This is a genomic window from Microbacterium sp. EB106-03-03-XG65 (genome assembly GCF_058791955.1).
The window spans coordinates 170,572-390,547 of sequence record NZ_JBYTEB010000002.1 but is presented as its reverse complement, the minus strand read 5'-3'; the positions used below and the strand labels follow the sequence as shown (position 1 = coordinate 390,547).

The following is a 219,976-nucleotide window of genomic DNA, read 5'->3' as shown; positions in this document are numbered from 1 at the left end:
GACCGGCCAAGACCCTCGTCGTTTCGTCGACGATCTGCTCGAACGCCTGCGCGACCTGATCGTGATCGCGGCCGTGGGCGACGGAGCCTCCTCGGTGCTGCGCGGCCTCGCCGAAGACGACCTCGCGCGCATGCGCACGCAGGCCGACTCGTTCGGCGCAGCGCGACTGTCGCGAACGGCCGACGTGGTCAGTGCCGCGCTCGACGACATGTCGGGGGCGACCTCTCCGCGCCTGCATCTCGAGCTCATGGTGGCGCGGGTCCTCGCCGCAAGCGCGGATGCCGCGGTCGCCGGCGGTGCTCCCGCGGCGGCGCCGAGGGTCGATGCAGCACCGGCACCGGCACCAGCGCAATCACCGGCACAGGCACAGGCACAGGCACAGACACCGCCGGCCGCCGTGCAGCGACCGAGCGCTGCCGCGCAGCCCGAGGCGACGGAGCCGCAGCAGGCTCCGAGCACCGCGCCCGCCGAGGTCACGATCGACTCCATCGGGTCGACGATCCATGCGGCCCCGGTCGAATCCGCGGCGTCCGACTCTCCGGGCCTGGTGGCCGCAGACGTCGCCGAGGCCACCGAGGTCGCCGCAGAGGCGGCCGAATCCAGCGCGTCCGAACTCGAGGCATCCGCACCGGCGGAGCCGTCGGGACCCGTCACGCTCGGCCGCATCACCGAGTCGTGGCCCGGCGTCCTCAAGCGACTCGAGGGGCTCAGCCGCACCTCGTGGCTGCTCGCGACGGCCGTGCAGCCGCTCGCGTACGACACCGAGTCCGAGGTGCTCACGCTCGGCTTCGCGAGCCAGCACGACGTCGCGAAGTTCAAGGGGACGACACCCGGTGCGGGGCCGTCCGACCACCTGCGCATGGCCATCGAGCACGAGGTGGGAGTGAAGGTCAAGTACCGACCCGCGCCCATGCCCGCGGGAGGCGCACCGCGTCAACCGTCGTCGCCCCCTTCCGGTGCGCCGGCCGCCGACGCTCCCGCATCGGAGCCTGCGTCAGCGCGCTCACCCCGCCCGCAGACGAGCAGCGCCTCAGCGGCGTCCGTGACCGAGTGGGCGGTGGCCCGAATTCCCGCGTCGATCGAGCCCGTGACGATGCCCGTCCCCGCTGCGGAGTCAGGGACCACGGCACTCGCACCCGCGACGACGCCCACGGCGCCCGCAGCGGCGACCCCCGCACCCGCGACGCCCGCCGACGAGGCTTCGGCAGCGTCCGTCGCGTCGCCCGGCCAGGGTTCCGCACCCGCGGCCCCCGGTCGGGCGGCGAATTCGCCGGCCCCGCAGCCCGCGCGCGCCCCCGAGGAACCCCCGTATCCGGCCGATGACGAGCCGCCCTATTACGACGACGAGCCGCCGTACGATCCCTCGTACGAGCCGACGCCGCCTCGGGGAGCACCCGGTCAGGGCACGCCGGCCCCTGCCGCCACGGCTCGCGCGGGCGCGGCGACAGCGTCGGCATCCGGGCGCGCCCCCGCGTCGGCATCCGGTCGTTCCGGGTCCTCGGCTTCCCCGACGACTCACGCGGCGTCCGCCGCACCGACCATCACCGAGCGCACCCCGGCCGGGGGAGTGCAGCGCTACGGTGAGGCCGTGATCCGCCAGGTGCTCGGCGCGACGTTCGTGCGCGAAGAGCCCTACGAGCCCCCGACGAGGTTCTCCTGATGTATGACGGCATCGTCCAAGAGCTGATCGACGAGTTCGGTCGCCTACCCGGCATCGGGCCCAAGTCCGCTCAGCGCATCGCATTCCACATCCTGCAGACGCCGACCTTCGACGTCGCGCGCCTCTCCGAGCTGCTGGTCGAGATCCGCGTGCGTGTGCGCTTCTGCGAGATCTGTGGCAACGTGGCCGAGCAGGAGCGCTGCGTCATCTGCCGCGACCCGCGCCGCAACGCCACTCTGATCTGCGTGGTCGAAGACGCGAAAGACGTCGCGGCCATCGAGCGCACCCGTGAATTCCGAGGGCTCTATCACGTGCTGGGCGGGGCGATCAGCCCGATCGCGGGCATCGGTCCCGACGACCTGCGCATCGCACAGCTCATGACGCGTCTGGCCGACGGCACGGTGCAAGAGGTGATCCTGGCGACGAACCCCAATCTCGAGGGCGAGGCGACCGCCAGCTACCTCAGCCGCCTGCTGACGACCATGCAGATCACGGTGTCGCGCCTCGCTTCCGGATTGCCGGTCGGCGGCGATCTCGAGTACGCCGATGAGGTCACGCTCGGGCGTGCATTCGAGGGCCGGCGCGTGCTGTGAACTCGCAGGGCGGCTTCTCGCGACGCGGATGGCTGCTCTTCGGGGCGATGGCCCTGCTGTGGGGCGTGCCGTACCTCTTCATCAGCATCGCCGTCGAGTCGATCTCGCCCCCGGCCATCGTCGCCGGGCGCACGCTGATCGCCGCTCTGCTGCTGCTTCCGTTCGCGATCCGCGGCGGTGCGCTGCGGGCGGCGTGGAAGCACTGGCCCTGGGTGCTCGCCTTCGGCCTCGTCGAGATGGCAGGCCCCTTCGTGCTGCTCGGCCACGCAGAGATGACTCTGCCGTCCGGCATGACCGGGCTTCTCGTCGCGACCGTGCCCCTGTTCGCCGCACTCATCGCGCTCGGCGGGGGAGACAGGGGAGTGCTGCGTCCGACGCGGGCGATCGGCCTCCTCGTCGGGTTCCTCGGCGTCGCGATCGTCGTCGCAGGCCCCGGACTCTTCGGCGGTGAGATCAGTCTGCTCGCTGCGGGTGAGGTGCTGCTCGTGGCGATCCTCTATGCCATCGCGCCGTTCATCGTCGCCCGCAAGCTCGCCGAAGTGCCGTCTCTGGGCACCATCACCCTGTCGCTGCTGATGATCGGCGTCCTCTACCTGCCCATCGGGCTGCTCACCCAGCACCGGCTGCCCACACTGCCGTCGGTCGTCGCGCTCGTGGCCCTCGCCGTCATCTGCACTGCGGTGGCGTTCCTCGCGTTCTTCGCCCTGATCCGCGAGGTCGGGCCGGTGCGCGCACCGCTGTTCACGTACGTGAACCCCGTGGTCGCGATCATCCTCGGTGCGATCGTGCTCGCCGAGCCGCTCACCCCCGGGCTGCTGATCGGCTTCCCGTTGATCATCGCAGGATGCTGGTTCGCGGCCACCGGAGGGCGCTTCCGCCCACCCGCATCCACCGCCGACGATCTCGCCCTCTCGCCCACTCCGCCCGCTCTCTGACGCGTCGGGCCCGCAACGCTCCGGCGACGACACTCCGCGGCCCCGGTCCGCCGGTCGCTGGCCCCGTCACATGCGACTCGCGGCATACGCGGCGATCGTAGAATGATCGTGGGCGGATCCGCCCGACATCCCAGGGAGTGAACGTGGCCCTCATCGTGCAGAAGTACGGCGGCTCATCCGTCGCCGACGCAGAGAGCATCAAGCGCGTCGCCAAGCGCATCGTCGACACGCGTCGCGCCGGGCACGACGTCGTTGTCGCCGTCAGTGCGATGGGCGATACGACCGATGAACTGCTCGACCTCGCGAACGAGGTCGCGCCGATCCCCGCACCGCGCGAGCTCGACATGCTGCTCTCCAGCGGTGAGCGCATCTCGATGGCGTTGCTCGCGATGGCGATCCACTCGATGGGCTTCGAGGCCCGTTCGTTCACCGGCAGCCAGGCCGGCATGATCACCGACTCGCATCACGGTTCCGCGCGCATCGTCGACGTCACTCCGGTGCGACTGCGTGAGGCCCTCGACGAGGGTGCGATCGTCATCGTCGCCGGGTTCCAGGGTTTCAACCGCGACACCCGTGACATCACCACGCTCGGCCGCGGCGGTTCCGACACCACCGCCGTCGCCCTCGCTGCCGCGCTGAGCGCCGATGTCTGCGAGATCTACAGCGACGTCGACGGCATCTTCACGGCCGACCCCCGCGTCATCCCGAAGGCGCAGAAGCTCGATCACATCGGCAGCGAAGAGATGCTCGAGCTCGCCGCCAACGGCGCCAAGGTGCTCTACATCCGCGCCGTCGAGTACGCACGCCGTCACGGCGTCCTCATCCACGCCCGCTCGACGTTCTCGTCGGCCGAGGGCACATACGTTCTGGGCGAGGGCATGAAGAACCCTCGCGAAGCCGAGGGAGCAGCCATGGAAGAGCCGATCGTCGCCGGAGTCGCCACCGATTTCGGCCAGGCCAAGATCACGGTCGCCGGGGTGCCCGATGTCCCGGGCAAGGCCGCGGAGATCTTCAAGATCGTCGCCAAGTCCGGCGCCAACGTCGACATGATCGTGCAGAACGTGTCGGCGGCCTCGACCGGACGCACCGACATCTCGTTCACGGTCCCCAAGGCGGATGCCGCGGCTGCCCTCAAGGCGCTCGCGGGCGATCAGGCCGAGGTCGGCTTCGAGAACCTCGTGCACGACGACCAGATCGGCAAGCTCTCGGTGGTCGGCGCGGGCATGCGCACCCATTCCGGCGTCTCCGCGATCCTCTTCGAGGCGCTGTCTGCCGGAGGCATCAACATCGAGATGATCTCGACCTCCGAGATCCGCATCTCGGTCGTGCTGCGCGACAACGAGCTCGCCGAGGCGGCCCGCACCGTGCACGCGGCATACGGCCTCGACGGCGAGAACGAGGCGACGGTCCACGCAGGCACCGGTCGCTGACGGCATCCGCCCTTCGGTGGCCACGATAGACTCACCGAAACCCTGACATCGGCGCCAGGCGCGGCATCCGCATCCCGACGTCGCGCCCGAAGCCTCTCTGCTGTACTGCACGACGCCAAGGAACCTCATGACCCGCATCTCCGACTCAGGACTCTCCGTCGCCATCGTGGGCGCCACCGGCCAGGTGGGCACCGTGATGCGCGAGATTCTCGCCGAGCGATCCTTCCCCATCCGCGAGCTGCGCCTGTTCTCGTCGTCGCGCTCCGCCGGCACGGCGATCGAGTTCGGCGGTGCCACGGTGATCGTCGAAGACGTCGAGACCGCGGATGCCACCGGCATCGACATCGCACTCTTCTCCGCCGGTGCGACCGCCAGCCGTGCCTACGCGCCGCGCTTCGCCGAGGCCGGGGCCGTCGTGGTCGACAACTCCAGCGCCTGGCGCAACGACCCCGAGGTCCCGCTGGTGGTCAGCGAGGTCAACCCGCACGCGATCGACGACCGCCCCCGCGGCATCATCGCGAACCCGAACTGCACGACCATGGCCGCGATGCCGGTGCTGAAGGCGCTGCACGCCGAGGCGGGCCTCGAGCGACTCATCGTGTCGACGTATCAGGCCGTGTCCGGCTCGGGTCTCGCCGGTGCGCAGGAGCTCCTCGGCCAGGTCGAGGGCGTGCTCGCGCAGGGCGACACCCTGCGCCTCGTGCACGACGGCTCGGCGATCGACTTCCCCGAGCCCGAGAAGTACGTCGCCCCGATCGCCTTCGACGTCATCCCCTTCGCCGGCAACCTCGTCGACGACGGTCAGAACGAGACCGACGAGGAGAAGAAGCTCCGCAACGAGAGCCGCAAGATCCTCGAGCTCCCCGACCTCCGCGTCGCGGGCACCTGTGTGCGCGTGCCGGTGTTCACGGGGCATTCGCTCTCGATCAACGTCGAGTTCGCCCGCGACATCACCCCGCAGCGCGCTGCCGAGGTGCTGAGCGAGGCGCCTGGCGTGGTGCTCGACGAGGTGCCGACCCCGCTGCAGGCAGCGGGTAAGGACCCGAGCTTCGTGGGTCGCATCCGCGCCGACCAGTCGGCTCCCGAGAACAAGGGCCTCGTGCTGTTCATCAGCAACGACAATCTGCGCAAGGGCGCCGCGCTGAACGCGGTGCAGATCGCGGAGATCCTCGCCGAGCGGCTGGCGTCGTAGCACTCGCGTCATAGCCTCTGCGCATCCCCGTCATACGGAACCGGTCTGACCGGGCCGGGCTCCGTGGTCGGTCGTGTCGTGACCTCGAACTAGACTGTTCCGGTGACCGAAAACGTCGATGTCGTCTTGATCGGTGGTGGCATCATGAGCGCCACCCTGGGTACTCTGCTGCACGAGCTGCAGCCGGATTGGAAGATCGTCGCATTCGAGCGACTCTCCGATGTGGCGCAGGAGTCCTCCAACCCGTGGAACAACGCGGGCACGGGTCATGCGGCGCTCTGCGAGCTGAACTACATGCCGCAGCAGAAGGGTGCACCTCTCGACCCGGCCAAGGCGGTCTCGATCAACGAGCAGTTCCAGCAGAGCCGTCAGTTCTGGTCGTCGCTGGTCGAGCGAGGAGTGCTCGACGAGCCCTCGACGTTCATCAACGCCACTCCGCACATGACGTTCGTGCGCGGTGAGAAAGATGTCGCGTACCTCAAGGACCGCTACGAGGTGCTCAAGAAGCAGCCCCTGTTCGACGGCATCGAGTACAGCGAAGACTCGCGTGTCATCAACAAGTGGGCGCCGTTGCTCATGCAGCAGCGTCGCAAGGGCGAGCCGTTCGCGGCGACCCGCGTGCCGGCCGGAACCGATGTCGACTTCGGCGCACTGACCCACCAGCTCTTCGACCACCTCACCCAGTCGGGCGTCTCGCTGCGCACCAACCACGAGGTGCGTTCGCTCAAGAAGCAGAAAGACGGCTGGCTGGTCAAGTACCGCACCACCATCGGGCGCACGCCGAACGAGATCAAGGCGCGCTTTGTCTTCGTCGGCGCCGGTGGCTGGGCTCTCAAGCTGCTGCAGCGCTCGGGGATCCCCGAGATCAAGGGATACGGGGTCTTCCCGATCGGTGGGCAGTTCCTCAAGACGAGCAACCCCACGATCGTCGCCCAGCACAAGGCCAAGGTCTACTCGCAGGCATCGGTCGGTGCGCCCCCCATGTCGGTGCCGCACCTCGACACCCGCGTCGTCGACGGCGAGGCGTCGCTCATGTTCGGCCCGTTCGCGACGTTCAGCCCCAAGTTCCTCAAGAACGGTTCGATGCTCGACCTCGTGACCCAGGTGCGGCCGCACAACCTGTGGCCGATGCTGCGGGTCGCGTTCGCGAACCCCGACCTGATCACCTACCTGGTGGGTGAACTGCTGAAGAACCACGGCAAGAAGGTCGACAGTCTGCGCACCTTCATGCCCACCGCGAAGGACGAGGACTGGACCCTCATCAACGCGGGTCAGCGCGCGCAGGTGATGAAGAAGGATCCGAAGAAGGGCGGCGTGCTGCAGTTCGGCACCGAGGTCGTGGCGGCAGCCGACGGATCGATCGCCGGCCTGCTCGGCGCCTCGCCGGGAGCCTCCACGGCGGTGCCCATCATGCTCGACCTGCTCAAGAAGTGCTTCCCCGAGCAGTATCCCGGGTGGGAGCCCGAGTTGCGCGAGCTGATCCCTACCTTCGGGAAGACGCTCAACACCGATGCGGCGCTGGCCGAGAAGTCCACCGCGGCCACGGCCGCGACGCTGGGCATCAACGAGTAACGCGCCGGTGGCGAAGCTCTACTTCCGCTACGGAGCGATGAACTCCGGCAAGTCGACCTCGCTCCTGCAGGCCGCCTACAACTACGAGGAACGCGGCCAGCACGTGCTGCTCGCGAAGCCTGCGATCGACACGAAGGGCGCCTCGCAGATCGACAGCAGGCTCGGCATGACCCGAGACGTCGACTTCCTCATCGGCGCGGATGACGACGCCAGAGCGCTCTCCGCACAGCACAGCCGCGATGCGGCCATCGCGTGCCTTCTGATCGACGAGGCGCAGTTCCTCACGGCCGGGCAGGTCGACGACCTCTTCCGCATCGCGATCGAAGACGACATCCCGGTGATCGCCTACGGCATCCGCAACGACTTCCTCACCCACGCCTTCCCGGGTTCTGCCCGGCTGCTCGCGATCTCGCACTCGCTCGAAGAGCTCAAGACCATCTGCCGCTGCGGACGCAAGGCCGTGTTCAACGGCCGGGTGATCGGTGGTCGCTTCGTGTTCGACGGCGACCAGGTCGCGATCGATGAGGGCGCCGACGGTTCTGCGACGCCCGAGCTCACGACGTATGAGTCGCTGTGCGGGGCCTGCTACCTGCAGGAGTCCGGCGGCCGCCTGGGCTGAGTCCGGCGGACGCCTGGCGTCCCTCACCCGCAGACCCTGCGTTGGCGGGTGGTCCGTCGTGCGCGGATTGCGTGGTCTGACCACACGCGCTACTGTGGTCAGACCACAGGCTCGCACGGCGCGGAGTCTGATCCGACCGCGATGAGGAGAGCGGATGCCCGAACAGCCCGCACGCGCATGGCGCCTCGTGCTCGAACACATCGAGCGCGACCTCCTCGACGGGCGCATCGGCCCGGGGGACCGCCTTCCCTCCGAACGCGATCTCGCGACCGATCTCGGCGTGGGGCGCTCGAGCGTCCGCGAGGCGCTGCGAGTGCTCGAGGTGATGGGTCTGATCCGCACGTCGACCGGCTCAGGGCCGCAGTCGGGGGCGATCGTGATCTCGACCCCCACGGGTGGCATGTCGACGCTGCTGAGGCTCCAGGTCGCCGCGCGCGGGTTCTTGCTCGAAGACGTCGTGCAGACCCGTCTTCTCCTGGAGGATGCGGTGGTCGCAGCGCTCGCCGACAGAGCCGAGCGCGACCTCAGCGCCGCGCACCGCGTGCTCGACGCCATGGACGCGGAGGGGCTCACTCCTGCGGAGTTCCTCGCCCTCGATGCCGAGCTGCACCTGGCTCTCGCCGACTCGAGCGGCAACACCGTGGTCGCCGCGATCATGGCCGGTCTCCGCACGGCCATCGAGTCCTACGTGCTGGAGGGGGCTGCCGCGGTGGCCGACTGGGACGGCATGGCAGAGGGTCTGCGCGCCGAGCACCGCGCGATCATCGACGCGATCGATGCGGGTGACGCCCGGGCTGCCCGTGATCTCGTCCGCGCACACATCACCGGCTACTACGAACGCACCGGATCCCTGAGCGTGTCTCAGGGCGACGGTCCTCCACGAACGACCGACTGAAAGGACAGCGATGGTCCAGCGCCAGCTCCCCAACCCCGCAGAGCTCCTCGAGCTCATGCAGTTCAAGAAGCCTCAGCTCGACGGAAAGAAGCGGCGCCTCGACGGTGCGCTGACGATCGACGACCTGCGCGCGATCGCCAAGCGCCGCACGCCCAAGGCGGCTTTCGACTACACCGACGGTGCCGCAGAGGGCGAACTGTCCCTCACGCGGGCACGCCAGGCGTTCCAGGACGTCGAGTTCCACCCCGGCATCCTCCGTCCGGCGCCCGATGTCGACACGTCCGTCGAGATCCTCGGCGGACCGTCCGCGCTGCCGTTCGGCATCGCTCCGACCGGCTTCACCCGTCTCATGCAGACCGAGGGCGAGGTCGCCGGTGCCGGAGCAGCGGCAGCCGCCGGCATCCCGTTCACGCTCTCGACCCTCGGCACGACGTCGATCGAGGGCGTCAAGGCAGCGAACCCGCATGGCCGCAACTGGTTCCAGCTCTACGTCATGCGCGATCGCGAGATCTCATACGAGCTCACCCGGCGCGCGGCGGCGGCCGGCTTCGACACGCTGCAGTTCACGGTCGACACCCCGGTCGCGGGTGCGCGCCTGCGCGACAAGCGCAACGGCTTCAGCATCCCGCCCCAGCTCACCCTCGGCACGATCATCAACGCGATCCCGCGCCCGTGGTGGTGGTACGACTTCCTCACCACTCCGAAGCTCGAGTTCGCCTCGCTCAGCACCACCGGCGGCACGGTCGGTGAGCTGCTCGATGCGGCGATGGACCCGACCATCAGCTACGACGATCTCGCCGTGATCCGTGACATCTGGCCCGGCAAGATCGTGATCAAGGGCGTACAGAACGTCGAGGACTCGGTGCGGCTGCGCGACGCGGGTGTCGACGGCATCGTCCTGTCCAACCACGGCGGGCGTCAACTCGACCGCGCGCCGATTCCGTTCCACCTGCTTCCCGAGGTTCGCAAGGCCGTCGGCGACGACTTCACGGTCATGGTCGACACCGGCATCATGAACGGTGCCGACATCGTCGCCGCGGTCGCCCTGGGGGCCGACTTCACCCTCATCGGGCGCGCCTACCTCTACGGGCTGATGGCCGGTGGCCGGGCCGGCGTCGACCGCACGATCGAGATCCTGCGCACCGAGATCGAGCGCACCATGCGCCTTCTCGGCGTCGCCTCGCTCGCCGAACTCGAGCCCTCGCACGTCACACAGCTCACGCGTCTCGTGCCGGTCGCGCGCGCCGCATCCGACGTCGTGGTGAGCTAGCCGCACATCCCGCCCTCGCGTCGCGTCCTCGAGCATCGTTCGAGGGCGCGCGTGAGGGCGCGCGTGCGCACGGTTTCTGCGGCCGGTCGATGCGCCGGCTCGGGTCAGAGCATCTTCAGCAGCTCGTCGAGCTTGTCGGCGGTGTCTTCCCAGCCGTCGACGGCGACCGAGGGCACGCCGATCGCGCGCACGGGGTAGTCGTTGCCGCCTTCGTCGAGGCGGTCCCCGTAGAAGAGCATCGAGCCCAGGGGGATTCCGGTGCGCTCGGCGAGCTGGCGCATGCCGTAGGCCTTGTCGATCCCCGCGCGGGTGATGTCGATCGACGTCGAACCGCCCGAGCGCACCTCGAGGCCAGGCAGTCGCGCCGCCACGGCATCCCGCAGGGCCTCGCGCTTCGAGCCTGTCGGGTCCCAATCGTGCTTGGCGTCCCGGGGAGCCGTCTGGCCGAGGGCCGAGAACGTGATCTGCGAACCGCGGTCCTCGAGGATCTCGCCCCACGGCTCGGCTTCCCACAGGCCGAGGCGCTCAGCCTCCTCGCGCAGGGCGGAGAGCGCCGCAGACTTCTCTTCGTCGCTGAGGTCGTGCGCGTACAGCGGGGTGAAGTCGCTGCCGTCGTGTCGCAGATAGCGGGTGCCGCAGGTCGGCAGCAGGTGCAGGCGGGCGACGGCCGCGGCATCGGCGTCGGTGAGCTGGGCGATGACCTGCGCGCGGAACTGCGCCTCGTTGCCGCCCGAGATGATCGCGACGTCGACGGTGCGCAGCAGCGCGAGCAGCTGCGCGGCGATCCGGGGACTGATGGCGCCCTTCGAGGGAGCGAGCGTGTCATCGAGGTCGAAGGCGACGAGGGCAGGCGTGGTCATGATCTTCCCAAGATACGGGGCGGATGCCGGAGCAGCCGCCGTACAGAGAAGGCCGCCCGTGAGGGCGGCCTTCGTGTCACTGGTCGGGGTGACAGGATTTGAACCTGCGACCTCTTCGTCCCGAACGAAGCGCGCTACCAAGCTGCGCCACACCCCGTTTTGCAACCCTCCGAGTCTACAAGAGAGGAGGGTGAAACGGCGAATCGACGCTCAGTCTCGGGCCGTGAGTGTGAGCAGCGTCGCCTCGGGTCGGCACGCGAAGCGCACCGGCGCGTAGATCGAGTGTCCGCAGCCCGCGCTGACGTTGAGAGGCACGGTGCGCCCGTCGGTCGTCCACGTGCTGAGGCCCTTGGCCTGCTTCAGCGGGATGTCGCAGTTCGCGACGAGCGCGCCGTAGCCGGGCAGGCAGACCTGACCGCCGTGCGTGTGCCCCCCGAAGATCGCCTCTGCACCCAGATCGATGAAGCCGTCGAGCACGCGCTGGTAGGGCGCATGCGTCACACCGATCACCGAGGTGGCGGCATCACGAGGACCGAGACGGTCGATCGCGGCGGGCAGGTCGTCCAGACGATCCCAGTCGCGGTGGGCATCGCTGACTCCGAAGAAGTCGACCTGGTTGCCGGCCACCGTCATGCGGGCCGCGGTGTTGTTCAGAGTCGCCCAGCCCAGCTCGGCGCTGAAGTACGCATCCATCGCGGCGGTGTCGAGAGTGGAGGCCTTCTGGTGCTTCTGTGACGGGCCCATGAAGTACCGGAAGGGGTTGCGCGGTGACGGCGCCGTCACATCGTTCGATCCGTGCACGAAGACGCCGGGGATGCCGGCGAGCGGATCGAACGCGCGACGGATGCCGTCGAGCCCGTCGCGGTGACCGAGGTTGTCACCGGTGTTGACGATCAGATCAGGCTTCAGCTGGGCGAGCGAGGCCAGCCAGTCCTGCTTGCGATGCTGCCACGGCGCCATGTGGGCATCCGAGATGTGCAGCACGCGAATAGGGGCGGAGCCGGGTGCCAGCGCGGATGCCGTGGCCTCGCGCACCGTGAACAGGTAGCGCTCGATGCCGATGCCCCACACTGCTGCCGCGGCACCAGCGGCCCCCACCGCGCCGAGCGCGATGAGGGCCGGGTGTGCTGATGTGCGGGCGGTCACTTGCAGGTGACCGTGATCGACGTGCTCTTGCTCGTCGCCGTGTTCGCGGCGGGGTTCGTGCTCTCAACAGTCGATCCCGGCGGGTTGCACGAGTTGTCGAACGAGATCGACGAGAAGCCGGCGCCGAACAGCGCGTTCTGCGCGTTCGACTTCGACTGCCCGGTGATGTCGGGCACGGTGGCCGCCTGGCCGTTGCTCGGCGAGATCGTCACGGTCGCGCCGCTCGCGGCCTGGCCGGCCGGGTCCTGCGCCATGATGACATCGCCCTCGGGGCCGTCGACCGGGGCGCCGACGACGACCTGGAAGCTCTTCTCGCGCAGCGCCTGCGTCGCAGCATCCACAGACATGCCGACCACGTTGGGCACGTCGGTGAGGATCTGCCGGCTGAGGTTGTTGTCCGGTGCCGGGAACGCCTCGCCGCCGTAGAGGTCGTTGGCCGCGCCCTGCATCGTCTTCGCGAGGATGTAGCGCATGGCGTTCAGGTCGGTCCCGCCCCAGCCCTGGCGCAGGATGCTGGCCGTACCTTCAGAGCGTCCCACCCAGACCGAGGTGGTGACCTGGGTGCTCGACTCGATCATCATGGTTCCCCACGACTCATGCGTTCCGGTCTTGCCGATCAGGGGCACGCCGTCGTTCGTGTTGGCGCGGTTACCCGTGCCGCCACCGTTCATGACGCCCTGCAGGGCGAAAGCCGCGGTCGCAGCCACCTCGGGCTTGATCACCTCGGAGCAGCTCTGTTCGGGGATCGGCAGCTCGTTTCCTTCAGCGTCGACCACGCGGTCGATCGCCCGAGGCTCGCAGTGGACACCCTTGTTGGCGACGGTCGCATAGGCACCGGCCATCGCGAGCGGCGAGATGTACTTCGGGCCCAGGATGTCGTAGGGCGCCGGCGGGTCGTCGGTGGTCTTCTTGCCGTTCGACAGCGTGACGCCCATGCGGTCGGCGACCGCGTTGATCTCGCAGAGGTCGAGCTTCTCGGCCATCGCGAGATAGCCGCTGTTGAGCGAGTCCGCCGTGAACTTGAGGACGTTGCCGGTGTAGCCGCCCTGGTTGCCGAAGTTCTGGATCTTGGTGCGGTTCGTCAGCGTCTCGTCGCCGCAGCGGAACTTCGTGAACACGCGGTTGTTGGCGTTGAGGGTCTCACGCACCGAATGCCCGTTCTCGAGCCAGTCGATCAGGGTGAACAGCTTGTAGGTCGAGCCGACCGAGAAGCCGTTCGATCCGCCGTGCGCCTTGTCGGTCGCGAACACGAGCGAGGAGTATGCCTGGTCGCCCTGGATCGTCTCGCTGAAGTTGGTGTTCTGCGTGATCGCGAGCACTCGACCGGTCTGCGTCTCGAGCGAGACGCCGGCCGCACCGAAGTACTGGTTGTCGTAGTTCGCGGGGACCGTCTCGAGCATCTCGGCCGCCGCGGCGTTCTGGATGTCGATGTTCATGGTCGAGTAGATCTTGAGACCGCCCTGACGCAGCAGGTCGCGGCGGTCCTCCTCGGTCTCACCGAAGGCGGGGTCGGTCAGCACGACCGACTTCACGTACTCGCAGAAGTACGCGCTGCGAGCGATGTTCACGGCCGCAGCGCAGCCCTGGGTCGGCTGGCTGATCGCCGGTCCGATGGGGGAGGCGTTGGCCTCGTCGAACTGCGCCTGCGTGATCTTGTTGTTCGCGAGCATGCGCTCGAGCACGTAGGTGCGGCGTTCCATCGTCTCGGCGTAGCCGTCGGCCTCGCTGTTGTGCCCGACGCCCTCGTCATCCGTCCAGGTGCCCTGCGGCTGGTCGATGCGGTACTGGTTCGGGTTCTGCACCATGCCTGCGATCGTGGCCGCCTGAGCGAGGGTGAGGTTCGCCGCGGTGGTCGAGAAGTAGTAGTTGGCCGCCGACTCGATGCCGTAGACCGTGCCGCCGAAGTTCGCGATGTTCAGGTAACCCAGAAGGATGTCGTTCTTCGAGTACTCCTTCTCGACCTGCAGAGCGAAGCGCATCTCCTGGAGCTTGCGCTCCACGCCCTTCGCGCCGTCGGCGTTGGTCGCGTCCAGCCAGCACTGCTGCAGGTCGTCGGCGTAGGTGCCCGAGGCCGGGTCCGCCTCCTGCTCGCACTCCTGGATCAGCACGTTCTTCACGTACTGCTGCGTGATGGTCGACGCGCCGCGGTCATCGGTGCCGCGCAGGTTGTCGACGAGGGCCTTGGCCGTCGCGCCCACGTTCACGCCGCCGTGGCTGAAGTAGTCCTTGTCCTCGCTCGAGAGGATCGCGTCGAAGACGACGGGGTTGATCTGCTCATACGTGACCGGGATGCGGTTCTGCTCGTAGAACGAGGCGAGCTCGATCTCGTTGCCGGCCGAATCGGTCGCGACGATGGTCGACTGCTCCATGGGTCGGTTGACCTGGAGGTTGGCGGGAAGATCCTGGAAGATCGTCAGCGCCTGCGAGCCTGCGATACCGGTCATCGCGAGGACCGGGGTGACGCTGGCCGCGACGAGGAGTCCGGCGACAGCGCTCAGTCCGACGAGCCCGAGGACTCCACCGAGCGCACCACTCACCGTGCGATTCTTTTGGGGCATACGCTTGATCGTAGGGGAGTTCCCTGAATACAGCCTTTGACGCATCTGCGGGTCGCGGATGCGGCCAGACAGGAGTGCCATGACCACGTGGGAATACCTCACCACGCCGCTGCTCATCCACAACACCGCCGCGATCCTCAACAACTGGGGCAAGCAGGGCTGGGAGCTCGTCCAGGTCGTGCAGGGGCCTGAGGGCGGACTCGTCGCCTACTTCAAGCGCCCGGTGACGTCGGATGCCGCGGGCAACGCCGGACTCGCCGCCGCCGCGCAGGCGTCCCGCCAGTTCGAGGGTGGTGCCGCGTGAGCCTCTCGACGCGCCTCGCCGAGCTCGGCATCGAGCTTCCTGCGGTCGCAGCCCCGGTCGCCGCCTACGTCCCCGCCGTCGTGCACGAGGGCCTCGTCTACACCTCCGGCCAGCTCCCGTTCGCGGACGGTGCGCTGCCCGCGACCGGCAAGGTCGGCGCCGAGGTCTCCGCCGATGACGCCAACGCCTATGCCCGCACCTGCGCGCTGAACGCACTCGCCGCCGCTGCGGATGCCGCCGGCGGTGTCGACAACATCGCCGGAGTCCTGAGGGTCGGAGGGTTCGTCGCATCCGTCCCCGAGTTCACCGGACAGCCGGGCGTCATCAACGGGGCGAGCCTGGTGCTCGGCGAGATCTTCGGCGATGCAGGGCGCCACGTCCGCGCTGCCGTGGGTGTGCCGGTGCTTCCGCTCGACAGCCCGGTCGAGGTCGAGGTGACCTTCATCCTCGCCTGAGCGAGCTGCATGCCGAGAACGCCCCCTCCCGTGATCGGGAGGGGGCGTTCTGCATCCGGTCGTGCGGTGCGGGCGCTCTACTTCACCTGTGCCGAGATGATGCTCATCACTGCGGTGTCGGCGAGAGTCGTCGTGTCGCCGACCTCTCGGCCCTCTGCGACGTCGCGCAGCAGACGCCGCATGATCTTGCCCGAGCGGGTCTTGGGCAGCTCGCCCACGATGTAGACGTCGCGAGGGCGCGCGATGGCGCCGATCTGCTCGCCCACCCACTGCCGCAGCTGCTGCGCGAGACCTGCAGGGTCGTGCGCCGACAGGTAGCTCTCCTTGATGATGACGAAGGCCACGACGGCCTGGCCGGTCGTCTCGTCCGCAGCGCCGACGACCGCGGCCTCGGCCGTGGCCTCGTGGGCCACGAGCGACGACTCGATCTCGGCGGTCGACAGACGGTGCCCGGAGACGTTCATCACGTCATCGACGCGACCGAGCAGCCACAGGTCCCCGTCGGCGTCGAGCCGCGCACCGTCGCCGGCGAAGTAATAGCCCTGCTCCTCGAACTTCTCCCAGTACGTCTCCTTGTAGCGCTCGGGGTCGCCCCAGATGCCGCGGAGCATGCTGGGCCACGGCTCGGTGACGACGAGCAGGCCCCCGTTGCCGTTGCCCACCTCGACGCCCGCCTCATCGACCACGTCGATCGAGATGCCGGGAAGCGGGACCTGCGCGGAGCCCGGCTTGGTGGACGTCACGCCGGGCAGAGCCGAGACCATGATCGCGCCGGTCTCGGTCTGCCACCAGGTGTCGACGATGGGGGTCTTGCCCGCGCCGATGACGTCGCGGTACCAGATCCAGGCCTCGGGGTTGATCGGCTCGCCCACCGAGCCGAGCAGACGCAGCGACGACAGATCGAACTCCGCGGGGACGCTGCGGCCGATCTTCATGAACGAGCGGATCGCGGTCGGAGCCGTGTAGAAGACCGAGACCTTGTACTTCTCGATGATCTCCCACCAGCGGCCCGGGTGCGGGGCATCGGGGGTTCCCTCGTAGATCACCTGGGTCGCACCGTTCGCGAGCGGACCGTATGTGACGTAGCTGTGTCCGGTGATCCAGCCGATATCGGCCGTGCACCAGTAGACGTCGGTCTCGGGATGCAGGTCGAACACGTACTTGTGCGAGTACGCCGCCTGCGTGAGGTAGCCGCCGGAGGTGTGCAGGATGCCCTTGGGCTTGCCGGTCGTGCCGGAGGTGTAGAGGATGAACAGCGGATTCTCGGCGGGGAAGGCCCGGGCGGTGTGCTCGGGTGAGGCGCTGGGCACCGCCTCGTGCCACCAGATGTCGCGCTCGGCGTTCCAGTCGACCTCGTTCTCGCCGCGACGCACCACCAGCACGTGCTCGACGGTCTGCTGCTCTCCGTCACCGCGGTCGGCCAGCGCCTGATCGACCGCGGGTTTGAGCGCCGAGACGCGACCCTTGCGGTACCCGCCGTCGGCGGTGATCACGAGCTTCGCCCCGGCGTCGTCGATGCGGGACCGCAGGCTGTCGGCGCTGAAGCCGCCGAACACGACGGAGTGGATCGCGCCGACCCGCGCCACGGCGAGCATCGAGGCGACGGCTTCGGGGATCATCGGCAGGTAGATGGCCACGCGGTCGCCGTGACCGATGCCGAGCCCTTCGAGCACGTTGGCGACCCGCTTGACCTCTTCGGTGAGCTCGGCGTACGTGATCGTGCGGGAGTCGCCCGGCTCGCCCTCCCAGTGCAGGGCGACGCGGTCGCCGTTCCCCGCCTCGACATGGCGGTCGAGGCAGTTGTACGCGACGTTCAGCTCGCCGTCGTCGAACCACTTCGCGAACGGGGGAGTCGACCAGTCGAGCACCTGGGTGAAGGGCTTGTGCCACTCCAGCAGCTCGCGGGACTGCTCTGCCCAGAACGCCTCGCGATCGGCCGCCGCGCTCTCATACAGCGCGGGGGAGGAGATCGTCTGAGCGACGAAGTCCTCGGAGGGCGGGAACTGGCGGGTCTCATCGAGGAGATGATCGATCTGGCTGCTCATCGGCAGGCGCTCCTTTGCGGCATGGCAGGTCGTGCGGGCTGAACGCGGGGGTGACGCGATCAGGTCAGGGCGAATCTAGCCCCGGCCGCAGACATCGCCTACCGCCGAAAGTCGGTACTCCGGCGGGTTTTGTCAGGACGGTCGCCTTGCGTACACTCGACGACAGCCGAATAATCATTCCGGCCTTGGCGTGCCCGAATCCCCCGAAAGGGCCCGCCGTGGGCGGCATCTCATTCCCCCCGTGAGATGTCGCCCAATTCTGTGGGAGCGCTCCCGGGGTGCGATCGCTCCCGACGTCGTCTCTCTGCACGACCCGCGTCGGGACGGTGTTGCTCACAGGTGGTGTCGGCCGCGGACTCGGGGCCCTCGTGCCCGCCCGCCTCGCGCCTACCGTCAGGGCATGCCTGATTCCTTCGTCATCCGTCCGCGGGCGACGCCGCCCGCCGGCGGCCGCGCTCCCGAGGTCCGCGTCGATGCGATCGCGATCGATCCCGCGTTCGGTCCGCTGCGCGAGTACTGCGCCGACCCCGACGTCACAGACGTCTTCGTGAACGGGCCCGCGGGGCTCTTCGTCGATCGCGGGCACGGCACCGAGGCGGTGCCGGGCTGGAGCGCCTCCGAGCGCGAGGTGCGCGACCTCGCCGTCGCGCTGGTGGGTCTCGGTGGGCGACACCTCGACGATCAGGCGCCCTGCGTCGACGTGCGGCTCGATTCGGGCATCCGCGTGCACGCTGTCCTCGCCCCGGTGGCGACGGCGGGAACAGCGCTGTCGATAAGAGTGCCGCGCGTGCGAGCCGCCGATCTCGACGCTCTCGCCGCGCTCGGCACCTTCGACGCACGGCGGCAGAGCTGGCTGCTCGGACTCGTGCGCGACCGCGCGAACATCCTCATCACCGGCGGCACCGGGACGGGCAAAACGACGTTGCTCTCGGCACTGCTGTCAGCGGCGCCGGCCTCGGAGCGGATCGTCACCATCGAGGATGTCGCCGAGCTCAGGCCGCGGCACCCGCATCACGTGGCGCTCGAAGCACGGCAGTCGAACCTCGAGGGCGCCGGAGGGATCAGCCTCGCGCGTCTCGTGCGGGAGTCGCTGCGCATGCGGCCGGACCGTCTGGTGGTGGGGGAGTGTCGCGGAGAAGAGGTCCGCGAGCTTCTGACGGCACTCAACACGGGTCATGACGGAGGGGCGGGCACGCTGCACGCCAGTGGTCTGGGCGACGTCCCCGCGCGGATGGAAGCGCTGGGCGCGCTCGCCGGGATGGATGCGGCGGCACTCGCGCGTCAGGTCGTCAGCGCGTTCACCGTGGTGCTGCATCTCGAACGCGCGCCCGACGGCCGGCGACGCATCGGGCAGGCGGGGGAGTTCGGACTGGCCGGTGATCGACTCACCATCGCCGAGGTGCAGCCGTGGTGAGAGCCCTGAGGCGCGGGCCGGTCGACGACGGCGGTGCCGACGCCGCCACTTCGGTGCACACGCTCGCCGTGCTGCTGCAGGCAGGAGCGGTCCCGCTGACCGCCTGGCGCCATCTCGGCGACACGGGAGACGCTCATGCGGCGGCGGTCGTGGAGCGTGTCGCGCAGGGCGCGCCCCTCGTCGTGGCGATCGAGTCCGAGGGGGGAGCGTGGCAGGATCTCGCTGCGGCCTGGGAGGTCGCGACCACGGTCGGCGCACCGCTGGCGGAGGTGCTGCGCATGATCGCCGAGACTTTGCGGGACTCGGCGTCCGCCGCCGACGATGTGCGCATCGCGCTCGCCGAGCCCGCCGGCACCGCGCGACTGCTGCTGTGGATGCCGTTCGCCGGGCTGCTGCTGGGTCTGGCGCTGGGCTTCGACACCCTGTCGGTCGTGGTCGGCGACCCGATCGGCGCCGTCTGCATCGGGTCGGGACTGCTGCTCGTCGCTGCGGCGCGACTCTGGACGAACAGGCTGCTCCGTCGAGCGCGACCGAGACCCGGCACACCGGGTATGCAGGCAGAGCTCGTGGCCGTGGCGCTGTCGGGTGGCGCGTCGGTCGAGCGGGCACTGCGCCTCGTAGAAGAGAGCCCGGCTTCACGACACGGCGATGAGGCGCGCGTCCGCTCGGTGCTCGACCTCTCCCGCGCCGCCGGAGTGCCGGCCGCGGAACTGCTTCGAGCGTCGGCCGCACAGGACAGGCATCGATCTCGCATCGATGGCCGCCTGCGGGCCGCGAAGCTGTCGACGCAGCTGCTCATACCGCTCGGCGTCTGCACGCTCCCTGCATTCCTGCTGCTCGGCGTCGCCCCCTTGCTGCTGAGCGTTCTGGCGTCGACGCCACTGCCGCTCTGAGCCTTGACCACCGCTACGCCTTCGACCACCGGATGCCTGCGCATCCACACAGAGAAAGAGGAACGCCATGAACACACGCACCACGAGGAACCACGGAGGCGCCCTGCGCACCGGGCGCACACCGAACGTGAAGGGAGGGCCGGATGTCTTCCCTCCGCTCACTCGTCGACGAGCCGCCTCGCTGTTCGGAGACGACTCCGGTGCCGCGACGGCCGAGTACGCGATCACCACCATGGCGGCGGTCGCATTCGCCGGCCTGCTGGTGGTCATCATGAGGTCGGGTGAGGTGCGCGGCATCCTCACCGATCTCGTGCGCCGTGCTCTGACGGTGGCCTGATGCGCGACCGGGGAGATCGCGAGCGCGGATCCGTTGCCGCCGAGCTGGCGCTCGCCCTCCCCGCGGTCGTGCTGACGCTGCTGCTCGGCGCCGGGGCTCTCGGCGCTGCTTCGCGCCAGGTGGCGCTGCAGGACGCTGCGGCAGACGCCGCGCGGCTGCTCGGTCGGGGAGAGGATCCGGGTCGTGCCGAGAGCGCTGTGATCGCGGCTGTTCCGGGGGCATCGATGTCGAGCAGCCCGTCCGGAGACCTCATCTGCGTCACGGCTCGTGCCGATGTATCGATCGGGACCGTCGTTCGAGTGCCCCTGCACGCGTCGAGCTGTGCGCTCGCGGGAGGGTTGTGATGAGGCATCCAGACAGAGGCCTCCGCTGATGGCGGGCTCGGCCCTCGCCGCGGGCGTGCTCTCGGTCGCCGCAGCGCTGTCTCTCGGGCTCGCCGCCGTCGGCGGTGCGGCCGTCACGGCGCAGCGCGCGGCCGGGGCTGCGGATGCCGCCGCGCTCGCCGCCGCCGATGCGGCCAGCGGCGCGATCGTCGTCGTCGATGACCCCTGCGCGGTGGCAGCACGAGTCGCTGCCGCCGCCGGCGGCTCGCTCACAGGCTGCGTCGTCGAGGGCTTCGTGGCGACCGTGCAGGTCGAGGCGGCGTACGCTGGACTCGCAGCCGTCTCCCGCGCCCGAGCTGGGCCACCCGACGGAAGATGACGGCTGAACGAGGCACGGTCCGGCGAAATGTCGGCGACCACTGTGACGAACCCATCACGGCGGTGTGTATGGTGTGCTTCGAAGAAAGGATGCTCCCTTGGCTCAAGGCAAGAAGCTCGTCATCGTCGAGTCTCCGACGAAGATGCGGTCGATTCAGGGGTATCTCGGCGACGGCTACGAGGTGCTGAGCTCGGTGGGGCACATCCGCGATCTCGCGGACAAGAAAGACATTCCGGCCGCTGACAAGCAGGCCTACGGCAAGTACTCGATCGACGTCGACAACGACTTCGACCCCTATTACGTCGTCTCCGATCGCAAGACGAAGACCGTGGCCGAACTCAAGCGGGCGCTGAAGAGCGCCGACGAGCTCCTGCTCGCCACTGATGAGGACCGCGAGGGCGAGGCCATCGCGTGGCACCTGCTCGAGACTCTGAAGCCCAAGGTGCCGGTCAAGCGCATGGTCTTCCACGAGATCACGAAGGACGCGATCCAGGCTGCCATCGGCAACACCCGCGAGCTCGACACGGACCTCGTCGACGCTCAGGAGACCCGCCGAATCCTGGACCGCCTGTACGGCTGGGACGTCTCGCCCGTGCTCTGGTACAAGGTAAAGACGGGCCTCTCGGCCGGACGAGTGCAGTCCGCCGCCACCCGCATGATCGTCGAGCGCGAGCGCGAGCGCATGGCGTTCGTGTCGGCCGAGTACTGGGACGTCGAGGCGCTCGCCTCGTCGTCGTCGGGATTCCGTGTGCGCCTGGTCCGCGTCGACGGCGGACAGCTCGCCCGCGGCACCGACTTCGACGACACCGGAAAGCTCAAGAAGGCCGTCGTCATCCTCGACGAGGAGAAGGCCGCTGCTCTGGCGCACGCGGTCGACGCGGCAGGCACGGGCGCGGTGACCAAGGTCGAGGCGAAGCCCGGAACCCGCAGCCCCTACGCCCCCTTCACGACCTCGACGATGCAGCAGGAGGCCGGCCGCAAGCTCTCGATGAGCGCGAAGCAGGCGATGAGCGTCGCCCAGCGTCTGTACGAAAAGGGTTACATCACCTATATGCGTACCGACTCCGTGGCGCTCAGCACCCAGGCGGTGCAGGCGGCACGCAGCCAGGCGGTGGCGCTCTACGGCGATACGGCTGTGCCGCTCAAGCCGCGCGTCTACAAGTCGAAGAGCAAGAACGCGCAGGAGGCGCACGAGGCGATCCGTCCTTCGGGAGAGACCTTCCGCACGCCGAAGTCCGTCTCGTCCGAGCTCGACCGCGAGGAGTTCCGCCTCTACGACCTCATCTGGAAGCGCACGGTCGCCAGCCAGATGGCGGACGCCAAGTACGAGACCACGACGGTCACGATCCTGGTCGATGCCGCAGGTCAGAAGGCCGAGTTCACGGCATCCGGCACCGTCTACACCTTCAAGGGCTTCCTCGACGCATACGAAGAGGGTCGCGACGAGAAGCGCAACGACAAGGACGCCGACGAGAACCAGTCGCTGCCGATCGTCGCCGTCGGCGATGAGCTGCGCATGTCGGATGCCGAGGCCAAGGGCCACCGCACGACCCCGAAGCCGCGCTACACCGAGGCGTCTCTCGTGAAGGCTCTCGAGGAGCACGGCATCGGCCGGCCTTCGACGTTCGCGAGCATCATCGGCACCGTGATCGACCGCGGGTACGCGACCAAGCGCGGCCAGGCCCTCGTGCCGACGTGGCTCGCCTTCAGCGTCGTGCGGCTGCTCGAAGAGCACTTCGCCGACCTCATCGACTACGACTTCACGGCCGCGCTCGAAGACGACCTCGACGCGATCGCGCGAGGCGAGCAGAAGCGCGTCGAGTGGCTGCGCTCCTTCTATTACGGCTCGGATTCGCACGTCGGACTCCGTCAGACCGTCGACAACCTCGGCGAGATCGACGCCCGGGCGCTCAACTCCACGCCGATCACCGAGAACGCGACGCTCCGGTTCGGAAAGTACGGCCCCTACCTCGAGGTCGCGAACCCCGAGGCCCCCGACGAGAAGCCGCGCATCGTCAACGTGCCCGAAGACCTCGCACCCGACGAGCTCACCGCCGAGAAGGCCCAGGAGCTCATCGACGCACCGGTCGCGGGCGACCGTGTTCTGGGCACCAACCCCGAGAACGGCAAGATCATCGTGGTCAAGGACGGCCGCTTCGGGCCGTACGTGCAGGAGAACGATCCGGTGTCCGACGACGCCGCGGTCGACGAGGCCACGGGCGAGGTCGTAGAAGCGCCCAAGCCCAAGCGCGGAGCCAAGAAGGACGCGGCTCCGAAGCCGCGCACCGGGTCGCTGTTCCGTTCGATGTCGGTCGACACCATCGATCTCGACACCGCGCTGCAGCTGCTCAGCCTTCCTCGCGTGGTCGGCACCGACCCCGAGACCGGTGACGAGATCACCGCGCAGAACGGTCGTTTCGGCCCGTACCTCAAGAAGGGCACCGATTCGCGCTCGCTCGAGAGCGAATCGCAGATCTTCGACGTCACGCTCGACCAGGCGCTGGAGATCTACAAGCAGCCGAAGTACGGAGCGGGCTCCCGCCGTGCGTCGAGCGCCCTCGCCGAGTTCGAGGCCGATCCGGTGAGCGGCAAGCCGATCCGCATCCGCGACGGTCGCTTCGGGGCATACGTGACCGACGGCGAGACCAACGTCACGATCCCTCGGGGGCAGAAGGTCGAGGACATCACGTTCGAGACCGCTGTACAGATGCTGGCCGACAAGCGTGCGAAGGGTCCGGCGCCCAAGCGCGGCGCCGCGAAGAAGGCTCCCGCGAAGAAGGCTCCCGCCAAGAAGGCGCCTGCCAAGAAGCCCGCCGCCAAGAAGCCTGCCGCCACGAAGCCCGCCGCCAAGAAGGCGTCTGCCAGCGCAGCGACGGATGCCGAGAAGGCTGCTGCCCGCTCGGCTGCCGCCAAGAAGGCCGCCGCGACCCGCGCCGCCAACGCGGCCGCGAAAAAGGCCGGTCAGTGACCTCACGCTCCGGAGTGTGGATCACGCTCGAAGGCGGCGACGGCTCGGGAAAGACCACGCAGTCCGACCTGCTCGAGAGCTGGCTGGCGAGCGAGGGGCGCACGGTCGTGCGCACTCGTGAGCCCGGCGGCTCGGAGGTCGGCAACCTCATCCGCGACATCGTGTTGCACCATCGGGGTGACATCGCGCCGCGCGCCGAGGCACTGCTGTACGCCGCCGATCGCGCGCACCACGTGGCGACGGTCGTGCGCCCGGCCCTCGCGCGCGGCGAGGTCGTGCTGCAGGACCGCTACCTCGACTCCTCGGTCGCGTATCAGGGGGCGGGCCGCGTGCTCGATGCAGGCGAGGTCCGCGATCTCTCGCTCTGGGCCGCCGAGGGCGCTCTGCCCGATCTGACCGTGCTTCTCGATCTGGCGCCCGAGGCTGCGCGAGTGCGTCTCGACTCCGCCGACAAGCCGTTCGACAGGCTAGAGGCGGAGAAGACCGAGTTCCACGCACGCGTGCGTGACGCCTATCTCGCGCTCGCCGCCGCCGAGCCGGAGCGCTTCCTCGTGCTCGACGCCGACGCGTCGCCGCAGGTCATCGCCGAGCAGATCCGCGTCCGGGTGCAGGAGCTCGTGGGCTGAGACCACGACGCGCGCTCTGCGTCATCGTCGTGTCGCGCCTGCGCGCCTGTCGCGGCACCGTGCGTCGACGTCGGTGGGCCCGATTAGGCTGAGTGCATGCCTCAGACCGTCGCCGCCCCTTTCCCGTGGGCCGATGTGTGGGGGCAGGATGCCGCGGTCGAGACGCTGCGAACGGCAGCGTCCGATCCCTCCGCGCTCTCGCATGCGTGGCTGATCACGGGTCCGCCCGGGTCAGGGCGGTCGACGCTGGCCTACGCGTTCGCCGCCGCGCTGGTCGCCGATCGGCGCGATGATGAGGCTGCCATGCGTCAGGTGCTCGCCGGGACGCATCCCGACGTCACCGCGCTGCGCACCGACAAGGTGATCATCACGATCGCCGAGGCGCGCGCACTCGTCGAGCGCTCGTACTTCGCCCCCTCGGCCGGCCGGTACCGCGTGATCGTCGTCGAAGACGCAGACCGCATGGTCGAGCGCACATCGAACGTGCTGCTCAAGGCGCTCGAAGAGCCCCCCGAGCAGACCGTGTGGATCCTGTGCGCTCCCAGCGAGGCCGATCTGCTGCCGACCATCCGTTCCCGTGTCAGGTCGCTGCGACTGCGTGAACCCGACGTCGCCGACGTCGCACGCCTGATCACGCTGCGCACGGGGGTCGACGAGGCGGTCGCCGAGCAGGCCGCCCGCCATGCGCAGCGCCACATCGGCATGGCGCAGCGACTCGCCACCGATGAGGCGGCGCGCAGGCGGCGCGATGAGACCCTGAGGTCGGTGCTGGCGGTGCGCGGAGTCAACGACGCGGTCGAGGTGGCGGGGCGCATCATCCAGGCGGCCACCGATGACGCCAAGGCGCTCACCGCCGAACGCGATGCGGCCGAACGCGCGTCGCTCCTGCGAACGGTGGGGATCGCCGAAGGGCAGGCGGTACCTCCCGCACTGCGCAGCCAGATCTCGGCACTCGAAGACGATCAGAAGAAGCGGGCGACACGCAGCCTGCGCGACGGCATCGACCGTGTGCTGACGGATCTGCAGTCGATGTTCCGTGACGTGGTGATGCTGCAGTTCGGTCGCGACGACGAGTTGATCAACCGCGAGTTGCGCGAAGAACTCGCAGCTCTCGCCGCCGCATGGCCCGAGACCCGTACCCTGGTCGTACTCGACCACCTTGCCGAGACTCGGCAGTCGCTGGAGCGCAACGTCGCACCGCTGCTCGCCCTCGAGAGCTTGCTCGTGACTGTCACGAGCGGGAGGACACCGTGAACCACCGACCGACTTCCCGCACGCGGCGCGTCGCCGCCCTCATCGCCGGACTCGCCGCCGTCTCCGTCGCGCTCTCGGGCTGCCTGTACGCCGCCATCCCTGAGGCGGCGGAGCCGAAGCCCTCGGTCACGAAGGCGCCCGATACCGAGGGCGTCGCCGCCGACCTCCTGCCCTTCTACGGTCAGACGCTGACCTGGACGGAGTGCGGCACCGGCTTCGACTGCACCGACATCACCGCACCGCTCGACTGGGAGAACCCCGGCGAGGCCGAGATCACGCTGTCGGTCGTCCGTCACCAGGCGACAGGAGAAGCGCAGGGATCGCTGCTCACGAATCCCGGCGGCCCCGGTGCCAGTGGTGTCGAGCTCATCCGCGACAGCCTCGACTTCGCGGTCGGCGCCGACCTGATCGAGAACTTCGACGTGATCGGGTTCGACCCTCGCGGGGTCGGCGAGTCGTCGGCCGTCACATGCCTCGACGCGCAGGGTATGGACGACTACCTCTACACGATCCCGACGGCGAAGCGCGGCACCCCGGAGTGGGAGGCCGAGCTGCTCGAGAACGCCGAGGAGTTCGCGCAGGCGTGCGACGCCAACAGCGGAGGCATCCTCCCGCACATCACGACGGTCAACTCTGCGCGCGACATGGATCTCATCCGGGCGGTGCTGGGCGACACCGAGCTGAACTATCTGGGCTATTCGTACGGCACGTTCCTCGGGGCGACCTATGCGGCGCTGTACCCCGAGAAGGCCGGTCGGCTCGTGCTCGACGGCGCGATCGATCCCGCCGTGTCGGGCCTCGACGTCGGTGCGACCCAGGCGCTCGGCTTCGAATCCGCGCTTCGCGCCTACATGCAGAACTGCCTCGACTCGGGAGAATGCCCTTTCAACGGCACGGTCGATGAGGCGATGGCCGACCTCGGTGCACTGCTCGCGAGCGTCGACGCCACTCCTCTGCAGGGCGGCGACGGACGCATGCTCGGAGCCGACGCGCTGATGACCGCCATCATCGCTGCCCTCTACTCGGCCGAGAACTGGACGTATCTCACGCAGGCGCTCGACGAGACGCTGCAGGGTGACCCCACGACCGCTTTCTTCCTCGCCGACTTCTACAACGGTCGCGATCAGAGCGGCACCTACCTCGACAACTCCACCGAAGCGTTCCGCGCCTACAACTGCATGGACTATCCGGTCGAAGACGACCCCGCCGCCGAGGCGGCCACTGAAGCGAAGATCGCGCAGGGGGCCCCGACGATCGCCCCGTACTGGAGCGGACCCGATCCGTGCGAGGTGTGGCCGTACCCGCCCACAGGCACTCGGGGAGAGATCCGGGCAGAGGGCGCGGGGCCGATCCTGGTGATCGGAACCACGAACGACCCGGCCACGCCGTACGAATGGTCCGAGTCGCTCGCCGCGCAGCTCGAAGAGGGCGTCCTGATCACCCGCGTGGGCGAGGGGCACACGGGCTACAACAAGGGGAATTCGTGCGTCGACGGCGCCGTGGAGGCCTTCCTGCTCGACGACACAGTGCCCGAAGACGGCCTCCGCTGCGAGTGACCGGCAGAGTTCTCGAGGGGCCCGACCGGCCGATTCGCGATGTCGCGCTCGCTCGGGTAATATCGATGATCGCGCCGCTTTAGCTCAGTCGGCAGAGCATTTCACTCGTAATGAAAAGGTCGTCAGTTCGATTCTGACAAGCGGCTCCACCAGGCCCCGTGATGCGAAGAACATCACGGGGCCTTCTGGTTCCCTCCGCCGGACGCGGTCGGGGCGTACCCTCGAAGCATGAGCAGAGCGCTTCTCATCGTCGATGTACAGAACGATTTCACCGAGGGCGGCGCACTCGCCGTGACGGGCGGCGACGCCGTCGCGGCCGCGATCACGGCATTCCTCGCGGCGCACGCCGACGACTATGACGTGATCATCGCCTCGCGCGACTGGCACGACGCGCACGGTGACAACGGCGGACATTTCGCGGAGACACCTGACTTCGTCGATTCCTGGCCCATCCACTGCGTCGCCGGAACCGAGGGGGCGGAGTACGATCCTCTTCTCGTCACGGATGCCGTCACGCATCACGTGCACAAGGGGCAGGGGCGGCCGGCGTACTCGATGTTCGAGGGGGCGACTGAGTCCGGCGACACGGTCGGCGCGATCCTGACATCGGCCGGCGTGCTGACGGCCGATGTCGTCGGAATCGCCACCGATCACTGTGTGCGTGCCTCAGCCCGCGATGCGATCGCCCACGGCGTGCGGGTGCGTGTGTTCACCGATCTGGTCGCCGGCGTGGGGCCGGAGTCGAGCGAGGCCGCACTGGCTGAACTCGCGCACGCGGGCGCGGAGCTGACCGAGAGCGGTGCTGCGGCGTGAGCCGCAGCGTGCTGCTGCTGCGCGCCGTCAACGTCGGCGGCCGAGGCAGGGTGCCCATGGCCGAACTGCGCGCTCTGCTCGCTCCCGAACTCGGCGAGGTCTCCACCTATATCGCGAGCGGGAACATCATCTGCGAGCACCCGGACGATCCGACCGCGGCCCGGGCGCGGGTCCGCGAACTGATCGCGACGGAGTTCTCGGTCGACACTCCGGTGATCGTCCGCACGCATTCTGAACTCGCGCGGGCTGCGGAACGGCATCCGTTTCCTGACGCGTCCGACAGGATGCTGCATGCGATGTTCCTCGAGGGTCCGGCGTCGCCCGATGCCGTCGACGCACTGCAGCAGCGACTCGTGCCGGGGGAGCGGATCGAGCTGGTCGGCGACGATCTGTGGATCGATTACGGCGAGAGCGGGGTGCAGGACACCAAGCTCACGAAGGCCGTTCTCGATCGCGCGCTCGGTGTCGCCGGCACGGCGCGAAATCTGCGCACGGTGAAGAAGCTCGCAGAACTCACGGCGTAGACGTCGGGCGGCTCAACGCCGTCGGTGCGAACGACGGATGCGAGTGCAGATCGACCCGACGCGCAGCGCAGTTCACGCAGTGCACGTAGACCACGATCCCTTCACTGGTCGGATGCCGCGACTCCGTGATCCACGCGTGCTCGTGCGGCGCAGGGAGCGGGACGGCGATCGGGAGAGTGTGCAACGAGGTCATGCATCCAGCGTGATGTAATGGCCTTATGCATCTCAACCCTTACGGAGAATATGCGGTGCTGCTCGCCGCGTCTCTGGCCGACGACTTCCCCGCAGACCGAAGCGGCATCGAGCAGCGGACGCTCGAGATGGGCATGACGATGACCTTCCCTCCCGCTCCCGATGATCACGAGAGGGTGCGGTCCGTGATCGACGATTGGCTGCAGATCGTCGACGAACGCGATCCTGCCGCCCGTGCCGTCATCCTCAACGAACAGATGGCGCGAGCGGCTGCGTATCCGCGCCTCACGAACCACGACGGCGAGGGGTGGCATCTTCACTACAGGGACGATGTGGAATCGCTGCCCTACGTCCTCAGAGCGATCTTCGCGGTCGGTACCTCGCTGCACCTGGCCACGCGTGGGATGGGCCGTCTGGGGCGCTGTGAGGCGTCGCCCTGCACCCGGGTCGTCGTCGACGTCACTCGCAACGGCAGGCAGCGCTTCTGCTCGGTGCGCTGTGCGAACAGAGCGGCGGTCCGGCGTCACAGAGCTCGTGCGAGCGCGTGACACCGAACCGCCGGATGCCTTTTGTCAGGCCGTCTGGCCCGCGTGCCGCCCTTCGGCGACTTCTTCGACGAGCTTCGCGTTGAAGGCGGGCAGGTCGTCGGGTGTGCGGCTCGACACGAGTCCCTGATCGACCACGACCTCTTCATCGACCCAGGTCGCCCCTGCGTTGCGCAGGTCGGTCGCAAGGCTCGGGTAGCTGGTGAGCGTGCGGCCGTCGACGACGCCCGCCTCGATCAGGATCCAAGCTCCGTGGCAGATCACCGCGACGGGTTTGTGCTGCTCGAAGAACGACCGTGCAAGAGCGATCGACGGCTTGTCGAGTCGCAGATGATCGGCGTTCACGACGCCGCCGGGCAGTACCAGAGCGTCGAACTCGTCTGCCTTCGCATCCGCCGACGTGAGGTCGACATGCTGCACATGGCCGTTCTTGCCCTTGATCTGTGCGCCGTCCGGCGCGATGAGGGTCGCGCTCGCGCCCTCGCCCTGTACGGCTTCCCAGGGGCTGGTGAGCTCGCTGTCCTCGAATCCGTCTGTCGCCAGGAATGCCACTCGGCTGTCGGTGAGAGTCGCCATGATGCGTCCTTTCGTAGAGGGTCGAGTCCCGCATGGGGACACATCGACCCTCTCGTATGATCCGGATGCCGAGAAGGGGGTGGCCGGAACGAGACGACGGTGATAACGGTGGGCCCCGTGGGGCTCGAACCCACGACCCGCGGATTAAAAGTCCGATGCTCTGCCAACTGAGCTAGAGGCCCGCATGTCCATCCTAAGGGCGCACAGAACAGGCCGCCGACGAGGTGACTCGTCGACGGCCCGTTCGTCTGCCCGCCATCCTCCCCCGAGTGGGGGCAGTATGTGCCGAGGGTCTAGCCCGGCGTCCCGTGCTTACTCAGCCGGGGGCATCAGCACCGTGTCGATGAGGTACACGGTCGCGTTGGCGGTCTGGACTCCACCGCAGATGACGTTGGCGTCGTTGACCATCAGCTCGTCTCCGCTGCCGGTGACCTCGACGTCAGCGCCCTGCACCGTGGCGTGGGTGCCGACGATCTCGTCGGGGGCGATCTGGCCGGGAACCACGTGGTAGGTCAGGATCGAGCTCAGCGTGGCGCTGTCGGTCTTGAGACCCTCGATGGTGGCCGGGTCGATCTTCGCGAAGGCGTCGTCGACCGGGGCGAACACGGTGAACTCGTCACCGTTCAGCGTGTCGACGAGGTTCACGTCGGGGTTGAGCTGACCGCTCACGGCTGCCACGAGCGTGGTGAGCAGCGGGTTGTTGGAAGCGGCGACTGCGACCGGGTCCTGAGCCATGCCAGCGACGGATCCGTCACCGTCCGGCACTGCCTCCGCGTAAGCGGCGCAACCGGGGCCGACGAGGTTCGCGGCCGGGTCCATCGTGCCGGTGTCGGCCTCGGGCGTCGTCGTCTCGGACGTCTCGGGAGCCATCGACTCCGACGGCTCGTCGGTGGCGGTGCCGCCCATGGAACATCCGGCGAGCACGAACGCGCTTGCCAGGCCGAGGGTGATCGCTGCGGTGACCTTCTTCTTGGTGCTGAACATCTCGAGCTCCTTGAGAATCTCAGCCACGGCCTCTCCGTGGCGTTGACAGTCGTTCGGAGCCCCCCTCGGAACGGATGGGACTTTCTTGAAAGAAAATCGAGATCCACCGAGATCCCATCCGTTTCCGGGGCCGTGCCGAACGAGTTTCGACGCCTCGCGTTAAGAGGAATCCTCGACGCAGGAGACGCCAGGATCCACCGGGACGAGATCGGTGAGATCTTTTCCGTCACTTTCAGGTGACGGTTGCGCAGGAATGCATGGAGGATGCGGCATGCTGGTAGAGATGGTCATCGATGGGATGGACGTACCCGAAGACGGTACGGCACGGGATGCTGTCGCTGACCTGCTCGTTCGCATCGGCGACGGCGATCAGCGCGCGTTCGCCGAGCTGTACGACATGCTCTCCTCACGCGTCTTCGGCCTCATCCTCCGAGTCCTTGTCAACCGCTCTCAGAGCGAGGAGGTGCTCCAGGAAGTTTTTCTGGAGATCTGGCAATCCGCTTCCAAGTTCGCTCCGAACAAGGGGCAGGGAAGAACCTGGGTGATGACGATCGCGCACCGTCGTGCGGTCGACCGGGTGCGAGCATCTCAGTCCAGCGCGGATCGGGATGTGCGTGCCGGGTTCAGAGACATCGGCGTCGCGCACGACAGTGTCGCGGAGACGGTCGAACTGGGCATCGAGGGTGAGAAGGTCGTGAATGCGCTCTCGGGTCTTCCCGAGGCGCAGCGCGAAGCTCTCGTTCTGGCCTACTACGGCGGATACAGTCAAAACGAAGTGGCAGTGCTCGTGGGAGCACCGCTGGGGACGATCAAGACCCGGATGCGAGATGGGCTCTCGCGTCTCAGGACAGCTATGGGGGTGACAGCATGAACGAGCAGGAATTCGCAGAACTGGCAGCAGGCGCGGCCCTCGATGCGCTGTCTCCCGACGACGCGCAGCGATACCACGCCGCGCTCGTCGCGCACCCCGAATGGCAGAGGATCGTCGACGCGGATGCCGAGAGCGCCGCTTTCCTCGCGGCGGGATCGCCGCTCGCCACTCCCGCACCGAGCGTGCGTTCGGAGCTCCTCGCACGGATCGCCGCGACTCCGCAGACCGGCGCTGTCGGCGACGTGTCGATCACGGGCAGCCGAGAGATCACTGCCGACGTCGGCGAGACCGACGTCCGCTCATCCGTGCCGGAGACCGCCGCCGGTGCCACGGCTCCGAAGGCCCCCGCACACCCTCTTCGAGTGCTCTTCGCGCTCGCCGCGTGCCTTGCACTCCTCGTCGGTGTCGGCGTCGGGGCTGTCGCGCTGAACGATTATGTGAATCGCCCGGCCAGCGTCGTCGCCCTGCAGGACATCCAGTCGGCGGATGACGCCCAGAAGGCGTCCATCGAGCTCGCCGACGGAGGCACCGCGACCGCGCACTGGTCGGCGTCGCTGGGAACCGCGGTGCTGGTCGCCGACGGCATCGAGCCGCTTCCCGAAGACCGCGCCTACGAGCTGTGGTTCGTGCGCGGCGACACGCCCATCTCGGCCGGCGTCTTCGAGGCCGACGGAGGAGACGCCACCGCCGTCCTCGCCGGCGAGATGCACGAGGGAGACGTGATCGCGGTCACGATCGAAGAGGCCGGGGGCTCGCCCACAGGGCTGCCGACGACCGAGCCGGTCATCGCGATCCCGACCGCCTGACGCCACCGATCGCGCGTACCCTGGTGGGATGCCCGAGCAGTTCTCCCGTCCTGTGCGACGCCCCACCCAGGCCTTCGACAACATCGTGGGCAGTCACGACCCCGCCGAAGAGACGCGCATCGCGCACGCCACGGCGTCCGCTCTGCTCACTCGCGTCCGTGCCGATGAGAGCGGGGTGAGCGCTGAGCGTCTCGTGGCCTTCACCGCCGAGCACGGCATCGATGAGATCGCCGAGCTGTGGTCGAAGGCACCGTCACGCACGCTGCCCGGGGCGCTCTGGCGTCTGTACCTGCTGCAGCTCGCGATCCACGGTGACCCGCACGCGGCGGCACTGCTGTACGAACGCGGCCGGGTCGAGCTCGCCTCGGCGGATGCCGCGATCGCCGGAGCTCCGGTGCCGGCCAACCCCGACGAGCTGGTCACGCTGATCGACACGATCCTGCGGGGGGCGTTCCGGGGAGATTTCGCCGTGGCGCTCGACCGCGCGGCGGCGTTCTGCCGTATACAGGCGTCGGGCGCCACGCACACGGCCGACGACTACGAGCAGACGGAGCCTTCCCGAGCGAGCGACCTGACGACGCGAGCGCTGCGTCTCAGCAGCTATGCCCAGGATCTGACGGCATCCGCTGTGCTGTGGCGCGCGGGTGGCCTCGCCTGAAAGCCTCGCCGGAGCCTCGCCCCGAAGGCGTGCGACCGGACCGGGATATGAAAAGACCGGGCCGCAAGAACGCCTCTCGGCGGAAGGCCGCTCAAAGCGGCAAAAATTGGAGCCCGGGGTTATGCGGCCCGGCCATTCCAGTGTAACAAGATCAGGCTGCAGGTATTCCCCGGGGCCTAGGCTCGGATCATGACCCGGCGCTTTGCTCTCATGATCGATCCCGCGGCGGTCGATGCCGCTCGCACAGATTTCACCGACACGTTCACCGCGGTGGATGCGGCGGCTCCCGCCTTGAGCGTGGGCGAGCTCAGCACGCAGCGCGGTGACGGCGTCTTCGAGTCGATCGGCGTCGTCGACGGACATGCCCAGGAGGTCGTGCCGCACCTCGAGCGACTCGCGCATTCGGCCGAGCTCTGCGATCTGCCGCTGCCGAACCAGGAGCAATGGCGTCAGGCGATCGAACGCGCGGCAGCCGACTGCGGACCGGGGGAGTACGTCATCAAGCTGATCCTCAGCAGGGGCGTGGAGCACGGGCCGACGCCGACCGCCTGGGTCACGGCCGCGCCGGCATCCGACTTCTCCGCCGTGCGTGCGAACGGGGTGCAGGTCGTGACCCTCGATCGCGGATACGACCTCGACGTCGCCGAACGTGCGCCCTGGCTGCTGCTCGGCGCCAAGACCCTCTCGTATGCGGTGAACATGGCGGCCCTGCGCGAAGCCCACCGGCGCGGTGCCGATGACGCGATCTTCCTCTCGCGCGACGGCTTCGTGCTGGAGGCGCCGACCGCATCTCTGATCCTGCGCGTGGGCGACCGCTTCGTGACGCCGGCGCCGAACGGCGGCATCCTGCACGGCACGACGCAGCTGAGCGTCTACGAGTATCTGCGCGGGAAGGGCTTCGAGGTCGGGTACGACCGGATCCCGGCATCCGACCTCTCTCGTGCCGATGCGGCGTGGCTGGTCTCGAGCGTGCGGCTCGCAGCCCCCATCACCGCCGTGGATGGCACGGTGCTTGCCGTCGACAGTGCTCTCACGGCCGATCTGAACGCCTACCTGCTCTCCCCGCGCGACTGAGCCGCCCTCGTTCCCCTCGCCCCCTGACCCTCCCGCCCCCTGCCGCGCACAGATTCGGATGCCGTGGGCGACACGCCGCGGAAACTCGCCGGGGCCGTGGCGTGCCGCGGCCGAGCTCCGCAGCTGTGCCCGCCCGAAAGAAGGGGCGGAGGGCCGTCGCTCAGGGACGCAGCGCCATGACGGCGACGAGCGCGCGTTCCACCAGGTCCCAGTCATGCACGACCATCGCGTAGTCGAAACGCAGCGACAGGTGACCCCACGAGGCCGCGTTCGCATCCCGTACCAGGTCGCGATGGCGGTGTGATGCGCCGTCGTGGTTCGCCTTCCCGTCGGTCTCGACGATCAACCAGCCGTCTATCAGCAGGTCGACCACGCCGGTGCCGATGATGCGTGCTTGCGTGCGGACGCTCCACCCGTACGGTCGCACGCGAAGACGCACCAGCGACTCGAGTCCGCTGTCGGCGTCGGCGCAGGAGAACGCGACGAGTTCTCTGCCGACGGCGTCGAGGGCGTCGCTGAGACGGCGAAGCCCCGGGCGCGAGATGACTCCCTTGCGTCGGGCGGACTCGAGCGCGACGAAGAACGCTTCCTCGCCCCTGCACCGGTAGATCTGAAGCAGTATGCGCGGGACCGGCGGCAGTGCGAAGGTGCGTTGCGAATCATCAGCATCCCAATGGCGGATGCAGTGGCACGTTCGACTCGCGCTGCCGTGGTGATGTCGGTCGGGCCGCATCCATACATGGAGCGTCTCGTCGTCGAGTACCCAGATGCCGAGATGGCGCGCCGCGGTCTCACAGCCGAGAGAGCCACCGTGCTCGGCCGCTTCTCGGGCGTCGGCGCATGCGCCACGGGACGCGTATACGCCACGTCTCAGGCGTGTGAGCTCGCCGGCGTGCACGCGCGCCTCGATCGCGCGTCGCGACTCCCGCCGGCGGAGCTCCGTCCATGTCCACACCTCGATCTCCGATGACTCGCACATCGCTCGAGCTTGATCGCCGACAGCATCCGTCGCCCGCCTGTTCCCCGTGAATGGGGAAGTGCGTGCGGACTGGCTGGCATGTGCACGACTGGTTCAGACGTTCTGCTCGCGCACGATCTCGGACCCGCACGACGAAACGCCGTGCTACACGGTGGTGGCACGGCGTTTCGTGGTGCATCTCCGAAGCTGTGCTCGCGAGAGAGCGAACGAGCCAGGAGAGAAGAGGCTCGGATGCTTATCCGAAGCGACCGGAGACGTAGTCCTCGGTGGCCTGCACCGACGGGGTGGTGAAGATCGTCGAGGTGTCGTCGTACTCGATGAGCTTGCCGGGCTTGCCGGTCCCGGCGATGTTGAAGAACGCCGTCCGGTCGGACACGCGGCTGGCCTGCTGCATGTTGTGGGTCACGATGACGACGGTGTAGTCGTTCTTGATCTCGGCGATGAGCTCCTCGATCGCGAACGTCGAGATCGGGTCGAGCGCCGAGCAGGGCTCGTCCATCAGGATCACATCGGGGGAGACCGCGATCGCTCGCGCGATGCAGAGACGCTGCTGCTGACCGCCCGAGAGACCGGAGCCCGGCTTGTCGAGACGGTCCTTCACCTCGTTCCAGAGGTTGGCGCCGCGCAGCGACTTCTCGACGAGCGCATCCTGGTCGCTCTTGGCCATGCGGGTGTTGTTGAGCTTGACGCCCGCGAGGACGTTCTCCTTGATCGACATCGTGGGGAACGGGTTCGGACGCTGGAACACCATGCCCACCTGGCGGCGCACGAGCACCGGGTCGACGCTCGCGCCGTACAGGTTCTTGCCGTCGATCAGCACCTCACCCTCGACGCGTGCGCCGGGGATGACCTCGTGCATGCGGTTGAGGGTGCGCAGGAAGGTGGACTTGCCGCAACCCGAGGGGCCGATGAACGCCGTGACGGTGTTGGGCTTGATGTCGATGCTCACGCCCTCGACAGCGAGGAAATCGCTGTAGTACACGTTGAGGTCGTTGACTTCGATGCTCTTGGACACGAGAGGATCCTTCTTCTTGAAATCGGGTAGACGGCTCAGCGGCCGTTGGTCTTGGGGGCGAACACCTTGGCGATGAGGCGCGCCAGCAGGTTGAGCACCATGACGATGACGATGAGGGTGAGGGCGGCGGCCCAGGCGCGCTCGAGGTAGGCATCGACCGGGATGCCGGGGTACTTCGCCTGCATGTACGAGAACACCGGCAGCGTGGCCATCTGCCCGCTGAACATGTTGAGGTTCATGCCCTGCACGACGCCGACCGTGAGGAGCAGGGGGGCGGTCTCGCCGATCACTCGAGAGATCGCGAGCATGATGCTCGTGGTGATTCCCGCGATGGCGGTGGGCAGCACGACCTTGATGATCGTCAGCCACTTCGGTACGCCGAGGGCGTAGGCGGCTTCACGGAGCTCGTTGGGCACGATGCGCAGCAGCTCCTCGGAGCCTCGCACCACCACAGGGATCATCAGCACCGAGAGCGCCAATGAGCCCATGATGCCCATTCGCGTGCCCGGGCCCACGATGAGTGCGAACACCGAGTAGATGAACAGACCGGCGACGATCGACGGGATGCCGGTCATGACGTCGACGAGGAAGGTGATGCCGCGGGCGAGCCGGCGTCCTTCTCCGTACTCGACGAGGTAGATCGAGGTCATCAGGCCGATCGGCACAGAGATGATCGTCGCGCCGAGCGTGATCAGCAGCGTTCCGTAGATGGCGTGGACGGCACCGCCGCCCTCTCCGACGATGTTGCGCATCGAGAAGCTGAAGAACTCTCCGTCGAACCGCATCAGGCCGTTCACGACGACCGTGTAGAGGAGCGAGATGAGCGGCAGCAGCGCGACGACGAACGCTCCGGAGACGAGTGCCGTCATGAGCCGATCGACCGCATGGCGGCGGCTCTCGATCACCGAGGAGATCACGAAGATCAGGACGATGTAGAACACCAGTCCGACGACGAGCGTGAGCGCGATGTTGAAGTCGGCGGGGTCGCCGCCCGCATTCATGAAGGCGAAGATCGTCCCCGAGACGACGAAGGCGACGAGCAGCAGGGCCCAGGGAGCCCACTTGGGCAGGTGGCCTGCCGAGGTGGAGTGCGTGGTCGTGGCGACGGGCGCCGGGGTGAGCGTGGCGGTCATGTCAGTTGGCTCCCGAGAACTCGGCGCGGCGCGAGACGATCCAGCGGGCGATGAAGTTGACCGCGAAGGTCACGATGAAGAGGATCAGACCGGCCGCGATGAGGGTGTTGACGCCCTCGTCGTGAGCCTCGGGGAACCGCAGCGCGATGATGGCCGGGATCGTGGTGGGGTTCTCCGGGTTGATCAGGTTGAAAGTGATGATGCCGAGGGGCGAGAGCACCAGAGTCACGGCCATCGTCTCGCCGAGCGCGCGGCCGAGGCCGAGCATCGCACCCGACACCATGCCGCTGCGGGCGAAGGGCAGAACCGCCATGCGCACCATCTCCCAGCGGGTGGCGCCGAGAGCGAGCGCTGCCTCTTCGTGCAGCTTCGGGGTCTGGAGGAAGACCTCGCGGCAGATGGCGGTCATGATCGGCAGGATCATGACCGCGAGCACGAGGGAGGCCGTGAGGATCGTCTTGCCTGTGCCCGACGGCGTGCCGCTGAAGAGCGGGATCCAGCCGAGGTTCTCGTTGAGCCACTTGTAGAACGGCACGAGCATGGGGGCGAAGGTCAGTGCGCCCCACAGGCCGAAGACGACCGAGGGCACCGCCGCGAGGAGGTCGATCACGTAGCCGAGCACGCCGGCGAGGCGGCGGGGGGCGTAGTGCGAGATGAAGAGGGCGATGCCGATGGCGATCGGTGCCGCGATCACGAGAGCGATGAAGCTCGACCACAGGGTGCCGAAGACGAAGGGCCACACCCACGAGAGGAACGACTGTCCCTCGAGGATGTGGTTGTTGCTCGTGTCGGCCGAGAGCGCAGGGATCGCCTGCACGATGAGGAAGATCGCGACCGCAGCGAGTGTGACGAGAATGATGATTCCCGCCCCGAGCGCCGTGCCGGAGAAGATGAGGTCGCCCCGTCGGCGCAGCGCGGGGCGCGAGCCGGGGGAACGGGTGGTGTCGGGACCCGCCTGGGTGGTGGTCATCGGGGCTGCTCCACGATCTGCTCGGAGGGGCTTTCGGGTGTTTTCATGCGGGTGCCCCCGGGGTGTCGGTCGAGATCCTGTCGACCGACACCCCGGGGGCGTCGGTGCCGGAGCTCAGCGGTGCGCTGAGCGGCCGGTCACTCCGTGACGATCGCGTCGATCGCGGTGCTGATCTGCTCGCGCAGACTGTCGGAGATGGGCGCGCTGCCTGCGGCCTCGGCCGAAGCATCCTGGCCCTCGGCCGATGCGACGTACTCGAAGTAGGCCTTCACGAGACCTGCAGTCTCGGCGTCCTCGTACTCGACGCAGCCGATGAGGTACGAGACCAGGGCGATCGGGTACGAGCCGGCGGGTGCTGCAGCCGGGTCGACGTCGTACGCGAGGTCGTGGTCCGAGCGACCCTCTTCGAGCGGCGAAGCCTCGACGAGCGCTGCGGCCGCCTCGGCCGAGTACGAGACGTACTCGCCCTCGACCTGCACGGCCACCTGGCCGAGCTCCGAGGTGCGCGATGCGTCGGCGAAGCCGATGTAGCCCGATCCGTTGGTGATGGCGTCGACGACACCCGAGGTGCCGTCGCCCGCCTCGCCGGTCTGCAGCGGCCACTCGTCGCTGGCCTCGTACGTCCAGACGTCCGGCGCGACGGCGCTGAGGTACTTGGTGAAGGTCTCCTGCGTTCCCGAGGGGTCGGAGCGGTGCACCGTGACGATGGCCTGGTCGGGAAGAGCGACGCCCTCGTTCTGATCTGCGATGGCCGGGTCGTTCCACTTCGTGACCTGACCGGCGAAGATCTTCGCGATCGTCTCACCGTCGAGGTTCAGCTCGTCGACGCCGTCGAGGTTGAAGGCGACCGCGACGGGCGAGATGTAGACGGGGATCTCGACGATCTCGTCGGAGGTGCACGAGCCGAAGCCGCCCTTGGCGATCTCCTCGGCGTTGAACGCGCGGTCGGAGCCGATGAAGTTCGACGAGCCGGCGATGAAGTTCTCGCGTCCCGTGCCCGAGCCGGTGGCGGTGTAGTTGATCGTGGTGTCGGGGTTCGCGGTCTGGAATGCGGCGACCCACGACTGCTGCGCGGCCTCCTGCGACGAGGCGCCGGTGGCCTCGATCGTGCCCGAGAGGGTGGAGGTGGGGGCGTCGCTGCTTCCGCCGCCGGTGTTGCCGCCTTCGTTCGCGGCACAGCCTGCGAGAGCCAGAGCGGCCACGGCGCCGACGGCGCCGATACGTGCGATTCGGGAGATCTTCACTGTGGATCCTTCGATCATGGATGGGTGGGGCCCGGTGCAGGGCACACAGTGACGCTAGGTGCGGCGGTTAACGAGACTCGACCACGCAGGTGAACGGAAGGTGAACGGCACACGACTCTCTGGGGTGGACCCGCGCGAACACGGGGCTCGCCGCCCCGCGCACGAGAGATCAGATCTTGGGAATGTGCGTCTCGATCGCGATGATCCCCGAACCGGGATTGGATGCCGAGAGATGCACGACCGAGAATGCCGCCGGCTCCAGATCCGCGGCACTGCTCACGTACGACCCCTGAATGGTTCCGGTGGCCAGCGCGATCTCCGAGAGGATGCCGGGCAGCACCGGGCCGTGGCTGCAGAGCACAGCGGGCTTGCCGGAGCGCACCCGGCGGCCGATGACCGACCGGAGGTCGTCGTCGCCGTCCTCCCAGGCATCCTGACTGATCTTCGGGGTCGTCACCGGTTTGCGGTCCAGGGCCTTCGCCAGCGGCTTCACCGTCTGTACGCAGCGCACAGCGTCGCTCGTGACGATCTTGCGCACGCCGAAGGCTCGCAGCGGCCCCACGATCGAGGCGGCCTGCTCGCGTCCGCGGTCGGTGAGCGGGCGTGCCGCATCCGAGCCGTCCCAGTCGGATCGCGAGAGCGCCTTCGCGTGCCGCAGAGCGATGATCGGGAAGGTGCGCAGCACGCCGTCGTCGACCAGGTTCGTGAAGAAGTCGAGGATCTCGACGTCGACCGGATAGCTGAGGCGCGACCGCGCCTTCTTCACGCTCACCCATTCGAGCGCGGCGATCTCGCGGTTCGGCACGAACGTCGAGGCGCGGATCGCGTCGGCCGTCGCCTCGGCAGCCCAGTAGTGCACGACCTTCTGCTTCTTGGACGGCAGGTGGTAGCGGCTCACACCGACCGGCACGCCGAGGGAGACGCGGATGCCGGTCTCTTCGTGCACCTCGCGCACGGCGGTCTCGGCGAGCATCTCACCGGGGTCGACCTTGCCCTTGGGCAGTGTGATGTCGCGGTACTTGGTGCGATGGATCAGCAGGATCCGCAGCTTGCCGTCGACGAGACGCCAGACCACGGCGCCGGCCGCATAGACGGCCTTGTCGGTCCATTTCGACCGAGCCGCGTTCTTGACCCCGGTGGCCTCACGGGAGGTCATCGAGCCGCCCGCGTGCGTCGGCGTCGCTGGATCAGCCCCATGGTCTTGTCCTGCAGGTCGATCAGCGGCTTGCCGTCGGCGTCTTCGGCGTGCCGGGTCCACACGCCGTCGGCGCCGAGGTGCCACGACGTGGTTCCCGGGTCCATCGCGAGGTCGAAGAAGTCCAGCAGATCCTTCAGGTGCCCCGGGTCGGTCACCCGCACCAGCGCCTCGACCCTGCGGTCGAGATTGCGGTGCATCATGTCGGCGCTGCCGATGTAGACCTGCGGGTCGCCGGCGTTGTCGAACGCGAAGATCCGCGAGTGCTCGAGGTACCGGCCCAGGATGCTCCTGACCGTGATGTTGTCGCTGATGCCCTCGAGGTCGGTGCGCAGGCTGCAGATGCCGCGCACCCACACGTCGACCTTGACCCCCGCGGCGCTCGCGCGGTACAGAGCGTCGATGACCTCTTCGTCGACCATCGAGTTCACCTTGATGCGGATGCCGGCGGTCTTGCCCGCTTCGGCGTTGCGGCGCTCGTTGTCGATCTGTCGGATGAGTCCCTTGCGCAGGTGCAGCGGCGCGACCAGCAGGCGCTTGAACTTCTTCTCGATCGCGTAGCCGCTGAGCTCGTTGAACAGACGTGTGAGGTCCTTGCCCACCTGCGCGTCGGTCGTGAACAGGCCGAAGTCCTCGTAGATGCGGCTCGTCTTCGGGTTGTAGTTGCCGGTGCCGATGTGCGAGTAGTGGCGCAGCAAGCCGTCTTCCTCGCGGATCACCAGGGCGAGCTTGCAGTGTGTCTTGAGGCCCACGAGCCCGTAGACCACGTGCACGCCGGCCTTCTCGAGCTTGCGCGCCCAGACGATGTTGTTGGCCTCGTCGAAGCGTGCCTTCACCTCGACCAGCGCCAGCACCTGCTTGCCGGCCTCGGCGGCGTCTATCAGCGCCTCGACGATCGGGCTGTCGCCCGACGTGCGATACAGCGTCTGCTTGATGGCGAGCACATGAGGGTCGCGCGCCGCCTGCTCGAGGAAGGCCACGACGCTCGTGGTGAACGACTCGTACGGGTGGTGCACGAGCACGTCCGACTTGCGGATCGCCTTGAAGATGTCGGCGCGGGTGTTGCTCCCGGTGGGCTGGAACGCCACGGCCGTGGTCGGCAGGTGCGGCGGATAGCGCAGGTCCGGGCGATCGATGCGGGAGAGATCGAAGAGGCCGCGCAGGTCGAGCGGCCCGGGAAGGCGGTAGATCTCCTGATCCGTGATGTCGAGTTCACGGACGAGCAGGTCCATCGTGACCTCGTCCATGTCATCCGTGATCTCGAGGCGGATCGGCGGTCCGAAACGGCGTCGCAGCAGCTCGGCCTCGAGCGCCTGGATCAGGTTCTCGCTCTCGTCCTCCTCGATCTCCACGTCTTCATTGCGGGTGAGGCGGAACGCGTGGTGGTCGAGCACCTCCATTCCGGGGAACAGGTCTCCGAGGTGGTTCTCGATCAGCTCTTCGAGTCGCAGGAAGCGTTTGATCTCGCCGGTGCCGGGAACCTCGACGAAGCGCGGGAGCATGGGCGGAACCTTGAGTCGTGCGAACTCCTGGCGCCCCGTGCGGGCGTTGCGGATGCGGATCGCGAGGTTCAGCGACAGACCCGAGATGTAGGGGAAGGGGTGCGCGGGGTCGACGGCCAGCGGCATCAGCACCGGGAAGACCTGGGCGCCGAAATACTCGGAGAGCTTGGCGCGCTCGTCGTCGGTGAGCTCGGACCAGTCGGCGATCTCGATGCCCGATTCGGCCAGCGCAGGCCGCACCAGCGAGGTCCAGGCCTCGGCATGCCTCAGCTGCAGCGCATGCGCTTCACGGGCGATGTCGGCGAGGGCGTCGGCGGGGGAGCGGCCGATGTTCGTCGGCACCGCGAGGCCCGTCACGATGCGGCGCTTGAGTCCGGCGACGCGGACCATGAAGAACTCGTCGAGGTTGCTCGCGAAGATGGCGAGGAAGTTGGCGCGTTCGAGCTCGGGCAGCGACGGGTCCTCGGCGAGCTCGAGCACTCGTTGGTTGAACGCGAGCCAGCTGAGCTCGCGATCCAGGTAACGGTGGTCCGGGAGCATCGCGTCCGGCGCCTCGATGGCGTCGAAGTCGTCGTCTTCGGCGTCGCCGAGACCTGCATCGGCGAGAGCGGGATCGATCATGGGGTACATCTAAGCACCGAGAGGTGACGCGCGTGTGAACGCGAGTCGCCGCGTCACCGAGAGGCGGGGACGTTCTCGTCCTCGTGCACGTTGAACCGGTACCCCACGTTGCGCACGGTTCCGATGATCTGCTCCTGGTCTCCGAGCTTGGCGCGCAGGCGCCGCACGTGCACGTCGACCGTCCTCGTGCCGCCGAAGTAGTCGTACCCCCACACCTCGCTGAGCAGCTGCTCGCGGGTGAAGACACGGGACGGGTGCGTGGCGAGGAAGTGCAGGAGCTGAAACTCCTTGTACGTCAGGTCGAGCGGCCGACCGCGCAGCTTGGCCGAGTACGACTGCTCATCGATCACGACGCCGGATGCCTGCACGCGGGACGGCTCGGAGGTCTCCTCGCGTCGCGCGAGGGCGAGGCGAACGCGCGCATCGGTCTCTGCCGGCCCTGCCGTCGTGAGGAGCACGTCGTCGATGCCCCAGTCGCCGGAGAGAGCGCTCATGCCGCCCTCGGTGACGACCAGGAGCAGGGGGGCTGCCTGCCCCGCGGCGCGAAGCAGGCGACACAGCGACTTGGCGCCCACGAGGTCGTGACGGCCGTCGACGATCACGATGTCGTAGTCGGGCGCACTGACGAGTTGGGCCGGCTCAGCGGGGATCTGTCGCACGCGGTGGCTGAGAAGCTCCATAGCGGGCAGGACCTGCTCCGAGACCGGAGCGTTGGTCAAGACCAGGACCTGGGCCACACGCACTCCTTCCGGACGGCTGAAGTATCGCCGTGCCGTAATGATACCGGGCGCCGATGGGTCACAATGGAGTCATGACGGAACCTGCGCTCGCACCGCGTAACGCGTTCGGTGGCGTGCTCGCCGTCTGGGGCGTCGCGCTCCTCGCCGGAATCGCCATCGGCATCTTCGTTCCCGAGGTCTACCGCGTGCAATGGCTGCTGGTGGCCTTCGGCGGCATCGTGCTGCTGTCGTTCGCCGTGCAGTTGTGGCAGGGACGCACGCAGGGATTCATCCTCCGCGTCGGCGGAAGCGCCATCGGCGCCCTCCTTCTGATGGGCATGATCTCCATCGGATTCGGCCTCGCGGCTCTCGCCTCCTGACGCCTCGATCGGATCCGCCGCCAGACGAGACGCCGTCGTGCGCTGAGGGTAGGGTGGAGGTCATGGACCTCATGGCGCTCGAATTCTTCTTCATCGGTCTTCTGGGCCTTGCGAGCCTCGCGATCGCGTTCGTCTCGGTCGTGGTGCTGCGCAACCTCTTCCGCGGCCAGCGCTGAGCCCGTCGTGATCGAGATCCCCACCGACCTCCCCGCCGACATCGTTCCGCTCTCGTGGCTGATCGGCGTGTGGGAGGGAACCGGTGTCATCGACTATCCGGTCGATGGCGAGCAGCTGCGCGGCGAGTTCACCCACCGCGTGAGCTTCAGCCATGACGGCGGACCGTATCTCAACTACGCCGCCACCGCGACCTTTACGGGGGACGAGGGCTCGGTATCCGTGCCTCTAGTCGCCGAGACGGGCTACTGGCGCCTGAGCCGTGCCGCTGTCGACACCGACGCTGGGCCCGGTCTGCTGCCCCCGACCGCCGACGGCGTCGAGCGCGGCGTCGACGACGTCGAACAGCTGCGCGCGGCATCCGGGGGATTCCCGATCGAGGTATCGATCGCCCACTCCGACGGAATGCTCGAGCTCTACCTCGGCGAGATCAACGGCCCCAGGATCGACATCGCGACGGATGCCGTCGTGCGCGCCGCGGGCGCGAAGGAGTACGGCAGCGCCACGCGCCTGTACGGCCTGGTCGACGGTCATCTTCTCTGGGCGTGGGATATCGCGGCTCTCGGGACTCCGCTGCGCTCGCACGCCTCGGCGCGCCTGGCCAAGGTCTGACATGCCCGGCTTCTCCGCCATCATCGGAGCCGTCGCGGGCGAGCACGGCATCGCGCACTTCGGCGACGTGTTCCGCGAACAGCGACGCCTGGCGACAGGTGCAGCGCTCGTCCCTCTCGACGACAGGACCGTCATCGAGGTCGCAGGCCCCGAGCGGCTCGGCTGGCTCGACTCGATCACATCGCAGGCGCTCGGTCGGCTCGCCGCCGGCGAGAGCACGGAACTCCTCGTGCTCGATCCGCAGGGCCGCGTCGAGCACGCGGCCGGCGTCATCGACGACGGTGCGACGACCTGGCTGATCGCCGATGCCGGCGATGCAGAGGCGCTCGCCACCTGGCTGCTGCGCATGAAGTTCCGCACGCAGGCGACGGTGCAGGTGCGCCCCGATCTGGGGCTGCTCGGCTTCGTCGACGGGGGAGTGGCGGCAGAGCGCGCCCGTACCGTGGCGTCCGCGCCGACCGGGGAGCCGCTCATCTGGGCCGATCCCTGGCAGCGCGTCAGCGCGGGCGGACATCAGTATGCCGAGGTCGCCGAGCATCCCGGCGCGGACCTGGCCTGGCGGATCGCCATCGTCCCTCGCGACGCGGCGGAGGCTCTCGCCGACACGCTGTCGGCAGACGACGTCGCGGGGCTTCTCGCCGCAGAGGCGCTGCGCGTCGCCGCGTGGCGCCCGCGCTGGTCGGCCGAGGTCGACGAGCGGTCGCTGCCGCACGAGTCCGACTGGATCCGCACGGCGGTGCACCTCGACAAGGGCTGCTACCGCGGCCAGGAGACCGTGGCGAAGGTGCACAACCTCGGGCACCCTCCCCGCCGACTCACCGCACTGCACCTCGACGGCAGCGACGATGTGCTTCCGGCCCCCGGCGACCCGGTCTTCGCCGGTGATGACGAGGTCGGCACCATCACGTCCGTCGCTCGGCACCACGAGGACGGACCCATCGCCCTCGCGATCCTCTCGCGTCGTGCACCGGTCGGAGATCTGGTGGTCCGCACCGAGGGCGTGCAGATCGCCGCGACGCAACAGGTGATCGTTCCCGCCGATGCCGGTGCCACGGCAGACATCCCTCGCATCACGCGGCTGTCGAGACGACCCACGGCGCCAGATCCCCGTCACACCGCCTGACACGCGGCGCCTCACTCACTCGAGGGGCTTCACGGCCTCCCACGGCAGAGTGAGCTCGCCCAGCCGCCAGCGGGCCTTGCCCCCCGCGATCGGCCATCCCTGGTCGCGGAGCGCCGCGGCGGTGGCGAGGAAGCGCTGGGTCGAGCCGAACGTCGACAGCGCCGCTGCGCGGTGCCACTCTCGATCGAGGTCGACGAGCAGCGCATGCACGCGTTCACCCGGCACGTTGCGGTGGATGAGCGCCTTGGGCAGTCGCTCGGCGACGATGCTCGGGCGTTCGAGCTCGGCGAGGCGCAGCGACAGGGTGAACCGCAGGGGATTCGCGTCGTGGTCGACGTCGATCCAGCTCGCCACGCGGCCGATCTCATCGCACGTGCCCTCGATGAGCAGCCCGCCCGGAGCGAGCCGTGCGGTCATCGTGCGCCACGCCTCGGCGACATCGGACTCGTCGTACTGGCGCAGCACGTTCATGGCGCGGATGACCGCGGGGCGACGGCGGTCGGGAAGAGGCACCTCGAAACCGCCGCGGGCGAACGAGACACGCAGATCGGGGTCGAAAGAGGTGAGTCCCGCGCGCACGGCGAGCAGCTGCTCGTTCGCGGTCGCCACTCGAGACGGGTCTATCTCGAGGCCGAGCACCTCGGCGTCCTGACGCACGCCGTGCAACCTGGTCGACAGCTCGAACGCGGTGACGCCGCTCGCCCCATAGCCGAGGTCGATCACGAGGGGGTCGGCTGCGCGGCGGAACGCGGGGCTCGTCGCGATCCAGCGATCGTTGCGGCGCAGTCTGTTCGTCCCGGTGGTGCCACGGGTCGGCCGACCGAGAGGAGATGACGCCATGCGTCAATCCTCGCAGGGCAGGGGCGTGGACGCGTGCGCCTGCGCCGATAAACTGGGGCCATGACTTCGAAGCGCACCCTGATCCTGCTCCGTCACGGCCGGAGCGAGTGGAACGAACTGAACCTGTTCACCGGATGGGTGGATGTCCGCCTCAACGAGCAGGGCAGGAACGAAGCCCGCCGCGGTGGCGAGCTGCTGGCAGAGGCGGGGATCCTCCCCGACGTGCTGCACACCTCGCTGCTCAGCCGTGCGATCCAGACCGCGAACATCGCTCTCGACGCGGCTGACCGCCTGTGGATCCCGGTCACGCGCTCGTGGCGCCTCAACGAGCGTCACTACGGTGCCCTGCAGGGCAAGGACAAGGCGCAGACGCTCGAGGAGTTCGGTCCCGAGCAGTTCCAGCTGTGGCGCCGCTCCTTCGACGTGCCGCCGCCTGCACTCGACGACGACAGCGAGTTCAGCCAGGTGAACGACGTGCGCTACGCCGACATCGACGGCGAGGTGCCCCGTACCGAGTCGCTGAAGCTCGTGATCGACCGCCTGCTGCCGTACTGGGACGACGCGATCGTCCCCGACCTCGAGGCGGGCAAGACGGTGCTGGTCACCGCGCACGGCAACTCGCTGCGCGGCCTCGTGAAGCACCTCGAGGGCATCAGCGACGATGACATCGCCGAGCTGAACATCCCCACCGGCATCCCCCTGGTGTACGAGCTCGACGAGAACAACGTCCCCACCGGTCCCGGCCGATACCTCGACCCCGAGGCTGCCGCAGCCGGAGCCGCCGCGGTCGCCGCACAGGGCAAGAAGTAAACGGCGAGAAGCAAGAACGAACGACGAAGGGGCGGATGCTGTCAGCATCCGCCCCTTCGTCGTCCTGCGATGCGGTTCAGGCGTGGCCGAACTCGCGCTGCTGCTCGGCGGCCGTCAGGAAGTCCTCTTCGTCGACGTGCCAGTCGCCCGTGGCGAGGTAGACGACCTTCTTCGCGACGGCGACCGCATGGTCGGCGAAGCGCTCGTGGTAGCGGCTGGCGAGTGTGGCGTCGACCGTGGCGGTCGCCTCACCCTTCCAGTTGTCGCTGAGCACCTTCTCGAACACGCTGGCGTGCAGCTCGTCGATGTCGTCGTCGGTGTTGCGGATGGTGTCGGCGAGACGCAGGTCCTGGGTGCGCAGCAGCTCGCTCAGGGTGCGGGAGATCTCGACGTCGAGTTCACCCATCTTGGTGAACGTGCCCTTCAGACCCCGCGGGATCGCGCGCTCGGGGAAGCGCAGGCGAGCCAGCTGGGCGATGTGCTCCGACATGTCGCCCATGCGCTCGAGCGACGCGCTCACGCGCAGTGCGAACACGACGATGCGCAGATCGCGCGCGACGGGCTGCTGGCGGGCGAGAATCTCGATGGCCTGCTCGTCGAGTGCGACCGCGAGCTCGTCGATCTTGGCGTCATCGGCGATGACCTCTTCGGCGAGGGCGACGTCGCTCGTCGCGAACGCGCGCGTGGCCTTGTCGATCGAGACCGTGACGAGGTCCGCGATCTCGACGAGGCGAGACTGCAGGTCCTCGAGGGACTGGTGGAAGACTTCGCGCATGGTGGGGCGCAACCTTTCATTCGGGTCTCGGCTGTGTGTCAGCGCGAGACGGCTGGGTCGTTCGCGCGAGAGCAGGTCCGCGCTGCCGCACAGGCCCGAAATCGATTGTCTGCTCCGAAGGTTAACGAACGGTGCCCAGCACGTGAATAGTAGTTCTCGCTCAGGCTCTGCGGCCCCCTAACGCGCCGATCGGCCGGTGAACGCGCTCTACTCTGGAGACATGACCCTGCCGCAGACCGCGCTGCTCGCGCTGGCCGTCGGCCTCGCGATCGGTGTCGGGCTCTCACTCTTGATGGTGTGGGCGTACCGTGCGAGGGCGCGTATCGCCGACGAGACGTCGCTCGTCGTTCCCGATGGCGTGAGCGCCGTGCTCGGCAGCATGGACGATGCGGCGTGCGTGGTCGATGCATCGGGGCTGGTGCTCGCGGTGTCGAAGGCGGCGGCGCGTTTCGGCATCCGGGTCGGTGCCCCGCTCGAGAACCCGGAGCTCCGCCAGCTGCTGCGAAGCGTGCGCAGCGAGGGCGGATCGCACACCGAGTCGCTGCGCATCACCCGCGGCGGACTCAGTCTCGACCCCCGTCTGGTCTCGGCCCGGGCGAGCGCGATCAGTCCGCGCATGTCGCTTCTCATCATCCGCGACGTCACCGAGCAGGAGCGACTCGACCAGATGCGCCGTGACTTCGTGGCGAACACGAGTCATGAGCTGAAGACGCCGGTGGGGGCGGTCACGCTGCTCGCCGAGGCGATCGAGTCGGCGGCCGACGACCCTGCCCAGGTGCGTCACTTCGCCACGAGGATCTCCGCCGAGGCCACCCGCTTGGGGCAGCTGACCGGACGCATCATGAGCCTCTCGCGGCTGCAGGCCGACGACACTCTGGCCGACGCGAGGCCCGTGTCGATCGACGAGGTCATCGCCGCCTCCATCGAAGCGCACGTGATCCAGGCCGATTCCGCCGGCGTCGAGCTCGCGCGCGGCGGCGACCGCGGGGTGTGGGTGCACGGAGACCCGCAGATCCTCATCGAGGCGTTCGGCAACCTCATCGCGAATGCGATCGCCTATTCCCCGCGCGGCGCCCGCGTCGGTGTCGGAGTCAAGGCCGACGCAGAAGTCATCGAGGTCGCCGTGTCCGACCAGGGCATCGGGATCTCGGAGACTGACCGCGAGCGCATCTTCGAGCGCTTCTACCGTGCCGACGAGGCTCGTTCGCGTCGCACCGGCGGCACCGGCCTCGGGCTGTCGATCGTCAAACACGCGGTCCAGCGGCACGGCGGCGAGGTCACACTGTGGTCGCGTCCGGGACGCGGATCGACCTTCACCATCAAGCTTCCCCGCATCGATGCTCCCGAGGGCATCGAGAGTGAGAAGAAGAGCAAGAAGAAGCGCGAGCGCAAGGCGGCGAAGACCGCGGCTCGCGTCCGAAACGGAGAGAACGCATGACCCGCATCCTTCTCGTCGAAGACGAGCCCGACCTCGCCGACCCGCTCGCGTACCTGCTGCGCCGTGAGGGTTTCGAGGTCGAGATCGCCGAAGACGGTCCCGGCGCCCTCACGGCCTTCCGCGAGCGCGGGGCCGACATCGTGCTGCTCGACCTCATGTTGCCCGGCATGCCCGGTACGGAGGTGTGCCGGCAGATCCGCTCGACGTCAGCCGTGCCGATCATCATGCTCACGGCCAAGGACTCCGAGGTCGACATCGTCGTGGGGCTCGAGCTCGGAGCCGATGACTACATCACCAAGCCGTACTCCTCGCGCGAGCTGCTCGCCCGCATGCGGGCCGTGCTGCGACGCGTGGTGCAGGCGGAGAACGAACTCGACGAGAGGGTGCTCGACGGCGGACGGGTGTCGCTCGACATCGACCGTCACACCGTCTCGGTGGCCGGCCAGCAGATCAACATGCCTCTCAAGGAGTTCGAGCTGCTCGAGGTCCTGATGCGCAACTCGGGGCGCGTGCTCACGCGCGGCCAGCTCATCGACCGGGTGTGGGGCAGCGACTACTTCGGAGACACCAAGACCCTCGACGTGCACATCAAGCGCATCCGCTCGCGCATCGAGGAGAATCCCGGCGAACCCGTGATGCTCGTCACCGTGCGGGGGCTCGGCTATCGCTTCGAGGGCTGACACCGACAGCAGATGAAAGAGGCCGACGCCCCGCGGGGTGTCGGCCTCTTTCGTGTCAGTCAGTGCTGGTCACTCGCTCGGAGCGGGTGCCGCCGTGTCGGTGGGCACCGGCTCGGGCGTGGGCTCGGCAGTGGGCTTCGCCTTCTCGGAAGGGACGAGGTCTGCGTAGTAGGGGAGCGTGCCGTCGAGCACGGGCACGTCGGCCTTGGTGCCGGCGCCGTCGCCGGACTGGAAGTGGATCTCGACGGTCGCGCCCGGCATGGTGTCGAGGTCGTCGATGCGCAGCGGCTCGTCGTCGCCGCCGAAGCTGATCGTCTCGCCCGCGGCGACCGGGACCTTTATCGGGTCGAGGCCGGCGACCGTGATCGTCAGAGTCGCCTTGTCGAGAGTCGGGTTCACGACTGCGGCGACGAGGTTGCCGACCGAGCCGTCTTCCGTCGCGACGATGAAGGCGTTGCGCACATCGAGGGGGCCGTCGGAATCAGCGATGTTGACGCCGTCGGATGCCGAGTACTCGATCTTGGTCGACTGCGGCGAGATGAACGTGCAGCCCGTGGCGCCGAGAAGAACGAGGGCGCTGATGGCGGCAGATGCGACAAGGCGCGATTTCACTGGTCCTCCTGTGGTCCGGCGGGATGTCCGCCTCCCATTCTATGCGTATGCGGAGGGGGCTCTCAGGACGCAGGGGTGCGAACCTTAGCGCATCCCGGCTGTGGTATCATTGAGGTTGCCGAAAGGACAAGTTTTTATGCTTTTTGAGGTTGGCGAAACTGTCGTCTATCCGCACCATGGCGCTGCGACCATCATCGAGGTCAAGGAACGCATCATCAAGGGTGAGGCGAAGAAATATCTGAAGCTCAACGTCACTCAGGGAGACCTCATCATCGAGGTCCCCGCAGAGAACGTCGATCTTGTCGGGGTCCGCGATGTGATCGGACGGGAAGGCCTCGACCACGTGTTCGAGGTTCTGCGTGCGCCCTTCACCGAAGAGCCCACGAACTGGTCTCGTCGGTACAAGGCGAACCTCGAGAAACTAGCCTCGGGCGACGTGATCAAGGTGAGCGAGGTCGTGCGCGACCTGTGGCGTCGTGACCAGGACCGCGGTCTGTCGGCCGGTGAGAAGCGGATGCTGGCCAAGGCGCGCCAGATCCTCATCTCCGAGCTGGCTCTCGCGGAGAAGACCGACGAAGACAAGGCGAGCACGATGCTCGACGAGGTCCTCGCGTCCTGAGAGATTCGAGAAAAGGCGGATGCTTCGGCATCCGCCTTTTTTCGTCTGCCCGGGTAACGTGAAAGCGTGAACATGCTTCCCGTCCCTGACACCGCGATCATCGTCGTCGCCGCAGGATCCGGCACGAGACTGGATGCGGGAGCGCCGAAGGCGTTCGTCGGCATCGACACCCACTCGATCCTCCGCCACGCGCTCGACGGCGTGTTCGCGGCGGCGCCTGCTCAGGTCGTCGTCGTCGCGCCCGAGGGATTCGAGGGCGACGCCGAGACGGAGCTGCGAGCTGCGGCGGGTGAGCGTCTCGAGCTGGGGCGCGTCGTCACGGGTGCCGATACCCGACAGGGATCCGTCGCGGCCGGTCTCGCCGCGCTGTGGGGCGATGTGCGCACGGTGCTCGTGCACGACGCCGCGCGTGCGCTGACGCCCGCCGCCCTCATCGATGCGGTCGTGGCCGCGGTGGACGGCCGTACGGGCGTGGTCCCGACGCTTCCGGTGATCGACACGCTCAAGAGGGTCGACGGCGGTGACATCGTCGGTCCCGTCGACCGTTCCGAGCTGGCCGCCGCCATGACACCCCAGGGCTTCCCCCGCGATCTGCTCGAAGAGGCATACGCGGCAGCCCTCGCCTCGGGCGAGGAGTACACCGATGATGCGGCCCTGTTCGCAGCGGCAGGCCACCCGGTGCGCACGATCGACGGTGCGCCGCGCGGTTTCAAGATCACGACACCGGACGATCTGGAGCGCGCGCGCCAGCTGCTGACGACAGCCACGACGACACCCGCGACCCGCGCCGGCTCGAAGCCGGCGCCTCCTGCGTCCATTCCCCGGGTGGGCATCGGCACGGATGTGCATGCGTTCGGCGGAGAAGGCACGCTCCGGCTCGCGGGGCTCGAATGGGCCGGGGAGCCGCCGCTCTCGGGGCATTCCGACGGAGACGCGGTGGCGCACGCGATCGTGGACGCCCTGCTGGGCGCCGCGGGACTCGGCGACATCGGCGAACACTTCGGCACCGCGCATCCTGAGTACGCGGGGGCGCATGCCGAGGTGTTCCTGGCGCGCACCCGGCAGATCCTGGCGGAGGCCGGGTTCGCGATCGGCAACGTGTCGGTGCAGTTCCAAGGGAATCGTCCGCGTTTCAGCGCGCGTCGCGCCGAGGCCGAAGGAGTGCTCTCAGCCGCGCTCGGCGGAGCGCCGGTGTCTGTCACCGCCACGACCACTGACGGGCTCGGGTTCTCGGGGCGCGGTGAAGGAATCGCCGTGACCGCGGTCGCGCTGGTCGTCGCACGCACGGAGGAGTCGTCATGAGGATCCTGATCATCGGGGCGGGCGGACAGGTGGGCCGCACCGCCGTCGAGGCGCTGCAGGGGCACGAGATCATCGCCGCGTCACGCAACGGAGAGCCGTCGGTCGATGTCGGAGACCCCGCGTCCGTGGAGCAGCTGTTCCAGGCGGTCGGCGCGGTCGACGCCGTGATCGTCGCGGTTGGGAGCGTGCCGTTCCGGCCGCTGTCCGACCTCGACCGCGACGACTACCTGTCGGCGTTCCGCGACAAGGTGCTCGCGCAGGTCGACGTCGTACGGATAGGCACACCGTTCGTGCGTGACGGCGGCTCCTTCACCCTGACCTCGGGCATCCTGGCGAGAGAAGCGATCGCGACCGGCGCGGCTGCCTCGCTCGCGAACGGCGCGCTCGAGTCGTTCGCACTCGCTGCGGCGACCGAGCTGCCGCGCGGCATCCGCATCAATGCGGTCAGCCCCTCGGTGCTCGAGGACGCGCCGTCGTATCACTCGTCGTTCCCCGGCTTCGTGCCCGTATCGTCTCACCGCGTCGGGCAGGCATATGCCAAGAGCGTGCTGGGCGTGCAGACCGGCCAGGTCTTCGCGATCGACTGAGGTCGCGGCCGGATGCGGCGAAGACTTGCGCGCGAGTGGGCGCGCACGCGACGATCGAGACGGCGGCGCCGATGATGACCCCGCGACGAGCGAACGAGGAGTGACATGAGCGGTTACCGAGTGCAGAACCCCGCGACCGGCGAGGTCGTCGAGGCCTTCGACACCGCGACGGACTCGCAGATCGACGCCGCGCTCGCCGCTGCCGACGACGCCTACCGGGAATGGCGCGAGCGCAGCGTGCAGCAGCGCGCCGAGGTGGTCAAGCGCGTCGCCGAGCTCTTCGCCGAGCGCAAGGACGAGCTCGCCGATCACATCGCGATCGAGATGGGCAAGTCCCGTGCCGAAGCGCTCGACGAGGTCGATTTCGCGGCGTCGATCATCGACTACTACGCGGTGCACGGGCCGAGCCTCATCACCGACTACGAGATTCCCAGCACGGTGCCGGGCCGCGCCTACATCGAGCACCGTCCGATCGGGGCTCTCCTGGGCGTCATGCCGTGGAACTTCCCGTACTACCAGGTCGCCCGTTTCGCAGCCCCCAACCTCCTGCTCGGCAACACGATTCTGCTCAAGCACGCCGAGATCTGCCCGCGCTCGTCGCTCGCGATCGAGGCGATCATGCGTGAGGCGGGGGTGCCCGAGGGCGGATATCAGAACGTCTTCGCGTCACACGACCAGATCGCCACGATGATCGCCGACCCCCGGGTGCAGGGCGTCTCGCTCACAGGCTCCGAGCGCGCGGGGGCGATCATCGGGGCACAGGCCGGGAAGCACCTCAAGAAATGCGTTCTCGAGCTCGGCGGCATCGACCCGATGATCGTGCTCGATGCCGCAGACGTCGCCGACGTCGCCCGGCAGGCATGGGAGTTCCGCGTCTACAACGGCGGTCAGGTGTGCAACTCCAACAAGCGACTGATCGTGATGGACGACATCCATGACGAGTTCGTGGCCGAGCTGAAGCGCCTCGCCGAGGGCCTGGAGCCGGGTGATCAGCTCGATCTGCAGGACGGCGAGTTCGTTCCGCTGTCGACGCGCACCGCCGCAGAGACGGTCGACGAGCAGGTGCGTCGCGCGGTCGAGGCCGGTGCGACGCTCGTCGCCGGTGGCGTGCTGTCCGACGGCCCGGGCGCACACTACTCGCCGGCCGTGCTCACGGGAGTGCCTCGGGACTCGGCCTCGTACCGCGAGGAGATCTTCGGGCCGGTCGCGACCGTGTATCGCGTGTCCAGCGACGAAGAGGCCCTCGAACTCGCGAACGACTGCGACATGGGACTCGGCGGATCCGTGTTCTCGACGGACGAGGCGAGGGCCGCGCGCCTCGCCTCCCGGCTCGAGGTGGGCATGACCCACGTCAACACGATCGCCGCCGAGGCTGCCGAGCTGCCCTTCGGCGGGGTGAAGCGATCGGGCTTCGGTCGCGAGATGGGGCCGATCGGCATCGGAGAGTTCGCGAATCGACGGCTCTCGTTCGTCGCTGAGTGACGCGGGCACCCAGTCTTCGCGGCGGACCGCCCGGTAAGCTTGTGCGGTGACACTCCGCCTCTACGACACCCGCGCACAGCAGCTGCGCGACTTCGTGCCTCTCGATCCCGAGAACATCACGATGTACGTGTGCGGACCGACGGTGCAGTCAGGCCCCCACATCGGTCACGTCAGGGCGGCCCTCAGCTTCGATCTGCTGCGGCGATGGCTGACCCACCGCTTCGGGCGGGTGACGTTCGTGCGCAACGTCACCGACATCGACGACAAGGTGCTCGCGAACGCCTCCGAGACCGAGCAGTGGTGGGCGCTGGCGTACCGCATGGAGCAGGAGTTCACGGCGGCCTATGCCGGAGTCGGCATCCTGCCGCCCACCTACGAACCGCGCGCGACGGCGTCGATCCCGCAGATGCAGGAGATCATCCAGACGCTGATCGAACGTGGACACGCGTATCGTGCGGCGGATGCGTCCGGCGACGTGTACTTCGACGTGCGCTCGTGGCCCGAGTACGGCTCGCTCACGAACCAGTCGATCGATGCGATGGAAGCGGCGGAAGACGCGGATCCGCGCGGCAAGCGCAACCCGCAGGACTTCGCTCTCTGGAAGGGCATGAAAGACGGCGAGCAGCCGGATGCCACGTGGCAGTCGCCGTGGGGCGCCGGTCGTCCGGGCTGGCACATCGAGTGCTCGGCGATGTCGAAGCGCTACCTCGGCTCCGAGTTCGACATCCACGGCGGTGGACTCGATCTGCGCTTCCCGCACCACGAGAACGAGCTCGCGCAGTCGACCGCGGCCGGCGACGCGTTCGCGCGGTACTGGGTGCACAACGGACTCGTGACCGTCGACGGACAGAAGATGTCGAAGTCGCTCGGCAACTTCACGCTGGCGGCCGACGTGCTCGCCGAGCGCGACCCGCTGGTGGTGCGCTATGCGCTCGCCGCAGCGCACTATCGCTCGAGCCTCGACCTTTCGGAGTCGTCATGGACCGAGGCCGAGGCGGCGCTCGGGCGCATCCGGACTTTCATGAGCCGCGTGGTCCGCGCCGTCGGGGGCTCTGACGAGTGGTCCCACTCCGACCTGCCCCCGTCTTTTGCGACGGCGATGGATGACGATCTCGGGGTGCCCCAGGCTCTCGCGGTGCTGCATGACACGGTGCGCGACGGGAACGCGGCGCTCGACGCGGGCGACGCAGCTGGTGCCGTCGCGGCCCTTCGATCTGTCGCCGCGATGACGACGGTGCTCGGGATCGACCCCCTCGCGCACACCGGGACCTCGGTCGGCGGAGCCGCGGCATCCGCTCTCGACACCCTCGTGCAGACGATGATCTCTCAGCGCGCGCAGGCGCGTGCTGACAAGGACTGGGCGGCGGCCGATCGCATCCGTGATGCGATCGCCGCCGCAGGAATCACGCTGGAGGACACTCCGGCCGGAACTCATTGGAGTATCGATGGCTAAGCAGGGCAATCCCTCAGCAGGCAAGGGCAAGAAGGGCCCCACCAAGGGCTCCGGCGGCAAGGGCCGCAGCTCGCTCGAAGGGCGCGGACCGACCCCCAAGGCCGAAGACCGCGCCTGGCACCCCGCGGGCAAGCGCAAGGCCGCCGCAGAGCGGTATGCCGCAGCCGGCGGCCGTGGCAAGCCCGGGCAGCGTCAGTCGTCCGGCGGGAACCCGAACCGCACGGCGCGCGTGAAGGACAACACGACCGACACCGAGACGGTGACCGGCCGCAACTCGGTGCTCGAGGCACTGCGCGCGAAGATCCCGGCGACCGCCTTCTACATCGCCCAGCGCGTCGAGATGGACGACCGCACCAAGGAGATGCTGGCGATCGCGACCAACCGCGGCATCCCGGTACTCGAGGTCACTCGTCAGGAGCTCGACCGCATGGCCGGCTTCGACGGCGTGCACCAGGGCGTCGCCATCAAGGTGCCGCCGTACGAGTACGCGCACCCGCAGGACCTCCTCGAGCAGGTCATCGACAAGGGCGAGGTGCCGCTCTTCGTCGCCCTCGACGGCATCACGGATCCCCGCAACCTCGGTGCGATCATCCGTTCGACGGGAGCCTTCGGCGGCCACGGCATCATCCTGCCGCAGCGTCGTTCGGCGGGCGTGAACTCCGCCGCCTGGAAGACGAGTGCGGGCGCCGCGGCGCGCGTGCCCGTCGCCCTGGCCACGAACCTCACGAGCCAGCTCAAGGAGTTCAAGAAGCAGGGCGTCTTCGTGCTCGGACTCGACGGCGACGGCGACGTGCAGCTGCCCGATCTGCAGCTCGCCGACCGCCCCGTCGTGATCGTGACAGGCTCGGAAGGCAAGGGGCTCTCGCGTCTGGTCGCCGAGACGTGCGATCAGATCGTGTCGATCCCGATCAGCGCCGTCACCGAGTCGCTCAACGCCGGCATCGCGACCTCGGTCGCGCTCTACCAGGTGTCGACCATCCGCAACGCGAAGTAAGGAAGAACCCATGGCTCGCATCGTCGTACTCGGAGGAACCGGCTATGCCGGCCGTCACATCGTCGCAGAGGCGGTGAGTCGCGGACACGACGTGATCGCGATCTCGCGTTCTGCTCCGTCGGATGCTGTCGACGGTGCGTCGTACGTGCAGGGTTCCGCACTCGAGCCCGCCTCGCTCGCGAGCGCATTCGACGGGGCGGATGCCGTCGTCTCGTCGCTGTCTCCGCGCGGTGACATGGCCGACAACGTGCTCGAGGCGCTCAAGGGTGTGATCCGTGTGCTCGCGGGCACCAGCACACGACTCGGCGTCGTCGGGGGGGCGGGTGGCAGCCTCGTGGCCCCGGGAGGCCCCCGGCTCTTCGACCAGGGGTTCCCCGAGGAGTACAAGCACGAGGCGCAGGTCGGCATCGACTCCCTCGAGCTGCTGGAGAGCGCGGATGCCGATCTCGACTGGTTCTTCGTGCACCCCGCCGAGGTGTTCGGACCCTGGGCCGAGGGAGAGCGCACCGGCCACTACCGTGACGGCGGTGACGTGATCGTGCGCGACGCCGAGGGCAAGTCGTACATCTCGGGCGCCGACTTCGCGGTCGCCGTGGTCGATGAGATCGAACAGGGCAACCACCACCGCGAGCGCTTCACCGTCGGCTACTGACGCGGCCTCACGTTTCGTCTCGCTCGGCTTCGCCGTGCTCGCTCAACGACCGGGTGTGCTCGCTCAACGACCGGGTGTGCTCGCTCAACGACCGGGTGCGCTCGGTCTCAGACGAGATCGCGCCAGTCGACCTCATCCGTGTCGTCCGATACCGGGTGCGCGCCGGTGATCACCGGCAGGCTCATCGTCTCGGTGGGCGGCCCCATGATCGTGGCCTCGTCGCGGCGGTGGCGCAGGACCTCGTTGATGTAGCTCGTGAGCACTTCGGCGAGCGGCACCGCGCGCCCTTGGGCCTGTGAGAGGTACCAGCGGTGCTCGAGCACCTGGTGGAAGACCTCTGCCGGCTCGAGCTTGGCGCGCAGTTCGTAGGGGATCGCCCGCACCACGGGCTCGAAGACACGCGTGAGCCACTCGTGCGCGTACATCTCCTCGTCGGCCCACTGCTTGGTCGATCGCACGCGGAACTCGTCGAGATCATTCAGCAGACGACGCGCCTGGTTCTCCTCGACGTCGAGCCCGGTGAGGCGGATGAGGCGGCGCTGATGGTGCCCCGCATCCACGACCTTCGGCTGGATCTCGACGACCGTGCCGTCGGAAGTGGTCGACATCGACATCTCGTCGATGTCGAAGCCGAGGGCGTTCAGACGCTCGACGCGCTCGGTGATGCGCCAGGTCTCGGCCGAGGCGAACGACTCCTGAGCGGTGAGCTCGGCCCAGAGTGCGCGATACGACGACACGATGCCGTCGGCGATGGCGATCGCGTCGACGCCGTGCTCGAGACGCCCGCCCGCCGCCAGGTCCATGACCTCGCCGGCGATGTTGGTGCGGGCGAGATCGAGGTCGTAGGCACGTTGCCCGTCGGTCAGACCCTCTTCATGCAGCTCACCCGTCTCGGCGTCGACGAGGTAGGCGGCGAACGCGCCCGCATCGCGCCGGAAGAGGGTGTTCGAGAGCGACACGTCGCCCCAGTAGAAGCCGACGTTGTGCAGCCGCACAAGGAGCACGGCGAGGGCGTCGACGAGGCGGTTGGCGGTATCCGGACGGAGAACGCGCGTGAACAGCGCGCGGTACGGCATCGAGAAGCGCAGGTGCGAGGTGACGAGGGCTGCGGGGAGCGGCTCGCCGTCGGCATCCGTCCGCCCCGCGATCACCGCGACGCGTGACACGCAGGGCACATCGAGACGGGCGAGGTTGCCGAGCATCTCGTACTCGCGACGTGCCATCTCGTCTGTGGTCTCTTTGACGGCGACGACCCGTCCCGAGAGGTCGGCGAAGCGGACGAGGTGTCGGGAGAGGCCCTTGGGCAGCGAGACGATCTGCTCCGACGGCCAGGCGCCCAGCGGAGTCGACCAGGGGAGGGCGAGGAGTCCGGGGTCGACCGTGCTCGCCGTGATGCGCAGCGCGTTCTGCATGAGTCTCCTCAGCTGGTGGCGGGAAAGACGAAGCGGCGCGGGTGACCGAAGTCAGCCCGCGCCGCGTCTGTGGGTGTGATCAGGCCGAGACGACCGGCTTGTCGTTCAGGCGCTCGCCCGACTCGCTGTCGAACGCGTGCACGTGGCCCGCGTTCGCAGCCAGCGTGACGGTCTCGCCCGCGTTGGGGTGGCTGCGGCCGTCGACACGCGCCACGAGGTCGGCGCGCTTGCCGTTGATCTCGGTGTGGCCGTAGAGGTAGCCGTCGGCGCCGAGCTCTTCGACCAGGTCGACGACGACCGAGAGGCCCTTGCCGTCTGCCGGTCCCACCGTGATGTCCTCGGGGCGCACGCCCACGGTGACCTGCGAGCCGTTGGCGCGACCCACCGTGTCGCGGTCGAGCGGGACGACCTCGGTGCCGAAGCGGATGCCGCCCTCGGCCAGGTCGGCCGAGAACAGGTTCATGGCCGGCGAGCCGATGAAGCCGGCGACGAACACGTTGTTCGGCTTCTCGTAGAGGTCGCGAGGCGAACCGACCTGCTGCAGCAGACCGTCCTTGAGCACCGCGATGCGGTCGCCCATGGTCAGAGCCTCGGTCTGGTCGTGCGTGACGTAGACCGTGGTGACGCCGAGGCGACGCTGCAGCGATGCGATCTGCGTACGCGTCTGCACGCGGAGCTTGGCGTCGAGGTTCGACAGCGGCTCATCCATGAGGAAGACCTGGGGCTGACGCACGATGGCGCGACCCATGGCGACGCGCTGACGCTGACCACCCGAGAGGGCCTTCGGCTTGCGGGTCAGGTACTCCTCGAGGTCGAGCAGCTTCGCGGCCTCGAGCACGCGGGTGGCACGCTCTTCCTTGCCGACGCCGGCGATCTTGAGCGCGAAGCCCATGTTCTCGGCGACCGTCATGTGCGGGTACAGCGCGTAGTTCTGGAACACCATCGCGATGTCGCGGTCCTTCGGCGGCACGTCGGTGACGTCGCGGTCGCCGATGAGGATGCGTCCCGCGTTGACCTCTTCGAGGCCGGCGAGCATACGCAGCGAGGTGGACTTTCCGCAGCCGGAGGGACCGACGAGAACGAGGAACTCGCCGTCAGCGACCTCGAGGTTGAGCTTGTCGACGGCCGGGCGGGTTCCGCCCGGGTAGAGGCGGGTGGCCTCGTCGAAAGTCACAGATGCCATTGTGTTTCTCCTTCACCGGCAGGTACGTGCCGGACGATCCGTAGTGATAGAGCGGCGGAGCGATCCACCGTGACCCCTCATCGGGTCGGGATCAGTATGGCAGATGCCGGGGCATCTGGGTATTTCTCAGCCTGGCTGGTTAACATCGATCTCGGCCGCTTTTCTGCGGCGTTCGCCGGTTCGATCGGCGAACGGGGCCACCCTGCCCCACCGAGACTCTCAAGAGGAACGATGTCGAGCGACGAGACGCCGAACGTCCCCACCCCTCGCAATTCGCGTGAGGCCGTGCGGGAGAAGGCACAGAAGGTGCACGCGCAGCAGTCGAGGGCGCGCATCATGCGACGGATCATCCTCGGCGCGATCGCGATCGTGGCCGTCGGTGCGATCGGCACGGCGGTCACTCTCGCCGTGTCCGCGCAGGTGTCGAAGCCGCAGCTCACGCCGAGCGGCCTGGCCGACGACGGCATCCTCGTCTCCGAGATCAATGCGTCGACCGTGTCGAGCGAACCGCTCGATGCCCCGGCTCCCGAGGCCACCGAGACCGGCACCGAGGGTGAGGCCGAGCCCACTCCGGCGCCCACTACCGCCAGCACCGTCGACATCCACATCTACGTCGACTACCTCTCGCCGGATGCGGGCGAGTTCGAGCGCGCGAACGCGCGTCAGCTCGTCAACTGGATCGGCGAGGGCGCGGCGACCGTGACCTACCACCCCGTGGCTCTGCTGACCGCGAGCTCGAACGGCACCAAGTACTCGCTGCGCTCCGCCGCGGCTGCGGCCTGCGTGGCCACGCACTCCCCGGCAGAGTTCTACGCGTTCAACCACGATCTGCTCGACGACCAGCCCGAGATGAACACCGACGGGTTCACCGACTCCGAGCTCGCCGACATCGCCGGCGCCGTCGGCTCCGACAACGTCAAGAGCGTGCGCTCGTGCATCGAGGATCAGGACTACGTCACCTGGGCGAAGGACGCCACGGCTCGTGCGCTCGAGGGGCCGCTGGTCGGCTCGGACGACCTGGTGCTGACGTCGGCTCCGATGATCGTCGTGAACGGCGAGGTCTACGTCGGCGCTCTCGACGACCCGAGCGAGTTCTCGCAGTTCGTGCTCACTGTCGCCAGCGACGCCTACTACGCAACCGCGACGCCGACTCCGGCGCCCACGCCGACTCCGTCCGAGACGCCCACCGAGGCGCCGGTCGAAGAGACTCCGGCACCGACCGAGACTCCCGCACAGTAGAAGACCTGCGCGCAGGGAACGGGAAGATCGTCAGCTGCGACGGTCTTCTCGCGTCTCCCAGGCCTGCGGCTTGTACCGACGTACGTCTTTGCCCTCATCGACCCAGCGCGTGTGCGCCCGCAGGCCGTGGAACACCCCGAAGCGGATCACGAGGTAGGCCAGCAGCAGTCCGATCAGCACCGCGGCGATCCAGATGGCGATGCCGAGGGCGGAGACGAGGGCGAACGACGTGTCGAGATTCATAGTGCGACACTAACGAACCGTGATCCGGGCTCGACCGCATCGCTCGCGGCGGAACCACCGTCGAAGACGCTCTAGACTCGTTGATGCGCATTCGATGAGATCGGATGTGCGCAATACGGGCCGCGGGATGTCAGCGGTTCGCCGACTTGGCGCAATTGGTAGCGCACCGTACTTGTAATACGGGGGTTGCAGGTTCGAGTCCTGTAGTCGGCACTGTAGGTCGGTTCGACGTGCGACGGACTCTCGAGGCTACGGCCGCACGTCGAGGTCGAGATCGAGTCCGGTGATGCTCCACTCGTCATCGGAGCCGGTCTCCTGGTCGCGCGAACGCGGGAACCGGTGGTGGGCGCGCAGCGCTGCGGCCTGCTCCGAGAAGTCGGGATCCGTGTCTGTCGAGGCGCTGGGGCCGACGAGCAGGTCGTTGCCGAGTCCCACGATGAGCTCCGCCGTCTCCACCTCGCCATCGACGACGATCGGGATCTCGAGGGCCTCGGACTCACCCTCGTTGGCGATCGCCGCGGCGAGCGTCACGAGAACCTCCGCGACATCGTCGGTGGTCACGAGTTGCTGGGCTGCGTAGGAGACGAGTTTCATGTCACCAGCGTGGCATCCCGCGCGGATCCGCACCGCAGGCTTGCGGTGAGGCATCGGAATGTGACATGTGACCGATCATCGGCGTCACACGGGAAATACCTCGTCGGGGTCGGAGGTTGTCACGAACATGACTCGTATCGGAACCAGTGACCTTGACGTCTTCCCCCTCTCGCTCGGCGGCAACGTGTTCGGCTGGACGGCCGACCGCGACGCGTCGTTCGCCGTTCTCGACGCATTCGTCGACGGAGGCGGTGACTTCATCGACACCGCCGACTCGTACAGCGCCTGGGTGCCGGGAAACGCCGGCGGCGAGAGCGAGACGATCATCGGCGAATGGCTCGCGTCGCGCAAGCCCGCAGGGGTCACGGTCGCGACCAAGGTGAGTCAGCACCCCGAGTACAAGGGGCTCTCGGCGTCGAACGTGCGCAAGGCCGCCGAGGCCTCGCTCCACCGGCTCGGCGTCGACACGATCGACCTCTACTACGCGCACTTCGACGATGAGTCCGTGCCTCTCGACGAGACCGTCGGCGCATTCGGCGAACTCGTTGCGGATGGTCTCGTCCGCAACGTCGCCGTCTCGAACTACACGGCCGAGCGCATCCGGGAATGGGCCGACATCGCCCGCCGCACCGGCGTCGCGCTTCCGGTCGCCGTGCAGCCGCACTACAACCTCGTGCACCGCAACGACGTCGAAGAGACGATCATCCCGGTCGCCGAGGAGCTCGGCCTCGGGCTGGTGCCGTACTACTCGCTCGCGAGCGGCTTCCTGACCGGCAAGTACCGCACGACCGATGCGGAGGGCCAGTCGTCGCCTCGTGCCGGCGGCGCTGCGAAGTACGCCACCGAGGCGGGGCTGCGCATCATCGACACGCTCGAAGAGATCGCCGACGCGCACGGGACGTCGATCGCCGCGACCTCACTGGCGTGGCTGCGCGCACAGCCGACTGTGGTCGCCCCGATCGCCAGCGCCCGCACGGTGGAGCAGGTGCCCGATCTTCTCGCCGGAGCGAGGATCGAGCTCGAGGCCGACGAGGTCGAGCGCCTGAACGCGGTCTCGGAGTGGACGCCGGCCGAGGCCTGATCTCCCCGCCTGCTCTGCGGACCTGACGCCCTGCCTACGATTCCGTGGGCAGGGCGTCGTCTGCGAGACCGAGCCGATGAGCGAGGATCACCGCGTGGATGCGATCTCGTGCGCCGAGCTTGGCGAGCACTCGCCCGACATGGGTCTTCACGGTCGACTCGCTCACGAAGAGCACCTGGGCGATCTCGGCGTTCGTGCGCCCGCGCGCGATCTCGAGGAAGACGTCGCGCTCGCGGTCCGTGAGCGCCGAGGTCGGGTCGACCGGGCTCGTCGTCCGACTCGCGCCGGCGGTCGGTTCGGTCGCGACAGTCAGGCTCGGGCCGATGCGCTCGAGGAGCGCCCGCGTGATCCGAGGGGCGAGCGCTGCGTCGCCGCGGTGCACCGCGCGCACAGCCGAGATCATCTCCTGGCGCTGGGCGTCTTTCAGCAGGAAACCGCTCGCGCCGGCGCGGATCGCACCGAACGCGTACTCGTCGAGATCGAATGTCGTCAGCACGAGCACCCGGGTCTGCGGATGCTCTCGCACGATCGCCTCGGTGGCGGCGATGCCATCGAGGCCCGGCATGCGGATGTCCATGAGCACGAGATCGGGCGCGAGTGCGGCCGCCTGACTGATGGCCTCGTGGCCGTCCGACGCTTCGCCGACCACGACCATGTCGGCCTCGGCCTCGAGGACCATGCGGAACCCGAGGCGGATGAGCTGCTGATCATCGACCAGGAGGATGCTGATGGGAGCGGTCATCTCGTGTCCTTCGGTTCGTGTGGCTGTGGGGCGCTCAGGTCGGGAGCAGCGACGGGGAGCTCGGCGCGAAGCATCCATCTCCTGCCGTCGTCGAACGGCTCGGAGAGGAACGAGCCTCCCGCATGCGCGGCCCGCTCGGCGAGTCCGCGGAGCCCGAATCCGGACGTTCCCGCCGCACCTCTGACGCCGTCGTTGACCACCTCGACGGTCACCGCATCACTCGCATAGCTCAGGCGGACGGCGATCGACGTCGCACCCGGCGCGTGCCTCATCGCGTTGGTGACCCCCTCCTGCACGATTCTTCCGATCGCGTGCGAGACAGCGGGGGAGAGGGACTCACCTCCGCTGACCGAGAGGGTCACGGGGAAGCCGGCCCGTTGCGCGTGCTCGACCGTCTCGTGCGGGGGAGTCGGGGCGAGCGGCGCGAGCGGCAGCGGCGAGTCGTCGGCGCGGAGGACTCCGAGCATCCCGCGCATCTCGGTGAGGGCCGTGCGTGCGGTCTCGGCGGCCGCCGTCGCCGCCCCACGGGCCTGCTCCCTGTCGGGGGTCGCGGCCGCGCCTTCGGACAACGCGACGATCACCGTGAGCGAGTGCGAGACGATGTCGTGCATCTCTCGGGCGATGCGTGCGCGTTCTGCCGCGGCCGCGAGCTGCGCCTGCTGATCGCGCTCGACCAGCAGTTGGCGGGACCTGTCGATCACCGCGTCCAGATACCGTTTGCGCCCGCCGACGTTCACGCCGATCAGAGTGCCGATGAGTCCGAGCACGAGCGACATGATCACGGCGTTGACGGCGACCTGGAAAGAGATCACGCCGGTCAGGGTGAGCAGGCCACCGAGTGCGGCGAGCGAGCCGAGGCCGATGCCGAAGCCCGTCCATGCGGCTCGCGACGAGCGGTACACCGCGAGTGAATAGCAGGTGACCAGCAGCAGAGGCGAGCCGATCGGCTGCAGGGCGAAGAGGAATCCGGCCTCGAGCGCGAACGACGCCACGAAAGGCACCAGTGGCTTCCGGCGCCGCCACAGCAGCGTCGCGCACGCGGCGGCGACGGATGCCGGCACCAGGATCCCGACCCCGATCGCGAGCGGCATCGGCAGGTCGCGCGAGATGACACCGGCCGGCACGAGCGACAGCAGCAGGCACACCAGCGCGATCATCACATCCGCCAGCACGGGATGCCGTGCCCAGAAGCGTCGGAGAACGCCGGGAGGACGCGGCAGCCGCAGCCCCTCGTCCTCGCGGACAGAGGTGCTGCGGCTGCGGATGCTGGTCACCGGCCGACTCTACGCGGCTGCAGTGTCGTGCACGCCGGTCACGCGTCGCGGGTGCGGAGCACGGCCCAGGCGGAGAGCATCCCCGCGACGACCCACCCGGCCAGCGTCAGGTAGGCCACAGGGCCCTCGAGCGCTGCGTTCTCGGGAAGGATCGCGCTCTGCGCGGCAGCCACGGGCAGGTAGTTGGCGGCATCCATCACCCACGCCCAGGATTCGCCGGCGATCGCGAAGAAGCTCGTGACGATCGGCACGACGAAGAGCAGGCCGACCGTCGCCGCGATCGCTCCGGCGCCCGAGCGCAGGATGAACCCGAACGCCACGCCGATCAGCGCGAACACGGCCATCGCGAGCGACGCCACCACGATCGGCAGGATCGACGCCGACGGGTCGCTCCAGTCGATGCTCTGGTCGCGGGGCGCGACGATCGCCGACACCGCCACGGCGGCCGCCGCGAAGATCACGAGCGACGACACGAACAGGAACAGGCTGACCACGACAGCCTTGGCGGCGAGCACCGAGCCGCGCTTCGGGTTCGCCGCGAGTGTGGAGCGGATCATGCCGGTCGAGTACTCGCCCGTCACCGAGATCGCGCCGAGGATGCCGGCGAGCAGCATCGTGAACTGGATCGGCATCACGACGGCCTGGATGGGCTCGAAGCCGGGCATGTCGACGGCCTGTGCGATGAGCACGGCGATGCCGATGGTGAGAACCGCGGCGATGCCGATCGACCACCAGGTCGATCGGAGGGTCGCGAGTTTGATCCACTCACCGCGGACCGCACGGACGAACGTCAGACGGTGCCCTGTGTCGACCTGCGGAGGTGCCAGTGGAGGTGCCTGAACGGTCATGAGATCTCCTTCGTGCGGTACTCGACCGAGTCGCCGGTGAGGGCGAGGTAGGCGTCTTCGAGCGATCCGGTGGTGGGTGTGAGTTCGTGAAGCGGGATGCCCCGCTCTGCGGCGAGGTCGCCGATGCGCGATGCGGGAAGGCCGACGATGTCGAGCAGGTCGGGAGCCGAGCTCACGATCTCGACAGACGGCCCGCCGACCGCAGCGGCCAGATCGGCGGCCCGAGGAGTGCGCACCCGCACGGTGTTGGTCGTCCACGCCCGCACGAGCTCGGCGAGCGGAGCGTCGGCCAGAACCTTGCCGCGACCCATCACGATGACGTGATCGGCGGTCTGCGCCATCTCGCTCATCAGATGGCTGGAGAGCAGCACGGTGCGCCCCTCCGACGCCGCATGGCGGACGAACTGCCGCACCCAGCGCACGCCCTCGGGGTCGAGACCGTTGACCGGCTCGTCGAGGATGAGAGTGTGCGGATCGCCCAGCAGCGCCGAGGCGATGCCGAGACGCTGGCCCATGCCGAGCGAGAACTTCCCGGCACGTTTGCGGGCGACGGCGCCGATGCCGGCGAGATCGATCACCTCATCGACGCGAGAGGCGGGGATGCCGTGAGTGGCTGCCATCGAGCGCAGGTGGTTGCGCGCGGTGCGCCCCGTGTGCACGGCCTTCGCGTCGAGCAGCACGCCCACCTCGGTGAGAGGAGCCCGCAGCTTGCGGTACTCGCGTCCGGCCACGGTGGCGGTGCCGGAGGTCGGGCGGTCGAGCCCCACGATCATGCGCATCGTGGTCGACTTGCCGGCGCCGTTCGGTCCGAGGAACCCGGTGACGGATCCCGGCTGCACCGAGAACGACACCCCGTCGACGGCGGTCTTGTCTCCGAATCGCTTCGTGAGTCCTTCTGCTGTGATCATGCCTTCGACGCTACCGAGCGGAGATGTCGGGGCGCGTCCTCCCTGGGTACCGTTCGCGGTTCAGGCGGGGTCATCCTCGCGACGGATGCCGAAGGTGGCCGGATCCACCGGGCGCTGGGCCCTCGGCAGCTTCTCGACCACCAACCGGTAGGACTCGGTGACGAGCTCCGAGACGAGCTCGTGCTCGAGGGAGGCGCCCGGCCGCAGAGTGATCCAGTGCTTCTTGTTCATGTGATACCCCGGGACGATGTCGGGGAACGCCTCGCGCAGCGCCACCGCGTCGTCGGGGTGCGATTTGAGAGTGATCCGCCCCGTGTCATCGAGCGGAACCAACAGGAAGACCCGGCCGCGCACCTTGTACACATCCCACTCCGGGCCGAAGGGGTTCTCACGCTCCGCGCCCGGCAACTCCTCCGCCCGCTCGGTGGCGGTGGCGATCAACTGTGTCGAGTCCATGGATCAGAACAGCCGCTCGCTGCCTTTGTCGTTCGCTCGTGGGGCCACCTGCACCCGCTCGTCGAGGGTCGCGGCCGCGAGCAGCGCTTCGTCGATGATCTCTCTGCTCGGCTCGGCGGTGAGCCAGGCGCTGCCGAGCGATGCGGGCACGAGCAGCGGCATCCGGTCGTGAATGTGTGCGAGGTGCGCGGGTGCCGGGCGCATCACGATCGAATAGCAGGTGAACGACTGGCCGTCGGCGGTGCGTCCGTGCTGGGTCACGGCGGCCATGCCGAAGAGCGCTCCGTCGTCGACGAGGAACTCGTGCCACACGCGCTCGGGCTTCTTCATCTCGTACCAGCTCGTGGCCGGCACGAGCGCCCTGCTCTTCAGCCCGCCGGGGCGGTCCTGAAGTCGCTCCGAGCGCGTGTTGATCGACGGGAACTTCGAGGGTTCGCCCCCCACGAGAAACCCCCACCAGGCCGGCTCGAGAACCGGCGTCGCCTCGGGCTGCACCACGATCGGATTGAGGTTGCGCAGGTTCTTGCCCGTCGGGCGGACCGTCTCGCCGGCATTGCGTTCGGCCCATCCACGGAGCCCCTCGAGCACCGCCTCATCGGCTTCGGCAAGGAGTTCTGCGTCGGTGAACCGGGGATCCAGACCATAGCTCGCGCACATGCAGCCAGGGTACGCCTGGGCACCGACATGCGCGCGGGAGTCGTCGCAGGGCTCCGGCGCCGCTCGGCTAGGGTCGACAGGTGATCAGGGCCCGTCGACTCTCCGCACCCGCCGCGCTCGGCGGGGCTGTGGCGATCGGCGTCATGACGGCGATCCAGGCGCGCATCAACGGCGTGCTCGGGGTTCGCGTCGACAACGGCATCATCGCGGGGTTCATCTCGTTCGCGGTGGGTCTCCTGGCGCTGGTCGGGGTGATCGCCTTCATGCCCTCGGCACGTCGCGGGGTCGGGCGACTGCGCGACGGCATCCGCGACCGCAGCATCCCGTTCTGGATGCTGCTCGGTGGCGCCTGCGGTGCGCTCACGGTCTCGGCGCAGGGCATCACGGCCGGGATCCTCGGGGTGTCCCTGTTCACCGTCGGGGTCGTCGCCGGTCAGACTCTGCACGGGCTCGTGCTCGATCGCATCGGCTTCGGACCCGCGGGCGTCGTGGCGGTCACGCCCGGCCGCGTCGCCGGCGGTGCGCTCGCGCTCGCCGCCGTCGGCATCTCGCTCGGCGGCGACGTCCTGGCCACCGCCCCCCTCTGGATGCTCGTGCTGCCGTTCGCGGCAGGTGTCGGCATCGCGTGGCAGGCGGCGACCAACGGACGGCTGGCTCAGCGGGTGAAATCACCGCTCGCCGCGACCATGATGAGCTTCATCGCCGGCACGGTCGTTCTGCTGATCGCTGTCGGAGTCAGCGTGGCGGCGCGGGGGACGCCCGATGCTCTTCCCGCCGAGCCCTGGCTCTATCTCGGAGGCCTGCTGGGAGCGGCCTACATCCTGCTCGGCACCTTCATCGTCGCGCACACCGGAGTGCTGCTGATGGGCCTCGGCTCCGTGCTCGGTCAGCTCGGGACGTCGGTGATCATCGATCTGATCTGGCCGGCAGCGACAGGCCCTGAGCCGTGGCAGATCCTGGCCATGGTGGCCGTGGCCGTGGCATCCGTCGTCGTCGCGCTGCCACGGCGCCGGCGCTCCTGACTACTTCTTCTTCGATGCCTTGGCGACAGGCATCCGCGTCACGAAGGTGCGGGCATCCACCGGCTTGCGGCGCCCCGGCTTCTTGTCCGTCGGCTTGCCGCCGACGTAGAGCCACCCGAGCAGTTCCTCGTCCTTGCCGATGCCGTGCGCCTTGGCGACGGCCTTCGACCGCGTGTAGCCGCCGGTGCGCCACAGCACGCCCCAGCCGGCCTCGTCGAGCAGCAGGCTCAGCACGTGCGCGACGCCCGACGCCACGGCCTCCTGCTCCCATCGCGGCACCTTCGAGCTCTTGCGATAGCTCGCGACGACCGCGATCAGCAGGGGTGCGCGTCGCGGCTTCGATGAGGGGGACTTGTCGCCCTCGGCCTTGGCGATCGCGGCACCCAGCACATCGCGGTCGTCGCCGCGCAGCTCGATGAGCCGCCACGGGCGCAGCGACGAGTGATCGGCCACGCGCCCGGCGGCGGCGACGAGCGTCAGCAGCTCGTCGTGCGAGGGGGCGTCGTCGGTGACCTTCGACCAGGACTGTCGTGCGAGAACGGCGTCGAGTGCGCTCACGACTCTTCGGGCGTGAAGTTCAGAGCGATGGAGTTCATGCAGTAACGGTCGCCGGTGGGAGTGCCGAAGCCGTCGGGGAAGACATGGCCGAGGTGGGAGCCGCACGCGGCGCAGCGCACCTCGGTGCGCACCATGCCCAGGCTCGTGTCCTCGATCAGCTCGACGGCGTCGGGGCGGATCGACTCGTAGAAGCTCGGCCATCCGCAGCCGGAGTCGAACTTGGTGCCGCTCTTGAACAGCTCCGCATCGCAGGCGCCGCATGTGTAGAGACCGGCGCGTCCTTCATCGAGAAGCTCACCGGTCCAGGCGCGCTCGGTCGCTGCCTGGCGCAGCACCGCGTACTGCTCGTCGCCGAGCTCTTCGCGCCACTCTTCTTCGGTCTTGTCCACGCTGTACGACATGCGTCCTCCTGGGGGTTCAACTCCATTCTCTCGTGTCCGGAGCGGAGCGGGGCCACGAGAGAATGGAGGAATGACCGATGCCGTGCAGCAGCGCTACTCCCGCTTCGCCGAGCACGAGGCTCCCGGCCGCAGCGAGCTGTACGCCGAGTGGGCCTCGGGCGTCGCGGCCGACCCGGAGATCCAGGCGCTGCTCGCGCGCATCCCCGAGAACCGACGCCAGCCTCCGCTCGTCTTCGCCGTGACGCGGATGCTGGGGGCGGACCTGTCCGGTTATGCGGGATGGCGCGCGTTCGTGCTCGCGCGTGCCGACGAGATCGTCGTCGAGTGCGTCGCCCGACGGCTGCAGACCAACGAGCCTCTGCGGCTCGCGCCGCTGCTGCCGGTGCTGAGCGAGATCGACGGACCGCTCGCGCTGCTCGAGATCGGTGCCTCCGCCGGACTCTGCCTGTATCCCGATCGCTATTCGTATCGCTACACGGATGCCGAGGGCGCGGTGCGTCTGGCGCTGGACCCCGCCGACGGCCCCTCGCCGGTCGTGTTGCGCAGTCGGGTCGACGGCGACCTGCCTGCGATGCGTCTGCCCGAGGTGGTGTGGCGGGCAGGCATCGACCTGGCGCCGCTCGACGCACGCGATGAGCGCGACCGCCGCTGGTTGCAGGGGCTCGTCTGGCCGGGCGAGCGAGGTCGTGAGGAGAGGGTCGCCGCAGCGCTCGACATCGCCGCCCAGGATCCTCCCCACCTCGTCGCGGGCGACGCTCTCGCGCATGTGGAAGCGCTCGCGGCGGAGGCGCCCGGCGATGCCACCCTCGTGGTCACCACGCCCGGAGTGCTGGTGCACATCCCGCGTGAAGCTCGTCTGTCGCTGGTCGACCGCATCCGCAGCCTGCCGGCGCGGTGGGTGACGATCGATCCGCCGGGGTTGCTCGATGTGTGGGAGCCCGCCGTCGACGCCGACACCTGGCCCGGCTTCGTCGTCGCTCTCGACGGGCGGGTGCGTGCTTCTGCCGATCCGCTCGGTCGATCATGGGAGTGGCGCACGGCCGCGGCGCGGTGATCGACCTACTCTGATCTCATGCTGGGAGAGCTGACCGAGCGCGATCGCGCGATCCTCACGCTGGAGACCGCCTGGCCGCGGCACAGCGGCACCAAGGAAGAGGTCATCCGCGCGCAGTTGGGCATGAGCTCCGCACGGTACTACCAGCTGCTCGGCCGGCTGATCGATTCCGACGTCGCGCTCGAGTACGACCCGATGCTCGTGGGGCGGCTGCGCCGCATCCGCGATGCGCGCGCGATCCGCCGATCGACTCGCACGCCCGGTTTCGCCGGCTGACGACACCGCGCGAGCATCATGCGGCGCCACGGTCGGGCGTGGCGCGGATGCCCAGGCCCATGCCAGTAGCATCGAGGGGTGTCAAAGCCCATCCGAGACCGATTCGACGACGTGCCCCGTTCCTCCGGACGTGTGGGCGCGCACCGCGCCGAAGCCCCCGGGATGAACGGGTGGGTCGTGCTGCTCTGGTCGTTCGTCGCCGCCCTCGTGCTCGTGATCGCCGGGATCTTCGGGTCTCTCATCGTGATGGGACGCATCACGCCGTTCCCTGAGGCCATGCCGACCCTCACGCCGATTCCCGAGGAGACGGGCGTGGTCGACACCTCGTACTCGGTGATGATCCTCAACGCCACTGCCGACGAGGGCCTGGACGAGCAGATGCGAGAGGTGCTGATCACCAATGGCTGGCCCGCCGAGACGGTCTTCGCCAGCGACAGCACGAGCGAGGACTTCACGACCACCACCGTCTACTACGTCGCGGATGACGACGAACTCGCGGCGATCGGACTCGCGGGGCTCATCGGCGGCGCCGACGTGCAGCAGAGCGATTTCTACCTCGGCGAGACCGAAGAGGGGCAGAAGCAGCTCACGGTCGTCATCGGCCTCGACCGCGTCTCGGGCGCAGCGACCGATGTCGAGGAGACGCCCGCTCCGTAGTCCCTCCCGCAGCTTGCACTCGAAGGGGCCGAGTGCCAGAATGGCGTTAGCACTCTCTCACTCTGAGTGCTAAACCCAACGTCTACGTCCAGGAGGGACGACAAAACTCATGGCAAAGATCATCGCTTTCGATGAGGAGGCCCGCCGCGGCCTCGAGCGTGGCCTCAACATCCTCGCCGACGCTGTCAAGGTGACCCTCGGCCCGCGCGGCCGCAACGTCGTGCTCGAGAAGAAGTGGGGCGCCCCCACGATCACGAACGACGGTGTCTCCATCGCCAAGGAGATCGAGCTGGACGACCCGTACGAGAAGATCGGCGCGGAGCTCGTCAAGGAGGTCGCGAAGAAGACCGACGACGTCGCCGGTGACGGAACCACCACCGCCACGGTGCTCGCTCAGGCTCTGGTTCGCGAGGGCCTGCGCAACGTCGCAGCCGGCGCCGACCCGATCTCGCTCAAGCGCGGCATCGAGAAGGCCGTCGCGGCGATCACCGAGGAGCTGCTCGCCAGCGCCAAGGAGATCGACTCCAAGGAGCAGATCGCGGCGACCGCATCCATCTCCGCAGCTGACCCCGCGATCGGCGAGCTCATCGCCGAGGCGATCGACAAGGTCGGCAAGGAAGGCGTCGTCACGGTCGAGGAGTCGCAGACCTTCGGCACCGAGCTCGAGCTCACCGAGGGCATGCGCTTCGACAAGGGCTACCTGAACCCGTACTTCGTGACCGACCCGGAGCGCCAGGAAGCGGTCTTCGAAGACCCGTACATCCTCATCGCGAACCAGAAGGTCTCGAACATCAAGGACCTCCTGCCCATCGTCGACAAGGTGATCCAGGACGGCAAGGAGCTCGTCATCATCGCCGAGGACGTCGAGGGCGAGGCTCTCGCGACTCTCGTGCTCAACAAGCTCAAGGGCATCTTCAAGTCGGTCGCCGTCAAGGCTCCCGGCTTCGGCGACCGTCGCAAGGCGCAGCTGCAGGACATCGCGATCCTCACCGGTGGTCAGGTCATCACCGAAGAGGTCGGACTGAAGCTCGAGAACGCCACGCTCGACCTGCTGGGCCGTGCGCGCAAGGTCATCGTCACGAAGGACGAGACCACGATCGTCGAGGGTGCCGGTGAGGCAGACCAGATCGAGGGTCGCGTCACGCAGATCCGTCGCGAGATCGAGAACACCGACAGCGACTACGACCGCGAGAAGCTGCAGGAGCGCCTCGCCAAGCTCGCAGGTGGCGTCGCCGTCATCAAGGCGGGCGCGGCGACCGAGGTCGAGCTCAAGGAGCGCAAGCACCGCATCGAAGACGCCGTTCGCAACGCGAAGGCAGCCGTTGAAGAGGGCATCGTCCCCGGCGGTGGCGTCGCGCTGATCCAGTCGGGCACCAAGGCGCTCGACGCTCTGTCGCTCTCGGGCGACGAGGCGACCGGTGCGAACATCGTTCGCGTCGCGATCGAGGCTCCGCTCAAGCAGATCGCACTCAACGCCGGCCTCGAGCCGGGCGTCGTCGCGAACAAGGTCGCCGAGCTTCCCTCGGGCCAGGGCCTGAACGCCGCGAGCGGTGAGTACGTCGACATGTTCGCAGCAGGCATCATCGACCCGGCGAAGGTGACCCGCTCGGCGCTGCAGAACGCAGCCTCGATCGCGGCACTCTTCCTCACCACCGAGGTCGTCGTGGCTGACAAGCCCGAGAAGGCAGCTGCTCCGATGGGTGACCCGTCGGGTGGCATGGACTTCTGATCCATCAGCACTGACAGAAACGCCCCGACCTCGGTCGGGGCGTTTCTGCGTCTACGGACGGTCGTGTGTGCTCAGTGGAACAGGCTCGCCGAGTACTGATCGGCGTCGGAATACTGCGATGCGGCGCTCCCGAGACCGGTGCCGATCGACTCGAGTGCCTGTTCGACGTGCATCTGCGCGCCGCGCCACTGCTCTGCGCAGGACTGGAATGCGGTGGATGCGGTGCCGACCCAGCTCGACTGCAACTGGGTGAGCTGAGCCATGAGGGTGGCCGCCTCGGCGCGCAGGCGCTCCATGGTGGCCAGAGCCGAGCCGTGGGCTGCGCCGACGGCTTCGGTGTCAACGGTGAAGACGGACATGAGAACTCCTTGTGTCGATGGGCTTCCGACGGTACGAGAGCGTCAGCGCGCACATGCACGCGACGGAGAGCATCTCCCGCGGGGTGTGCAGAACCGGCGGGCAGGCGTGATCGTGCAGGAACGTCTCAGAGATCGAGCGGCTCGAGCGGCTGAGTGTCCTCGAGCAGATGCGCGGGCGTCGCGCGCGACGGGGCGAGCGGGAAGGTCACGGTGAAGGTCGCTCCACCGCCCGGCGTCTCAGACACCGCGACGCTGCCGTGCAGTGCCTTGACGATCGAGGCGACGATCGCGAGCCCGAGGCCCGAGCCCCCGGTCTCCCGCGCACGAGAGGTGTCGGCGCGCCAGAAGCGCTCGAAGATCTGGTCCCTGATCTGCGGGGGGATTCCCTCACCGTGATCGACGATCGCGATCGATCCGGTGCCGCGCACCCGATCGGCGTCGACCACGAGCTCGATCGGACTCTCTTCGGGCGAGAAGCGCCGCGCATTGCCCAGCAGGTTCGTCACGACCTGACGCACCTTGTTCTCCTCGCCGAGGATGATCGGGGGAGTGCGCACGGGGATGTCCGTGGCCTCGGTGAAGTCGATCGCGGGCACCTGCTCCGACGCACCGCGGGGGCGGCGGCGCAGACGCGAGAGTGTGCCGCGCGACAGGCCCCGAGGGGCTGGCTGAGATGCGGTGGACGTCACCGGATTGGGGCGAGTGGTGACGTCGATCAGCGGCGCCTCGACCGTGCGATCGATCACGCTGACCGTGCGGGCGGGTGCTGCCGCTCGCAGATCCAGCGCCGCATCTCGCGCGATGGGCCGAAGGTCGAGGGCCTCGATCTCGGGCTCGCGTTCCTCGTCGAGGCGCGCGAGGGCGAGAAGGTCCTCGACGAGCACGCCCATGCGGATCGCCTCCTTCTCGATGCGCTCCATCGCCCGGGCCGTGTCTTCTTCACCCTTGATCGCGCCCATGCGATAGAGCTCCGCGTACCCACGCACGCTGACGAGCGGAGTGCGCAGCTCATGGCTCGCATCGCCGATGAACCGACGCATGTGGCGCACGGTGCGATCACGCTGCGCCAAGGATCCGTCGACGCGGTCGAGCATGGTGTTGATGGCGTAGTTGAGACGCCCGACCTCGGTCGTCGGCTCGAGGTCGGTGAGGCGCTGGCTGAAGTCGCCGGCTGCGATCGACATGGCGGTCGACTCGACCTGACCCAGTCGCCGGAAGGTGAGTGTCACCAGCCCCCGCGTGAGGAGGGCGGCGAGGAGGATGGTGACGAGAGCCACCGTGATGTAGATGCCGAAGTACTGACTGATGATCCGATCGGCCGAATCCAGCGGCATCGCGACCACCTGGATCCTCAGGTCGCCGCCGCCCTCACCCGGCAGACTCGCGACCGCGGCGCGGAAGCTCGCCCCCTTCGTGCCGTCGAGAGGGAAAGTGCCCTCGCTCTTGGACTGGGCCTCGAGCAGCGTGAAGGTGGAGGGGAAGATCGGAGAGCCGTTCGACGACGCGCCGGTGGTGGTCTGCAGCACCCCCTCGCCGTCGTAGATCGCGACGAAGAAATCGCGTGGCGATTCCTTGGGCGTGTACTGGGGCTCGCCGTCGACCATCGCGATGTCGAAATAGCGGTCGGCGAGATCAGCCGAGACCAGGGCGGGCAGCTGCGACTCGATGTTGCTCACGAGCGCGTTCCGCAGGATCGGCACAGTGCCCACGCCTGCCGCGAGCAGGCCCAGGGCGAGCACGGCCACCGTGACACCGGTGACCTTGGCGCGCAGGCTGATCGCTCGCCACCAGCGAGTGACCGCGTCGGGCTTACGCGCCATGCGGTCCTCCTCGAGACGGATGCTGTGCGGGGTCGGCGTTCGACGCTGCGGGGTTCGACGACGTCGAGGTTACTTGCCGACCTTGAGCATGTATCCGAAGCCGCGCTTGGTCTGGATGACCGATTCCTCGGTGTGCGGGTCGATCTTGCGGCGAAGGTACGAGATGTAGCTCTCGACGATGCCGGCATCCCCGTTGAAGTCGTACTCCCACACGTGATCCAGGATCTGGGCCTTCGACAGCACGCGGTTGGGGTTGAGCATGAGGTAGCGCAGCAGCTTGAACTCGGTCGGGCTGAGCTCGATCGCCTCCTTGCCGACGTGGACGTCGTGGGTGTCCTGATCCATCGACAACTCGCCGGCGCGGATGATCGACTCCTCGTCGGCCTGCATCGTGCGGCGCAGGATCGCCTGGGCGCGTGCGACGATCTCGTCGAGGCTGAACGGCTTGGTGACGTAGTCGTCGCCTCCCGCGTTGAGTCCCTCGATCTTGTCGTCCGTCCCGTCCTTCGCGGTGAGGAACAGGATCGGGGCGGTGAACCCCGCGCCTCGGAGGCGCTTGGTCACGCTGAAGCCGTTCATGTCGGGGAGCATGACGTCGAGGATGATGAGGTCGGGCTCCTCCTCCAGCACGGCGGAGATGGTGGCCGCGCCGTTGGCGACCGTCTTCACCTGGAAGCCCGCGAAGCTCAGCCCCGTGGACAGCAGGTCGCGGATGTTCGGCTCGTCGTCGACGACCAGGATGCGCGCATCAGTCATGACCCCATTATGGTGACTCCGTCGATGGGAATGCTGGTGATCCGTCGGAGCGGCGAGTACGCGGAGGGCGAAGCGCAGCGGGTGAGGCGGTCAGGCGGCGATCGCGTCGGCATCCATGATCGTGTAGCTGTACCCCTGCTCGGCGAGGAAACGCTGCCGATTCTGCGCGTAGTCCTGGTCGATCGTGTCCCGCGCGACGAGCGTGTAGAAGCTTGCCGTGTGGCCCGACTTCTTCGGCCTCAGCAGACGTCCGAGGCGCTGTGCCTCCTCTTGTCGGGACCCGAACGACCCCGACACCTGGATCGCGACGGATGCTTCGGGCAGGTCGATCGAGAAGTTCGCCACCTTCGAGACCACGAGCACCGGAATCTCGCCGTCGCGGAACGCCTGGTAGAGCTGCTCCCGCTCGTCGACAGGGGTCGCGCCCGTGATCTGCGGCGCGTTCAGCGACTGCGACAGCGAGTCGAGCTGGTCGAGGTACTGGCCGATCACGAGGATCCGCTCGTCGGTGTGCTTCGCGATGAGTTCGCGCACCGCATCGATCTTGGCGGGTGCGGAGGCCGCCAGCCGGTAGCGCTCGTCATCGGTCGCCGCCGCGTACTCGAGGCGGTCGCTGGGGGGCAGATCGACACGCACCTCGTAGCAGACGGCGGGGGAGATGAACCCCTGCGCCTCGATCTGCTTCCACGGAGCGTCGAACCGCTTGGGGCCGATCAGACTGAAGACGTCGCCCTCGCGACCGTCCTCCCGCACGAGGGTGGCGGTCAACCCGATGCGACGGCGGGCCTGCAGATCGGCGGTGAGCTTGAAGACCGGGGCGGGCAGCAGGTGCACCTCGTCGTAGACGATGAGTCCCCAGTCGAGAGCATCGAGCAGCGCGAGGTGCGCGTACTCGCCCTTCCTCTTGGCAGTGAGGATCTGATACGTCGCGATCGTGACCGGCTTGACCTCCTTGGCCTGGCCGGAGTACTCGCCGATCTCTTCGGGCGTCAGGCTCGTGCGCTTGAGCAGCTCGTCGCGCCACTGACGTGCCGAGACGGTGTTCGTCACCAGGATCAGGGTCGTGGTCTTCGTCGCCGCCATGGCGCCGGCACCGACGATGGTCTTCCCCGCGCCGCAGGGCAGCACGACGACACCGGAGCCGTCCTTCGAGAACGCGTCGACGGCATCCTGCTGGTAGGGACGGATCTGCCAGCCGTCTTCGGCGAGTTCGATCTCGTGCGGGGTGCCGGGTGTGTACCCCGCGAGGTCTTCGGCGGGCCAGCCGATCTTCAACAGCTCCTGCTTGATCTGGCCGCGCGCCCAGGCATCGACGATGAACGAATCGGGCGTCGGGTGACCGAGGAGCAGAGGCTGGATCCGCTTGTTGTTCGCCACCTGTGCGAGGACGGCGGGATCGCTCGATCGCAGGATCAGAGTGCCCTCGTCGTCGCGTTCGATCACGAGGCGACCGTAGCGGTTGACGGTCTCGCGAAGGTCGACGGAGACCGACGGCGGCACGGGGAAGCGCGACCAGCGATCGAGCGTCTCGAGCATGTCTTCCGCCGTGTGCCCCGCCGCGCGGGCGTTCCACAGCCCGAGCCGGGTGATCCGGTACGTGTGGATGTGCTCGGGTGCGCGCTCGAGCTCGGCGAAGATCGCCAGCTCGTGGCGGGCGCTCTCCGCATCGGCGTGGGCCACTTCGAGCAGCACGGTGCGGTCGCTCTGGACGATCAGGGGGCCATCAGACATAGCTGTCCAGTTTACCGCCGGATCACGGAGGCGGCTCCACCACGGACGCGGAGCGGATGCTCGACACCGGCAGTGTGCGTTCGACGTCGGCGGCGCGGTCCCTGCCCCGCAGTCTCCCGCCACCGAGGCCCGTCGCCTCCAGCAGCAGCTCGCGGGCCGAACCGTCGGGCATGCCGATGGTCACGCGGAGCGTGGCGCGTGAGCGGACGGCTGCCTCGAGCTCGCGATCGAGCCAGGCCGCATCGGCGTCCGGCCCGTGGTGCGAGCGCAGCGCAGCGATCAGGGGTGCATAGTCGGCGGGTACCGGCGGCACGGGGTCGGCAGCAGGATTGCGCTCACCCGCGAGGGGCTCGCCCGTCTCGTCGACGAGCGTGGCCGGGTACCGCGCATCGACCAGGGCCCAGTAGACGGTGTCGCGTCCGACTCGCGTGGTGAGGGACCCGACATGCGTGGACAGTCCCAGCGGTCGCAGCGTCTGATCGACCGACATCGCGTCGAGCAGCGTGCGGTCGGCGCTCTCGATGCGCGTGCGGCCGGTCTCGGCATCCGTCGACACCCGCACCAGACCGTGACGCTGAGCGGTCTGCGTCACCAGATAGCGCAGCGGCTGAGGAATGCCGGTGAGCGAGACGCTCTCGAGGAACTCGATGATCGACTGCTCGCTCTCGCCCGACACGAGGGCTCTCGCCACCGATTCCGGAGTGAAGCGGTAGGACGATGCCTGTGCCGCCGATTCGCGCGCGGCGATCGTCCGCAGCCGCACATCGAGTGCCGGGGCGAGCGGTCCCGGCGCGATCGCGCTCAGGTCGTTCTGAAGGAAGATGCGGTCGACCTCGCTCGGCAGCAGGCGTGTGAGCCGTGCAGGATCGACCGGTTCACCGTCTCGAACCGGCGTCGCCCACGAGGGCTCGCTGCCGTCGTCGGCCACGAGGCCGAGCAGGCGGAAGCGCTCGATCAACACGGTGCTGCGCGCGGGCCACGACGGATCCCAGGGGTGCGCGCCGCCCCACTCCGCGGTCGGGATCCATGCGCCGCTCTCGCTGCGGATGCCGCGGGGGAGTGCATCTCGGTGGCCGGAGACGAGGGCGCTCCAGCGGTCGGCGACCGACGAGCGCAGCCATTCCTCCGCCCTCACCGTCACACGCAGGCGACGGTCATCGATCACCACCAGGCCGGCGCTCGCGGCGATGTCGACCAGCGCGTCGGCGGCGTCGGCATCGAGTCCCGCCTCTGCGAGCTGCCGCTTCTCACCGGCGCTGAGAGTGCCACCCGTGAGCAGTGTGAACGGGCGGTCGCGAGCGAGGAGCAGAAGGTCGGCGACGGCGGAGACGGTCGTGAAGGCGCGTTCGGCCGCATGCGCCTCGGCCCCGTCGTCAGAGGGGAGGGGCGAGGACGGGGCGACGGGGGCGGGCGCGACACGATCGCCGACGGCTGCGGCGACGGCGGGCCATGGCGTGCCGTCGGGACTCACGAGCGCGAGAGCCCCGAGAGTCGCCCGCTCGAGAGACTCGGGCACCGCGGACCCCGCGGCCGAGGCTGCGCTCAAGGCTGCCGCCTCGGAGCGGGTGAGCGTCGGGAGCACCCGCGCGAGCGATGCCCCCTCGAGCAGCGACTCGGCGGCGTCGAAGAAGTCCTGCCACCCGGCGTCGGCCCGCACTCCCCGCACGGCGAACAGCGAGACGAGGTCCGCATCACTCGCCACGGCCAGCCATTCAGCCAGAGGGCGTGCGTGCGTCGTCATGCCGATGGCCTCAGGATCGCGATGCGCGACCCTTGCGCGCGAAGCTCATCGACAGGAGCACGATGATCATCACGAATGCGGCAGGGAGGCCCCAGTACGGCACCGCTGCGACGAGCGGCCACACGCCGGAGCCGAAGTCCTGCTGCTGCATGCCGACGGCAGTGCCGATGATGATCGCGAAGAAGCAGATGATCGAGGCCGCAGCGAGACCCAGTGCCGTGAACGCCAGGATGCGGTCGACGCGGCGCACGGGGACATCCGGTTCGGGACTCTTCATGCTCATCCGTCTCAGCCTAGTCGGTGCACGTCGTGGTGGTTCCGCCCGTCGCCTCGGCGTCGACGCGTGCTGACCGGTAGGCTGGGAGAGGCGCACTCGTGCGCCATCCAGCTCCACACCGACTCAGCGAGGTTACTCCCATGCCCACCGGCAAGGTCAGGTTCTACGACGAAGACAAGGGTTTCGGCTTCATCGCCACCGATGACGGCCAGGATGTCTTCCTGCACGCCTCGGCGATGCCTGCCGGCACGGCCATCAAGGCCGGTGCGCGCGTGGAGTTCGGCGTCGCCGACGGAAAGCGCGGACTCCAGGCCCTCTCGGTGCGTGTGCTCGAGGCGCCGCCGAGTCTGGCCAAGGCGAAGCGCAAGCCCGCCGACGACATGGCGATCATCGTCGAGGATCTGGTGAAGCTCCTCGACGGCATCGGCGGCGACCTGCGCCGCGGCCGGTACCCGTCGTCTGCTCATGGCCGCAAGATCGCGGCTGTTCTGCGCAAGGTCGCTGATGACCTCGAAGCCTGACGTCGACCAGCGTCTCGTCGACGCGCATGATCTCGCGCTCGCGGCGCTTCATGAGATCACGCCCGCCTCGACCGTCGGCCCGGCGGCAGGCTTCCTTCCCGAGGACGACGGCTCGCTCTCGCTGCGGTTCGAGAACCGCCTCCCCGGATACCCCGGCTGGTACTGGACCGTCACGGTCGCGCGCGTCGACGACGAGGACCCCACTGTCCTCGAAGTCGAGCTGATGCCGGGCGACGGTGCTCTGCTGGCTCCGGAGTGGGTGCCGTGGGCCGAGCGTCTTGCCGAGTACCGCGCGCACCAGGCCGAACTGGCCGAGCAGGCCGCTGCGGCCGCTGAAGTCGACCCCGACGCCGATGATGCGGACGGGATCGAAGACGATGAGCTCGACGACATCGACGAGGATGAAGACGACCTCGATGATGACTCCGACGACGACGACGACGACGACGAAGACGAAGACGAAGATCTCGACGAGGACGACCTGGCGACGGAGCCGCGCGTGCTGCACGCGGGCGACCTCGACGGCGTCGACATCGACGAGCTCGACGATTCGGTCGCTGCCGACGACGATGAAGATTCCGAGGACGCGGATGCCGAGGACGCGGATGCCGAGGACGCGGATTCCGAGGACGAGGATTCCGACGACGAGGATTCCGACGACGAGGAGTGACCTCGCGTCCGTGGCTTCCGAGCCGCGCACACAGAAAGGGGCCGCGTGTGATCACGCGGCCCCTTTCTCGTCGTCCTGCGCCGGTCAGTCGCCCTGGCGCTCGAGCACGTAGTCGATCGCGCGCGTCAGCTGACGCACATCGTCGGGTTCGATCGAGACGAAGGTCGCCACGCGCAGCTGGTTCCGACCGAGCTTGCGGTAGGGCTCGGTGTCGACGATGCCGTTCGCGCGCAGAGTCTTGGCGATCGCGGCGGCGTCGATCGTGTCGTCGAAGTCGATCGTCACGACGACCGGCGATCGGTGCGCGGCATCCGTGACGAACGGGGTGGCGACGGCGGAGGCCGCTGCCCAGTCGTACAGCACGTTCGACGACTCGGCCGTGCGAGCCCCCGCCCAGGCGAGCCCGCCGTTGCCGTTGATCCAGCGCAGCTGGCTGTCGAGCAGGTGCAGGGTGGTGAGTGCGGGAGTGTTGAGCGTCTGGTTGAGTCGGGAGTTGTCGACCGCATTCTTCAGGCTGAGGAACTCGGGGATGTACCGACCCGATGCGGCGATGCGCTCGATGCGGTCGATCGCGGCGGGAGACACGGCCGCAAACCAGAGGCCGCCGTCGGAGCCGAGGTTCTTCTGCGGCGCGAAGTAGTAGACATCGGCCTGGGTGGCGTCGAAGTCGATGCCACCTGCCGCGCTGGTCGCGTCGATGACCGTGAGCGCTCCCTCGGCGGTGACGCGCTCGACGGGGGCGGCGACGCCGGTCGACGTCTCGTTGTGCGGCCACGCGTAGACGTCGACGCCCTCGACGATCTCGGCCGCGACCCGCGAGCCGGGCTCGGCCTTGCGGACGTCGGGTGCCTCGAGCCATGGGGCGGCAGCGGATGCCGCGAACTTGCCGCCGAACTCGCCGAACACGAGATTCTGGCTGCGGCGCTCGATCAGGCCGAAGGCCGCCGCGTCCCAGAACGCCGTCGATCCGCCGTTGCCGACGATGATCTCGTATCCCTCGGGAAGACGGAACAGCGCCGCGAGCTGCTCGCGGACGCTCCCCACGAGGTTCTTCACGGGCGCCTGTCGGTGCGAGGTGCCCAGCAGCGTGGGCCCCGCGGCCAGCAGCGCCTCGAGCTGTTCGGGGCGCACCTTCGAGGGGCCGCAGCCGAAGCGGCCGTCGACGGGCAGAAGGTCACGGGGAATCTCGATCGCCATGCGTCGAGTCTAGGCCGTGCCGATTCGTCGCCCCACCGCATGACGCCTGATGTCCCCGCGGGAATGTAGGCTTGCCTAAGAAGACTCGGAGGGTCGCATGACGGACTTGATCGACACCACGGAGATGTATCTCCGCACCATCCTCGAACTCGAGGAGGAGAACATCGTGCCCCTGCGCGCGCGCATCTCCGAGCGACTCGGCCACTCCGGTCCCACGGTCTCGCAGACGGTGGGCCGCATGGAACGCGACGGTCTCGTCGTCGTCTCTGAGGACCGCACCCTCGAGCTGACCGACGCGGGCCGCCGCAAGGCCGTCGACGTGATGCGCAAGCATCGTCTCGCCGAGCGCCTGCTGTCCGACGTGATCGGCCTCGATTGGGCCTATGTGCACGAAGAGGCGTGCCGGTGGGAGCACGTGATGAGCGAGCAGGTCGAGCGCCGCCTCGTCGAGCTCCTCGGTCACCCCACCGAATCCCCGTACGGCAACCCGATCCCGGGTCTCGACCAGCTGGGCGACACCCCCGCGCGCACCTTCGACGAGGGAGTGATCGGCCTCGTTCAGAAGCTCAACGCCGCGGGTGCTCCGATCGAGGGCACGGTGCGTCGCCTCGCGGAGCCGGCGCAGGTCGATCCCGAACTGCTCGAGCAGCTCCGCGACGCGGGAGTCGTCCCCGGCGCCAAGGGCGACTACCGCTTCAACGAGGGCTACGTCCTCATCCAGATGGAGGGCAAGGACGACGGCCTCGAGCTTCCGGTCGAGCTCGCCTCGCACATCTTCCTGGTCGGCGAGCCGGTCTGAATCGCGCCGTGATCCCGCGCGGTTCGGCCTCTGCGGGGATTGCCAGTTTCCCAGGGTGACAGTTTCGTTATCTTCCGGTAACCTCGGACAGGTCGTCGCGAAAGCCCGCTGACGATACCCGAGAGGATCGCCTTCCAGGCTCGTCGTCTTCTCGACAAGAACGCACAAAGTACCCGAGCTACATACGTGCCACGAGAGCAGAGTGCCGACGAGTCAGCGCAACCCGAGCGTGCAGGCGCAGGAGGATTACGTTTTGGTCAGAGACATCGAATCACCCGCGAAGACAACTGAAGATCGAGCAGTCGCCCGCAGCACACGCGCGGCGTCGAGTGCACGCAAGGTGGCAAAGCCCCTGCGATCGGTCGCCATCTTCGGGGCAGTCGGTGCTCTCGTCGCCGCGGTCGCTCTGCCGGCCTACGCATCCACCACGCCGACCGAGGCTGCTGCCACGACTCTGCAGCAGCTCGCGGCCGACGACTCGCAGTCCCTCGTGGTCGCCTCGGATGCGACGGCAGCGTCTCTCAGCCGCGGAACCTTCACCGCGACCACGCCCGACGAGATCGCCAAGAAGAAGGCAGAAGAAGCAGCAGCGGCACGTGCCGCAGCTGCGGCCTCGGCGGCGGCAGCGTCGCTGGCGTCTTCCGGCGGCGGCAACTTCAACACCGGGAACTACGGGCTCGTCTCGCCCGGATCGGGAGAGGTCCGCTACCCGCTGCCTCAGGGGTCGTACCACGTCAGCCGCACAGTCGGCGGCGCGCACCAGGGTGCGGACATGCTGGCTCCTGCCGGCACGCCGATCTATGCCGCCGCGGCAGGCGTGGTCCGGGCATCGGCCGAGAGCATCGGCGGATACGGCGTCGCCGTCATGCTCGACAGCGTCGTGGGCGGTCAGCGTGTGCAGACCACCTACGGCCACATGATCTATGGTTCCCGCCAGGTGCAGGCCGGCGACACGGTCGCTGCAGGGCAGCTGATCGGCTTCGTCGGAAGCACCGGTCGTTCCACCGCGAACCACCTGCACTTCGAGGTCTGGGTCAACGGCGGCCTCCTCGAGCCGATCGCCTGGCTCGCTGCCAACGCCGGCTGAGCCGGCGTCGCATCACACCCCGCCTGACGAACACGCCTCCCATTGTTCACCGGCGGTTCGGCCCTCCTGCCTCGGTGATGGGTTAGCCTGAACGCGTTGTCGTAACAGGCGGGAGAAGCTGATGGTGCGAATACCGAGCATCCGAACCATGGATGCCCTCGGTCGTCACGTCCTTCGGCATCGTCCGCAGGGATGCCACGGTGCTGCCGTGCGCAGAAGGCGCTGTCTGTAGACAGCGCCTTCTTTCGTCCCTGCGAGCGCTCACCTCCTCCGCGACGCGTGTGAGTCGAGAGTGCCGGGAAGCCGTCCCGGCGGATCGAGAGGATGACGATGCGCACACTGGTACTGAACGCGGGATACGAGCCTCTGGCGATCGTGTCGTTCAAAAGAGCACTGGTCCTGGTCATGAACGACAAGGCCTCGGTGATCGAACGCGTGGAGGATGACCCCGTCTGGGGGAGCCACGGCGTCTACGACCGGCCGGCGGTGATCATCCTGTCGCGCTATGTGCGCATCCCCGTGAGCAGACGGGTCCCCGTGACGCGCCGCGGGGTGCTGCGCCGTGACGACCACCGATGCGGCTACTGCGGCAAGGCGGCCTCGACGATCGACCACGTGCTGCCGCGCTCGCGCGGCGGTGCGGACTCCTGGGAGAACCTCGTCGCCTGCTGCCTTCGCTGCAACAACATCAAGAGCGACCGCACCCCGCAGGAGATGCGGTGGGCCCTGCGGTTCACGCCGCGCCCGCCGCACGGCACGGCATGGACCGTGCGCGGAAGCGAACGCAGCGACCCTCGATGGGAGCCGTATCTGGCGTTGGCCGCATGAGCGGAGGGCGAGGGTTCCTCTAGAATGGAACCCTCGCCCTCGTAGCTCAGCAGGATAGAGCAGCCCTCTCCTAAAGGGCAGGTCGCTGGTTCGAATCCAGTCGAGGGCACCCCATCAGTCTCGGCCGCTGCGCCACAGCTTCGACGGCCACCAGATCACCCGGCCCAGATCGTAGGCGAGCGCCGGCACGAGCAGCGAGCGCACCACGAACGTGTCGAGCAGCACTCCGAACGCGACGATGAACGCGAGCTGCACCAGGAACAGGATCGGGATCACCGACAGGGCGGCGAAGGTCGCTGCGAGCACGAGGCCCGCAGACGTGATCACGCCGCCGGTGATCGAGAGCCCGCGCAGAACGCCCTCGCGGGTGCCGTGCTGCAGAGACTCCTCGCGCACACGGGTCATCAGGAAGATGTTGTAGTCGATGCCCAGCGCCACCAGGAACACGAACCCGTAGAGCGGCACGGCGGGATCGGCGCCGGGGAAGTCGAACACTCCGTTGAAGACCAGTGCCGAGACGCCCAGGGCCGTGCCGAACGAGAGCACGGTCGTGGCGATCAGGAGCACCGGTGCGAGGATCGACCGCAACAGCAGCATCAGGATCAGCATGATCACCACGAGGATCACCGGGATGATCAGGTTGCGATCATGGATCGACGCGTCGTTCGTGTCGATCGCCGTCGCGGTGACTCCGCCGACGATGGCGTCGACCTGGTCGAGATCGGTACGGAGGTCGCGCACGGTCTGCGCTGCGGCATCCGAGTCGGCGGCGTCGGTGAGCGTGCCCTGGAGCATCACCTCGCCGTCGACCACCGTGGGCTCGGGGGCGGGGGTTCCGGGAGGGCCGAATGCCGAGATGCCGTCGGCGGTGACAGGTGCCGAACCGCTCGGCGAGTCGGCCGCCGTCACCGTGACGCCGTCGATCCCGTCGTTCGCGAGCAGGACATCGGCTGCATCCTGCAGGCCGTCTTCCAGCACGACGACGTAGACCGGGCTGCCCGAGCCTCCCGGGAAATGCTCTCCCAGAGCGACCTGGCCGTCTCGCGCCTCCGACTCGCCGAGCACGAGATCGGACTGCGGCACTCCGGATGCGTTGAGCTGAAGCACTCCGGATGCTCCCGCGATGAGCACGAGCGTCGTGACGATCCAGATGGCGCGCGGTCGCTTGGTGATGACCCCGGCGAGGCGTGCCCAGAGCCCGGTGGTGCGCATCCCGTGCTCTTCGGCCACGACCTCCGGCTCGAACTTCGGGCGACGCGGCCAGAAGACCGCCCGTCCGAAGAGCAGCAGCAGAGCGGGAAGCAGCGTGAGTGCCGCCAGCATGGCGAACACGATGCCGATCGCAGCGACGGGACCGAGCGTGCTGTTCGACTTCAGGTCGCTGAGCAGCAGGCAGAGGAGGCCGGCGATCACGGTGCCGCCCGAGGCGACGATCGGCTCGAACGAGCCCTTCCAGGCCGCCAGCACAGCGACTCCCTTGTCGCGTGAGACACGGAGTTCCTCGCGGAAGCGGGCGACGAAGAGCAGGGCATAGTCGGTGGCCGCGCCGATCACGAGGATGAACAGGATGCCCTGGGTCTGCCCGCTGAGCAGCAGCACCTCGAACTTGGCGAGCCACCACACGACGAGAAGCGCGACGCACAGTGCGAACAGGCTGGTGAAGAGCACGACGAGGGGCAGGAGGAACGAGCGGTAGACGAGGATCAGGATGATCAGCACGGCCAGCAGGGCGACGCCGAGGAGGAGGCCGTCGATGCCCGCGAACCCGGCCGCCAGGTCGGCGGTGAATCCGGCCGGCCCGGTGATGTAGACCGTGACCCCGTCGGGCGCAGCGCCCCGCAGCTCGTCGCCGAGGGCGGCGACGGTGTCGGCCAGCTCGGCCTCGCCGTCGATCGGGATGAAGGCCTGCACGGCCTGACCGTCGTCCGAGGTCAGAGCGGGGGAGATGTCTTCGCTCACGCCCTCGACGGACGGCGCCTCTGCGACGGCGTCCGTGATGACCTGGACGTCGTCCTCCGACAGTTGCCCGTCGCCGACGAAGACGGCGATGGCCGGGATCGTGTCGCTGTCACGGAACTCCCCGAGCAGTTCCTGCACCTGGGTCGCATCGGCCGATTCGGGCAGGTAGCTGGTCTGGTCGTTCGAGGAGACCTCGTCGATCTTGCCGAACAGCGGACCGCCCAGTCCGGCGCCCACGAGCCACACGAGTATCAGGGCGACCGGCAGGAACACTCGCAGCCAGGAGTGTCTGCGGGTGCGCTCGCGGGTCGGTGCGGTCTGGGCGCCGTCAGGGCTGGACATCGGGGTCCTCTCGGGAGAAGGGGCGGGGTGGTGAGGAGAGCAGCGGTGTCAGGACAGCCATGCGAGGATGAGGATCATCGTCGCCAGGAAGCCGGCGAAATAGTTCAGTGCGATGAACCGGCGCCACGCGCGGTTGGTGGTCGCGGAGGTTTCGTCGGTCACGTTCCAGAAGGGCGCCGCGTTCACGATGTACGGGACGGCCAGAGCCGCGCCGAGCGGCGCAGGCCACGACGTGAAGAGCATCGCGACCCCGGCGAGCGTCCACAGGGCGATCGCCAGCCGCACCGTGGCGCGGGCACCGATCACGGTCGCGATCGAGCCGATGCCGCCCTCCCGGTCGGGACCGATGTCCTGCACCGCGCCGAAAGCGTGCGCGGCCATCCCCCACAGGAAGAAGGCGACGAGCACGATCACCGCGCTCGGGGTGATCGCCCCGGCGGCGAGCGAGAGCCCCACGATCGCCGGCGTCACGAAGTGCAGGCTCGAGGTGGTGGAGTCGAGGAAGGGGCGCTCCTTGAAGCGGAGCCCCGGAGCAGAGTAGGCGATCACGGCGAACACGCTGACCGCGAGCCAGCACCACGACGCCGGGTTGCCGACCGCGAAGAGATAGACGAGGAACGGCACGTTCGTCAGGACAGCCGCCCACAGCGTCGCGCGGTGGATGCGGGGCGAGAGCAGAGCACCCTCGATGCCGCCCTTGCGAGGGTTCGCGAGGTCGGAGGCATAGTCGAACACGTCGTTGATGCCGTACATCGCGAGGTTGTAGGGAATGAGGAAGTAGAGCGTGCCGATGATCAGCGTGAGGTCGACCTCACGCGTCGCCAGCAGATAGGCCGCGGCGAAGGGGAAGGCCGTGTTGATCCAGCTGATCGGTCGTGAAGAGAGCAGGATCTGAGCGAGATCGCTGCGCGTCGGGGCCGTCGATGCGTTCACGGGCGATTCTCCTCGGCGGTGGTCGCGGACGCGGACGGCGTCGAGCCGCGCGTGCGACGCGCTCTGAGAGCCGCCCACAGCGCGGGCAGAAGCACGGCCCCCGCGAGGGGATACGCGAAGTCCTCGAGCGGTGCGAGCCCGATATGGATGCCGAGCAGGTGGCCGGGCGAATAATGGAACAGCCCCGTCGCGATCATCAGGGTGTCGAAGACCGCCGTGAGCACGAACAGCACAGCGATCGTGATGCCGATGCCCACGATGCTCGCGCGCCGACGCCCCGCCAGCAGCGAGGCGAGCAGGGCGACGGCCACGGCTGCGCCGACGAACCACGCCGAGAGCTCGAGGTAGGTCATGCCGTCTCCTCTGCGTCGGAACGGGCCCGTAGACGCGCGACGATGCGCATCGCACCGGTGTAGACGACCATGGTGCACACGACGAGGAACACCAGGAAGACGGGCTCCTCGATGGGCAGCTCCGGCGCCAGCACGATCCCCGTCGCCACGATGGCCTCGCCTCGGAAGAAGATGCCGCCGGCGATTCCGGCGATGTCCCACAGCAGGAAGAACGCCAGGCCGACGATCGTGACGGCGGATGCCGAGACGGCGTCGCGCCAGAAGAACAGGCGGAAGCGCCAGTCGAGCAGCAGCATGCAGCCGAGAGTGGCGAGAAGGATCGCCAGGTACACCGCCCCCATCACGAGACCTGCGTGGGAGCCGCGGTGGTGGTGGTCGGGAGCGGACCGCTCGAGTGGTCGCCGCGAATCCGCTTCAGCACGATCTCGGCGCTGATGAGGCACATCGGCACTCCGACGCCCGGCGCCGTCGTGCCGCCGGCGTAGTACAGGCCGCGCACGCGTCGGGAGGCGTTCTGGGCCCGGAACATCGCGCTCTGCGACAGGATGTGCGCGGGGCCCAGCATCCCCCCGCGCCACGAGTTGTAGTCGTCGCGGAAGTCGGCCGGTCCCTTGGTCTCGCGCACCACGATCCGCTCGCGCAGATCGTCGATGCCCGCCCATCTGGAGATCAGGTCGATCGCGGCATCCGCCGCCTCTTCGACGGCGGCAGAACCCGAGCCGTCGGGTCCACCGCCACCGAGCTCCGTGTCGGCGGGGATCGGCACGAGCACGAAGAGGTTCTCATGTTCGGGCGGTGCCACCGTGTCGTCGGTCGCACTCGGACGGCACACGTAGGTCGACGCGGGGGAAGGGATCGTCGGATCGTCGCCGAAGATGGCGTCGAAGTTGGCGTCCCAGTCGTCGGTGAAGAACAGGGAGTGGTGCGGCAGCTCGGGGAGGGAACCGCGCACTCCGAGCATCACCAGCACGGCTCCGGGGCCGCTCGTGCGCCGGTCCCACCAGCTCTCCGGGTACGTCCGCAGCTCGGCGGGCAGCAGTCGGGTCTCGGTGTGGTGCAGGTCGGCGCCGGAGACCACGATGTCGGCGTCCTCACGATGCAGGATGCCGTCGGCGTCTCGCCATTCGATGCCGGTGGCGACACGCTCGCCGCCGGCATCCCCGGTGCGGATGGCCGTGACGTCGGCTCCGGTGATGATCGTGGCCCCCGCGTCGCGTGCCAGGTCGGCGATGCGCTCCACGACGCGCCAGAAGCCTCCCTGCGGATAGCTGACGCCTTCATCGAGGTCGAGCGCGCTCATCAGGTGGTACATGGCGGGAGCGCTGCGAGGGTCGGTCCCCAGGAACACGGCGGGGTAGCCGAGGATCTGACGGAGCACGGGATCGCGGAAGCGGCGGGCGGCGAAGGACTGCAGGCGGGTGCCCAGCAGCGATGCGAGCCGGGGAAGCGCGCGCAGCACCTCAGGACTCATCAGCGTGCGCAGGCGCGTGAACGGGTTGTAGAGGAAGTACTTCTCGGCCATCGTGCGGGCCTCGTGCGCCGAGTCGAGGTAGGCGTCGAGCGCTGCGGAGGATCCCGGTTCGCGGTCCTCGAAGAGCTCGGTCACCTCTGCGCGGCCGCTCGGCACCGTGACCGGCGTCGGTACGCCATCGGTGCGGGGCTCGCGGAAGACCCGGTAGCCGGGATCGAGCAGGGTCAGGTCGAGCTGTTCCTCGGTGGTCGTTCCCATCATCGTGAAGAAGTGATCGAAGACCTCGGGCATCAGGTACCACGACGGGCCGGAGTCGAAGCGGAAGCCGTCGCGCTCGATGGTGCCGGCTCGCCCGCCGACGCGGGTGTTCTTCTCGTAGACGGTCACGTCGTGGCCGTCGCGTGCGAGCAGACCCGCCACGGCGAGGCCGGCGACGCCGGCGCCGATCACTGCCACGCGGCTCATCGGTCGCGCTCCACAGCGGTGACGACCACGGCGCGCGCGGCGAGCAGCGCTTTGAGCGGATCGGGAACGCGCACCCGGCGGCGATACAGCTCGCTCGCGGGTGTGCGGGCGACCCGTCGGTTCAACGCCTCGAAGAGGGCGAGGGCACTGCGCACCGCGGCGCGCGCGTCTTTGGGGAGCAGGGGGATCGAGCGGCGGGCATCGTCGAGCTGCCCTTCGATCCGGCGTACCCACTCGTCGCGATCCGCGTCAGTCAGTCGACCGGATTCCGCGAGGTAGCCGCGCTGCAGGCGATCGGTGTCGTCTGCGAGGTCGCGCAGGAAGTTCACGTTCTGAAATGCGGCGCCGAGCTGCCGCGCGCCGTGCACGAGAGTGGCGTGCTCATCGTCGGTGCGGACCGCGCCGCGCAGGAACACCCGCAGACACATGAGTCCGACCACCTCCGCCGATCCGTACACGTACCGCTCGTGCGCCTCGGCGTCGTAGGCGGCGAATTGCGTGGCGTTCGTGATGTCTGCCTTCATGGAGTCGAAGAACGGTTGCGTCAGGTCCTCGCCGATCCCGCATTCGCGCGCCGTGCGGGCAAAGGCATGGAGCACGAGATCGGTGCTGTAGCCGGCGCGCATGGATCGGTGCGTCTCGGCGACGTACGACGCGAGAGCTTCGGTCTGCGCCGAGGCGTCGAGCCCGGCCTGAGCGGCGACCCCGTCGACGATCTCATCGGCGATGCGCACCATCGCGTAGATGTTCCGCACGTGCTGACGGTGACGCGGCCCCAGCAGGCGCGTCGCCAATCCGAACGACGTCGAGTAGGTGCGGATGACGTCGGTCGACGCCGTGTCCGCCGCGCGGCTGAAACGTCCGAGGCTGTCGCCCCCGGCCGATGCGGCCGCGGCGCTCACGCCTGCCGCCCATCGAGTCGCGAGGACACGGCGGTGATCGTGCGCACCGCATCCGTGCTGATCTCACCGTGGCCTTCGGCCTCTGCGAGCAGCGTGTGCACGGCCTCGCGCTGGTCGGCGATGAGCCCGGTCACGAAGTCCTCGGCGCCGCACTCGCGAAGCAGGTCGCGGATCGCGGTCGCCTCCTGCATGGTCAGGTCGTCGGAGCCGAATGCGCGTTCGATGCGCGACCACGCCGACGTCGAGCGGGCGTACGCGATGATCGCCGTCTCCTTGCCTTCGCGCAGATCCGAGAAGGCGTCCTTGCCGTGCACCCGGTGGTCGCCGAACACGCAGAGCAGGTCGTCCTGCAACTGGTAGGCGAGACCGAGATGCCTGCCGACCATGTGCAGAGTGTCTTCCGCCGAGCCCGAGGCTCCGGCCAGCATGGCGCCGGCCCGCAACGGCAGCGAGAACGAGTACGTGGCCGTCTTGTAGACGCTCATGTTCAGCACGGTGTGCAGATCGGGGGCGACGATGCCGTGGCTCAGCGCCACGTCGGTGTGCTCGCCGGCGACGGTCTCGAGAATCGTCTGCTCCACGAGATCGAGGAGCCGCAGTCGCGTCTGCTGCGAGAGGTCTGCGCGCGCGAATCCCATCACGGCGGCCGACAGCAGCAGGTCTCCCATGAGGATCGCGCTCGACCGGGCCCAGTGCAGAGACGCCTCTTCGGTCGAGCCGGGGCTCTCGGCCGCGAGAGCCCCGATCAGGTTCGGGCGCCTGCGGCGGGTCAGGTCTCCGTCGATCACGTCGTCATGCAACAGGAAGGCGTAGTGCAAGAGCTCGATGTGCGTCGCCACGTCGACGGCAGCCGTCGCCTGCTCCGTGGTCGGTTCGGGGGCGAGTGCTCTGTGGATGTCGAGCAGGAGCCGGGGCCGCACGAGCTTGCCGCCCAGTGCGTGGTCGGCTGCGGAACGCCACAGGGACGCGAACTCCCTGCCGTATGCCTGAGCGTTCTCGCTGTGCGCCGTGAAACGCTGTCGCAGTACCTCTTCGACCTGCGTACCCATGTCTTCGTGGGTCACCGTCGATGTCATGGTCAGACCGCCCCGGATGCGCGCAGCTGCGGCAGCTGCTCCACGAGCCAGGGGCTGAAGGCGAAAGGCGCCGCAGCCACCGCGTCCGCGAACTCGGCAGGGTCGACCCATGCCCACTCCGACACCTCGTCGGGGTCGGGGGAGAGCGCGCTGTCCACCCGCGCGATGTGCACGGGGCAGATCTCGTTCTCGACGATCCCGCTCGCATCCACCGCGCGGTAGCGGTAGTCGGCGAGCACCATCGTCACGTCGGTCACGGTCAGGCCGAGTTCGTCCTGGGCGCGCCGATGGACGGCATCCGTCATGTCTTCCCCCGGTCGCGGGTGGCCGCAGAAGCTGTTGGTCCACACTCCCGGCCAGGTGCGCTTGCTGAGCGCGCGCCGCGTCACGAGGAGTCGACCGTTCTCGTCGAGCACGTGGCACGAGAAGGCGAGGTGCAGCGGGGTCTGCGTCGTGTGGACCTCGTCCTTCGGAAACACGCCGATCGCATCTCCGTCTGCCGAAAGGAGGGTGACCTCATCCAACGGGAAACCTCCAAGATTTCGCTAGCCTAGCTAATTATCAACATAACATGAATCCAATCGTGTGTAGCATGATCCCATGAACAACGGATCTGACGCCACCCCCGGGGGGAGCGGCTCGTCGGATGTGATCCCGCGTCGCGGCGCGATGTCCGCCGACGGGTTGGCGCACTCGGCGATCTACGACGTCGAGTCGAGCGACCCTCGAAGCGTCTTGATCGACCGTTCTGGCGTCGGCCCCGAAGACCTGCAGCAGATCGCCGTGCTCATGGGAGCGCTCGGCGAACTGCGCGACGCTGAGCAGAAGCTCTCACTCGCATCGCGGCGATACATGCGCCTGAACGAGACCGACATGCGGGCGCTCCACTACCTGATCGTGTCCGACAACCGCGGCGTGACCGCGACCCCCGGTGGCATCGCGACGCACCTGGGCATCTCGACGGCGTCGACCACCAAGCTGCTGGATCGGCTCGAGAAGGGCGGACACATCCGCCGGGCGCCGCATCCGACCGATCGGCGCGCACTGGCCATCACCATCACCCCGGAGACCAGGCAGGCCGCGATGGACACCGTGGGGAAGCAGCAGGCGAAGAGGTTCTATTCGGCGGCGCGCCTGACCCCGGACGAGCGCGACGTCGTCATCCGATTCCTGTCGGACATGGCGGATCAGATCACCCTCAGGGACGAAGCCTGGGCGAAGGATGCGACCGCGACCTCGGAATGACCGTGTTCGGGCGTTCGAGTTCGTGAGGGTCCAGCGCGAGACGTGTACCGCGGTGAACCTCACGCGGAATCAGTGAGCGGCGTTGTACGCCTCGACCACGGGAGCGGGAATGCGCCCGCGCTCGGACAGCGTGTAGCCGTTGTCGTTGGCCCACGCGCGGATGGCCGCGACCTCGGGGTTGCGCCCCGGGCGCTTGCGCGACGTGGCTGCGGAGCGGACCGCGGAAGAGGATCCCGCGCGGCGACCGGCGGAGATGTAGGGCTCGAATGCCTTTCGCAATTCCTCGGCATGCTCGGCATTGAGGTCGATCTCGTACGACGTGCCGTTCAGCGAGAAATGGACCGTCTCGCCCTCGCCGACTTCCAGAATGCTGCCATCGATGTCGTCTACCAGCTGGTGCACAATTCGTCTCGCCATGGAGACGACGATACATCCGTTTCGCACACATCATGAACAATGCGATGAATTGATTGCTCGCGGCGGTGCGAGCGGAACCCTTTATTTCGCGATCAGGGCAGGATGCCGGCCCGGCGCGCTTTCGTCACTGCCGCGTGGCGCGTGGACGCGTCGAGTTTGGACATCGCCGTTCCGAGATAGGCCTTGACAGTGCCCTCGCGGAGTCCGAGCTCCGCGGCGATCTCGGCGTTGGTCGCCCCCAGAGCCGCGCACGCCAGCACATCGGTCTCACGGCGCGAGAGGTGCACGGTCGACACCGGCCCCGTGGCCGTCGAGGTGACGGTGTCGCCTGCCAGCAGCACCAAGCGCCGCTCCACCTGGGCGATCCGAGCACGGAGGTCGACGTCATCGACCGATGCGGCGATGCTGCGCAGCTCGGCGAAGCTCTCACGGAGCTCTTCGCGTTGCCGCGGGGCGACCATGGTGGGCGCGGGGCCGACGGCTCGCAGACGGCGATCCACCTCGTCGCGGATGCGCAGTTCGTCAGCCACGGACTGCGCGACCTGCATCGCCGGAGCCGTGGTGACTCCGCCCACCGGCGTGCGGTCCCACCCTCCGGCGTACAGCACGCCGCGTGGGCGACCGGCGACGACGATCGGCAGAGCGAGCAGGGTGCAGAGCCCTTCGCCCAGAACGAAGACGTCGTAGTCATGCGTGATCTGCCGCGAGGAGCCGTAGTCGTTCGTCATCCGAGGACGCAGCTCCATCATCGCCCGTCCGCCGAGCCCTCGCTCCGGGCGCACGCGCAGGCCGTCGAGGCTGCGGGTGCGATTGCCGACGATGCTCGTGACGCTGACGACGCCCTCGTCGATCAGACCGCCGAAGGCGACCGGGAAACGGGTTCGCTGAGACAGCTCGCGCACGGCTCTGGCGACGAGCTCGGTCTCGGATTCCCATCCGGTCGCTGTGCTCATGACGACTACCTACTTTCGGGGGTGACGGCACCGTTCCCCGTTTCGTAGCGTCGACCCTATCACTCGCACGGCACCGTCGCGCGAGCCGAAGAACATGTGGCAAGGAGGCCCCATGACCGACCATTCACCTGCCGATTCGGCGGATGGAATCGACTACATCGCTGTCGAGGAATCCGAACGTTTCCGCACGCTCAAACGCACTCAGAGATCATTCATCTTCCCGCTCGCGGCATTCTTCCTGCTCTGGTATTTCGTGTATGTGCTGCTGGGCGCATTCGCGACCGACTTCATGGGGCAACGAGTGTGGGGCGATATAACGGTCGGACTGTTGCTCGGCCTCGGCCAGTTCGTCACCACATTCGCGATCACCATGGGATATGTCGCGTTCGCGAACCGTAAATTCGATCCACTCGCGACCGAGATCCGTGAAGATCTCGAGAAGGCGCAGGGACACGCATGAACGCTCCCTTCGCCACGGGCGAATCTCTCGCGGTCGAGAGCAATCCCGTGCTCAACATCTCGATCTTCGTCGCGTTCGTCGCGGTGACGCTGTTCATCGTCATCAGAGCGAGCCGCAACAACAAGACCGCGGCCGACTACTACGCGGCGGGCCGATCGTTCACCGGACCCCAGAACGGCTTCGCGATCGCGGGCGACTACCTGTCGGCGGCGTCATTCCTGGGCATCTGTGGAGCGATCGCGATCAACGGCTATGACGGATTCCTCTATTCGATCGGATTCCTCGTCGCCTGGCTCGTGGCGCTCCTGCTCGTCGCCGAGCTCATGCGCAACACCGGCAAGTTCACCATGGCCGACGTGCTCTCCTTCCGGCTGAAGCAGCGCCCCGTGCGCATGGCGGCGGCCATCACCACGCTCGCGGTGTGCTTCTTCTACCTGCTGGCCCAGATGGCCGGAGCCGGCGGTCTCGTCTCTCTGCTGCTCGGGATCGACGGGCGAGTGGGGCAGTCGATCGTCATCGCCGTGGTCGGCGTGCTGATGATCGTGTACGTGCTGATCGGCGGGATGAAGGGCACCACCTGGGTGCAGATCGTCAAGGCGTTCCTGTTGATCGGCGGTGCCATCGCGATGACGGTGTGGGTGCTCGCGATCCACGGCTTCAACCTCAACACCCTGCTCGAAGCAGCCGTGGCGAACTCCGACAAGGGCGACGCGATCCTCGCTCCCGGCCTGCAATACGGCGCGAACCCGTGGGACTTCCTGTCCCTCGGGATGGCATTGGTGCTCGGCACCGCAGGCCTGCCGCACGTGCTGATGCGTTTCTACACCGTGCCGACCGCCAAGGAGGCGCGTCGTTCGGTGGTGTGGGCGATCTGGCTGATCGGCGGCTTCTATCTGCTCACGCTCGTGCTCGGCTACGGGGCCGGCGCCCTGGTGGGCGCCGATGTCATCGCGGCGGCACCCGGCGGACCCAACTCCGCAGCCCCGCTCCTCGCCCTGTATCTCGGGGGACCGGTGCTTCTCGGGTTCATCTCGGCCGTGGCGTTCGCGACGATCCTCGCGGTCGTCGCGGGCCTCACGATCACCGCGGCGGCCTCGTTCGCGCACGACATCTACGCCAACGTGATCCAGAAGGGCAAGAAGGATGCCGCGGGCAACCCCGTGGAGCCCGACCCCAACGGCGAGGTGCGCGTCGCCCGCCGCACGGTGATCGTCATCGGCATCCTCGCGATCATCGGCGGAATCGGGGCGCAGGGACAGAACATCGCGTTCCTCGTGGCGCTCGCCTTCGCGGTCGCGGCATCCGCGAACCTGCCGACGATCCTGTACTCGCTGTTCTGGCGTCGCTTCACCACGCGCGGCGCGGTGTGGAGCATGTACGGCGGCCTCGGCGCGGCGATCATCCTGATCGTGCTCTCGCCCGTGTTCTCGGGCTCTCCGACCTCGATGATCCCCGGGATCGACATCGTGCTGTGGCCGATGAACAACCCCGGAATCGTGTCGATACCCATCGGGTTCTTCCTCGGGTGGCTCGGCACCATCACGAGTCGGCAGAAGGAATCGCCGACGCTGGCCGCCGAGATGGAGGTGCGCTCGCTCACCGGGTTCGGCGCGGAGAAGGCCACCGAGCACTGACGTGTCCTGCGCGGTGCTGCCCCAGAGGCGGCACCGCGCACGTGGACCCCGGCGGCCTACTCGCCGGGGTCCACATGCGTGTTGGGGTGCAGCGCCGGGCGTCGGGCACGGCGCCGGGCTTCACGATCGAGACTGTGCTTCGAGATCGAGCAGGAAGGTCTTGCGCTCGGGATGGGCACCGTACTGGCCTGCGGACCCGTCTGATCGCACGACGCGGTGCACCGGCACGACGATCGAGAACGGCGTCAGGCGACACGCAGTGCCCACGGCGCGAGCGGCTCCGGGATGGCCCGCGAGTACGGCGACGTCGCCGTAGCTGAGGGTCTCGCCCCACTCGATCGTGCAGATCGTCTGCAGTGCGGCGCGCGAGAAGCCCTCGACGAGCCGCCAATCGAGGTCGAGCTGCTCGTGGAAGGCCACCTGCTCGCCGTCGAAATACGCGTCGAGGAGCAGCGTCAGCTCGGCCGCGGCGCCCGGGTCGGGTTCGGGAACCGAGCCGAGTCGGCGCGAGACGTTCTCGAGCAGCCAGGGGACCGACGGATCTGCGGACTCCGAGAGGTCGAAGCGCACGATCCCCGCGTCGGAGAACACGGCGAGAGCGTCTCCGAACGGAGTGGGGGCGAAGTCGTAGCGGAACGTCATGGCTCCATCCTCGCCCGGGCGGCTGTGGCACGCCGCGTGCAACGACGGAGGCGGGGGAGAGCGGGAACTCTCTGAGCATCCGTGGAGGAGTGGTGAATCGGGGGTACCCGCGTGCCGACAGCCGGAAATCCGGCGAAAACCCGCCAGGGATACCGACGACGCACCGCGACGCGCATAGTGTGTGAGGGTGTGGCGACGTGATGGCAAGGCTGCGGACGCAGCGAACGATGCCCCGGTAGACCTGGGCGGGCTGCACGTGACCCCGGCGCGCATCGAGGTCGCGCATGCGGCTGAGGCGGAACGCACCCGTCTGCGTGCCGAGGCCGCTGATCTGGGCGGCGCGTCGCCGCTCGTCACCTTCCGCGACACCGTCGAGTCCGGCATCGACATCTCCAAGGCGCACCCCGGCAGCCTGCCGCAGTTCATCACCGGCAAATCGACCCTTCTCTCCAATCTCTTCCGCGACGAGGTGGGCCTGCGCACCGCGCGACTCGCGGCCGAGCGCATCACCGCGAAGAACACCGAGCTGCGCACCGTGCGAGGAATCGAGGCCGTGCACCTCGCCGTGGGCGTGGCCGGATGGCGCATCGGCGGAGCCGACTTCTCGGCGCCCGTGCTGCTGCGTCCCCTCGCGATCCGCCGCCACCACACGGATTTCGAGCTCAAGCTGCAGGGTGTGTTCGAGGTGAATCCCGAACTCGTGCGCATCGCACGCGAGCACTTCGGCATCACGATCGATGCGGCCGCCCTCGCCTCGCTCGCGTATGACGGCGGCGTGTTCAAGCCGCAGCCGGTGATCGACAGCCTGCGCGCGACGACGCGCTCGATCGACACCTTCACGGTGGTGCCCCGCCTCGTCGTGTCGACCTTCGCCGATGTCGGCGGATCGATGTCGCGCGACGGCGGCACTCTCGACCACGCGGTGCTGAACGCGCTCGCCGGACACGTCGGCGACCGCGAGCAGGTCTCGACGCGTCATCCGGCGCCGCATCACGTCGGGCCAGACGACCGGACACCGGCATCCGACAATCTTCTGCTCGATGCCGATGCCGAGCAGGAGGCGGTGCTCGCCCGGATCGCCGCCGGGCAGTCGATCACCGTCGCGACGCTGCCGGGCACCGGCGGCACGCAGACCGTCATCAACGCCGTGGGCGAACTCGTTCGAGCGGGCAAGCGGGTGCTCGTGGTCTCGGCCCGACGCTCGACGCTCGACGGCGTGCGTCACCGACTCGCGGGCATCGGGCTCGACGGGCTGGCGATATCGAGCCAGAGCGTACGCCGCGATCTGGTGCGCGCGATCGGTCGCAACGAGAAGGCATCCGCCCCGAAGGTGAGCGACGTCGACGACGCGCTCGTGCGACTGCGCAGCGTGCTCATCGACTACCGTCGCGCTCTGACCGCGCCCGTCGCCGGCACCGGCTCGTCGGTGCTCGACGCCACACGGCAGCTGACTCGGCTCGCATCGCTGCCGACGCCGCCGTCGACCACCGCTCGGCTCAGCACCGAGACGCTGCGCAGACTGGCGAGCGATCGTTCAGAGGCAGCCGACGCCCTCGCCCAGGCCGCACGTCTGGGAGAGTTCCGTTTCGGCCCCGATGACTCGCCCTGGTACGGAGCCACGTTCTCGAGCACGGATGCCGCGCGCTCCGCGCATCAGCTCGCCGGCCGGTTGCACTCCGACAGTGTGCCCGCGCTGCTCGAACGTGGCTATGCACTGATCGCGCAGACGCACATGCGGCCCTTCGCCACGATCGACGAGCTCGGCGAGTATCTGCGGCTTCTGCAGGGCATCCGCGATTCGCTCGACCGCTTCAGCCCCACGGTCTTCGAGCGCCCGCTGGGCGAGCTCATCCAGGCCCATGGCTCTCGTCGTGACGCACCAGGCATGTCGAGCGCCAACCGTCGCCGGCTGCGCCGCCTGGCGAAGGAATACGTGCGACCCGGCGTGCACGTGACCGAGATGCACGAATCGCTGCTGCGCATCCAGACGCAGCGCACGCAGTGGCAGCGCTGCGTCGAGGCGGGCGTCGCTCCCGAGATCCCGCTGGGCCTGGCCGATGTCTACGCCGCGTGGCAGCGGGCGGTGGCCGAGCTGTCTGAGCTCGATGCGGCTCTCGGCAGACGCGAGCCGCTCGCATCCCTTCCCGTCGCCCGCCTCGTGCGGATCCTCGCGGGTCTCGCGGCCAAGTCCGATGTGTTCGACAACCTCGTCGAGCGAGCCGAGCTGCGTGATCGCCTGGCTGATCTGGGGCTCGAGCCGCTGCTCACCGAGCTTTCGGTCCGTCACGTCTCCGAGGCTCAGGTGGGCGAAGAGCTCGAGTTCGCCTGGTGGCAGTCGCTCCTCGAGCGCGCTCTGCAAGATGACAGGGCGCTGCTGGGCGCGAACACCGCCGTCGTCGACCGGCTCGAACGGGACTTCCGTCTCGTCGATGAGGCGCACGCGGCTATGGCCGGCCCGCTGCTCGCGTGGCAGCTCGCGAATCAGTGGAAGATCGCCATCGTCGACGAGCCCGAAGAATCGCAGCATCTGCGCAAGGCGCTCACACAGAAGTCCACGACGACGGCCGAGATCGTCAGCGCCGCCCCCACGCTCGTCGGCGTGTTGGCTCCGGTGTGGATCTCCTCACCGTATCTCGTGCCCGAGATCCCCGATTCGGTGGAGTTCGACACGGTTCTGCTGGTGGATGCCGCAGCGATCAACCTGGCTGAGGCAGCCCCTGCCATCCGCCGCGCACGACAGGTCGTGGCGTTCGGCGATCCGGTGACCCAGCGACCGACCGCCTTCGATGTGGCTGTGGGCACTGACCCGGAATGGGAGCCGGAGGTGCCGTTCGACGAGGTCTCGGTCTTCGAGCGGCTCTCGGAGCTTCTTCCCGTCATGACGCTCACCCGCAGCTATCGGGCAGGCGGCGAAGACCTCGCCGAGCTGATCAACGATGCGTTCTACGGCGGGGAGATCGTCTCGCTGCCGTGGGCCGGCTCCTACCTCGGCCGGGGCAGCCTCACCGTCGACTACGTCGAGGGAGGCACCGGCGCCCCGGATCCGATCTCGGGCGCGGTCGAGAGCCCTGACGCCGAAGTGGCGCGCGTGGTGACCCTGGTCGTCGAGCACGCCGTGCATCGTCCGAGCGAGTCGCTGATGGTCGTCACCGCCAGCCGCCGCCACGCCGAGCGTGTGCGCGCCGCGGTCACCTCCGCCTTCGCGGGGCGGTCCGACGTCGCGGACTTCGTGGGTCGCGACACCGCCGAACCGCTGGCCGTGCTCACGCTCGAGGAGTCGGTCGCCGAGAGCCGCGACCGCGTGATCTTCTCACTCGGATACGGGCTGACCAAGCACGGCCGTGTGCTGAGCGACTTCGGCGACCTCTCGTCATCCGACGGAGAGCGCCTGCTCACGGTCGGGATGACCCGTGCGCGCCGCTCGATGGTGATGGTCTCGTCGATCAGACCCTCCGCGTTCGACGACGGGCGACTGGAATACGGCGCAGCCACGCTGATGTCGATCCTCGGCGGCCTGGCAGCTCGTGGCCGTGAGGCACGGCTCGAGGACCTGGCCGACCCGCTGACGCTCGCGCTCGCGCGCGAGCTGCGCCGCCTCGGCGCGGCGGTCGACGTCGACTACCGCGGCCTGCTGCCCCTGGTCGCCCAGCACGCCGGCAAGGCGGTCGTGATCGAGTCGGATCCCGAGTCGCGAGGCGAATCGCTGCGCGAGACGCTGCGCCTGCGCCCGAACGTCCTGCGCCGCCTCGGCTGGCATTATGTGCGGGTGCACGCCTTCGACCTGTACAGCGATCCGGCCACCGTCGCGTCGCGCATCGCCGAGGTGCTCGGGATCTCGGCATCCGCCGTGCGCGCCGACAACGACACGCAGCCACTCGACCTCGACGACCCGCACGGATGACCGACGACGAATCCTCTTCGGCTCCTCGTCAGAGGGTGGTGCGGGTGGCCGGCTCTCGGCGTGCTCGTCTGACGCCGGTTCAAGGCACCGACCCCGCGCCCGAGCATTCCGCGGGGGAGAAGCCCCCGGCATCCACGCCCCGTGGGGCGAAGGGGCCGAACGACGACAGGCTCATTCAGGATGTGCCTCCGCACTACTGAGCGCTGCGCGTCGCACTCGCGCGCAGGTTGCTGAGAAACGGCAAACCGCCCGAGATCCGGAGAATCGGAGCGATTCGGTACGGATCTCGAGCGGTTGACCGGAACTCGAGCGGTGGCATCGCCACCGCGGCGCTGCTCAGTCGCGCGGTGCCTGCTGCTTCGCGAGCAGGTCGCGGATCTCGATGAGCAGCTCGGTCTCGGTGGCGGCGGCCGGCTCTTCGGCAGGCTCTTCCGCCGCGGTTCCCTTGCGGGCCTCGACGTGCGCCTTGAACGTGTTCATGGGCAGCACGAAGACGAAGTAGACGACGGCGGCGACGGCGAGGAAGCTGATGAGCGCAGACACGAGGTCGCCCAGCGGGAACGTGACCTCGTTGCCGTAGATGTTCGTGACGGTCGGGCCGAAGTTTCCGGCGGAATCCGCCTCGAAGAACAGCGAGACCAGCGGGGTGATGAGGCTGTTCACGACCGCGGTGACGATGGCCGTGAACGCGGTGCCGATGACGACCGCGACAGCCAGGTCGATGACATTGCCGCGGAGGAGGAAGTCCTTGAAACCTTTGAGCATGATGAGTCTCCGTAGTGTGAGGTGCGTCAGGAGGATGCGGTCGTCGTCGCGGGCGCGGGCGCGGGCGCAGGCTTCGAGCTCGTCGACGACTCTGACTTCGATGATGTCGGGGCTGCGGACGATCCCGCGGAGCCGGCGCGCGAGTCGGTGCGATAGAAGCCCGAGCCGTTGAAGGTGACGCCGATCGAGCCGTACTGCTTGCGCAGTTCGCCGCCGCACTCGGGGCAGACGGTCAGTGCGTCTTCGGCGAAGCTCTGCACGGCGTCGAAGGCATGGCCGCACGAGCGGCAGGCATAGGCATAGGTGGGCATAGGGTCCTCGGGGGTCAGCGCCGGGTCGGCGACAGGAGAAGGGTCTGCGTGGGGGTCACGACGCCGGTCACCGGCTGATCGTGCACTTCCCTCGGCAGGAGATCGAGTACCTCGGAATCATAGATGACCGCGTAGACCGGAGGGCACTTCTGCATGGATCCGATGGTCTTGTCAAAGTAGCCGCGCCCCCAGCCCATGCGCATCCCGCCCCGGTCGACAGCCGCTGCGGGGATGATCATCAGGTCGACATCGTTCACCGCGATGGGCCCCAGCAGCTCGCCTGTCGGCTCGGGGAGTCCGAAGAGTCCTTCGGCGATCTCGTCGTCGTCGGTCGCGACGGCCCAGTCGAGCAGGCCGTCGGCGCGGGTGACGGGCAGCAGCACCCGGATGCCGCGGCGCACGGCATCACGCACGAAGGTCCTCGTGTCGGGCTCGGTGGTCGTCGACAGGAAGCATGAGATCGACCGCGCGCCGAGCGAGTCGACCAGCTGGTCGAGGCGTTGGGTGAGGGACACGGCCAGGGCGTCGCGTTGCGATTCGCTCAGCAGCTGCCGTCGCTCTCGGAGTTCGGCGCGCAGTGCGCGCTTCTCGTGCTCGACGTCGTTCGCCATGCCTAGGAGTCTACGGCGGCTCCACCGCTAGGCTGTGGGGATGGGTCATCAGAAGATCAAAGCTGTCATTCCCGCTGCAGGACTGGGGACGCGATTCCTGCCCGCGACGAAGGCCATGCCGAAGGAGATGCTGCCTGTCGTCGACAAGCCGGCGATCCAGTACGTGGTCGAAGAAGCGGCGGACGCAGGGATCGACGACATCCTCGTCATCATCGGTCGCAACAAGAACGCCATCTCGAATCACTTCGACTCCGTACCGGAGCTCGAGGTGAAGCTCACGGAGAAGGGCGACATGGGGCGCCTCGAGCACGTGATGAAGTCGAGCGACCTCGCCGACATCCACTTCGTGCGTCAGGGCGAGCCGAAGGGCCTCGGGCACGCGGTGCTGCGCGCTCGCACGCACGTCGGCGACAGCTCGTTCGCGGTGCTCCTCGGTGACGACCTCATCGACGCGCGCGACCCCCTGCTGACCGAGATGATCGCCGAGCACGAGCGCACCGGTGCTGCCGTGATCGCCCTCATGGAGGTCGACCCGTCGAGCATCCACATGTACGGCGCCGCGGCCGTCGAGCCGCTCGAGGGCTCGGATGCCGTCAAGGTCACCGGGCTCGTCGAGAAGCCCCCGGTCGAAGACGCACCGTCGAACCTCGCGGTCATCGGCCGCTATGTGCTGCCCGCCTCGATCTTCGAGGAGCTCGAGCGCACCGAACCCGGCAAGGGTGGCGAGATCCAGCTGACCGACGCGTTGCAGGTGCTGGCGACCGATCCCGACGGCCCCGGAGTGGTGGGAGTGGTGTTCCGCGGACGTCGTTATGACACGGGCGACCGCGTCGACTACATCAAGGCGATCGTGCAGCTGGCCTCGGACCGCGAAGATCTGGGTACCGAGTTGCGTCCGTGGCTCAAGGAGTTCGCGGAGCGCCTCTAGGCGTCACGGCTGCGGGGAGCACGCAGAATGGAACTGGCGACGGGGATGCGGCGTGGCGCGATAGAGCTGCGTCTCGTGCGCCCTCGTGACGCTCGCGCGCTGCAGAATGAGCTGCTCTCGAACCGGCAGTGGCTGCAGCCGTGGGAGGCGACCGTGCCCTACGGGTCCGTGTCGTTCGACATGCGCGTCAGCATCCGTCGGCTGCTGCAGCAGTACAAAGAGGGTGCCGGCTACCCGTTCGTCATGGAGTACGACGGCGAGATCGCGGGTCAGCTCAACGTCTGGGGTGTCGCGCGCGGTTCGCTCTGCTCGGCCACGATCGGATACTGGGTGAGTGAGCGGTTCGCCGGCAAGGGGATCACTCCGACCGCGGTCGCTCTCGCGACCGACGCATGCTTCACGGAGTATGCACTGCATCGCATGGAGATCTGCATCCGACCCGAGAACGCCGCGAGCCTGCGCGTGGTGCAGAAGCTCGGCTTCCGCTATGAGGGGCTGCGCCGCCGGTACATCCACATCGACGGCGACTGGCGGGACCACTATGCGTTCGCGTTGACGCGAGAAGATGTGCCGCAGGGCGTGCTCGCGCGGTGGGTGAGCGGGCAGGTGCCGCCGGATGCGGCGACGATCCCGCCTGCGGATCGCATGATCATCTGATCGACGCCGCACGCAGAACTCGTCGCGACACGCGCTCGCGCAGAGCCTCGTCGCCGCCCCAGTTCCCGTACCGTTGGGGACATGGATGGGCCGGTGCTGAGCGGGGGAGTGATCGTGCTCGTCGCTGCGCTCCTGTGGATGCTCTATCTGCTGCCCTCCTGGCGCGGCCGGTTCCAGTACGACGCTGCCGAACGCAATGCAGTCCGACTCAATCAGGCCCTCCGTGTTCTCGCTGAGACGAGCGAGACCCCCGATGAGGTGCGCCTCGAACTCAACGCTCGCACGGCGCTCGCGCAGCAGAAGCTGGCGAAGCGCGTGCAGTCCGAGCGAGAGGCCGCAGAGCTCGAGGCACTCCGTCAGGAGCTCGCGGCGACCAGGGCCGACCCCGTCATCCGCCAGGCGCGTGCGCGTCGTCGAGTGCGGGTGACTGCCACCTCCCTTTCGGTGATCGGACTCGCGATCGTCGGCCTCGGTGTCTGGCAGCTGATCGTCGCGCAGACCCAGCTGCTGATCTGGGTCGGCGGTGCGCTGACCGTCGGTGCGGCGATCGTGCTGCAGCGGATGGCCGCCGTCGCCACCCGTGCGGCTCGTCGACCGGTTCAGGTCGCCGAGGCTCCGGCACCGCGCGTCGCGCCCGCGCTGCACGATCAGGGCCCCGCGACGTGGACTCCGCGTCCGCTTCCCGAGCCGCTCATGTCGGTCGCAGGATCGCGGGCTCAGGCCGCCCGCGCCGAGATCGAGGCGCAGGAGGAGCGTCGCAAGGCCGCGCGTCTCGCCGAGCTCCGCGAGCGGGCCGAGCAGATGGCTCCCAGTGCGCCGGTGCAACTGCCGGCGGCCTCGTCGCCGTACGCGCGTATGGGCTTCGTGGACGACGCCGAGATCGAGGCACACGTGCGCGACCTGCTCGCCAAGCGCGCTGCCGGGTGACGCCCGGGTGACGCGGACACCTCGTCGAGCGTGATAACGTAGACGAGGTTCACGGGCCTATGGCGCAGTTGGTAGCGCGCCTCGTTCGCATCGAGGAGGTCAGGGGTTCGAATCCCCTTAGGTCCACACCGTGAAGAAGGCCCCGGGCTCGCGCCCGGGGCCTTCTCGCATGCGCGATGACCGCCTACAGCGCGGCGGGGATGAAGATCTCGACCCGGCGGTTCAGCTGACGGCCGGCCGGGTTGTCGACACCGTCGATCTCGTTCGCGGCGACCGGACGGCTCTCGCCGAACCCTTCGGCGGTGAGGTCGGTCGTGACCCCTCGCTCCTGGAGCCCCTCGACCACCGACGATGCTCGCTGCTCGGACAGCACCTGGTTCTCGGCATCCGACCCGATCGCGTCGGTGTGGCCGCTCACCTGAGCCTCGGCGACATCGAGCGACGTGAACACCTCGGCCACCGCATCGAGCGTCGCCGCCGCGTCCGGCCGGATGTCGCTGCGATCGAAGTCGAACAACACTCCGTCTTCGAACGTGAGCGTCGTGCCGCACGAGGCGGCGGGCGCGAGAGCGCCGAGCGGCGGGAAGACCCCGAGTTCGGGTACCGGCGGGAGCGGCTCGGCGTCGATCATCTTCTCGTTCACGAGGGCAGTGCCGTCGCCGAAGTTCTGGATGGTGATGTCGCCGTCGGTGTAGTTGCCCGACCCGTCGCCGAAGTTCTGGATCGTGACCCCGCCCGCCGTGTAGTTGCCCGACCCGTCACCGAAGTTCTGGATGGTCACCTCACCCGTGGTGTAGTTGCCCGATCCGTCGCCGAAGATCTGCACGGTGCGGGAGGCGTCGGTGTAGTTGCCCGACCCGTCGCCGAAGTTCTGGATCGTGACCGTGCCGTCGGTGTAGTTGCCCGCGCCATCGCCGAAGTTCTGGATCGTGACTCCGTTGATCGTCGAGGTGCCCGATCCGTCGCCGAAGTTCTGCACCGACCCGTCAGGACCCGTGAACGTGCCTGATCCGTCTCCGTACAGGTACGCCGTGCCCGTGCCCGAGACCACAGTGCCGTCGGCGTCGCAATGCGCGGGCGATGCTGTGACACCCGGGAGGTCGGCGAGGGCTTCGTTGACCTCGATCGTGAAGGCCGAGGCCGAGGTGTCGAGCAGGGCGAGGTCGGGAAGCACGAAGAGCGGAACGGGCGGGAACTGGCCGGGTGCGTAGCCCGCCACGGTGGCCTCGGTCGCTGCAGAGGTCGGGGACGCTGACGGCGTCGGCGCGGCCGCGTCGGTCGAGGGAGCGGGCGGCTCGGGAGGCTCGGACGCGCACCCGGCCAGGGCTGCGGTGAAAGCGAGGCCGAACGCGGTTGCGGCGAGGGCGCGGCGACGGCCGCGCGATGTCACAGTCAGTGGCGAGTGCATGCTCACAGAGTAGCGACGCGGTCAGCGGGCCAATCGCGATTCGAGCACTGCGGCGGTGTCACGCACCGCATCCGCCAGCACCCGCTCATCGACGTCGGAGCCCGCCCAGGTGACGGCGACGGCCGCGACCGGCCATCCGGTGTGATCGTGCACCGCGGCGCCGACCGAGCGCAGCCCGTTGGCGACCTCGCTGTCTTCGATCGCGTGGCCGCGGGCGCGCACCTCACGCAGCACCTCGCGGAGCGCGCGGGGCGTGCGCGGACCGAGGCCCGTGCGATCGGGGAACGACGACGCGCTCGGGTAGAGCGCCCGCACCTGCTCGCGGGGGAGCGCCGCCAGCATGGCCCGCCCGGATGCCGTGAGGTGCGCGGGCAGCCGCACGCCGACATCCGTGACCAGGGCCGGGCGTCGCGGCGCGCGTTCCTCGACGATGTAGAGCACGTCGCCGCCGCTCATGACGGCGAGGTGGGCGCTCTCGCCGAGGCGGTCGGACAGCGCGGCGATCAGCGGCCTCCCCAACCGTGCGAGCGGCTGTTGGCGCGAATAGCCTCCTGCCAGCTCGAAGGCCGAGGTGCCGAGTCCCCACCGGCGCTCTTCACGCAGATGCATCACGAATCCGTGCGCCGCGAGAGTCGTGAGCAGGTGGTAAACGGTCGAGCGGGGCAGGCCGAGCTCTCGGGCGATCGCGGATGCGGCGACCGGGGCCGGCCGACCGGCGAGGTAGCGGAGGATGCGCAGGGTCTGGTCGGCCGCCGGAACCTGGGGCTCGGGGGAGTCTGAGGGGCGGCCACTGTCTGGAATCACAGACACAGCATGTCACGACCCCCTGATGCAGGGGCGCTCGGGGGTGTGGAATCAAGACATGAGTGATCCGCATTCCGTTCTCGTCGGCGCCTCCCCGCTGAGCCCTGCCGACGTCGTCGCCGTCGCCCGGCACGGCTCCCGCGTCGTCATCAGCCCCGACGCCCTCGCGCGGGTCGCCGAGACCCGCAGCGTGATCGACGGGCTCGCCGCAGACCCGCATCCGCACTACGGCGTCTCGACCGGGTTCGGCGCACTCGCCACGACCTTCATCGCGCCGGATCGTCGGCTGCAGTTGCAGGCGAGCCTGATCCGCTCGCACGCCGCAGGCACGGGTGCCGAGGTCGAGGCCGAGGTCGTGCGCGGCCTGCAGCTGCTGCGGCTGCAGACTCTCGCATCCGGTCGCACCGGCGTGCGCCCGATCGTCGTCGAGACGTACGCCGCGCTGCTCAACGCCGGCATCGTGCCGGTGGTGCGCGAGTACGGATCGCTCGGCTGTTCGGGCGACCTCGCGCCGCTCGCTCACATTGCGCTCGCCTCGATGGGCGAGGGAGACGTGCGCGATGCGGAGGGCACGCTGGTGCCGGCAGCCGAGGCGCTGAGCGCCGCCGGCATCGAGCCTCTCACGCTGGTCGAGAAAGAGGGGCTCGCGCTCATCAACGGCACCGACGGGATGCTCGGGATGCTCGTGCTGGCGCTGCACGATCTCGAGGCGCTGCTGCTGACGGCCGATGTCGCCGCCGCCATGTCGGTCGAGTCGCAGCTCGGGACGGACGCCGTCTTCGCCGCCGATCTCATGGCGCTGCGTGCGCAGTCGGGGCAGGCGGAGTCGGCGGCGAACCTGCGGGCGTTCCTGCACGACTCGCCGATCGTGCACAGCCACAAGGGGCCGGAGGACGGTCGGGTGCAGGATGCCTACTCGCTGCGCTGCTCGCCCCAGGTGCATGGAGCCGCGCGCGACACGATGGCGCACGCGGCGATGATCGCCGATCGTGAGCTCGCCAGTGTGATCGACAACCCCGTCATCACGCTCGACGGACGCATCGAATCGAACGGCAACTTCCACGGCGCGCCCGTGGCCGCCGTGCTCGACTTCCTCGCGATCTCGGTCGCTGACGTCGCCTCGGTGTCGGAACGCCGCACCGACCGTGCGCTCGACCCCGCACGCAGCCACGGACTGCCGCCCTTCCTCGCGGATGAGGTGGGCGTCGACTCCGGCCTCATGATCGCGCAGTACGCCGCGGCCGGCATCGTCTCCGAGCTCAAGCGGCTGGCCGTGCCGGCATCCGTCGACTCGATCCCGTCGTCGGCCATGCAGGAGGACCATGTGTCGATGGGGTGGGCGGCCGCCCGCAAGCTCCGTCGTGCGATCGACGGTCTCGGTCGCGTGCTCGCGATCGAGATCCTCACGGGCGCTCGCGCGCTCGACCTGCGGTCGCCGCTCACCCCGGGGCCAGCCACCGGTTCTGTGCGCGACCTCGTGCGCACCGTGGCGGAGGGCCCTGGGCCCGATCGCTTCCTCTCACCCGACATCGAAGCCGTGACCGCACTCGTGCAGTCCGGCACCGTCGCACGCATCGCAAAGGAGCACGCGCATGACTGACACGACCTCCCGGATCGTCCGGGCCGACCGCGGCAACCAGCGCACGGCCAAGAGCTGGGGTGCGGAGGCCGCGAAGCGGATGCTGATGAACAACCTCGACCCCGAGGTCGCCGAGCACCCCGAAGACCTCGTCGTGTACGGAGGCACGGGCAAGGCCGCGCGCAGTTGGGAGGCATATGACGCGATCGTCCGCACACTCGACGAGCTCGAGCCTGACGAGACGCTCCTCGTGCAGTCGGGCAAGCCGGTCGGCGTCTTCCGCACACACGAATGGGCGCCGCGGGTGCTGATCGCCAACTCGAACCTCGTGGGGGACTGGGCCACGTGGCCCGAGTTCCGCAAGCTCGAAGAGCTCGGCCTGATCATGTACGGCCAGATGACCGCGGGTTCGTGGATCTACATCGGCACCCAGGGAATCCTGCAGGGCACGTACGAGACGTTCTCGGCGGTCGCGCGATCGCTCGGCAAGGACTCGCTCAGGGGAACCCTGACGCTGACCGGCGGTGCAGGTGGCATGGGCGGCGCACAGCCGCTCGCGGTGACGCTCAATGACGGCGCCGTGCTGATCGTCGACGTCGATGAGTCACGCCTCGCACGCCGGGTCGCGCACGGCTACCTCGACGAGTACACGACCGACCTCGATGCCGCGGTCGCCCGTGCCGTCGCGGCGAAGGAGGCCGGAGAGGCGCTCTCGGTCGGTGTCGTCGGCAACGCCGCCGAGGTGTTCCCCGAGCTGCTGCGCCGCGGCGTGCCGATCGACGTCGTCACGGACCAGACCAGCGCGCACGACCCGCTCGCCTACCTCCCGGTCGGCATGACGGTCGCCGAGTGGAAGTCCGAGGCCGAGCGGGATGCCGAGGAGTTCACCCGGCGCTCGCGCGAGTCGATGGCGCAGCATGTCGCGGCGATGGTGGCGTTCCAGGATGCCGGGGCCGCGGTCTTCGACTACGGCAACTCGATCCGTGCCGAAGCGCAGCTCGGCGGTTTCGATCGCGCCTTCGAGTTCCCTGGCTTCGTGCCGGCGTACATCCGTCCCCAGTTCGAAGAGGGGCGCGGCCCGTTCCGCTGGGCGGCGCTGTCGGGCGATCCCGAGGACATCTACAAGACCGATCGTGCGATCGCGGAGCTCTTCCCCGAAGACAAGGCCCTGCATCGCTGGCTCGAGAAGGCCGGCTCGACCGTGCACTTCGAAGGTCTGCCCGCCCGCATCTGCTGGCTCGGATACAAGGAGCGCCATCTGGCGGGGCTCAAGTTCAACGAGATGGTGGCCTCGGGCGAGCTGGCGGCTCCGATCGTGATCGGTCGCGACCACCTCGACTCCGGCTCCGTGGCCTCGCCGTACCGCGAGACCGAGGCCATGAAGGACGGCTCGGATGCGATCGCCGACTGGCCCCTGCTCAACGCGCTGCTCAACACGGCATCCGGCGCGTCGTGGGTGTCGCTGCACCACGGCGGAGGCGTCGGCATCGGCCGCTCGATCCACGCCGGGCAGGTCAGCGTCGCAGACGGTTCGGCGCTCGCCGCCGAGAAGCTCGAACGCGTGCTCACCAACGACCCCGGCACCGGAGTCATGCGCCACGTCGACGCCGGCTACGAGCATGCCCGCGACGTCGCCCGCGAGCGCGGCCTGAAGGTGCCGATGCTGTGAGTGCCCTGTTGATCACGAACATCGGCGAGTTGACGACCAACGTCGGCTCGCGCGACGACGACCGATTCGGAACGCTTCACGACGCCGCCGTGCTCGTCGAGGCTGGACGCATCGCGTGGGTCGGATCCGCTCTCGACGCGCCGGCCGCCGACGAGACGGTCGACGCCCACGGTCACGCCGTGATTCCGGGGTTCGTCGACAGTCACAGCCACCTGGTGTTCGGCGGAGATCGCGCTGCTGAGTTCGAGGCGCGCATGGCGGGGCAGAAGTATGCCGCCGGCGGCATCCGCTCGACCGTCGCCGCGACCAGGGCGGCCAGCGACGACGAACTGCGCGCACGCCTGCGCGGATTCGTCGACGAGATGATCGCCCAGGGCACCACGACGGTGGAGATCAAGAGCGGCTACGGACTGAGCATCGATGACGAGGAGCGGCTGGTGCGTCTGGCCGCCGAGGTCACCCCGGAGGTGACGTTCCTGGGGGCGCACGTGATCCCCGCGGAGTACGCCGACCGCGCGGATGCCTACGTCGATCTCGTGATCGGACCGATGCTCGACGCCTGCGTCGCGCATTCGAAGTGGATCGACGTGTTCTGCGAGACCGGCGCTTTCACCGTCGAGCAGTCCCGCCGGGTCCTCGAGGCCGGCATCGCGAAGGGGCTGCAGCCGCGGGTGCACGCGAGCCAGCTGGGCCCCGGCGACGGGGTGCGTCTCGCGGTCGAGCTCGGGGTGGCATCCGTCGACCACGGCACCTATCTGACCGAAGCCGATGTCCTGGCGCTCGCGGCCTCCGACACGGTGCTCACCCTGCTGCCCGGGGTGGAGTTCTCGACACGACAGCCGTATCCCGATGCGCGTCGTCTGATCGACGCGGGCGTCTCCGTCGCGATCGCGTGCGACACGAATCCGGGTTCCAGCTTCACCTCGTCGATGCCCTTCTGCATCGCGATCGCGGTCCGCGACATGGGCATGACTCCCGCCGAGGCCGTGTGGGCAGCGACGGCCGGCGGCGCCCGCGCCCTGCGACGAGACGACATCGGAGTGATCGCGGCGGGGGCGCGCGCCGACGTCGTGCTGCTGAACGCCACCACACGCACTCACCTCGCGTACCGGCCGGGGGTGCCCCTCGTGCAGCAGGTCTGGAAAGAGGGCGTCGCGATGCTCGACGCCCCGACGACCGGAACGGAGGATCATGGCTCTCTCACACGATGATCGGTGGCCGCGCGCGGGGTCGTGGCCCTCTTTCGAAGGTCGGGATGACGCGGATGCCGTGCTGCTCGGTGTTCCCACGTGGCGCACCTCGCTCTCACCGACCGGCGCCCACGCGACGCCGGCGGCCATTCGCGACGCCCTGACCCGCTACAGCGCCACGCTCATGGGGCCGCCGGTGGTGGATCTCGCCGCAGCACTGCGCGTGCTCGACGCCGGCGACATCTCGGAGCCCGACGGCGACGACGGCATCGCCTCGACGGTCGCGCGGGTGCGCGAGCTCGCTGACTCCTCCCGTCTGGTGATCGCTCTCGGTGGCGACAACGCGCTGACCTATCCGGTGGCGCGGGGAGCGGGTGCCACCGGTCTCATCACGATCGACGCGCATTTCGATCTGCGTGACGGGGTGTCGAACGGATCGCCGGTGCGACGGCTCGTGGAGGACGCCCCGGAGGGCGAGCGGATCGACCCGTCGCGGATCGTCCAGATCGGCATCGCCGACTTCGCGAACTCCGCGGCCTATGCCGCGCGCGCCGCGGAGTGGGGCATCCGCGTCATCACCCTCGACGAGGTGCGGCGCCGAGGGATTCCGGACGTCGTGGCCGAAGCGGCGCGTATCGCGGGGTCGGGGCCGGCTGCCCGCATCCATGTCGATGTCGACGTCGATGCGGCCGACCGCGCGGCTGCCCCCGGGTGTCCGGCGAGCGTGCCGGGCGGGTTCGCCGCGACCGAGCTCCGTGCACTCGTGCGCGCGACCGTGGCCGACCCGCGCGTGGTCAGCGCCGACATCGCCGAGGTCGACGCCACCGCCGACACGGATGACATGCGCACGGTGCGGCTGGCCGCCCTGTGCGTCCTGGAGATGTTGGCGGCCCTCGCCACGCGGTGACGCCTGCACGTCGTCGATTCGGTTCACACGATCCATGCGCGACACGTCGGTGCCGCCGCGCGGTCGTCCGAGCGGCGATGTCTACGCTGGGGGAATCCCCCGAGAACCGAAAGGCTCATCAATGTCGCTGACCCTCCCTGCTCCGTCTCTGCCCGATCCGACGACCGTTCCCGCATTGCGCTGGGGTGTCATCGGCACGGGCATCGCCGGCAAGTTCGTGCACGCGATCCATGCCCACACCGAGCAGCGGGCGGTCGCTGTCACCGCGCGTGATCGCGGCAAGACCGAGGCCTTCGCCGCCGAACACGGCATCGCACGAGTGCTGCCGAGCGTCGACGCTCTCGTCAGCGACCCCGAGATCGACGTCGTGTACGTCGCGACGCCGCATCCGCTGCACCGTGATCAGGCTCTCGCGGCGATCGCGGCAGGCAAGCACGTGCTCATCGAGAAGCCGATCGCGATGTCGTCGGCCGAAGCCCGCGAGATCACGGATGCCGGCCGCGCGGCCGGCGTGCTGGTGATGGAGGCCATGTGGACCAGGTATCTGCCGCAGACCGACGTCATGCGCACGGTGCTCGCCGACGGTGTGATCGGTGACCTCCGTCTGGTCACGGCCGACTTCGGTTTCACCATGCCCTACGTGCCCGAGCATCGCCTCTGGGATCCGGCGCTCGGAGGAGGCGCGCTGCTCGACGCCGGCGTGTATCCGATCTCCTTCGCATCGTCGGTTCTCGGCGCGCCCACCGAGATCGTGGCCCGGGGAGACAGCGGGCCGGGTGGGGTCGATGTCCGGGCCGACCTGCTGCTGTCGTATGCCTCCGGTGCCCGGGCGTTCGCCAGCACGTCGTTGCAGACGGCGATGCCCGTGACGGCCGCAGTGCTCGGCTCGCGCGGCCGCATCGAGATCGGCAGCCCGTTCTTCGGTCCCTCGTCGATCAGCGTGACCCTCGGCGGCTTCGGCTCGTCGGAGACGGCCACCTTCTCGGACGACCGCTTCGAGGCGGTCCACGACGGCCTCGGGTACCAGGCGACCGCGCTGGCCTCGTATGTCGCGGAGGGACGAGTGGAGTCCCCTGTGCACACGCATGATGACGTCATCGGCGTGATGCACGTGATCGACGTGGCTCGCGCGGCGATCCGCGAGTCGGCGCCCTCGGCGGACTGAGCGCGTCATGAGCATCGTCGACCAGCTGCTGCAGGGGCCTCGGGGGCGTCGTCTGTGCCTCGCCTTCGTGTGCAACGCCGACGATGCACTGAGGACCGCGGTGTTCTGGCTCGGCCACCAGCTCGATCCGAGTCCGGGAACGATCATCCGATTCGGCACCGACGACAGTGAGCCCGTCGCGGACCCCACCTTCTCTGCCGCCGAGGTCGCCGATCTGATCCGGCGCGCCGATCTTCCCCTGCCCTCGGAGCAAGCCGTGCGCGATGCCATGGGCGAGTCCGTCGACCACGCGCGGTACTGGCAGGAGCCGGACGGCACGGATGCGGTGGCTGCGCTGCCCGAGGTGCACGACGCGCTGCGCCTCGTCGCCGAGAGACTCGTCTCGGCGATGCCGCACCTGACCGCACCGTTCTCGCCGACGCAGTGGGCGGTGGACTGGCGGCCGGCGTCTGACGGAGCGCCGCTCGACCGTGATCCGGCATCCGTTCTCGCGGCCTGGTCGCAGGAGCTGCGGGAAGAGGAGAAGCAGGCGTCGCACGATCGCCCCTCGGATCCGAGCGCGAACTTCTCGGGGTCGTGGTGGTCGGTTCCGTGGCAGCTGCGGACGACTCGCGCCCACGCGATCGACGCGCTGCAGTATGTGGAGGACTCGCTCGGCTGGAAGGTCGCGACCGTGATCCCCGTGCGGGGGACCGGCCGGATCCTCGAGGTGGCCTCGGCTGACGATTGGGCCGAGCTGTGCCGGGAGTTCCCGACGGACGTGACGGCATCTCGTCGCCACGACTGGTTCCGGGTGACGGGACGCGGCGGACGCTGGATCATCCCCGACTGGGAGCGCGTGGCCGAGCGGTGGGACGCCGTGCATCTCACGACTCTGGGATACCTCTCGGCGGCCACGCGCCTCATCGAGGTCGACGACGAGCGAGCGACGGTCATCGGCGGGTGGGCGCCCGACTCCACGGTGTGGCTCACCGACGCGATGCGCGAGTGGGAGGAGCCCCGTCAGGAGTGGCGCTTCGTCGAGGACGGGAGCCGGTGGCTGTGGGAGCCGGCGGGCGAGCCGGGAGCCTGAGGCGTCACTCGGCGACGTATCCGGTCGCCGGGTCTATCGACGCCAGGAACCCCCGGATGAACGCGACGGCCTCGTCGTCGGTGGGCGCAGCGCCGTCGGAGCGACCGGCCGCGAATCCGTAGCCGGGGAGGGGGCCGCTGACCCAGGAGTACTGGATCGAGTCCCCGTCACGGTCGACGTCGAAGGTCTCGCCGTCCACGGTGAGGGTGAAGAGCCTGGTCATGGGCCCATGCTCGCACGGAGCGCTACCCGACCACGAACCGGGGATCGTGCTCGTAGTCCTGTCGTCTGAGCTCGAGTGCGGCGGCGACCTGTGCGGGAGTCGTCGCCGACCAGCACTCGAAGGCGTTCGTCGTCGGTGGAGGCGACGTGCTCGAGGATCGCGGCCGCGGCATCCGCCGGTGTCGTGCCGCCGGCCGACTCGCCTGCGGGCCACGGCACCTCGGCGGTGCCGAACAGCTCGGTCCGCTGCTCGTCGTCGTCGCACTTCCGCGGCCATCGCCTCGCTGAAGGCCTCGAGCCCCCATTTGGTCGAGTTGTAGAGACCCAGCATCGGCATCGTGCCCACCGCTCCGACGGTCGAGATCTGAACGATGTGTCCGCCTCCCTGCTGCCGCATGATCGGGATCACGGCCTGGCTGAGCCAGAGCGGGCCGAGCAGGTTCGTGTCCATGATCGCGCGCACGTCTTCTTCGGATGCCTCCTCGACCGCGCCGATCAGGCCATAGCCGGCGTTGTTGACGAGCACGTCGATCCCGCGCGCCAGACGCCGGGCGATCGGCGAGCCGGTGCGCGTCGCGCGTGCGTGCTCGACAGCACGATCCGCAGTGTCAGACCCCCGGGATGAGCAGGTGCGCGATCGTGAAGATCGCCAGCCCCGCGAGGGCGCCGACGAACGTGCCGTTCAGGCGGATGTACTGCAGGTCGCGGCCGACCATGAGCTCGATCTTCTCGGTCGTCTCCACCGGATCCCAGCGCTCGACGGTGTCGGTGATGATCGACGCGATGTCGTGTCGGTAACGGTCGACGAGGAACACGGCCGCATCCGACACCCAGGTGTCGACGCGGTGCTGCAGCGCGGCATCCGTCGTGAGCCTGTCGCCGACCTCCTGCAGAGCCTGAGCCGCGCGCACGCGCAGTCCGCTCTCGGGGTCTGCGAGGGCGGTGAGCAGGCCGTTCTTCGCCGTGTTCCACGCCTCGGCCGCGAGGGCGCCCACGCGGGGGCTGTCGAACAGCGAGGCCTTGGCGTTCTCGAGCTTGGCCCTCGTCGCGGGGTCGTTCTGCAGACTGTCGGCGAGGCGGGCGAGGTAGCCGTCGACGGCGATGCGGGCCGGATGCTGCGGATCGGCCTGCACGGCGCGCACGAACTTGACCGCTTCGTTGTAGGCGGTGTCGTCGACGAATCGGTGTGCGAGCTTCGGCACCCACCCCGGGAGCCTCCGCGAGATGAGTCCTGAGAACGACTCGGCGTTCGCATCCAGCCAGCGGCCGATGCTGTCGGCGGCGAGGTCGACCGCGCCGTGATGCGCGCCGGCCTCGACGATCTTCTCGAGCCAGGCGCCGGCGGGCGGGCCCCACTCGGGAGAGACGAGGTGCTCGCGAGCGAGGTCGGTGATGAGGTCGCGCACGTCATCGTCGCTCAGCGCGTTGAGCACGGCGGTCGCGATCGTCGCACCCTCGGCCGCCACGCGCTCGGCGTGGGCGGGCTCGCGCAGCCATTCCCCGGCGCGCTTCGCGATCGCCGTGCTCGCGAGCTTGGTGCGCACGACGCTCGCTTCGAGGAAGTTGGTCTCGACGAACTCGCCCAGCGTGCGGCCGATCTCGTCCTTGCGATTGGGGATGATCGCGGTGTGCGGAATGGGCAGACCGAGCGGCCGGCGGAACAGGGCCGTCACGGCGAACCAGTCGGCGAGAGCGCCCACCATGCCGCCCTCCGCGGCGGCGCGCACGTAGGCCAACCACGGCTGTCGTTCCTGGAAGGCGAACGCGATGATGAACACGACGGCCATGAAGATCAGGGCCCCGAGGGCCACCGCCTTCATCCGTCGAAGAGCGCGGAGTCGTGCCTGGTCTGCGGGCGACAGGAGCGCCATCGGGGTTCGCGGCATGACGTCATCCTTTCACGCGGAGCTCCCGCCGAGGTCGGCTCCCCACGCCTGACAGCCCCGGGAGCCGAGTACCCTCGAAACGTGATCGAAGACATCAAGAAGCGTGCGCTGCACCGCACCAGCATCCTCGAGGGTCAGATGCGCGGCGTCGCGCGGATGATCGAGAACGAGGAGTACTGCATGGACATCATCACGCAGTCCCGCGCGATCCAGCGATCACTGGAGTCCCTCAACCGCCTGCTGCTCGAGAACCACCTGCGCACGCACGTGACGCACATGTTCGACGAGGGCGGGGAGGAGCGCGACAGGGCCGTCGACGAACTGCTCAAGGCGTTCGACTTCGACCGCAAGTAGGGTCGGGCCTGTCGCGCTCCTGCGCCCTCAGCGCTTCTCGTCGAAGACCTCGCCCTCCATGGCGTCGTAGCCCTCGGCCTGCGGGTCGCCGTGCGTTCCTCCGGACAGGGCGTACTCCTCTTCGGGAGAGAGGATCAGGCGGTGCCGGAAGAACAGGCCGAACCCGAGCAGGATGATGGCGTACACGATCGCGATCGCGATGATCGCGGGCCCGAACGTCGGATTGAGCAGGAAGCCCACGAAGATCAGCGCGGCGATCACGAGCGCGATCACGGCTCCGGGGATACCCCAGGGGCTCACGTACGGACGATCGACGTTCGGGAACTTCCTGCGCAGGATGATGAACGACACGAGCTGCAGCCCGTAGGCGACGACGGCTCCCCACACGGCGATGTTGAGCACGATCGCGCCGGCCACGGATCCCGCGCCCTCGGAGTCGACGGCCGTGAGCACGTCGAGCACGACGAGGGCGATGAAGCCGATGGCGGCACCGACGGTGAGCGCGACCCACGGCGTCTGTCGCTTGCCTGTGAGCGAGAGGAAGCGCGGGTAGTAGCCGGCCCGCGAGAGCGAGTACATGTTGCGCCCGTAGGCGAACATGATGCCCTGCAGTGAGGCGAGCAGGCCGATGAGGGCGAACAGGGCGAGCACGGCGGCGAGCTGATCGCCCACGATCGCCCGGAAGCCGTCGAGCAGCGGTTCGCCGGCGGTACCGGTGGCCTCCGCGCCGATGACTCCGGTGTTGAGGAACAGCACCAGGAGGCCGGTGACGATGAGGGTGCCGCGGGCCCAGAAGCCTGCCTTCGGGATGTCGCGGGTCGGGTTGTGCGACTCCTCGGCCGCCAGGGGCAGCTCCTCGATGCCCAGGAAGAACCACATCGCGAAGGGGAGGGCGAACAGGATCGGCAGGACGCCGTGCGGGAGGAACGCGGTCTGACCCTCGTCAGGGACGATGTCCCACAGGGCATCCCACGAGAATGCGCCCGAGAAGATCGCCATGGCGGAGAACACCAGGATGATGCCGATGGAGATGACCGAGACGACGATCGCGAAGCGGAAGGAGATGGCGGCGCCCGCGGAGTTCAGGGCGATGAAGACGATGTAGAGGATGAGGTACCAGACCCAGCCCGGCAGCTCGAGTCCGAGCAGCTCGGTCGTGATGCCGTTGGCATAGGACGCCGAGAAGTAGACGATCACCGCCGTGGTCGCGACGTACTCGATGGTCTCGGCGGCACCGGTGACGAGACCGCCCCACGGGCCCATGGCCGAGCGGGCGAACGAGTAGGCGCCGCCGGTGTGCGGCATCGCGGCCGCCATCTCGCCGATCGCGAAGATCATGCCGTAGTACATCGCCACGAGGATCGCGAACGCGATGAGCATCCCGCCGAAGCCCGCGAAGTCGATGCCGAAGTTCCATCCCGAGAAGTCGCCCGAGATCACCGCGGCCACTGCCAGGCCCCACAGGCCCCAGACTCCTGCCGACCTCTTCAGGGTCCGTTTCTCGAAATAGTCACTCCCGGCGCGTGTATAGGTCGCTCCGGCGACCTTGCGGGATTCATTGCTCTGCTGGGACATCCGCTCTCCGTTCGCATGCGTGCAGGCGCCGGGTGCACCTTGCGGACGATTGTGACAGTCAATGGTGGTTTCGTCTACCTTTAAACGTCGAGGTGATCTACTCTGAGGGCGAAGCCGGTCGGCCGATCGCTTCACCGCACGAGAACGGAGCGTCAGATGTCGGGCAACCTGAGCATCGAACAGCTGGATGCCGGCATCGCCGCCGGCGAGATCGACACGGTGATCGTGGCCTTCGCGGATGCGCAGGGGCGACTGGTCGGCAAACGCGTGTCGGCACGGCTGTTCCAGGAGGACATCCTGGCTCATGGGGCCGAGGCCTGCGACTACCTGCTCTCGGTCGACGTCGACATGAACACGGTCGACGGCTATGCGATGTCGGGGTGGGATCGCGGCTACGGCGACATGGTTCTGAAGCCCGACGTCGAGACCCTGCGCAACATCCCGTGGCTCGAGGGCACCGCACTGGTCATGGCCGACCTCGTCTGGCAGAACGGTGAACCGGTCGGGCCCTCGCCCCGAGCAATCCTCGATCGACAGCGCGACCGTCTCGCCGAGCGCGGCTGGACCGCCTACTCGGGCACCGAGCTCGAGTTCATCGTCTTCGAGGACACCTATCGCGAAGCATGGGCACGCAAGTACGAGGGGCTGACGCCGGCCACCGACTACAACGTCGACTACAACCTGCTCGCCTCGACCCGTATGGAGCCGCTGCTGCGCGACATCCGCAACAGTATGGACGGCGCGGGGCTCTACTGCGAGGGCGTCAAGGGCGAGTGCAACTTCGGCCAGCAGGAGATCGCGTTCCGCTATGCGGAGGTGCGCGAGACCGCCGACCAGCACGCGATCTACAAGAACGGTGCCAAGGAGATCGCCGAGCAGCACGGCAAGGCGCTCACGTTCATGGCCAAGTTCAATGAGCGTGAGGGCAACAGCTGCCACATCCACCTGTCGCTGCGCGACGAGTCGGGGGCGCCCGTGATGGCGGGCGACGGCGAGCACGGCTTCAGCCCCGTGATGGAGCACTGGATCGCCGGCATCCTCGCGACGCTGCGGGAGTTCACCCTGCTGTTCGCGCCCAACATCAACTCCTACAAACGGTTCGCGAAGGGCAGCTTCGCCCCGACCGGGGTCGCGTGGGGCATCGACAACCGTACGTGCGCGCTGCGCGTGGTCGGCCACGGATCGGGGCTGCGGGTCGAGAACCGCGTGCCCGGGGGAGACGTGAACCCGTACCTCGGCATCTCGGCCATCATCGCCGGTGGCCTGTACGGCATCGAGAACGAACTGCCGTTGCCCGAACGGTTCACCGGCAACGCCTACGAGGATGCGGTCGACCACCTGCCGACCACTCTGCGCGAGGCGGCGAAGCTCTTCAGCGAGTCCACGATCGCGCGCGAGGCGTTCGGCGACGACGTGGTGGAGCACTACCTGAACCAGGCACGCATCGAGGTCGAAGCCTACGACGCGGCCGTCACCGACTGGGAGCGCATCCGTGGCTTCGAGCGCCTCTGACCCGGCGCCGCTGATCGGCGTCACCACATATCTCGAGCGGGCACAGCAGGGGGTGTGGGATGTGAGGGCGGCGTTCCTGCCCGAGCAGTACCTCACGAGCGTGACCTCCGTCGGCGGGATCGCGCTGCTTCTTCCTCCGCAGGATCCGGATGCCGCGGACGCGGCGATCGCGGGCATGCACGGCCTTGTGCTCTCGGGGGGTGCCGACGTCGCTCCCGAGCTGTACGGCGAGGACCGGCATCCACTCACCGACCCCGCCCGTGTCGATCGGGACGCGTGGGAGCTCGCGCTGTTCCGGGCGGCGGAGCGTCGTGGCATTCCGGTGCTCGCGATCTGCCGCGGCCTTCAGCTCGTGAACGTCGCCCGTGGCGGCACTCTGCAGCAGCATCTGCCCGAATCGCTCGGCACCGAGAAGTACCGCATCGGCGGAGGTGTCTTCGCCGAGAACGACGTCGAGGTGTCGACCGAGACGCCACTCGCCGAGATCATCGGCGAGACCGAGATGCGGGTGCACAGCTATCACCACCAGGGCGTCGATCGGCTGGGCGAGGGGCTCGTGGCGGCGGCGCATTCCGACGACGGGCTCGTGCAGGCCTTCGTCGACACCTCGGCCGGCCACATCGTCGGCGTCCAATGGCATCCCGAGGAGAACGCCGAGGATCGGCGCCTCTTCACCGATCTCGTCTCACAGGCTCGTGCGTTCGCCGCACGGCGGAAGGAGGACGCCCGATGAGCGCGTTCACAGTCATCAACCCGTCGACCGGCGCGGCGATCCGCGAGGTCGCCCGGGCCGACATCGGCGAGACGGATGCCGCGATCGCTCGCGCTGTCGCGGCGCAGCGCCGATGGACGGCGCTCGCTCCCGTCGCGCGCGCCGATGCGCTGCGGGCCTTCGCTCGCACGGTCGAGGCCGCCGTCGAAGAGCTGGCGCAGCTCGAGGTGCTGAACTCCGGGCATCCGATCGGCTCCGCGCGCTGGGAGGCCGGTCACGTCGCGCAAGTGCTCAACTACTACTCCGCCGACCCCGAGCGGCTGTCGGGTCGACAGATCCCGGTGGCGGGCGGACTCGACGTCACCTTCCACGACCCGTACGGCGTGGTCGGGGTCATCGTGCCGTGGAACTTCCCGATGACGATCGCCGCATGGGCGTTCGCGCCGGCGCTCGCCGCGGGAAACGCCGTGGTGCTGAAGCCGGCCGAGCTCACGCCTCTCACGGCCATCCGCCTGGGCGAGCTCGCCCTCGAGGCGGGCCTGCCTGAGGGTCTCTTCGAGGTCGTCACAGGGTCTGGGTCGGTGGTCGGCCAGCGCCTCGTCGAGCATCCGGATGTGCGCAAGGTCGTGTTCACGGGGTCGACCGAGGTCGGCATCGAGGTTGCAGCCGGATGCGCGCGTGCGCTCAAGCCGGTGACCCTCGAACTCGGCGGCAAGAGCGCCAACATCGTCTTCGCCGACGCCGACCTCGAGAAGGCGGCCGCCGCGGTGCCCGGATCGGTGTTCGACAACGCGGGTCAGGACTGCTGTGCTCGCAGCCGCCTGCTCGTGCAGCGTTCGGTCTACGACCGCTTCCTCGAACTGCTCGAGCCGGCCGTCGCGGCCTGGCGGGTCGGCGACCCGTCGAGTACCGACACAGACATGGGGCCCCTGATCTCTGCCGCGCACCGCGACACCGTGTCGGGCTTCCTCGACGACGCGACCATCGCGTTCCGGGGGAGCGCTCCTGAGGGCGACGGTTTCTGGTTCGCACCGGCCGTGGTGCTCGCCGACCCCGCCGACCGGATCGCTCAGCAGGAGGTGTTCGGCCCGGTCGTCGCGGTCATGCCCTTCGACGACGAGGCCGATGCGATCCGCCTCGCGAACGACACCGCCTACGGCCTCGCCGGCTCGATCTGGACCGAGAACCTCGGTCGTGCCGTGCGGGTCTCGCGCGGAGTGCAGAGCGGTGTGCTGTCGGTGAACTCGCACTCGTCGGTGCGGTACGCGACGCCCTTCGGCGGCATGAAGGCATCCGGACTCGGGCGTGAGCTCGGACCGGATGCCGCCGAGCACTTCACCGAGACCAAGAACGTCTTCTTCGCGACCGACGAATCCTGACCCGCTTTCCCACCTGCAACGGAGAACACACATGAGCATCGATCTGACCCAGCGCCTCAAGGACCGCGTCGCCATCATCACCGGTGGGGCCAGCGGCATCGGATTCGCCACAGCCCAGCGCTTCGCCGCGGAAGGCGCGTTCGTCGTCATCGCCGACGTCGACCCCGCCACGGGCGAGAAGGCGGCGGCCGAGGTCGGCGGCGCGTTCCGTCCTGTCGACGTCGCCGACGAGGGCAAGGTCAACGCGCTGTTCGACGGCGTCGCCGAGGAGTTCGGCCGCATCGACATCGCCTTCAACAACGCAGGCATCTCGCCCGCCGACGATGACTCGATCGAGACCACCGAGCTGCCCGCCTGGGATCGCGTGCAGGACGTGAACCTCAAGAGCGTGTACCTCTGCAGTCGTGCCGCGCTGCGTCACATGGTGCCGGCGGGTCGCGGATCGATCATCAACACCGCATCCTTCGTCGCGCTGCTGGGATCGGCGACCTCGCAGATCAGCTACACCGCATCGAAGGGCGGCGTGCTGGCGATGTCCCGCGAACTCGGCGTGCAGTTTGCGCGGCAGGGAGTGCGCGTGAACGCCCTGTGCCCGGGACCGGTGAACACGCCGCTGCTGCAGGAGCTGTTCGCGAAAGACCCCGAGAGGGCGCAGCGTCGTCTCGTGCACGTGCCGATGGGTCGCTTCGCCGAGCCGTCGGAGCTCGCGGCCGCCGTGGCCTTCCTCGCCTCAGACGACTCGTCGTTCATCACCGCGAGCGCATTCGTCGTCGACGGCGGCATCACCAACGCCTACGTCACTCCGCTGTGATCCGCGCTCATGTCGCTGTGACAGGCTGAGACGCATGAGCGAGAACCCTTCCGACGGTGATCTCGTCGAGGTGCGCCGGGCGGTCTACCGGCCGCTGCGCCGTGGCAACGCCCTCGAGGATGCGGTCGCTCGTCTCGTGCAGACGATCCGTCTCGGCGTCGTCGCTCCGGGGGAATCGCTGCCCCCGGAGCGCGAACTCGCGGCATCCTTCGGCGTGAGCCGCGACACGGTGCGCGAGGCGATCCGCGAGCTCGCCGACACCGGGTACCTGGTGCCCAAGCGGGGCCGGTACGGAGGGACGTTCATCGCGGATCCGCTGCCCCAGCCCTCGGATGCCGGTGCCGTGACCGCGGCCGAGATCGACGACGTGCTCGGGCTTCGGCGGGTGCTCGAGACCGGGGCGGTGCGGGCTGCGGCGGGGCGGACGCTCGATGCGGCGACCCGCGCGGACCTGTGGGCGCGGCACGAGGCGGCGTTGCCCGCCGGCCCGGAGGAGTACCGGCGCCTGGACACGCTGCTGCACCTCGCGATCGCCGAAGCCGCCGGCATCCCGTCGCTTGTCGCACTGGTCGCCGAGAACCGGGCGGACGTCAACGCCTGGCTCGACACCTTCCCGCTGATGCCGCGCAACATCCAGCACTCGGGTGAGCAGCACGAGCGCATCGTCACCGCGATCCTCGCCGGGCGCCCCGACGCCGCCGAGGCCGCGATGCGCGATCACCTCGCAGGTTCTGAGGCGCTGCTGCGCGGCTTCCTGATCTGACGCGGTCGCGACTCACGGGGATACCCGTGCCGGCTGCCAACTCGTGCGGCGAGCTCCCCCTTGAGTTGGCGCCTGTTGTCGGTGTGGCGCGTGGATAGCGGCATCAGGTGCCAACTGAAGACTGAGGTGTGGGTGGGGATGGGGGTCAGGCCTGGGCGTGCTCGTCCGCGACGGCGAGAGCCTCGTCGAGCACGGTGAGACCGCGCACCAGGTCGTCTTCGCTGATCACGAGCGGCGGGGCCACGTGCATGCGGTTGAAGTGCGTGAACGGCCAGACGCCGGCCTTCTTGGCGGCGGCGGCGAAGGCGGCGACCGGCGCAGCATCCGCTCCGCTGGCGTTGAACGGCACGAGTGGCTCGCGCGTCTGCTTGTCGCGCACGAGCTCGACGGCCCAGAACAGGCCGCGGCCGCGCACCTCCCCGACGCTCGGGTGGGTGTCGACCCAGCGGCGCAGGGTCGGCTCGACGATGCGCTCGCCGAGGTCGCGCACGCGCTCGAGGATGCCGTCGCGGCGGAACACCTCGAACGTCGCGACACCCGCGGCACACGCGAGCGGGTGGCCCGAGTAGGTGAGTCCGCCGGCGAAGGGCGTGGTGTCGAAGGCGCGCGCGATGCGCTCGGAGATGACGACGCCACCGAGCGGCACGTAGCCCGAGTTCACGCCCTTGGCGAAGGTGATGAGGTCGGGGCGACCGTCGTACGCGTCGATGCCGAACCACTCGCCGAGCCGGCCGAAGCCGACCATGACCTCGTCGGCGATGTAGACGATGCCGTAGCGATCGCACAGTTCGCGCACGCCCGGCAGGTACCCGGGCGGCGGCACGAGCACGCCGTTCGTGCCGACCACGGTCTCGATGATGATCGCGGCGATCGTCGCGGGTCCTTCGAGCTGGATGGTCTGTTCGAGGTGGGCGAGTGCGCGCTCCGACTCCTGCTCGGGCGTCTCGGCGTGGAACGGCGAGCGGTAGAGGTACGGTCCGAAGAAACGCACGGCTCCGGAGTCGGGCGTGCCGTTCGCCCACCGGCGGGGGTCACCCGTCAGCGAGATCGCGGTCGAGGTCGACCCGTGGTAGCTGCGGTACATCGAGAGCACCTTGTGGCGGCCGGTCGATTGACGTGCCATGCGCACCGCATACTCGTTGGCCTCGGCGCCGCCGTTCGTGAAGAAGACCTTCTCGAACCCGTCGGGTGCGACCTCGACGATGAGCCGGGCGAGTTCGCCGCGCACGTCATTCGCCATCGCCGGCTGGATCGTCGAAAGACGCCCCGCCTGCTGCTGGATCGCCGCGACGAGGTCGGGATGCTGGTGCCCGAGGTTCAGGTTCACCAGCTGGCTCGAGAAGTCGAGGTAGGCGTTGCCGGCGTAGTCCCAGAACGTCGAGCCCTCACCCGCGGCGACGGGGAGCGGATCGATCAGGCCCTGCGCGCTCCACGAGTGGAACACGTGGCCGCGGTCATCCGCTCGCACCTGCGCCTCGGCCTCGGGGGCGGGAAGCGGATGCGATGCGCCGTGGCGGTCGATGAAATTCGTCATGTCTCGTGTCTCGGTTCTCTGTCTGCTCGGGAGCTCAGTGATTGCTCGGGAAACCCAGGTCGATCTGCGAGGGCGTGTGGTCGGGCCAGCGCGTGGTGACCACCTTCGACCTGGTGTAGAAGTGCACCGACTCGGGGCCGTAGATGTGCGAGTCGCCGAACAGCGAGTCCTTCCATCCGCCGAACGAGTAGGCGCCGATCGGTACGGGGATCGGCACGTTGACGCCGACCATGCCGACCTCGATGTCGAACTCGTACTGACGGGCGGTGCCGCCGTCGCGCGTGAAGATCGCGGTGCCGTTGCCGTAGGAGTTCGCGTTGACGAGCTCGACGGCCTCGGCGTAGGTCTCGACGCGAACCACCGACAGCACCGGGCCGAAGATCTCGTCGTCGTAGACCTTCATGCCGGGAGCGACCCGATCGATGAGGCTGACCCCGATGAAGAAGCCGTCGGAGTCGAACTCCTTCGTCGTGCCGTCGACCACGACGGTCGCACCCTCTGCGGTGGCGCCGGTCACGTAGGAGGCGACGCGGTCGCGGTGCTCGCGGGTGATGAGCGGGCCCATCTCGCTCGCGCCATCCGTGCCCGCGCCGATCGTGAGTCCGTCGATGCGCGAGGCGATCGCTGCGACCAGGTCGTCGGCGATGTCTCCCACCGCGACCAGCACCGAGACGGCCATGCAGCGCTCGCCGGCCGAGCCGTATGCGGCCGAGACCGCGGCGTCGGCCGCGGCGTCGATGTCGGCATCCGGCATCACGACCATGTGGTTCTTCGCGCCGCCCAGAGCCTGCACGCGCTTGCCCGCGTTCGCCGCCCGCTGGTAGATGGAGCGGGCGATCGGGGTCGATCCGACGAAGCTGATCGCGTTCACCCGCGGCGACTCGAGCAGCGCGTCGACGGCCTCCTTGTCGCCGTTAACGACATTGAGCACGCCGTCGGGCAGTCCTGCCTCCTGGAAGAGCTTCGCGATCCAGATGGCCGCCGACGGGTCCTTCTCGCTCGGCTTGAGCACGACCGTGTTGCCGCAGGCGATCGCCGAAGCGACCATCCACAGCGGCACCATGACGGGGAAGTTGAACGGCGTGATCGCCGCGACGACGCCGACGGGCTGCTTGACCGAGTGCACGTCGACGCCGCGCGAGACCTGCTCGCTGCGCTCTCCCTTGAGCAGGTGCACGAGGCCGGCGGCGAACTCGACGTTCTCGATGCCGCGCGAGACCTCGCCGGCGGCGTCCGAGAGCACCTTTCCGTGCTCCGAGGTGACGATCGCCGCGAGCTCGGGTGTGCGCTCCTTGAGCAGCTGACGCAGGCGGAAGAAGACGTCGGCGCGCTTGATGAGGCTCGTCTCGCGCCAGGCGGGCAGAGCGGATGCCGCGGCGGCGATGGCCTGGTCGACCTCGGCGGTCGACGCGAAGGCGACCTGCTTCGACACCTGACCGGTGGCCGGGTCGAAGACCTGTCCCGTGCGCGCCGCATCGGCGGTCTCTGCTCCATTGATGAGGTGACGGACGATGTCCACGGGACTCCTTCGAGGGGGTGCGGGTGCGGTACGGGTATGGGTGCGGCGGGCTGTTCGGGGGGCGTGGGGGCTCCACTTCGGGGGCCGACACGCCACCTGACGGACGCGCAGCCGTGCGGCATCCGGCATCCGGTGTGTCGGCCCCCGGACTGCGTGTCAGAGCACCGACTGGGCCTCGGAGAGCACGCCGCGCAGGATCTGTCCGATCTCGCGGAACTCGGCGGGGCCGACCGTGAGCGGCGGCGCGAGCTGGATCACGGGGTCGCCGCGGTCGTCGGCGCGGCAGTACAGCCCGGCCTCGAACAGGGCGGGGGAAAGGAAGCCGCGCAACAGTCGTTCGGACTCGTCGTCGTCGAAGGTCTCGCGCGTCGCCTTGTCCTTCACGAGCTCGATGCCGAAGAAGTAGCCGTCTCCGCGCACATCGCCCACGATCGGGAGGTCGAGGAGCGTCTCGAGCTCGGCGCGGAAGAGCGGCGAGTTCTCACGCACATGCTCGTTCAGCCCCTCCTCGTCGAAGATCGCGAGGTTCTCGAGGGCGACCGCCGCCGAGACCGGGTGCCCGCCGAAGGTGTAGCCGTGCGGGAACGACACGTCGCCCTTCGAGAAGGGCTCGTAGATGCGGTCGCTGATGACCGTGGCGCCGATGGGGGAGTATCCGCTCGTCATGCCCTTGGCACACGTGATCATGTCGGGCACGTAGCCGAGGCCCGTGCACGCGAAGGTGTGACCCAGACGTCCGAACGCGCAGATGACCTCGTCCGACACGAGCAGCACATCGTGGCGGTCGCAGATCTCGCGCACCCGGGCGAAGTACCCGGGAGGGGGCGGGAAGCATCCGCCCGAGTTCTGCACAGGCTCGAGGAAGACCGCGGCGACCGTGTCCGCACCCTCGAACAAGATCATCTCCTCGATGCGGTCGGCGGCCCAACGACCGAAGGCCTCGAGGTCGTCGCTCGGGCCGCCCATCTCGGCCGCGCGGTAGAAGTTGGTGTTCGGCACGCGGAAGCCGCCGGGGGTGACCGGCTCGAACATCGACTTCATGGCCGGGATGCCGGTGATGGCCAGCGCACCTTGCGGGGTGCCGTGGTAGGCGACCGATCGCGAGATGACCTTGTGCTTGGTGGGCTTGCCCATCAGTTTCCAGTAGTGCTTCGCGAGCTTGAACGCGGTCTCGACCGCCTCGCCGCCGCCGGTCGAGAAGAACACGCGGTTGAGGTCGCCGGGGGCCTCGGCGGCGAGCCGGTCGGCGAGTTCGATCGCGGCCGGATGCGCATACGACCAGAGCGGGAAGAACGACAGCTCGGACGCCTGCTTCGCCGCGGCCTCGGCGAGACGTCGACGACCGTGTCCGGCGTTCACGACGAACAGGCCCGCGAGCCCGTCGAAGTACTCCTTGCCCTTCGAGTCCCAGATGCGGTGCCCGTCGCCCTTGACGATGATCGGGACGCCGCTCTTGTCCATGGTCGACTGCCGTGTGAAGTGCATCCACAGGTGGTCCTTCGCCATGGCCTGCAGTTCGGCCTCGGACGGAGTCGTACGTTGCGTGCTCATCTGGTCCCCCAGTTGTAGAGCTGCTTCTGCAGCTTGGCGTAGATGAAGGTCTCGGTCGACAGCACCCCGTCGATCGGGCGGATGTGGTCGTTGATGAGGGCGAGGAGGTCTTCGTCGTCTTCGCAGACGACCTCGGCGAGGATGTCGAACGAGCCGACCGTGATGACCACGTAGTCGATCGCGGCGATCTCGGCGATCGCCTCGGCGACGAGCCTGGTGTCGCCGGACACGCGGATGCCGATCATGGCCTGGCGAGGGAAGCCCAACTGCATCGGGTCGGTGACCGCGACGATCTGCATGACGCCGGACTCGGTGAGGCGCTGCACGCGCTGGCGCACGGCGGCCTCGCTCAGCCCCACCTCGCGGCCGATGTCGGAGTACGAGCGCCGCCCGTCCTCCTGGAGCAGTTCGATGATGGTCTTGGCGACATCATCCAGAGGGGGATGCTTCTTTGAGGACGGCATGATGCGATCTTCGCACCGGAGCGGTCGCTCTTCAACCGATTCCGCAGAATTCGTGGAGCTTCAGCGGCGAAAACGCAGAATATCGGCCTATGCGTCGAGCGGGCCCAGCCACGCGCTCGCCGCAGTGGCATGCGCCGATTCGGGGTCGGACGGGTGGAACGCCCCCGCGAGGACGTCGCGGTAGAGCCGCGACAGCTCGTTCGACGAGAAGTACGAGCCGCCGCCCGCCACGAGCATCGCCTGATCGACGACGTGCTTCGACATCGTGATCGCCCGGTGCTTGACGCCCGACAGCAGGGTGAACCACCGTGCGCCGTTGTCGACCTTCTCATCGACGTCGCGCGCGAGCACCGCGATCTGCGGCGGGAGCGCGTCGTAGGCGAGGCCCATGTCGGCGATGCGCCAGCGGATGTCGGGGTCCTGACTGTACGCGGCACCCGTCTTCTTCGAGCGGCGCTTCTGGGCTGTGAGCACGGCGAGATCGAGCGCGCGCCGCGCGATGCCGGTGTAGACCGAGGCGAGCAGGATCTCGAAGACCGAGAAGATCCCGAACACGATGGGGTCGGGGTTGGGGCCGGGGTCGATGCGGCGCACGACGTGCGGGGCATCGGCCACGGCACCGTCGAGCCGTGTCGTGCGGCTCTGGGTGCCCCGCATGCCGAGGGTGTCCCAATCGTCGCCCGTGACGACCGCGTCCGTGCGATCGACGAACGCGAAGACGAGCTTGGGAGCGTCGGTGCTCGTCGTGTCCAGGCCGTGCAGCCCGAGCTTGGTCCACACGGGCGCGAGCGAGGTGAAGATCTTGGTGCCGGTGAATGCGTAGCCGCCGTCGGCGGTGGGCGTCGCGTCGGTGTCGCTGCCGAACAGCACCAGGTCGTTGCCGCCCTCGCTGATGCCGAAGGCGAAGACCTCGCCCGCGACAGCGCCGTCCTGCACGAACTCGAGGCCGGGGACGCCGCGGTCGGAGAACACCTTGGCGACGCCCGTCCACACCAGGTGCATGTTGATCGCGAGTGCCGTCGCCGGGGCGGCGGTCGCAAGGCGCTGCTGCAGGATCGCGGCCTCGGCGAGCCCGAGTCCCGCGCCCCCACGCTCAGCGGGTACGAGGATCGACAGGTATCCGGCCTCCCGCAGCTCTGCGAGGTCCTGCTCGGGGAACGTGTTCTCGCGGTCATGGATCGGTGCTCGCTCGCGGATGCGCTCGAGCAGGTCGTCGGGAAGGTACGCGGTCGCGTCGAACGTGCTCATGCGAGGGCCTCTCTCAGCTGTCGGACGGTCTCTTCGGGCTTGTCGCGGTGCAGGGAGTGGCCCGCGCCCTCGACGACCGACATCGTGATCAGCGGGTTCGACGCGAGCACGTCGGCCGCGACGTCGCCGGTGAAGATGCTGTAGACCGCGGGGTCCGAGGCGATCACATGCGTGGGAACCCTCAGCCCTGCGGCGTCCGCCGTGACATCCCACGGAGTGTTCTGCGCGCTCGTCTGCTCGACCGCCCAGGCGCTCGCGCGGCGCACGGCGTCGACCTTGAGCTCGCAGTCCTGCGGATGCCAGTGCGGATGCTCCTGTCGCACGAGCTCGACCCGGTTGTCGGCGAACGCGCGCTCCTGACTTCTGCGCACGATCGCGGCGTCTCTGCCGCCGACGAGGATCGCCGGGTCCAGCAGCACGAGGCGGTGGGTCCACTCCGAGGCGGATGCTGCGGCGACCGTGCCGGCCGCGCCGCCGAGCGAATGGCCGACGACCGCATCCCACGGTCCGCCGCCATCCGGAGTCGCCGCCGCGAGGTCTGCCGCGTACGCGGCGACCGAGTAGTCGAGGTCGCGCGGGGCATCCCCGTGGCCACGGAGGTCGACCGCGGTCGCATGCCATCCGGTCTCTGCGAGGGCGGCGCCGACCCGCCACATGAGTGCCGCGGACGAGCCGAGGCCGTGCACGAGCAGAGCACGGCGGTCGGATGCCGGGTCACCCCAGCAGAGGCGCGGCAGCGTGAGAGGTGCAGGCATGCAGCCAGCCTACGACCGGGTGGCGACAGCGGGGCCTTGCCAGGTCAGTCGAGCGGCGGCAGATCGCCGTGCGTGGTCAGCACGCAAGCGGCGGCGGTGTGGCCCGCCGACAGTCGCGCTGCCAGGTCTGCGCCGTCGAGCGTCGCAGCGAGGAACCCGGCGGCGAACGCGTCTCCCGCGCCGACCGGCTCGACGACTTCGACCCGCGGAGCGGGCACGAACACCGGTTCGTCGTCGCCGTGGAACGCGGTCGCCCCGACGTCGCCGTCTTTCACGATGAGCAGGCCGCAGTTCGGCAGATGGGCGCGGATCTCGGCGGCGGTGGCGGTGCCCCAGATGCGCTCGCCCTCATCGCGTCCGACGAAGGCGATGTCGGCGGCATCCGCCAGGCGGGCGAGGGTGTCGGCAGCATCCTGCATCGTCCACAGCGCACGGCGGTCGTTCACATCGAACGACACGAGTGCCCCGGCGGCGCGGGCGTCGACGAACAGCTGATCGACCATCGCACGGCACGACACCGAGAGCGCCGGGGTGATGCCGGTGGTGTGCACGACTCTGACGCCTGCGAGCCGGGTGGCGTCGAGGAAGCCGGGAGCCATCAGCGATGCGGCTGATCCTCGCCGGTAGTAGTAGACCGCCGACGACTCGATGCCGGGGTCCTTGAACATGACGCCGGTGGGAGCATCCGCATCGCTCGTCACCCAGAGCTCGACGCCGCGCCGCTCGAGCTCGGTCGAGATGCGGATGCCGATCGGATCGTCGCCGAGGCGCGACGCCCATACGGCGCGGTGTCCGGCCGTGACGAGCCCGACGGCCACATTGCCCTCTGCTCCGGCCAGACCGAGCGCCGCGGTCTCGGTCTCGGCGAGCGGGGCGCCGAGGGCCGTGACGAGTCCCATGGACTCGCCGATGCAGACGACCTCGGGCGCGACGGATGCGGGAGGGGGCGCAGAGCTCATGAAGGGGTGACCGCCAGGGGTTCGGTATCGGGGTGGGGACTCGCATCGCGGTGACGCAGATCGGGGAATGCGCGGACGAACACGATCGAGACGACGAGCCCGGCTGCAGCGAAGAGGGTCGCGGCAAGATAGGCACCGCGCGGATCCGTCGCGTCGACGAGGAACCCCGCGACCGCCGAGCCTGCGGCCGCGCCGATCAGCTGTCCGGTGCCCGCCCAGCCGAAGGCCTCGGCGGTCTCGCTGAACTTGACGCTCGCGGTCGTGATGGCGAACAGCACGGCGAGGGCCGGGGCGATGCCGATGCCGGCGACGATCAAGGTGCCGCCGAGCCAGAACTCGTTGAGGGAGAACATCGTGAGCGCGAGGCCGACCGTGACGATGGTGAGGCGGCGTGCCATCGCCCACGGGCCGATCGGGATGTGCCCGAACGAGAGTCCGCCGGCGAGGCTGCCGACGGCGAACACGGCGAGCACGACACCGGCGGCCAGGCTTCCGTGCTCGAACGTCGCGACCACGCCGACCTCGACCGCCGAGCACGCGCCGATCAGCAGGAAGCCGATGACGGTCGCGAGCAGTACCGGCGGCTTGAGCACGACCTTGCCCAGTGCGCTGCGACTGCGCGGGATGCGAACGCGGCCGACCTCGGGGGAGAGGATGAACCACGCACCGCCGCCCACCAGCACGACCGCCACCAGCAGCAGACCCTCGGCGGTGCCGACCTGCGTCGACACGAGGGTGATCACGACCGGCGCGAGGACCCAGATGATCTCCTGCAGCGAGGCGTCGAGGGAGAACAGGGGAGTGAGCTGTCGGGAATTGACGAGCTTCGGATAGATGGTGCGCACCGCGGCCTGCACCGGAGGGGTCGACAGGCCCGCGATCAGGCCCAGGATCATGTAGCCGGGAACATCGAGCGGCAGCAGTGCCAGGCCGAGAACGGCCACGACGCACACGCCGAGCGTGAGGGTGAGCACCCGGCGCATTCCCCACGCGCCCATCCACCTGCTCGTGATCGGACCGGCCACGGCCTGGCCGACGCTGGTCGCGGCGAGCACGAGACCGGCCGACCCGTAGGAGCCGGTCTGCTGTTCGACGTGCAGAAGGATCGCCAGCGAGGTCATCCCGTTGGGGAAACGAGCCGTCAACTGTGCAGCGATCATGCGCGCCACTCCGGGCGTGCGAAGAAGGTCCCGATATCCCGCCACGGGTCAACGCTACCGGGCGCCGGGGACACCCGTCGAAGCGTCGTCCGAACGACACGCCGCGACACGCCGAAGACGACTTTCCACACCAAATCGAATGTCCGAGGGGGTGCGTAGCGTCCCACCTGTGGATGAATTTCACGCGGGGCGATCCGAGCCGCGATTTCATGCGGTTCGAGAGCACTGTCAAGGGGGCTGCGCCTGTGGAAGAAACGGTGGAGAACCTGTGTTGTAACAGTGGAGAGCGGTGGAAAACTACACGGATGTAACTACTAGCCCTTGTGGTCACTCCGAATGTCCGTCCCTATATGTAGTATTGAGATCCCGGTGAGGCTCTACCGGACAAACCAGAGATTTGAGGGGATCAGATGTCGATCACGGTCTACACCAAGCCGTCCTGCGTTCAGTGCAACGCCACCTATCGCGCGCTCGACGCGAAGGGCATCGAGTACGAGATCCACGACCTGTCGGAGGACCCGGCAGCGCTCGAGCAGGTCAAGGCGCTCGGCTACATGCAGGCGCCCGTCGTCGTGACCGACGGCGACCACTGGTCGGGCTTCCGTCCCGACAAGATCGACGAGCTCGCTTCGCGTCTGGCGTGATCCGCCATGAGCGCCGTAGCGACCGCCGCGCCGCTCCTGGTCTACTTCTCGAGCGCGTCGGGTAACACCGCGCGCTTCGTCGAGAAGCTCGGGCTCCCGGCCCGCCGCATCCCGCTCCATCGTCAGGACGGAGAGCTCGTCGTCGATGAGCCCTTCGTCCTCGTCACCCCCACCTACGGTGGGGGTGTGGGGCGCGGTGTCGAACGCGGCGCCGTACCCAAACAGGTGATCCGGTTCCTCAACGACGAGCGCAACCGTCGTCACATCCGCGGAGTGATCTCCGCGGGCAACACCAACTTCGGCGAGTCCTTCTGTCTCGCCGGAGACATCATCAGCCGCAAGTGTCACGTGCCTCACTTGTACCGGCTCGAGATCTTCGGCACACAGGACGACGTTGATCGCGTGAGCGACGGATTGGAAAGACAGTGGCAACTGCAGTCGAAGAGCATGACGCCGTGAGCGAGACCGTGGCGTTCAAGATGAACCCGAGCTACGAGGGCCTCGACTATCACGCCCTCAACGCGATGCTGAACCTGTACGACGCGAACGGGAAGATCCAGTTCGACGCAGACAAGCGCGCCGCCCGCGAGTACTTCCTGCAGCACGTCAACCAGAACACCGTGTTCTTCCACTCCCTCAAGGAGCGTCTCGACTATCTGGTCGAGAAGGAGTACTACGAGCCGGCCGTGATCGAGCAGTACTCGCTCGAGTTCATCCAGAAGCTCAACGACCTCGCGTACGGCAAGAAGTTCCGCTTCGAGACCTTCCTCGGAGCCTTCAAGTACTACACGAGCTACACGCTCAAGACGTTCGACGGCAAGCGCTACCTCGAGCGCTTCGAGGACCGCGTCGTGATGACGGCCCTCGGCCTCGCGGGCGGCGACGAGCAGCTCGCCGTCGCACTGGTCGAGGAGATCATCTCCGGTCGGTTCCAGCCGGCGACCCCGACCTTCCTCAACTCGGGCAAGGCGCAGCGCGGCGAGCTCGTCAGCTGCTTCCTGCTGCGCATCGAAGACAACATGGAGTCGATCGCCCGCGGCATCAACTCCGCCCTCCAGCTCTCCAAGCGCGGCGGCGGAGTGGCGCTGCTGCTCTCGAACATCCGCGAGGCCGGCGCGCCGATCAAGCAGATCGAGAACCAGTCCTCGGGCATCATCCCCGTGATGAAGCTCCTCGAAGACAGCTTCAGCTACGCCAACCAGCTCGGTGCCCGTCAGGGTGCCGGTGCGGTGTACCTCAACGCGCACCACCCCGACATCATGCGCTTCCTCGACACCAAGCGTGAGAACGCCGACGAGAAGATCCGCATCAAGACGCTGTCGCTCGGTGTCGTCGTTCCCGACATCACTTTCGAGCTGGCGAAGAACGGCGAGGACATGTACCTCTTCTCGCCGTACGACGTCGAGAAGGTCTACGGCGTGCCCTTCGGCGACATCTCGGTCACCGAGAAGTACCGCGAGATGGTCGACAACCCGCGCATCAAGAAGACCAAGATCAACGCGCGCGAGTTCTTCCAGACCATCGCCGAGATCCAGTTCGAGTCGGGCTACCCGTACATCATGTTCGAGGACACGGTGAACAAGGCCAACCCGATCAAGGGCCGCATCAACATGTCGAACCTCTGCAGCGAGATCCTGCAGGTGAACACGCCGACGACGTACAACGACGACCTCTCGTACGACCAGATCGGCAAGGACATCTCCTGCAACCTCGGCTCGATGAACATCGCGCTGTCGATGGATGCCGACGACCTCGGTCAGACGGTCGAGACCGCGATCCGCGCGCTGAGCGCGGTGAGCGACCAGAGCCACATCCGCTCGGTGCGCTCGATCGAAGACGGCAACGACCGCTCCCACGCGATCGGCCTCGGCCAGATGAACCTGCACGGCTACCTCGCTCGTGAGCACGTGCACTACGGCTCCGAAGAGGGCATCGACTTCACGAACATCTACTTCTACACGGTGCTGTTCCACGCGCTGCGCGCCTCGAACAACCTGGCGATCGAGCGCAAGCAGGCCTTCGACGGTTTCGCCGACTCGACGTACGCGTCGGGGGAGTTCTTCGACAAGTACATCGAGCGCGCCTGGGTGCCCGAGACCGAGAGGGTCAAGGAGCTCTTCGCGGGCAAGCACATCCCGACGCAGGCCGACTGGGTGGCGCTGAAGTCGTCGATCCAGGAGCACGGCATCTACAACCAGAACCTGCAGGCGGTACCCCCGACCGGGTCGATCTCGTACATCAACAACTCGACCTCGTCGATCCACCCGATCGCGTCGAAGATCGAGATCCGCAAGGAAGGCAAGCTCGGTCGCGTCTACTACCCGGCGCCGTTCATGACGAACGACAACCTGGAGTACTACCAGGACGCATACGAGATCGGCTACGAGAAGGTCATCGACACGTACGCCGCCGCCACGCAGCACGTCGACCAGGGCCTGTCGCTGACGCTGTTCTTCAAGGACACCGCCACGACGCGTGACATCAACAAGGCGCAGATCTACGCATGGCGCAAGGGCATCAAGACGATCTACTACATCCGTCTGCGTCAGCTGGCACTGGAGGGCACCGACATGACCGAGTGCGTCTCCTGCATGCTCTGATCGCTCCCTGAACACGAGAAACGACGAATCATGACTCCCCACCCCCCGCTCAAGCTGGTCGACAGCGTTCAGGCGATCAACTGGAACCGCATCATCGACGACAAGGACCTCGAGGTCTGGAACCGTCTGGTGAACAACTTCTGGCTGCCCGAGAAGGTGCCGCTGTCGAACGACATCCAGTCGTGGAACACGCTGACCCCCGAAGAGCAGCTGCTGACGATGCGTGTGTTCACCGGTCTGACGCTGCTCGATACGATCCAGGGCACCGTCGGCGCCGTCTCGCTGATCCCCGACGCGATCACGCCTCACGAAGAAGCCGTGTACACGAACATCGCGTTCATGGAGTCGGTGCACGCGAAGAGCTACTCCTCGATCTTCTCGACGCTCGCGTCGACCAAGGAGATCGATGAGGCGTTCCGCTGGTCCACCGAGAACCCGAACCTTCAGAAGAAGGCTCAGATCATCATGGACTACTACCAGGGCGACGACCCTCTCAAGCGCAAGGTCGCCTCGACCCTGCTCGAGTCGTTCCTGTTCTACTCGGGCTTCTACCTGCCGATCTACTGGTCGTCGAAGGCCAAGCTCACGAACACGGCCGACCTGATCCGCCTCATCATCCGCGACGAGGCCGTGCACGGCTACTACATCGGCTACAAGTTCCAGAAGGGTCTCGAGAACGAGACCGAAGAGCGTCGTCAGGAGCTGAAGGACTACACCTTCAACCTGCTCTTCGAGCTCTACGACAACGAGGTGCAGTACACGCAGGACCTCTACGACGGCGTCGGTCTGACCGAAGACGTCAAGAAGTTCCTGCACTACAACGCCAACAAGGCGCTGATGAACCTCGGCTACGAAGCGATGTTCCCCTCGACCGTCACGAACGTGAACCCGGCGATCCTGTCGGCACTCTCGCCGAACGCCGACGAGAACCACGACTTCTTTAGCGGGTCCGGGAGTAGCTACGTGATTGGCAAGGCTGAGGCCACCGAAGACGACGACTGGGACTTCTGAAAATGCCTGTCCGCAGCGGGAAAAGCTTCATTGCTGCGGATCTTTCAAGCCGCCGTCCGCGACTCTCTCTGGGAGCGCGGGCGGCGGCTTGCCCACGTTTTGCCCACACCTCCCCGAAGGGAGGTGATGAACATGGCTAGCAAGGGTCGCGCTCGAAGCGCAATCACAGGTCGCTTCGTAAAGAAGTCGACGGCCGCCCGCAATCCGCGGACGACCGTCATAGAGAAGCCCAAGAAGCGATGAGCTAAGAACTCACTTTGGTGAGCGACGACGCCCGGACTGGTACTCCGGGCGTTGTTGCGTTAACCCTACTCCTAGGACACTGCGCGTTCTCGAGCCTCACTCATTCGCTGCGCGATGGAGTCCAGGTCGTCGTCGAAGAGGTCGGCGTACACGTCAAGCGTCATCGCCGCCGATGCATGTCCGAGCATGCGCTGTACGGCCTTCACATTGGCGCCCGCGCTAATCGCCAAAGATGCCGCAGTGTGCCGGAGTGCATGCGGCGTGAGCATGGGGAAGGTCTTGTCCTGCGCCTGTGCAGCACGCACGGCTCGAACAAACCAGCCGGACGTCGCGTGCGGATAGCGGGTCTGGTGAGTTCCATCCCCGAATACGAAACCGTCCCGTCCTTTGCCCTCGCACAGCCGGGCGAGGGAGGGGATCAGGAACGGGGCAATGGGAACTTCCCTCCTGCGTCCGCTCTTAGGCGTCCCGGTGACGTACTCACCACGCACGAGGACGGAGTTATCCTCAACCGCGATACGCCGACGCAGGAGGTCGAGATGGTGAACCCTCAGAGCTGCCATCTCACCCCAACGCAGACCTGTGTAGGCGAGGATCAGCGTGATGTCAGGCTGGTCGCTTCCGTCGACAAGAAGGTCTACCTGCTGGTGGGTGAGGTAGCGGTGCGGCTTCTTCTTCTTGGCAGGCAACTGCACGCCCCGCGCTGCGTTCTGTAGAACGATCCGATCCCTCTCAGCGATCGCCAGGATGCTCGAGAGCACAATGACTGCGCGCCGTACGGTCTGCGCAGACTTGCCGTCGCGGGCGAGGCTAGAGATCCAGTCCTCCACCTCCGATGAACGAACGGAGGCGACTCGACGAGACCCCCACTGTGGCTCGACGTGAATCCGCCATGCAGTCTCCATCGTGTTCTGCGAGGAGGGCTTGAGCGATGCGAGTCGACCGCTCTTCCACTGCTCCGCGAATGAACCCACGGTGCGACGAGACTGAGTGGGGTCGAGGTAATCACCCGAAGCCTTCGAGACCGTCGTCGAAGCGAGGAACAGCTCGGCCTCTCGCTTCGTCTTGAAGCCGCGCTTGTCGGTCTGGGCTCCATCCGGCTTGCGGTATCGGACTCGGTAGCGCTTACCCTTCGCTGTCTCGTACGCCGTCACTGTTCCAGCCATGTCAGGACACCTCCGATAGCTCTATGCGTTCCATCCAGACGCCTTCGCCCATACCCGGCTTGACGTACACCTGATCGCCGATACGTGACAGCAGGCGCTTGAATGCGTCGATGATCTCCACAGTCACGTCGAGGTCGTACGCCATCGCCGGCGAATGTCCCGAACGAAGAGTCTCCACCTCCGCGAACGCCTCTCTGTCGATGAGATAGAGGGCTGCCCATTCCCATGCGCGCCGTTCCTGCTTGGCTTTCACTGGTCCGTACGGCGTCGGAGCGTCACGGAACAGGGCATGGGCGATCTCGTGCGCTAGGAAGGAGCGCGTCACACGCCGGGACATTCCTGGATTGATTCGAACCTGGCGCAGCCCGTCGTGGTATCCACCGCGAGTCTTGCCACGCCGCTCCACAACGGTGAGTCCGAGATCCTCTGCGAGCTCGGTCAGATGCGCGACGTCGCGCTCTTCAACCGTCGTAGTCGTCTTGATCCTCTTCATGGTCAACTTGCCCTTCCCCCGCCACTTCGTCGAGTTCATCTTCGTTTGCACCTCGGACACCGAAGTCTGCGGCGATCACGTTCGACGTGTCCCTCAGCGGCGGGTCAGCATCGACTGACCGGTAGAAATGCATGCCGTTCTCGTCACCGATCACGCCGTACTTAGGCACCAGCCGACCGTCATACATACGGCCGAACGGGGTCTGGATGCGCGCGAGAAGCTCTTGAGGCTCGAGATCAACCAGGCCTGCGAACTCCTCGAAATCGCGGACTGTGAAGATCTTGCGCTTCGCGACGCGGTCGTGGATGTAGCTCCGCGACATGCTCATACGCGACGCAAGGTCGTCAAAGCTCCACCCGCGGGCAGACATCTCGTGCTGCACGTACTCGGCGAACTTCTTCGCGAGCCCTTCTGCTGGCCCCTGTGATCCTGTTGGCATAAGAACATCGTACCCATATACGGATCAAAGTGCACTGACGGGGTTGCGCAGGTTCTCAAGTGGGGATACCGTACTCATATGGAAATGGAACTGACGTGGTGGGAACGCATCGCCGAAGGTGTGCGGATGGAGCTTGCCAAGCAGCGGCTCGATCAGTCAGCCCTGGCGAGAGAGATCGGGCGTAGCCGCAACTACGTATCCCTCAGAGTCAACGGCAAGGCGCCGTTCAAGCTCGATGAGGCTGAGGCCGTAGCCGCATGGCTCGGTGTCGGCATGGATGAACTGGCGGGAAAGGTGGCCCGCTCATGAGAAACACCACCAGCACTAGACCACTGACCGACGAGTGGCTGTCGCCGGCGCAGGTTTGCTCTCTCCTTCCAGGAATGACTGAGGAGATTCTGAGCGAGCGCCGCAAGCAGCGACTAGATCCTCCGTACTTCAAGCCCACTGGGGAGCGAGGCAAGGTCGTCCTCTACGACCGCGCCGAGATCATGGCGTGGGTCAAGGCAAGCAAGGTCGCTACCCGTGATGTCTCTCTGCGGAGGGCATCATGAGCGTCTTCGCGATCACAGACCTCCCGCCGCGCATGCAGACCAAGATCGCCATCGAGGGCGAATGCTGGACATGGACGGGCGCGAGAAACCCCAAGGGGTACGGCTCCGCGGCTGCTGGGAAGAAGAACAAGTCAGTTCTCGCTCACCGTCTCTCTTACTCGCTCACTCGTGGTGAGATCCCTGAGGGGATGCAGATCGACCACCTGTGCGAGAACACCTCGTGCGTCAACCCCGCGCACCTCGAGGCGGTTTCGCCCGAGGAGCACCGACGCCGCATCGGACACGCTGACCTCGTTCCCGTGTACGCCCCTGAGCGATCGAATGTCGTTTCGCCGGGTGTCACTGAGGCCTTCCATGCGTTCTTCGATCGCGTCGATGAGTCGCGACGCCGTTATGCAGCAATGTCGCCGGAGGAGCGTGCGGCGGATGACGCTCGCCGGCATCGTCTGCATGTGATCACTGGCACACGTTGCGCATGCGAGGTCGCATCATGATCGACACCATCCCGCTCTGGTTCGCGCTCACGGTCAGCTTCCTCGCGTTCGTCGCATGGATCGTCCTCGAGGTGCGTGAGTCGAACCGGTTCTACGCAAACCAGGATGCGTCTGACCCGGTTGCGGTGACTGGTTCTGGCATCTGTTCGAACCGTTACCCGCGATCATGCGGAGGTGTGCGATGAGTAACCAGGTGCGACCGACTACCGAAGGCGTCGACGTTTGCGACCTGTGTGGTAAGCCTGTCGACACGTACGGCCATCGCGATTGGTCAGTGATGAACATTGGGCACCGCAAGGTCGAGGCGCAGCAACCTGACCGGAGCTGGTTCAAGTTTCTCCGCAAGGGTTCGGGAGACCGAGAGAGCGGTGCACCCAAGGGTGACTATCGGTCGTGGACGTGGGACTTCCATGGGGAGTGTCTCGTGGATGCGCTGATGCCGCTCGTGACGGACGAGGCGCGCGAGGAGGCATCGTGACTCAGTTCGCTTCCACCCTGTACCCGCAGACCAACCCGACGAACCCCGTGCTCCTTGCCTACCGTGAGCACGTCCAGGAACACTGCCTGACTTGCGACGCTGATTCCTGGCTTTTTGCGCTCGACTCGGAGGCCGCCTTCGGAGGCTTCAAGCTCTGGGAGAACCCAAAGAACGCCTACCACTCGCTCACGATTGCGAGTCCGATGCAGCTCCGTCATGCGCGCGGCGTTCTAACCCGTCTGGCAAACCTCACCGGCTGATCCCCGTCATCTGATCCGGCTCTACTCCCGTCGCTGGGGGTAGCGCTACTCGTCGCGCTCTGACGCGGCTTCAACTGAACAGAACTCGCAGGAGTAACAGCCTGGAACCCGTCACCGGAAGCCAGGACAGCCCGCAGACACCACCTGCCGGCTACGAGGACTGCGAGCGCATAGACCACCAGGAAGCATCTGCTGGCGCTGTACCCGAGATTCATGTGATGGGTGCACTGCTTTGGGGTCGAAGGAAAGGATTCGACAGTTCGCCGCCATGGATGTACGGGCGGAACCAGCCGCGATGGGTCAAGCGGATGGCACGGGTTGGTCGCCGTGAACCATGCCACAGGGTTAGTGGTTGCGCAGAGCCGTATGGGGTTGTCCGGGTTCGAATCCCGGCTGCGCGCGCAGATGAACACGACACAAGGAGGTCTGCACATGCACGAGAACACAGGGATCGTCCGTAAAGCACTTGCTCGCGCTGAGGAGTTTCAGGGCGGGGCGTGGGGCTTCCGTCCGAAGCTTGACGCGATCGTCGCCATCCTTCGGGGCGACCTACGAGACAGAGAATCCGGTGTCATCGCTCCGGCTGACAAGACCCCCGGAATGGCGCTGGCTCGTCGAGTACGAGTCTGATCAAACCCCGCCCGTACGTGCGCTCACTGTCGCGGCGGACGGGCACTCGATTCACGGTTTCTGGTAGTCGAACGCGGGCTGGATACCTGCGTGGCTCCCGTGAATCCTCGGGGCCGGTGTTTGTCAGCACCGGCCCCCTTCTCTCTTCCCGCTCCTGGGGGTGCGGGGATACGGCAGGCATGTGGGGTGTGCTGTCGTGCGCGGTTCTGGGGACCGCAACAACCATGTGGAGGCCCGGACTGGGGATGTCACGGGCCTCCACATCACTACGACCATTCGAGATTCGAGGAGCACGGACATGAGTCGGACGAAGCGTGAGAAGAATCCCGACATGCTTTGCGGTTTCCAGTGGGGCGGGACTGCAAATCTGCGGCCCGATGATTCCGGCTGGAAATGCGCTCACTCGTGTCGGTTGCGATACCAGCACGAGACACCCATCCACTTCTGCTGCTCAGTTGTCGGCGGATCGATCGATGTCTGAGCGCAGACCGAATCCCGCGATCCCTGCTGACCAACGATGCGGTGCCTGTTCCGGATGGGGCGGACACATCATCCACCGGGGAGCCGACAACTACGAGGACTCGCAGAAGTGCTGGGGCTGCAACGGTTCCGGCGTCAACAACAACAACGAAGGAGAGAAGCCATGAGATGCGGCTACTGCGGGCGTTACATGCGTCACGTCGACTACGGCGCCTACTTCGGATCTGAGTGGGTGTGCTCACTACAGGTCGAGCACATCATTTCTGATCCGGGGCACTGGAGCGTCTGGATCAAAGAGGGGCACCTGTCCGAGTGGGGCATCGTGACCGATCAGCACATCCCAGCGCACACCATGACCGAACGCGAGATCCGCACTTACGCCGAAGGAGGCGAGCTATGAACACCCGCACCATGTCTCACACGTCTGACCCGGTGACGTCAACCGTCGCGGCTACGAGAGTCAACCATCGCCGCAGCGCAATCCTGAGACGTGCGATCGCTGACCTCCTCGCTGAGGAACCACGCACCCACGATGAACTGATCGAGGCATACGTGAACCTCCGCGCAGTGAACGACTGGCCGCTGCTGGGCCACATGCACGAGCTCAAGCGTCGCTGCTCCGACATGCACACCCGGTTCCATGTCGTGAAGCCGCTGGTCATCGACGGCGTGAAGATCACTCGACCTTCCGCTGATGGCAACCCGTCGACCGTGTGGACGCTCGCCGTGGATGCGGACTTGACACGCGCAGTGGTGAGCAAGCCATGAGTGACACGTGGCGTGAGGGTGCTCAGCGGAGACGACTCATCGGAGTCATCTACCTCGGGGCAGCGGCGATCGGATTCTCGGTCGCCGCTTTCTTGTACATCACCGCGGTCGACAACCCGGTACAGACAACGATCAGCGGCATGGTTGCGGGCGGTGGGGGACTACTCATCATCCTCGCCATCCACGAACTCATCGACGCACACAAATGGGCACGACTGGCAGCACGACGATGAACCCGCTCTGTGACACGTCGCTCGGGGTGGACGAAGCATGCGCACGACCACTCGGACACTTTGGCGACTGTGACCCCACATTCAACGCCGACGAGTGGCCCGAAGTACTTAGGAGACAACACATGCCAACCATCGCTGATCTCGAGGCCGCTGTTCACATCGAGGAAGAGGCTGTCGAACGCGCGTACATCTCACGAAACCCGACAGCCGTAGCACTCTTCGCCGCGAACCTCAGGAGAGCCACTGACGTGCTCAGAGTCGCACGCATCGAAGCGGGCGAGATCTGATGGCCGGGAAAGCACACCTCAGTGGTCACGTGCGATGGCCCGGAATGCCCACATCGGGGAGATACGTCTACCGCACCGGCAGTGGGCGTTGGTACTGGCAGTGCGACCTCTGTGGGGAATCTCAATCGGAACCCAACACCAGCCAAGCAATGCGGGAAGCGTTCGGCCTCGCGCTCGCTCACGTACCGAACTGCATCGGCTACTACACGGAGGACGCGTCATGAACCCCTGCTCCCTCTGCCATGACCACGGCGAAGTGATCATCACCAACAACCCGACCGTGTGGATGGACTGCCCACACCTCATCTGGAAGGACGCAGCATGACCGAACGAATCGACCACGCACAGAAAGCTCGGGACGCACTGGCTGAGCTTGACGTTACCGAGCCCGGTGCTACGAACCTCCCCGCCGATTGGTGTGGCGCAACGGATGACGAGCAATGGCTGGTCCACGCGACTCTCGAGGAAGCTCAGGTCCACGCGACTCTTGCCCTCGTCGAACAGCAGCGCATCGCCAATCTGATCTCTCTCGGCGCGTATCAGAACGCCGATGGGTCGCGTCCCGCGCAACACATCGTGACGTATCCGATCAACGACTACACAGTCGCGATCAACGCAAACATCCGGGAAGCACTGGGACTCTCATGATCGACCACCACATGCCAGACGAGATCTACCACACGCGCCCCGAGCTATCCAGCACCGGGGCGCGAACTCTTCTCCCCGATTTCAAGGGCTCGCCGGCGAAGTTCATCTGGAACCAGTCGCACCCGAGAACGAGCAAGGCATACGACGTCGGTCACGCCGTCCACGCCAAGGTGCTCGGGACAGGGTTGCAGGCCGTCGCGTACCCGGATGACGTGCTCGCATCAAACGGTGCAGCATCCACCAAGGCCGCGAAGGAATGGGCGATCGAGCAACGCGACAACGGGTTCGTGCCAATGAAGTCCGTCGAGGTGCACATCATCAACCGCATCTCCGAAGCCGTACTCGCCAACACGGAAGCGCGCACGGTGCTCGAGATGCCACACCGCGAGTCATCCATCTTCGCCCGCTCACCAGAAGGCGTCGCATGCCGAGCACGCTTCGACATATACGGCAACGGATCAGGCGGCGACCTCAAAACCGCCGACGACATCTCACCCCGCGGCTTCAACAAGCACGTCGTCGAATACGGCTACTTCATGCAAGAAGCCTGGTACCGCGACGTGCACCGCTTCGAAACCGGTGAAGAGCTCGACACTTTCAAGTTCGTCGTCGCCGAAACCAAAGGCCCATTCCAGGTTGCCGTGTACGAGCTCGACATCATCTACCGCGACATCGGCCGCAAGCTCTCACGAGAAGCACGCGACCTGTACCAGCGGTGCGTCGAGTCGGGCGAGTGGCCTGGCGTCGAGGGCGAACTGCTCGGGCCACCCAACTGGATGATCTACGAACACGAAGAGGAAGTAGCGCTATGAGGATCACCGCTGAACCCCGCTCGGACCAGTGGAATGGTGACGATTTCGTGGGTGGCCCGCGCACGTTCACCATCGCCGGGGTCAAGCCTGGCAAGGCTGAGCAGAAGTACGACATCGATCTGGTCGAGGGAGAAGGGCGCGTTTGGCGCCCACCGCCCACTGTCGTCCGTATCCTCATCGCAGCGTGGGGTGAGGAGTCGGACGTGTGGATTGGGCGTCGAGTGACGCTCAGGTTCGATCCGACGATTCAGTTCGGCCCGGAACGTGTCGGGGGGATACGCATCAGTCACCTCTCACACATCGGCAAGACGATGAAGCTCGCCAGCACGGTGAAGCGCGGGAAGAAGACCCCCGTGACCATTGAGCCGCTGCCGGATATTGCACCCGCAGCAGCCGAGCAGCCATCAATCGCGCCACACCTCGACGCCATCGACACCGCCGCAACCATGGACGCGCTCAAAGCCGCATGGATGGCAATCGACGCGGCAGGACTTGGCAAACACCCCGAGCTCTGGGCGGCGAAAGAAGCACGGAAGAAGGAACTCGAGCCCAAGCCATCAAGCTCCGACTGAAGTTTCTTGTTGTGCACAGGCTCACGAGGGTTTATCCCCAAAATTACAGGCGTGTAGTTCCGAATCTGTGTTCGTTCACGAAGTTATCCACAGGCATAATCGCGCGGATCGTCGCTTGTCCACACGATACCCACACCCTTATCCACAGGCCCGTTTGCTCGAACTGACGTTCGGGTCAAAACTGGCCGTGTCCGCAGAAAGGAGCACCCCATGATGGACGTGAGATCCGGGATCGCAGAGGCATACCTGCAGATGATCCCTAACGCAGAAGGCAACAGACATGAAGGGGTCTACGTCCGACTGGCAGCGAAGTACGGGGTCCCGTTCGGTCGCATCGTCGCACTGTCTGGGCTAGCAGCCGAGGTCGTCATTGCTCACCTGGAGGAGGGGACCTGATGGCGCGTATCAGATCACTCAAGCCCAGCTTCTTCACGAGCGAGCAGATCGTCAGCACGTCGATTCCGGCCCGCTACCTCTTCCAGGGGATGTGGGTTTTCGGGGACGACGAGGGCTACATCTCAGCGTCGCACCTGCAGTTGAAGATGCAGGTCTTCCCTGGTGACGCAGTAGAGGTCGCGCCGCTTGTGGAAGAGCTCCTGGAAGTGGGGCTGATCAAGAAGGTGGAGACGGACCAAGGCCCCGCGTTCAAGGTGCCTTCTTTCCGGAACCACCAGTCACCAAAGTACCCAACTCCTACAAAGTTCACCGTTGACGGGGCGTCTTTGACGGAGATTTCCCCCAGTGCTTCCCCAAAGCTTCCGAAGCATTCCCCCAGCCCTCACCCCGGAGAGGAGAGGAGAGGAGAGGAAAGGAGAGGAGAGAGAGGAGAGGAAGCCGAGGCCAAGCCCCGGCCTGACGTCATTCATCTCTGTGAAGTTCTCGCCGATCTCATCGAAGCTAACGGGTCGAAGCGACCAAAGATCGGCAAGGCGTGGCTCGACGCAGCCAGGCTGATGCTTGACCGGGATGGCCGGGATGCGGGCAAGGCCGAGAACCTGATCCGCTGGTCGCAGTCATCCACCTTCTGGAAGTCAACCATCCTGTCGATGCCGAAGTTCCGGGAGCAGTACGACAAGTTGCGCCTGCAGGCTCTCCGAGAGCATGAGGCGCAGAGCTCCCGCCGCGACCCTGACGCCTGGATGAACTCGTGACCGTCGCCGAGGAGCACCTGCTCGGCGCACTCATCACCTCACCCGCGGGAACGCTCCGAAGCATCGAAGGCGCGGTGAGTTCCGACGACTTCACCGATCCTCGTCACGGGTCAGTTTTCGACGGACTCGTTAACGCGATCATGCGAGGCGAACCGATCGACGTCGTGGCTGTCGACGGGAAGTTCCACGACTGGGGGGTAGCGTCGCTCAACCCGGCCGACGTGTGGCGTTGGGTTGACCCCGAGAAGATGATCGCCCACCGGGCCTACCAGTACGCGCAGGTCGTACGCGCCGATGCTGTCCGTCGTCGCCTTCACGAAGTCATATCGATGACGTCGGAGAAGATGCATGCCGGTGAGCCAGCATTGGAAATCGCTTCGGGAGCCGTGCAGGCCCTAACCAGTCTCGTCGACGGCTCCTCATCGGGCGGGCTGCAGGCGCGTCCATTGCGGGACGTACTCGCCGAGGTGGACTCGTACGACTGGATCATCCCTGGCTTGCTTGAACGTCAAGACAGGCTGGTCGTCACTGGCGCCGAGGGTGCGGGGAAGACGATGTGGATGCGGCAACTCGCGCTGCTATCAGCGGCGGGAATCCACCCCATCACCTTCCAGCCCATCGATCCAGTGAACGTGCTGGTCGTCGACGCCGAGAACACTGAACGGCAGTGGAGGCGCGCAACAGGGTGGATCGCGAGGAATGCGGCAGCAGAAGGACAACGCGACCCCGCCGACGTTGTGCACCTTGCGGCAGGTCGACGCATCGACATCACCAAAGGCCCACACCTGTCGGAGATTCACCGCCTCATCGACGTGCACAAGCCTGACGTGTTGTTCATTGGGCCGCTCTACAAGCTCGTATCGAAAGCGATCAACTCCGACGACGACGCCGCGCCTCTGATTGTCGCCCTCGATTCGCTGAGGGAACGCAACGTGGCGCTTGTCATGGAAGCACACGCCGGGCACTCGATCGGCGCATCAGGTCACCGTGATCTGCGACCACGCGGCTCGAGCGCACTGCTCGGGTGGCCTGAGTTCGGATTGGGCCTGCGGCCATCCGCCGACGCTGAGGGCGTTGTCGACGTGGTGCGTTGGAGAGGCGATCGGGATGTTCGCGAGTGGCCCAAGCAGATGTACAGAGGTTCATCGTGGCCCTGGGAGATATGGATGACATGAGACACGGAAAGAAAGCAACCTACGACCGGCACAAGTGCAGGTGCGAGGAATGCAGAGCCGCGAACGCGGCGTATCAGAGAAGCCGCCGTCGAAAGATGGCGGTTTCGTTTTGGAAGGAGCAAGCCACATGAATGCCGACATCATCACCGACCCCAGCTACCCACACGGCACGGCACAGGGTTACCGCGACGGATGCCACGGGTCACACTGCCCATCCGAAGTCTCATGCCGCACCGTCCACACCCGCTACAACGGCGACTACGCATTCCGCACACAGATCCAAGCCGGGATGACACCACTCGAAATCGTCACCCTCGAACGCACACAGGCACAGGAGGCCGCAGAAGCCGAACGTGCACGACGATCCACCGAAACCCGGGAAGCAGCCAGAGAACGACACAACGCCACGCGACGCGCAAACAGGGCCGCAAACCTCATCCCACAAGCCGTACTCATCCCACGCCACACACTCCGCGAACTCCTCAACCAAGGACTCACAGACCGCGAAATCGGGGAGAAGCTCGGACTCACACGCCGACAGGTCACCGGGGCGCGCAACACGGCCGGATGGGAACGCAACCCCGACCGGAAAGGCGTACGAACCGTCACGACAGCCCCCGCGAAAGTGGGGGCTTCTTCAATCCAGGAGGACGCATGAGAATCCTCAACACTCACGCTGGCATCGGCGGCAACAGGGAGCTCTGGGGCGACGAGCACGAGATCACGGCAGTCGAGTTTGACCCCGCGATCGCCGCCGTCTACCAGCAGCGCTTCCCAAACGACACTGTGATCGTGGGGGATGCGTTCAGCTACGTAGAAAAGCACTTCGCGGAGTTCGACTTGATCTGGATGTCACCCGCATGCCCCACACATGGCCAGCTCCGATACAACATCGGGGTCAAAGCCAAGGGGTACGCGCCGGTGATGCCCGACATGACGCTCTACGCCGCCATCGTGTTCCTGAAACATCATCATGAAGGTCTCTGGGTGGTCGAGAACGTCGTCCCGTACTACGAACCGCTGATCCCGCCGACGACCATCCTGCAACGCCACCTCATCTGGGCGAACTTCACCATCCCCCAGAAGGGCTTCGAGGCGAAGGGAATCCGAACGAAGAGCAAGCTCAGCGACTACACCGACGTCGGCGTCGACCTCACCGGAACTGGCATCAAGAACAAGCGCCAGGTCTTCCGCAACATGGTCGACCCGGAGCTTGGCCGGCATGTCCTCGACGCGGCGCTCGGAGTGCGAACCGTCGAGCCCGAACCGGTGGACGCGCTGTGGTGACGTGGCTGCTCGAGCTCGGCTACACGAAACCGCCCAAGGGTCTATCCGCGAACGACCGCACGCACTGGGCCGTCAAGTCGAAGTCAACCGCTGAGGTTCGAGCACTCGTGAAGCACCTCGCGATCCATGCGGGTATCGAACCGATGCAGCGATGCCAGGTCGAAGTGATCTGGGTCGTGAAGGACCGACGACGCCGAGACGCTGATAACGCGGCACCGTTCGCGAAAGCAATCTTCGACGGACTCGCGGCCGACAAAGGGGTATCAGCGCACATTGTCGCCGATGACGACCCCGCACACATGGTCAAGCTCATGCCACGCATCGAACACCGACCGAACACGACACCTCACTTCGAAGTGATCGTGACCAACCTGACCCATCGACCAACCGCGATCAACGACATCGCAGAAAGCAGGACCACATGAGCGCCATCACCATCACTGACGCGCAGGCAATCGACAAGATCGTGGCGCGCTACAAGAGCAGCGGGCAGGAAGAGATCTTCGAGAACTCGTCTTCCCTGATCGAGTTCATCGGTGACGTGATCGAAGAAACCGGACGGCAGGCATGGTTCGAGGAACCGGGCTACTTGAACGAGGGAGACGAAGACTGATGGCCGACATTCAGGTCAAGTCCGCATTCGTCGACAAGGTGCTCACGGGCAACGACGGCGCATGGGGTGTGAAGACATCCGAACCCCACTCCCGCAAGAACGAGTCAGGTGGCTACGACACCACCGGACGCACATTCCGCACACTCCGAGGCCGCAACGTCGACTGGTCACAGTTCCAGGAGAAAGACCGCATCACATTCTTCGGGCGCGAGGAAACCATCGAACGCGAACATGACGGCAAGAAGTACTACGACCTCATCGTGTGGGTCGACTCGGCCGCTGTCATCCGTGGACAGGAGCAGCAGAACCGGACCGCTCCACAGCAGCAGACCACGCCCAACACAGACGCATGGACGACACCAGGAGGTGATGGCTTTGCAGATCCGACCCCTTTCTGACGAGACAAGCATTCGAGACGTGCTGGCGCGGATCGTGCAGAACGAAACGGGGGAGGCTGACGAGGAATCACAGTTCGTCGCGGACGCCATCTTCGCCTCTCGAGTTATCCGGTATATCAAGGGCGAAGGGCTGCGAGAAGCGGCGGCGTCTGGAGCTTTCGGGACCGGCGCTCAATCGACACTTCTAGCACGGGCCGCTCGGATCGAGAAGGGCGGCACCACTGATGACTGACGTTGATGGTCGGATGCTCGACTACCTGCTCAACCACACAGAACCCGCACAACCGCATGTGTGCGGGTTTTGCCGTAACCCGTGGACCCGATACGGCCGCGAAGACTGCCCCAACGCGAGGAGAGACACATGAACGACAACGAGGCGCGGACCCCGAACGACGTTGAGCGGGAAGCGCTGAACGCTGAGGCAATTGCAGAGTCCGAGAAGGAGTTACCCCCACTCATCGTCAACGGCATCGACACGATGGCAGCAGGGCGAATTGCCTACGCCGCTGGATACATCGCTGGTGCGCTGCGCCGATCCAAGGAACCGGAATGGGAGTACGGCGCCCAGCACAGCCAAGGCACGAATGCCCACCCCTCGCGTAAACAGGCCGAAGAGATGGTCGCGTGGCATGCAGCGGGCGACGATCGCAAGCAGCTCCACGCTCGAGGCAAGACAGCTCTCGTGCGCCGTCGCAAGGCTGGCCCGTGGGTGCCGGTGAAGCAGGAAGGGGCGGAACAGTGACCGAGCTCAACGATGTCGTGGATGACCTCACACTCCCACGCAACGTGAAGATCGAAACCGACGACGGACACACATGGGCGACCGAGGATGCGCTACTCGTACAACTCCGAGAAGCCGTATCGTCATCGCTCAACTCGGGTTCAGGCGCAGGAGGCTCACCATCGACACGTAACGTGCTCGACGGTGACGCGCTCCACAAAGCCGCGATCATCACGTCACAGATCGGCGACTGGTGCAGGATCATCGGCGCCACCATCACCCGTGACGCCGTGATCGACCTCAGAGCGTGGCATGCCGCATTCATCGGACGCAACGAACCCGAAGAGTTCTACATCGCACAGATGCGCGCATGGGCATCACAGATCCGAGCCATGACCAACCCGCCCAAAGTCATCGAGATCACCGCGCCATGCCCCGTCTGCGGTCAAGGGTCATACGTCAATGACCTCGGGGAGCGCATCACCAACCCGCTCGCACTCACCTACCGCCCCGACAGCGACCACATGTGGAAGAACTCGAAAGTCCTCTGCCGTGCGTGCGATGCCGTCTGGGTTGGCGGCGATGCGATGGAAGAACTCAGAGACGAGATTGAGGAAAGGGACTCGGCATGAGCGTCGTCATGAAGAAAGCTCGCGAGCTTGACTGGGATGACACTGAGAAGTCCATACGACTTGTGAGTGGGTCGGATGCGGTGGTCGCCCGAACGATCAGCCATCGAGGTCAAGTCACCGTCGTGACTGACGCCATGACGGGCAAGGTGCTGACGCTCTACCCGGACAGCTACATCTACGTTGAAGGCTAGGCGAAGACGACACGCCAGCGATAATGACACGCATGTGATTCGCGTGCTAACATTAACTGCCTTCCACCACTGTGTGAAAAATCAGCCCTAGACGCCTCTCGTCTGGGGCTTTCTTGTACTCTCACCCAGCTCAGTGACTATTCCTGGCGAGCGGTGACGAGACGCCGGATAACAACGGCACTCAGCGAACCCCGGTCGGTTCGCGATATCTGAACATGCCCGAGCCAGTTCGGCTGCGGCGGGCACACACACAGTCCGGGGTGATGGTTCACCACTCCCACCGATGGTTCGCGCGGACCTAAGCGGTGAGGCAGTTCGATCCTGCCACCCGGAGCAATGCGCATGATGTGGGCTGGACTACTGGCCTGATCCTGCAGGTCGTCATGCGCAGAAGACCACGCCTGGCAATGGTAAGAGCCCCACGCGGGGGCCGCGTGGCAACCTTTCAATCCTTTCCTTCGACTCCACCCTCACTGCTGAGGAGGCGATCGTGCATGCCATCACCGTCGACAGTGACGAATGCGATGCGTGCGGCGAACAAGCCCACGTCCAAGCGTTCCTCTACGCCGAGATGCCATCAGGACACACGCTCAGCTACTGCGGATCACACGGCACACGCTACCTCGACGGCCTGATCCGACAAGGCGCGAAAGTCATCGATATGCGTCATCTCATCCACTCGTGATGCACGCACTGGTTATGAACCGGAACGTATGCAGGGAGAGGGCATGAAGATCCTCGCAGGCATCGTCGCCGGCATCACACTCACGATCGTGTTCTACGCAATGAAGCAACCCACGCTCGACATGATCTTCAACCGCGACCAACCACGAACCCCAGATGGATGGACGCCCAAGATGCGGACATGGACGAACGGGATACTCAATGGCTGAGAAGCTCGCCGCCGCACTCGGCCCCAACGTTGACGCCGTACGCAACGACCTGCAGAGGCGCCGCGAACTCAAGCAGATGACCAAGCCTGAGCTGATCAACTACATCGTGCGCATCGAGGATGACCTGCACGACCTCGGACAGCGCATCGAGCACGCATACGGGGATGAACCGTGACCGTCACCGGGTACGAGTGCGAAGGCTGCCAAGAGACCTACACCAGCTACCGGGCCATGATGCTCTGCGAAGAAGCCGATTTCGCAGACGCTATTGCCGCGAGGAAGAACCACGTCAGCCCACGAGTCATGCGCCCCATGCGCGACTGGTACGACGACTAAGCGCCCACACAGACCGCTCGCCCTGTCGGGGGTGAGTGCCCGCAGATGGATTGATCCCCATCGTGGCGGGCATTTCTTGTACCCACCGACATGGGAGAAACCATGAGTACATGCAGTGTCGAAGATTGCCAAAGCCTCGCGAAGGCGCGCGGATGGTGCATCCCGCACTACAAGCGCTGGCACAAGCACGGTAGCCCTACTGACCTGCGGCGGCTCAAGCATCGACCCCGCTCTGCCTCCCTCGTGGACTGGTTCTGGTCGAGGGTCGACAAGACGGAAGACTGCTGGCATTGGACCGCAGCGAAGAATGAGGCTGGCTACGGCCAGATATGGGACGGGACGAAGCTCCTCTACGCCCACCGCCTGTCGTACGAGATGGCCCGCGGCGCACTGGCTGACGGTGAGGTTGTTGATCACATCTGCCACACGCAAGCGTGCGTCAATCCAGCACATCTTCAAGCGGTGACACAGAAGCAGAACACCGAAAACATGCATGCGCACCGCGACGCCCTTGTCGGAGTCCGAGGCGTAAGCATTGGCAAGCGGGGGAAGTTCCAAGTGCGAGTCACGGATAATGGCGTGGTGCACAGTGGTGGCTCTTTCCACACGGTTGCCGAGGCAGAGGCTGCGGCTATCACCCTCCGCAATGAGCTCTATACCAACAACCTTCTGGACCCGAGATGACGCGCGTGTGCAACGTCCCTGGGTGCCCGAACGCGACTGACTCAAGCCGGTGCATCAAGCATCGACAGCAGGCCCGGTCAGCAAGGGTCGACAACAAGGTCTACTCGACCTCAGGCCACGCCGCATTCCGAACCGCAGTACTCGCGCGCGACCCGATCTGCACCTCATGTCACATGGGTGCAAGCACCGTCGCTGACCACTACCCACGCACACGCCGCGAACTCGTCGACCTCAAGCTCAACCCAGACGACCCGCAGTACGGTCGCGGTCTCTGCTCCTCATGCCACAACAAGCACACAGCCCGCACCTCACCCGGTGGATGGAACGCCAATCGAACAAGCGTTCGAAGGTCTCAACCATAGAGGGGTGGCACCCCTCCCTCAGCCCCAAGGCCTTCGGGTCGCCGGGGAGGGCAACTTTTGGTTTGTCAGGTCAAAGATTGTTCCAGTCGTTCGGATGTTCGACTCTCGGGAGGTCGTCATGCCCCGTGGCGGACACGCTCGTAGTGGTCCTGCTCCTGACCCCAATGCCTTTCGGCGGGATCGTGCTGGCGACAAGGATTGGCTGACTCTTCCGGCTGGTGGCTTCACAGGTGACGTACCTGAGTGTCCGCTTCCGTCTGCTTCGGGCGCTGAGGTTGCCTTGTGGTCCCGGCTGTGGAAGAAGCCGCAGGCGTCGATGTGGGCTCACCTCGAGCTTGAGTACCAGGTGGCCGCGTATGTGCGCGCATACCTTCGCTCGATCGCCGCAGATGATGCACCCGTGGGCCTGATAGCGCCAGTTCTCCGCATGGAGGCAGAACTTGGTCTCTCCACTGTCGGCATGAATGCTCTGCGTTGGAAGTTCTCGACCGATGAGGTTGGTGAGAAACGAGCAGCGCCCGCCAAGAAGGGTCCGACGATGAAGGACCGGTTGAAGGTGGTCGATGGAGGCGTCTGACACGCTCGGCGTTGTCGCGGCGTGGATCGAAGCGCACTGCGTGATTCCTGACGGCGATGACGTTGGTCGCCCCTTCGAGCTCGGCGCTGAGCAGTTCGCTTTTGTCGTGAATCACTACCGGGTTCGCGATGACGTGGACAGCCGGCGCATTGTGAAGCCGGTAGACGCGTTCACTTATCGCCGTTCTCAGTTGGTGCGGGCGCAGAAGTGGGGCAAGTCTCCGCTGATCGGCGCGTTCGTGTGCGCTGAGGGCGTCGGGCCGGTGGTCTTCACGGGTCGCGCTACGGGCGGCGAGGTCTACGACTGCCGCGATTTCGGTTGTGGTTGCGGCTGGGAGTACGAGTACGACGAGCGTGAGCCGATGGGGCGCCCGTGGTCGACTCCGCTGATTCAGATCACCGCGACTTCTGAGGATCAGACGGACAACACGTATGACGCGTTGCGTCCGATGATCGACAAGGGGCCGCTGACTGAGTTGATCCCGAAGACGGGCGAGGAGTTCATTCGCCTTCCCGGTGGCGGTCGTATCGATGTTGTGACCTCGAAGGCGAACTCTCGCCTTGGCCAACGCATCACGTTCGCGGCTCAGGATGAGACGGGGCTGTGGGTCGCGTCGAACGGTGGGCACAAGCTCGCGCGTACGCAGCGTCGCGGCCTGGCTGGCATGGGCGGTCGTTCGATCGAGACGACGAACTCGTGGGACCCCGCTCAGGATTCGGTTGCCCAGCAGACTTACGAGTCGCAGGCTGCGGACATCAACAAGGACTTCCAGCAGCCTCCCGCGAACCTGTCGTTTCGCAACAAGGCTGAGCGGCGGAAGATCTTCGCGTTCAACTACCGTGCGGCGCCGTGGGTGTCTGTCGATGCCATCGAGGCCGAAGCGGCAGAGCTGCTCGAGAAAGATCCCGCTGACGCAGAGCGTTTCTTCGGAAACCGTATCGTCGCGGGTTCTGGCGCGTGGATGGATGCGAATAAGTGGGAGCTCAAGCATGAGCCCCGCATCGTCGCTCCCGGTACTGCGATTGTCCTCGGCTTCGATGGCTCCGACGTCAATGACTGGACGGGCATTCGCGCGGAAACGCTCGATGGCTACCAGTTCACACCCTCTTACCACGGCGGTCGTTTGACGATCTGGGACCCGTCCCAGCATGGCGGACGAGTGCCGCGCGGCGAGGTAATGGCGGCGTTCGAGGAGCTGTTCGACACGTTCGATGTCGCTCGCGCCTACTTTGACCCGCCGTACTGGCAGTCAGAGATCTCCGAACTCGAGGGGCGTTTTCAGGGGCGGGTGTTCCGCTGGGAGACGTACCGGCCAAAGCAAATGCATGCCGCGCTCGAGCGCTTCAAGACTGACGTGATTTCCTCGGAAGCGGGGTTCACTCATGACGGGAACCCAACTGTGGCGACTCACATCCGCAACGCGGTCGAAGTCGCCCGCAACCCGTACCCGTCCTACCTGATCTTCAAGGCGTCTGAGACGCAGAAGATCGACCTCGCGATGAGTTCTGTGCTCGCGCATGAGGCTGCGAGTGATGCTCGCGCGTCCGGGTACGAGCAGGTCGAATCCAAGGTCGTTGTTTTCAGGTAAGGGGGTGGGCGTGTGGTCGTTCTTCTGTCGGGTAGCTCACTCACGGTGACCGAAGAGTCATTCATCTCGAGCCTGCGTAACACTCTGGTTTCGTCGCGCATTGCGACACAGAATCTGGACGAGTACTACGAGGGCGCTCATCGCCTCGAGCAGTTGGGCCTACAGATTCCTCCCGAGCTGGAGGCGTTTTCTGTGGTGCTGAACTGGCCGCGGACCACTGTCGATGCTGTTGAGCGTCGCCTGGACGTTCAGGGATTCCGCGCTGGCGGTGGCAAGCCGGATTCGAGCCTGTGGGACGTGTGGCAGTACAACAACATGGACGAGCGCGCGTCTTTCGCTCACACGGATGCACTGGCGCTGTCGCGTTCGTACGTGTGCATTGGGACGAACGAGCGCGATCGTGATTTTCCTCTCATCACCGTGGAGTCGCCGTACGAGATGATCGCGCTTCGTGATCCTCGCACCCACCGGGTGACGGCTGCGCTGCGCTCCTATGACACCGAGGATGGTTCGGGGCGGGACAAGCGGCTGACCCTGTACATGCCGAACTACACGCGTTGGCTTGTCCGTGACGGTTCGCGATGGGTCGATGAGTTCGAGCGCGATAACCATGGGCTCGGTTCTGTTCCAGTGGTTCCGCTCGTGAATCGGAACCGGGCGACTCGTCGTCCCGGCTTGTCGGTCCTCGAGGGCGTGTCGGAGATGAAGGACATCATTCCGATCGCTGATTCTGCGTCGCGAGCTCTGACGGGTGCGCAGCTTCTGCAGGAGACGATGATCGCGCCGGCGCGTGGTGTTCTGGGCGCAACGAAGGGTGATTTCGTTGACCAGAATGGTGAGCAGCTCGGGGCATGGCAGTCGTATTTCGGTGCCGTGTGGGCTCTGTCGAACAAGGATGCGAAGACGTTCCAGTTTGATGCGGCCGATATGAAGAACATCGAGACGATCGTGAATGTCTACGCGCGCCTCGCTTCCGGTGTTGGGTCTCTCCCCGTGGAGTACTACGGGCTGAACACGGAGAACCCGCCGTCTGCCGAGGGGCAGCGCGCGGGGGAGACGCGTCTGATCAAGAACGCTGAGCGCAAGCAGACGTCATTTGGTCATTCGTGGGAAACGGTGATGCGTTTCGTTCAGCGTTTCCGTACTGGTTCGTGGGACTTGAGCGCGACCCGGCTTGAGACGATCTGGCGCGATGCGGGCACTCCGACCATCTCTCAGATGACGGATGCGGTCGTGAAGCGGTATCAGGTCGGCCTTGTCGACTGGGAGACCGCGCAGGAGCGTATCGGTGAGACGCCGGCGTCGATCGAACAGATGAAGGAGCGCCGCAAGGCGGACTTTGAGTCTTCCTTCACTGCGGGCGTGCAGAGGTTCGTCGAAGAGGTGTAACTGATGCTGATCGCTGACGAGGCTCGCGCAAATCAAGACCGGGTGATTCGCCGCTCTGACCGGGCGGCTAACGCGGCTCTGGCGAAGTGGCGAAGGGTCGACCCCGCGGCTCTGGACGAGTCGTGGGCGTCGATAGCCCCGGATATTTCGGTGATCGCCGCATCAGCGAGTCGAGCTAACGCGGTGAGCGCGCAAATATTCACTTCAAAGCTCGCCAGCGCGGACGGCATGACAGGCGACGTGCTTGTGCCTGACGCATTCACAGGGGTCGACGGTTCTGGTCGACCCCTCGGCTCGCTCCTTAGGGGTGCAGTGACGACGACGAAGCAAGCGATCGCTGCGGGTATGTCGATTCCTGATGCGATGCTCACTGGCGGCGCGTACCTGACGTTGATGATGAAGACTTCTCTCGCAGATGTTGAGCGGTCGGCGTCGATGACGGCAGCGACGGGCAAGCAGTACACCCGATACGTGCGGTTGGTGAACCCGGGGGCATGTTCTCGGTGCGCGATCCTCGCAGGCGCAGATCGGTTTCGGTCAAACTTTCAGCGTCATCCGGCATGCAGATGCTCCACGGTCCCTATCGTCGGCAGCGCGGTTCCGGATGGTCTCTTTGGCACTCCCGGCGACTACTTCGATTCGCTTTCGGCAAGCGAACAGGATCGGGTGTTCACGAAGTCGGGCGCCGAGGCGATTCGAGCGGGAGCAGATCCGATCAAGGTCGTGAATGCGCGACGCGGTGCGAACCGGGCACGCATGGATGGTTCGATCAGCTATGGCCCGTCGCGCATCCAGTCGACGGTTATCGGGCGCAAGCAGGATGGCACTCCGATCATGGGTTACACCACCACGGAGGGAACCACGAAGCGCGGAGTTTACGGACGGGCTCAGGCCGGCCTCGGATCTCCTAACACCCGTCGCAATGGGTCGCGGTATGGCTCAACTACTCGCCCGAGGCTCATGCCCGAATCAATCATCGGCCTGACCGATGACCCTGAGATTCGGCGGATTCTCCTGCGCGATGCGGGATACCTCGAGACTCCGATTCGCGATCTCAGCAACAACCGATGGATAGCAGAACGCGCCTCTCAGCAGGCCCGAGATCGTTCATTCGCCAACGAGTTCTACCAGTCGCACGGCATCTTCGTCGGCTAACAGCTTCCCGCCAAGGCGGGTAATACACCCCGGCACGTGCGATGCGTGTCGGCAACTTGAGCGATTCAAGGAGAGAACACATGTCGGAAGAGAACAAGCCGCAGGGCGACCCTGAGGCTCTGGGAGATGCAGGCAAGGCGGCACTCGCTGCTGAGCGCAAACGAGCAAACGATGCAGAGAAGCTGGCGCGCGAAGCCCAGGCCCGCATCACTGAGCTCGAGGAGAAGGACGCAACCGAGCTTGAGAAGGCAACACGCCGGATCAAGGAGCTCGAAGAAGCGAACCAGACCCTCACCGCGGACGTCGCTACTCGCGACAAGACGATCCTCCGCCTGAACACCGGTATTGATGAGGGGCTTCCCAAGAACCTCATCGCTCGGCTGCAGGGCGATGACGAGGATGCCATCAAGGCGGACGCCGCATCACTCCGGGAGCTTGTTCCCGACAACACTCCGAACCCGTTCCCGAAGGCTGACCCCTCGCAGGGTCCCAAGGGCGCGGGTAAGACATCCAACGCCGACCAGTTCGCGCAGCAGCTCGACTCGGTTGGCCTCTAGTACCCCAAGGAGGGGACATGGCTGGTATTGACGTCAACCGGACTACCACGGGCATCACTCTGACGCCCGAGCAGTCCGCAGAAATTTGGAGCGCGGCAGAGTACAGCTCCGCGGCCCTGCAGCTCTCGCAGCGAGTCGACCTTCCCGGTTCGGGACTCTCGGTCGACATCATCACGGGTGAGCCTGAGGCTGAGTGGGTTGGTGAGACCAACGAGAAGCCGGTCGATCGCCCCACGTTCAGCTCGAAGCTGATGACCCCGTACACGATGGCGGTCATCGTGCCGTTCTCGAACCAGTTCCGTCGCGACAAGGCACGCCTGTACGCGGAGGTTGTTCGCAAGCTTCCCCAGGCGCTGGCGAAGAAGCTCGACAAGACGATCTTCGGCGGTGTAGCTGCGCCCGGATCAAACTTCGACACCCTCGCGGGTGCGGCGACGGTCGGCATCGCGGGCAAGACCTACAAGGGTCTCGTCGCAGCAGATCAGGCAATCGCGACCGGTGGTGGAACGCTCAACGGTTGGGCGCTTTCTCCTCAGGCTCGCGGTCTCCTGCTCGGCGCAGAGGACACCACTGGTCGCCCGCTGTTCATCAACAACGTGCAGACCGATGGTGCAGTTCCTGCGCTGATCGGCGCTCCCGTGTACAACACGCAGGGCGTCTACCTGGCGGACTACAACGGTGCCACCGCGGGCACGGACAACCAGCTCGGCTTCGCCGGCGACTGGACGTCCGCGCACATCGGGGTCGTCGAGGACATCCAGCTAGACATCAGCACCCAGGCAACCATCAACGATGGTGGCACTCAGATCAACCTCTGGCAGCGCAACATGTTCGCTGTCCGTGCTGAGTTCGAGGTCGGCTTCCGCGTCCGTGACATCGCGCACTTCGTGCGGCTGTCGAACGCGACCCAGGCGTGACCGTCCTGAACGCTCCCAACTCCACCGCGATCGTCGATGTTCCTGAGGAACTCGTCGAGCGGTACGAGAAGGCGGGCTGGACTCAGGAAGAGAAGCCGAAGCCGAAGACAACGACTAAGAAGTAGCAGGAAAGGGGACGGAATGGCTGGTCCAGCAACCATCACGGATCTGACGGAGCGGTCGTTCCGTCCCCTCACTGAACCCGAGCAGGAAGTCGGCGAGGTTCTCCTCGACGACGCTTGGGGACTCATCCTCACCAATCGACCCGCGGCAGCCGAACGAATCTCAGAGCCCGCATTCCGGGCTCTCGTCGTGCAGATTCAGTGCGCCATGGTGCTCCGAGTCATCCGAAACCCGGACGGGTTCCTGTCGGAGCAGATCGACGACTATCAGTACCGACGTGACGCGGCGGTCTCGGACGGATCGCTGTACGTGTCCGCTGCGGAGCTTGCGCTGCTGGGGACCGGAGAGGGCGCATCTGACGGCGCCTGGACGATCAATACTCGCCCTATCGGGCGCGGGCCGGGTTACTGGGCTTCCACTGACACGTGGGTGCCACAGTGAGCGTGCTGCAGCGGGGGCGCGTCATTGCCAACTCCCGCATGTCCGAAACGGTCGTCGTCGGCAAGTTCACCGATGGCACTGACCCGGTGACTCTTGAGCCGTCACGTGTGCTCGAGCAGGAGCGGTACACGGGCATGGGTCGCATCCGGTGGAACTCGCGTGAGGTGTCGAATTCTCAGGCGACGGGTTCTCCGGTGGCGATGCAGGAACCGTATCTGAGCGTGCCATTTGGTACTGCTCGGTTGTTCACGGATGACGAGGTGGAGTGTTCCGGTTCGCCTGACCCGATGCTGGTGGGGCGCCGGTTCAAGGTCTCTGGGAATGCGACGGCTGGTCAGGTTTCGGCCTATCGCTACCCGTTGGAGGAATTGTCGTGAGCGATGACCTTCGATCGTTGGCTGCTGATCTGACTGCGGCTGGTTCTGCGGTTCGCCCGTTCGCGCGGAAGGCGTTGCAGGTGACTGCGCGCCACATGAAGGACGACTGGCGCGAGAACGCGGCGCGTACGGGGCTTGAGAAGTACGCGGCCGACATCACCTATGAGACGCGCGAGACGGCGGCGTCGCTGGTGGCTGACATTGGCCCGACGATTGGCGATGCGGGCTCGTTCGGATTTGTCGAGGAGGGTGGCGATCGGGTTGAGTCTTCTCCCCAGCATGCGGCCCGGAAGGCTCTCGAGGACAACGAAGCTGACTTCGAACGCGGCGTGGAACTGGCTGCGATAGATGCACTCAGGGCGGTGGGGTTGTGAAGGCCGAGTGGGCGTCGTTCAAGGCGCGCTTGGAAGGTGCTTCTGGTCTTGCTGGCAAGGTGCATCCGATCGTTCGGCGCATTGCGAATGGTGAGCCGGTTCGAACGAACTATGTGATCGCGAAGTCTGCGCCGCCTGACCGTCTGGATGATGGCCGTCTTGCTGGATCGCAGCGGTTCGAGTCCGATCACCGATTCACCTACGACGTTCGCATCGTGGTTACCGCGGCGGATGGTCTCGACTTGTTCGCTGAGGCGATCTTCAAGCGGATGCTCGGTCACAAGCTGATCGTCGCGGGCCGTCGCTGCACGCCGATTGAGCTCGTGCAGAACATCGAGGAAGGCGACGGGTACGACCAAGTGTCTGACCTGTACTTCCGTGACATGTCTTTCCGTTTCTGGTCGCGTCGCGGCCCCGCAGCTTAGGAGTCGTCATGACCCGATACATGCGTGTGAAGTCCAAGTCTGAGGGTCACGAGTTTGACCTTCCTGTCGAGTCTTTCGACGACACCAAGTACCAGCGCGTCGACAAGGCGCGCTACCCGGAGACGACGCGACCGCGCCGTCCCAAGCTCAAGGTGAACCTCGCCGAGGGGCGCCGTACCACTCCCGTGGATTCGAAAAAGGAGTAACCCATGGTTCTGAATCTTCCCTCGGCTGTCCCGTCGATGGGCACGCGTCGTGTCGTGTTCATCCCCGGCCCGGTCACTGACATCAACGCACTCACCGTCACCGCAGTCACGGCAGCAGAGAACGTATCCTGCTACCTGAGCCGCCAGAACGGTTGGGCTCCGACCTCCGATCAGGCGGTCATCAACGATGCCCGTTACTGCTCCGCACAGGACTACGAACTTCCCGGCGCGAAGTCGCGGACGCTCGCCCTCCAGTACACGTTCAACCTGAACGAGCCGACCGAGGATGAGGCGCGCATCGCTCTCGCCGAGGGCACGGAGGGCGTGCTCGTTCACTTCCTCCAGATCGACGAGGACGCCGAAGACTTCGCGGTCGGCGACTGGTACGAGGCTGTCGCTGTCCGCATGGGTGAGCAGTCGGTGGTCGCTGTCGAGGACAACGCCGTCGACCGCATCCAGCAGAAGGCGTTCATCCGCGGCAACTGGGCTTCCTTCAAGCAGCTCGTCGCAGCGTGACATACCCCTGAGGGCCGGTTACACGGGGCCGGCCCTCAGGTTTCCCGTGACCCGTGTTGACTTTCAAGGAGAACCCCCGTGTCGAACCTCTCTGACCGCATGAATGCCCGGAAGATGCCGCATAAGGACGTGCCGATCTGCCTCGATCTTGACCTGCTCGAGCAGCGTGACGAGGCGATGACTCGCGTACGCCCGTCCGCTGTGCAGGATGACCGCATGGTGTCGGCGTCCAGTTCTGCGAAGGCACGCGTCGCAGATCTCGAAGAGCAGATCCGTGCAGCTTCGGTCACGCTCCGCATCAAGGGTGTGGATCGGCTCACGTACAACCGGTGGCTGGTGGAGTGCCCGCCCCGCAAGGGTAAGCAGGAGCCGTACGACTCGGCCAAGTTCTTCATGCATGCCGCGAAGAACTCGGCGGTCTACCTGGATGACGACGGTGAAGAGCATGAGCTCGACGCCGAAGACTGGGCTGCGATCGACAAGAACATCACCGATGGTGAGCATGACCGCATCGCCAAGGCCGTCGTCCACGTCAACCGTTCGGTCGGGGCGGTCGATGTGAGTTTTTTCGTGACCGCCTCCGAGACGACCCGCGACTCCTCCGAGATCTCCGCCTCGCGCGCGACCTCGGCATCTCCCCGCGGCGGCTCTGGGGCTGGGAACCGGAAGAAGTCCACGTCGAAGACACCGACGAAGAAGGCCGTCGCCGAGTCCGAGTGACGCGTGAAGCCGAGTACGACGCGGAACAGTACGCGATGCTCGCCGCTCTCATCGAGTACGAAGGTTCACTCGGCTCGCACGGCCTGCCGGTGGACGAAACGACGTCGGCCGACGCGGACCCGAATAACCCTCAGGCGACGTACCACTACGAAGCTCGGGTTGTTCGTGACTGGTATCAGGATGCCGTCGAGCAACGTGAGAAGGACTTCAAGGACGACCCGTCGACCGCACGCCGCTTCTATGCGGTGAGGGTCGATCACTAGAACAGTGCTGCGTCTACCTCGCCTTTGAGTTCACCGTCTTCGAACGTGACGGTGCACAGCAGGCTCTGCCGCTTCTCGGTGCTGCCCTCTTCCCATGTGACATCGCCCGTGACGGTGAACGTCGCGTTGGCGTCGTCTGTGTCGCGCTCGTCGGTCAGTTCCGCCTCATAGAGGGCGTCTCCGATGTTCATCGACTTGACGTCTTTGGGCGTCAGGGAGTGCCCAGTTTGCTCTTCTGCCGACTTGAGGCACAGGTCTCGTGCCTGCGTTTCTCTGTCGGGCGCACTGCATCCAGCCAGGAGCAGAACCACACCCGCTAACGCAGTCGCTGTCAGCAGTTTTCGCATGCGCTGAGTGTAGCGCGATCCCGTTTAGGAGTCGCCATGGCTGAACGCGTCGTCAAGATATCGCTAGTCCTCGCCGCCCAGGGGTACATGCAGGGTGCCGAGGCCGCGGCGAAGAAGACTCGCGAGCTCGGTTCTGAGACGGAGAAGTTGGCGCAGAAGAAGGAAGCGTTCAACGTTCTCGGTGCTGCGGCGCTCGGGTTCGGCGCTGCGGTCGCGGCTGGTGTCGCGGTCGCCGTATCGAAGTTCGCCGAATTCGACGCACAGATGTCGGCGGTGCAGGCGGCGACGCATGAGACCGAAGCGAATATGGATCTGCTGCGTGACGCGGCGATCGACGCCGGCGCTCGCACCGTCTACTCGGCGACTGAGGCTGCTCAGGCGATCGAAGAGCTGTCGAAGGCGGGTATCTCCACTGCGAACGTGCTCGACGGTGCGCTGGACGGCGCACTCGACTTGGCGGCAGCGGGCAATATCGCCGTGGCCGATGCTGCGGAGATCGCCGCATCTGCGATGACCCAGTTCGGCCTTTCGGGTCGCGAGGTCGGCCACGTCGCTGACCTTCTCGCGGCCGGTGCTGGTAAGGCTCAGGGTGGCGTCGAGGAGATGTCTCAGGCCCTCAACCAGTCTGGTCTGGTGGCGGCTCAGATGGGCCTGTCGCTCGATGACACGGTGGGCACTCTGACGCAGTTTGCGTCTGCTGGCCTGTTGGGTTCGGATGCGGGTACGTCGTTCCGAAACATGCTTCTGCGTCTCGCGAATCCGACTGGTGAAGCGGCTGAGCAGATGGGTCAGCTTGGCCTCGAGTTCTACGATGCTCAGGGCCAGTTCATCGGCATGGAGGGTGTCGCGTCGCAGTTGCAGACGCGCCTCAAGGGCCTCACGCAGGAGGAACGTAACGCTGCTCTCGCGAACCTGTTTGGTCAGGATGCGATTCGTGCGGCGTCGATCCTGTATGAGGGTGGCGCTGATGCTGTCCGTAAGTGGTCGGATGCTGTCGACGACTCGGGTTACGCGTCGGAGACTGCAGCGACTCGTCTGGACAACCTCAAGGGTGACTGGGAAGCATTCACGGGCGCGCTGGATTCTGCGCTGATCACGATGGGTGAGGGTGCGAACGGCCCGCTGCGGGAGTTCGTGCAGACGATCACCGATATGACGAACTCGTTCAACAGTGCGCCGGACTGGGCGCAGCAGGCGGCTCTCGGTGTTGGTGCTCTCGTGGGTGCTGTCGGCCTCGGCACGGGCGCGTTCATGCTCGCTGTCCCGAAGGTGCAGGAGTACCGGGACGCGTTGGCCACGATGGGCACGGGCGCTCAGCGCGCCGGCCAGTTCATCGGCACCGCGGCGAAGATCGCAGGTGCTGCGGTTGGGTTCGTCGCTCTGACGATCGCCGTGTCGAAGACTGCTGAGGCGTTCGGCGCCGCGTCTGATGGAGCTAAGAGCTACCAGGAGACGCTCAAGCTGGTTCTTGGTCAGGACTTCGATGCGCCGTTCGCGGGATTGTCGTCAGATGTCACTGACCTGGATTCGGCGCTCGAGCTGCTGCTTGGCGGAAGTTTCAACTCCAACATGGAGCGGTTCGGTTCGTCTCTGAATGGGATCGTCGCGGGTGGCTCGCTTGCCGATCAGGTGACGGAAACACGTGAACAGTTCGCACTGATGGGTGAAAGCCTCGCAGAGATGGTGAACCAGGGTGACGCGGACCGCGCCGCCGTTGCGTTCAACGAGATCGCGAAGGCGGCGAAGGAGCAGGGCTACTCGGTTGAGGACGTCAATGGTCTGATGCCCGCGTACCAGGATGCTCTGGATGGCGTCGCGAACTCGTCTGAGCTCGCGGGTGGGGCATCTGCTGGCGCGGCGGACGATATCGCCATGATGGGCGAGTCTGCTGAGCAGTCGCAGGAGCAGTTGAACCATCTGCGGGAGGCGCTCGAGAACGTCGGTCGCACAGCCCTGGATATGGGTGACGCGCAGGACGCGGCACAGTCGGCGATCAACCGCATGGTCGAGGCAGCGGCGGCTGAGGAAGTGTCCATCACGGGCACCAACGATGCATCGATTGCTCTGCGTGATTCGCTCCGTGAGGTGGAAGAATCTCACCGCACATCTGCTGAGTCGATGATCGACAACGGGCTATCGGCCGACGAAGCGACCGCGGCGTACTACCGGGGCCGCGACGCTCTCCTGGATCAGATTCAGGGCTTCTTCGCGTCTCGTGAGGAAGCGGCGGCGTGGGCTGACACCAACCTGGGGTCTGCGGCTCTCACTGAGCAGGCGTTGCGTGATGTCGCATGGCAGGTGCAGAACATGCCTGTCGCGGCTCCGATCAATGTCTCGGTCACGGGTACGTCTGAGGTCTATAACGAGCTGATGCGCGTCCAGGATGCGCTGCGGAGTGTGACGGGCGACAAGTCCTTGCACGTGTCGACGGGCCAGGGCGGTCAGGGCGGTCTCGTCGCGGGTAACGCGGTCGGCAACTTCTACGACTACCAGTCGTTCGCGGCTGGCGGGTTCGCGTCCGGGATCTACTCGGGCACGTCGGGGAGCATCCACAAGTTCGCTGAGCCGTGGTTGCCGTGGGAGACGTACATATCGGGCGATCCGGGGCAGCAGAAGCGCAGCGTGAAGATCTGGGAAGAGACCGGGCAGCGTCTCGGTGTTCTCCAGCAGCCGTCGATCTCGGCGGTGGCCGCGCCCGCTGCTTCGGCACCTTCGGGCGAGTCTCCGCGGTTCGACGTGGTGGTGCAGCCGAAGGGTGGCATCGACCTCTTGCAGTACGTGGACATCCGCATCGAGCAGAAGAACGACGCTCTGGGTTCTGGGCTGAGGGGACAGTGATGGATTTTCAGTTGCGCCTCGGTGGCCTGGAGTTCGACGGCAGCGAGGGTGACCACCGGTACACGATCGCGACAGTCTCCGGTTTGGAGAGTGTCGGGATTCGCCGAGAGGACACCGCTCGCCCCAACGCGCACGGTTCCTTTCCGGCGCCGGGATTCTTCGATGCGCGGCGGGTCTCGTGGTCTGGGTTGGTGCTCACGAAGTCGGCGGGGGAGCAGGAGCATGCGATCCGTGCACTCTCGGGGCTGCTGGGCGGTGGGACTGATCGTCTCACCGCCCAGGGGCCGTCAACGGTCTGGGCGGATGTTCGCCGAGTGTCGGTGGAGGCTCGGATTCTGCTTCCCGAAGAGACCGCGTCCTACTCGATTACCGTCGAGGCCCCTGACCCGCTGCTCTACGGGGAGACGGGAACGTTCGGTCCTGCGGCGTCAGTGTCCGTGTTCCACTACGGCAACACGGACGCGGCACCCAACGTGACAATCACCGGGACGATGCCTTCCGGGTATCGGGTGAATGGTCCGGGTGGGGCGCAGTACATCGTGTCGCAGGCTCTCAGTGCTGGACAGACGCACCGGATCGACTTCAACACTGGATGGCTGTACCGAAACGGTGTCCTCCAGCAGGGTGCCGTGTCGCGCGCGCAAACGTTCACGATCTCGCCCGGTGTCGCATCCACGATGTCGCTCACTCCGGTCTCGGGTTCGGGGCTGATGACGGTCAAGCTGACCGACACGTTCTCGTAGGGGGTCGCATGGACTGGGAAGCAGGCATCTACTCGACCCGCTCCGGTTCTCCTGAGTTCGTGTTCAAGACGGGTCGTCCTCTCGCGTCGGCGCGGTGGAATCGAACGCTCGGCTCGAAGGGTTCGGCAACGCACACGATCCTGCTGCGGGATGCTGGCATTCCGAAGTCGATGATTCGGGAGATCTCCCGCGGCAACAAGTACACGTTGGTGCAGCGGTGGGGTGATCAGGTCGCGTATGCCGGCGTGATCCGCAACCGCCGTTTCGTGGAGTCCGGGTCGATGCTCGTTCTGAGCTCGACAGAGTTGCGTGCTGCGATCCTCGGCACCCGGTATCCGTTCGGTGTCAACGAGTACAACCCGGCCGCGGGCATCCTGACGATCGTCAACCGGTCACATGCTGCGACGGTTCGTGCGGTGCTTCTCGCGGCGACAAAGAGCAATGCCGTTTCCGGGTGGGAACTTCCTCTAGACCTCCCCGCGGATGGTTCCGGTTCGTTCAATGCCGCGTGGAAGCACGAGGAGAAGCTGACGACCGAGGATCTTCTGTCGCAGGTCGAGAAGGACGGTGCGGAGATCGACTTCCGGCCGTACCTCGATGCGAACGGGTATCTCCGGTACGCGGTGGTGTGCCAGCCGGTGATCGCATCGGGCACGCCGTTCTTGCTCCCAGTGAACGCGCCACGGTCGATTGTTCTCGGTCTGACCACGGAGGAAGACTTCGTGGGGCAGCGGACGGGTCTTCTCGGGTTCGGAAAGGGGCGCGGTCAGGACACTCCGTATAAGTTCGCTCCGACGAGCGGCGACGGTATCGGCGACCTACCGGTCATGGACTCCGATGAGGCTTTCCCTGACCTCGAGGATGCTACCCGCTTGCAGAACGCGACGAACGTGGCATTCGCACGGAAGCACGCGTCGACCGAGCAGTGGGACTACAGCCTGCACATCGCAGAGGTTGGTGTCGCGATGGCGGCGCCCGGCGCGATTCATGACCTGCACGTGTTCGGGAGTGACTACATCGACGACGGCTCACACCCACAACGGGTGATCACGCTATCTGGCGACCTGAGCGACATTGTGAAACCGGGGGTGCAGTCGTATGGCTGATGACCTGAATCAGAAGCTGCGCGCCGAGCTCGACGAGATGAAAGCGGAGATCCGCCGACTGCAGCGCGCGAACCCTCTCGAGGCCGCATCGGTGACGAACGGTCAGATCCGCATCATCGGCGGAACGATCCGTGTTGATGGTGGCGGAAACCTGATCGTCAACGGCACGATGTCGGTGAATGGCACGTCGACTGTGACGGGTTCGTTCACTGTCTCTGGCCCGTGGAATCTGTCGGGCACTGGCACGATCTCCGGGAACGTGACGATCACGGGCAACGTGACCGCGACGGGCACGCTGACCCAAAACGGCCCGTGGAACATGAATGGCGCCGGGACGATCGCCGGGAACGTCACCCAGACGGGGAACACGACCCAGCAGGGCAACGTGACGCTGACGGGTGGCGGGAAGATCACGGTCAGTGGCCCCGATCCGATCGTGATCACACAGGAGGGTGGACTCGCGAAGATCAAGGTCGGGTCGACTGGTGAGATCGCCGGATCAGATGGCGGCATTCAGATGATGGTGGCGGGAAGCCCTAACCGTCGCGTTGCGGTGACACCCGATGCGATTCGGCTTATCGGCGTGACGAACGCGGCCGCGGAGGCGGTCCCGGACTTTTGGCTGGGGATTCAGCTAGATGGCACTCTGCGTCGTTACTCGCCGGGTTCTGGTGGGCCGATGGGTGGCGACTTCGATTGGCCGTTCAGCTTGTCGATTGTGACGTCTGAGTTCGGTATGCGAATCCACCCCGTGACGGGTGAAGAGGCGATGCACAATGGCATCGACTTCGGCGCTCCGAACGGGGCGAATATCCCGGCTGCTTCGAGGGGAACCGTTCTGTCCAAGGGATCGGGCGGCGACCGCGGAAACTACATCGTTCTTTCGCATGCCAACAACGTGCAGACGCACTACTTCCACATGCTGTCGCCGTCCCCGCTTTCAGTGGGAGACGCCGTGACGAAGGGCGCAACTCTGGGCCAGGTGGGCTCGACAGGATCTTCGACCGCGCCGCACCTCCACTTCGAGGTGCATGTGAACGGCACGCCGATCAACCCGCGCAGCTTCTCTGCCCTGGACTAATCGAGGTCAGGGCACAGGCGAGGCGCGGCGGCAAGTGCGACGCGCACACTGTCGCGGTAGAAACCGTCCTCGTTGATGTCGTCATCGAAGATGTGCACCTGGAAGATGTCGCGTCCGGCAAGGATCTGCCCGCACGCCGCATGACCGGCTTCTATCAGTTCATCGTCGGGAAGGTCGACTACTTCGCGGATGGCCTCGAGGTAGTCGGCTTCTGCTGGTGTCATCCGTGGCGGCACTGCTTCGGCGGAGCTAGTCGCGCATCCTGTGAGGGCGAGCGCGGCTAGTGCCATGAGAGTGGGCGCTGTTATCTTTGGCATGTCGATCCTCCAGTGATCGGCGTCTGACCCGGGCGAGCTGCTACTCGTCCGGGTCTCTTAATGCCCCGATCGTACATCTGTTCTCCCGCCCCGAATAGGGGCGTTTTGTGTTTGGAGGGGCTATGGCACTGGTTGAAGTTACGGGTTCGGCGTGGGATCACTCTCATGTGGTGATCCCGGCATCGTTGCAGCCGAGGTTGTGGGCTAAACCTCTCGCGTCTCGCATCTCGGGGTCACTCCTTGCGGGTGTGGAGACGCAGGCGAACCTGAATCTCACGAATGGGTCGTTCTGGGTGAGGGTCGAATCCGGCCTCGACTATGTGATGACTATGGATTGGCTGGTCCCCGGCCAGGAGACGGAACCCCCCGAGAAGCGTGCGCGCTCGTATGTGGAGTGGCCGGTTTTCAACAGTGGCGGCGGTGGGCCGATCACTGGTCTGTATCCGCCTGTCCCTATGGGGACGATCGTCGCGGAGCTCGGCCCGCCTCCTCCGGGGACTGAGGGGATCGTGTGGATCGATCTGACGAACGTGACTTCGGATGGTGCGTTGGTTTACGCGCCGGAGAGGGGCTGACATGCCCGTGATTCCTGCAGGTCGTCTGACTGTTGCGACTCCTGAGACGATGGCGGTGAGCGTTCGTGGAAACACGGTCGCGACGGATGCGGTTGATGAGCGTGTTGAAGCTGTCGCCGTCGACATCATCTCGAATGATCCGACTATCAAGGCTGCGGCACAGACAGCGGCTGAGAGTGCTGTCACGGCGAAGGTGACCGGCCTCGACCTTGTTCAGCACAGCGACCCCGGCGCACCTCGCCCCGTCCGCAACTGGATGCACGCTGGAAAGTACGTCAGCGAAATCATCATGGACAACGCCAACCGCGTGTCGTGGATTCTGTACCAGGATGGCTCGCAGTGGCCGTCCGTATCGGGCGGCGGTGGCGGCGGTGGCACTGTAAGTGTCACGTCCGTCGATGCCCGCGGCGATTCCATGACAGAGGGTTTCGGCGGCGGCGGTGTCAGCTACCCGAATATCATGGGCGGTCTCGTACCCGTCCCCGTGGCGAACAACGGCAAGTCCTACTACACGTCTACGGAGGTCTCGCTGGAGGGCGGTGGCCTTGACCTGTGGGTGACGGTGACGGGTGACATAATCCCGGCTTCGGGTTCTGTGGGGGCGACTGTTTCTATCTCGTCGTGGTGGTCAAGCACCGCTCGCAGTTTTGCTGGATCACTGAACGGCATCCCGGGCGTGCTGGCGAAGTCCGACACTGGTGTGTGGTCTTTCACGCGCGGGACGGCTGGCTCAGCGACGGCATGCCCGCCTGAGACTCGTTGGATGGCGGCAACACGCGCTACAGGCAATTCCGCACCGATCATCTGGGTCGGCCGAAACAACGTCAACGTGGATCGAATCACTCGCGATGTCCGGGCGCTTGCGAACTGGGCGATGCTGCGTCGGATGCCATATCTGGTAATCCCGGTGTTCAACGCGCAGTCGGAACCGTCTGGGTCAACCGGCTACAACAACGTGAAGGCCGTCAACGATGCACTGGAGGCGGCGCATGGGCAGAACTACTACGACCTCCGCGGGTGGATCATCCGCAACGGACTGGCCTCAGCCGGGATCACTCCGACTGCCGCGGACACAACGGCAATCAGTGAGGACCGGATTCCGCCGTCTCTCATGTCGGACTCACTCCACCTGAACGCTGCTGGCTACGAAGCGATCGGTAAACGTCTTGCCGCAGTCACGACCACGAAAGGCTGGTACACCCTGTGAGCACAGTCGTTCGCAAGCTGGACACCACGTTCATCAACCCTGGCAGCAAGCCGGTGTACATCAACCCGCACGACCTGCACGACCCGTGGCGGCGGTACGTTGCCGTCAACACGGTGGAGGCGGACGGCGAGAAGGTTCTGGCCGTTCCCAACCTGCATCCCGCACCCGGTGAGATGTACAGCTCGACCGCCTCTGCACCGATCAAGCGGATCACACGGGCGGCGACATACCTCGAGTTCGACGGCATCAGCCAAATCATGCTGAACCGCAACTCAGACGCTACCGCTATCGGCACGGCCGGATACACCGTCTACGCGGTCGCGCAGATCCCCGCAGGTGCCACAACGCGCGGCATCATCTCAGCGGGCGCGGGGTCGAACGGAACACTCTCGATCAACGCCGACAGGAAGCTGCAGGCGTGGCGTTCATCGCTGCTCCTGTCGAATCTCACTGTCGACGATGGGTGGCATCTGTTCGTGGGCGTCTACAACGGCGCTTCGTCGCGTCTGCTCATGGACGGCGTGTGGTTCGACGGAACGCTCGGCACTCAGGCGCCGGGGATCATGGAGGTCGGGCGAGCGAACACGACGTTCTCACGCATCAACATTGCCGAGTGGGGTTCTTACGCGTACGCGATGAACAGCTCTGAGCAGACGTGGCTTCGCAACATGATGGCCACCATGTACCCGATTACCTGAGCGACTTGAAGAACTCGATGAGCTGACGGATGGGGTTGACGGTCTCCCTGCATGTGCAGGGCTGACCCGATGCGTCATAGCGGGTGTCGTAGCAGCGCGTGCACTCGAGAACATCTTCGGACATGCGTCGATGATAACGCTCCCGCCGCGGGATCTGTGACTCCGCTGTGAGCTTAGGATTGCGGAATGCCAGAATATCCGCGCCTCGCCTGGGTCGACGCGTCCCGAGCGTTCGCGATCGTCGCGATCGTCCTGATGCACACCATGATCTGGTTCCTGGCACCGACTGGGCGAGCGCACGCCGACATGGGAGGGTGGCAGGAAGTCACGTCCATGGTGGGCGCCTTCCGGCTCCCGGTGCTGTTCGCCCTCTCCGGTTTCCTGATGTCCAGCCGCATCCGTTCCGGGTGGGGCGAGCGTCGGAACCTCGTACGCGCAGCGTCGTCGTACTACCTGTACGTGGTGTGGTTGGCGATCTTCGCGATCATCACCTTCATCGTTCACACGCCGCTACCGCAGGGTGTGTCGCCGACTGGCTTCTTCAAGCAGTTGTTCCTTCCGGCGACGCCCCTGTGGTTCGTGTTCTTCCTGGCTGTGAACGTCGTCGTCTTCACGACCCTCGCCCGCGTGCATCCCGCGCTCGTGATGAGCGCGGCCATCGCCGTCGCGGTGATCTCCCTCAAGGTCGCGCTCCCGTCCGACTTCGCGATGATCGACCGGGGCATCTACTACTTCTTCCTGTTCGGCCTCGGCGTATACGGCAAGGAGATCATGTCTCGCTTCGTCGCGACCGGGCTCGTGTGGCGAGTGCCGCTCATGCTGGCTGTCTCTGTCACGATGATCGACGTCGTTCGACGAATGCCTGGCTCTGCCCCTGGGTACGTCGGAGCTCTCATGCTCCGGGACGTCGCCGCGGTGTTCTGCATCACGGTCGTCATGGCTGCTGTCTGCCACTGGACGCCAGCCGCTCGAGCGCTCGGCTTCATCGGCAAGCGGACACTCCCGGTCTACGTGATGCACGTTCCGCTGATCTGGGCGGCGATCCTTGTTCGTAACAGGGTGTTCGGCGAGACGATCGACACGGCGTGGGTTCGGATGATCGCGCCGGTCGTGGTGCTCGTGGGGATCTTCGCCGTCAGCATCGCCGTGTACGCGCTCGCCAAGCGTTCACGGATCTCACGGGCTCTCTTCGAGATGCCTGAACCCATCGGACGTCGAATACTCGCCCGCTGATACGACCTCAGAACCAGTCGAAACCCTCACCCTCTCGGTGGGGGTTTCGTCGTTCCTGCCCCGTGTTGGGCGCACTCACGAAAGGGGAAACCGCATGGCTGTGTGGCCGAACGGAACGAAGACCAAGCCGTATGTGTCGAGCGGGTTCGGCCCGCGCAACCTGGCGAACCCGAACGCCTCGAAGTTCCACCGTGGTATGGACACGGTGGGGTTCTCGACCGTGCGTGCTGTGGAAGACGGCGTGGTGCGCGTGGTCGGTACGCCTGGCGGTTGGTCGGGCGGCGGAACACAGGTGTGGATTCAGCACGACGGGTTCTTCTCCCGCTCCCTGCACCTGGCGTCGTACTCGGTGCGCGTCGGGCAGCAGGTGAAAGCCGGTGACCCGATCGGCGTCATGGGCAGGACGGGTGCGATCGACATCCACCTGCACATCGAGATCTCGCCTGGCACAGTCCACTACTCGAACACGGGACAGGTCGATCCTGTGCCGTTCCTCACCAACCTCATTTCGTCTCCCGCAAGCGGTGGGGGACTCGCAGAAGGAGACGATATGCCCCTCGACGACAAAGACCGCCTGTTTCTGATTCAGCTCGGCGCCGATATCGTGGCGCAGACCAATGCGCAGGTGCAGGGAGTGAAGGCTGACGTCGCCACTGTGCACAACACGGTCATCAGCGGCAACCAGAGTGTCATCGACGCCGCGCACGCAATCCGCGCCGACATCAACTACATCCACACCCTGTCGCCGTACTCGCTCAAAGCGATGCTCGAGGCGTCACGTGGTGGGGAGATCAAGCTGACCGACGCGCAGGTGAAGGCGATCGGTGGGCAGCTTGCCGCATCTGCGGTCGCTGGCATCGACGCCGCACTGCGTGATGACTTCGAGGGTGTGAAGACTCAGCTTCTCGCGCAGCTCCCGAAGGCGACGATCGCGGCCCTCAAAGCGGCCCTGTGATGCGGCGCCTGTGGAGGGCATCAATCTGGCACCCGGATGCGATACCCCGACATGAATGGAAGTACGCAGCCCCACTCAAGCGCGTCGTGTTCCCGGTCTTCGACATCGCGGTTTTCGTGCTCGGTGTCGCGGGACTGTTCTCAGGCTTCCAGGCCCTCAAGCTCACCTTCCCCGACCCGGTGCCGACGCTGATCTACGGGACTCTCGTCTTCATGGGCGCGGCATGCTTCGTCGGGTGTGCGTTCCCCCGGCTGTGGGCCATGGAGATCGCGGGGAAAGTAATCATCCTCATGTCGCTCGCAGTCCTCTTCGTCGCCATGATCATCGCCGGGGCAACAGTCCCCGGACATACCGGCATCGTCATCGCGCCAATGGTGTTCGTGATGATGCTGATCCCGTTCCTTCGCCTCTGGATTCTCGGCGTGGAGTGGGGCGACCGGAGGGATAGCTAATGCCCGAAGGTCTCGCCGGTATCCCATCCTGGATCTTCTGGCTCGTGGGAGCTGGTGGTCTGACGGCGCTGGTCAGCGCGATCCTCGTGTTCGTAGCCACCCGCAAGCGTGACCAAAGCGCTGACCTGTCCTCCCGGTGGGACGACGCATCCGAGCTGTCCCAGAAGATGCGCGAGGCGATCGAGAAGGAAGTTGAACGTCAGGTCGCCCCGATCCGCAACGAGCTCGAGAAGGTCAAAGCCGAGTCTCACGAGATACAGAACGCGTTCCGCGAATGGATCGTGGGCGTCTGGAAATGGGGTCAGCGCGGACGCATGGGAGACATGCCGATGCCGCCCCCGCAGATCCTTCACCGCCTCGGGCTCGGCTACCTCGCCGACGACGAATGGCACACCGAACCCCCAATCTTCAAGGAGAAACCATGAAGTCCCTATTCGACTCTCTGGCCCGAACGTTCACCCCGATCATCGCTGGTGCCGTCATCGGCTGGTTCGTGACGGTCGGCATCGACCTGGACCCCGAGTTCGCGCCGGCACTGATCATCGTCATCACGGGTCTGTTCCAGGGCGTGTACTACCTGGCTGTGCGTCTGTTCGAGCTGTACGTGTCGCCCAAGTTCGGGTGGCTGCTCGGACTCGCCAAGCCTCCCGTGTACACCGCACCTGAGCCGATCCTGATTCCTGTGCAGGGGCCGTCGCGTGATGATGTGCTGGCTTCTCTCGCCCCGCTCACGCCTCAGGAGCGCGAGAACGACATCAACGCTGCTGCTGCACGAAAGGGGCTGTGATCATGGCATTCACGAACGCAACGAAGGAAGCATCGGCGACGGCTGTCACGGCCCTAGGTGCATGGGTGAGCCTCCACGTCTCCGATCCGGGCACGACGGGCACGGGTGAGGCGACGGGCGGTTCCCCGGCATACGCACGCAAGCAGACCACGTGGACTGCGGGTGCTGCGGACGGTGTGGTGAACGGTTCCGAAGTGTCATTCGATGTCCCGGCAGGCACGTACACGCACGCTGGTGTGTGGACGGCTGCGACGGCTGGCACGTTCATCGGCGGGTTTGCTCTGAACGCGTCCACGGGTGCGCTTCCGGGGCAGGCGAAGGTCGACCTGACTCCCAGTATCACCGTGGCCTGATGTCTCACTCTGAGGCGGTCGCTGCACTGCTGGATGGGTATGTGGCGGGGCTGGTTGCTGATGTGACCGCCCCGTTGCATGACCGCATCAACGATCTGCAGTCTGAGGTCGAGGAGTTGACCTCGGAGAATGGCACTCTCAAGTCGCGGATCGTGGAGCTCGAGAAGCCTGCCGATCCCGAGGGCTGGGTGTCGATCTATGATTCGACGTTCGAGAAGAACGACGGGTGGGTGGCACGGCAGGAAACCCAGTCGAACGACAACTCGTACAACACGCCCAAGAACGTGACGTACGGGCAGGGCATGACGATCCTGGGGAAGCGTGAAGCTCTCGGGAAGCGGCCGTACACGACGGGGGATGTTCTCGGGCAGCACGTGAAGGTGCCGAACTACTTCCGCGCTGAGGTGACCGCCACTGTGCCGATCGACTATGGCATGTGGCCGTGCGCGCTCTGGTTCCGCCCCCTCACGCATGGCGACTCGGGTGAGATCGACGTCATGGAAACGTGGCCGTTCGACTGGAACGGGACACCGCGCCTGTACTCGACCGTGTGGGAGAACTACACCACGAAGCGGAAAGAGAACGCCCGGCTCGACTACTCGAAGCTCCCCAACCCTGACCCTGCCGCACCTCACACGTACGTCGTGGAGAAGACAACCGGGTCGATCACGTTCAGTGTCGACGGGGTGACCGTGTACTCGTGGTCGAAGCCGACGATGAACGCACGGATCGCGTCATGGTTCGACGCCGTGTACGAGATCCCTGACCGGCTTTGGTATCCGCGGGTCACGTTGCAGATCGGTGGGCCGAACGCTGGGGAACCGAAACCGGAATGGCAGGAGTCGCGGATGGTGATTCACCGTCTCCGCATCTACAAGGAGGCGTAATGGCGATCAGCGCGAAGGTATCCGGCGACAACATCCCGGATCGCTGGGACACCGAGCTCACATCCGCGAACCCGCTGATCGTTGCCGCGACGATCAGTGGGGTTCCCTGGTATCGGGTGACCTCAAGCGCGACAACGAAGATCATCGGACGGTCACCACTCGGATCTCCCGCGACGACCTACTTCGGGTTCGCGTTCCGGAAGACAGGCAACCCGGCATCGTCGCAGGTGTTCCTCCACCCGTTCACCTCAGCCGGTGCAACATCGTTCCGACTGCGGCTGTCATCCACGGGCACGATCATCCTCGACGGCGCATCCACCAACTCACTCGACACGTCCGCCGCACTCGCAAACGACACCACCTACGCGATCGTCGGACAGATCACCACCACCGCCGCCACCGTCACCATCTACGCCGCCGATGGAACCACCATCATCGACACGATCACCGCGACAAACACATTCGGACTCGTCGACAACTGGCGCATGGGACAGATCGGAACCACCCCGGCACTCCCGGACTGGTACTTCCGCATGCTGCTCGTCGGCGACACGACCATCACCCCCGCACAGGTTCTCGCCACACCGCCCGCACTCGGAACCAAACGACGCGGTGTCATGGGGGATTCGAATACGGGGGAGAACGGCGCCGGCCCCACCCACTACTTCGACGCACTCACCGCCGCGGGCATCAATACCCGCGACCTGTACTGGTGGGGTGTCGGTGGGAAGCGGATCGCTGCGGCCGACCTGACAGGCAAGACGGGTGTCAACAACGTCACCGACGCGAACACATGGCTCGGATCGATCGACACATGGATTGTCGCACTCGGCACCAACGACCGCCCGCAAACCGATGCGACGATCAACGCCGACATCGACACACTGCTGGCGGCAATCGGTGCAGGCCCCAAGATCATTTGGATTGGCCTCACATCCAAAGCCACCGCATCCGCCGACGACATCCGCGTCAACAACCTCATCAAAGCGAAACTCGCCGCCCGAGGTAACGCAACCTTCGCCGACTGGGACGCACACATTCGTGCGATCGATGGGGGAGCGAACCCGTCACCGTACTGGCTGACCACCGACACCACGCACATGACACCGCTCGGGTATCAGGAGCGGGCATCGTTCTACGCGGCACAGCTCGCAGACAACACGCCCGTCAAGGTGACCGCTGCTGGTTCTCTGGTGTTGACCGGTTCGGCAACTCGGATGGTTCGAATGAGCCGCACAGCATCGGGAACGTTCGCACTCAACGGGGCCGCACAGACGGTCACACGGGTTGCGAGGACAGCACCGGGCGCGCTCATTGTCACGGGCACTGCGCAACGTGTCGTGCGGGTCACCAGGACAGCCACAGCGACCCTGGCACTCACCGGGGCGGCATCGACATCGGGTGCAACAGAACGCACGGCAGACGGCACGCTGACCCTCACCGGCACAGCAACCACCGCCGTCAGGATTGCACGCACCGCACAAGGCACGCTCGCACTCGGCGGAATCGGCTCGGTCACGTTCCATGTCGTCCGAACCGCACTCGGCATCCTCACCCTCACCGGTCAAGGAGTCGTCGCTGGTGAGATGAACCCTGTCCCGCGCGTACGAACCCTTACCGAGGTAGACCATCGGCGCACCCTCACACCCATCCCCGTATCGCACATCCTGGAGGAAGCGTGAAAGTCAAGGAATACGACAAGCACCCCATCTCCTGGGTGGCGAACATGGATCTCACGGGGGCATCGGTTCGAGTCATCGCCCGAGAAGGCGCGTTCGTGCTCATCCTCCCCGCGACCGTCGAGCCGGGAGAGAGCTCGAGCAAGATCACACACATGCTCACCGGGACACTCCCAGAAGGCCGCTACCGCATCGAGGTCGAAGCAACGATCGGCGGGGAGATCATCACGTTCCCCAATGACCAATACGCGCGACTCGACGTGGTGCGCGACCTCGACGAACACTGAAGAACGCCCCCGCTGACATCGCCTCTCGATGTTGGCGGGGGCGTTCTGTCGTACCCCCGGAGCATGATGACACCATGACGCCCGCACAACTACTTGACTTCGAACGACGCCACCCAACCGCCACACCCGAAAAGCACGCACGCATCCGACACGAACTCGGCATCAGCGAAATCCGGTACTACGTGCTGTTGGAAAGGGCTGCGATGTCCGACGACGGGATCAAATCCGACCCCATCACCGCACGCATGATCCGCGAACGGATCGAACGACGAGCCACGATCCGACGTGCTCGAGTTGCCTGAAACCACAGAACCCCCGCCTTGAGTCTCACGACTCGGGCGGGGGTTCTTCTGCGTATACGGGGAGACGACGCTGTCTCGATCTATCGGTCACTGCTGCTTCTTGCCGTTGGCGGGGTCACCATTGACCCCGAAGGATCTTCTGGCGATCATCACTACCCGCCGGCCCGAGTCATTTGTGTTCATATGAGCACTGTATCCCTATATGGGGACATATGCAACCCAGGGAGTAGGCATGTCTCAAAATCGGGACGCTGCCCACATTTTGCCCACACTTGCGACCCCATCCGGCTCCGCCTGCACACCTCACACCCCTCCAAACTCCCGGAATGACGCGGGTTGGTGAGTCATGGAAAGCATCTGACGAGAACCACGACTTCTTCAGCGGTTCGGGCTCCTCCTACGTCATCGGCAAGGCCGAGGCCACGGAAGACGACGACTGGGACTTCTGAGTCACCGTTCAGACACGACGAAGGGGCGGATGCTGCGGCATCCGCCCCTTCGTCGTGTGGCCGTCTCAGTCGCCTTCGTCGGCGAGGCGGGCGCGTCTATCCTCCTCGCGCTTCGAATAGGTGGCGGCGCGGATCGCATCGTCCGACTCCAGACCCGTGCCCAGCGCACCGCCCAGCGTCGCCGCCGACGCGACGAACCAGGTGAGCACGAACAGATCGGGGATGTCGACGGGGCGGCCGAGCGCATCGCTCATCACCGTCGTGTCGAGGACGAAGAACCCCCACGCCAGGTTCACGACGTACAGCGTGAGATAGCAGATGCTGATGCCGATGGTCAGAGTCAGCAGTGTGGAGGTGTTGTAGAGGCGCGATCTCTCGCGCGCCTGAGGAGAGGCGTCATCCGGACGGTCCCACAGCCGCCCGTCGATCACGATCCAGCCGATGATGATCACGACCGACGCCACGGTCGCCGCAGCCAGGCGCCACCCCGACAGCGACAGGGCGAGAGACCAGACCGATGGTTCGATCGTCGCCACGGCCCCGGTCGCGAGGGCCGCCACGAGCGCGGACTTGAGCCCCGCGGCGAGCAGCCACGGGCGATTGGCCAGCACCATCCCGAGAAGCAGTCGTCCGCGCGCGCTCAGGCGGGGAAGGGGCAAGCGCTGCTCCTCGGGCGTTGCAGGCACAGCCATGTCGTTGACGAGGCCGTGGACGGCCCGACGGGCGCGTCTCTGCACCCGGAAGCCGCCGAGGGCGGGCAGCGACAGCACGGCGGACTGCCGCTGGGGATCCATCGCGGCCAGCAGATAGCGGCCGTCGTCATCGCGCAGGGGAAGCTCCGTGACGCCGATGACGAGGTCCCATCGGTTCTCGTCGGCGCGCGCACGAAGTCGTTCCAGAGCGACGTCGACGTCTTCAGAGCCGAGAGTGAATGGCTCGCTCAGGAGTTCCACCGTCCAGCCGTCGGCTTCGGCGGCGAGGGTCGGCTCGAGGTCGGTCATCCGGCGCGCGACGGCTGTCGGCGAAGCCGGATCGGCCACGAGGCCCACACGGATCGGCTCCATCTCCGCAACCTACACCCACCGCGCCGTGTGAACCTCAGAATGGGACGGAGGAGAAGCGGAAGGGTGGCGCTCATCATGGTGTGGAGCACGAGAGAGGTCGCCGACCTCGCCGGGACCACGGTGAACACCGTGCGGCACTACCACCGGGTCGGCTTGCTCGAACAGCCGGAGCGATCGTCCAACGGCTACAAGAGCTACGAAGTGCGACACCTCGTGGAGCTGCTCCGGATCCGTCGTCTGCGCGAACTCGGCGTGCCCGTGGATCAGATCGCCCGCGTCGCGGTCGGCGACGAACGCGCGATCGCGGCGCTCGAGGACATCGACGCTCAACTCGCCATGACCATTGCGCGCCTGCAGGAGGCGCGGGCCCAGATCCGCACGATCACCGACGGCGAGACGACCGCCGACCTGCCTCCGGGCTTCGAGAACATGGCGTCGCGACTCACCGCCACCGATCGATCCCTGATGCTCATCTACGCCCAGGTCTACGACGAGGAGGCCATGCGCGACATCCGGGCGATGCTCGAATCCGATCCCGAGGACGTCCGTCTCGATTTCGATGCGCTTGCTCCGGATGCCGGGGAGGAGGCGAGGATCGCTCTGGCGGAGCGGTACGCCGTGGGCCTGGCGCACGACCTGACGACCTACCCGTGGCTGCGCGATCCGCTCGCTCACCACAAGAGGCGGCCGCAGGTGACTTGGGAGATGGTCTCGGAATCCATCGCCGCGCTCTACAACCCTGCTCAGCTCGATGTGATCGCCCGCGGCACCGCGATCGCGATGGCGACGCTCGCGGCATCCGAGGGGTGAGCGCCGCCGCGCCTCACAGTCGGGGGAGCACCGTGGCCGCGATCACCGTGTTCATGATGACGGCGTTCATGGTTCGCGTCACCGCGCTCGAGGCGGCCGCGGCTCCCCACTCGCCACTCTCGAGCTCCTTCGACCTGGTGTAGACATCGGTCCCCCAGGGGATCTCGGCGTGGAACTGGGGAAGCGTGCCGCTCGCCGACAGCAGAGCGATACTCGCAGCGGTCCGGGCGCTGGGCTCCTCGCCGTCGATGAGCGCGGCTCGCACGTCGCGGATCAGACCGGCGCGGCGATCGCTCGCCAGTGTGATCCTCGTCGTCGGGAAGAGTCCCAGGACCTTGCCGTCCGTGCGGTGCAGATCGCCGCGCGCGACCACGCGGTCGAGCACCGGTCCCCGGAGGAGGGGGCCGATGCCGGCGAGGACCGCCTGCACATCCTGCGACGTGCGCGACAGCGACGTCAGTGCGGGCTCGAGGATCGGGTCGGGGGCATCTCCGGCGCCGACCGCGCGCACCTTCGTGAACAGCCCCTGCTCCTCCGCCTCGACCCGACCGGCGAGCGCCAGGTCGGCCAGCACGGCGCCGCCGAGCACGTAGAAGAGGATGTTCTCGCCTGCGATCGTGCCGGAGTCGGGCTGGAAGAGCAGCAGCAACGTGTCTTCGACGATCAGCGGCTCATCCGACATCACTTCTTCTGTCATGTGAGCAGGGAACACCCTGTTCCCGGAACAGGGTCAAGCCGGGCTGGTGTGGCGCCCGCACTCTCGCGGATGCACGGCGGACTGAAGCCGGGGGACCCCGGCCCCCGCCCTACCTCCGGTTCGCCGCGTAGTACGCCAGGAGCGCCCGGGTGGACGCATCCTGCGCGGCGACCGCATCCGCATCTCCGCCGATGGCGGGAGCGATCTGCATCGCGAGCTGCTTGCCGAGCTCCACACCCCACTGATCGAACGAGTTGATGCCCCAGATCGTGCCCTGCGTGAAGGTGATGTGCTCGTACAGCGCGATCAGCTGGCCGAGCACCTGCGGGGTGAGCGAGGGGGCGAAGATCGACGTGGTGGGGCGGTTTCCCGCGAACGTACGCGCCGCGACGAGAGCACCCGTCGTGCCTTCGGCCTCGACCTCTTCGGCCGTCTTGCCGAACGCGAGCGCCTTGGTCTGGGCGAGGAAGTTCGCGAGGAACAGCTCGTGCACGTCCTGTCCGCCGTCGTCCAACGGATACGCCGGGTTCACGAAGGCGATGAAGTCGGCCGGGATCAGCCGGGTTCCCTGGTGGATCAACTGGTAGAACGCGTGCTGTCCGTTGGTGCCCGGCTCGCCCCAGAACACCTCGCCGGTGTCGGTGGTGACGGGGGTGCCGTCCCAGCGCACCGATTTGCCGTTGGACTCCATCGTGAGCTGCTGCAGATATGCGGGGAACCGGCTGAGCTGCTGCGCGTAAGGCAGGACCGCGTGCGTCTGTGCACCGAAGAAATTGACGTACCAGACGTTCAGCAGGCCCATCAGCACGGGCACGTTGCGCTCGAGCGGAGTCGTGCGCACGTGCTCGTCGACCGCATGGAAGCCCGCGAGCAGCTCGCGGAAGGTGTCGGGTCCGAGTGCGATGGCCAGAGACAGGCCGATCGCGGAGTCGACCGAGTAGCGCCCACCCACCCAATCCCAGAATCCGAACGCGTTGGCGGGGTCGATGCCGAACGCCGCGACCTTGTCGAGCGCGGTCGAGACGGCCACGAAGTGGTGGGCGACCGCATCGGTGCGCGCGTCGTCGTCATCCGAGATGGTCCCGGCCGCCTCGAGGCCCGCCCACAGCCAGTCGCGGGCGAGTCGAGCGTTCGTGAGCGTCTCGAGCGTGGTGAACGTCTTGGACGCGACGATGAAGAGCGTGGTCTCGGGGTCGAGGTCGGAGGTCTTCTGCGCGAGGTCGGTGGGGTCGATGTTCGACACGAATCGCGCCTCGATGCCGGCATCCGCGTACGGCTTCAGCGCCTCGTAGACCATGACGGGGCCGAGGTCGGAACCGCCGATGCCGATGTTGACCACGTGGGTGACCTTCTTGCCGGTCACACCCTGCCAGTCGCCCGCGCGCACGCGGGAGGCGAAGGCGCTCAGCGCGTCGAGCACGCCCTGGACATCGGCGTCGACATCCTGCCCGTCGACCACCAGCGCGGGGGAGGCGCCGACCGGGCGCCGCAGCGCGGTGTGCAGCACGGCGCGGTCTTCGGAGGTGTTGAGATGCTCGCCCGTGAGCATCGCGGCGTAACGGTCCGCGACGCCGGTCTGCTCGGCGAGGCGCAGCAGCGCTGCGAGAACCTCGTCGGTGACGAGGTTCTTCGAGAGATCCACGTGCAGGTCGGCCAGAGGGAACGACAGCGTCTCGGCGCGATCGTCGTCGGCGGCGAACCAGCCACGGAGATCGGGGGTGAACGCACCGTGCAGGGCGGCGAGCTCGGACCAGGCGGGAGTGGCGGTCGGATCAACGGGAGCGGTCATGATCCCACGCTACTGCGATTCAATAGGATGACGGAGATGACCGAGCTCAACCGCCACGAGACCCGCGTGCGGTCGAGCATCTCGCGTCTGTTCATCACCACCCCGCTGCTGGTGGGAGTGGCCCTGCTCGCCGGAGCCGTCGGCTGGACCCTGGCGACGGACGACCTCGGTTTCTTCGGCTTCCTGCTGATGCTGATCGGCGGATGGGCCGTCGCGTTCGCCTTCGTGAACGCGACCTTGGAGATGCGTCCCCCTGCACTCGGCGCCGCCGTGCATGCGGCTGTCGCCGCGGCTCTGACCGTGCTGATGTACTGGCTGATCGAACACGGGAAGGAGCCGGTCGCAGCGCTGCCCGACACCGCCCGCGCGGTCACTCTCGTGCTGCAGATCGCTGCCGCCCCTGCGATCGGATGGATCTGGCTCGGCCTGATCTCTCGGGTCACCGGCCTCTTCGCGCGCCGCGATGCCGCCCGGCGACCCGCGCCCACGCCCACGCCACCGCAGTGGGAGCGTGACGAGACCGGCGACGGAACCGCCGTCGAATTCTCGGCGGTCGAGGTGCAGATGCGCACGCTCACGAGCTGGATCGTGCTGATCGTGCTGGCGGGCGGGCTGGGCTGCGTGGCACTCCTGATCGCCCTCGGCGACGTGGTCGTGCAGGCGGGGCCGAAGATCGCAGTGATCATCGTGGGAGCGGTGATCGCGCTGCCCGCATACCTCCTCTTCCTCGCCGCCGTGCGCCGACGCACGGTCTCGTGCGCCGTGGCGTTCGGAAACGACGAGCTGCGCATCCGCCGCGGCGACAGCGAGCGCATCGTGCCTTTCCGGCAGATCCAGAGGCTCGTCTGGCGCACGGCGAGCGACTACGCCCGCGTCGAGCTCGCCGCACCCGAACTCGACATCACCCTCATCGTCGGCCTGGCGAAGGCGGATGCCGGTCGCACGGCCGAGCTGCCCGCACTGCCGCGCCGGGTCTTCCGTCGATTCGAACTCGCAGGACTGATCGTCGAACGGGGCCGTCGCGACGATATCGTGACATTTCGTCGAGGGTGATGAGCGGCTACCGAGTGCACGTCAGGGCGCCTCTCGCGGTACGGTTCACTCATGGGAAGACTGCGATACGACGGCACATCGGAGCCGATCCTCGTCGACGATGAGACGCTTGCACATCTCAAGGTGATCATCGGCACGAAGCTGCGTCGCCAGGAGAGCTTCATGATGACGTGGCATCCGACCGAGGGCGGCGACCCCGGTCGCGTGACGGTCTGGATCCATCCCGCGATTCCGCTGCAGTTCCTGTTCACCACCGCCGAGCCGCTGCAGATCGAGAAGTCGCGCATCGAAGAGATGATGCACAGCCTCAACGCCACCGGTGAGCTCGTGATCGATGAGTTCACGAAGCCGAGCGTTCTCAGCGCCGGTGCGCCCGGCGCCTGACCGAAGAGGCTACTCCGCGGGGTATCCGCCGGTTCCGAGGCTCCGCGCCAGGTGCGCCGCGTTGCGTGCAGCGGTGGCCGTCGCCTGAGCGACCTTCTCGGGTGTCTGGGGGAGATCCTTGTAGTCGACGGTCTGCATGGCCTCGCCGTTCCAGTACACCGATCCCTGTGCGGGGAGCGTGAAGCCCACGTCGTTCAGCGCCTGGAAGAGGATCGCCGCGATGTGGTGCGCACCGTCTTCGTTGCCGACCACCGCGGCGATCGCGACCTTGTCGAACAGGATGGGTCGTCCCTGGTCGTCTGTCTCGGAGAGCTCCGCATCGAGGCGCTCGAGAACCCGCTGGGCCACGCTGGAGTGCTGCCCCATCCACGTCGGGGTCACGAACACCAGGATGTCGGCGTCGAGCACCCGCTGCCGCAGCTCGGGCCATTCGTCGCCGTCGCCCATGTCGGCCTCGACGCCAGGACTGATCGCGAGATCGACGGCGCGCACGAGGCTGCCGGTGACGTCGTGGTCGGCCAGCGCGTCGAGGATCTGCGACCCGAGCAGATCGGAGCTCGATTCTGCGGGGGACGGCTTGAGACTGCAGGTGATGGCGAGAGCTGTCAGTGCGGTGGTCATGGAGCGAGGCAACCACGTCGTCGGCCGCGAGGGCAGGGGGTTTCGTCTCGGGGAACTCTGCGCTAAAGGTATCCTTGATACTGGCCGGTTGTTCAGACAGGAGATCCCGTGATCCTCAGCTTCATCTTCTTCATGATCCTCTTCCTCGGAGGCATCTGGCTCATGGGTCTCGCGCAGTCGCTCGAAGACTTCCAGGCGATCGTGTTCATCGCCGGCATCCTCATCGTCAGCCTGTCGCTGGCGTTCGTGATGCGTCAGCGCGGTTCGGCCACGCGCCGCAAGGACAACTGGTCGGGCAACGCGACCGAGTGATCATCCGCGTCGCCGGGTGAGCCTCATCTCGAGGTTCGCCTTGACCGCGGGCCATTCGGGTTCGATGATCGAGAACTCGACGCTGTCGCGCAGCGCCCCGTTGCGGTGGCGGCTGATCGCCCGCATGACGCCGTCCTGCTTGGCGCCCAGTCGCTCGATCGCCGCGCGCGACTGGAAATTCATCCACTGGGTCGTGAGGCCCACTCGGAACACTCCGAGCTCCTCGAACGCATGCCGGAGGAGCAGGAGCTTGGATTCGGCGTTCGTGCCCGTTCCATGCGCCGAGGGCCTGTTCCAGGTGTATCCGATGTGCAGGCGAGGCACGTCGTCGACGATGTCGTAGTACGAGGTCAGGCCGAGGATGCGCCCCGAGGCGTCGAACGCGGTGAACGGGATCATCTCACCGGACTCGACCAGACCGATCCGACGATCGATCTCGGCGGCCAGTCCTTCCGGCGACGGCACCGAGGTGTACCAGGCGTTCTTCCACAGGTCGCCTTCGCGCAGCGCCTCGAGGAGTCCGTCGTGGTGAGACGCTTCGAGCGGGCGGAGCTCGACGAGGCGTCCGGTGAGAGTGATCGGTGCAGGGGCGACGGTGAAGCTCATGCGTTCATTCAACCAGCGCGACGGCACCTCGCCGCAGGAGTCGTTGATAGGCGAGCACGATCTCGACCGTGACCCCCAACTCGAATGCGAGGCTCGCGGCGTGCGCGCCGCGCAGCTGCTCTGCATCGGCGTACGACCGCGCGGTGATGAGCAGGCGCGCGGCCCATTCGTCGGCGCGCTGCTCCTGGCGGTCGCGCACGAGGCGATCCGAGGTCGGCACATGGCCGAGCACCGCGTGCCCCAGCTCATGCGCGAGCACGCTGCAGGTCGCGCGATCGCTCATACCCGGCTCGAGGCGGATCGTCGACGTCGACGGCTCGAAGCCGCCCGGTGACGAGCCGGAGCGCTCGACGAGGCGCAGTCCGTGCTGCTCGACCAGGCGAAGGAGCTGCTCCATTCCCGGCCTCCTCGGTCGACTGTGGTCGACCGCTGCGGCGGACCTCAGTCGTAGAGGTCGTCGGTGTCGCGGCCGTGAGGCAGCTCGGACTCGAAGGCGACCTCTGCCTCATTGTCGCGTCGACCGCGGACATCGGTTCGTGGACGCAGGGGAGTGATGACCGCGTCACCGCGGGCTGCGTCGGTGCGGAGGCGCTCGGCGGCGCGGTCGAGGATGATGTGGGGGGCGACGCCGACGACATCGCTCACGAGGTAGAGCACCGGCACCGGGATGTCGCGCTTGCCGGTCGTGTAGTTGTCGAGCGCGCTTCGCGACAGGTCGATGTCTCGGGCCATCCGCGCGATGCTGCTGCCGGCCGCCGCGATCTCGGCCTTGAGCTGGCGTCCGACGGCGCTGTTGTATTCCTCGGCAGGTGTCGTCACGCGAGTTACGATAGCACCGCGATGAAGCCAGGATGCCGTCATTCCGGTGCCGCTGGGCTTGTCGTCTTTCAGGCGCGCAGATAGTGTCGTCGAGTGACGACACATGTGCGACGAGCAGTCGCAGAAGCCGTGATCCGCGAGCTCGCGGAAGCCGGCCAGACGGTTCCCTGGCTCGCCGAGGGCTCGGGGATCGCAGTGAAGACCCTGCAGGCGAAACTGGCCTCACGACGTGACTTCACCGTCACCGAGCTGGCGTCGATCGCCGGCGTGCTCGGTATCCCGATCGCGCGTCTCGTGCCGCCGGTCTCCGACAGCTGAGCACGGTCGACGCAGCCGCCGGATCGACGGGGGACCGCGGCCGCGACTCTGAAAAGAGCGTGCGCCGCGGGGTGTGGCCGGGGGCGTCGTGGGGTCGCGCTCCGGCCACATCCGCGTCGGAGGGGCTAGCGTGGACGGCATGAAGAATGTGCCCTTCGGCTCCTCCTCCGCGCCCGCACTGATCGCAGGCATGATGCGCATCGACGACAAAGACGATGCGCAGATCCGCGAGCTGTACGAGACGGCTCGGTCCAGCGGCATCGACTTCTTCGACCACGCCGACATCTACGGCGGGAGCATGCACTTCTGCGAGTCGCGCTTCGCCGAGGCGCTGCAGTTGGCCCCTGCGGATCGCGACGAGATCGTGCTGCAGACGAAATGCGGCATCGACCCCGGGCAGCAGGCCTTCGACTTCTCGTACGAGCACATCATCCGCCAGGTGGAGGGTTCGCTGCGCGCCCTGCGCACCGACTACATCGACGTGCTGCTGCTGCACCGCCCCGATGCCCTGGTCGAACCCGAAGAGGTCGCGCGGGCCTTCGACGAGCTCGACGCCACGGGCAAGGTGCGCGCCTTCGGCGTCTCGAACCACACTCCGAGGCAGATCGACCTGCTGCGCACGGCGGTCGAGCAGCCGCTGATCGCCAACCAGCTGCAGCTGTCGATCACCCACGCCCCGATCATCGCGCAGCCGGTCGCAGCCAACATGCTCGCCGAGGAGCAGAGCGTGGTGCGCGACGGCGGGGGCATCGTGGAGTACTGCCGCATCAACGGCATCACGATCCAGGCCTGGTCGCCGTTCCAGGGCGGCTTCTTCACGGGTGTCTTCCTGGGCAACCCTGAGTATGCAGAGCTCAACGCGGTGATCGATCGCCTTGCAGCGTCATACGGTGTGGAGCCGATCGCGATCGCGACGGCATGGATCACGAGGCACCCTGCGCAGATGCAGGTCGTGCTGGGAACCACCACACCCGCACGCGTGCGGGATGCAGCAGTCGGCGCCGACATCGCGCTGTCGAGGGCCGAGTGGTACGAGCTCTTCCGCGCAGGCGGCCACCTGCTGCCCTGATCACCCCTCGGCGCGCGAGCGACGCCGGTCGTCTACCCTGAACACATGCCGTTCCTGTTCTCGCTTCTCGTCATCGTGCTGATGATCGGCGCGCTCGTCGACATCATCACGCGCGAGGACTCGCAGGTGCGGTTCCTGCCGAAGATGGCCTGGGTCGTCATCGTGATCCTGCTGCCGTTGATCGGCGGCCTGCTGTGGTTCGCGGTCGGACGAGAGTACTCCGAGGCGGGACTGCGGATCCCGCGGATGCGTGCGGCGGGTCGGCCGAGCAGGCGCCCGTCTCCTCAGCCGGCGCCCCCGCCTTCAGCGCCGATCGACACCCGCTCCACCGAGCAGCAGATCGCGGATCTCGACCGGGAGATCGAGGAGTGGCGACTGCGCGCTGAATTGGAGAAGCGTCGGCGCGAGTCAGAGGAAGAGGGTCCCGCGGCTCTCTGACGGTCGTCGTCAGCGGGCATCGGTGAGTGACGAGTCGAAGGACTCCCGCACGGCCTCGTCGAGATCCGGGTACGCGAACTCGAAACCCGCCTGCGTGAGCTTCTCCGGCAGCACCCAACGGCTCTTCAGGATCAGCTCGGTCTCGGTGCGGATGCCGATGGCGCCGAGCTCCAGCATCCACCGAGGCATCGGCGGCCCGATGACCGCGCCGGTCTCGCGGCGCACCGTCGCCATGAACTCCCGGTTGTCGACCGGGTGGGGCGCGGCCGCATTGACCGGGCCGTCGAGCTCGGGGTGCCGTTCGAGGAAGTCGATGATGCGGGCGACGTCGTCGATGTGCACCCAGCTGAAGTGCTGCCGACCGCCACGGGCGCCCACGTCGTGCGCTGTGCCTGCTGCCCGGCGGGCCCGGCTCACCGGCCAGCGTCCGTCGAGCTGCGTGCCTCCGAGTCCCAGGCGTGCGAGGGTGCGCAGCGGCCCGAGCACGCCGCCGTGCCCGAGCACGATCGCACTGCGCAGTGCGACGCGTCTCGTGTACGGGAGGTCGTCGGCGAACAGCACGCGTTCCCACGCCTTCGCGACCTCGACCGAGAAGCCGCGGCCGATCTCGCCGGTGGACTCGGTCATGGGGCGGTCTTCGGCGTGGCGGTAGATCGTCGCAGTCGACGAGTTGATCCACAGTGCGGGCGGAGCATCCGCTCTCGCGATCGCCGTGCTCAACGACGCCGTCGTGTCGAGACGGGAGCGGAAGATCGCCGCGCGGTTCTCGGGGGTGTAGCGACAGTTGACGCTCTTGCCCGCGAGTCCGATGACGAGGGATGCTCCGTCCACGGCACGGTCGATCGCCGCCTGGTTGCTCCAGGAGATGTCGGCACCCGTGCGCGAGATGGTCACGACCTCGCGGCCGGCAGCTCGGAGCCGGGGCTCGAGGTAGGTGCCCATGAATCCGGTGGAGCCGCCGATGACGACCCGACCGTCGAGCGGCACCGCTTCGTGGCTCACGGCGTCTCGCTCTCGATCGAGTACTCGAAGAAGCCCGTGTACTCGTAGACGCGTCCGAGCAGAGGGGCATCGATCGTCATGTTCACGTGGTGGCGCTCGCGTTCTTCGTCCCATCGCTCGACCAGACCGATCGTCGGTCGTAGGAACGCAGGGGCGGCGAGCCGCAGTCGGCCCAGTCGCAGGCCGACGCGGCGGATCGACAGCACCACGGCACCGTCGCGCACGTCGATGTCGAACGTCGTGACGACCGTGCGACGCGGGCCGATCTCATTGCGCAGGATGCCGGCGGGGGTCAGCTCGACCACATCGGGCATGACCCAGGTGCGGCCCGGCAGCTCGAAGTGGCGCACCGCGAGCGCACGGCCGTCGACGGTGCGGTTCTCGATGCGGAACGGGACGTCCTCCGCCCACCCGGCGAACGCGACCCCCAGTGCCTCGGCGATACGGAACGCCGGCCACAGCCAGCGGTGGCGCGACCCTGCGGTCGTGAACGTGCCGCGGCCGACTCCGACATGCCCCTCGGGGATCGTACGGAAGTACCAGCCCGTCTTCGGGTGGAGTTCGGCGATGCGCTCACCGAGTGCCCGCTCATAGGGGGACGCGTGGGGATTCTCCGTGGGAGTCACGCCTCCAGCCTAGGTGGTGTGGCCGCTCGACGATCCGGCCGCCGAGGCCGCGAGGCGACGGTCGATGCTGGAGGGGGAGAGGACGTCGCGCGCGACCATGATCGCGGCGCCGAGGACGGCGGCGCGATCACCGGCCTGCGACTGCACGATCGCGAGATGCTGCGTGGCGAGCGGGATGGATCGTCGGTAGACGACTTCGCGGACTCCTGCGAGCAGGTGCTCGCCGGCGCGGGCGATGCTGCCGCCGAGCACGATGATCGACGGGTTCAGCAGGTTCACCACGGTCGCGAGCACCTCGCCCACGTCGCGTCCTGCCTGGCGCGTGGCCTCAATGGCTGCGGCATTGCCCGAGCGCACGAGTTCCACCACGTCGGCGGGACTGTCGGCGTCGAACCCGGCGCCTCGCAGTGCCTCGGCCAGAGCCGAACCGCTGGCGAGCGCCTCGAGATCGCGCTCGTCGCCGGGCTCCCTGGCTGAGCCGGCGCCGCTGGGCACCTGCACGTGCCCGAGATCGCCGGCCGACCCCTGGGCACCTCGCTGCAGTTGACCGCCCGCGATGATGCCGGACCCGATGCCGGTCGAGACCTTGACGAAGACGAGGTCGTCGATGTGCGGCCAGGTCGTGGCCTGCTCGCCCAAAGCGAGGATGTTCACGTCGTTGTCGACGAGGACCGGCACGTCGAAGGTGCGCTGCACATAGCCGGGGATGTCGAAGCGGTCCCAGCCGGGCATGATCGGCGGGTTCGTGGGCCGCCCGGTCGAGTGCTCGACGGGGCCGGGCACACCGATCCCGACGCCGAGCAGGGGCGTGTCCCTCGTGGTCGAGCTCTCGAGGAGGGCGGCGCCGTCTTCGAGGATCACATCGAGCAGACTCTCGGGCCCGTCGCCGATCGCGATCGTGCGCGTGTGGGATTCGAGGATGACGCCGGCGAGATCCGCGACCGCGACGGTGGCGTGCGTGGCGCCGAGATCGACGGCGAGCACGACGCCCGCGCGGGGGTTGAAGGCCAGCCGTGCAGGGGGGCGTCCACCCGTCGAGACGGCCTCGCCGGCCGGCCGAAGCAGACCGGCGACCAGCAGAGCGTCGACCCGCAGCGCGACGGTGGAGCGAGCGAGCCCGGTGAGGGCTGCGAGCTCGGCCTTCGTGCGGGCTGTCCCGTCGCGGAGGATCTGGAAGATCTCGCCTGCGCCGGGATTCGCCGCCGCAGCTGTGCGGAGTGCGTCGACCATTGCGTCAGTAAATCACAGACTTGCAACGGCTCACGATCAACTTCCGATTCGTTACAAATAACTTTTGACAAAGTCATAGCAAAAGTCGCGGGAACTGTGTCAGACTCACCGGCATGACAACGGATGTCACATCCACCGGTCTCGGAACGATCCGCACCGGCATCCTCGGCGGAGGATTCATGGCCCGTGTGCATCGCACCGCGGCCCGTGATGCAGGCGGCGAGCTGCGCGCTGTCGCCACGCGATCCGCATCGGGCGGGCGCCTGGCGGCGGGGGAGCTGGGAGCCACGCGCGCAGAGGCGGATGCGGTGGCGCTGATCGTCGCCGCCGACATCGACGTCGTGCACATCTGCACTCCCAATGCGACCCACGCCGAGCTGGCTCTGCACGCGCTCGAGGCCGGGAAGCACGTCATCTGCGAGAAGCCGCTCGCGACGCGCGCCGCAGACGCCAGGCGTCTCGCCGATCTCGCGCGCACTCACGGACGCGTGGCGGCGGTTCCGTTCGTGTATCGCTACCACCCGATGGTGCGGGAGGCGCGGGCCCGCGTGGCACACGGAGACGTGGGCGAACTCCTCACACTCGACTGCTCATATCTGCAGGACTGGATGCTGCTCGACACCGACGACGACTGGCGGGTGCGGTCGGCATCCGGCGGCGCCTCCCGCGCGTTCGCCGACATCGGCTCGCACCTCTGCGACCTCATCGAGTTCGTGATCGGGCAGCGTATCCGCTCACTGAGCGCACGCACGCGTAGGGTGTTCGCCGAGCGGGCGGGCGAGCCGGTCGACACGGAGGACATCGTCGCCATTCTGATCGAGACCGAGTCCGGCGCCCTCGGCACGCTGCTGATCTCGCAGATGGCGGCCGGGCGGAAGAACGCGCTGACCCTCGAGATGCACGGCACCAGACAGTCCCTGCGCTTCGAGCAGGAGCGCCCGGAGGAGCTGTGGATCGGCATGCGCGAGGAATCCCGGCTGCTGCTGCGCGACCCCTCCACCGCTTCTCCTGACTCTGCACGCCTGCAGCGGGTGCCTTCGGGGCACGCGATGGGGTATCAGGATGCGTTCAACGGCTTCATCGCCGACGTGTACGCAGCGATCGGCGGCGCGCATCCCGACGGGCTGCCGACGTTCGAGGACGGTTTCCGGTCGGCCGTGCTCACCGAGGCGGTCCTCGCCTCGGCGGCCGCGGACGGTCGATGGACGGAGGTGGCGGCATGACCGCGACGATCACACAGCCGGTGCTCGAGGTCTCCGGCATCCGCAAGTCGTTCTTCGGTGTGGAGGTGCTGAAGGGCATCGACTTCGACGTACGGCCGGGCGAAGTGCACGGCCTCGTCGGCGAGAACGGCGCGGGCAAGTCGACGCTCATGAAGATCATCGCCGGTGTGCAGCCCGCCGATGAGGGCGCGGTGCGGTATCGGGGTGACGAGGTGCGGTACGCACATCCGCGTCAGGCGATGGATGACGGCATCGTGACCGTCTTCCAGGAGTTCACGCTGCTCCCGGAGCGGACGGTCGCGCAGAACGTGTACCTCGGACGTGAGCCGCGCCGCGGCGGCTTCGTCGACCAGAAGGCGATGATCCGCCGCACCGGCGAGCTCCTCGCCGACCTCGGCGTCTCGTTCATCGACCCGCAGGCCCGCGTCGGGTCGTTGACGGTCGCCGAGCAGCAGATCGTCGAGATCGTCAAGGCGCTGTCGTTCGACGCCCAGGTCATCTCGATGGACGAGCCGACCGCCGCCCTGAGCGACCGCGAGGTCGAGCTGCTCTACGCGATCATCCGTCGGCTCACGTCCCGCGGAGTCGCGGTGATCTACGTTTCGCACCGGCTCAAGGAGATCTTCGACCTGTGCGACCGCATCACGATCCTGAAGGACGGAGCGCTCGTGTCGACCGATGAGACCGGCGCCCTCACGACCGATGAACTCGTGCGCCGCATGGTCGGTCGGTCCATCCAGTCGTACTACCCGGATGCCGTGGCCGGCACCGTCGTCGGCGAGCCGCGGCTGGAGCTCGAGGGGTGCGGCAACGCCTTCGTCGACGGCGTCTCCCTCACTCTCCGCGCTGGGGAGATCGTCGGGATCGCCGGGCTGCAGGGGTCCGGACGCACAGAGCTCGTCGAGGGGATCTTCGGCATCGACCCGTTCGTGCGGGGCTCGATGCGGGTCGACGGCTCGTCGACGCGCATCACGAGTGCCCGAGCGGCCGTGCGAGCAGGTCTCGCGCTGGTCTCGGAGGATCGCAAGGCTCAGGGACTCGCGCTGGGGCAGTCGGTGCTCGACAACACCCTGCTCGTGATCCGCAGCGTCTTCTCCGCTCGAACGTCTCCCTCGAGGCGCGAGGTGCCCGGGGTGCTCACCTCGCTGGAAGTCAGCTCCCGCGGCCTCGACCAGGAGGTGCGGTTCCTCTCGGGAGGCAATCAGCAGAAGGTGGTGCTCGCGAAATGGCTGCTCACGCAACCGCAGATCGTGCTCTTCGACGAGCCGACCCGCGGCATCGACGTCGGAGCGAAGTACGCGGTGTATCAGCTCATGCGTGACCTCGCGGCGCAGGGCAAGGCGGTGCTCATGGTCTCGAGTGAGCTGCCGGAGGTGATCGGCATGAGCGATCGGATCCTCGTGATGCACGACGGCGAACTCGTCGCCGAGCTGCCGGCGGGCTCCGCCGAGCACGAGATCCTCGGCGCGGCCACGGGCGCGACCATCGATGGGGGTGCACGATGAAGCGGCTGCGCATCGACTCGACGGTCATCGTGCTCGGCATCCTGATCCTGGCGCTCATCGTCGGGGCCGTCCTCGTCGGCACCGTCGGTCGCAACTTCTTCAGCCCCGGCAACATCCGCGACATCCTCACCGGCATGAGCGTGCTCGGGCTCGTCGCGATCGGTCAGACCCTCGTGGTGCTCGGAGCCTCGCTCGATCTCTCCGTCACTTACGTCGTGAGTCTTTCGAGTCTGCTCGCGGCGACGATCATGAACGGCAACCCCGGGAACATTCCGGCCGCCGTCGCGATCACCCTGCTCGTGTGCGCCGGCATCGGACTCGTCAACGGCCTCATCGTCACGGTGCTGAAGGTCAACGGATTCATCGCGACGCTCGGTGTGGGGCTGATCCTGCAAGGGATCCTCAACACCAACTTCGAGGGCTCGGCAGGCAGCGTGCCCTGGGAGTTCCAGCTCATCGGTGCCACCGGGGTCGGCCCCGTGCCCGTGTCGACGATCATCATGATCGGGCTCGCCGTCGTGGTGTGGCTGCTGCTGAACCGCACCCGCACCGGAGCCCATCTGTACGCGGTCGGCGGAGATCCCGAGATCGCACGTCTGTCGGGTGTGCGCACCCGCCCGCCGCTGATCGCCGCGCACGTGCTGTGCTCGGTGTTCGCGGGGTTCGCCGGACTGCTGCTCGCCAGCCGTCTCGGCGTCGGCAGCCCCACGGTGGGCCAGCAGGGCGGCTATGCGCTGCTCTCGATCGCCGCGGTCGTGCTCGGCGGCACCCTGCTGCTCGGCGGGCGCGGCTCGATCTGGGGAGCGATCGGCGGCGTCGCGATCCTCGCGGTCGTCGACAACGTCATGAGCGTCATGCAGGTCAACCCGTTCCTGAAAGACGTCGTTCGCGGCGTCGTGATCGTCGCCGCGGTCGCCGTCTACAGTCGGCGCTCGATCGTCCGTCGACGTCCGCGCTTCGGAACCGGGGGCACGAGAACCGGGGGAGACGATGCGGCCAAGGCGGCCGAGTCCGAGATGGCGGCTGCCGCATCCGAGCTCGCCGATACGAGCACCGTGGCGGAAGGAGGCCGGTCGTGAACGCTCTGCGCACTCTCGTGAGCCCTCGGGGCGCAGTGTTCCTGCTGCTGGTCGTCCTGCTCGTCGCGGTCACGATCCTCAACCCGAGCTTCGCGGAGCCCGGCCAGTTCATGAGGTTCATCCAGCGCGTCGCACCGATCGCGATCGTCGCGATCGGTCAGTACTTCGTGATCATCGCCGGCGAGTTCGATCTGTCGCAGGGATCTCTGATCACCGCCCAGGTGATCATCGCGGGCAATGTGGTCGGACAGGACGACTCCCGTACCGTGCCCGTGCTGCTGCTCATGATCGTGTTCGGGGTGCTGGTCGGCCTCGTGAACGGCATCATCACCACACTGCTCAAGGTGCCCTCGTTCATCGTCACGCTCGGAATGATGCTCGCCCTTCTGGGCGGCGTCATGTGGTGGACCGGGGGAGCGGCCACAGGCAACCCGGCGGACAGCTTCCGCGAGATCGGCCGCGGCGGCATCCGCGACGTGCCTTTCATCGACTTCATCCCGTGGGCGGTGTTCATCCTGATCGGCTGGCTCGCTCTCGGCATCTGGATCACCAAGCGCCCGCTCGGCAAGCTGCTCATCGCGGTCGGCGACAACTCCACCGCGGTCGACTTCGCCGGTGCGCGCAGCGCCTGGGTGACGACCCGCGCGTTCGTGATCTCATCGCTCTCGGCGACGCTCTCGGCCGTGCTGCTCGTCGGGTACGCCGGAGTGCATCCCTCGGTCGGCCGCGGCTACGAGTTCGTCGCGATCACCGCCGTCGTGCTCGGCGGGGTGGTGCTCGGCGGCGGCCGGGGCTGGATCGTCGCCGCAGCCGCGGGAGCCTTCGCTCTCGAAGCTCTCTTCATGCTGCTGAACATCGCGGGTGTCCCGTCGACGCTGCGCGATGCCGTGCAGGGCGTCATCATCATCGCCGCCGTCGCCTACTCGGCAGTCGCCTTCCGGGCACGCCGCAGACAGCGTCCGCAGCCGGCTCCCGACATCGCGAGCGCAGACACCGCGCATACCGCAGACCCCGTAACAACACGCACCATCCACACAGAAACCAGAGGAGATTAGCAATGCGACGATCGATGAAGATCGCCACCGCAGGGGTGGCTCTCTTCGGCCTCATCGCGCTCGCCGGGTGTACGACTGACCCGTCCGTGGCGCCGGCGGAGTCGGAGAACCCGGAGGAGTCGGCCGAGACCACCGAGTGGTTCGACCAGGAGCTCTTCGACAAGCAGATGGAGGAGCGCGACGTCGAGCCCCAGGGGCCCACGACCGAGCCGTACCTGCAGCACATCAACGCCGAGATGATCGACACCGCGGAGTTCGCGAGCGAGGGAGCCAAGAAGGCCTGCTTCGCGAACGCCTCGATCTCGAACCCGTGGCGGCAGACGGGCTGGATCACGATGAACGAGCAGCTCAAGTCGCTGCAGGAGGCAGGTGCGATCAGCGAGATGGAGACGCGTGACGCGCAGGACTCGGATGACACGCAGATCGCCGACATCGACTACTTCATCTCGGAGGGCGACTGCGATGTCTTCCTCATCTCGCCCAACAGCACAGCCGCGATGACCCCGGCCGTCGAGCGCGCGTGCGAGACCGGCAAGCCGGTGATCGTGTTCGACCGCGGCGTCGACACCGACTGCCCGGTCACGTTCATCCACCCGATCGGCGGATTCGCGTGGGGCATCGACACCGCCGAGTTCCTCATCGACAACCTCGAAGAGGGCGACAAGGTCGTGGCTCTGCGCATTCTTCCCGGCGTCGACGTGCTCGAGCACCGGTGGGCGGCGGCCGAGAAGCTCTTCGACGAGGCGGGGATCGAGGCCGTGGACTACTTCACGGGCGCGGATCCTGCGGAGATCAAGAGCATCATCAGCGACGAGCTCGCCAAGGGCGACGTGCAGGGGATCTGGATGGATGCCGGAGACGGCGCGGTCGCCGCGATCGAGGCATTCGAGGACGCCGGCGCCGATTACCCGGTGATGACCGGTGAAGACGAGATGAGCTTCCTCCGCAAGTGGAAGGACACGGGGCTGACCGGCCTCGCACCGGTGTACTCGAACTTCCAGTGGCGCACGCCTCTGCTCGCGGCGCAGATGATCTTCGCCGGAGAAGAGGTTCCGAAGGAGTGGGTGCTCCCGCAGAAGCCCATCACCGAAGCCGAGCTCGACGACTACCTCGCCGCCAACGACGGCATGCCGGACGGGCACTACGCGAAGTTCGGCGGGGAGAACCTTCCCGGTTACCCCACTGTCTGGCAGGAACGCCAGATTCCGTAATCGCAGTGATGCTCCCGCCCTTCCCCTCCGCGCCTCGCGGATGGGAGGGTGGGAGCACTCGCGTCATCCCCGAAGGAGCAGGATGCCTCGCACGATCGCCGTCAACACGTGGGTGTGGACGTCTCCACTGACCGACGAGGACCTCGAGCCGCTCGCGCGGAAGGCAGCCGGGATGGGGTATCAGGCGCTCGAACTCCCGCTCGAGAGCGTCGGGGACTGGGATCCGGCACGAGCGTGCGATGTGCTCGACGGTCTCGGGCTGGGCGGGATCGTGGTCGGGGCGATGGGCCCTCGGCGCTCTCTGCTCGCGCAAGCGGGGGACGTCGGGGCCACGCAGGACTACCTGCGATCGTGCATCGCGGCGGCGGCGACGGTGGGCGCGGCGGTGGTCGCAGGCCCGTTCTACGCACCCACTGGAGCGACCTGGCGGATGTCGGTCGATGAGCGCTCGCGGGTGATGCACGAGCTGCGCGCGAACCTCGAGCCGGTCGCGGCGGAGGCTGCGTCGGCAGGGATCACGCTGGCCGTCGAACCCCTCAATCGCTACGAGACCAGCGTGCTCAACACGGTCGAGCAGAGCCTCGACGCGCTCGGCCCGCTGCTCGGTGCAGGGGTCGGGCTCGCGCTCGACACCTACCACCTGAACATCGAGGAGAAGAGGCCCGCCGATGCGATCCGCGCGGCGGGGTCGGCGATCGCCCACGTGCAGGTGTGCGGCAGCGATCGAGGTGCGGTCGGCGACGACCACACGGACTGGCCCGAGATCCTCAGAGCCCTCGACGACGCGGGCTACCGCGGGCCGCTCGGGCTCGAGAGCTTCTCGGGCGACAATGCGACGATCGCGGTCGCGGCGTCGGTCTGGCGGCCACTCGCGCCGAGTCAGGACGAGCTCGCCTCCCGCAGCATCCAGGCACTGAGAGCGCTCGGCGCCTGAACCGTCACGCGATACGAAGGAGTGTCCATGACCACGCACCCGGTCACCCTGTTCACCGGTCAGTGGGCCGATCTGCCCTTCGAGGAGGTCGCCCGGCTGGCGGCCGACTGGGGATACGACGGTCTCGAGGTCGCGGCATCAGGAGACCATCTCGACCTGCGGCGAGCCGAGGAGGACGACGCGTACATCGCCTCACGCCGCGAGATCCTCGACCGGCACGGACTGCAGATCTTCGCGATCTCGAATCATCTCGCGGGCCAGGCGGTCTGCGATGCGCCGATCGACTTCCGACACCGGGCGATCCTGCGCGACTACGTGTGGGGCGACGGTGAGGCCGAGGGCGTGCGCGCCCGTGCGGCGGACGACATGAAGCGGGCGGCGCGGGTCGCGCGCAAGCTCGACGTCGACACCGTCGTCGGGTTCACCGGCTCATCGATCTGGCCCTATGTGGCGATGTTCCCACCGGTGCCGGCGTCCGTCATCGAGGCGGGCTTCGAGGACTTCGCCGATCGCTGGAACCCGATCCTCGACGTGTTCGACGGCGAAGGCGTGCGGTTCGCCCACGAGGTGCATCCGGGCGAGATCGCCTACGACTACTGGTCATCGGTGCGGGCACTGGAGGCGATCGACCACCGCGATGCGTTCGGGTTCAACTGGGACCCCTCGCACATGATGTGGCAGAACATCGATCCCGTCGGGTTCATCGTCGACTTCGCCGACCGGATCTACCACGTCGACTGCAAGGACACGCGGATGCGACCGCGCAACGGGCGGGCGGGCGTGCTCGGCTCGCACCTGCCGTGGGGCGACCCGCGCCGCGGGTGGGACTTCGTCTCGACCGGGCACGGCGACGTGCCCTGGGAGGACGCTTTCCGCGCGCTCGAGGCGATCGGCTATCGCGGCCCGATCTCGATCGAATGGGAGGATGCAGGGATGGACAGGCTGCACGGGGCGCCGCAGGCGCTCGCCTACGTGCGGTCGCTGCTGTGGCCCGCAGCCACCGCATCGTTCGACGCCGCCTTCCGCACCCAGATCACCGAAGAGGTTCCATGAGCATCCAGCACACCGTCGTCTTCCGACTCTCGCACGAGCCCGGATCCGCAGAGGAGCGAGACTTCCTCGACACGGGCAGGGCGATCCTCTCCGCCATCCCGGGGGTCGAGGGCTTCACCGTGCGTCGCCAGGTGAGCCCTCAGAGCGACCTCGAACACCAGTTCTCGATGTACTTCGTCGATCAGGAGGCGTACAGCGCGTACAACGAGCACCCGGCGCACACCTCGTTCGTCGCGGACCGGTGGGTGCCGGAGGTCGCGGCGTTCCAGGAGTACGACTTCGTGGAGTGAACCAGGTGAGCGGGGGGAGCGGAGGGGGCGGAGGGGGCCGCGTCAGGCGACCGGCTCGCGCAGGCGCACGAGCCTCTCGTGACCTGTCTCTTCGAGCTCTGCGATGCTGTCACGCGACTTGAGGAAGTCCGAGAACGAACGGTAGCCGAGGGCCTTCTCGCTGAACGACGGATCCATGCGTCGCATGTGCGTCTTGACGGCCGAGCTGTGCAGCCATTCGTCGGCGCCGGTCTTGTCGTGACCGAGCCTCAGCGCGCGCTGCAGCAACTCCGTCGCCTCGCCCTGTTCGCTGCCGTCGCTGGATTCGTCCATCTTCGCTGCGGCGGCGGCCTTGCTCTTCCCGTTCTTCGCCGTCTGCCGTGTCCTGGTCTTGACCGCGGGGCTCGTCGTGGCTTCGGGCACCTCGGCCTCAGCAGCCTCGGGCGCGACCGCCTCGAGCACGGGGGCGGCAGCGGTGACCTTGCTCGGCCGCACCACGCCGGGGAGGGAGTCGTAGGCCTCGAACTCGTCGCACGCGGCGGCGAGGGACTTGGCCGTGGACCCGGCCACACCGACGCCGATGACGTAACGGCCCAGGCGCTTGCAGCGCTGTGCGAGCGGCACGTAGTCGCTGTCGCCCGCGACGATCACGACGTGCGTGAGGTCGGGAAGGCGGAACATGTCTTCGACGGCATCGACCGCGAGCCGGATGTCGGCGCCGTTCTTGGCGTATGCGGCGGCCGGGAACAGCTGCACGAGATCGACGGCTCGGGCCACGAGCTGCGAGCGGTACACGGCGTTCACCGGCGACGACCAATCGGCATACGCGCGGGTCAGGACCAGCGTGCCGAACGAGGCGGCGTAGTCGATGATCGCGCCGACCTCGATCATCGCGCGGGCGAGCCGCTCGGTGACCTCGGGGTCGGCGGGGTTCTCGGTGATCCGCTGCCGGTCTTTACCGTAGGCGTTGCGCCCGTGCACACGGTCGTACCAGGAGATGACGATGTTGTCGAAGTCCAGGTAGACGGCCACGCGGGCGTCAGGTGCATCAGCCATGGTTCACTCCCTCGTTCGGGTACCGGACACCGATCTGGGCGCGGATCTCGTCGAGCGTGCCCATGATGGCGACGGTCTCGGCGAGTGGCAGGATGTCGCCCTCGAGGATGCCGTCGCGCACGAGGCGCTCGGCGGCCTGGGCCTGGTACTGCATCCCGCGCCCCTCGACCTCGGAGACGTACTCCTCGACGACGGTTCCGTCGGGCTGCACCACGCGGAAGGCGGTGGGCGTGTACCAGACGCGATCGATGTCGATGCGGGCATCGGTGCCCACGATGCTCGCGGTGTTCGGGCCCGCACCTCGCGACGACGAGACGGTCGTCGACACGGCCCCTCCCTCGTGCGTCATGACGGTCGCCACTTCGGCGTCGGCGCCGGTCTCGATCAGGCGCGCGGTGGCCTGGATCGTGGCGGGCGCACCGAGCACATCCCACACGAACGAGATCGGGTAGATCCCGAGGTCGAGCAGCGCGCCGCCGCCGAGCTCGAGGGCGTTGATCCGGTGCGTCGGCTCGGAGGGCAGCAGCTGCGTGTGATCAGCGGTGACCACACGGATCTCGCCCAGGGTGCCCGCAGCGAGGATCTCGCGGATGCGGACCATGTGAGGCAGGTATCGCGTCCACATCGCCTCCATCGCGAGCAGGCCGCGCTCGGCGGCGAGATTCTGCAGGTCCTCCGCCTGTGCGCGGTCGACCGTGAAGGCCTTCTCGACGAGCACGTGCTTGCCGGCCTCGAGGGCGAGGCGAGCGTTCGCATGGTGCATCGGATGCGGGGTCGAGACGTAGATGATGTCGACGTCGGGATCCGCGACCAGGGCCTCGTACGAGGCGTGGGCGCGAGCGATGTCGAAGCGCGCCGCGAACGCATCCGCCGACTCCTGTGAGCGCGAGCCGACCGCCACGAGATCGAGTCCTGCGGTGCGCAGATCAGAGGCGAAGGCGCCGGCGATACCGCCGGTTGCGAGGATTCCCCATCGAAGACCAGTCATGGTCTCAGCGTAGAGGGTCGCACCGACGTACCGCGCGGTCAGCCGACGGTCTCCAGAGTACGCTGCGGCACGAGCGGGAAGACCTGCGCGGCGATCCGCTCGAGTTCCTCATCCAGCGGCGACGACTGGATCAGCAGCAGGGTGATGCCGGCATCCGCGTACTCCTGGATGCGTTCGGCGACCTGTTCGGCCGTGCCGACGAGGTTCGGACGAAGGCCCCTCGTGCCGACCGAGTACTCGCGCCGCGTGAGCTCGAGCGACAGCTGGGAGTTGCGCTGGAACTGCTCGAACGACGCATATCCGGGCGAGTCGGGGTCGACGGTCGTGATGCGGTCGAGTTCGCGCAGGGCCTCGGCTTCCGTGTCGCGGACGATCACGTACGCGGGCATTCCGAACTCGGCGACGGGTCGGCCGTGCAGCCGTTCCGAGCGGGCGTTCATGTCGGCGACGTTCGCCCGCACTTCGTCGAGTGTCCCGCCATGCATCACATACGCATCGGCGAAGCCGGCGATCGACTCGCGGCCCGCCTCGCTCTCGCCGCCCGCGAAGATCACCGGATGCGTCGACGGCTTGGGTTCGACGATCGTGCCCTCGAGGGAGTAGTGCGACCCGTCGAACGAGAACGGCGTGTTCTGCCACAGCCCGTTCAGGACCTCGACGAACTCCTGCGCCTGCACGTAACGCTCGTCGTGTGTCGTGAACCGACCGCCGAACTGCGCGGCCTCCTCGGCCCACCACGCCGCGACGACGTTGAGCGCCACACGGCCGGGGGCGATCTGATCGAGCGTGCCGACGGTCTTCGCCAGCACGGCGGGCAGGTGGAAACCGGGCCGCACCGCGGTCATCACGCGCAGTCGCTCGGTGACCGCGAGGATCGCGGACGAGAGCGACCACGCTTCGAGGCTCGGCGCCTCGATTCCCTTGCGGTCGTTGAGGTAGAGCTCGGGTACGAGGGTCGTGTGGAATCCGAGACGGTCAGCCTTCACCGAGACCTCGCGGATGTAGTCCCAGGTCGCGGCCATCCGGCCCTCGTCGGCGACGTTGCGCAGGAATCCGCCGTACACGGGCGTCCAGTATCCGAGATCGATTGCCATGATGCTCCTTGCTTCAGACGCGCGACAACGCGGCGTCGAGGTCGGCGATGAGGTCCGCGGCGTCTTCGAGGCCTGCCGAGAGCCGGATCGTCGTGAGCGAGATGCCGGCTGCGGCCCGCTGCTCGGCCGTGAGATGGGAGTGGGTCATCGACGCGGGGTGGTTCACGAGGCTGCGTGCGTCGCCGATGTTGGCCACCAGGCGGATCACCCGCAGGGAGTCGATCACGCGCGCGACACTGCCCTGCGTCTCGGCGTCGAGCGGCACTGCGAGGTCGAACGAGAACACCGAGGGGCCGCCGCGGGGCAGGTAGCGCTGGGCGACGGGATGCCAGGCGTTGCCCTCGAGCCCGGGATGGTGGACCGCCGCGACGGCCGGATGCTGCGCCAGATACCGCGCCAGCTGCAGGGCCGTCGCACTCTGGCGCGCCACGCGCAGGTCGAGCGTCTCGATCCCCTGCAGGATCTGCCAGGCGTTGAAGGGAGACAGCGAAGGGCCGAGATCGTGCACGTACTTCGACTTCACCAGCGCCGCGAACGCCTGCCCGATCCCGAAGCGCTCCCACAGGGTGAAGTCGCCGACACGCGCGTACGGCTCGGTGAAGTGCGGCCAGCGCGCCGGTTCGCGACCGAAGTCGAAGGTCCCCTGATCGACCACGACACCACCCAGGGATGTGCCGTGGCCGCTCAGGAACTTGGTCGCCGAATGCACCACGAAGTCGGCGCCGTGCTCGCCGGGACGCACCAGATACGGGGTGCCCACGGTGTTGTCGATCACCAGCGGGACCCCGGCTTCGTGCGCGATGTCTGCCACGGTGCGGATGTCGAGGACCTGCGCGATCGGGTTCGCGATGGACTCGGCGAACAGCACCCGCGTCTCGGGGCGGATCGCCGCTCGCCAGGCGTCCGGGTCGTCCTGATCGACGAAGGTGACCGGGATGCCGAAGTCGTCGAAGGTCTCCTGCAGCAGGTCGACCGTGCCGCCGTAGAGCTGGGTCGCGGCGACGATGTGCCCACCCCGGCCCACGAGCGCGAGCAGAGTGACGGCGACCGCCGCCTGCCCCGATGCGACCGCCACCGCCGACACCCCGCCCTCGAGCGCGGCGACACGCTCCTCGAGCACCTGCTGGGTCGGGCTCGCGTTGCGGCTGTACAGGTTGCCCGCGGTGCGCAGCGCGAACAGGTCGGCGGCGTCGGCGAGCGAGGCGAACTCGTAGGCGGCGGTCTGATAGATCGGGGGGACGGCGCTGTTCTGCGGAATGCCGGGAACGTAGCCTGCCTGGATCTGCCGTGTCGAGAACTCCGTCATGAGGTCGCCCGCACGGATTCGCGCACACGGACGATCGCCGCGTGCACATCGCCGCCGCGCAGCCGCTCGAGCCACTGCACGAGCGAGGCGGCGACGCTGCGGTGCGACTGATCGTTGAGCGCGTCATGGAGTCCGTCGACGGTCTCGACGATCTCGAGGTCGGGAACGGCGCGGAGCGCGTCGAGCACATCGGCGAGGGGCGAGACGGTGTCGGCGCCGCCGTGCACGGCGAGCACGGGAACCTCGATCGCCGCGAGATCGGCGGGGGCGGGGAGCGGCTCGGCCGCAGTCACATCGGTCGATGTCTCGGCGGCCAGCACTCCGAGATGCAGGGGGCATGCCGTGCGCTCTTCCGCGGCGGGCAGCTCGAGCTCGGCATCCACCAGCGTCCCGGAGACGACCACCGCGTCGACGGTCGCTCCCTGGGCCGCGAGTCGGAGGACCGCGGATGCTCCGGCATCCGCCCCGATGAGAACTCGCGGAGTGTCTGCGGCCTCGGAGAGCCACTCGGCCGCGGTCGCGGCGTCGCCCTCGAAGACGGCGACGGTGTAGCCGTCGAAGCTCAGTCGACGGCCGAAGCGCTCGTACACGCCCGCGCGCTCGCCGCGGCCGGCGACGACGGCGAGAGTGCCGCGAACGCGGGCGGGCGGTGCCCAGGCTGCAGGGGAGGTCGTGGTCATGCGTTCCATCCTCTTGTCGGCTGCCGCCCCGTTGCGCGATATTTCGCAGTGTTGCGCTTCGTGACCCTTCGCTTCGCCGAGATTGTGGCCCGTGCCGGGTCCTCATACTTTCGCTGCATGACCCGCCGATCCCGACTTGCCCTCTTCTCTGCCGCGACGGCTGCGACCCTCGCGCTCGCCGGATGCGCCGGCGCGACCGCCGCCCCGTCCGAGTCGACAGGCACGACCTCGCTGACCTGGGGCTGGGCCCTGCCCACGAGTTGGGATCCGGTGACGTCGACGGCCGGGTGGGACACTCACGCGCTCGCGCTCGTGTACGACGGGCTGACGCAGCTCGACACGGAGGGTGAGGTCGTTCCCGGGCTCGCCGAGAGCTGGGAATACAACGCCGAGGGAACATCGATCACGTTCCACCTGCGCGAGGACGCCGAGTTCACCGACGGCACGCCCGTCACGGCCGACGCCGTGAAGCAGAGCATCGAACGCGGTCGCGACCAGGAGAACTCCACTCTCGCCGGCCAGCTGCGGATCGTCGTCGGCATCGACGTGATCGACGAACGCACCGTCACGGTGCACCTCGATCAGGCCGACTACCAGGTGCCGTACCTGTTCGCCGGCAAGACCGGCTTCATCGTGAACCCGGCCGCGTTCGACGATGTGACGACCCTGGCCACCCAGCCCGAGGGATCGGGTCCTTTCGCTCTCACCGAGTACGTGCCCAACGCGCACGCCGACCTCGAGAAGAACGAGGACTACTGGAACGCCGACCACATCTTCATCGACGACTTCTCGATCGTGCCCGTCACGGACCCCGCCACAGTCGTCGCGGGTGTGAGCTCGGGGCAGTGGGACGTCGCGCAGGTTCCGCCCGCCCAGGTCGAGGGCGCCGAGACCGCCGGTCTCGAGGTCGAGACGATCCGCGCACTGACCGTGCGTGCCCTCGACGTCAACAGCACGGTCGCGCCGTTCGATGATCAGCGCGTGCTCCAGGCGATCAGCCACGCCACCGACCGTGAGGCGCTGATCGACGCCGCGTACTTCGGACAGGGCACGCCGAACTGGCAGCCGTTCCCCGAGGGATACGTCGCGCACAGCCCCGAGCTCGACGATCTGTACCCTCACGACGTGGACGCCGCGAAGCAGCTCCTCGCCGATGCCGGGCATCCGGACGGGCTCGAGATCACGCTCTCGCTGACCGAGGACGACACGGCGCTCGCCGAGGTGCTGCAGGCGCAGTGGGCTGAAGCGGGCATCGACGTGACCCTGAACGTGCTGCCCGCCGCGGCGGTCGCCCAGAACTACGTGCAGCGCACGCTGCCGTTCGTGCTCGACAGCTACTCGGGCCGACAGTCACCGCTGCAGGGACTCGAAGTGCTCTACGGCGCCGAGGGGCTCATGAATCTGGGCCGTCAGACGCCGCCCGAGCTCACCGAGGCGATCGATGCGGCACGTGCCACGCCGACCGACGCCGAAGACTATGCCGAGAAGATCCAGGATGCGGTCGAGATCGGTGTGGAGCTGCAGCCGAACACGTTCCTCTTCAGCTGGCCGCGGATCCTCGTGCACCCCGAGAAGGTCACGGGCATCCAGCACTGGCTCGACGTGCAGCGTTGGGAAGACGTCAAGGTCGAGGGCTGAGTCCGATGTCGACCGTTACCGCCGCGGCGCGCTCCGCGCCCGACCTCGAAGGCGCAGACGTCACGCGCAGCGCGTGGCCCGCGCTGCGCGGAGTCCTCGCGACCCTGATCACGGCGGTCACGGTCTTCATCCTCGCCACCTTCGTGACGTTCGCCCTCGGGACCGCGAGCGGGTCGAATCCCGCGGCGGTCGCGCTCGGCGAAGTCGCGACGCAGGAGGACATCGACCGGCTGAACCATCAGTTCGGGCTCGATCGTCCGTTCCTCGTGCGATACCTCGACTGGATCTCGGGCGCCGTCACGGGTGATCTCGGATCGTCGTGGTTCACGACGATCCCGGTCGTCGACAGCATCGTCCAGGCGTTTCCGGTGAGTCTGTCGATCGCCGCGGGGGCGATGCTGTTCGCCCTGGTCTTCGGGTTCTCCGGCGGCGTGCTCGCCGCGGTGAACAGGGGAGGGGTGGTCGACAGGGTGGTCACCGCCCTCAGCACGATCGCCGCCACGGTGCCCGCGTTCGTCGCGGCGATCGGGCTCATCCTGCTCTTCTCCTACGCGATCCCGATCTTCCCGGTGGCGGGATACACCCCGCCGGACAAGAGCATCAGCGCCTGGCTCCTGTGCCTCGTGCTCCCGTCGGTCGCGCTCAGCCTCGATGCGGGCGCCGACATCGCCAGGCAGCTGCGCACCTCGCTCGTCGGCACGCTGAGAGAGAACTTCATCATCGGTGCGCGGGTGCACGGCCTCGGCCCGCAGCGCATCGTGTTCCGTCATGCGCTGCCCATCGCCTCCGGCCCTGCGCTGTCGACCCTCGGCGTGCACGCCCCGCGTCTGGTCGGTGGGGCGGTGATCACCGAGGTGATCTTCGGCATGCCCGGCCTCGGACAGCTCGCCAATCGCGCCGCCCTGCAGGGAGACGTGCCCGTCGTGCAGGGCGTGCTGCTCGTGACGATCGCGATGATCGTGATCATCGGCGCCGTGCTCAACCTCGTCATCTCGCGCACCGGCGGAACAGAGAGGAGCGCCGCATGAGCGTCATCGCATCGTCGACCCCCGCACGCCTCTGGCGAGCCGGCTGGAGCGTCAGACTCGCGCTGCTCGTGCTGGTCGGCGTGGCGCTGCTCGCGGTCGCGGGGCCTGCTCTCGCTCCGCAGGATCCGCTGGCGCAGAACGCCTCGGACGCGCTGCAGGAGCCGAGCCTCGCGCACCTCCTGGGTACCGACTATCTCGGCCGAGACGTGCTCTCGCGGCTGTTCGCCGGGGCGCCGGCCTCGCTCATCAGCGCCGTCGCCGCAGCGTTCATCGGTCTCGTGCTCGGCGCGGTGCCCGGAGCCATCAGCGCCTTCGTGCCGAGGTTCGCCGAGTGGTTCTCTCTGCGGATCGTCGACGCGCTCCTCGCGCTGCCCTTCATCCTGTTCGCGATCGTATTCGCGGCGCTGCTCGGCAACGGTCTCGTGCAGGCCACCCTTGCGATCGGCATCCTGGTCGCTCCCGGATTCTTCCGCATCTCCCGTGCCGCGACCCTGAGAGTGCGCGATTCGCAGTACATCGACGCGGCGAGCTATCTCGGCGCGTCGGCGTGGTGGATCCTGCGGCGCCACGTCTGGCGTCAGGTCGCCCCCAACCTCGTGGTCGCGACGGTCTCGGCACTCGGCGGCGCGCTTCTGGCCGTCGCGTCGCTCACCTTCCTGGGAATCGGGGTGCAGCCGCCGGCACCGACGTGGGGTGGGATGCTCTCGAGCGATCTCGGATACCTCGGCCAGCGCCCGTGGGGTCCGCTCGCTCCCGCCCTCGCGATCATCGTCACGGTCGGCGCTCTCAATCTGGTCGCGGATGCCGCACGCGATGTGCTCGGTGCGGACGCCCCGATCGCGCGGAAGGCGGTGGCTCATGTCTGACACCCGGTCGATCATCGGGACGAGCGAGAGGGCGGATGCTGCGCCGGCCGCGCCTGTGTGGCTCGGTGGGCCGCTGCCGCCCTCGTTCGACGAGGGCTCGCTCGCACGCCCCGCGACGGCGGCGGTCAGCGATCTCGTGATCGCCGCAGCCGACGGGACGGAGCTCGTGCGGGGCGTCTCGGTCTCGGTGCGCCCAGGAGAGGCGCTCGGCATCGTGGGGGAGAGCGGAAGCGGCAAGACCCTCACCTGCCGCGCACTGCTCGGCATCCTGCCTGCGGGTCTCGAGGTCACGGGCGGCACCGTGCAGGTCGACGGCGTCGACCTCACGACCGCCTCTGAGCCGGCCTGGCGGCGGGTGCGTGGCACGCATATCGCCGCGGTCTTCCAGGACCCGGCGTCGTATCTCAACCCCGCGATCCCCGTCGGCGCGCAGCTCGAGGAGACTCTGCGCGTGACGGCGAGGCTTCCCCGGCGCCAGGCCAGGGAACGCGCTCGTGAGCTGCTCGACGACCTCGGCATCCGTCGGGTCGACCTGGTGCTGCGCCAGCGGGTATCGCAGCTGTCGGGCGGGATGCTGCAGCGGGTGCTCATCGCCATGGCGCTCGCCGCGGACCCTGCTGTGCTGATCGCCGACGAGGCGACGACGGCGCTCGACGTCACCGTGCAGGCCGAGTTGCTCGAGCTGCTCGCGCGTCTGCGCAGAGAGCGCGACCTCGCGCTCATCCTGGTCTCGCACGACCTGGCGGTCGTCGCGCAGGTGTGCGAGCGCGTGCAGGTCTTCCGCGACGGACGGGTCGTCGAGGCGGGGGCGACATCGCGCGTTCTCCGCGCCCCCGCGCACCCCTATACGCGGGAGCTCCTCAGTGCACACGCGGCATACGGACTCGAGAGGTTCCTCGCATGACGGCTCCGATCCTCGAACTCGAGAACCTTTCGGTCGACTACAGCCGGGTGCGCGTGCTCGATCGCCTGTCGCTCACCGTGCGCCCCGGCGAGGTCGTCGGCGTCGTCGGTGAATCCGGCTCGGGCAAGACCACGCTCGCCAAGGCCGTGCTGCGTGCGGTCGACGCCGCCCCGGGTGCCCGTCTGCTCGTCGACGGCCGCGATGTCACGCGTCTGCGCGGCGGTGCGCTGCGGGCCTGGCGACGCGGCGGGGCGGTGCAGTACGTCTTCCAGGACCCGCTGCGCTCGCTCGACCCCGGCGTGCGCGTCGCGGATTCGATCGTGGAGGGGCTCCGCATCGCCGGTGTGCCCGCCGCCGATGCCGCGCGTCGTCGCGCCGAGGCGCTCGCGGCCGTCGGTCTCGACGAGGAGCTCATCTCGCGGCTTCCGGCCGGTCTGTCAGGGGGACAGCGTCAGCGCGCGGCGATCGCGCGCGCCCTCGTCGTCGAACCCCGGCTGCTGCTGCTCGACGAGCCCGTCAGCGCTCTCGACGCGGCCAGCCGCGATCGCGTCGTGCAGGCGCTCATCGCGCTGCGCGATGCCCGCGGATCCGACCTGGCCATGCTGGTGATCTCGCACGACATCGGCTCGCTCGCCGCCATGAGCGATCGGCTGATCGTGCTCGACCGCGGTCGCATCGTCGAAGACGGCCCCACGCGTCAGGTGATCTCGCAGCCCGAGCACCCTTACACCCGACTGCTCATCGACTCGGTCCCCCTCATCCACACGCCCCGGGCGAATCGCCCGTCGCCCGTCCCCCTCAGGAGCTGACGCACATGCCCATCGAACTGCTCGGAATGATCGCCACGACCCCCGGATCGGAGTCGAAGGGCGTCGACGGGCCGCCCGTCGACGCGGATTACGTGCGCGAGTTCTCCCGCGCACACGAAGAGTCCGGGTTCGACCGCGTGCTGATCGGCTACAGCGCCAGCTCGCCTGACGGCTTCGCTGTCGCCGCCGCCGCGCTGCACTCGACCGAGCGGCTGAAGGTGCTCATCGCGCACCGGCCGGGGTTCGTCGCGCCGACGATCGTCGCGCGTAAGCTCGCCACCCTCGACCACCTCACCGGAGGGGGCCGCGTCGCGATCCACCACATCAGCGGCGGCAGCGAGGCCGATCAGCGCAGAGACGGCGACTTCAGCGAGAAGTCCGATCGCTATCGCCGCACCGGTGAGTTCATCGACGTGCTGCGGCGTACGCTCACGTCCGACGAACCGTTCGACTATCACGGAGACTTCTATCGGGTCGAGGGGGCTTTCTCGGCCGTGAAGCCTGCGACCGACGAGGGGATCCCGGTGTTCTTCGGCGGCCTGTCGGAGGGCGCCGTCGAGGTGGGCGCCAAGGCGGCTGACGTCTACATGCTGTTCGGCGAGCCTCTGGCCGATGTCGCCGAGAACATCCGCACGATCCGCGCCGCGGCCGCGCGCGAGGGGCGCACCGTCGAGTTCAGCCTGTCGACCAGGCCGATCATCGCAGCGACCGAAGCCGAGGCGTGGGAGAAGGCCGACCGCATCTACGCCGAGACCGAGGCCGTGATCGCCCGCAGCGGATCAGGCAACCCGTTGACGTTCGCCAGGCCCGAGCGGCAGGAGCCGGTGCCGGTCTCGGCCGATCGGCTGCAGCAGGCCGCCCGTCGCGGCGACGTGCACGACGAGCGGCTCTGGCTCGGAATCACGAGATTGACCGGTCCTGCAGGCAACTCGACGGCTCCGGTCGGCACACCGCAGCAGGTGGCCGAGGCGCTGCTCAAGTATTACGACCTCGGCGTGACCCGGTTCCTGATCCGCGGCTTCGACCCGCTGGGTGATGTGCGCGATTGGGGCGCAGAACTCGTGCCCGCTCTGCGCGAGGGGGCGCGGCTGCGCGACGAGGCGCGCGCGGAGGAGGACGCCGAGAAGGTCGCCTGAGCGACCCTCGCACTCCGCGGTCGACGTTCGGCGGCAAGCGAGAGTATCGGAATACCTCCTATACGTAGTCATATGACGACGTTACGCTTGCTAACGTCGACGCATGTCTACAGCCAGCTCGACCCTCTACGACGTCGACACCGACGTGCTTCGCGCCATGGCGTCGAAGGTGGCTCGTCTCGTCGGGGAGCTCGGGTCGACGGCGGTGGCGGCGCCCCGTGATGCCGGGCACGAGTGGGTGATCGACGCGGCGGCGGGTTTCGGCACCGCCTGGTCAGACGGACTGTCCGCTCGCGTGACCGACTCCGAAGACTTCGCCGACAGGCTGCGCACGACAGCACGAGTCTTCGATGAGGGTACCGATGCGGCGAAGGCCGAGGTCGACGCCCTCATCTGGGACGACTGATGGAGCTCGGGCAGACCCAGTCGGCGGTCGAGCTCGTGCCGGGGTCCGTCTCCGATGTCAGAGCCAGGGCCGAGGAGTGGAAGGCTGTCGGCGCCGAGACGAGTCGTGTGCGAGACGACCTCGTCACGCTCGACGACGACGGCACCTGGAAAGGTGCGGCCTACGACGCGTACCTCGAGCGCTTCGAGCGACAGCTGCTGCACTGGAAACATGCGGGGGAGTGGCTGCGGGCGGGAGCGAGCGCGCTGTTCACCTGGGCCGACGCGCTGCAGTGGGCGCAGGATGAGGCCGACCGCGCGATCACCCTGTGGAACGAGGCGGAGCAGCAGTCCGCTGCGGCGCTGAGCGCCCACCGTGCGCACGTGCAGGAACTGCGCGTCGGGCAGGGGCTGCGGCATCCGGACGTCGATCTGCCCTTCGTCGATCCTTCGGGTGCGGCCCACGACGAGGCGCGGGAGGTGCTGTTCAACGCGCGGGCGACTCTCGAGGTCTTCGCGCGCGACTGCGCGATCCGGTTGGACGAGGCGGCGGATGCGGCACGTATGCCGCTGACCGACGCGGAATCAGCGGCGCAGGCCCAGCATGTCGTGACGGAGGCGATCGTCGACCTCGCCGTCGTGCAGCCCTTCCAGGCGACGATGCACCTGCTCGCGGTCTCGGCACAGACGCTGTGGGAGCATCCCGACATCATCCTCGAGCTCCTGGGCGGCGCTGCGACGTTTATCGGCGGTGCCGGACTCGCCGTCGGGGGTGGCGGACTCACCGTGACCGGCGCAGGCGCCCTCGCGGGAGCACCCGCCCTCGTCGTCGCGGGGGTCGGCGTCGCGGGCGCCGGTGCGGCGATGATCGGCGACGCCGCGGGACGCTGGTCCGCCGAGAGCCACGCGGTGGGGGACCGGATCAAGGGTCTGGATCGCGGTGACGGGCGCGACTACCTCGGTCACTTCGCGAAAGGGCAGAAGGACCCGTCGTGGGTCGATAGCGAGCGGATCGGGCTCGACAAGTACGCGAACGACACCGGTCAGACTGTGATCCGCACGAAGGCGAAAGTCGACTTCGAGGGATCTCCGCAGAACGGACGAACGTACGACGGGCTGGTCAAGAACGACGATGGTCCGAATACCTACACTGGAATTGAGGTGAAGTCCGGCGATGCGATCAACCGGTATGGGCCAAACAACACGCAGAAGCAATTCGACGACGCCGTCAGGTCAGGAACGCCGGCGCGCGGAAGACTCGACGGCGAGGACATCGTCGTCACGCGAGTAGATATCGAGGTGGTCCCATGAGTTTCAAGCCAACCCACGCCCAGAAGTCGCCGTCCGACCTGTTCGGTTTCGTCACGGACGGGTATCGTCCGATTCCCGACGAGTTGCGGTTCAAGCTGGGCCTTTTGGACGGCGCAGAAAGGTTCACGTACATCATCTGGAGGGCGAGTGATCCCGCCAAGGGATTCGTCACGCGCGTTGACATGGGAGATTCCTTCATGCAGGCCGGAGGATCGGCTGACGCCTTGACCATCGAAGTGGGACTGGTCGCATCCGATGGGGAGAGCCACCTGTACACGGTCGGCAGGCCCGAGCCCGCAGACGCCTCGACCACCCTCATCCCGATCAGCCACGACCGCGCGGTTCGCGTGTTCTCCAACGAGATCTTCACGGCCGACGAAGCCGCGGTGATCTTCTACACCTACTACCTCACCGACGCCGTCTCGCAGCCCTATGTGCTTCGCGAGCTGGATCTCTCACACGAACTCTCGGAGGAAAGATGACGCTCTACGGACCTTTTGTCCAGGCGGCGAATGACGGCCGAATCGGTTGGTTGGCAGACGAACACCTCTCGATCCCCGATCGACTGCGACGCACGCTCGAGTGGTTGGACGCACGCACGGACTACACATACGAGATCTGGCGCGGTGCTGACCCGACCGCCATCGACGGCTTCCGCGAACCCGCGAACGATTCGTTCATCCAGGCCGCGGGCTCGGCTGACGCGATGACTGTCGAGGTGCGGTTCGCTGACCCTGACGGCGAGACCCATCTATACACGGTCGGCAGACCCGAGCCCGCCGACGGCACGACCACCCTCGTCCCGATGAGCGACGACCGCGCGATTCGGGTGTTCTCGAACGAGATCTTCAACGCCGACGAGGCCGCGGCGATCTTCTACATGTTCTACCTCACGGAGTCCGTCTCGCAGCCCTACGTGCTTCGAGAGCTGGATCTCTCGCGAGAACTCTCGGAGCTGCGATGAGGGTCTCGGTCCGCCACGACGCCGTCGCGGAGACGATCGCGCAGCTCGCGCTCGCGGTGAAAGCCGTCGAGCACGAACTCGCCACCCTCGATTCTGAGGTCGCGAGGCTGGACTCCGCCTGGAACGGCGAGGCACGCCGCGCCTACGACCGCGCTCAGCAGGACTGGTCTGCAGCGCTCGCGAAACTGAAAGCGGCGCTTGCCGAAGCCACCCGCCGCCTGATCACCGCGAACTCGATCTCGATGGCGACAGCAGACACAGCCGCCCGCATCTGGTCCTGAGGCGTTACGGGATCAAGACGATCTTGCCCGCGGCGGAGCCGGACTCCACCAGCTCATGAGCCCGTGCCGCCTCGGTGAGGGGGAGCTCGGGGCCGAGCTCGATGGTGAAGTCGCCGGCCGCCAGCAGATCGACGGTCGCGCCGAGGGCCTCGGCCCGCCACGCCAGCTCCTGCTCGGTGAGGGGCTGCGGTGCCCCGCCCGAGAACGCCCGGATGCCGAAGGATGCGGCGTCCGGCCCGCGCACGATGGTGGCGATGCGGTCGCGGTCGGCGACGAGCGCGAGCGACACCTCGATGGCCTCGTCGGTGCCGGCACAGTCGAGTGCCACCGTCACACCGTCGGGAGCAGCCTCTCGCACGCGCTCGAGCAGTCCCTCGCCATAGGCGACCGGGATCGCGCCGAGTTCCCGCAGCTGCTCATGGCGCGCAGGGCTCGCGGTGGCGATCACCGTGGCACCCCACGCCACGGCGAACTGCACTGCTGCCTGGCCGACCGATCCCGAGCCTCCGTGCACGAGCAGCACGTCACCGGCCTCGACTCCCAGCGACTTCAGCACCTGGTAGGCCGTGCCGGCGGGAATGCCGATGCCGGCGCCCTCGGCCGCTGTCACCGAGTCGGGGAGGGCCACGATGTTCTCGACCGGCACCGCGAGCAGGCTCGAGTAGGTGCCCACGGTGTCACGGATCGCGACACGGTCGCCCACTACGAAGCCCTCGACGTCGTCGCCGAGCGACTCGATCACGCCCGCGCCGTCGAAGCCGACCGTTCGCGGTTCCTCGATCGGCGGAGACGGGCGCTTCGCCGAGCGCAGCTTGGCATCGATGGGGTTGACACCCGCAGCTTCGATGCGCACGACGGCCTCGCCGCCGAGAGCGATCGGGTCGGGCACCTCCATCTCATGCAGCACATCAGGGGAACCGAACTCTGTGTAGACGATCGCGCGAGCCATGCCTTCAGGCTACCCCCGGGAAGACAGCACCTTCATGATGCGCTGCGGCGAGACGGGCTGCGCGGTGCCGAGTCGCTGCGCGAACACGCTCACCCGATACTCCTCGAGCAGCCACCGCGTCTCGACGAGAGCCGCGGGCGCATCGGAAGGCAGAGGGATGGTGCCTCCGGCATCTTCGAACACTTTCGCCATGCGCTCGAACTCGCTCATGCGGGTGCGGTCCTTGCCGGGCTCGCTCGCGAGAGTCTTGAGTCGGTCGAGCATTCCGTCGAGGTAGCGAGGGAAGTGCGCGAGGCGCTCGACGCCCGCGGACGACACGAAACCCGCGTGCAGCAGACCCGACAGCTGTGTGCGGATGTCGTTGAGTGGTCCGAGCAGCGCGAGCGAGTTCTGCGACTTGATGCCGCGTTCGACCTCGCGTGACTTCGTGAGGATGCGTGCCACGAGCGATACGCACGCGAACAGGTCGTCGACGAGCGATGCCGAGACGGTGTCGCGCACGCGCACGAACTCCGCCTCGGTGCGCACGATGCCGCCCGGTGCGACACCGTCGATCCCGCTCTGCACCACAGCCGCGCGGCAATCCTCGATGAGCGCGGCGGCGGATTGGTAGGGGGACGCCGCGAGCGCGAGCTTCTCCTGACTCGTGAGGTGCTGCTGCACGTACGACGACGGAGACGGCACGCCGAGCAGCACGAGCCGAAGAACACCTGCGCGGGTGGCCGTCT

247 protein-coding genes and 6 tRNA genes (2 of these 253 running past the window's edge) are annotated in these 219,976 nt (G+C 67.2%); 164 read left to right on the top strand and 89 right to left on the bottom strand.

The window, feature by feature from the left end; all coding sequences use genetic code 11:
• The 9 genes from AC3WS6_RS15245 to AC3WS6_RS15205 form a co-directional block, all read left to right on the top strand.
• Positions 1–1,660 carry the 3' portion of a DNA polymerase III subunit gamma and tau gene (locus AC3WS6_RS15245; RefSeq protein ID WP_492501872.1) on the top strand. 842 nt of this gene lie to the left of the window's left edge, so the window shows 1,660 of its 2,502 coding nt (coding positions 843–2,502); its start codon lies off the left edge, out of view; it ends in the stop codon at positions 1,658–1,660.
• A complete protein-coding gene (gene recR, locus AC3WS6_RS15240; RefSeq protein ID WP_201471350.1) occupies positions 1,660–2,253 on the top strand; it encodes a recombination mediator RecR in 594 nt (197 codons plus the stop codon). The genes AC3WS6_RS15245 and recR overlap by 1 nt, the downstream gene beginning before the upstream one ends.
• Positions 2,250–3,188 (top strand): DMT family transporter, encoded by a 939-nt coding sequence (locus AC3WS6_RS15235; RefSeq protein WP_492501871.1) that lies wholly within the window; start codon positions 2,250–2,252, stop codon positions 3,186–3,188. The genes recR and AC3WS6_RS15235 overlap by 4 nt, the downstream gene beginning before the upstream one ends.
• A gap of 143 nt (positions 3,189–3,331) precedes the next feature.
• A complete protein-coding gene (locus tag AC3WS6_RS15230) occupies positions 3,332–4,618 on the top strand; it encodes an aspartate kinase (protein WP_492501870.1) in 1,287 nt (428 codons plus the stop codon).
• A 127-nt stretch (positions 4,619–4,745) separates the two neighbouring features.
• Positions 4,746–5,810 (top strand): aspartate-semialdehyde dehydrogenase, encoded by a 1,065-nt coding sequence (locus AC3WS6_RS15225; RefSeq protein ID WP_492501869.1) that lies wholly within the window; start codon positions 4,746–4,748, stop codon positions 5,808–5,810.
• A gap of 102 nt (positions 5,811–5,912) precedes the next feature.
• Entirely contained in the window at positions 5,913–7,382 is a 1,470-nt protein-coding gene (locus AC3WS6_RS15220; RefSeq protein WP_492501868.1) for a malate:quinone oxidoreductase, read from the top strand.
• A 7-nt stretch (positions 7,383–7,389) separates the two neighbouring features.
• Positions 7,390–8,001: a thymidine kinase gene (locus AC3WS6_RS15215; RefSeq protein WP_492501867.1), complete on the top strand. Its 612-nt coding sequence runs from the start codon at positions 7,390–7,392 to the stop codon at positions 7,999–8,001.
• 154 nt (positions 8,002–8,155) lie between these two features.
• On the top strand, positions 8,156–8,896 hold the full coding sequence (locus tag AC3WS6_RS15210) for a FadR/GntR family transcriptional regulator (RefSeq protein WP_492501866.1): 741 nt from the start codon (positions 8,156–8,158) through the stop codon (positions 8,894–8,896).
• Between the two features lie 10 nt (positions 8,897–8,906).
• Positions 8,907–10,166 (top strand): alpha-hydroxy acid oxidase, encoded by a 1,260-nt coding sequence (locus AC3WS6_RS15205; protein WP_492501865.1) that lies wholly within the window; start codon positions 8,907–8,909, stop codon positions 10,164–10,166.
• Positions 10,167–10,270: 104 nt separating this feature from the next.
• Here the strand turns inward: AC3WS6_RS15205 and AC3WS6_RS15200 are convergent, their stop codons facing one another.
• From AC3WS6_RS15200 to AC3WS6_RS15185, 4 genes are all read right to left on the bottom strand, one after another.
• Positions 10,271–11,026 carry an HAD-IIB family hydrolase gene (locus AC3WS6_RS15200; RefSeq protein ID WP_492501864.1) on the bottom strand — a complete coding sequence of 252 codons (756 nt, stop codon included), beginning with the start codon at positions 11,024–11,026 and terminating at the stop codon, positions 10,271–10,273.
• An 80-nt stretch (positions 11,027–11,106) separates the two neighbouring features.
• A tRNA-Pro gene (locus tag AC3WS6_RS15195) sits at positions 11,107–11,183 on the bottom strand.
• 53 nt (positions 11,184–11,236) lie between these two features.
• Entirely contained in the window at positions 11,237–12,172 is a 936-nt protein-coding gene (locus AC3WS6_RS15190) for a metallophosphoesterase (RefSeq protein ID WP_492501863.1), read from the bottom strand.
• Complete coding sequence (locus AC3WS6_RS15185) at positions 12,169–14,730, bottom strand: transglycosylase domain-containing protein (RefSeq protein WP_492501862.1); 2,562 nt, start codon at positions 14,728–14,730, stop codon at positions 12,169–12,171. Before AC3WS6_RS15185 ends, AC3WS6_RS15190 begins: the two co-directional genes overlap by 4 nt.
• A 79-nt stretch (positions 14,731–14,809) precedes the next feature.
• On the opposite strand from AC3WS6_RS15185, the gene sp36 reads away from it, so the two are divergent.
• The gene (gene sp36 / locus AC3WS6_RS15180; protein WP_492501861.1) at positions 14,810–15,034 is read left to right on the top strand and encodes a Sp36 family protein; all 225 of its coding nucleotides are present in this window, start codon (positions 14,810–14,812) and stop codon (positions 15,032–15,034) included.
• The gene (locus AC3WS6_RS15175; RefSeq protein ID WP_492501860.1) at positions 15,031–15,489 is read left to right on the top strand and encodes a RidA family protein; all 459 of its coding nucleotides are present in this window, start codon (positions 15,031–15,033) and stop codon (positions 15,487–15,489) included. Before sp36 ends, AC3WS6_RS15175 begins: the two co-directional genes overlap by 4 nt.
• Before the next feature lie 77 nt (positions 15,490–15,566).
• Here AC3WS6_RS15175 and acs read toward each other — a convergent pair whose 3' ends face one another.
• Positions 15,567–17,534: an acetate--CoA ligase gene (gene acs, locus AC3WS6_RS15170; RefSeq protein ID WP_492501859.1), complete on the bottom strand. Its 1,968-nt coding sequence runs from the start codon at positions 17,532–17,534 to the stop codon at positions 15,567–15,569.
• 400 nt (positions 17,535–17,934) lie between these two features.
• On the opposite strand from acs, the gene AC3WS6_RS15165 reads away from it, so the two are divergent.
• The 12 genes from AC3WS6_RS15165 (at position 17,935) to AC3WS6_RS15110 (ending at position 28,621) form a co-directional block, all read left to right on the top strand.
• On the top strand, positions 17,935–18,948 hold the full coding sequence (locus tag AC3WS6_RS15165; protein ID WP_492501858.1) for a TadA family conjugal transfer-associated ATPase: 1,014 nt from the start codon (positions 17,935–17,937) through the stop codon (positions 18,946–18,948).
• The gene (locus tag AC3WS6_RS15160; protein ID WP_492501857.1) at positions 18,942–19,841 is read left to right on the top strand and encodes a type II secretion system F family protein; all 900 of its coding nucleotides are present in this window, start codon (positions 18,942–18,944) and stop codon (positions 19,839–19,841) included. Before AC3WS6_RS15165 ends, AC3WS6_RS15160 begins: the two co-directional genes overlap by 7 nt.
• A 127-nt stretch (positions 19,842–19,968) precedes the next feature.
• Positions 19,969–20,178 carry a DUF4244 domain-containing protein gene (locus AC3WS6_RS15155; RefSeq protein WP_492502324.1) on the top strand — a complete coding sequence of 70 codons (210 nt, stop codon included), beginning with the start codon at positions 19,969–19,971 and terminating at the stop codon, positions 20,176–20,178.
• Positions 20,178–20,522: a TadE family type IV pilus minor pilin gene (locus AC3WS6_RS15150; protein ID WP_492501856.1), complete on the top strand. Its 345-nt coding sequence runs from the start codon at positions 20,178–20,180 to the stop codon at positions 20,520–20,522. The genes AC3WS6_RS15155 and AC3WS6_RS15150 overlap by 1 nt, the downstream gene beginning before the upstream one ends.
• 28 nt (positions 20,523–20,550) lie before the next feature.
• Positions 20,551–20,880 carry a helicase gene (locus tag AC3WS6_RS15145; RefSeq protein WP_492501855.1) on the top strand — a complete coding sequence of 110 codons (330 nt, stop codon included), beginning with the start codon at positions 20,551–20,553 and terminating at the stop codon, positions 20,878–20,880.
• 97 nt (positions 20,881–20,977) lie between these two features.
• A complete protein-coding gene (gene topA, locus AC3WS6_RS15140) occupies positions 20,978–23,848 on the top strand; it encodes a type I DNA topoisomerase (protein ID WP_492501854.1) in 2,871 nt (956 codons plus the stop codon).
• Positions 23,845–24,474, top strand: a complete 630-nt coding sequence (gene tmk / locus AC3WS6_RS15135; protein WP_492501853.1) for a dTMP kinase — start codon at positions 23,845–23,847, stop codon at positions 24,472–24,474. The genes topA and tmk overlap by 4 nt, the downstream gene beginning before the upstream one ends.
• A gap of 96 nt (positions 24,475–24,570) precedes the next feature.
• A complete protein-coding gene (locus tag AC3WS6_RS15130; protein ID WP_492501852.1) occupies positions 24,571–25,728 on the top strand; it encodes a DNA polymerase III subunit delta' in 1,158 nt (385 codons plus the stop codon).
• The gene (locus AC3WS6_RS15125; protein ID WP_492501851.1) at positions 25,725–27,284 is read left to right on the top strand and encodes an alpha/beta hydrolase; all 1,560 of its coding nucleotides are present in this window, start codon (positions 25,725–25,727) and stop codon (positions 27,282–27,284) included. Before AC3WS6_RS15130 ends, AC3WS6_RS15125 begins: the two co-directional genes overlap by 4 nt.
• A gap of 73 nt (positions 27,285–27,357) precedes the next feature.
• Positions 27,358–27,433: transfer RNA gene (locus tag AC3WS6_RS15120), tRNA-Thr, on the top strand.
• A 79-nt stretch (positions 27,434–27,512) separates the two neighbouring features.
• On the top strand, positions 27,513–28,097 hold the full coding sequence (locus AC3WS6_RS15115; RefSeq protein WP_492501850.1) for an isochorismatase family protein: 585 nt from the start codon (positions 27,513–27,515) through the stop codon (positions 28,095–28,097).
• Positions 28,094–28,621 carry a DUF1697 domain-containing protein gene (locus tag AC3WS6_RS15110; protein ID WP_492501849.1) on the top strand — a complete coding sequence of 176 codons (528 nt, stop codon included), beginning with the start codon at positions 28,094–28,096 and terminating at the stop codon, positions 28,619–28,621. Before AC3WS6_RS15115 ends, AC3WS6_RS15110 begins: the two co-directional genes overlap by 4 nt.
• On the opposite strand, the gene AC3WS6_RS15105 is transcribed toward AC3WS6_RS15110, so the two are convergent.
• A complete protein-coding gene (locus AC3WS6_RS15105; RefSeq protein ID WP_492501848.1) occupies positions 28,611–28,814 on the bottom strand; it encodes a hypothetical protein in 204 nt (67 codons plus the stop codon). The two genes, AC3WS6_RS15110 and AC3WS6_RS15105, sit on opposite strands and share 11 nt — an antisense overlap.
• Positions 28,815–28,839: 25 nt before the next feature.
• On the opposite strand from AC3WS6_RS15105, the gene AC3WS6_RS15100 reads away from it, so the two are divergent.
• A complete protein-coding gene (locus tag AC3WS6_RS15100; RefSeq protein ID WP_492501847.1) occupies positions 28,840–29,361 on the top strand; it encodes a CGNR zinc finger domain-containing protein in 522 nt (173 codons plus the stop codon).
• 24 nt (positions 29,362–29,385) lie between these two features.
• On the opposite strand, the gene AC3WS6_RS15095 is transcribed toward AC3WS6_RS15100, so the two are convergent.
• From AC3WS6_RS15095 to AC3WS6_RS15085, 3 genes are all read right to left on the bottom strand, one after another.
• Positions 29,386–29,934, bottom strand: coding sequence for a type 1 glutamine amidotransferase domain-containing protein (locus AC3WS6_RS15095; protein WP_492501846.1), 549 nt, complete (start codon positions 29,932–29,934; stop codon positions 29,386–29,388).
• A 109-nt stretch (positions 29,935–30,043) separates the two neighbouring features.
• A tRNA-Lys gene (locus AC3WS6_RS15090) sits at positions 30,044–30,116 on the bottom strand.
• Between the two features lie 130 nt (positions 30,117–30,246).
• Positions 30,247–30,918: a fasciclin domain-containing protein gene (locus AC3WS6_RS15085; protein ID WP_492502323.1), complete on the bottom strand. Its 672-nt coding sequence runs from the start codon at positions 30,916–30,918 to the stop codon at positions 30,247–30,249.
• A 271-nt stretch (positions 30,919–31,189) separates the two neighbouring features.
• Between AC3WS6_RS15085 and sigK the strand changes: the two genes are divergently transcribed.
• The 4 genes from sigK to AC3WS6_RS15065 all read left to right on the top strand — a co-directional run bounded on the left by sigK (position 31,190) and on the right by AC3WS6_RS15065 (position 34,327).
• Entirely contained in the window at positions 31,190–31,789 is a 600-nt protein-coding gene (sigK, locus tag AC3WS6_RS15080) for an ECF RNA polymerase sigma factor SigK (RefSeq protein ID WP_314426017.1), read from the top strand.
• Entirely contained in the window at positions 31,786–32,595 is an 810-nt protein-coding gene (locus tag AC3WS6_RS15075; protein ID WP_492501845.1) for an anti-sigma factor, read from the top strand. Before sigK ends, AC3WS6_RS15075 begins: the two co-directional genes overlap by 4 nt.
• Before the next feature lie 28 nt (positions 32,596–32,623).
• A complete protein-coding gene (locus AC3WS6_RS15070) occupies positions 32,624–33,253 on the top strand; it encodes a DNA-directed RNA polymerase subunit beta (protein ID WP_492501844.1) in 630 nt (209 codons plus the stop codon).
• A gap of 189 nt (positions 33,254–33,442) precedes the next feature.
• Positions 33,443–34,327: an aminodeoxychorismate lyase gene (locus AC3WS6_RS15065; RefSeq protein WP_492501843.1), complete on the top strand. Its 885-nt coding sequence runs from the start codon at positions 33,443–33,445 to the stop codon at positions 34,325–34,327.
• 160 nt (positions 34,328–34,487) lie between these two features.
• Here AC3WS6_RS15065 and AC3WS6_RS15060 read toward each other — a convergent pair whose 3' ends face one another.
• The 8 genes from AC3WS6_RS15060 to AC3WS6_RS15025 form a co-directional block, all read right to left on the bottom strand.
• Positions 34,488–35,306, bottom strand: coding sequence for a DUF559 domain-containing protein (locus AC3WS6_RS15060; RefSeq protein WP_492501842.1), 819 nt, complete (start codon positions 35,304–35,306; stop codon positions 34,488–34,490).
• A 235-nt stretch (positions 35,307–35,541) separates the two neighbouring features.
• Positions 35,542–36,321 carry a phosphate ABC transporter ATP-binding protein PstB gene (pstB, locus tag AC3WS6_RS15055; RefSeq protein WP_492501841.1) on the bottom strand — a complete coding sequence of 260 codons (780 nt, stop codon included), beginning with the start codon at positions 36,319–36,321 and terminating at the stop codon, positions 35,542–35,544.
• Positions 36,322–36,356: 35 nt separating this feature from the next.
• Positions 36,357–37,454: a phosphate ABC transporter permease PstA gene (pstA, locus tag AC3WS6_RS15050; RefSeq protein WP_492501840.1), complete on the bottom strand. Its 1,098-nt coding sequence runs from the start codon at positions 37,452–37,454 to the stop codon at positions 36,357–36,359.
• 1 nt (position 37,455) lies between these two features.
• A complete protein-coding gene (gene pstC, locus AC3WS6_RS15045) occupies positions 37,456–38,424 on the bottom strand; it encodes a phosphate ABC transporter permease subunit PstC (protein WP_492501839.1) in 969 nt (322 codons plus the stop codon).
• A 137-nt stretch (positions 38,425–38,561) separates the two neighbouring features.
• The gene (gene pstS, locus AC3WS6_RS15040) at positions 38,562–39,668 is read right to left on the bottom strand and encodes a phosphate ABC transporter substrate-binding protein PstS (RefSeq protein ID WP_492501838.1); all 1,107 of its coding nucleotides are present in this window, start codon (positions 39,666–39,668) and stop codon (positions 38,562–38,564) included.
• Positions 39,669–39,837: 169 nt separating this feature from the next.
• Entirely contained in the window at positions 39,838–40,824 is a 987-nt protein-coding gene (locus AC3WS6_RS15035; protein ID WP_492501837.1) for an NUDIX hydrolase, read from the bottom strand.
• Positions 40,821–42,986, bottom strand: coding sequence for an RNA degradosome polyphosphate kinase (locus AC3WS6_RS15030; protein WP_492501836.1), 2,166 nt, complete (start codon positions 42,984–42,986; stop codon positions 40,821–40,823). Before AC3WS6_RS15030 ends, AC3WS6_RS15035 begins: the two co-directional genes overlap by 4 nt.
• A gap of 53 nt (positions 42,987–43,039) precedes the next feature.
• Positions 43,040–43,723, bottom strand: a complete 684-nt coding sequence (locus AC3WS6_RS15025; protein WP_492501835.1) for a winged helix-turn-helix transcriptional regulator — start codon at positions 43,721–43,723, stop codon at positions 43,040–43,042.
• A gap of 74 nt (positions 43,724–43,797) precedes the next feature.
• On the opposite strand from AC3WS6_RS15025, the gene AC3WS6_RS15020 reads away from it, so the two are divergent.
• The 3 genes from AC3WS6_RS15020 to ygfZ all read left to right on the top strand — a co-directional run bounded on the left by AC3WS6_RS15020 (position 43,798) and on the right by ygfZ (position 45,994).
• Positions 43,798–44,085, top strand: a complete 288-nt coding sequence (locus AC3WS6_RS15020) for a hypothetical protein (RefSeq protein ID WP_492501834.1) — start codon at positions 43,798–43,800, stop codon at positions 44,083–44,085.
• Positions 44,086–44,268: 183 nt separating this feature from the next.
• Positions 44,269–44,871, top strand: coding sequence for a nitrobindin family protein (locus AC3WS6_RS15015; protein ID WP_492501833.1), 603 nt, complete (start codon positions 44,269–44,271; stop codon positions 44,869–44,871).
• A 1-nt stretch (position 44,872) separates the two neighbouring features.
• Complete coding sequence (gene ygfZ / locus AC3WS6_RS15010) at positions 44,873–45,994, top strand: CAF17-like 4Fe-4S cluster assembly/insertion protein YgfZ (RefSeq protein WP_492501832.1); 1,122 nt, start codon at positions 44,873–44,875, stop codon at positions 45,992–45,994.
• Positions 45,995–46,009: 15 nt separating this feature from the next.
• Here ygfZ and AC3WS6_RS15005 read toward each other — a convergent pair whose 3' ends face one another.
• Positions 46,010–46,834, bottom strand: coding sequence for a class I SAM-dependent methyltransferase (locus tag AC3WS6_RS15005; protein WP_492501831.1), 825 nt, complete (start codon positions 46,832–46,834; stop codon positions 46,010–46,012).
• A 60-nt stretch (positions 46,835–46,894) separates the two neighbouring features.
• On the opposite strand from AC3WS6_RS15005, the gene AC3WS6_RS15000 reads away from it, so the two are divergent.
• Positions 46,895–47,644 carry a phosphoglyceromutase gene (locus AC3WS6_RS15000; protein ID WP_492501830.1) on the top strand — a complete coding sequence of 250 codons (750 nt, stop codon included), beginning with the start codon at positions 46,895–46,897 and terminating at the stop codon, positions 47,642–47,644.
• Between the two features lie 76 nt (positions 47,645–47,720).
• Here the strand turns inward: AC3WS6_RS15000 and phoU are convergent, their stop codons facing one another.
• Positions 47,721–48,419 carry a phosphate signaling complex protein PhoU gene (gene phoU / locus AC3WS6_RS14995; protein WP_492501829.1) on the bottom strand — a complete coding sequence of 233 codons (699 nt, stop codon included), beginning with the start codon at positions 48,417–48,419 and terminating at the stop codon, positions 47,721–47,723.
• 220 nt (positions 48,420–48,639) lie between these two features.
• Between phoU and AC3WS6_RS14990 the strand changes: the two genes are divergently transcribed.
• Together AC3WS6_RS14990 and AC3WS6_RS14985 are read left to right on the top strand one after the other, a co-directional pair.
• Positions 48,640–49,857, top strand: a complete 1,218-nt coding sequence (locus AC3WS6_RS14990; RefSeq protein ID WP_492501828.1) for a sensor histidine kinase — start codon at positions 48,640–48,642, stop codon at positions 49,855–49,857.
• Complete coding sequence (locus AC3WS6_RS14985; protein WP_492501827.1) at positions 49,854–50,537, top strand: response regulator; 684 nt, start codon at positions 49,854–49,856, stop codon at positions 50,535–50,537. The genes AC3WS6_RS14990 and AC3WS6_RS14985 overlap by 4 nt, the downstream gene beginning before the upstream one ends.
• 69 nt (positions 50,538–50,606) lie before the next feature.
• Here AC3WS6_RS14985 and AC3WS6_RS14980 read toward each other — a convergent pair whose 3' ends face one another.
• A complete protein-coding gene (locus AC3WS6_RS14980) occupies positions 50,607–51,149 on the bottom strand; it encodes a DNA modification methylase (RefSeq protein ID WP_492501826.1) in 543 nt (180 codons plus the stop codon).
• A 136-nt stretch (positions 51,150–51,285) separates the two neighbouring features.
• On the opposite strand from AC3WS6_RS14980, the gene AC3WS6_RS14975 reads away from it, so the two are divergent.
• The 7 genes from AC3WS6_RS14975 (at position 51,286) to AC3WS6_RS14945 (ending at position 58,238) form a co-directional block, all read left to right on the top strand.
• Positions 51,286–51,768, top strand: a complete 483-nt coding sequence (locus AC3WS6_RS14975; protein ID WP_492501825.1) for a CarD family transcriptional regulator — start codon at positions 51,286–51,288, stop codon at positions 51,766–51,768.
• Positions 51,769–51,840: 72 nt separating this feature from the next.
• A complete protein-coding gene (ispD, locus tag AC3WS6_RS14970) occupies positions 51,841–53,070 on the top strand; it encodes a 2-C-methyl-D-erythritol 4-phosphate cytidylyltransferase (RefSeq protein WP_492502322.1) in 1,230 nt (409 codons plus the stop codon).
• Positions 53,067–53,657 carry a short chain dehydrogenase gene (locus tag AC3WS6_RS14965; RefSeq protein ID WP_492501824.1) on the top strand — a complete coding sequence of 197 codons (591 nt, stop codon included), beginning with the start codon at positions 53,067–53,069 and terminating at the stop codon, positions 53,655–53,657. The genes ispD and AC3WS6_RS14965 overlap by 4 nt, the downstream gene beginning before the upstream one ends.
• A gap of 105 nt (positions 53,658–53,762) precedes the next feature.
• A complete protein-coding gene (locus tag AC3WS6_RS14960) occupies positions 53,763–55,139 on the top strand; it encodes an NAD-dependent succinate-semialdehyde dehydrogenase (RefSeq protein WP_492501823.1) in 1,377 nt (458 codons plus the stop codon).
• A gap of 46 nt (positions 55,140–55,185) precedes the next feature.
• Positions 55,186–56,592 carry a cysteine--tRNA ligase gene (gene cysS, locus AC3WS6_RS14955; RefSeq protein WP_492501822.1) on the top strand — a complete coding sequence of 469 codons (1,407 nt, stop codon included), beginning with the start codon at positions 55,186–55,188 and terminating at the stop codon, positions 56,590–56,592.
• A complete protein-coding gene (rlmB, locus tag AC3WS6_RS14950; RefSeq protein WP_492501821.1) occupies positions 56,585–57,586 on the top strand; it encodes a 23S rRNA (guanosine(2251)-2'-O)-methyltransferase RlmB in 1,002 nt (333 codons plus the stop codon). The genes cysS and rlmB overlap by 8 nt, the downstream gene beginning before the upstream one ends.
• 10 nt (positions 57,587–57,596) lie before the next feature.
• On the top strand, positions 57,597–58,238 hold the full coding sequence (locus tag AC3WS6_RS14945; RefSeq protein ID WP_492501820.1) for an NAD(P)-dependent oxidoreductase: 642 nt from the start codon (positions 57,597–57,599) through the stop codon (positions 58,236–58,238).
• Positions 58,239–58,345: 107 nt separating this feature from the next.
• Here the strand turns inward: AC3WS6_RS14945 and AC3WS6_RS14940 are convergent, their stop codons facing one another.
• Together AC3WS6_RS14940 and AC3WS6_RS14935 are read right to left on the bottom strand one after the other, a co-directional pair.
• A complete protein-coding gene (locus AC3WS6_RS14940; RefSeq protein ID WP_492501819.1) occupies positions 58,346–59,650 on the bottom strand; it encodes a DUF4032 domain-containing protein in 1,305 nt (434 codons plus the stop codon).
• Positions 59,651–59,729: 79 nt separating this feature from the next.
• Positions 59,730–60,833 carry an ABC transporter ATP-binding protein gene (locus tag AC3WS6_RS14935; protein WP_492501818.1) on the bottom strand — a complete coding sequence of 368 codons (1,104 nt, stop codon included), beginning with the start codon at positions 60,831–60,833 and terminating at the stop codon, positions 59,730–59,732.
• 231 nt (positions 60,834–61,064) lie between these two features.
• On the opposite strand from AC3WS6_RS14935, the gene AC3WS6_RS14930 reads away from it, so the two are divergent.
• Entirely contained in the window at positions 61,065–62,072 is a 1,008-nt protein-coding gene (locus tag AC3WS6_RS14930) for a DsbA family protein (RefSeq protein ID WP_492501817.1), read from the top strand.
• A 30-nt stretch (positions 62,073–62,102) separates the two neighbouring features.
• Here the strand turns inward: AC3WS6_RS14930 and AC3WS6_RS14925 are convergent, their stop codons facing one another.
• Positions 62,103–62,315, bottom strand: coding sequence for a hypothetical protein (locus AC3WS6_RS14925; protein WP_492501816.1), 213 nt, complete (start codon positions 62,313–62,315; stop codon positions 62,103–62,105).
• Between the two features lie 140 nt (positions 62,316–62,455).
• Between AC3WS6_RS14925 and AC3WS6_RS14920 the strand changes: the two genes are divergently transcribed.
• Positions 62,456–62,528, top strand: a tRNA-Thr gene (locus AC3WS6_RS14920).
• A 36-nt stretch (positions 62,529–62,564) separates the two neighbouring features.
• On the opposite strand, the gene AC3WS6_RS14915 is transcribed toward AC3WS6_RS14920, so the two are convergent.
• Positions 62,565–62,909: a hypothetical protein gene (locus AC3WS6_RS14915; RefSeq protein WP_492501815.1), complete on the bottom strand. Its 345-nt coding sequence runs from the start codon at positions 62,907–62,909 to the stop codon at positions 62,565–62,567.
• Positions 62,910–63,036: 127 nt separating this feature from the next.
• Here AC3WS6_RS14915 and AC3WS6_RS14910 point away from each other — a divergent pair, with 127 nt between their 5' ends.
• Positions 63,037–63,990: an aldo/keto reductase gene (locus tag AC3WS6_RS14910; protein WP_492501814.1), complete on the top strand. Its 954-nt coding sequence runs from the start codon at positions 63,037–63,039 to the stop codon at positions 63,988–63,990.
• 34 nt (positions 63,991–64,024) lie between these two features.
• Here the strand turns inward: AC3WS6_RS14910 and AC3WS6_RS14905 are convergent, their stop codons facing one another.
• Genes AC3WS6_RS14905 through AC3WS6_RS14880 form a run of 6 tightly spaced genes read right to left on the bottom strand, consistent with a single transcriptional unit; the run spans position 64,025 to position 68,875 of the window.
• Positions 64,025–64,732 (bottom strand): response regulator transcription factor, encoded by a 708-nt coding sequence (locus AC3WS6_RS14905; protein ID WP_492501813.1) that lies wholly within the window; start codon positions 64,730–64,732, stop codon positions 64,025–64,027.
• Entirely contained in the window at positions 64,729–66,006 is a 1,278-nt protein-coding gene (locus AC3WS6_RS14900) for a sensor histidine kinase (protein WP_492501812.1), read from the bottom strand. Before AC3WS6_RS14900 ends, AC3WS6_RS14905 begins: the two co-directional genes overlap by 4 nt.
• 38 nt (positions 66,007–66,044) lie before the next feature.
• Positions 66,045–66,854, bottom strand: a complete 810-nt coding sequence (locus tag AC3WS6_RS14895; RefSeq protein WP_492501811.1) for a DUF2705 family protein — start codon at positions 66,852–66,854, stop codon at positions 66,045–66,047.
• Complete coding sequence (locus AC3WS6_RS14890; RefSeq protein WP_492501810.1) at positions 66,851–67,762, bottom strand: ABC transporter ATP-binding protein; 912 nt, start codon at positions 67,760–67,762, stop codon at positions 66,851–66,853. Before AC3WS6_RS14890 ends, AC3WS6_RS14895 begins: the two co-directional genes overlap by 4 nt.
• 60 nt (positions 67,763–67,822) lie before the next feature.
• Positions 67,823–68,218 (bottom strand): MmcQ/YjbR family DNA-binding protein, encoded by a 396-nt coding sequence (locus tag AC3WS6_RS14885; RefSeq protein WP_492501809.1) that lies wholly within the window; start codon positions 68,216–68,218, stop codon positions 67,823–67,825.
• Between the two features lie 3 nt (positions 68,219–68,221).
• The gene (locus tag AC3WS6_RS14880) at positions 68,222–68,875 is read right to left on the bottom strand and encodes an SOS response-associated peptidase family protein (RefSeq protein ID WP_492501808.1); all 654 of its coding nucleotides are present in this window, start codon (positions 68,873–68,875) and stop codon (positions 68,222–68,224) included.
• Positions 68,876–68,958: 83 nt separating this feature from the next.
• Here AC3WS6_RS14880 and AC3WS6_RS14875 point away from each other — a divergent pair, with 83 nt between their 5' ends.
• The gene (locus AC3WS6_RS14875) at positions 68,959–69,897 is read left to right on the top strand and encodes a DMT family transporter (RefSeq protein ID WP_492502321.1); all 939 of its coding nucleotides are present in this window, start codon (positions 68,959–68,961) and stop codon (positions 69,895–69,897) included.
• Here the strand turns inward: AC3WS6_RS14875 and AC3WS6_RS14870 are convergent, their stop codons facing one another.
• Together AC3WS6_RS14870 and msrB are read right to left on the bottom strand one after the other, a co-directional pair.
• On the bottom strand, positions 69,898–70,455 hold the full coding sequence (locus AC3WS6_RS14870) for a nitroreductase family protein (RefSeq protein WP_492501807.1): 558 nt from the start codon (positions 70,453–70,455) through the stop codon (positions 69,898–69,900).
• Positions 70,452–70,856, bottom strand: coding sequence for a peptide-methionine (R)-S-oxide reductase MsrB (msrB, locus tag AC3WS6_RS14865; protein ID WP_194763701.1), 405 nt, complete (start codon positions 70,854–70,856; stop codon positions 70,452–70,454). Before msrB ends, AC3WS6_RS14870 begins: the two co-directional genes overlap by 4 nt.
• Positions 70,857–70,926: 70 nt before the next feature.
• On the opposite strand from msrB, the gene AC3WS6_RS14860 reads away from it, so the two are divergent.
• From AC3WS6_RS14860 to groL, 4 genes are all read left to right on the top strand, one after another.
• Positions 70,927–71,910 (top strand): DUF2332 domain-containing protein, encoded by a 984-nt coding sequence (locus tag AC3WS6_RS14860; protein ID WP_492501806.1) that lies wholly within the window; start codon positions 70,927–70,929, stop codon positions 71,908–71,910.
• An 18-nt stretch (positions 71,911–71,928) separates the two neighbouring features.
• Positions 71,929–72,186: a DUF3263 domain-containing protein gene (locus AC3WS6_RS14855; RefSeq protein WP_492501805.1), complete on the top strand. Its 258-nt coding sequence runs from the start codon at positions 71,929–71,931 to the stop codon at positions 72,184–72,186.
• A gap of 78 nt (positions 72,187–72,264) precedes the next feature.
• Entirely contained in the window at positions 72,265–72,843 is a 579-nt protein-coding gene (locus tag AC3WS6_RS14850) for a LytR C-terminal domain-containing protein (RefSeq protein ID WP_236571356.1), read from the top strand.
• Between the two features lie 109 nt (positions 72,844–72,952).
• The gene (gene groL / locus AC3WS6_RS14845; protein WP_194763698.1) at positions 72,953–74,572 is read left to right on the top strand and encodes a chaperonin GroEL; all 1,620 of its coding nucleotides are present in this window, start codon (positions 72,953–72,955) and stop codon (positions 74,570–74,572) included.
• A 71-nt stretch (positions 74,573–74,643) separates the two neighbouring features.
• Here the strand turns inward: groL and AC3WS6_RS14840 are convergent, their stop codons facing one another.
• The 6 genes from AC3WS6_RS14840 to AC3WS6_RS14815 all read right to left on the bottom strand — a co-directional run bounded on the left by AC3WS6_RS14840 (position 74,644) and on the right by AC3WS6_RS14815 (position 81,262).
• Positions 74,644–74,931, bottom strand: coding sequence for a WXG100 family type VII secretion target (locus AC3WS6_RS14840; RefSeq protein WP_492501804.1), 288 nt, complete (start codon positions 74,929–74,931; stop codon positions 74,644–74,646).
• A gap of 125 nt (positions 74,932–75,056) precedes the next feature.
• On the bottom strand, positions 75,057–76,751 hold the full coding sequence (locus AC3WS6_RS14835) for a sensor histidine kinase (RefSeq protein ID WP_492501803.1): 1,695 nt from the start codon (positions 76,749–76,751) through the stop codon (positions 75,057–75,059).
• Between the two features lie 69 nt (positions 76,752–76,820).
• On the bottom strand, positions 76,821–77,507 hold the full coding sequence (locus AC3WS6_RS14830; RefSeq protein WP_201471433.1) for a response regulator transcription factor: 687 nt from the start codon (positions 77,505–77,507) through the stop codon (positions 76,821–76,823).
• Between the two features lie 90 nt (positions 77,508–77,597).
• Positions 77,598–79,238: a DNA repair helicase XPB gene (locus AC3WS6_RS14825; RefSeq protein WP_492501802.1), complete on the bottom strand. Its 1,641-nt coding sequence runs from the start codon at positions 79,236–79,238 to the stop codon at positions 77,598–77,600.
• A gap of 22 nt (positions 79,239–79,260) precedes the next feature.
• Entirely contained in the window at positions 79,261–80,979 is a 1,719-nt protein-coding gene (locus AC3WS6_RS14820) for a helicase-associated domain-containing protein (protein WP_492501801.1), read from the bottom strand.
• 10 nt (positions 80,980–80,989) lie between these two features.
• Positions 80,990–81,262, bottom strand: a complete 273-nt coding sequence (locus tag AC3WS6_RS14815) for a multidrug ABC transporter ATPase (protein WP_492501800.1) — start codon at positions 81,260–81,262, stop codon at positions 80,990–80,992.
• Between the two features lie 134 nt (positions 81,263–81,396).
• Here AC3WS6_RS14815 and AC3WS6_RS14810 point away from each other — a divergent pair, with 134 nt between their 5' ends.
• On the top strand, positions 81,397–81,777 hold the full coding sequence (locus tag AC3WS6_RS14810; RefSeq protein WP_492501799.1) for a cold-shock protein: 381 nt from the start codon (positions 81,397–81,399) through the stop codon (positions 81,775–81,777).
• Entirely contained in the window at positions 81,761–82,447 is a 687-nt protein-coding gene (locus AC3WS6_RS14805) for a DUF3027 domain-containing protein (RefSeq protein WP_492501798.1), read from the top strand. The genes AC3WS6_RS14810 and AC3WS6_RS14805 overlap by 17 nt, the downstream gene beginning before the upstream one ends.
• Before the next feature lie 84 nt (positions 82,448–82,531).
• On the opposite strand, the gene serC is transcribed toward AC3WS6_RS14805, so the two are convergent.
• On the bottom strand, positions 82,532–83,644 hold the full coding sequence (gene serC / locus AC3WS6_RS14800; protein WP_492501797.1) for a phosphoserine transaminase: 1,113 nt from the start codon (positions 83,642–83,644) through the stop codon (positions 82,532–82,534).
• A gap of 97 nt (positions 83,645–83,741) precedes the next feature.
• On the opposite strand from serC, the gene AC3WS6_RS14795 reads away from it, so the two are divergent.
• From AC3WS6_RS14795 to AC3WS6_RS14780, 4 genes are all read left to right on the top strand, one after another.
• Positions 83,742–84,443 carry an iron-dependent transcriptional repressor DtxR gene (locus AC3WS6_RS14795; protein ID WP_492501796.1) on the top strand — a complete coding sequence of 234 codons (702 nt, stop codon included), beginning with the start codon at positions 83,742–83,744 and terminating at the stop codon, positions 84,441–84,443.
• A gap of 340 nt (positions 84,444–84,783) precedes the next feature.
• A complete protein-coding gene (locus tag AC3WS6_RS14790) occupies positions 84,784–85,530 on the top strand; it encodes a M23 family metallopeptidase (RefSeq protein WP_492501795.1) in 747 nt (248 codons plus the stop codon).
• Positions 85,531–85,860: 330 nt separating this feature from the next.
• Positions 85,861–86,358, top strand: a complete 498-nt coding sequence (locus tag AC3WS6_RS14785; protein WP_492501794.1) for an HNH endonuclease — start codon at positions 85,861–85,863, stop codon at positions 86,356–86,358.
• A 35-nt stretch (positions 86,359–86,393) separates the two neighbouring features.
• Positions 86,394–86,467 (top strand) — tRNA-Arg (locus AC3WS6_RS14780).
• A gap of 5 nt (positions 86,468–86,472) precedes the next feature.
• Here the strand turns inward: AC3WS6_RS14780 and AC3WS6_RS14775 are convergent.
• From AC3WS6_RS14775 to idi, 8 genes are read right to left on the bottom strand one after another with little or no spacing between them, the layout of a single operon-like run.
• Positions 86,473–88,659, bottom strand: coding sequence for an MMPL family transporter (locus AC3WS6_RS14775; RefSeq protein ID WP_492501793.1), 2,187 nt, complete (start codon positions 88,657–88,659; stop codon positions 86,473–86,475).
• A gap of 48 nt (positions 88,660–88,707) precedes the next feature.
• Positions 88,708–89,592: a prenyltransferase gene (locus tag AC3WS6_RS14770; RefSeq protein WP_492501792.1), complete on the bottom strand. Its 885-nt coding sequence runs from the start codon at positions 89,590–89,592 to the stop codon at positions 88,708–88,710.
• Entirely contained in the window at positions 89,589–89,945 is a 357-nt protein-coding gene (locus AC3WS6_RS14765; protein ID WP_492501791.1) for a lycopene cyclase domain-containing protein, read from the bottom strand. Before AC3WS6_RS14765 ends, AC3WS6_RS14770 begins: the two co-directional genes overlap by 4 nt.
• A complete protein-coding gene (locus AC3WS6_RS14760; RefSeq protein WP_492502320.1) occupies positions 89,942–90,286 on the bottom strand; it encodes a lycopene cyclase domain-containing protein in 345 nt (114 codons plus the stop codon). The genes AC3WS6_RS14765 and AC3WS6_RS14760 overlap by 4 nt, the downstream gene beginning before the upstream one ends.
• Positions 90,286–91,881 carry a phytoene desaturase family protein gene (crtI, locus tag AC3WS6_RS14755; RefSeq protein WP_492501790.1) on the bottom strand — a complete coding sequence of 532 codons (1,596 nt, stop codon included), beginning with the start codon at positions 91,879–91,881 and terminating at the stop codon, positions 90,286–90,288. Before crtI ends, AC3WS6_RS14760 begins: the two co-directional genes overlap by 1 nt.
• Positions 91,878–92,783 carry a phytoene/squalene synthase family protein gene (locus tag AC3WS6_RS14750; protein ID WP_492501789.1) on the bottom strand — a complete coding sequence of 302 codons (906 nt, stop codon included), beginning with the start codon at positions 92,781–92,783 and terminating at the stop codon, positions 91,878–91,880. The genes crtI and AC3WS6_RS14750 overlap by 4 nt, the downstream gene beginning before the upstream one ends.
• Positions 92,780–93,859, bottom strand: a complete 1,080-nt coding sequence (locus tag AC3WS6_RS14745) for a polyprenyl synthetase family protein (RefSeq protein WP_492501788.1) — start codon at positions 93,857–93,859, stop codon at positions 92,780–92,782. Before AC3WS6_RS14745 ends, AC3WS6_RS14750 begins: the two co-directional genes overlap by 4 nt.
• 2 nt (positions 93,860–93,861) lie before the next feature.
• Entirely contained in the window at positions 93,862–94,383 is a 522-nt protein-coding gene (idi, locus tag AC3WS6_RS14740) for an isopentenyl-diphosphate Delta-isomerase (RefSeq protein ID WP_492501787.1), read from the bottom strand.
• A 145-nt stretch (positions 94,384–94,528) separates the two neighbouring features.
• On the opposite strand from idi, the gene AC3WS6_RS14735 reads away from it, so the two are divergent.
• Positions 94,529–95,104: a MarR family winged helix-turn-helix transcriptional regulator gene (locus AC3WS6_RS14735; RefSeq protein WP_492502319.1), complete on the top strand. Its 576-nt coding sequence runs from the start codon at positions 94,529–94,531 to the stop codon at positions 95,102–95,104.
• A gap of 69 nt (positions 95,105–95,173) precedes the next feature.
• Here AC3WS6_RS14735 and AC3WS6_RS14730 read toward each other — a convergent pair whose 3' ends face one another.
• A complete protein-coding gene (locus AC3WS6_RS14730; RefSeq protein WP_492501786.1) occupies positions 95,174–95,521 on the bottom strand; it encodes a histone-like nucleoid-structuring protein Lsr2 in 348 nt (115 codons plus the stop codon).
• 92 nt (positions 95,522–95,613) lie between these two features.
• A complete protein-coding gene (locus tag AC3WS6_RS14725; RefSeq protein ID WP_492501785.1) occupies positions 95,614–96,474 on the bottom strand; it encodes a LuxR C-terminal-related transcriptional regulator in 861 nt (286 codons plus the stop codon).
• Between the two features lie 112 nt (positions 96,475–96,586).
• On the opposite strand from AC3WS6_RS14725, the gene AC3WS6_RS14720 reads away from it, so the two are divergent.
• Both AC3WS6_RS14720 and AC3WS6_RS14715 read left to right on the top strand, forming a co-directional pair.
• Entirely contained in the window at positions 96,587–96,934 is a 348-nt protein-coding gene (locus AC3WS6_RS14720) for a DUF485 domain-containing protein (protein ID WP_492501784.1), read from the top strand.
• On the top strand, positions 96,931–98,568 hold the full coding sequence (locus AC3WS6_RS14715; protein WP_492501783.1) for a monocarboxylic acid transporter: 1,638 nt from the start codon (positions 96,931–96,933) through the stop codon (positions 98,566–98,568). The genes AC3WS6_RS14720 and AC3WS6_RS14715 overlap by 4 nt, the downstream gene beginning before the upstream one ends.
• A 120-nt stretch (positions 98,569–98,688) precedes the next feature.
• On the opposite strand, the gene AC3WS6_RS14710 is transcribed toward AC3WS6_RS14715, so the two are convergent.
• On the bottom strand, positions 98,689–99,210 hold the full coding sequence (locus AC3WS6_RS14710) for a methylated-DNA--[protein]-cysteine S-methyltransferase (protein WP_492501782.1): 522 nt from the start codon (positions 99,208–99,210) through the stop codon (positions 98,689–98,691).
• A gap of 187 nt (positions 99,211–99,397) precedes the next feature.
• On the opposite strand from AC3WS6_RS14710, the gene AC3WS6_RS14705 reads away from it, so the two are divergent.
• Positions 99,398–103,111, top strand: a complete 3,714-nt coding sequence (locus tag AC3WS6_RS14705) for an AAA family ATPase (protein ID WP_492501781.1) — start codon at positions 99,398–99,400, stop codon at positions 103,109–103,111.
• Positions 103,112–103,447: 336 nt separating this feature from the next.
• Here AC3WS6_RS14705 and mscL read toward each other — a convergent pair whose 3' ends face one another.
• The 3 genes from mscL to AC3WS6_RS14690 are packed head-to-tail and all read right to left on the bottom strand — an operon-like array spanning position 103,448 to position 104,798.
• On the bottom strand, positions 103,448–103,876 hold the full coding sequence (mscL, locus tag AC3WS6_RS14700; RefSeq protein ID WP_492501780.1) for a large conductance mechanosensitive channel protein MscL: 429 nt from the start codon (positions 103,874–103,876) through the stop codon (positions 103,448–103,450).
• A gap of 26 nt (positions 103,877–103,902) precedes the next feature.
• On the bottom strand, positions 103,903–104,187 hold the full coding sequence (locus tag AC3WS6_RS14695; protein WP_492501779.1) for an FmdB family zinc ribbon protein: 285 nt from the start codon (positions 104,185–104,187) through the stop codon (positions 103,903–103,905).
• Positions 104,188–104,201: 14 nt separating this feature from the next.
• The gene (locus AC3WS6_RS14690) at positions 104,202–104,798 is read right to left on the bottom strand and encodes a 5-formyltetrahydrofolate cyclo-ligase (protein ID WP_492501778.1); all 597 of its coding nucleotides are present in this window, start codon (positions 104,796–104,798) and stop codon (positions 104,202–104,204) included.
• A 40-nt stretch (positions 104,799–104,838) separates the two neighbouring features.
• Here AC3WS6_RS14690 and galU point away from each other — a divergent pair, with 40 nt between their 5' ends.
• The 4 genes from galU to AC3WS6_RS14670 all read left to right on the top strand — a co-directional run bounded on the left by galU (position 104,839) and on the right by AC3WS6_RS14670 (position 107,436).
• Complete coding sequence (gene galU, locus AC3WS6_RS14685; protein ID WP_492501777.1) at positions 104,839–105,726, top strand: UTP--glucose-1-phosphate uridylyltransferase GalU; 888 nt, start codon at positions 104,839–104,841, stop codon at positions 105,724–105,726.
• 27 nt (positions 105,727–105,753) lie between these two features.
• On the top strand, positions 105,754–106,383 hold the full coding sequence (locus AC3WS6_RS14680; protein WP_492501776.1) for a GNAT family N-acetyltransferase: 630 nt from the start codon (positions 105,754–105,756) through the stop codon (positions 106,381–106,383).
• Between the two features lie 81 nt (positions 106,384–106,464).
• Positions 106,465–107,310 (top strand): hypothetical protein, encoded by an 846-nt coding sequence (locus AC3WS6_RS14675; RefSeq protein WP_492501775.1) that lies wholly within the window; start codon positions 106,465–106,467, stop codon positions 107,308–107,310.
• Positions 107,311–107,363: 53 nt separating this feature from the next.
• Positions 107,364–107,436, top strand: a tRNA-Ala gene (locus AC3WS6_RS14670).
• A 58-nt stretch (positions 107,437–107,494) separates the two neighbouring features.
• Here AC3WS6_RS14670 and AC3WS6_RS14665 read toward each other — a convergent pair.
• Together AC3WS6_RS14665 and AC3WS6_RS14660 are read right to left on the bottom strand one after the other, a co-directional pair.
• The gene (locus AC3WS6_RS14665) at positions 107,495–108,718 is read right to left on the bottom strand and encodes an OmpA family protein (RefSeq protein WP_492501774.1); all 1,224 of its coding nucleotides are present in this window, start codon (positions 108,716–108,718) and stop codon (positions 107,495–107,497) included.
• Positions 108,719–108,739: 21 nt separating this feature from the next.
• Entirely contained in the window at positions 108,740–109,528 is a 789-nt protein-coding gene (locus AC3WS6_RS14660; protein ID WP_492501773.1) for an IclR family transcriptional regulator, read from the bottom strand.
• A 52-nt stretch (positions 109,529–109,580) separates the two neighbouring features.
• Here AC3WS6_RS14660 and hutH point away from each other — a divergent pair, with 52 nt between their 5' ends.
• From hutH to AC3WS6_RS14630, 6 genes are all read left to right on the top strand, one after another.
• Positions 109,581–111,122, top strand: a complete 1,542-nt coding sequence (gene hutH, locus AC3WS6_RS14655; RefSeq protein WP_492501772.1) for a histidine ammonia-lyase — start codon at positions 109,581–109,583, stop codon at positions 111,120–111,122.
• A complete protein-coding gene (hutU, locus tag AC3WS6_RS14650) occupies positions 111,115–112,770 on the top strand; it encodes a urocanate hydratase (protein WP_492501771.1) in 1,656 nt (551 codons plus the stop codon). The genes hutH and hutU overlap by 8 nt, the downstream gene beginning before the upstream one ends.
• Entirely contained in the window at positions 112,767–113,981 is a 1,215-nt protein-coding gene (gene hutI, locus AC3WS6_RS14645; RefSeq protein ID WP_492501770.1) for an imidazolonepropionase, read from the top strand. The genes hutU and hutI overlap by 4 nt, the downstream gene beginning before the upstream one ends.
• The gene (locus AC3WS6_RS14640; protein WP_492501769.1) at positions 113,962–114,867 is read left to right on the top strand and encodes an arginase family protein; all 906 of its coding nucleotides are present in this window, start codon (positions 113,962–113,964) and stop codon (positions 114,865–114,867) included. The genes hutI and AC3WS6_RS14640 overlap by 20 nt, the downstream gene beginning before the upstream one ends.
• Before the next feature lie 121 nt (positions 114,868–114,988).
• The gene (locus tag AC3WS6_RS14635; RefSeq protein ID WP_492501768.1) at positions 114,989–116,032 is read left to right on the top strand and encodes a Gfo/Idh/MocA family protein; all 1,044 of its coding nucleotides are present in this window, start codon (positions 114,989–114,991) and stop codon (positions 116,030–116,032) included.
• 7 nt (positions 116,033–116,039) lie between these two features.
• Complete coding sequence (locus AC3WS6_RS14630) at positions 116,040–117,104, top strand: hypothetical protein (protein ID WP_492501767.1); 1,065 nt, start codon at positions 116,040–116,042, stop codon at positions 117,102–117,104.
• Positions 117,105–117,108: 4 nt separating this feature from the next.
• Here the strand turns inward: AC3WS6_RS14630 and AC3WS6_RS14625 are convergent, their stop codons facing one another.
• A complete protein-coding gene (locus AC3WS6_RS14625) occupies positions 117,109–117,852 on the bottom strand; it encodes an SDR family NAD(P)-dependent oxidoreductase (protein WP_492501766.1) in 744 nt (247 codons plus the stop codon).
• 82 nt (positions 117,853–117,934) lie between these two features.
• Complete coding sequence (locus AC3WS6_RS14620; RefSeq protein WP_492501765.1) at positions 117,935–119,212, bottom strand: DUF445 domain-containing protein; 1,278 nt, start codon at positions 119,210–119,212, stop codon at positions 117,935–117,937.
• Between the two features lie 81 nt (positions 119,213–119,293).
• Here AC3WS6_RS14620 and AC3WS6_RS14615 point away from each other — a divergent pair, with 81 nt between their 5' ends.
• Positions 119,294–119,566 carry a metal-sensitive transcriptional regulator gene (locus AC3WS6_RS14615; RefSeq protein WP_492501764.1) on the top strand — a complete coding sequence of 91 codons (273 nt, stop codon included), beginning with the start codon at positions 119,294–119,296 and terminating at the stop codon, positions 119,564–119,566.
• A gap of 27 nt (positions 119,567–119,593) precedes the next feature.
• Here the strand turns inward: AC3WS6_RS14615 and AC3WS6_RS14610 are convergent, their stop codons facing one another.
• Entirely contained in the window at positions 119,594–121,141 is a 1,548-nt protein-coding gene (locus AC3WS6_RS14610; protein ID WP_492501763.1) for an amino acid permease, read from the bottom strand.
• A gap of 156 nt (positions 121,142–121,297) precedes the next feature.
• On the opposite strand from AC3WS6_RS14610, the gene AC3WS6_RS14605 reads away from it, so the two are divergent.
• The 5 genes from AC3WS6_RS14605 to AC3WS6_RS14585 are packed head-to-tail and all read left to right on the top strand — an operon-like array spanning position 121,298 to position 126,318.
• Positions 121,298–122,653 carry a glutamine synthetase family protein gene (locus AC3WS6_RS14605; RefSeq protein WP_492501762.1) on the top strand — a complete coding sequence of 452 codons (1,356 nt, stop codon included), beginning with the start codon at positions 121,298–121,300 and terminating at the stop codon, positions 122,651–122,653.
• Positions 122,634–123,386 (top strand): gamma-glutamyl-gamma-aminobutyrate hydrolase family protein, encoded by a 753-nt coding sequence (locus AC3WS6_RS14600; RefSeq protein WP_492501761.1) that lies wholly within the window; start codon positions 122,634–122,636, stop codon positions 123,384–123,386. The genes AC3WS6_RS14605 and AC3WS6_RS14600 overlap by 20 nt, the downstream gene beginning before the upstream one ends.
• Entirely contained in the window at positions 123,383–124,744 is a 1,362-nt protein-coding gene (locus AC3WS6_RS14595; RefSeq protein WP_492501760.1) for an aldehyde dehydrogenase family protein, read from the top strand. The genes AC3WS6_RS14600 and AC3WS6_RS14595 overlap by 4 nt, the downstream gene beginning before the upstream one ends.
• 31 nt (positions 124,745–124,775) lie before the next feature.
• On the top strand, positions 124,776–125,555 hold the full coding sequence (locus AC3WS6_RS14590) for a 3-oxoacyl-ACP reductase (protein WP_312173317.1): 780 nt from the start codon (positions 124,776–124,778) through the stop codon (positions 125,553–125,555).
• Positions 125,556–125,589: 34 nt separating this feature from the next.
• On the top strand, positions 125,590–126,318 hold the full coding sequence (locus tag AC3WS6_RS14585) for a FadR/GntR family transcriptional regulator (RefSeq protein ID WP_492501759.1): 729 nt from the start codon (positions 125,590–125,592) through the stop codon (positions 126,316–126,318).
• 145 nt (positions 126,319–126,463) lie between these two features.
• Here the strand turns inward: AC3WS6_RS14585 and AC3WS6_RS14580 are convergent, their stop codons facing one another.
• From AC3WS6_RS14580 to AC3WS6_RS14545, 8 genes are all read right to left on the bottom strand, one after another.
• A complete protein-coding gene (locus tag AC3WS6_RS14580) occupies positions 126,464–127,852 on the bottom strand; it encodes an aspartate aminotransferase family protein (protein WP_492501758.1) in 1,389 nt (462 codons plus the stop codon).
• Positions 127,853–127,886: 34 nt separating this feature from the next.
• Positions 127,887–129,371 (bottom strand): CoA-acylating methylmalonate-semialdehyde dehydrogenase, encoded by a 1,485-nt coding sequence (locus AC3WS6_RS14575; RefSeq protein WP_492501757.1) that lies wholly within the window; start codon positions 129,369–129,371, stop codon positions 127,887–127,889.
• A 156-nt stretch (positions 129,372–129,527) separates the two neighbouring features.
• Positions 129,528–130,922, bottom strand: coding sequence for an aspartate aminotransferase family protein (locus AC3WS6_RS14570; RefSeq protein ID WP_492501756.1), 1,395 nt, complete (start codon positions 130,920–130,922; stop codon positions 129,528–129,530).
• Positions 130,919–131,386, bottom strand: coding sequence for an Lrp/AsnC family transcriptional regulator (locus AC3WS6_RS14565; RefSeq protein WP_492501755.1), 468 nt, complete (start codon positions 131,384–131,386; stop codon positions 130,919–130,921). Before AC3WS6_RS14565 ends, AC3WS6_RS14570 begins: the two co-directional genes overlap by 4 nt.
• An 87-nt stretch (positions 131,387–131,473) precedes the next feature.
• The gene (locus tag AC3WS6_RS14560) at positions 131,474–132,634 is read right to left on the bottom strand and encodes an acyl-CoA dehydrogenase family protein (RefSeq protein WP_492501754.1); all 1,161 of its coding nucleotides are present in this window, start codon (positions 132,632–132,634) and stop codon (positions 131,474–131,476) included.
• Positions 132,631–133,389: an alpha/beta fold hydrolase gene (locus AC3WS6_RS14555; RefSeq protein ID WP_492501753.1), complete on the bottom strand. Its 759-nt coding sequence runs from the start codon at positions 133,387–133,389 to the stop codon at positions 132,631–132,633. Before AC3WS6_RS14555 ends, AC3WS6_RS14560 begins: the two co-directional genes overlap by 4 nt.
• 44 nt (positions 133,390–133,433) lie before the next feature.
• On the bottom strand, positions 133,434–134,348 hold the full coding sequence (locus tag AC3WS6_RS14550; RefSeq protein ID WP_492501752.1) for a sugar kinase: 915 nt from the start codon (positions 134,346–134,348) through the stop codon (positions 133,434–133,436).
• Complete coding sequence (locus AC3WS6_RS14545; protein ID WP_492501751.1) at positions 134,345–135,553, bottom strand: MFS transporter; 1,209 nt, start codon at positions 135,551–135,553, stop codon at positions 134,345–134,347. The genes AC3WS6_RS14550 and AC3WS6_RS14545 overlap by 4 nt, the downstream gene beginning before the upstream one ends.
• 365 nt (positions 135,554–135,918) lie before the next feature.
• Between AC3WS6_RS14545 and nrdH the strand changes: the two genes are divergently transcribed.
• The 4 genes from nrdH to nrdF are packed head-to-tail and all read left to right on the top strand — an operon-like array spanning position 135,919 to position 139,763.
• Positions 135,919–136,152, top strand: a complete 234-nt coding sequence (gene nrdH / locus AC3WS6_RS14540) for a glutaredoxin-like protein NrdH (protein ID WP_201470361.1) — start codon at positions 135,919–135,921, stop codon at positions 136,150–136,152.
• Positions 136,153–136,158: 6 nt separating this feature from the next.
• Positions 136,159–136,611, top strand: a complete 453-nt coding sequence (gene nrdI / locus AC3WS6_RS14535; RefSeq protein ID WP_492501750.1) for a class Ib ribonucleoside-diphosphate reductase assembly flavoprotein NrdI — start codon at positions 136,159–136,161, stop codon at positions 136,609–136,611.
• A 20-nt stretch (positions 136,612–136,631) separates the two neighbouring features.
• Positions 136,632–138,752 (top strand): class 1b ribonucleoside-diphosphate reductase subunit alpha, encoded by a 2,121-nt coding sequence (gene nrdE, locus AC3WS6_RS14530; RefSeq protein ID WP_492502318.1) that lies wholly within the window; start codon positions 136,632–136,634, stop codon positions 138,750–138,752.
• Positions 138,753–138,782: 30 nt separating this feature from the next.
• Complete coding sequence (gene nrdF / locus AC3WS6_RS14525) at positions 138,783–139,763, top strand: class 1b ribonucleoside-diphosphate reductase subunit beta (RefSeq protein WP_492501749.1); 981 nt, start codon at positions 138,783–138,785, stop codon at positions 139,761–139,763.
• Between the two features lie 314 nt (positions 139,764–140,077).
• On the opposite strand, the gene AC3WS6_RS14520 is transcribed toward nrdF, so the two are convergent.
• From AC3WS6_RS14520 to AC3WS6_RS14510, 3 genes are read right to left on the bottom strand one after another with little or no spacing between them, the layout of a single operon-like run.
• Positions 140,078–141,172, bottom strand: a complete 1,095-nt coding sequence (locus AC3WS6_RS14520; RefSeq protein ID WP_492501748.1) for a site-specific integrase — start codon at positions 141,170–141,172, stop codon at positions 140,078–140,080.
• 1 nt (position 141,173) lies between these two features.
• The gene (locus AC3WS6_RS14515) at positions 141,174–141,665 is read right to left on the bottom strand and encodes an ImmA/IrrE family metallo-endopeptidase (protein ID WP_492501747.1); all 492 of its coding nucleotides are present in this window, start codon (positions 141,663–141,665) and stop codon (positions 141,174–141,176) included.
• The gene (locus AC3WS6_RS14510; protein ID WP_492501746.1) at positions 141,634–141,987 is read right to left on the bottom strand and encodes a hypothetical protein; all 354 of its coding nucleotides are present in this window, start codon (positions 141,985–141,987) and stop codon (positions 141,634–141,636) included. The genes AC3WS6_RS14515 and AC3WS6_RS14510 overlap by 32 nt, the downstream gene beginning before the upstream one ends.
• A 195-nt stretch (positions 141,988–142,182) precedes the next feature.
• Between AC3WS6_RS14510 and AC3WS6_RS14505 the strand changes: the two genes are divergently transcribed.
• From AC3WS6_RS14505 to AC3WS6_RS14300, 42 genes are all read left to right on the top strand, one after another.
• Positions 142,183–142,413 carry a helix-turn-helix domain-containing protein gene (locus tag AC3WS6_RS14505; protein ID WP_492501745.1) on the top strand — a complete coding sequence of 77 codons (231 nt, stop codon included), beginning with the start codon at positions 142,183–142,185 and terminating at the stop codon, positions 142,411–142,413.
• Complete coding sequence (locus AC3WS6_RS14500; RefSeq protein WP_492501744.1) at positions 142,410–142,658, top strand: hypothetical protein; 249 nt, start codon at positions 142,410–142,412, stop codon at positions 142,656–142,658. The genes AC3WS6_RS14505 and AC3WS6_RS14500 overlap by 4 nt, the downstream gene beginning before the upstream one ends.
• 32 nt (positions 142,659–142,690) lie before the next feature.
• Entirely contained in the window at positions 142,691–143,152 is a 462-nt protein-coding gene (locus tag AC3WS6_RS14495) for an HNH endonuclease signature motif containing protein (protein ID WP_492501743.1), read from the top strand.
• Positions 143,153–143,333: 181 nt separating this feature from the next.
• Entirely contained in the window at positions 143,334–143,630 is a 297-nt protein-coding gene (locus tag AC3WS6_RS14490) for a hypothetical protein (protein WP_492501742.1), read from the top strand.
• Complete coding sequence (locus AC3WS6_RS14485) at positions 143,627–143,890, top strand: hypothetical protein (RefSeq protein ID WP_492501741.1); 264 nt, start codon at positions 143,627–143,629, stop codon at positions 143,888–143,890. Before AC3WS6_RS14490 ends, AC3WS6_RS14485 begins: the two co-directional genes overlap by 4 nt.
• A gap of 1,103 nt (positions 143,891–144,993) precedes the next feature.
• On the top strand, positions 144,994–145,167 hold the full coding sequence (locus AC3WS6_RS14480; RefSeq protein ID WP_492501740.1) for a hypothetical protein: 174 nt from the start codon (positions 144,994–144,996) through the stop codon (positions 145,165–145,167).
• Positions 145,168–145,190: 23 nt separating this feature from the next.
• Positions 145,191–145,400 carry a hypothetical protein gene (locus AC3WS6_RS14475; protein ID WP_492501739.1) on the top strand — a complete coding sequence of 70 codons (210 nt, stop codon included), beginning with the start codon at positions 145,191–145,193 and terminating at the stop codon, positions 145,398–145,400.
• A 152-nt stretch (positions 145,401–145,552) separates the two neighbouring features.
• Positions 145,553–145,768 carry a hypothetical protein gene (locus tag AC3WS6_RS14470; RefSeq protein ID WP_492501738.1) on the top strand — a complete coding sequence of 72 codons (216 nt, stop codon included), beginning with the start codon at positions 145,553–145,555 and terminating at the stop codon, positions 145,766–145,768.
• Complete coding sequence (locus AC3WS6_RS14465; protein WP_492501737.1) at positions 145,765–146,001, top strand: hypothetical protein; 237 nt, start codon at positions 145,765–145,767, stop codon at positions 145,999–146,001. Before AC3WS6_RS14470 ends, AC3WS6_RS14465 begins: the two co-directional genes overlap by 4 nt.
• A gap of 122 nt (positions 146,002–146,123) precedes the next feature.
• Positions 146,124–146,288, top strand: coding sequence for a hypothetical protein (locus AC3WS6_RS14460; protein ID WP_492501736.1), 165 nt, complete (start codon positions 146,124–146,126; stop codon positions 146,286–146,288).
• Positions 146,289–146,609: 321 nt separating this feature from the next.
• Positions 146,610–146,936, top strand: coding sequence for a hypothetical protein (locus AC3WS6_RS14455; RefSeq protein WP_492501735.1), 327 nt, complete (start codon positions 146,610–146,612; stop codon positions 146,934–146,936).
• On the top strand, positions 146,933–147,748 hold the full coding sequence (locus tag AC3WS6_RS14450) for a PD-(D/E)XK nuclease-like domain-containing protein (protein WP_492501734.1): 816 nt from the start codon (positions 146,933–146,935) through the stop codon (positions 147,746–147,748). The genes AC3WS6_RS14455 and AC3WS6_RS14450 overlap by 4 nt, the downstream gene beginning before the upstream one ends.
• Complete coding sequence (locus tag AC3WS6_RS14445) at positions 147,745–148,320, top strand: hypothetical protein (RefSeq protein ID WP_492501733.1); 576 nt, start codon at positions 147,745–147,747, stop codon at positions 148,318–148,320. Before AC3WS6_RS14450 ends, AC3WS6_RS14445 begins: the two co-directional genes overlap by 4 nt.
• A 395-nt stretch (positions 148,321–148,715) precedes the next feature.
• On the top strand, positions 148,716–149,471 hold the full coding sequence (locus AC3WS6_RS14440) for a phage replication protein O (protein ID WP_492501732.1): 756 nt from the start codon (positions 148,716–148,718) through the stop codon (positions 149,469–149,471).
• The gene (locus AC3WS6_RS14435) at positions 149,468–150,646 is read left to right on the top strand and encodes an AAA family ATPase (RefSeq protein ID WP_492501731.1); all 1,179 of its coding nucleotides are present in this window, start codon (positions 149,468–149,470) and stop codon (positions 150,644–150,646) included. Before AC3WS6_RS14440 ends, AC3WS6_RS14435 begins: the two co-directional genes overlap by 4 nt.
• A gap of 127 nt (positions 150,647–150,773) precedes the next feature.
• Positions 150,774–151,304 carry a hypothetical protein gene (locus AC3WS6_RS14430; protein ID WP_492501730.1) on the top strand — a complete coding sequence of 177 codons (531 nt, stop codon included), beginning with the start codon at positions 150,774–150,776 and terminating at the stop codon, positions 151,302–151,304.
• Complete coding sequence (locus AC3WS6_RS14425; protein WP_492501729.1) at positions 151,301–151,933, top strand: hypothetical protein; 633 nt, start codon at positions 151,301–151,303, stop codon at positions 151,931–151,933. Before AC3WS6_RS14430 ends, AC3WS6_RS14425 begins: the two co-directional genes overlap by 4 nt.
• Positions 151,930–152,358, top strand: coding sequence for a RusA family crossover junction endodeoxyribonuclease (locus AC3WS6_RS14420; protein WP_492501728.1), 429 nt, complete (start codon positions 151,930–151,932; stop codon positions 152,356–152,358). Before AC3WS6_RS14425 ends, AC3WS6_RS14420 begins: the two co-directional genes overlap by 4 nt.
• Entirely contained in the window at positions 152,355–152,546 is a 192-nt protein-coding gene (locus tag AC3WS6_RS14415; protein WP_492501727.1) for a hypothetical protein, read from the top strand. The genes AC3WS6_RS14420 and AC3WS6_RS14415 overlap by 4 nt, the downstream gene beginning before the upstream one ends.
• A complete protein-coding gene (locus tag AC3WS6_RS14410) occupies positions 152,546–152,944 on the top strand; it encodes a hypothetical protein (protein ID WP_492501726.1) in 399 nt (132 codons plus the stop codon). The genes AC3WS6_RS14415 and AC3WS6_RS14410 overlap by 1 nt, the downstream gene beginning before the upstream one ends.
• Positions 152,916–153,176 carry a hypothetical protein gene (locus AC3WS6_RS14405; RefSeq protein ID WP_492501725.1) on the top strand — a complete coding sequence of 87 codons (261 nt, stop codon included), beginning with the start codon at positions 152,916–152,918 and terminating at the stop codon, positions 153,174–153,176. Before AC3WS6_RS14410 ends, AC3WS6_RS14405 begins: the two co-directional genes overlap by 29 nt.
• A 129-nt stretch (positions 153,177–153,305) precedes the next feature.
• Positions 153,306–153,686, top strand: coding sequence for a hypothetical protein (locus AC3WS6_RS14400; RefSeq protein WP_492501724.1), 381 nt, complete (start codon positions 153,306–153,308; stop codon positions 153,684–153,686).
• Positions 153,683–154,297 (top strand): DUF7341 domain-containing protein, encoded by a 615-nt coding sequence (locus AC3WS6_RS14395; RefSeq protein ID WP_492501723.1) that lies wholly within the window; start codon positions 153,683–153,685, stop codon positions 154,295–154,297. The genes AC3WS6_RS14400 and AC3WS6_RS14395 overlap by 4 nt, the downstream gene beginning before the upstream one ends.
• The gene (locus tag AC3WS6_RS14390) at positions 154,294–154,488 is read left to right on the top strand and encodes a hypothetical protein (protein ID WP_492501722.1); all 195 of its coding nucleotides are present in this window, start codon (positions 154,294–154,296) and stop codon (positions 154,486–154,488) included. Before AC3WS6_RS14395 ends, AC3WS6_RS14390 begins: the two co-directional genes overlap by 4 nt.
• A 490-nt stretch (positions 154,489–154,978) precedes the next feature.
• The gene (locus tag AC3WS6_RS14385) at positions 154,979–155,173 is read left to right on the top strand and encodes a DUF7455 domain-containing protein (protein ID WP_492501721.1); all 195 of its coding nucleotides are present in this window, start codon (positions 154,979–154,981) and stop codon (positions 155,171–155,173) included.
• Positions 155,174–155,216: 43 nt separating this feature from the next.
• Positions 155,217–155,381 carry a hypothetical protein gene (locus AC3WS6_RS14380; protein WP_492501720.1) on the top strand — a complete coding sequence of 55 codons (165 nt, stop codon included), beginning with the start codon at positions 155,217–155,219 and terminating at the stop codon, positions 155,379–155,381.
• The gene (locus tag AC3WS6_RS14375) at positions 155,374–155,556 is read left to right on the top strand and encodes a hypothetical protein (RefSeq protein ID WP_492501719.1); all 183 of its coding nucleotides are present in this window, start codon (positions 155,374–155,376) and stop codon (positions 155,554–155,556) included. The genes AC3WS6_RS14380 and AC3WS6_RS14375 overlap by 8 nt, the downstream gene beginning before the upstream one ends.
• A gap of 263 nt (positions 155,557–155,819) precedes the next feature.
• The gene (locus AC3WS6_RS14370; RefSeq protein ID WP_492501718.1) at positions 155,820–156,401 is read left to right on the top strand and encodes an HNH endonuclease signature motif containing protein; all 582 of its coding nucleotides are present in this window, start codon (positions 155,820–155,822) and stop codon (positions 156,399–156,401) included.
• A 925-nt stretch (positions 156,402–157,326) separates the two neighbouring features.
• Positions 157,327–158,928 (top strand): terminase large subunit domain-containing protein, encoded by a 1,602-nt coding sequence (locus AC3WS6_RS14365; RefSeq protein WP_492501717.1) that lies wholly within the window; start codon positions 157,327–157,329, stop codon positions 158,926–158,928.
• Between the two features lie 12 nt (positions 158,929–158,940).
• On the top strand, positions 158,941–160,317 hold the full coding sequence (locus AC3WS6_RS14360; RefSeq protein WP_492501716.1) for a phage portal protein: 1,377 nt from the start codon (positions 158,941–158,943) through the stop codon (positions 160,315–160,317).
• 3 nt (positions 160,318–160,320) lie between these two features.
• Positions 160,321–161,472: a hypothetical protein gene (locus tag AC3WS6_RS14355; RefSeq protein ID WP_492501715.1), complete on the top strand. Its 1,152-nt coding sequence runs from the start codon at positions 160,321–160,323 to the stop codon at positions 161,470–161,472.
• Positions 161,473–161,552: 80 nt separating this feature from the next.
• Entirely contained in the window at positions 161,553–162,029 is a 477-nt protein-coding gene (locus AC3WS6_RS14350; RefSeq protein ID WP_492501714.1) for a capsid assembly scaffolding protein Gp46 family protein, read from the top strand.
• A 17-nt stretch (positions 162,030–162,046) separates the two neighbouring features.
• Entirely contained in the window at positions 162,047–162,946 is a 900-nt protein-coding gene (locus AC3WS6_RS14345; protein WP_492501713.1) for a phage major capsid protein, read from the top strand.
• Entirely contained in the window at positions 162,943–163,071 is a 129-nt protein-coding gene (locus tag AC3WS6_RS14340; RefSeq protein WP_492501712.1) for a hypothetical protein, read from the top strand. The genes AC3WS6_RS14345 and AC3WS6_RS14340 overlap by 4 nt, the downstream gene beginning before the upstream one ends.
• Positions 163,072–163,087: 16 nt before the next feature.
• Positions 163,088–163,510, top strand: a complete 423-nt coding sequence (locus AC3WS6_RS14335; RefSeq protein ID WP_492501711.1) for a Gp19/Gp15/Gp42 family protein — start codon at positions 163,088–163,090, stop codon at positions 163,508–163,510.
• Positions 163,507–163,887 (top strand): DUF6093 family protein, encoded by a 381-nt coding sequence (locus AC3WS6_RS14330; RefSeq protein ID WP_492501710.1) that lies wholly within the window; start codon positions 163,507–163,509, stop codon positions 163,885–163,887. Before AC3WS6_RS14335 ends, AC3WS6_RS14330 begins: the two co-directional genes overlap by 4 nt.
• A complete protein-coding gene (locus tag AC3WS6_RS14325) occupies positions 163,884–164,261 on the top strand; it encodes a hypothetical protein (RefSeq protein WP_492501709.1) in 378 nt (125 codons plus the stop codon). Before AC3WS6_RS14330 ends, AC3WS6_RS14325 begins: the two co-directional genes overlap by 4 nt.
• Positions 164,258–164,686 (top strand): hypothetical protein, encoded by a 429-nt coding sequence (locus AC3WS6_RS14320; RefSeq protein WP_492501708.1) that lies wholly within the window; start codon positions 164,258–164,260, stop codon positions 164,684–164,686. The genes AC3WS6_RS14325 and AC3WS6_RS14320 overlap by 4 nt, the downstream gene beginning before the upstream one ends.
• A gap of 8 nt (positions 164,687–164,694) precedes the next feature.
• A complete protein-coding gene (locus AC3WS6_RS14315) occupies positions 164,695–164,892 on the top strand; it encodes a hypothetical protein (protein ID WP_492501707.1) in 198 nt (65 codons plus the stop codon).
• A gap of 3 nt (positions 164,893–164,895) precedes the next feature.
• A complete protein-coding gene (locus AC3WS6_RS14310; protein ID WP_492501706.1) occupies positions 164,896–165,408 on the top strand; it encodes a phage tail tube protein in 513 nt (170 codons plus the stop codon).
• Between the two features lie 78 nt (positions 165,409–165,486).
• Complete coding sequence (locus tag AC3WS6_RS14305; protein WP_492501705.1) at positions 165,487–166,128, top strand: hypothetical protein; 642 nt, start codon at positions 165,487–165,489, stop codon at positions 166,126–166,128.
• The gene (locus AC3WS6_RS14300) at positions 166,125–166,391 is read left to right on the top strand and encodes a hypothetical protein (RefSeq protein WP_492501704.1); all 267 of its coding nucleotides are present in this window, start codon (positions 166,125–166,127) and stop codon (positions 166,389–166,391) included. The genes AC3WS6_RS14305 and AC3WS6_RS14300 overlap by 4 nt, the downstream gene beginning before the upstream one ends.
• Here AC3WS6_RS14300 and AC3WS6_RS14295 read toward each other — a convergent pair.
• Positions 166,388–166,738: a hypothetical protein gene (locus AC3WS6_RS14295; RefSeq protein ID WP_492501703.1), complete on the bottom strand. Its 351-nt coding sequence runs from the start codon at positions 166,736–166,738 to the stop codon at positions 166,388–166,390. The two genes, AC3WS6_RS14300 and AC3WS6_RS14295, sit on opposite strands and share 4 nt — an antisense overlap.
• A 36-nt stretch (positions 166,739–166,774) precedes the next feature.
• Here AC3WS6_RS14295 and AC3WS6_RS14290 point away from each other — a divergent pair, with 36 nt between their 5' ends.
• From AC3WS6_RS14290 to AC3WS6_RS14275, 4 genes are all read left to right on the top strand, one after another.
• Positions 166,775–169,576, top strand: a complete 2,802-nt coding sequence (locus tag AC3WS6_RS14290) for a phage tail tape measure protein (RefSeq protein ID WP_492501702.1) — start codon at positions 166,775–166,777, stop codon at positions 169,574–169,576.
• Complete coding sequence (locus AC3WS6_RS14285) at positions 169,576–170,319, top strand: hypothetical protein (RefSeq protein WP_492501701.1); 744 nt, start codon at positions 169,576–169,578, stop codon at positions 170,317–170,319. Before AC3WS6_RS14290 ends, AC3WS6_RS14285 begins: the two co-directional genes overlap by 1 nt.
• 245 nt (positions 170,320–170,564) lie before the next feature.
• Positions 170,565–171,425, top strand: a complete 861-nt coding sequence (locus AC3WS6_RS14280; RefSeq protein ID WP_492501700.1) for a hypothetical protein — start codon at positions 170,565–170,567, stop codon at positions 171,423–171,425.
• Positions 171,418–172,506 carry a M23 family metallopeptidase gene (locus AC3WS6_RS14275; RefSeq protein WP_492501699.1) on the top strand — a complete coding sequence of 363 codons (1,089 nt, stop codon included), beginning with the start codon at positions 171,418–171,420 and terminating at the stop codon, positions 172,504–172,506. Before AC3WS6_RS14280 ends, AC3WS6_RS14275 begins: the two co-directional genes overlap by 8 nt.
• On the opposite strand, the gene AC3WS6_RS14270 is transcribed toward AC3WS6_RS14275, so the two are convergent.
• Positions 172,503–172,730 (bottom strand): DUF732 domain-containing protein, encoded by a 228-nt coding sequence (locus AC3WS6_RS14270; RefSeq protein ID WP_492501698.1) that lies wholly within the window; start codon positions 172,728–172,730, stop codon positions 172,503–172,505. The genes AC3WS6_RS14275 and AC3WS6_RS14270 overlap by 4 nt on opposite strands.
• Before the next feature lie 669 nt (positions 172,731–173,399).
• On the opposite strand from AC3WS6_RS14270, the gene AC3WS6_RS14265 reads away from it, so the two are divergent.
• On the top strand, positions 173,400–174,605 hold the full coding sequence (locus AC3WS6_RS14265; protein WP_492501697.1) for an SGNH/GDSL hydrolase family protein: 1,206 nt from the start codon (positions 173,400–173,402) through the stop codon (positions 174,603–174,605).
• Positions 174,602–175,303: a hypothetical protein gene (locus AC3WS6_RS14260; protein WP_492501696.1), complete on the top strand. Its 702-nt coding sequence runs from the start codon at positions 174,602–174,604 to the stop codon at positions 175,301–175,303. The genes AC3WS6_RS14265 and AC3WS6_RS14260 overlap by 4 nt, the downstream gene beginning before the upstream one ends.
• Here the strand turns inward: AC3WS6_RS14260 and AC3WS6_RS14255 are convergent.
• Complete coding sequence (locus tag AC3WS6_RS14255; protein WP_492501695.1) at positions 175,296–175,427, bottom strand: hypothetical protein; 132 nt, start codon at positions 175,425–175,427, stop codon at positions 175,296–175,298. The genes AC3WS6_RS14260 and AC3WS6_RS14255 overlap by 8 nt on opposite strands.
• Before the next feature lie 62 nt (positions 175,428–175,489).
• Here AC3WS6_RS14255 and AC3WS6_RS14250 point away from each other — a divergent pair, with 62 nt between their 5' ends.
• The 11 genes from AC3WS6_RS14250 (at position 175,490) to AC3WS6_RS14200 (ending at position 182,687) form a co-directional block, all read left to right on the top strand.
• Positions 175,490–176,536, top strand: a complete 1,047-nt coding sequence (locus AC3WS6_RS14250; RefSeq protein WP_492501694.1) for an acyltransferase family protein — start codon at positions 175,490–175,492, stop codon at positions 176,534–176,536.
• 94 nt (positions 176,537–176,630) lie between these two features.
• Complete coding sequence (locus AC3WS6_RS14245) at positions 176,631–177,491, top strand: M23 family metallopeptidase (protein WP_492501693.1); 861 nt, start codon at positions 176,631–176,633, stop codon at positions 177,489–177,491.
• Between the two features lie 86 nt (positions 177,492–177,577).
• On the top strand, positions 177,578–177,943 hold the full coding sequence (locus AC3WS6_RS14240; RefSeq protein WP_492501692.1) for a hypothetical protein: 366 nt from the start codon (positions 177,578–177,580) through the stop codon (positions 177,941–177,943).
• Complete coding sequence (locus tag AC3WS6_RS14235; protein WP_492501691.1) at positions 177,943–178,368, top strand: hypothetical protein; 426 nt, start codon at positions 177,943–177,945, stop codon at positions 178,366–178,368. The genes AC3WS6_RS14240 and AC3WS6_RS14235 overlap by 1 nt, the downstream gene beginning before the upstream one ends.
• A complete protein-coding gene (locus AC3WS6_RS14230) occupies positions 178,365–178,730 on the top strand; it encodes a hypothetical protein (protein ID WP_492501690.1) in 366 nt (121 codons plus the stop codon). Before AC3WS6_RS14235 ends, AC3WS6_RS14230 begins: the two co-directional genes overlap by 4 nt.
• 2 nt (positions 178,731–178,732) lie before the next feature.
• Positions 178,733–179,083 (top strand): phage tail fiber protein, encoded by a 351-nt coding sequence (locus AC3WS6_RS14225; RefSeq protein WP_492501689.1) that lies wholly within the window; start codon positions 178,733–178,735, stop codon positions 179,081–179,083.
• Entirely contained in the window at positions 179,083–179,970 is an 888-nt protein-coding gene (locus AC3WS6_RS14220; RefSeq protein ID WP_492501688.1) for a hypothetical protein, read from the top strand. The genes AC3WS6_RS14225 and AC3WS6_RS14220 overlap by 1 nt, the downstream gene beginning before the upstream one ends.
• Positions 179,970–181,652, top strand: coding sequence for a GDSL-type esterase/lipase family protein (locus AC3WS6_RS14215; protein ID WP_492501687.1), 1,683 nt, complete (start codon positions 179,970–179,972; stop codon positions 181,650–181,652). The genes AC3WS6_RS14220 and AC3WS6_RS14215 overlap by 1 nt, the downstream gene beginning before the upstream one ends.
• Positions 181,649–181,936, top strand: coding sequence for a hypothetical protein (locus AC3WS6_RS14210; RefSeq protein WP_492501686.1), 288 nt, complete (start codon positions 181,649–181,651; stop codon positions 181,934–181,936). The genes AC3WS6_RS14215 and AC3WS6_RS14210 overlap by 4 nt, the downstream gene beginning before the upstream one ends.
• A gap of 74 nt (positions 181,937–182,010) precedes the next feature.
• Positions 182,011–182,238 carry a DUF3263 domain-containing protein gene (locus AC3WS6_RS14205; RefSeq protein ID WP_492501685.1) on the top strand — a complete coding sequence of 76 codons (228 nt, stop codon included), beginning with the start codon at positions 182,011–182,013 and terminating at the stop codon, positions 182,236–182,238.
• 326 nt (positions 182,239–182,564) lie between these two features.
• On the top strand, positions 182,565–182,687 hold the full coding sequence (locus AC3WS6_RS14200; protein WP_492502331.1) for a hypothetical protein: 123 nt from the start codon (positions 182,565–182,567) through the stop codon (positions 182,685–182,687).
• A gap of 65 nt (positions 182,688–182,752) precedes the next feature.
• On the opposite strand, the gene AC3WS6_RS14195 is transcribed toward AC3WS6_RS14200, so the two are convergent.
• Complete coding sequence (locus AC3WS6_RS14195; protein WP_492501684.1) at positions 182,753–183,751, bottom strand: hypothetical protein; 999 nt, start codon at positions 183,749–183,751, stop codon at positions 182,753–182,755.
• A 63-nt stretch (positions 183,752–183,814) separates the two neighbouring features.
• On the opposite strand from AC3WS6_RS14195, the gene AC3WS6_RS14190 reads away from it, so the two are divergent.
• Positions 183,815–184,561 (top strand): helix-turn-helix domain-containing protein, encoded by a 747-nt coding sequence (locus AC3WS6_RS14190; protein WP_492501683.1) that lies wholly within the window; start codon positions 183,815–183,817, stop codon positions 184,559–184,561.
• A 13-nt stretch (positions 184,562–184,574) separates the two neighbouring features.
• Here AC3WS6_RS14190 and AC3WS6_RS14185 read toward each other — a convergent pair whose 3' ends face one another.
• Together AC3WS6_RS14185 and pgi are read right to left on the bottom strand one after the other, a co-directional pair.
• Complete coding sequence (locus AC3WS6_RS14185; RefSeq protein ID WP_492501682.1) at positions 184,575–185,258, bottom strand: GOLPH3/VPS74 family protein; 684 nt, start codon at positions 185,256–185,258, stop codon at positions 184,575–184,577.
• A 109-nt stretch (positions 185,259–185,367) separates the two neighbouring features.
• Positions 185,368–187,047, bottom strand: coding sequence for a glucose-6-phosphate isomerase (gene pgi, locus AC3WS6_RS14180; protein ID WP_492501681.1), 1,680 nt, complete (start codon positions 187,045–187,047; stop codon positions 185,368–185,370).
• A gap of 36 nt (positions 187,048–187,083) precedes the next feature.
• On the opposite strand from pgi, the gene AC3WS6_RS14175 reads away from it, so the two are divergent.
• Both AC3WS6_RS14175 and AC3WS6_RS14170 read left to right on the top strand, forming a co-directional pair.
• A complete protein-coding gene (locus tag AC3WS6_RS14175) occupies positions 187,084–188,100 on the top strand; it encodes a hypothetical protein (RefSeq protein ID WP_492501680.1) in 1,017 nt (338 codons plus the stop codon).
• Positions 188,101–188,151: 51 nt separating this feature from the next.
• Complete coding sequence (locus AC3WS6_RS14170) at positions 188,152–188,484, top strand: DUF7882 family protein (RefSeq protein WP_492501679.1); 333 nt, start codon at positions 188,152–188,154, stop codon at positions 188,482–188,484.
• A gap of 9 nt (positions 188,485–188,493) precedes the next feature.
• Here AC3WS6_RS14170 and AC3WS6_RS14165 read toward each other — a convergent pair whose 3' ends face one another.
• Positions 188,494–189,105: a flavodoxin family protein gene (locus AC3WS6_RS14165; RefSeq protein ID WP_492501678.1), complete on the bottom strand. Its 612-nt coding sequence runs from the start codon at positions 189,103–189,105 to the stop codon at positions 188,494–188,496.
• Positions 189,106–189,213: 108 nt separating this feature from the next.
• On the opposite strand from AC3WS6_RS14165, the gene AC3WS6_RS14160 reads away from it, so the two are divergent.
• Positions 189,214–189,417: a hypothetical protein gene (locus tag AC3WS6_RS14160; protein ID WP_201470347.1), complete on the top strand. Its 204-nt coding sequence runs from the start codon at positions 189,214–189,216 to the stop codon at positions 189,415–189,417.
• On the opposite strand, the gene AC3WS6_RS14155 is transcribed toward AC3WS6_RS14160, so the two are convergent.
• From AC3WS6_RS14155 to AC3WS6_RS14145, 3 genes are read right to left on the bottom strand one after another with little or no spacing between them, the layout of a single operon-like run.
• On the bottom strand, positions 189,418–190,023 hold the full coding sequence (locus AC3WS6_RS14155; protein WP_492501677.1) for a GNAT family N-acetyltransferase: 606 nt from the start codon (positions 190,021–190,023) through the stop codon (positions 189,418–189,420).
• A gap of 4 nt (positions 190,024–190,027) precedes the next feature.
• Positions 190,028–190,420, bottom strand: coding sequence for an ImmA/IrrE family metallo-endopeptidase (locus tag AC3WS6_RS14150; RefSeq protein WP_492501676.1), 393 nt, complete (start codon positions 190,418–190,420; stop codon positions 190,028–190,030).
• A gap of 44 nt (positions 190,421–190,464) precedes the next feature.
• Positions 190,465–190,842, bottom strand: coding sequence for a helix-turn-helix domain-containing protein (locus tag AC3WS6_RS14145; protein WP_492501675.1), 378 nt, complete (start codon positions 190,840–190,842; stop codon positions 190,465–190,467).
• Between the two features lie 93 nt (positions 190,843–190,935).
• On the opposite strand from AC3WS6_RS14145, the gene AC3WS6_RS14140 reads away from it, so the two are divergent.
• From AC3WS6_RS14140 to AC3WS6_RS14130, 3 genes are all read left to right on the top strand, one after another.
• Entirely contained in the window at positions 190,936–191,160 is a 225-nt protein-coding gene (locus tag AC3WS6_RS14140) for a helix-turn-helix domain-containing protein (protein ID WP_492501674.1), read from the top strand.
• A gap of 139 nt (positions 191,161–191,299) precedes the next feature.
• Complete coding sequence (locus AC3WS6_RS14135) at positions 191,300–192,229, top strand: aldo/keto reductase (protein ID WP_492501673.1); 930 nt, start codon at positions 191,300–191,302, stop codon at positions 192,227–192,229.
• Positions 192,230–192,274: 45 nt separating this feature from the next.
• Positions 192,275–192,667 carry a PLDc N-terminal domain-containing protein gene (locus AC3WS6_RS14130; protein WP_492501672.1) on the top strand — a complete coding sequence of 131 codons (393 nt, stop codon included), beginning with the start codon at positions 192,275–192,277 and terminating at the stop codon, positions 192,665–192,667.
• Between the two features lie 9 nt (positions 192,668–192,676).
• On the opposite strand, the gene AC3WS6_RS14125 is transcribed toward AC3WS6_RS14130, so the two are convergent.
• From AC3WS6_RS14125 to AC3WS6_RS14115, 3 genes are read right to left on the bottom strand one after another with little or no spacing between them, the layout of a single operon-like run.
• A complete protein-coding gene (locus tag AC3WS6_RS14125; RefSeq protein WP_492501671.1) occupies positions 192,677–193,669 on the bottom strand; it encodes an epimerase in 993 nt (330 codons plus the stop codon).
• The gene (locus AC3WS6_RS14120) at positions 193,666–194,295 is read right to left on the bottom strand and encodes a DUF4166 domain-containing protein (protein WP_492501669.1); all 630 of its coding nucleotides are present in this window, start codon (positions 194,293–194,295) and stop codon (positions 193,666–193,668) included. Before AC3WS6_RS14120 ends, AC3WS6_RS14125 begins: the two co-directional genes overlap by 4 nt.
• A gap of 9 nt (positions 194,296–194,304) precedes the next feature.
• Positions 194,305–195,525, bottom strand: a complete 1,221-nt coding sequence (locus tag AC3WS6_RS14115) for an ROK family transcriptional regulator (RefSeq protein WP_492501667.1) — start codon at positions 195,523–195,525, stop codon at positions 194,305–194,307.
• A gap of 113 nt (positions 195,526–195,638) precedes the next feature.
• On the opposite strand from AC3WS6_RS14115, the gene AC3WS6_RS14110 reads away from it, so the two are divergent.
• The 8 genes from AC3WS6_RS14110 to AC3WS6_RS14075 all read left to right on the top strand — a co-directional run bounded on the left by AC3WS6_RS14110 (position 195,639) and on the right by AC3WS6_RS14075 (position 203,875).
• Positions 195,639–196,748, top strand: coding sequence for a Gfo/Idh/MocA family protein (locus tag AC3WS6_RS14110; RefSeq protein WP_492501666.1), 1,110 nt, complete (start codon positions 195,639–195,641; stop codon positions 196,746–196,748).
• Positions 196,745–198,253, top strand: coding sequence for a sugar ABC transporter ATP-binding protein (locus AC3WS6_RS14105; protein ID WP_492501665.1), 1,509 nt, complete (start codon positions 196,745–196,747; stop codon positions 198,251–198,253). Before AC3WS6_RS14110 ends, AC3WS6_RS14105 begins: the two co-directional genes overlap by 4 nt.
• On the top strand, positions 198,250–199,332 hold the full coding sequence (locus tag AC3WS6_RS14100; protein WP_492501664.1) for an ABC transporter permease: 1,083 nt from the start codon (positions 198,250–198,252) through the stop codon (positions 199,330–199,332). Before AC3WS6_RS14105 ends, AC3WS6_RS14100 begins: the two co-directional genes overlap by 4 nt.
• Positions 199,329–200,387, top strand: coding sequence for an ABC transporter permease (locus tag AC3WS6_RS14095; RefSeq protein WP_492501663.1), 1,059 nt, complete (start codon positions 199,329–199,331; stop codon positions 200,385–200,387). Before AC3WS6_RS14100 ends, AC3WS6_RS14095 begins: the two co-directional genes overlap by 4 nt.
• Before the next feature lie 14 nt (positions 200,388–200,401).
• Positions 200,402–201,598, top strand: a complete 1,197-nt coding sequence (locus AC3WS6_RS14090; protein WP_492501662.1) for a substrate-binding domain-containing protein — start codon at positions 200,402–200,404, stop codon at positions 201,596–201,598.
• 82 nt (positions 201,599–201,680) lie between these two features.
• Positions 201,681–202,532, top strand: a complete 852-nt coding sequence (locus AC3WS6_RS14085) for a sugar phosphate isomerase/epimerase family protein (RefSeq protein ID WP_492501660.1) — start codon at positions 201,681–201,683, stop codon at positions 202,530–202,532.
• 27 nt (positions 202,533–202,559) lie between these two features.
• Positions 202,560–203,585, top strand: coding sequence for a sugar phosphate isomerase/epimerase family protein (locus tag AC3WS6_RS14080; protein WP_492501659.1), 1,026 nt, complete (start codon positions 202,560–202,562; stop codon positions 203,583–203,585).
• Positions 203,582–203,875 carry a Dabb family protein gene (locus AC3WS6_RS14075; RefSeq protein WP_492501657.1) on the top strand — a complete coding sequence of 98 codons (294 nt, stop codon included), beginning with the start codon at positions 203,582–203,584 and terminating at the stop codon, positions 203,873–203,875. Before AC3WS6_RS14080 ends, AC3WS6_RS14075 begins: the two co-directional genes overlap by 4 nt.
• Before the next feature lie 42 nt (positions 203,876–203,917).
• On the opposite strand, the gene AC3WS6_RS14070 is transcribed toward AC3WS6_RS14075, so the two are convergent.
• The 5 genes from AC3WS6_RS14070 to AC3WS6_RS14050 are packed head-to-tail and all read right to left on the bottom strand — an operon-like array spanning position 203,918 to position 208,978.
• Complete coding sequence (locus tag AC3WS6_RS14070; protein WP_492501656.1) at positions 203,918–204,910, bottom strand: NYN domain-containing protein; 993 nt, start codon at positions 204,908–204,910, stop codon at positions 203,918–203,920.
• On the bottom strand, positions 204,903–205,898 hold the full coding sequence (locus AC3WS6_RS14065) for a Gfo/Idh/MocA family protein (protein ID WP_492501655.1): 996 nt from the start codon (positions 205,896–205,898) through the stop codon (positions 204,903–204,905). The genes AC3WS6_RS14070 and AC3WS6_RS14065 overlap by 8 nt, the downstream gene beginning before the upstream one ends.
• A 38-nt stretch (positions 205,899–205,936) precedes the next feature.
• A complete protein-coding gene (locus AC3WS6_RS14060; RefSeq protein WP_492501654.1) occupies positions 205,937–206,992 on the bottom strand; it encodes an LLM class flavin-dependent oxidoreductase in 1,056 nt (351 codons plus the stop codon).
• A 13-nt stretch (positions 206,993–207,005) separates the two neighbouring features.
• The gene (locus AC3WS6_RS14055) at positions 207,006–208,298 is read right to left on the bottom strand and encodes an O-acetylhomoserine aminocarboxypropyltransferase/cysteine synthase family protein (protein WP_492501652.1); all 1,293 of its coding nucleotides are present in this window, start codon (positions 208,296–208,298) and stop codon (positions 207,006–207,008) included.
• Positions 208,295–208,978: an alpha/beta hydrolase gene (locus AC3WS6_RS14050; RefSeq protein WP_492501650.1), complete on the bottom strand. Its 684-nt coding sequence runs from the start codon at positions 208,976–208,978 to the stop codon at positions 208,295–208,297. The genes AC3WS6_RS14055 and AC3WS6_RS14050 overlap by 4 nt, the downstream gene beginning before the upstream one ends.
• A 117-nt stretch (positions 208,979–209,095) precedes the next feature.
• On the opposite strand from AC3WS6_RS14050, the gene AC3WS6_RS14045 reads away from it, so the two are divergent.
• The 11 genes from AC3WS6_RS14045 (at position 209,096) to AC3WS6_RS13995 (ending at position 218,299) form a co-directional block, all read left to right on the top strand.
• Complete coding sequence (locus AC3WS6_RS14045; protein WP_492501649.1) at positions 209,096–210,616, top strand: ABC transporter substrate-binding protein; 1,521 nt, start codon at positions 209,096–209,098, stop codon at positions 210,614–210,616.
• 5 nt (positions 210,617–210,621) lie between these two features.
• On the top strand, positions 210,622–211,644 hold the full coding sequence (locus tag AC3WS6_RS14040) for an ABC transporter permease (RefSeq protein WP_492501648.1): 1,023 nt from the start codon (positions 210,622–210,624) through the stop codon (positions 211,642–211,644).
• Complete coding sequence (locus AC3WS6_RS14035; RefSeq protein WP_492501647.1) at positions 211,641–212,510, top strand: ABC transporter permease; 870 nt, start codon at positions 211,641–211,643, stop codon at positions 212,508–212,510. The genes AC3WS6_RS14040 and AC3WS6_RS14035 overlap by 4 nt, the downstream gene beginning before the upstream one ends.
• Positions 212,503–213,414, top strand: coding sequence for an ATP-binding cassette domain-containing protein (locus AC3WS6_RS14030; RefSeq protein WP_492501646.1), 912 nt, complete (start codon positions 212,503–212,505; stop codon positions 213,412–213,414). The genes AC3WS6_RS14035 and AC3WS6_RS14030 overlap by 8 nt, the downstream gene beginning before the upstream one ends.
• Positions 213,411–214,223, top strand: a complete 813-nt coding sequence (locus AC3WS6_RS14025; RefSeq protein WP_492501645.1) for an ABC transporter ATP-binding protein — start codon at positions 213,411–213,413, stop codon at positions 214,221–214,223. The genes AC3WS6_RS14030 and AC3WS6_RS14025 overlap by 4 nt, the downstream gene beginning before the upstream one ends.
• Positions 214,224–214,228: 5 nt before the next feature.
• The gene (locus AC3WS6_RS14020) at positions 214,229–215,359 is read left to right on the top strand and encodes an LLM class flavin-dependent oxidoreductase (protein ID WP_492501644.1); all 1,131 of its coding nucleotides are present in this window, start codon (positions 214,229–214,231) and stop codon (positions 215,357–215,359) included.
• A gap of 103 nt (positions 215,360–215,462) precedes the next feature.
• Entirely contained in the window at positions 215,463–215,765 is a 303-nt protein-coding gene (locus tag AC3WS6_RS14015) for a hypothetical protein (RefSeq protein ID WP_492501643.1), read from the top strand.
• Positions 215,765–217,054, top strand: coding sequence for a putative T7SS-secreted protein (locus AC3WS6_RS14010; protein WP_492501642.1), 1,290 nt, complete (start codon positions 215,765–215,767; stop codon positions 217,052–217,054). Before AC3WS6_RS14015 ends, AC3WS6_RS14010 begins: the two co-directional genes overlap by 1 nt.
• Positions 217,051–217,536 (top strand): hypothetical protein, encoded by a 486-nt coding sequence (locus tag AC3WS6_RS14005; protein WP_492501641.1) that lies wholly within the window; start codon positions 217,051–217,053, stop codon positions 217,534–217,536. Before AC3WS6_RS14010 ends, AC3WS6_RS14005 begins: the two co-directional genes overlap by 4 nt.
• 50 nt (positions 217,537–217,586) lie before the next feature.
• Complete coding sequence (locus AC3WS6_RS14000; protein WP_492501640.1) at positions 217,587–218,018, top strand: hypothetical protein; 432 nt, start codon at positions 217,587–217,589, stop codon at positions 218,016–218,018.
• Positions 218,015–218,299: a WXG100 family type VII secretion target gene (locus tag AC3WS6_RS13995; protein WP_492501639.1), complete on the top strand. Its 285-nt coding sequence runs from the start codon at positions 218,015–218,017 to the stop codon at positions 218,297–218,299. Before AC3WS6_RS14000 ends, AC3WS6_RS13995 begins: the two co-directional genes overlap by 4 nt.
• 4 nt (positions 218,300–218,303) lie before the next feature.
• On the opposite strand, the gene AC3WS6_RS13990 is transcribed toward AC3WS6_RS13995, so the two are convergent.
• The gene (locus AC3WS6_RS13990) at positions 218,304–219,248 is read right to left on the bottom strand and encodes a quinone oxidoreductase family protein (protein ID WP_492501638.1); all 945 of its coding nucleotides are present in this window, start codon (positions 219,246–219,248) and stop codon (positions 218,304–218,306) included.
• Between the two features lie 9 nt (positions 219,249–219,257).
• A protein-coding gene (gene hrpA, locus AC3WS6_RS13985) for an ATP-dependent RNA helicase HrpA (RefSeq protein WP_492501637.1) crosses the window boundary here: on the bottom strand, positions 219,258–219,976 show its final stretch. Its footprint extends 3,178 nt past the window's final position; 719 of the gene's 3,897 nt are visible here — the last part of the coding sequence; the start codon falls outside the window, past its right edge — the gene reads right to left on this strand; it ends in the stop codon at positions 219,258–219,260.

Excerpts from the sequence above, each read along its gene's own strand:
- recR (WP_201471350.1), top strand. The coding sequence starts at position 1,660 with ATGTATGACGGCATCGTCCAAGAGCTGATCGACGAGTTCGGTCGCCTA.
- AC3WS6_RS15225 (WP_492501869.1), top strand. The coding sequence starts at position 4,746 with ATGACCCGCATCTCCGACTCAGGACTCTCCGTCGCCATCGTGGGCGCC.
- AC3WS6_RS15210 (WP_492501866.1), top strand. The coding sequence starts at position 8,156 with ATGCCCGAACAGCCCGCACGCGCATGGCGCCTCGTGCTCGAACACATC.
- AC3WS6_RS15205 (WP_492501865.1), top strand. The coding sequence starts at position 8,907 with ATGGTCCAGCGCCAGCTCCCCAACCCCGCAGAGCTCCTCGAGCTCATG.
- AC3WS6_RS15200 (WP_492501864.1), bottom strand. The coding sequence starts at position 11,026 with ATGACCACGCCTGCCCTCGTCGCCTTCGACCTCGATGACACGCTCGCT.
- AC3WS6_RS15185 (WP_492501862.1), bottom strand. The coding sequence starts at position 14,730 with ATGCCCCAAAAGAATCGCACGGTGAGTGGTGCGCTCGGTGGAGTCCTC.
- sp36 (WP_492501861.1), top strand. The coding sequence starts at position 14,810 with ATGACCACGTGGGAATACCTCACCACGCCGCTGCTCATCCACAACACC.
- acs (WP_492501859.1), bottom strand. The coding sequence starts at position 17,534 with ATGAGCAGCCAGATCGATCATCTCCTCGATGAGACCCGCCAGTTCCCG.
- AC3WS6_RS15165 (WP_492501858.1), top strand. The coding sequence starts at position 17,935 with ATGCCTGATTCCTTCGTCATCCGTCCGCGGGCGACGCCGCCCGCCGGC.
- AC3WS6_RS15150 (WP_492501856.1), top strand. The coding sequence starts at position 20,178 with ATGCGCGACCGGGGAGATCGCGAGCGCGGATCCGTTGCCGCCGAGCTG.
- AC3WS6_RS15145 (WP_492501855.1), top strand. The coding sequence starts at position 20,551 with ATGGCGGGCTCGGCCCTCGCCGCGGGCGTGCTCTCGGTCGCCGCAGCG.
- AC3WS6_RS15130 (WP_492501852.1), top strand. The coding sequence starts at position 24,571 with ATGCCTCAGACCGTCGCCGCCCCTTTCCCGTGGGCCGATGTGTGGGGG.
- AC3WS6_RS15115 (WP_492501850.1), top strand. The coding sequence starts at position 27,513 with ATGAGCAGAGCGCTTCTCATCGTCGATGTACAGAACGATTTCACCGAG.
- AC3WS6_RS15105 (WP_492501848.1), bottom strand. The coding sequence starts at position 28,814 with ATGACCTCGTTGCACACTCTCCCGATCGCCGTCCCGCTCCCTGCGCCG.
- AC3WS6_RS15100 (WP_492501847.1), top strand. The coding sequence starts at position 28,840 with ATGCATCTCAACCCTTACGGAGAATATGCGGTGCTGCTCGCCGCGTCT.
- AC3WS6_RS15095 (WP_492501846.1), bottom strand. The coding sequence starts at position 29,934 with ATGGCGACTCTCACCGACAGCCGAGTGGCATTCCTGGCGACAGACGGA.
- AC3WS6_RS15085 (WP_492502323.1), bottom strand. The coding sequence starts at position 30,918 with ATGTTCAGCACCAAGAAGAAGGTCACCGCAGCGATCACCCTCGGCCTG.
- sigK (WP_314426017.1), top strand. The coding sequence starts at position 31,190 with ATGCTGGTAGAGATGGTCATCGATGGGATGGACGTACCCGAAGACGGT.
- AC3WS6_RS15075 (WP_492501845.1), top strand. The coding sequence starts at position 31,786 with ATGAACGAGCAGGAATTCGCAGAACTGGCAGCAGGCGCGGCCCTCGAT.
- AC3WS6_RS15070 (WP_492501844.1), top strand. The coding sequence starts at position 32,624 with ATGCCCGAGCAGTTCTCCCGTCCTGTGCGACGCCCCACCCAGGCCTTC.
- AC3WS6_RS15065 (WP_492501843.1), top strand. The coding sequence starts at position 33,443 with ATGACCCGGCGCTTTGCTCTCATGATCGATCCCGCGGCGGTCGATGCC.
- AC3WS6_RS15060 (WP_492501842.1), bottom strand. The coding sequence starts at position 35,306 with ATGTGCGAGTCATCGGAGATCGAGGTGTGGACATGGACGGAGCTCCGC.
- pstA (WP_492501840.1), bottom strand. The coding sequence starts at position 37,454 with ATGACCGCCACGCTCACCCCGGCGCCCGTCGCCACGACCACGCACTCC.
- pstC (WP_492501839.1), bottom strand. The coding sequence starts at position 38,424 with ATGACCACCACCCAGGCGGGTCCCGACACCACCCGTTCCCCCGGCTCG.
- AC3WS6_RS15035 (WP_492501837.1), bottom strand. The coding sequence starts at position 40,824 with ATGACCTCCCGTGAGGCCACCGGGGTCAAGAACGCGGCTCGGTCGAAA.
- AC3WS6_RS15030 (WP_492501836.1), bottom strand. The coding sequence starts at position 42,986 with ATGATCGATCCCGCTCTCGCCGATGCAGGTCTCGGCGACGCCGAAGAC.
- AC3WS6_RS15020 (WP_492501834.1), top strand. The coding sequence starts at position 43,798 with ATGACGGAACCTGCGCTCGCACCGCGTAACGCGTTCGGTGGCGTGCTC.
- ygfZ (WP_492501832.1), top strand. The coding sequence starts at position 44,873 with ATGCCCGGCTTCTCCGCCATCATCGGAGCCGTCGCGGGCGAGCACGGC.
- AC3WS6_RS15005 (WP_492501831.1), bottom strand. The coding sequence starts at position 46,834 with ATGGCGTCATCTCCTCTCGGTCGGCCGACCCGTGGCACCACCGGGACG.
- AC3WS6_RS15000 (WP_492501830.1), top strand. The coding sequence starts at position 46,895 with ATGACTTCGAAGCGCACCCTGATCCTGCTCCGTCACGGCCGGAGCGAG.
- phoU (WP_492501829.1), bottom strand. The coding sequence starts at position 48,419 with ATGCGCGAAGTCTTCCACCAGTCCCTCGAGGACCTGCAGTCTCGCCTC.
- AC3WS6_RS14990 (WP_492501828.1), top strand. The coding sequence starts at position 48,640 with ATGACCCTGCCGCAGACCGCGCTGCTCGCGCTGGCCGTCGGCCTCGCG.
- AC3WS6_RS14985 (WP_492501827.1), top strand. The coding sequence starts at position 49,854 with ATGACCCGCATCCTTCTCGTCGAAGACGAGCCCGACCTCGCCGACCCG.
- AC3WS6_RS14975 (WP_492501825.1), top strand. The coding sequence starts at position 51,286 with ATGCTTTTTGAGGTTGGCGAAACTGTCGTCTATCCGCACCATGGCGCT.
- ispD (WP_492502322.1), top strand. The coding sequence starts at position 51,841 with ATGCTTCCCGTCCCTGACACCGCGATCATCGTCGTCGCCGCAGGATCC.
- AC3WS6_RS14965 (WP_492501824.1), top strand. The coding sequence starts at position 53,067 with ATGAGGATCCTGATCATCGGGGCGGGCGGACAGGTGGGCCGCACCGCC.
- AC3WS6_RS14960 (WP_492501823.1), top strand. The coding sequence starts at position 53,763 with ATGAGCGGTTACCGAGTGCAGAACCCCGCGACCGGCGAGGTCGTCGAG.
- rlmB (WP_492501821.1), top strand. The coding sequence starts at position 56,585 with ATGGCTAAGCAGGGCAATCCCTCAGCAGGCAAGGGCAAGAAGGGCCCC.
- AC3WS6_RS14945 (WP_492501820.1), top strand. The coding sequence starts at position 57,597 with ATGGCTCGCATCGTCGTACTCGGAGGAACCGGCTATGCCGGCCGTCAC.
- AC3WS6_RS14940 (WP_492501819.1), bottom strand. The coding sequence starts at position 59,650 with ATGCAGAACGCGCTGCGCATCACGGCGAGCACGGTCGACCCCGGACTC.
- AC3WS6_RS14935 (WP_492501818.1), bottom strand. The coding sequence starts at position 60,833 with ATGGCATCTGTGACTTTCGACGAGGCCACCCGCCTCTACCCGGGCGGA.
- AC3WS6_RS14930 (WP_492501817.1), top strand. The coding sequence starts at position 61,065 with ATGTCGAGCGACGAGACGCCGAACGTCCCCACCCCTCGCAATTCGCGT.
- AC3WS6_RS14925 (WP_492501816.1), bottom strand. The coding sequence starts at position 62,315 with ATGAATCTCGACACGTCGTTCGCCCTCGTCTCCGCCCTCGGCATCGCC.
- AC3WS6_RS14915 (WP_492501815.1), bottom strand. The coding sequence starts at position 62,909 with ATGAAACTCGTCTCCTACGCAGCCCAGCAACTCGTGACCACCGACGAT.
- AC3WS6_RS14910 (WP_492501814.1), top strand. The coding sequence starts at position 63,037 with ATGACTCGTATCGGAACCAGTGACCTTGACGTCTTCCCCCTCTCGCTC.
- AC3WS6_RS14905 (WP_492501813.1), bottom strand. The coding sequence starts at position 64,732 with ATGACCGCTCCCATCAGCATCCTCCTGGTCGATGATCAGCAGCTCATC.
- AC3WS6_RS14895 (WP_492501811.1), bottom strand. The coding sequence starts at position 66,854 with ATGACCGTTCAGGCACCTCCACTGGCACCTCCGCAGGTCGACACAGGG.
- AC3WS6_RS14890 (WP_492501810.1), bottom strand. The coding sequence starts at position 67,762 with ATGATCACAGCAGAAGGACTCACGAAGCGATTCGGAGACAAGACCGCC.
- AC3WS6_RS14885 (WP_492501809.1), bottom strand. The coding sequence starts at position 68,218 with ATGGACTCGACACAGTTGATCGCCACCGCCACCGAGCGGGCGGAGGAG.
- AC3WS6_RS14880 (WP_492501808.1), bottom strand. The coding sequence starts at position 68,875 with ATGTGCGCGAGCTATGGTCTGGATCCCCGGTTCACCGACGCAGAACTC.
- msrB (WP_194763701.1), bottom strand. The coding sequence starts at position 70,856 with ATGTCGTACAGCGTGGACAAGACCGAAGAAGAGTGGCGCGAAGAGCTC.
- AC3WS6_RS14860 (WP_492501806.1), top strand. The coding sequence starts at position 70,927 with ATGACCGATGCCGTGCAGCAGCGCTACTCCCGCTTCGCCGAGCACGAG.
- AC3WS6_RS14855 (WP_492501805.1), top strand. The coding sequence starts at position 71,929 with ATGCTGGGAGAGCTGACCGAGCGCGATCGCGCGATCCTCACGCTGGAG.
- groL (WP_194763698.1), top strand. The coding sequence starts at position 72,953 with ATGGCAAAGATCATCGCTTTCGATGAGGAGGCCCGCCGCGGCCTCGAG.
- AC3WS6_RS14840 (WP_492501804.1), bottom strand. The coding sequence starts at position 74,931 with ATGTCCGTCTTCACCGTTGACACCGAAGCCGTCGGCGCAGCCCACGGC.
- AC3WS6_RS14835 (WP_492501803.1), bottom strand. The coding sequence starts at position 76,751 with ATGGCGCGTAAGCCCGACGCGGTCACTCGCTGGTGGCGAGCGATCAGC.
- AC3WS6_RS14830 (WP_201471433.1), bottom strand. The coding sequence starts at position 77,507 with ATGACTGATGCGCGCATCCTGGTCGTCGACGACGAGCCGAACATCCGC.
- AC3WS6_RS14825 (WP_492501802.1), bottom strand. The coding sequence starts at position 79,238 with ATGTCTGATGGCCCCCTGATCGTCCAGAGCGACCGCACCGTGCTGCTC.
- AC3WS6_RS14820 (WP_492501801.1), bottom strand. The coding sequence starts at position 80,979 with ATGACGACGCACGCACGCCCTCTGGCTGAATGGCTGGCCGTGGCGAGT.
- AC3WS6_RS14815 (WP_492501800.1), bottom strand. The coding sequence starts at position 81,262 with ATGAGCATGAAGAGTCCCGAACCGGATGTCCCCGTGCGCCGCGTCGAC.
- AC3WS6_RS14810 (WP_492501799.1), top strand. The coding sequence starts at position 81,397 with ATGCCCACCGGCAAGGTCAGGTTCTACGACGAAGACAAGGGTTTCGGC.
- AC3WS6_RS14805 (WP_492501798.1), top strand. The coding sequence starts at position 81,761 with ATGACCTCGAAGCCTGACGTCGACCAGCGTCTCGTCGACGCGCATGAT.
- serC (WP_492501797.1), bottom strand. The coding sequence starts at position 83,644 with ATGGCGATCGAGATTCCCCGTGACCTTCTGCCCGTCGACGGCCGCTTC.
- AC3WS6_RS14795 (WP_492501796.1), top strand. The coding sequence starts at position 83,742 with ATGACGGACTTGATCGACACCACGGAGATGTATCTCCGCACCATCCTC.
- AC3WS6_RS14785 (WP_492501794.1), top strand. The coding sequence starts at position 85,861 with ATGCGCACACTGGTACTGAACGCGGGATACGAGCCTCTGGCGATCGTG.
- AC3WS6_RS14775 (WP_492501793.1), bottom strand. The coding sequence starts at position 88,659 with ATGTCCAGCCCTGACGGCGCCCAGACCGCACCGACCCGCGAGCGCACC.
- AC3WS6_RS14765 (WP_492501791.1), bottom strand. The coding sequence starts at position 89,945 with ATGACCTACCTCGAGCTCTCGGCGTGGTTCGTCGGCGCAGCCGTGGCC.
- AC3WS6_RS14760 (WP_492502320.1), bottom strand. The coding sequence starts at position 90,286 with ATGGGGGCGGTGTACCTGGCGATCCTTCTCGCCACTCTCGGCTGCATG.
- crtI (WP_492501790.1), bottom strand. The coding sequence starts at position 91,881 with ATGAGCCGCGTGGCAGTGATCGGCGCCGGCGTCGCCGGCCTCGCCGTG.
- AC3WS6_RS14745 (WP_492501788.1), bottom strand. The coding sequence starts at position 93,859 with ATGACATCGACGGTGACCCACGAAGACATGGGTACGCAGGTCGAAGAG.
- AC3WS6_RS14735 (WP_492502319.1), top strand. The coding sequence starts at position 94,529 with ATGTCCGCCGACGGGTTGGCGCACTCGGCGATCTACGACGTCGAGTCG.
- AC3WS6_RS14730 (WP_492501786.1), bottom strand. The coding sequence starts at position 95,521 with ATGGCGAGACGAATTGTGCACCAGCTGGTAGACGACATCGATGGCAGC.
- AC3WS6_RS14725 (WP_492501785.1), bottom strand. The coding sequence starts at position 96,474 with ATGAGCACAGCGACCGGATGGGAATCCGAGACCGAGCTCGTCGCCAGA.
- AC3WS6_RS14720 (WP_492501784.1), top strand. The coding sequence starts at position 96,587 with ATGACCGACCATTCACCTGCCGATTCGGCGGATGGAATCGACTACATC.
- AC3WS6_RS14715 (WP_492501783.1), top strand. The coding sequence starts at position 96,931 with ATGAACGCTCCCTTCGCCACGGGCGAATCTCTCGCGGTCGAGAGCAAT.
- AC3WS6_RS14710 (WP_492501782.1), bottom strand. The coding sequence starts at position 99,210 with ATGACGTTCCGCTACGACTTCGCCCCCACTCCGTTCGGAGACGCTCTC.
- mscL (WP_492501780.1), bottom strand. The coding sequence starts at position 103,876 with ATGCTCAAAGGTTTCAAGGACTTCCTCCTCCGCGGCAATGTCATCGAC.
- AC3WS6_RS14695 (WP_492501779.1), bottom strand. The coding sequence starts at position 104,187 with ATGCCCACCTATGCCTATGCCTGCCGCTCGTGCGGCCATGCCTTCGAC.
- AC3WS6_RS14690 (WP_492501778.1), bottom strand. The coding sequence starts at position 104,798 with ATGGCGAACGACGTCGAGCACGAGAAGCGCGCACTGCGCGCCGAACTC.
- galU (WP_492501777.1), top strand. The coding sequence starts at position 104,839 with ATGGGTCATCAGAAGATCAAAGCTGTCATTCCCGCTGCAGGACTGGGG.
- AC3WS6_RS14680 (WP_492501776.1), top strand. The coding sequence starts at position 105,754 with ATGGAACTGGCGACGGGGATGCGGCGTGGCGCGATAGAGCTGCGTCTC.
- AC3WS6_RS14675 (WP_492501775.1), top strand. The coding sequence starts at position 106,465 with ATGGATGGGCCGGTGCTGAGCGGGGGAGTGATCGTGCTCGTCGCTGCG.
- AC3WS6_RS14665 (WP_492501774.1), bottom strand. The coding sequence starts at position 108,718 with ATGCACTCGCCACTGACTGTGACATCGCGCGGCCGTCGCCGCGCCCTC.
- hutH (WP_492501772.1), top strand. The coding sequence starts at position 109,581 with ATGAGTGATCCGCATTCCGTTCTCGTCGGCGCCTCCCCGCTGAGCCCT.
- hutU (WP_492501771.1), top strand. The coding sequence starts at position 111,115 with ATGACTGACACGACCTCCCGGATCGTCCGGGCCGACCGCGGCAACCAG.
- AC3WS6_RS14640 (WP_492501769.1), top strand. The coding sequence starts at position 113,962 with ATGGCTCTCTCACACGATGATCGGTGGCCGCGCGCGGGGTCGTGGCCC.
- AC3WS6_RS14635 (WP_492501768.1), top strand. The coding sequence starts at position 114,989 with ATGTCGCTGACCCTCCCTGCTCCGTCTCTGCCCGATCCGACGACCGTT.
- AC3WS6_RS14630 (WP_492501767.1), top strand. The coding sequence starts at position 116,040 with ATGAGCATCGTCGACCAGCTGCTGCAGGGGCCTCGGGGGCGTCGTCTG.
- AC3WS6_RS14620 (WP_492501765.1), bottom strand. The coding sequence starts at position 119,212 with ATGCCGCGAACCCCGATGGCGCTCCTGTCGCCCGCAGACCAGGCACGA.
- AC3WS6_RS14610 (WP_492501763.1), bottom strand. The coding sequence starts at position 121,141 with ATGTCCCAGCAGAGCAATGAATCCCGCAAGGTCGCCGGAGCGACCTAT.
- AC3WS6_RS14605 (WP_492501762.1), top strand. The coding sequence starts at position 121,298 with ATGTCGGGCAACCTGAGCATCGAACAGCTGGATGCCGGCATCGCCGCC.
- AC3WS6_RS14595 (WP_492501760.1), top strand. The coding sequence starts at position 123,383 with ATGAGCGCGTTCACAGTCATCAACCCGTCGACCGGCGCGGCGATCCGC.
- AC3WS6_RS14590 (WP_312173317.1), top strand. The coding sequence starts at position 124,776 with ATGAGCATCGATCTGACCCAGCGCCTCAAGGACCGCGTCGCCATCATC.
- AC3WS6_RS14585 (WP_492501759.1), top strand. The coding sequence starts at position 125,590 with ATGAGCGAGAACCCTTCCGACGGTGATCTCGTCGAGGTGCGCCGGGCG.
- AC3WS6_RS14580 (WP_492501758.1), bottom strand. The coding sequence starts at position 127,852 with ATGACGAATTTCATCGACCGCCACGGCGCATCGCATCCGCTTCCCGCC.
- AC3WS6_RS14570 (WP_492501756.1), bottom strand. The coding sequence starts at position 130,922 with ATGAGCACGCAACGTACGACTCCGTCCGAGGCCGAACTGCAGGCCATG.
- AC3WS6_RS14565 (WP_492501755.1), bottom strand. The coding sequence starts at position 131,386 with ATGCCGTCCTCAAAGAAGCATCCCCCTCTGGATGATGTCGCCAAGACC.
- AC3WS6_RS14560 (WP_492501754.1), bottom strand. The coding sequence starts at position 132,634 with ATGAGCACGTTCGACGCGACCGCGTACCTTCCCGACGACCTGCTCGAG.
- AC3WS6_RS14555 (WP_492501753.1), bottom strand. The coding sequence starts at position 133,389 with ATGCCTGCACCTCTCACGCTGCCGCGCCTCTGCTGGGGTGACCCGGCA.
- AC3WS6_RS14550 (WP_492501752.1), bottom strand. The coding sequence starts at position 134,348 with ATGAGCTCTGCGCCCCCTCCCGCATCCGTCGCGCCCGAGGTCGTCTGC.
- nrdH (WP_201470361.1), top strand. The coding sequence starts at position 135,919 with ATGTCGATCACGGTCTACACCAAGCCGTCCTGCGTTCAGTGCAACGCC.
- nrdI (WP_492501750.1), top strand. The coding sequence starts at position 136,159 with ATGAGCGCCGTAGCGACCGCCGCGCCGCTCCTGGTCTACTTCTCGAGC.
- nrdE (WP_492502318.1), top strand. The coding sequence starts at position 136,632 with ATGAACCCGAGCTACGAGGGCCTCGACTATCACGCCCTCAACGCGATG.
- nrdF (WP_492501749.1), top strand. The coding sequence starts at position 138,783 with ATGACTCCCCACCCCCCGCTCAAGCTGGTCGACAGCGTTCAGGCGATC.
- AC3WS6_RS14520 (WP_492501748.1), bottom strand. The coding sequence starts at position 141,172 with ATGGCTGGAACAGTGACGGCGTACGAGACAGCGAAGGGTAAGCGCTAC.
- AC3WS6_RS14515 (WP_492501747.1), bottom strand. The coding sequence starts at position 141,665 with ATGAAGAGGATCAAGACGACTACGACGGTTGAAGAGCGCGACGTCGCG.
- AC3WS6_RS14510 (WP_492501746.1), bottom strand. The coding sequence starts at position 141,987 with ATGTCGCGGAGCTACATCCACGACCGCGTCGCGAAGCGCAAGATCTTC.
- AC3WS6_RS14505 (WP_492501745.1), top strand. The coding sequence starts at position 142,183 with ATGGAAATGGAACTGACGTGGTGGGAACGCATCGCCGAAGGTGTGCGG.
- AC3WS6_RS14500 (WP_492501744.1), top strand. The coding sequence starts at position 142,410 with ATGAGAAACACCACCAGCACTAGACCACTGACCGACGAGTGGCTGTCG.
- AC3WS6_RS14495 (WP_492501743.1), top strand. The coding sequence starts at position 142,691 with ATGCAGACCAAGATCGCCATCGAGGGCGAATGCTGGACATGGACGGGC.
- AC3WS6_RS14490 (WP_492501742.1), top strand. The coding sequence starts at position 143,334 with ATGAGTAACCAGGTGCGACCGACTACCGAAGGCGTCGACGTTTGCGAC.
- AC3WS6_RS14480 (WP_492501740.1), top strand. The coding sequence starts at position 144,994 with ATGTCTGAGCGCAGACCGAATCCCGCGATCCCTGCTGACCAACGATGC.
- AC3WS6_RS14475 (WP_492501739.1), top strand. The coding sequence starts at position 145,191 with ATGCGTCACGTCGACTACGGCGCCTACTTCGGATCTGAGTGGGTGTGC.
- AC3WS6_RS14465 (WP_492501737.1), top strand. The coding sequence starts at position 145,765 with ATGAGTGACACGTGGCGTGAGGGTGCTCAGCGGAGACGACTCATCGGA.
- AC3WS6_RS14460 (WP_492501736.1), top strand. The coding sequence starts at position 146,124 with ATGCCAACCATCGCTGATCTCGAGGCCGCTGTTCACATCGAGGAAGAG.
- AC3WS6_RS14455 (WP_492501735.1), top strand. The coding sequence starts at position 146,610 with ATGACCGAACGAATCGACCACGCACAGAAAGCTCGGGACGCACTGGCT.
- AC3WS6_RS14450 (WP_492501734.1), top strand. The coding sequence starts at position 146,933 with ATGATCGACCACCACATGCCAGACGAGATCTACCACACGCGCCCCGAG.
- AC3WS6_RS14445 (WP_492501733.1), top strand. The coding sequence starts at position 147,745 with ATGAGGATCACCGCTGAACCCCGCTCGGACCAGTGGAATGGTGACGAT.
- AC3WS6_RS14440 (WP_492501732.1), top strand. The coding sequence starts at position 148,716 with ATGGCGCGTATCAGATCACTCAAGCCCAGCTTCTTCACGAGCGAGCAG.
- AC3WS6_RS14430 (WP_492501730.1), top strand. The coding sequence starts at position 150,774 with ATGAATGCCGACATCATCACCGACCCCAGCTACCCACACGGCACGGCA.
- AC3WS6_RS14425 (WP_492501729.1), top strand. The coding sequence starts at position 151,301 with ATGAGAATCCTCAACACTCACGCTGGCATCGGCGGCAACAGGGAGCTC.
- AC3WS6_RS14415 (WP_492501727.1), top strand. The coding sequence starts at position 152,355 with ATGAGCGCCATCACCATCACTGACGCGCAGGCAATCGACAAGATCGTG.
- AC3WS6_RS14410 (WP_492501726.1), top strand. The coding sequence starts at position 152,546 with ATGGCCGACATTCAGGTCAAGTCCGCATTCGTCGACAAGGTGCTCACG.
- AC3WS6_RS14405 (WP_492501725.1), top strand. The coding sequence starts at position 152,916 with ATGGCTTTGCAGATCCGACCCCTTTCTGACGAGACAAGCATTCGAGAC.
- AC3WS6_RS14400 (WP_492501724.1), top strand. The coding sequence starts at position 153,306 with ATGAACGACAACGAGGCGCGGACCCCGAACGACGTTGAGCGGGAAGCG.
- AC3WS6_RS14390 (WP_492501722.1), top strand. The coding sequence starts at position 154,294 with ATGAGCGTCGTCATGAAGAAAGCTCGCGAGCTTGACTGGGATGACACT.
- AC3WS6_RS14380 (WP_492501720.1), top strand. The coding sequence starts at position 155,217 with ATGAAGATCCTCGCAGGCATCGTCGCCGGCATCACACTCACGATCGTG.
- AC3WS6_RS14375 (WP_492501719.1), top strand. The coding sequence starts at position 155,374 with ATGGCTGAGAAGCTCGCCGCCGCACTCGGCCCCAACGTTGACGCCGTA.
- AC3WS6_RS14370 (WP_492501718.1), top strand. The coding sequence starts at position 155,820 with ATGAGTACATGCAGTGTCGAAGATTGCCAAAGCCTCGCGAAGGCGCGC.
- AC3WS6_RS14365 (WP_492501717.1), top strand. The coding sequence starts at position 157,327 with ATGGAGGCGTCTGACACGCTCGGCGTTGTCGCGGCGTGGATCGAAGCG.
- AC3WS6_RS14355 (WP_492501715.1), top strand. The coding sequence starts at position 160,321 with ATGCTGATCGCTGACGAGGCTCGCGCAAATCAAGACCGGGTGATTCGC.
- AC3WS6_RS14350 (WP_492501714.1), top strand. The coding sequence starts at position 161,553 with ATGTCGGAAGAGAACAAGCCGCAGGGCGACCCTGAGGCTCTGGGAGAT.
- AC3WS6_RS14345 (WP_492501713.1), top strand. The coding sequence starts at position 162,047 with ATGGCTGGTATTGACGTCAACCGGACTACCACGGGCATCACTCTGACG.
- AC3WS6_RS14335 (WP_492501711.1), top strand. The coding sequence starts at position 163,088 with ATGGCTGGTCCAGCAACCATCACGGATCTGACGGAGCGGTCGTTCCGT.
- AC3WS6_RS14315 (WP_492501707.1), top strand. The coding sequence starts at position 164,695 with ATGACCCGATACATGCGTGTGAAGTCCAAGTCTGAGGGTCACGAGTTT.
- AC3WS6_RS14310 (WP_492501706.1), top strand. The coding sequence starts at position 164,896 with ATGGTTCTGAATCTTCCCTCGGCTGTCCCGTCGATGGGCACGCGTCGT.
- AC3WS6_RS14295 (WP_492501703.1), bottom strand. The coding sequence starts at position 166,738 with ATGCGAAAACTGCTGACAGCGACTGCGTTAGCGGGTGTGGTTCTGCTC.
- AC3WS6_RS14290 (WP_492501702.1), top strand. The coding sequence starts at position 166,775 with ATGGCTGAACGCGTCGTCAAGATATCGCTAGTCCTCGCCGCCCAGGGG.
- AC3WS6_RS14285 (WP_492501701.1), top strand. The coding sequence starts at position 169,576 with ATGGATTTTCAGTTGCGCCTCGGTGGCCTGGAGTTCGACGGCAGCGAG.
- AC3WS6_RS14275 (WP_492501699.1), top strand. The coding sequence starts at position 171,418 with ATGGCTGATGACCTGAATCAGAAGCTGCGCGCCGAGCTCGACGAGATG.
- AC3WS6_RS14270 (WP_492501698.1), bottom strand. The coding sequence starts at position 172,730 with ATGACACCAGCAGAAGCCGACTACCTCGAGGCCATCCGCGAAGTAGTC.
- AC3WS6_RS14265 (WP_492501697.1), top strand. The coding sequence starts at position 173,400 with ATGCCCGTGATTCCTGCAGGTCGTCTGACTGTTGCGACTCCTGAGACG.
- AC3WS6_RS14255 (WP_492501695.1), bottom strand. The coding sequence starts at position 175,427 with ATGTCCGAAGATGTTCTCGAGTGCACGCGCTGCTACGACACCCGCTAT.
- AC3WS6_RS14250 (WP_492501694.1), top strand. The coding sequence starts at position 175,490 with ATGCCAGAATATCCGCGCCTCGCCTGGGTCGACGCGTCCCGAGCGTTC.
- AC3WS6_RS14245 (WP_492501693.1), top strand. The coding sequence starts at position 176,631 with ATGGCTGTGTGGCCGAACGGAACGAAGACCAAGCCGTATGTGTCGAGC.
- AC3WS6_RS14235 (WP_492501691.1), top strand. The coding sequence starts at position 177,943 with ATGCCCGAAGGTCTCGCCGGTATCCCATCCTGGATCTTCTGGCTCGTG.
- AC3WS6_RS14230 (WP_492501690.1), top strand. The coding sequence starts at position 178,365 with ATGAAGTCCCTATTCGACTCTCTGGCCCGAACGTTCACCCCGATCATC.
- AC3WS6_RS14225 (WP_492501689.1), top strand. The coding sequence starts at position 178,733 with ATGGCATTCACGAACGCAACGAAGGAAGCATCGGCGACGGCTGTCACG.
- AC3WS6_RS14220 (WP_492501688.1), top strand. The coding sequence starts at position 179,083 with ATGTCTCACTCTGAGGCGGTCGCTGCACTGCTGGATGGGTATGTGGCG.
- AC3WS6_RS14215 (WP_492501687.1), top strand. The coding sequence starts at position 179,970 with ATGGCGATCAGCGCGAAGGTATCCGGCGACAACATCCCGGATCGCTGG.
- AC3WS6_RS14205 (WP_492501685.1), top strand. The coding sequence starts at position 182,011 with ATGACGCCCGCACAACTACTTGACTTCGAACGACGCCACCCAACCGCC.
- AC3WS6_RS14200 (WP_492502331.1), top strand. The coding sequence starts at position 182,565 with ATGACGCGGGTTGGTGAGTCATGGAAAGCATCTGACGAGAACCACGAC.
- AC3WS6_RS14195 (WP_492501684.1), bottom strand. The coding sequence starts at position 183,751 with ATGGAGCCGATCCGTGTGGGCCTCGTGGCCGATCCGGCTTCGCCGACA.
- AC3WS6_RS14185 (WP_492501682.1), bottom strand. The coding sequence starts at position 185,258 with ATGACAGAAGAAGTGATGTCGGATGAGCCGCTGATCGTCGAAGACACG.
- pgi (WP_492501681.1), bottom strand. The coding sequence starts at position 187,047 with ATGACCGCTCCCGTTGATCCGACCGCCACTCCCGCCTGGTCCGAGCTC.
- AC3WS6_RS14175 (WP_492501680.1), top strand. The coding sequence starts at position 187,084 with ATGACCGAGCTCAACCGCCACGAGACCCGCGTGCGGTCGAGCATCTCG.
- AC3WS6_RS14170 (WP_492501679.1), top strand. The coding sequence starts at position 188,152 with ATGGGAAGACTGCGATACGACGGCACATCGGAGCCGATCCTCGTCGAC.
- AC3WS6_RS14165 (WP_492501678.1), bottom strand. The coding sequence starts at position 189,105 with ATGACCACCGCACTGACAGCTCTCGCCATCACCTGCAGTCTCAAGCCG.
- AC3WS6_RS14155 (WP_492501677.1), bottom strand. The coding sequence starts at position 190,023 with ATGAGCTTCACCGTCGCCCCTGCACCGATCACTCTCACCGGACGCCTC.
- AC3WS6_RS14150 (WP_492501676.1), bottom strand. The coding sequence starts at position 190,420 with ATGGAGCAGCTCCTTCGCCTGGTCGAGCAGCACGGACTGCGCCTCGTC.
- AC3WS6_RS14135 (WP_492501673.1), top strand. The coding sequence starts at position 191,300 with ATGAAGAATGTGCCCTTCGGCTCCTCCTCCGCGCCCGCACTGATCGCA.
- AC3WS6_RS14130 (WP_492501672.1), top strand. The coding sequence starts at position 192,275 with ATGCCGTTCCTGTTCTCGCTTCTCGTCATCGTGCTGATGATCGGCGCG.
- AC3WS6_RS14115 (WP_492501667.1), bottom strand. The coding sequence starts at position 195,525 with ATGGTCGACGCACTCCGCACAGCTGCGGCGGCGAATCCCGGCGCAGGC.
- AC3WS6_RS14110 (WP_492501666.1), top strand. The coding sequence starts at position 195,639 with ATGACAACGGATGTCACATCCACCGGTCTCGGAACGATCCGCACCGGC.
- AC3WS6_RS14105 (WP_492501665.1), top strand. The coding sequence starts at position 196,745 with ATGACCGCGACGATCACACAGCCGGTGCTCGAGGTCTCCGGCATCCGC.
- AC3WS6_RS14100 (WP_492501664.1), top strand. The coding sequence starts at position 198,250 with ATGAAGCGGCTGCGCATCGACTCGACGGTCATCGTGCTCGGCATCCTG.
- AC3WS6_RS14090 (WP_492501662.1), top strand. The coding sequence starts at position 200,402 with ATGAAGATCGCCACCGCAGGGGTGGCTCTCTTCGGCCTCATCGCGCTC.
- AC3WS6_RS14085 (WP_492501660.1), top strand. The coding sequence starts at position 201,681 with ATGCCTCGCACGATCGCCGTCAACACGTGGGTGTGGACGTCTCCACTG.
- AC3WS6_RS14080 (WP_492501659.1), top strand. The coding sequence starts at position 202,560 with ATGACCACGCACCCGGTCACCCTGTTCACCGGTCAGTGGGCCGATCTG.
- AC3WS6_RS14075 (WP_492501657.1), top strand. The coding sequence starts at position 203,582 with ATGAGCATCCAGCACACCGTCGTCTTCCGACTCTCGCACGAGCCCGGA.
- AC3WS6_RS14070 (WP_492501656.1), bottom strand. The coding sequence starts at position 204,910 with ATGGCTGATGCACCTGACGCCCGCGTGGCCGTCTACCTGGACTTCGAC.
- AC3WS6_RS14065 (WP_492501655.1), bottom strand. The coding sequence starts at position 205,898 with ATGACTGGTCTTCGATGGGGAATCCTCGCAACCGGCGGTATCGCCGGC.
- AC3WS6_RS14060 (WP_492501654.1), bottom strand. The coding sequence starts at position 206,992 with ATGGCAATCGATCTCGGATACTGGACGCCCGTGTACGGCGGATTCCTG.
- AC3WS6_RS14055 (WP_492501652.1), bottom strand. The coding sequence starts at position 208,298 with ATGACGGAGTTCTCGACACGGCAGATCCAGGCAGGCTACGTTCCCGGC.
- AC3WS6_RS14050 (WP_492501650.1), bottom strand. The coding sequence starts at position 208,978 with ATGACCACGACCTCCCCTGCAGCCTGGGCACCGCCCGCCCGCGTTCGC.
- AC3WS6_RS14045 (WP_492501649.1), top strand. The coding sequence starts at position 209,096 with ATGACCCGCCGATCCCGACTTGCCCTCTTCTCTGCCGCGACGGCTGCG.
- AC3WS6_RS14040 (WP_492501648.1), top strand. The coding sequence starts at position 210,622 with ATGTCGACCGTTACCGCCGCGGCGCGCTCCGCGCCCGACCTCGAAGGC.
- AC3WS6_RS14035 (WP_492501647.1), top strand. The coding sequence starts at position 211,641 with ATGAGCGTCATCGCATCGTCGACCCCCGCACGCCTCTGGCGAGCCGGC.
- AC3WS6_RS14030 (WP_492501646.1), top strand. The coding sequence starts at position 212,503 with ATGTCTGACACCCGGTCGATCATCGGGACGAGCGAGAGGGCGGATGCT.
- AC3WS6_RS14025 (WP_492501645.1), top strand. The coding sequence starts at position 213,411 with ATGACGGCTCCGATCCTCGAACTCGAGAACCTTTCGGTCGACTACAGC.
- AC3WS6_RS14020 (WP_492501644.1), top strand. The coding sequence starts at position 214,229 with ATGCCCATCGAACTGCTCGGAATGATCGCCACGACCCCCGGATCGGAG.
- AC3WS6_RS14015 (WP_492501643.1), top strand. The coding sequence starts at position 215,463 with ATGTCTACAGCCAGCTCGACCCTCTACGACGTCGACACCGACGTGCTT.
- AC3WS6_RS14010 (WP_492501642.1), top strand. The coding sequence starts at position 215,765 with ATGGAGCTCGGGCAGACCCAGTCGGCGGTCGAGCTCGTGCCGGGGTCC.
- AC3WS6_RS14005 (WP_492501641.1), top strand. The coding sequence starts at position 217,051 with ATGAGTTTCAAGCCAACCCACGCCCAGAAGTCGCCGTCCGACCTGTTC.
- AC3WS6_RS13995 (WP_492501639.1), top strand. The coding sequence starts at position 218,015 with ATGAGGGTCTCGGTCCGCCACGACGCCGTCGCGGAGACGATCGCGCAG.
- AC3WS6_RS13990 (WP_492501638.1), bottom strand. The coding sequence starts at position 219,248 with ATGGCTCGCGCGATCGTCTACACAGAGTTCGGTTCCCCTGATGTGCTG.